General features: G+C 65.0%; 224 protein-coding genes and 2 tRNA genes (2 of these 226 only partly in view). 96 read left to right on the top strand and 130 right to left on the bottom strand.

All coding sequences use genetic code 11. The features are described 5' to 3' along the window. From nusB to CB0101_RS08500, 5 genes are all read left to right on the top strand, one after another. Positions 1–2, top strand: partial view of a transcription antitermination factor NusB gene (nusB, locus tag CB0101_RS08520; protein WP_010312607.1) — a 2-nt sliver only. Its footprint begins 616 nt before the window's first position; only 2 of the gene's 618 nt are visible here; its start codon lies beyond the left edge, outside the window; its stop codon straddles the left edge of the window (only 2 of its three bases are visible, at positions 1–2). A gap of 12 nt (positions 3–14) precedes the next feature. Beyond that, positions 15–1,658, top strand: a complete 1,644-nt coding sequence (ftsY, locus tag CB0101_RS08515; RefSeq protein WP_029553197.1) for a signal recognition particle-docking protein FtsY — start codon at positions 15–17, stop codon at positions 1,656–1,658. A gap of 62 nt (positions 1,659–1,720) precedes the next feature. Next, positions 1,721–3,127: a PP2C family protein-serine/threonine phosphatase gene (locus CB0101_RS08510; protein WP_071778174.1), complete on the top strand. Its 1,407-nt coding sequence runs from the start codon at positions 1,721–1,723 to the stop codon at positions 3,125–3,127. Between the two features lie 26 nt (positions 3,128–3,153). After that, a complete protein-coding gene (gene argH / locus CB0101_RS08505) occupies positions 3,154–4,554 on the top strand; it encodes an argininosuccinate lyase (protein ID WP_010312616.1) in 1,401 nt (466 codons plus the stop codon). A 62-nt stretch (positions 4,555–4,616) separates the two neighbouring features. Next, positions 4,617–5,147, top strand: coding sequence for an RNA-binding protein (locus CB0101_RS08500; RefSeq protein WP_010312618.1), 531 nt, complete (start codon positions 4,617–4,619; stop codon positions 5,145–5,147). Between the two features lie 28 nt (positions 5,148–5,175). On the opposite strand, the gene dusA is transcribed toward CB0101_RS08500, so the two are convergent. Next, a complete protein-coding gene (gene dusA, locus CB0101_RS08495) occupies positions 5,176–6,174 on the bottom strand; it encodes a tRNA dihydrouridine(20/20a) synthase DusA (RefSeq protein WP_029553198.1) in 999 nt (332 codons plus the stop codon). A 25-nt stretch (positions 6,175–6,199) separates the two neighbouring features. Between dusA and CB0101_RS08490 the strand changes: the two genes are divergently transcribed. Genes CB0101_RS08490 through CB0101_RS08480 form a run of 3 tightly spaced genes read left to right on the top strand, consistent with a single transcriptional unit; the run spans position 6,200 to position 8,205 of the window. Beyond that, the gene (locus CB0101_RS08490) at positions 6,200–7,525 is read left to right on the top strand and encodes an NAD(P)/FAD-dependent oxidoreductase (protein ID WP_043718378.1); all 1,326 of its coding nucleotides are present in this window, start codon (positions 6,200–6,202) and stop codon (positions 7,523–7,525) included. Positions 7,526–7,549: 24 nt separating this feature from the next. Then, positions 7,550–7,792 carry a type II toxin-antitoxin system Phd/YefM family antitoxin gene (locus CB0101_RS08485; RefSeq protein ID WP_010312626.1) on the top strand — a complete coding sequence of 81 codons (243 nt, stop codon included), beginning with the start codon at positions 7,550–7,552 and terminating at the stop codon, positions 7,790–7,792. A gap of 5 nt (positions 7,793–7,797) precedes the next feature. After that, positions 7,798–8,205 carry a type II toxin-antitoxin system VapC family toxin gene (locus CB0101_RS08480; protein ID WP_246833869.1) on the top strand — a complete coding sequence of 136 codons (408 nt, stop codon included), beginning with the start codon at positions 7,798–7,800 and terminating at the stop codon, positions 8,203–8,205. Here the strand turns inward: CB0101_RS08480 and CB0101_RS08475 are convergent. The 3 genes from CB0101_RS08475 to CB0101_RS08465 all read right to left on the bottom strand — a co-directional run bounded on the left by CB0101_RS08475 (position 8,198) and on the right by CB0101_RS08465 (position 12,512). Continuing rightward, a complete protein-coding gene (locus CB0101_RS08475) occupies positions 8,198–9,490 on the bottom strand; it encodes a type II secretion system F family protein (protein ID WP_010312630.1) in 1,293 nt (430 codons plus the stop codon). The two genes, CB0101_RS08480 and CB0101_RS08475, sit on opposite strands and share 8 nt — an antisense overlap. Before the next feature lie 14 nt (positions 9,491–9,504). Next, positions 9,505–10,587, bottom strand: a complete 1,083-nt coding sequence (locus CB0101_RS08470) for a type IV pilus twitching motility protein PilT (protein WP_010312632.1) — start codon at positions 10,585–10,587, stop codon at positions 9,505–9,507. 83 nt (positions 10,588–10,670) lie between these two features. Further along, complete coding sequence (locus CB0101_RS08465; protein ID WP_043718381.1) at positions 10,671–12,512, bottom strand: GspE/PulE family protein; 1,842 nt, start codon at positions 12,510–12,512, stop codon at positions 10,671–10,673. A gap of 95 nt (positions 12,513–12,607) precedes the next feature. On the opposite strand from CB0101_RS08465, the gene grpE reads away from it, so the two are divergent. Genes grpE through rsgA form a run of 4 tightly spaced genes read left to right on the top strand, consistent with a single transcriptional unit; the run spans position 12,608 to position 15,672 of the window. Beyond that, complete coding sequence (gene grpE / locus CB0101_RS08460) at positions 12,608–13,288, top strand: nucleotide exchange factor GrpE (RefSeq protein ID WP_010312637.1); 681 nt, start codon at positions 12,608–12,610, stop codon at positions 13,286–13,288. A 3-nt stretch (positions 13,289–13,291) separates the two neighbouring features. Continuing rightward, positions 13,292–14,422 (top strand): molecular chaperone DnaJ, encoded by a 1,131-nt coding sequence (dnaJ, locus tag CB0101_RS08455; protein ID WP_010312639.1) that lies wholly within the window; start codon positions 13,292–13,294, stop codon positions 14,420–14,422. Positions 14,423–14,429: 7 nt separating this feature from the next. After that, the gene (locus CB0101_RS08450) at positions 14,430–14,666 is read left to right on the top strand and encodes a sulfurtransferase TusA family protein (RefSeq protein WP_010312642.1); all 237 of its coding nucleotides are present in this window, start codon (positions 14,430–14,432) and stop codon (positions 14,664–14,666) included. Continuing rightward, on the top strand, positions 14,659–15,672 hold the full coding sequence (gene rsgA, locus CB0101_RS08445; protein WP_010312643.1) for a ribosome small subunit-dependent GTPase A: 1,014 nt from the start codon (positions 14,659–14,661) through the stop codon (positions 15,670–15,672). Before CB0101_RS08450 ends, rsgA begins: the two co-directional genes overlap by 8 nt. A 3-nt stretch (positions 15,673–15,675) precedes the next feature. Here the strand turns inward: rsgA and CB0101_RS08440 are convergent, their stop codons facing one another. From CB0101_RS08440 to murC, 3 genes are read right to left on the bottom strand one after another with little or no spacing between them, the layout of a single operon-like run. After that, a complete protein-coding gene (locus tag CB0101_RS08440; RefSeq protein WP_010312646.1) occupies positions 15,676–16,014 on the bottom strand; it encodes a YbaB/EbfC family nucleoid-associated protein in 339 nt (112 codons plus the stop codon). Between the two features lie 49 nt (positions 16,015–16,063). Then, complete coding sequence (murB, locus tag CB0101_RS08435) at positions 16,064–16,981, bottom strand: UDP-N-acetylmuramate dehydrogenase (protein ID WP_010312651.1); 918 nt, start codon at positions 16,979–16,981, stop codon at positions 16,064–16,066. After that, positions 16,978–18,420: a UDP-N-acetylmuramate--L-alanine ligase gene (murC, locus tag CB0101_RS08430; protein WP_010312653.1), complete on the bottom strand. Its 1,443-nt coding sequence runs from the start codon at positions 18,418–18,420 to the stop codon at positions 16,978–16,980. The genes murB and murC overlap by 4 nt, the downstream gene beginning before the upstream one ends. A gap of 191 nt (positions 18,421–18,611) precedes the next feature. Here murC and gap point away from each other — a divergent pair, with 191 nt between their 5' ends. Continuing rightward, entirely contained in the window at positions 18,612–19,634 is a 1,023-nt protein-coding gene (gene gap / locus CB0101_RS08425; protein ID WP_010312655.1) for a type I glyceraldehyde-3-phosphate dehydrogenase, read from the top strand. 70 nt (positions 19,635–19,704) lie between these two features. Here the strand turns inward: gap and thiL are convergent, their stop codons facing one another. Then, positions 19,705–20,697: a thiamine-phosphate kinase gene (gene thiL / locus CB0101_RS08420; RefSeq protein WP_010312657.1), complete on the bottom strand. Its 993-nt coding sequence runs from the start codon at positions 20,695–20,697 to the stop codon at positions 19,705–19,707. A gap of 4 nt (positions 20,698–20,701) precedes the next feature. Then, on the bottom strand, positions 20,702–21,775 hold the full coding sequence (locus tag CB0101_RS08415) for a peptidylprolyl isomerase (RefSeq protein WP_010312658.1): 1,074 nt from the start codon (positions 21,773–21,775) through the stop codon (positions 20,702–20,704). A gap of 66 nt (positions 21,776–21,841) precedes the next feature. Here CB0101_RS08415 and efp point away from each other — a divergent pair, with 66 nt between their 5' ends. Then, complete coding sequence (gene efp, locus CB0101_RS08410; RefSeq protein WP_010312660.1) at positions 21,842–22,402, top strand: elongation factor P; 561 nt, start codon at positions 21,842–21,844, stop codon at positions 22,400–22,402. 5 nt (positions 22,403–22,407) lie between these two features. Next, positions 22,408–22,881 (top strand): acetyl-CoA carboxylase biotin carboxyl carrier protein, encoded by a 474-nt coding sequence (gene accB, locus CB0101_RS08405; protein ID WP_010312662.1) that lies wholly within the window; start codon positions 22,408–22,410, stop codon positions 22,879–22,881. Here the strand turns inward: accB and pdxA are convergent. Further along, complete coding sequence (gene pdxA, locus CB0101_RS08400; protein ID WP_010312663.1) at positions 22,878–23,897, bottom strand: 4-hydroxythreonine-4-phosphate dehydrogenase PdxA; 1,020 nt, start codon at positions 23,895–23,897, stop codon at positions 22,878–22,880. The genes accB and pdxA overlap by 4 nt on opposite strands. Between pdxA and CB0101_RS15395 the strand changes: the two genes are divergently transcribed. Beyond that, entirely contained in the window at positions 23,896–24,054 is a 159-nt protein-coding gene (locus CB0101_RS15395; RefSeq protein ID WP_010312665.1) for a hypothetical protein, read from the top strand. The genes pdxA and CB0101_RS15395 overlap by 2 nt on opposite strands. Before the next feature lie 5 nt (positions 24,055–24,059). Here CB0101_RS15395 and CB0101_RS08395 read toward each other — a convergent pair whose 3' ends face one another. Beyond that, positions 24,060–24,974 (bottom strand): NAD-dependent epimerase/dehydratase family protein, encoded by a 915-nt coding sequence (locus tag CB0101_RS08395; protein ID WP_010312666.1) that lies wholly within the window; start codon positions 24,972–24,974, stop codon positions 24,060–24,062. A gap of 32 nt (positions 24,975–25,006) precedes the next feature. On the opposite strand from CB0101_RS08395, the gene CB0101_RS08390 reads away from it, so the two are divergent. Beyond that, positions 25,007–25,204, top strand: a complete 198-nt coding sequence (locus tag CB0101_RS08390) for a hypothetical protein (RefSeq protein WP_136644048.1) — start codon at positions 25,007–25,009, stop codon at positions 25,202–25,204. Between the two features lie 13 nt (positions 25,205–25,217). Here the strand turns inward: CB0101_RS08390 and CB0101_RS08385 are convergent, their stop codons facing one another. Further along, positions 25,218–25,610 (bottom strand): HNH endonuclease, encoded by a 393-nt coding sequence (locus tag CB0101_RS08385; protein WP_029553202.1) that lies wholly within the window; start codon positions 25,608–25,610, stop codon positions 25,218–25,220. 230 nt (positions 25,611–25,840) lie between these two features. Here CB0101_RS08385 and CB0101_RS08380 point away from each other — a divergent pair, with 230 nt between their 5' ends. Next, entirely contained in the window at positions 25,841–27,394 is a 1,554-nt protein-coding gene (locus tag CB0101_RS08380) for a DEAD/DEAH box helicase (RefSeq protein WP_043718396.1), read from the top strand. Here CB0101_RS08380 and CB0101_RS08375 read toward each other — a convergent pair. From CB0101_RS08375 to CB0101_RS08365, 3 genes are all read right to left on the bottom strand, one after another. Beyond that, positions 27,342–27,746 carry a hypothetical protein gene (locus CB0101_RS08375; RefSeq protein WP_010312675.1) on the bottom strand — a complete coding sequence of 135 codons (405 nt, stop codon included), beginning with the start codon at positions 27,744–27,746 and terminating at the stop codon, positions 27,342–27,344. The two genes, CB0101_RS08380 and CB0101_RS08375, sit on opposite strands and share 53 nt — an antisense overlap. 13 nt (positions 27,747–27,759) lie before the next feature. After that, positions 27,760–28,125: a DUF6554 family protein gene (locus CB0101_RS08370; protein ID WP_246833868.1), complete on the bottom strand. Its 366-nt coding sequence runs from the start codon at positions 28,123–28,125 to the stop codon at positions 27,760–27,762. A gap of 134 nt (positions 28,126–28,259) precedes the next feature. Beyond that, positions 28,260–28,889, bottom strand: a complete 630-nt coding sequence (locus CB0101_RS08365) for an AbrB family transcriptional regulator (protein WP_083798731.1) — start codon at positions 28,887–28,889, stop codon at positions 28,260–28,262. On the opposite strand from CB0101_RS08365, the gene CB0101_RS08360 reads away from it, so the two are divergent. The 3 genes from CB0101_RS08360 (at position 28,868) to CB0101_RS08350 (ending at position 29,701) form a co-directional block, all read left to right on the top strand. Continuing rightward, positions 28,868–29,110, top strand: coding sequence for a hypothetical protein (locus CB0101_RS08360; protein ID WP_010312681.1), 243 nt, complete (start codon positions 28,868–28,870; stop codon positions 29,108–29,110). The two genes, CB0101_RS08365 and CB0101_RS08360, sit on opposite strands and share 22 nt — an antisense overlap. A 43-nt stretch (positions 29,111–29,153) precedes the next feature. Then, entirely contained in the window at positions 29,154–29,378 is a 225-nt protein-coding gene (locus CB0101_RS08355) for a hypothetical protein (RefSeq protein WP_010312683.1), read from the top strand. 113 nt (positions 29,379–29,491) lie between these two features. Continuing rightward, positions 29,492–29,701, top strand: a complete 210-nt coding sequence (locus tag CB0101_RS08350) for a hypothetical protein (protein WP_029553205.1) — start codon at positions 29,492–29,494, stop codon at positions 29,699–29,701. Between the two features lie 19 nt (positions 29,702–29,720). Here the strand turns inward: CB0101_RS08350 and CB0101_RS08345 are convergent. From CB0101_RS08345 to CB0101_RS08335, 3 genes are all read right to left on the bottom strand, one after another. Next, positions 29,721–29,792 (bottom strand) — tRNA-Gly (locus CB0101_RS08345). A gap of 91 nt (positions 29,793–29,883) precedes the next feature. After that, a complete protein-coding gene (locus tag CB0101_RS08340; RefSeq protein WP_010312688.1) occupies positions 29,884–30,345 on the bottom strand; it encodes a hypothetical protein in 462 nt (153 codons plus the stop codon). A gap of 70 nt (positions 30,346–30,415) precedes the next feature. Then, the gene (locus CB0101_RS08335; protein WP_010312690.1) at positions 30,416–31,567 is read right to left on the bottom strand and encodes an alanine--glyoxylate aminotransferase family protein; all 1,152 of its coding nucleotides are present in this window, start codon (positions 31,565–31,567) and stop codon (positions 30,416–30,418) included. Positions 31,568–31,659: 92 nt separating this feature from the next. On the opposite strand from CB0101_RS08335, the gene cbiD reads away from it, so the two are divergent. The 5 genes from cbiD (at position 31,660) to mrdA (ending at position 37,348) form a co-directional block, all read left to right on the top strand. After that, on the top strand, positions 31,660–32,811 hold the full coding sequence (gene cbiD / locus CB0101_RS08330) for a cobalt-precorrin-5B (C(1))-methyltransferase CbiD (RefSeq protein WP_010312691.1): 1,152 nt from the start codon (positions 31,660–31,662) through the stop codon (positions 32,809–32,811). A gap of 34 nt (positions 32,812–32,845) precedes the next feature. Then, entirely contained in the window at positions 32,846–34,441 is a 1,596-nt protein-coding gene (gene guaA / locus CB0101_RS08325) for a glutamine-hydrolyzing GMP synthase (RefSeq protein ID WP_010312693.1), read from the top strand. Between the two features lie 70 nt (positions 34,442–34,511). Continuing rightward, the gene (locus tag CB0101_RS08320) at positions 34,512–35,123 is read left to right on the top strand and encodes a hypothetical protein (RefSeq protein ID WP_010312695.1); all 612 of its coding nucleotides are present in this window, start codon (positions 34,512–34,514) and stop codon (positions 35,121–35,123) included. A gap of 45 nt (positions 35,124–35,168) precedes the next feature. After that, complete coding sequence (locus tag CB0101_RS08315) at positions 35,169–35,552, top strand: hypothetical protein (RefSeq protein ID WP_010312697.1); 384 nt, start codon at positions 35,169–35,171, stop codon at positions 35,550–35,552. A gap of 5 nt (positions 35,553–35,557) precedes the next feature. Continuing rightward, positions 35,558–37,348, top strand: a complete 1,791-nt coding sequence (mrdA, locus tag CB0101_RS08310; protein WP_010312699.1) for a penicillin-binding protein 2 — start codon at positions 35,558–35,560, stop codon at positions 37,346–37,348. On the opposite strand, the gene CB0101_RS08305 is transcribed toward mrdA, so the two are convergent. The 4 genes from CB0101_RS08305 to CB0101_RS08290 all read right to left on the bottom strand — a co-directional run bounded on the left by CB0101_RS08305 (position 37,349) and on the right by CB0101_RS08290 (position 40,853). Further along, the gene (locus CB0101_RS08305; protein ID WP_010312701.1) at positions 37,349–38,500 is read right to left on the bottom strand and encodes a glycosyltransferase family 1 protein; all 1,152 of its coding nucleotides are present in this window, start codon (positions 38,498–38,500) and stop codon (positions 37,349–37,351) included. Positions 38,501–38,520: 20 nt separating this feature from the next. Then, a complete protein-coding gene (locus tag CB0101_RS08300; RefSeq protein WP_010312704.1) occupies positions 38,521–39,714 on the bottom strand; it encodes an NAD-dependent epimerase/dehydratase family protein in 1,194 nt (397 codons plus the stop codon). 68 nt (positions 39,715–39,782) lie between these two features. Then, positions 39,783–39,950, bottom strand: a complete 168-nt coding sequence (psb34, locus tag CB0101_RS08295) for a photosystem II assembly protein Psb34 (RefSeq protein WP_010312706.1) — start codon at positions 39,948–39,950, stop codon at positions 39,783–39,785. Between the two features lie 69 nt (positions 39,951–40,019). Then, complete coding sequence (locus CB0101_RS08290) at positions 40,020–40,853, bottom strand: thiazole synthase (protein WP_050778827.1); 834 nt, start codon at positions 40,851–40,853, stop codon at positions 40,020–40,022. Between the two features lie 65 nt (positions 40,854–40,918). Here CB0101_RS08290 and CB0101_RS08285 point away from each other — a divergent pair, with 65 nt between their 5' ends. Further along, complete coding sequence (locus CB0101_RS08285; RefSeq protein WP_010312710.1) at positions 40,919–41,449, top strand: hypothetical protein; 531 nt, start codon at positions 40,919–40,921, stop codon at positions 41,447–41,449. A 25-nt stretch (positions 41,450–41,474) separates the two neighbouring features. On the opposite strand, the gene CB0101_RS08280 is transcribed toward CB0101_RS08285, so the two are convergent. Genes CB0101_RS08280 through rpmI form a run of 3 tightly spaced genes read right to left on the bottom strand, consistent with a single transcriptional unit; the run spans position 41,475 to position 42,622 of the window. Continuing rightward, positions 41,475–41,996 (bottom strand): tetratricopeptide repeat protein, encoded by a 522-nt coding sequence (locus CB0101_RS08280; protein WP_010312712.1) that lies wholly within the window; start codon positions 41,994–41,996, stop codon positions 41,475–41,477. 35 nt (positions 41,997–42,031) lie between these two features. After that, positions 42,032–42,379, bottom strand: a complete 348-nt coding sequence (gene rplT / locus CB0101_RS08275) for a 50S ribosomal protein L20 (protein ID WP_010312714.1) — start codon at positions 42,377–42,379, stop codon at positions 42,032–42,034. 45 nt (positions 42,380–42,424) lie between these two features. Next, on the bottom strand, positions 42,425–42,622 hold the full coding sequence (rpmI, locus tag CB0101_RS08270) for a 50S ribosomal protein L35 (protein WP_010312717.1): 198 nt from the start codon (positions 42,620–42,622) through the stop codon (positions 42,425–42,427). A 93-nt stretch (positions 42,623–42,715) separates the two neighbouring features. On the opposite strand from rpmI, the gene CB0101_RS08265 reads away from it, so the two are divergent. Next, positions 42,716–44,227, top strand: a complete 1,512-nt coding sequence (locus CB0101_RS08265) for a SpoIID/LytB domain-containing protein (protein WP_010312719.1) — start codon at positions 42,716–42,718, stop codon at positions 44,225–44,227. A gap of 24 nt (positions 44,228–44,251) precedes the next feature. Then, complete coding sequence (locus CB0101_RS08260; protein ID WP_010312721.1) at positions 44,252–45,607, top strand: glycosyltransferase family 2 protein; 1,356 nt, start codon at positions 44,252–44,254, stop codon at positions 45,605–45,607. Between the two features lie 15 nt (positions 45,608–45,622). Here the strand turns inward: CB0101_RS08260 and CB0101_RS08255 are convergent, their stop codons facing one another. The 5 genes from CB0101_RS08255 to tig form a co-directional block, all read right to left on the bottom strand. Beyond that, entirely contained in the window at positions 45,623–47,491 is a 1,869-nt protein-coding gene (locus CB0101_RS08255) for a DNA polymerase III subunit gamma/tau (protein ID WP_010312723.1), read from the bottom strand. Positions 47,492–47,500: 9 nt separating this feature from the next. Beyond that, positions 47,501–48,169 (bottom strand): lecithin retinol acyltransferase family protein, encoded by a 669-nt coding sequence (locus CB0101_RS08250; protein ID WP_010312725.1) that lies wholly within the window; start codon positions 48,167–48,169, stop codon positions 47,501–47,503. 12 nt (positions 48,170–48,181) lie between these two features. Further along, positions 48,182–49,534: an ATP-dependent protease ATP-binding subunit ClpX gene (clpX, locus tag CB0101_RS08245; RefSeq protein ID WP_010312727.1), complete on the bottom strand. Its 1,353-nt coding sequence runs from the start codon at positions 49,532–49,534 to the stop codon at positions 48,182–48,184. Between the two features lie 103 nt (positions 49,535–49,637). Beyond that, complete coding sequence (gene clpP, locus CB0101_RS08240; RefSeq protein WP_029553207.1) at positions 49,638–50,318, bottom strand: ATP-dependent Clp endopeptidase proteolytic subunit ClpP; 681 nt, start codon at positions 50,316–50,318, stop codon at positions 49,638–49,640. Positions 50,319–50,356: 38 nt separating this feature from the next. After that, positions 50,357–51,775 (bottom strand): trigger factor, encoded by a 1,419-nt coding sequence (gene tig, locus CB0101_RS08235; RefSeq protein WP_010312731.1) that lies wholly within the window; start codon positions 51,773–51,775, stop codon positions 50,357–50,359. A 251-nt stretch (positions 51,776–52,026) separates the two neighbouring features. On the opposite strand from tig, the gene CB0101_RS08230 reads away from it, so the two are divergent. The 3 genes from CB0101_RS08230 to CB0101_RS08220 all read left to right on the top strand — a co-directional run bounded on the left by CB0101_RS08230 (position 52,027) and on the right by CB0101_RS08220 (position 56,089). Beyond that, on the top strand, positions 52,027–53,103 hold the full coding sequence (locus tag CB0101_RS08230; protein ID WP_010312733.1) for an aspartate-semialdehyde dehydrogenase: 1,077 nt from the start codon (positions 52,027–52,029) through the stop codon (positions 53,101–53,103). A 2-nt stretch (positions 53,104–53,105) separates the two neighbouring features. Next, positions 53,106–54,026: a 4-hydroxy-tetrahydrodipicolinate synthase gene (gene dapA / locus CB0101_RS08225; RefSeq protein ID WP_029553208.1), complete on the top strand. Its 921-nt coding sequence runs from the start codon at positions 53,106–53,108 to the stop codon at positions 54,024–54,026. 86 nt (positions 54,027–54,112) lie between these two features. Next, positions 54,113–56,089 (top strand): ribonuclease J, encoded by a 1,977-nt coding sequence (locus CB0101_RS08220; protein ID WP_010312737.1) that lies wholly within the window; start codon positions 54,113–54,115, stop codon positions 56,087–56,089. 21 nt (positions 56,090–56,110) lie between these two features. On the opposite strand, the gene CB0101_RS08215 is transcribed toward CB0101_RS08220, so the two are convergent. Both CB0101_RS08215 and tilS read right to left on the bottom strand, forming a co-directional pair. Then, positions 56,111–57,541: a hypothetical protein gene (locus tag CB0101_RS08215; protein ID WP_010312739.1), complete on the bottom strand. Its 1,431-nt coding sequence runs from the start codon at positions 57,539–57,541 to the stop codon at positions 56,111–56,113. A gap of 25 nt (positions 57,542–57,566) precedes the next feature. Then, the gene (gene tilS, locus CB0101_RS08210; protein WP_043718387.1) at positions 57,567–58,562 is read right to left on the bottom strand and encodes a tRNA lysidine(34) synthetase TilS; all 996 of its coding nucleotides are present in this window, start codon (positions 58,560–58,562) and stop codon (positions 57,567–57,569) included. Between the two features lie 40 nt (positions 58,563–58,602). Here tilS and CB0101_RS08205 point away from each other — a divergent pair, with 40 nt between their 5' ends. The 4 genes from CB0101_RS08205 to CB0101_RS08190 all read left to right on the top strand — a co-directional run bounded on the left by CB0101_RS08205 (position 58,603) and on the right by CB0101_RS08190 (position 64,121). Then, complete coding sequence (locus CB0101_RS08205; protein ID WP_010312743.1) at positions 58,603–59,358, top strand: DUF561 domain-containing protein; 756 nt, start codon at positions 58,603–58,605, stop codon at positions 59,356–59,358. A 35-nt stretch (positions 59,359–59,393) separates the two neighbouring features. Continuing rightward, on the top strand, positions 59,394–59,858 hold the full coding sequence (locus tag CB0101_RS08200; RefSeq protein WP_210409947.1) for a phage holin family protein: 465 nt from the start codon (positions 59,394–59,396) through the stop codon (positions 59,856–59,858). A gap of 18 nt (positions 59,859–59,876) precedes the next feature. Then, positions 59,877–61,886: an excinuclease ABC subunit UvrB gene (uvrB, locus tag CB0101_RS08195; protein ID WP_010312749.1), complete on the top strand. Its 2,010-nt coding sequence runs from the start codon at positions 59,877–59,879 to the stop codon at positions 61,884–61,886. Between the two features lie 114 nt (positions 61,887–62,000). Further along, entirely contained in the window at positions 62,001–64,121 is a 2,121-nt protein-coding gene (locus CB0101_RS08190) for an HAD family hydrolase (RefSeq protein ID WP_010312750.1), read from the top strand. 4 nt (positions 64,122–64,125) lie between these two features. Here CB0101_RS08190 and CB0101_RS08185 read toward each other — a convergent pair whose 3' ends face one another. Both CB0101_RS08185 and purT read right to left on the bottom strand, forming a co-directional pair. Further along, entirely contained in the window at positions 64,126–65,166 is a 1,041-nt protein-coding gene (locus CB0101_RS08185; protein WP_010312752.1) for an LCP family protein, read from the bottom strand. Between the two features lie 77 nt (positions 65,167–65,243). Next, the gene (gene purT, locus CB0101_RS08180; RefSeq protein WP_010312755.1) at positions 65,244–66,434 is read right to left on the bottom strand and encodes a formate-dependent phosphoribosylglycinamide formyltransferase; all 1,191 of its coding nucleotides are present in this window, start codon (positions 66,432–66,434) and stop codon (positions 65,244–65,246) included. Positions 66,435–66,484: 50 nt separating this feature from the next. Between purT and CB0101_RS08175 the strand changes: the two genes are divergently transcribed. Then, complete coding sequence (locus CB0101_RS08175) at positions 66,485–66,655, top strand: hypothetical protein (protein ID WP_010312757.1); 171 nt, start codon at positions 66,485–66,487, stop codon at positions 66,653–66,655. A gap of 23 nt (positions 66,656–66,678) precedes the next feature. Here the strand turns inward: CB0101_RS08175 and CB0101_RS08170 are convergent, their stop codons facing one another. The 3 genes from CB0101_RS08170 to CB0101_RS08160 are packed head-to-tail and all read right to left on the bottom strand — an operon-like array spanning position 66,679 to position 68,304. Next, the gene (locus tag CB0101_RS08170) at positions 66,679–66,921 is read right to left on the bottom strand and encodes a hypothetical protein (protein ID WP_010312760.1); all 243 of its coding nucleotides are present in this window, start codon (positions 66,919–66,921) and stop codon (positions 66,679–66,681) included. Next, positions 66,921–67,985, bottom strand: coding sequence for a phospho-N-acetylmuramoyl-pentapeptide-transferase (mraY, locus tag CB0101_RS08165; protein WP_029553210.1), 1,065 nt, complete (start codon positions 67,983–67,985; stop codon positions 66,921–66,923). Before mraY ends, CB0101_RS08170 begins: the two co-directional genes overlap by 1 nt. A gap of 43 nt (positions 67,986–68,028) precedes the next feature. Continuing rightward, complete coding sequence (locus CB0101_RS08160) at positions 68,029–68,304, bottom strand: DUF3134 domain-containing protein (protein ID WP_010312765.1); 276 nt, start codon at positions 68,302–68,304, stop codon at positions 68,029–68,031. Between the two features lie 62 nt (positions 68,305–68,366). On the opposite strand from CB0101_RS08160, the gene CB0101_RS15550 reads away from it, so the two are divergent. Both CB0101_RS15550 and CB0101_RS08150 read left to right on the top strand, forming a co-directional pair. After that, on the top strand, positions 68,367–68,684 hold the full coding sequence (locus CB0101_RS15550; protein ID WP_010312767.1) for a hypothetical protein: 318 nt from the start codon (positions 68,367–68,369) through the stop codon (positions 68,682–68,684). Beyond that, positions 68,684–69,883 carry an argininosuccinate synthase gene (locus tag CB0101_RS08150; protein ID WP_010312769.1) on the top strand — a complete coding sequence of 400 codons (1,200 nt, stop codon included), beginning with the start codon at positions 68,684–68,686 and terminating at the stop codon, positions 69,881–69,883. The genes CB0101_RS15550 and CB0101_RS08150 overlap by 1 nt, the downstream gene beginning before the upstream one ends. A 2-nt stretch (positions 69,884–69,885) precedes the next feature. Here the strand turns inward: CB0101_RS08150 and CB0101_RS08145 are convergent, their stop codons facing one another. The 4 genes from CB0101_RS08145 to CB0101_RS08130 form a co-directional block, all read right to left on the bottom strand. Continuing rightward, positions 69,886–70,092 carry a hypothetical protein gene (locus tag CB0101_RS08145; RefSeq protein ID WP_010312771.1) on the bottom strand — a complete coding sequence of 69 codons (207 nt, stop codon included), beginning with the start codon at positions 70,090–70,092 and terminating at the stop codon, positions 69,886–69,888. A 252-nt stretch (positions 70,093–70,344) separates the two neighbouring features. Next, positions 70,345–70,713 carry a 30S ribosomal protein S6 gene (rpsF, locus tag CB0101_RS08140; RefSeq protein ID WP_010312774.1) on the bottom strand — a complete coding sequence of 123 codons (369 nt, stop codon included), beginning with the start codon at positions 70,711–70,713 and terminating at the stop codon, positions 70,345–70,347. 89 nt (positions 70,714–70,802) lie between these two features. After that, the gene (locus tag CB0101_RS08135; protein WP_010312776.1) at positions 70,803–71,264 is read right to left on the bottom strand and encodes a Tic20 family protein; all 462 of its coding nucleotides are present in this window, start codon (positions 71,262–71,264) and stop codon (positions 70,803–70,805) included. A 24-nt stretch (positions 71,265–71,288) separates the two neighbouring features. Then, entirely contained in the window at positions 71,289–72,188 is a 900-nt protein-coding gene (locus CB0101_RS08130) for a shikimate dehydrogenase (protein WP_246833726.1), read from the bottom strand. 83 nt (positions 72,189–72,271) lie between these two features. On the opposite strand from CB0101_RS08130, the gene dnaK reads away from it, so the two are divergent. Then, positions 72,272–74,173, top strand: a complete 1,902-nt coding sequence (dnaK, locus tag CB0101_RS08125; protein ID WP_010302557.1) for a molecular chaperone DnaK — start codon at positions 72,272–72,274, stop codon at positions 74,171–74,173. A 209-nt stretch (positions 74,174–74,382) separates the two neighbouring features. Here dnaK and pstS read toward each other — a convergent pair whose 3' ends face one another. From pstS to psbQ, 3 genes are all read right to left on the bottom strand, one after another. Next, positions 74,383–75,381 (bottom strand): phosphate ABC transporter substrate-binding protein PstS, encoded by a 999-nt coding sequence (gene pstS / locus CB0101_RS08120; protein WP_010302560.1) that lies wholly within the window; start codon positions 75,379–75,381, stop codon positions 74,383–74,385. Between the two features lie 87 nt (positions 75,382–75,468). After that, positions 75,469–76,533 (bottom strand): FAD-binding oxidoreductase, encoded by a 1,065-nt coding sequence (locus CB0101_RS08115; protein WP_136644045.1) that lies wholly within the window; start codon positions 76,531–76,533, stop codon positions 75,469–75,471. Between the two features lie 59 nt (positions 76,534–76,592). Continuing rightward, positions 76,593–77,084 (bottom strand): photosystem II protein PsbQ, encoded by a 492-nt coding sequence (psbQ, locus tag CB0101_RS08110; protein ID WP_029552833.1) that lies wholly within the window; start codon positions 77,082–77,084, stop codon positions 76,593–76,595. 146 nt (positions 77,085–77,230) lie between these two features. Between psbQ and purU the strand changes: the two genes are divergently transcribed. Then, complete coding sequence (gene purU / locus CB0101_RS08105) at positions 77,231–78,103, top strand: formyltetrahydrofolate deformylase (protein WP_029552832.1); 873 nt, start codon at positions 77,231–77,233, stop codon at positions 78,101–78,103. Beyond that, the gene (locus CB0101_RS08100; RefSeq protein WP_010306076.1) at positions 78,100–79,431 is read left to right on the top strand and encodes an O-antigen ligase; all 1,332 of its coding nucleotides are present in this window, start codon (positions 78,100–78,102) and stop codon (positions 79,429–79,431) included. Before purU ends, CB0101_RS08100 begins: the two co-directional genes overlap by 4 nt. Here CB0101_RS08100 and CB0101_RS08095 read toward each other — a convergent pair. Further along, positions 79,403–80,956 carry a radical SAM protein gene (locus CB0101_RS08095; protein ID WP_010306073.1) on the bottom strand — a complete coding sequence of 518 codons (1,554 nt, stop codon included), beginning with the start codon at positions 80,954–80,956 and terminating at the stop codon, positions 79,403–79,405. The genes CB0101_RS08100 and CB0101_RS08095 overlap by 29 nt on opposite strands. A 253-nt stretch (positions 80,957–81,209) precedes the next feature. Here CB0101_RS08095 and CB0101_RS08090 point away from each other — a divergent pair, with 253 nt between their 5' ends. Beyond that, a complete protein-coding gene (locus CB0101_RS08090) occupies positions 81,210–82,286 on the top strand; it encodes a hypothetical protein (RefSeq protein WP_010306070.1) in 1,077 nt (358 codons plus the stop codon). Between the two features lie 15 nt (positions 82,287–82,301). On the opposite strand, the gene CB0101_RS08085 is transcribed toward CB0101_RS08090, so the two are convergent. Beyond that, positions 82,302–83,675, bottom strand: coding sequence for a ClC family H(+)/Cl(-) exchange transporter (locus tag CB0101_RS08085; protein WP_010306069.1), 1,374 nt, complete (start codon positions 83,673–83,675; stop codon positions 82,302–82,304). A 7-nt stretch (positions 83,676–83,682) separates the two neighbouring features. After that, positions 83,683–86,298, bottom strand: coding sequence for a bifunctional aconitate hydratase 2/2-methylisocitrate dehydratase (gene acnB, locus CB0101_RS08080; protein WP_010306066.1), 2,616 nt, complete (start codon positions 86,296–86,298; stop codon positions 83,683–83,685). Positions 86,299–86,438: 140 nt separating this feature from the next. Between acnB and CB0101_RS08075 the strand changes: the two genes are divergently transcribed. Then, complete coding sequence (locus CB0101_RS08075) at positions 86,439–87,512, top strand: 3-deoxy-7-phosphoheptulonate synthase (protein ID WP_010306061.1); 1,074 nt, start codon at positions 86,439–86,441, stop codon at positions 87,510–87,512. Between the two features lie 134 nt (positions 87,513–87,646). After that, complete coding sequence (locus CB0101_RS08070; RefSeq protein ID WP_010306057.1) at positions 87,647–87,979, top strand: hypothetical protein; 333 nt, start codon at positions 87,647–87,649, stop codon at positions 87,977–87,979. A gap of 4 nt (positions 87,980–87,983) precedes the next feature. Here the strand turns inward: CB0101_RS08070 and CB0101_RS08065 are convergent, their stop codons facing one another. The 5 genes from CB0101_RS08065 to CB0101_RS15390 form a co-directional block, all read right to left on the bottom strand. Next, positions 87,984–88,661, bottom strand: a complete 678-nt coding sequence (locus CB0101_RS08065; protein ID WP_010306053.1) for a diacylglycerol/polyprenol kinase family protein — start codon at positions 88,659–88,661, stop codon at positions 87,984–87,986. A 10-nt stretch (positions 88,662–88,671) separates the two neighbouring features. Further along, positions 88,672–89,637 carry an RpoD/SigA family RNA polymerase sigma factor gene (locus tag CB0101_RS08060; RefSeq protein ID WP_010306049.1) on the bottom strand — a complete coding sequence of 322 codons (966 nt, stop codon included), beginning with the start codon at positions 89,635–89,637 and terminating at the stop codon, positions 88,672–88,674. 211 nt (positions 89,638–89,848) lie between these two features. Continuing rightward, entirely contained in the window at positions 89,849–91,987 is a 2,139-nt protein-coding gene (ppk1, locus tag CB0101_RS08055) for a polyphosphate kinase 1 (protein ID WP_029552831.1), read from the bottom strand. A gap of 36 nt (positions 91,988–92,023) precedes the next feature. Continuing rightward, on the bottom strand, positions 92,024–93,280 hold the full coding sequence (locus tag CB0101_RS08050; RefSeq protein WP_010306041.1) for a tetracycline resistance MFS efflux pump: 1,257 nt from the start codon (positions 93,278–93,280) through the stop codon (positions 92,024–92,026). A 48-nt stretch (positions 93,281–93,328) separates the two neighbouring features. Further along, positions 93,329–93,469, bottom strand: coding sequence for a hypothetical protein (locus CB0101_RS15390; protein ID WP_010306037.1), 141 nt, complete (start codon positions 93,467–93,469; stop codon positions 93,329–93,331). Positions 93,470–93,605: 136 nt separating this feature from the next. Here CB0101_RS15390 and moaC point away from each other — a divergent pair, with 136 nt between their 5' ends. Then, entirely contained in the window at positions 93,606–94,103 is a 498-nt protein-coding gene (moaC, locus tag CB0101_RS08045; protein ID WP_029552829.1) for a cyclic pyranopterin monophosphate synthase MoaC, read from the top strand. Then, complete coding sequence (locus CB0101_RS08040; RefSeq protein WP_010306027.1) at positions 94,096–95,331, top strand: molybdopterin molybdotransferase MoeA; 1,236 nt, start codon at positions 94,096–94,098, stop codon at positions 95,329–95,331. The genes moaC and CB0101_RS08040 overlap by 8 nt, the downstream gene beginning before the upstream one ends. A gap of 2 nt (positions 95,332–95,333) precedes the next feature. Here the strand turns inward: CB0101_RS08040 and CB0101_RS08035 are convergent, their stop codons facing one another. Next, a complete protein-coding gene (locus CB0101_RS08035; protein ID WP_010306023.1) occupies positions 95,334–95,786 on the bottom strand; it encodes a molybdenum cofactor biosynthesis protein MoaE in 453 nt (150 codons plus the stop codon). Positions 95,787–95,796: 10 nt separating this feature from the next. After that, positions 95,797–96,057 carry a MoaD/ThiS family protein gene (locus tag CB0101_RS08030; RefSeq protein WP_029552827.1) on the bottom strand — a complete coding sequence of 87 codons (261 nt, stop codon included), beginning with the start codon at positions 96,055–96,057 and terminating at the stop codon, positions 95,797–95,799. Positions 96,058–96,125: 68 nt separating this feature from the next. On the opposite strand from CB0101_RS08030, the gene moaB reads away from it, so the two are divergent. From moaB to CB0101_RS08015, 3 genes are read left to right on the top strand one after another with little or no spacing between them, the layout of a single operon-like run. Next, positions 96,126–96,632 carry a molybdenum cofactor biosynthesis protein B gene (gene moaB, locus CB0101_RS08025; RefSeq protein ID WP_010306016.1) on the top strand — a complete coding sequence of 169 codons (507 nt, stop codon included), beginning with the start codon at positions 96,126–96,128 and terminating at the stop codon, positions 96,630–96,632. Continuing rightward, positions 96,629–97,162, top strand: coding sequence for an HPP family protein (locus tag CB0101_RS08020; RefSeq protein ID WP_010306012.1), 534 nt, complete (start codon positions 96,629–96,631; stop codon positions 97,160–97,162). The genes moaB and CB0101_RS08020 overlap by 4 nt, the downstream gene beginning before the upstream one ends. Next, positions 97,159–97,899 (top strand): sulfite exporter TauE/SafE family protein, encoded by a 741-nt coding sequence (locus CB0101_RS08015; protein WP_010306008.1) that lies wholly within the window; start codon positions 97,159–97,161, stop codon positions 97,897–97,899. Before CB0101_RS08020 ends, CB0101_RS08015 begins: the two co-directional genes overlap by 4 nt. Before the next feature lie 10 nt (positions 97,900–97,909). On the opposite strand, the gene CB0101_RS08010 is transcribed toward CB0101_RS08015, so the two are convergent. Both CB0101_RS08010 and CB0101_RS08005 read right to left on the bottom strand, forming a co-directional pair. Then, on the bottom strand, positions 97,910–98,938 hold the full coding sequence (locus tag CB0101_RS08010; RefSeq protein ID WP_010306005.1) for a GTP 3',8-cyclase MoaA: 1,029 nt from the start codon (positions 98,936–98,938) through the stop codon (positions 97,910–97,912). Continuing rightward, entirely contained in the window at positions 98,938–99,504 is a 567-nt protein-coding gene (locus CB0101_RS08005) for a molybdenum cofactor guanylyltransferase (protein WP_256360111.1), read from the bottom strand. Before CB0101_RS08005 ends, CB0101_RS08010 begins: the two co-directional genes overlap by 1 nt. A 354-nt stretch (positions 99,505–99,858) precedes the next feature. Between CB0101_RS08005 and CB0101_RS08000 the strand changes: the two genes are divergently transcribed. Then, positions 99,859–101,415: a NarK family nitrate/nitrite MFS transporter gene (locus CB0101_RS08000; protein ID WP_010305997.1), complete on the top strand. Its 1,557-nt coding sequence runs from the start codon at positions 99,859–99,861 to the stop codon at positions 101,413–101,415. A gap of 90 nt (positions 101,416–101,505) precedes the next feature. Beyond that, the gene (locus CB0101_RS07995; RefSeq protein ID WP_010305993.1) at positions 101,506–103,761 is read left to right on the top strand and encodes a molybdopterin oxidoreductase family protein; all 2,256 of its coding nucleotides are present in this window, start codon (positions 101,506–101,508) and stop codon (positions 103,759–103,761) included. Here the strand turns inward: CB0101_RS07995 and CB0101_RS07990 are convergent. Next, entirely contained in the window at positions 103,722–104,186 is a 465-nt protein-coding gene (locus tag CB0101_RS07990; RefSeq protein WP_010305990.1) for a nitrate reductase associated protein, read from the bottom strand. The two genes, CB0101_RS07995 and CB0101_RS07990, sit on opposite strands and share 40 nt — an antisense overlap. A gap of 241 nt (positions 104,187–104,427) precedes the next feature. Here CB0101_RS07990 and CB0101_RS07985 point away from each other — a divergent pair, with 241 nt between their 5' ends. Further along, a complete protein-coding gene (locus CB0101_RS07985; RefSeq protein WP_010305986.1) occupies positions 104,428–104,637 on the top strand; it encodes a hypothetical protein in 210 nt (69 codons plus the stop codon). 2 nt (positions 104,638–104,639) lie between these two features. Here the strand turns inward: CB0101_RS07985 and CB0101_RS07980 are convergent, their stop codons facing one another. After that, positions 104,640–105,725 (bottom strand): anthranilate phosphoribosyltransferase family protein, encoded by a 1,086-nt coding sequence (locus CB0101_RS07980; RefSeq protein WP_010305982.1) that lies wholly within the window; start codon positions 105,723–105,725, stop codon positions 104,640–104,642. 223 nt (positions 105,726–105,948) lie between these two features. Between CB0101_RS07980 and cynS the strand changes: the two genes are divergently transcribed. Beyond that, entirely contained in the window at positions 105,949–106,410 is a 462-nt protein-coding gene (gene cynS, locus CB0101_RS07975) for a cyanase (RefSeq protein WP_071778105.1), read from the top strand. Positions 106,411–106,466: 56 nt separating this feature from the next. On the opposite strand, the gene CB0101_RS07970 is transcribed toward cynS, so the two are convergent. The 5 genes from CB0101_RS07970 to CB0101_RS07950 form a co-directional block, all read right to left on the bottom strand. Beyond that, the gene (locus CB0101_RS07970) at positions 106,467–107,264 is read right to left on the bottom strand and encodes a hypothetical protein (protein ID WP_010305975.1); all 798 of its coding nucleotides are present in this window, start codon (positions 107,262–107,264) and stop codon (positions 106,467–106,469) included. 3 nt (positions 107,265–107,267) lie between these two features. Further along, complete coding sequence (locus CB0101_RS07965; protein WP_010305972.1) at positions 107,268–108,158, bottom strand: formate/nitrite transporter family protein; 891 nt, start codon at positions 108,156–108,158, stop codon at positions 107,268–107,270. Between the two features lie 67 nt (positions 108,159–108,225). Next, on the bottom strand, positions 108,226–108,360 hold the full coding sequence (locus CB0101_RS07960) for a hypothetical protein (RefSeq protein ID WP_010305968.1): 135 nt from the start codon (positions 108,358–108,360) through the stop codon (positions 108,226–108,228). An 86-nt stretch (positions 108,361–108,446) separates the two neighbouring features. Beyond that, positions 108,447–110,021, bottom strand: a complete 1,575-nt coding sequence (locus CB0101_RS07955; protein WP_010305963.1) for a ferredoxin--nitrite reductase — start codon at positions 110,019–110,021, stop codon at positions 108,447–108,449. 282 nt (positions 110,022–110,303) lie between these two features. Further along, positions 110,304–110,522, bottom strand: coding sequence for a hypothetical protein (locus CB0101_RS07950; protein ID WP_010305959.1), 219 nt, complete (start codon positions 110,520–110,522; stop codon positions 110,304–110,306). A gap of 9 nt (positions 110,523–110,531) precedes the next feature. On the opposite strand from CB0101_RS07950, the gene CB0101_RS07945 reads away from it, so the two are divergent. Both CB0101_RS07945 and cobA read left to right on the top strand, forming a co-directional pair. Continuing rightward, positions 110,532–111,191, top strand: a complete 660-nt coding sequence (locus CB0101_RS07945; protein ID WP_071778104.1) for a CbiX/SirB N-terminal domain-containing protein — start codon at positions 110,532–110,534, stop codon at positions 111,189–111,191. After that, the gene (gene cobA / locus CB0101_RS07940; protein ID WP_010305949.1) at positions 111,188–111,982 is read left to right on the top strand and encodes a uroporphyrinogen-III C-methyltransferase; all 795 of its coding nucleotides are present in this window, start codon (positions 111,188–111,190) and stop codon (positions 111,980–111,982) included. The genes CB0101_RS07945 and cobA overlap by 4 nt, the downstream gene beginning before the upstream one ends. On the opposite strand, the gene CB0101_RS07935 is transcribed toward cobA, so the two are convergent. After that, positions 111,969–112,346, bottom strand: a complete 378-nt coding sequence (locus CB0101_RS07935; RefSeq protein ID WP_010305944.1) for a hypothetical protein — start codon at positions 112,344–112,346, stop codon at positions 111,969–111,971. The genes cobA and CB0101_RS07935 overlap by 14 nt on opposite strands. 237 nt (positions 112,347–112,583) lie before the next feature. On the opposite strand from CB0101_RS07935, the gene CB0101_RS07930 reads away from it, so the two are divergent. Further along, complete coding sequence (locus CB0101_RS07930) at positions 112,584–113,060, top strand: hypothetical protein (RefSeq protein ID WP_010305940.1); 477 nt, start codon at positions 112,584–112,586, stop codon at positions 113,058–113,060. Between the two features lie 9 nt (positions 113,061–113,069). On the opposite strand, the gene CB0101_RS07925 is transcribed toward CB0101_RS07930, so the two are convergent. The 5 genes from CB0101_RS07925 to CB0101_RS07905 all read right to left on the bottom strand — a co-directional run bounded on the left by CB0101_RS07925 (position 113,070) and on the right by CB0101_RS07905 (position 118,842). After that, positions 113,070–113,273 carry a hypothetical protein gene (locus CB0101_RS07925; protein WP_010305938.1) on the bottom strand — a complete coding sequence of 68 codons (204 nt, stop codon included), beginning with the start codon at positions 113,271–113,273 and terminating at the stop codon, positions 113,070–113,072. 137 nt (positions 113,274–113,410) lie between these two features. Next, positions 113,411–115,456: a transglutaminase family protein gene (locus CB0101_RS07920; protein WP_246833724.1), complete on the bottom strand. Its 2,046-nt coding sequence runs from the start codon at positions 115,454–115,456 to the stop codon at positions 113,411–113,413. 58 nt (positions 115,457–115,514) lie between these two features. Then, positions 115,515–116,384, bottom strand: coding sequence for a transglutaminase family protein (locus tag CB0101_RS07915; protein ID WP_010305931.1), 870 nt, complete (start codon positions 116,382–116,384; stop codon positions 115,515–115,517). Beyond that, on the bottom strand, positions 116,369–117,409 hold the full coding sequence (locus CB0101_RS07910) for an alpha-E domain-containing protein (protein ID WP_010305926.1): 1,041 nt from the start codon (positions 117,407–117,409) through the stop codon (positions 116,369–116,371). The genes CB0101_RS07915 and CB0101_RS07910 overlap by 16 nt, the downstream gene beginning before the upstream one ends. Further along, positions 117,403–118,842, bottom strand: a complete 1,440-nt coding sequence (locus CB0101_RS07905) for a circularly permuted type 2 ATP-grasp protein (protein WP_010305923.1) — start codon at positions 118,840–118,842, stop codon at positions 117,403–117,405. Before CB0101_RS07905 ends, CB0101_RS07910 begins: the two co-directional genes overlap by 7 nt. Before the next feature lie 133 nt (positions 118,843–118,975). Here CB0101_RS07905 and CB0101_RS07900 point away from each other — a divergent pair, with 133 nt between their 5' ends. Next, complete coding sequence (locus CB0101_RS07900) at positions 118,976–119,353, top strand: PilZ domain-containing protein (RefSeq protein WP_168187964.1); 378 nt, start codon at positions 118,976–118,978, stop codon at positions 119,351–119,353. Here CB0101_RS07900 and ureC read toward each other — a convergent pair. The 4 genes from ureC to CB0101_RS07880 form a co-directional block, all read right to left on the bottom strand. Then, a complete protein-coding gene (gene ureC / locus CB0101_RS07895; RefSeq protein ID WP_010305917.1) occupies positions 119,338–121,050 on the bottom strand; it encodes an urease subunit alpha in 1,713 nt (570 codons plus the stop codon). The two genes, CB0101_RS07900 and ureC, sit on opposite strands and share 16 nt — an antisense overlap. Before the next feature lie 6 nt (positions 121,051–121,056). Then, positions 121,057–121,374 (bottom strand): urease subunit beta, encoded by a 318-nt coding sequence (locus tag CB0101_RS07890; protein WP_010305911.1) that lies wholly within the window; start codon positions 121,372–121,374, stop codon positions 121,057–121,059. A 22-nt stretch (positions 121,375–121,396) separates the two neighbouring features. Next, complete coding sequence (locus tag CB0101_RS07885; RefSeq protein WP_010305904.1) at positions 121,397–121,699, bottom strand: urease subunit gamma; 303 nt, start codon at positions 121,697–121,699, stop codon at positions 121,397–121,399. Positions 121,700–121,771: 72 nt separating this feature from the next. Then, positions 121,772–122,683, bottom strand: coding sequence for an urease accessory protein UreD (locus tag CB0101_RS07880; RefSeq protein WP_010305901.1), 912 nt, complete (start codon positions 122,681–122,683; stop codon positions 121,772–121,774). Positions 122,684–122,775: 92 nt separating this feature from the next. Here CB0101_RS07880 and ureE point away from each other — a divergent pair, with 92 nt between their 5' ends. The 9 genes from ureE (at position 122,776) to urtE (ending at position 131,048) form a co-directional block, all read left to right on the top strand. After that, positions 122,776–123,279, top strand: a complete 504-nt coding sequence (gene ureE, locus CB0101_RS07875) for an urease accessory protein UreE (RefSeq protein ID WP_010305896.1) — start codon at positions 122,776–122,778, stop codon at positions 123,277–123,279. A gap of 23 nt (positions 123,280–123,302) precedes the next feature. After that, positions 123,303–123,956 carry an urease accessory UreF family protein gene (locus CB0101_RS07870; protein ID WP_010305890.1) on the top strand — a complete coding sequence of 218 codons (654 nt, stop codon included), beginning with the start codon at positions 123,303–123,305 and terminating at the stop codon, positions 123,954–123,956. Between the two features lie 72 nt (positions 123,957–124,028). After that, the gene (locus tag CB0101_RS07865; protein ID WP_010305885.1) at positions 124,029–125,039 is read left to right on the top strand and encodes an ABC transporter substrate-binding protein; all 1,011 of its coding nucleotides are present in this window, start codon (positions 124,029–124,031) and stop codon (positions 125,037–125,039) included. Then, the gene (gene ureG, locus CB0101_RS07860; RefSeq protein ID WP_010305881.1) at positions 125,039–125,644 is read left to right on the top strand and encodes an urease accessory protein UreG; all 606 of its coding nucleotides are present in this window, start codon (positions 125,039–125,041) and stop codon (positions 125,642–125,644) included. The genes CB0101_RS07865 and ureG overlap by 1 nt, the downstream gene beginning before the upstream one ends. 181 nt (positions 125,645–125,825) lie before the next feature. After that, the gene (gene urtA, locus CB0101_RS07855; protein WP_371413556.1) at positions 125,826–127,118 is read left to right on the top strand and encodes an urea ABC transporter substrate-binding protein; all 1,293 of its coding nucleotides are present in this window, start codon (positions 125,826–125,828) and stop codon (positions 127,116–127,118) included. Between the two features lie 125 nt (positions 127,119–127,243). Then, positions 127,244–128,401 carry an urea ABC transporter permease subunit UrtB gene (urtB, locus tag CB0101_RS07850; protein WP_010305872.1) on the top strand — a complete coding sequence of 386 codons (1,158 nt, stop codon included), beginning with the start codon at positions 127,244–127,246 and terminating at the stop codon, positions 128,399–128,401. 3 nt (positions 128,402–128,404) lie between these two features. Further along, positions 128,405–129,559 (top strand): urea ABC transporter permease subunit UrtC, encoded by a 1,155-nt coding sequence (gene urtC, locus CB0101_RS07845; protein ID WP_010305868.1) that lies wholly within the window; start codon positions 128,405–128,407, stop codon positions 129,557–129,559. Positions 129,560–129,591: 32 nt separating this feature from the next. After that, positions 129,592–130,344, top strand: a complete 753-nt coding sequence (urtD, locus tag CB0101_RS07840) for an urea ABC transporter ATP-binding protein UrtD (protein WP_010305863.1) — start codon at positions 129,592–129,594, stop codon at positions 130,342–130,344. Then, positions 130,341–131,048, top strand: coding sequence for an urea ABC transporter ATP-binding subunit UrtE (gene urtE, locus CB0101_RS07835; protein WP_010305860.1), 708 nt, complete (start codon positions 130,341–130,343; stop codon positions 131,046–131,048). Before urtD ends, urtE begins: the two co-directional genes overlap by 4 nt. Here the strand turns inward: urtE and CB0101_RS07830 are convergent. Then, the gene (locus CB0101_RS07830; RefSeq protein WP_136644043.1) at positions 131,038–132,633 is read right to left on the bottom strand and encodes an APC family permease; all 1,596 of its coding nucleotides are present in this window, start codon (positions 132,631–132,633) and stop codon (positions 131,038–131,040) included. The two genes, urtE and CB0101_RS07830, sit on opposite strands and share 11 nt — an antisense overlap. A gap of 72 nt (positions 132,634–132,705) precedes the next feature. Between CB0101_RS07830 and CB0101_RS07825 the strand changes: the two genes are divergently transcribed. Then, positions 132,706–133,188 (top strand): hypothetical protein, encoded by a 483-nt coding sequence (locus CB0101_RS07825; RefSeq protein ID WP_010305853.1) that lies wholly within the window; start codon positions 132,706–132,708, stop codon positions 133,186–133,188. Between the two features lie 16 nt (positions 133,189–133,204). On the opposite strand, the gene CB0101_RS07820 is transcribed toward CB0101_RS07825, so the two are convergent. The 8 genes from CB0101_RS07820 to gcvT all read right to left on the bottom strand — a co-directional run bounded on the left by CB0101_RS07820 (position 133,205) and on the right by gcvT (position 142,696). After that, positions 133,205–134,020: an aminotransferase class IV gene (locus tag CB0101_RS07820; RefSeq protein WP_010305850.1), complete on the bottom strand. Its 816-nt coding sequence runs from the start codon at positions 134,018–134,020 to the stop codon at positions 133,205–133,207. Beyond that, positions 134,017–135,339 carry an anthranilate synthase component I family protein gene (locus tag CB0101_RS07815; protein WP_010305846.1) on the bottom strand — a complete coding sequence of 441 codons (1,323 nt, stop codon included), beginning with the start codon at positions 135,337–135,339 and terminating at the stop codon, positions 134,017–134,019. The genes CB0101_RS07820 and CB0101_RS07815 overlap by 4 nt, the downstream gene beginning before the upstream one ends. Beyond that, entirely contained in the window at positions 135,339–136,016 is a 678-nt protein-coding gene (queC, locus tag CB0101_RS07810) for a 7-cyano-7-deazaguanine synthase QueC (protein WP_010305843.1), read from the bottom strand. Before queC ends, CB0101_RS07815 begins: the two co-directional genes overlap by 1 nt. Before the next feature lie 47 nt (positions 136,017–136,063). Beyond that, a complete protein-coding gene (locus tag CB0101_RS07805) occupies positions 136,064–136,714 on the bottom strand; it encodes a 7-carboxy-7-deazaguanine synthase QueE (RefSeq protein ID WP_010305838.1) in 651 nt (216 codons plus the stop codon). Continuing rightward, a complete protein-coding gene (locus CB0101_RS07800) occupies positions 136,711–138,366 on the bottom strand; it encodes a CTP synthase (protein ID WP_010305835.1) in 1,656 nt (551 codons plus the stop codon). The genes CB0101_RS07805 and CB0101_RS07800 overlap by 4 nt, the downstream gene beginning before the upstream one ends. 54 nt (positions 138,367–138,420) lie before the next feature. Then, entirely contained in the window at positions 138,421–139,566 is a 1,146-nt protein-coding gene (locus tag CB0101_RS07795; protein ID WP_010305831.1) for an RNA polymerase sigma factor, RpoD/SigA family, read from the bottom strand. A gap of 93 nt (positions 139,567–139,659) precedes the next feature. Continuing rightward, entirely contained in the window at positions 139,660–141,489 is a 1,830-nt protein-coding gene (aspS, locus tag CB0101_RS07790) for an aspartate--tRNA ligase (protein WP_010305826.1), read from the bottom strand. A 67-nt stretch (positions 141,490–141,556) separates the two neighbouring features. Continuing rightward, positions 141,557–142,696 (bottom strand): glycine cleavage system aminomethyltransferase GcvT, encoded by a 1,140-nt coding sequence (gene gcvT, locus CB0101_RS07785; RefSeq protein WP_010305822.1) that lies wholly within the window; start codon positions 142,694–142,696, stop codon positions 141,557–141,559. 155 nt (positions 142,697–142,851) lie between these two features. On the opposite strand from gcvT, the gene CB0101_RS07780 reads away from it, so the two are divergent. Beyond that, complete coding sequence (locus CB0101_RS07780) at positions 142,852–143,088, top strand: hypothetical protein (RefSeq protein ID WP_010305818.1); 237 nt, start codon at positions 142,852–142,854, stop codon at positions 143,086–143,088. A 110-nt stretch (positions 143,089–143,198) separates the two neighbouring features. Then, positions 143,199–143,594, top strand: coding sequence for a cyclic nucleotide-binding domain-containing protein (locus CB0101_RS07775; RefSeq protein WP_010305814.1), 396 nt, complete (start codon positions 143,199–143,201; stop codon positions 143,592–143,594). 1 nt (position 143,595) lies between these two features. Here the strand turns inward: CB0101_RS07775 and speB are convergent, their stop codons facing one another. The 3 genes from speB to CB0101_RS07760 are packed head-to-tail and all read right to left on the bottom strand — an operon-like array spanning position 143,596 to position 147,069. Next, positions 143,596–144,456 (bottom strand): agmatinase, encoded by an 861-nt coding sequence (speB, locus tag CB0101_RS07770; protein WP_010305810.1) that lies wholly within the window; start codon positions 144,454–144,456, stop codon positions 143,596–143,598. Between the two features lie 4 nt (positions 144,457–144,460). Beyond that, positions 144,461–145,372: a polyamine aminopropyltransferase gene (gene speE, locus CB0101_RS07765; protein WP_371413555.1), complete on the bottom strand. Its 912-nt coding sequence runs from the start codon at positions 145,370–145,372 to the stop codon at positions 144,461–144,463. Continuing rightward, positions 145,360–147,069: a hypothetical protein gene (locus CB0101_RS07760; protein ID WP_136644042.1), complete on the bottom strand. Its 1,710-nt coding sequence runs from the start codon at positions 147,067–147,069 to the stop codon at positions 145,360–145,362. The genes speE and CB0101_RS07760 overlap by 13 nt, the downstream gene beginning before the upstream one ends. A 59-nt stretch (positions 147,070–147,128) precedes the next feature. On the opposite strand from CB0101_RS07760, the gene arfB reads away from it, so the two are divergent. Continuing rightward, complete coding sequence (gene arfB / locus CB0101_RS07755; protein WP_010305797.1) at positions 147,129–147,560, top strand: alternative ribosome rescue aminoacyl-tRNA hydrolase ArfB; 432 nt, start codon at positions 147,129–147,131, stop codon at positions 147,558–147,560. Here arfB and mazG read toward each other — a convergent pair. Genes mazG through CB0101_RS07740 form a run of 3 tightly spaced genes read right to left on the bottom strand, consistent with a single transcriptional unit; the run spans position 147,542 to position 149,607 of the window. Continuing rightward, positions 147,542–148,366 (bottom strand): nucleoside triphosphate pyrophosphohydrolase, encoded by an 825-nt coding sequence (gene mazG / locus CB0101_RS07750; protein WP_010305793.1) that lies wholly within the window; start codon positions 148,364–148,366, stop codon positions 147,542–147,544. The genes arfB and mazG overlap by 19 nt on opposite strands. A 10-nt stretch (positions 148,367–148,376) precedes the next feature. Further along, entirely contained in the window at positions 148,377–149,075 is a 699-nt protein-coding gene (locus CB0101_RS07745; protein ID WP_010305789.1) for a class I SAM-dependent methyltransferase, read from the bottom strand. Positions 149,076–149,091: 16 nt separating this feature from the next. After that, a complete protein-coding gene (locus tag CB0101_RS07740) occupies positions 149,092–149,607 on the bottom strand; it encodes a metal-binding protein (RefSeq protein WP_010305787.1) in 516 nt (171 codons plus the stop codon). Positions 149,608–149,645: 38 nt separating this feature from the next. Here CB0101_RS07740 and CB0101_RS07735 point away from each other — a divergent pair. Continuing rightward, a tRNA-Val gene (locus tag CB0101_RS07735) sits at positions 149,646–149,717 on the top strand. An 11-nt stretch (positions 149,718–149,728) separates the two neighbouring features. Here the strand turns inward: CB0101_RS07735 and CB0101_RS07730 are convergent. From CB0101_RS07730 to CB0101_RS07715, 3 genes are all read right to left on the bottom strand, one after another. Then, positions 149,729–150,010 carry a hypothetical protein gene (locus CB0101_RS07730; RefSeq protein ID WP_010305784.1) on the bottom strand — a complete coding sequence of 94 codons (282 nt, stop codon included), beginning with the start codon at positions 150,008–150,010 and terminating at the stop codon, positions 149,729–149,731. Positions 150,011–151,052: 1,042 nt separating this feature from the next. After that, entirely contained in the window at positions 151,053–151,361 is a 309-nt protein-coding gene (locus CB0101_RS07720) for a hypothetical protein (RefSeq protein WP_010305781.1), read from the bottom strand. Between the two features lie 24 nt (positions 151,362–151,385). Next, complete coding sequence (locus CB0101_RS07715) at positions 151,386–152,186, bottom strand: hypothetical protein (RefSeq protein ID WP_010305778.1); 801 nt, start codon at positions 152,184–152,186, stop codon at positions 151,386–151,388. Between the two features lie 50 nt (positions 152,187–152,236). On the opposite strand from CB0101_RS07715, the gene CB0101_RS07710 reads away from it, so the two are divergent. The 5 genes from CB0101_RS07710 (at position 152,237) to CB0101_RS07690 (ending at position 157,198) form a co-directional block, all read left to right on the top strand. Beyond that, positions 152,237–153,088, top strand: coding sequence for an NAD-dependent epimerase/dehydratase family protein (locus CB0101_RS07710; protein WP_029552822.1), 852 nt, complete (start codon positions 152,237–152,239; stop codon positions 153,086–153,088). 1,044 nt (positions 153,089–154,132) lie between these two features. Continuing rightward, positions 154,133–154,453 (top strand): hypothetical protein, encoded by a 321-nt coding sequence (locus tag CB0101_RS07705; RefSeq protein WP_136644041.1) that lies wholly within the window; start codon positions 154,133–154,135, stop codon positions 154,451–154,453. Positions 154,454–154,735: 282 nt separating this feature from the next. After that, entirely contained in the window at positions 154,736–155,218 is a 483-nt protein-coding gene (locus CB0101_RS07700) for a hypothetical protein (protein ID WP_136644040.1), read from the top strand. Between the two features lie 315 nt (positions 155,219–155,533). Further along, positions 155,534–155,833: a hypothetical protein gene (locus CB0101_RS07695; protein ID WP_010305751.1), complete on the top strand. Its 300-nt coding sequence runs from the start codon at positions 155,534–155,536 to the stop codon at positions 155,831–155,833. Positions 155,834–155,956: 123 nt separating this feature from the next. Next, on the top strand, positions 155,957–157,198 hold the full coding sequence (locus tag CB0101_RS07690; protein ID WP_010305747.1) for an IS256 family transposase: 1,242 nt from the start codon (positions 155,957–155,959) through the stop codon (positions 157,196–157,198). A gap of 350 nt (positions 157,199–157,548) precedes the next feature. Here the strand turns inward: CB0101_RS07690 and CB0101_RS07685 are convergent, their stop codons facing one another. From CB0101_RS07685 to CB0101_RS07670, 3 genes are all read right to left on the bottom strand, one after another. After that, the gene (locus CB0101_RS07685; RefSeq protein ID WP_010305743.1) at positions 157,549–158,427 is read right to left on the bottom strand and encodes an ISAs1 family transposase; all 879 of its coding nucleotides are present in this window, start codon (positions 158,425–158,427) and stop codon (positions 157,549–157,551) included. Then, positions 158,396–158,716 carry a hypothetical protein gene (locus CB0101_RS07680; protein ID WP_136644039.1) on the bottom strand — a complete coding sequence of 107 codons (321 nt, stop codon included), beginning with the start codon at positions 158,714–158,716 and terminating at the stop codon, positions 158,396–158,398. Before CB0101_RS07680 ends, CB0101_RS07685 begins: the two co-directional genes overlap by 32 nt. Before the next feature lie 504 nt (positions 158,717–159,220). Then, on the bottom strand, positions 159,221–160,201 hold the full coding sequence (locus tag CB0101_RS07670) for an IS5 family transposase (RefSeq protein WP_136643901.1): 981 nt from the start codon (positions 160,199–160,201) through the stop codon (positions 159,221–159,223). Between the two features lie 208 nt (positions 160,202–160,409). On the opposite strand from CB0101_RS07670, the gene CB0101_RS07665 reads away from it, so the two are divergent. Together CB0101_RS07665 and CB0101_RS15870 are read left to right on the top strand one after the other, a co-directional pair. Beyond that, entirely contained in the window at positions 160,410–160,733 is a 324-nt protein-coding gene (locus tag CB0101_RS07665) for a hypothetical protein (protein WP_136644038.1), read from the top strand. 710 nt (positions 160,734–161,443) lie between these two features. Beyond that, positions 161,444–161,773, top strand: coding sequence for a co-chaperone YbbN (locus CB0101_RS15870; protein ID WP_071778102.1), 330 nt, complete (start codon positions 161,444–161,446; stop codon positions 161,771–161,773). 28 nt (positions 161,774–161,801) lie between these two features. Here CB0101_RS15870 and CB0101_RS15385 read toward each other — a convergent pair whose 3' ends face one another. Genes CB0101_RS15385 through CB0101_RS07645 form a run of 4 tightly spaced genes read right to left on the bottom strand, consistent with a single transcriptional unit; the run spans position 161,802 to position 164,013 of the window. After that, positions 161,802–161,963 carry a hypothetical protein gene (locus tag CB0101_RS15385; RefSeq protein WP_010305710.1) on the bottom strand — a complete coding sequence of 54 codons (162 nt, stop codon included), beginning with the start codon at positions 161,961–161,963 and terminating at the stop codon, positions 161,802–161,804. Positions 161,964–161,973: 10 nt separating this feature from the next. Next, positions 161,974–162,885 (bottom strand): oxidoreductase, encoded by a 912-nt coding sequence (locus CB0101_RS07655; protein ID WP_010305707.1) that lies wholly within the window; start codon positions 162,883–162,885, stop codon positions 161,974–161,976. 37 nt (positions 162,886–162,922) lie between these two features. Further along, on the bottom strand, positions 162,923–163,747 hold the full coding sequence (locus CB0101_RS07650) for a methyltransferase domain-containing protein (RefSeq protein ID WP_010305704.1): 825 nt from the start codon (positions 163,745–163,747) through the stop codon (positions 162,923–162,925). A gap of 11 nt (positions 163,748–163,758) precedes the next feature. Continuing rightward, complete coding sequence (locus tag CB0101_RS07645; RefSeq protein WP_029552820.1) at positions 163,759–164,013, bottom strand: hypothetical protein; 255 nt, start codon at positions 164,011–164,013, stop codon at positions 163,759–163,761. Positions 164,014–164,068: 55 nt separating this feature from the next. On the opposite strand from CB0101_RS07645, the gene CB0101_RS07640 reads away from it, so the two are divergent. Together CB0101_RS07640 and CB0101_RS07635 are read left to right on the top strand one after the other, a co-directional pair. After that, on the top strand, positions 164,069–164,527 hold the full coding sequence (locus CB0101_RS07640) for a hypothetical protein (RefSeq protein WP_010305697.1): 459 nt from the start codon (positions 164,069–164,071) through the stop codon (positions 164,525–164,527). Further along, positions 164,527–165,153, top strand: a complete 627-nt coding sequence (locus CB0101_RS07635; protein WP_010305693.1) for a 2OG-Fe(II) oxygenase — start codon at positions 164,527–164,529, stop codon at positions 165,151–165,153. The genes CB0101_RS07640 and CB0101_RS07635 overlap by 1 nt, the downstream gene beginning before the upstream one ends. On the opposite strand, the gene CB0101_RS07630 is transcribed toward CB0101_RS07635, so the two are convergent. Both CB0101_RS07630 and CB0101_RS07625 read right to left on the bottom strand, forming a co-directional pair. Then, positions 165,150–166,406 carry a mechanosensitive ion channel family protein gene (locus CB0101_RS07630; RefSeq protein ID WP_010305690.1) on the bottom strand — a complete coding sequence of 419 codons (1,257 nt, stop codon included), beginning with the start codon at positions 166,404–166,406 and terminating at the stop codon, positions 165,150–165,152. The genes CB0101_RS07635 and CB0101_RS07630 overlap by 4 nt on opposite strands. Then, entirely contained in the window at positions 166,403–167,620 is a 1,218-nt protein-coding gene (locus tag CB0101_RS07625) for an extracellular solute-binding protein (protein ID WP_010305686.1), read from the bottom strand. The genes CB0101_RS07630 and CB0101_RS07625 overlap by 4 nt, the downstream gene beginning before the upstream one ends. A 104-nt stretch (positions 167,621–167,724) precedes the next feature. Between CB0101_RS07625 and CB0101_RS07620 the strand changes: the two genes are divergently transcribed. Further along, positions 167,725–170,532 (top strand): valine--tRNA ligase, encoded by a 2,808-nt coding sequence (locus CB0101_RS07620; RefSeq protein ID WP_010305682.1) that lies wholly within the window; start codon positions 167,725–167,727, stop codon positions 170,530–170,532. A gap of 7 nt (positions 170,533–170,539) precedes the next feature. Here CB0101_RS07620 and CB0101_RS07615 read toward each other — a convergent pair whose 3' ends face one another. Beyond that, on the bottom strand, positions 170,540–172,048 hold the full coding sequence (locus CB0101_RS07615; protein WP_010305679.1) for a hypothetical protein: 1,509 nt from the start codon (positions 172,046–172,048) through the stop codon (positions 170,540–170,542). Positions 172,049–172,155: 107 nt separating this feature from the next. On the opposite strand from CB0101_RS07615, the gene CB0101_RS07610 reads away from it, so the two are divergent. Continuing rightward, a complete protein-coding gene (locus CB0101_RS07610) occupies positions 172,156–172,788 on the top strand; it encodes a TVP38/TMEM64 family protein (RefSeq protein WP_010305676.1) in 633 nt (210 codons plus the stop codon). On the opposite strand, the gene CB0101_RS15380 is transcribed toward CB0101_RS07610, so the two are convergent. From CB0101_RS15380 to CB0101_RS07595, 4 genes are all read right to left on the bottom strand, one after another. Next, entirely contained in the window at positions 172,764–172,937 is a 174-nt protein-coding gene (locus CB0101_RS15380) for a hypothetical protein (RefSeq protein WP_010305672.1), read from the bottom strand. The two genes, CB0101_RS07610 and CB0101_RS15380, sit on opposite strands and share 25 nt — an antisense overlap. Before the next feature lie 60 nt (positions 172,938–172,997). Continuing rightward, positions 172,998–175,130, bottom strand: coding sequence for a S8 family serine peptidase (locus CB0101_RS07605; protein ID WP_029552819.1), 2,133 nt, complete (start codon positions 175,128–175,130; stop codon positions 172,998–173,000). A gap of 188 nt (positions 175,131–175,318) precedes the next feature. Beyond that, positions 175,319–177,364, bottom strand: a complete 2,046-nt coding sequence (gene ligA / locus CB0101_RS07600) for an NAD-dependent DNA ligase LigA (RefSeq protein ID WP_029552818.1) — start codon at positions 177,362–177,364, stop codon at positions 175,319–175,321. 52 nt (positions 177,365–177,416) lie between these two features. Further along, positions 177,417–177,836, bottom strand: coding sequence for a membrane protein (locus CB0101_RS07595; protein ID WP_010305659.1), 420 nt, complete (start codon positions 177,834–177,836; stop codon positions 177,417–177,419). A 120-nt stretch (positions 177,837–177,956) separates the two neighbouring features. On the opposite strand from CB0101_RS07595, the gene CB0101_RS07590 reads away from it, so the two are divergent. Both CB0101_RS07590 and CB0101_RS07585 read left to right on the top strand, forming a co-directional pair. Further along, positions 177,957–178,502: a SprT family zinc-dependent metalloprotease gene (locus CB0101_RS07590; protein ID WP_029552817.1), complete on the top strand. Its 546-nt coding sequence runs from the start codon at positions 177,957–177,959 to the stop codon at positions 178,500–178,502. Between the two features lie 143 nt (positions 178,503–178,645). Then, positions 178,646–179,161 (top strand): hypothetical protein, encoded by a 516-nt coding sequence (locus CB0101_RS07585; protein WP_010305649.1) that lies wholly within the window; start codon positions 178,646–178,648, stop codon positions 179,159–179,161. Here CB0101_RS07585 and CB0101_RS07580 read toward each other — a convergent pair. The 7 genes from CB0101_RS07580 to CB0101_RS07550 form a co-directional block, all read right to left on the bottom strand. After that, positions 179,113–179,640 carry a hypothetical protein gene (locus CB0101_RS07580; protein WP_083798525.1) on the bottom strand — a complete coding sequence of 176 codons (528 nt, stop codon included), beginning with the start codon at positions 179,638–179,640 and terminating at the stop codon, positions 179,113–179,115. The two genes, CB0101_RS07585 and CB0101_RS07580, sit on opposite strands and share 49 nt — an antisense overlap. A gap of 96 nt (positions 179,641–179,736) precedes the next feature. Next, complete coding sequence (locus CB0101_RS07575; RefSeq protein WP_010305644.1) at positions 179,737–180,339, bottom strand: chorismate lyase; 603 nt, start codon at positions 180,337–180,339, stop codon at positions 179,737–179,739. Positions 180,340–180,368: 29 nt separating this feature from the next. Next, entirely contained in the window at positions 180,369–181,148 is a 780-nt protein-coding gene (locus CB0101_RS07570; RefSeq protein WP_010305641.1) for a hypothetical protein, read from the bottom strand. 79 nt (positions 181,149–181,227) lie between these two features. Next, the gene (mnmG, locus tag CB0101_RS07565; RefSeq protein WP_010305639.1) at positions 181,228–183,159 is read right to left on the bottom strand and encodes a tRNA uridine-5-carboxymethylaminomethyl(34) synthesis enzyme MnmG; all 1,932 of its coding nucleotides are present in this window, start codon (positions 183,157–183,159) and stop codon (positions 181,228–181,230) included. Between the two features lie 9 nt (positions 183,160–183,168). After that, a complete protein-coding gene (gene dnaB, locus CB0101_RS07560; protein ID WP_010305635.1) occupies positions 183,169–184,587 on the bottom strand; it encodes a replicative DNA helicase in 1,419 nt (472 codons plus the stop codon). A 118-nt stretch (positions 184,588–184,705) separates the two neighbouring features. Next, positions 184,706–185,164, bottom strand: a complete 459-nt coding sequence (rplI, locus tag CB0101_RS07555; RefSeq protein WP_010305632.1) for a 50S ribosomal protein L9 — start codon at positions 185,162–185,164, stop codon at positions 184,706–184,708. Between the two features lie 43 nt (positions 185,165–185,207). Next, positions 185,208–186,137 carry a fatty acid desaturase gene (locus CB0101_RS07550; RefSeq protein WP_010305628.1) on the bottom strand — a complete coding sequence of 310 codons (930 nt, stop codon included), beginning with the start codon at positions 186,135–186,137 and terminating at the stop codon, positions 185,208–185,210. A gap of 51 nt (positions 186,138–186,188) precedes the next feature. On the opposite strand from CB0101_RS07550, the gene CB0101_RS07545 reads away from it, so the two are divergent. Next, positions 186,189–186,971 (top strand): hypothetical protein, encoded by a 783-nt coding sequence (locus CB0101_RS07545; protein WP_010305624.1) that lies wholly within the window; start codon positions 186,189–186,191, stop codon positions 186,969–186,971. Here the strand turns inward: CB0101_RS07545 and CB0101_RS07540 are convergent. Next, on the bottom strand, positions 186,959–187,822 hold the full coding sequence (locus tag CB0101_RS07540) for a fatty acid desaturase (RefSeq protein WP_050778749.1): 864 nt from the start codon (positions 187,820–187,822) through the stop codon (positions 186,959–186,961). The genes CB0101_RS07545 and CB0101_RS07540 overlap by 13 nt on opposite strands. A 285-nt stretch (positions 187,823–188,107) precedes the next feature. Here CB0101_RS07540 and CB0101_RS07535 point away from each other — a divergent pair, with 285 nt between their 5' ends. The 4 genes from CB0101_RS07535 (at position 188,108) to CB0101_RS07520 (ending at position 193,238) form a co-directional block, all read left to right on the top strand. Beyond that, positions 188,108–189,379: a methionine gamma-lyase family protein gene (locus CB0101_RS07535; RefSeq protein ID WP_043717190.1), complete on the top strand. Its 1,272-nt coding sequence runs from the start codon at positions 188,108–188,110 to the stop codon at positions 189,377–189,379. A gap of 144 nt (positions 189,380–189,523) precedes the next feature. Then, positions 189,524–189,913: a glycine cleavage system protein GcvH gene (gene gcvH, locus CB0101_RS07530; RefSeq protein ID WP_010305610.1), complete on the top strand. Its 390-nt coding sequence runs from the start codon at positions 189,524–189,526 to the stop codon at positions 189,911–189,913. Next, positions 189,903–192,866, top strand: coding sequence for an aminomethyl-transferring glycine dehydrogenase (gene gcvP, locus CB0101_RS07525; protein WP_010305605.1), 2,964 nt, complete (start codon positions 189,903–189,905; stop codon positions 192,864–192,866). The genes gcvH and gcvP overlap by 11 nt, the downstream gene beginning before the upstream one ends. Positions 192,867–193,007: 141 nt before the next feature. Next, positions 193,008–193,238 carry a hypothetical protein gene (locus tag CB0101_RS07520; RefSeq protein WP_010305601.1) on the top strand — a complete coding sequence of 77 codons (231 nt, stop codon included), beginning with the start codon at positions 193,008–193,010 and terminating at the stop codon, positions 193,236–193,238. Here CB0101_RS07520 and CB0101_RS07515 read toward each other — a convergent pair. Further along, positions 193,226–193,429 carry a hypothetical protein gene (locus CB0101_RS07515; protein WP_010305596.1) on the bottom strand — a complete coding sequence of 68 codons (204 nt, stop codon included), beginning with the start codon at positions 193,427–193,429 and terminating at the stop codon, positions 193,226–193,228. The two genes, CB0101_RS07520 and CB0101_RS07515, sit on opposite strands and share 13 nt — an antisense overlap. A 234-nt stretch (positions 193,430–193,663) precedes the next feature. After that, positions 193,664–195,478, bottom strand: a complete 1,815-nt coding sequence (locus CB0101_RS07510) for a diflavin flavoprotein (protein ID WP_010305592.1) — start codon at positions 195,476–195,478, stop codon at positions 193,664–193,666. A 258-nt stretch (positions 195,479–195,736) separates the two neighbouring features. Between CB0101_RS07510 and CB0101_RS15375 the strand changes: the two genes are divergently transcribed. Together CB0101_RS15375 and CB0101_RS07505 are read left to right on the top strand one after the other, a co-directional pair. Continuing rightward, positions 195,737–195,907, top strand: a complete 171-nt coding sequence (locus CB0101_RS15375; RefSeq protein ID WP_010305585.1) for a hypothetical protein — start codon at positions 195,737–195,739, stop codon at positions 195,905–195,907. Positions 195,908–196,764: 857 nt separating this feature from the next. Then, positions 196,765–197,745 (top strand): IS5 family transposase, encoded by a 981-nt coding sequence (locus tag CB0101_RS07505; protein ID WP_136643901.1) that lies wholly within the window; start codon positions 196,765–196,767, stop codon positions 197,743–197,745. Positions 197,746–197,886: 141 nt separating this feature from the next. Here CB0101_RS07505 and CB0101_RS07500 read toward each other — a convergent pair whose 3' ends face one another. The 9 genes from CB0101_RS07500 to CB0101_RS07460 form a co-directional block, all read right to left on the bottom strand. After that, positions 197,887–198,390, bottom strand: a complete 504-nt coding sequence (locus tag CB0101_RS07500; RefSeq protein WP_168187963.1) for a hypothetical protein — start codon at positions 198,388–198,390, stop codon at positions 197,887–197,889. A gap of 296 nt (positions 198,391–198,686) precedes the next feature. After that, positions 198,687–200,213, bottom strand: coding sequence for a ParB N-terminal domain-containing protein (locus tag CB0101_RS07495; RefSeq protein ID WP_168187962.1), 1,527 nt, complete (start codon positions 200,211–200,213; stop codon positions 198,687–198,689). 77 nt (positions 200,214–200,290) lie between these two features. Further along, the gene (locus CB0101_RS07490) at positions 200,291–201,763 is read right to left on the bottom strand and encodes a site-specific integrase (RefSeq protein WP_010305556.1); all 1,473 of its coding nucleotides are present in this window, start codon (positions 201,761–201,763) and stop codon (positions 200,291–200,293) included. 152 nt (positions 201,764–201,915) lie between these two features. Then, the gene (locus tag CB0101_RS07485; protein ID WP_010305552.1) at positions 201,916–203,658 is read right to left on the bottom strand and encodes a diflavin flavoprotein; all 1,743 of its coding nucleotides are present in this window, start codon (positions 203,656–203,658) and stop codon (positions 201,916–201,918) included. A 165-nt stretch (positions 203,659–203,823) separates the two neighbouring features. Beyond that, positions 203,824–204,240 carry an Hsp20/alpha crystallin family protein gene (locus CB0101_RS07480; protein ID WP_010305548.1) on the bottom strand — a complete coding sequence of 139 codons (417 nt, stop codon included), beginning with the start codon at positions 204,238–204,240 and terminating at the stop codon, positions 203,824–203,826. A 162-nt stretch (positions 204,241–204,402) separates the two neighbouring features. After that, positions 204,403–204,921: an MEKHLA domain-containing protein gene (locus tag CB0101_RS07475; protein ID WP_010305544.1), complete on the bottom strand. Its 519-nt coding sequence runs from the start codon at positions 204,919–204,921 to the stop codon at positions 204,403–204,405. Between the two features lie 5 nt (positions 204,922–204,926). Next, positions 204,927–205,865, bottom strand: a complete 939-nt coding sequence (locus CB0101_RS07470) for an SWIM zinc finger family protein (protein ID WP_010305540.1) — start codon at positions 205,863–205,865, stop codon at positions 204,927–204,929. Positions 205,866–205,869: 4 nt separating this feature from the next. Then, complete coding sequence (locus CB0101_RS07465) at positions 205,870–209,001, bottom strand: DEAD/DEAH box helicase (protein WP_010305536.1); 3,132 nt, start codon at positions 208,999–209,001, stop codon at positions 205,870–205,872. 19 nt (positions 209,002–209,020) lie between these two features. Further along, positions 209,021–209,452, bottom strand: a complete 432-nt coding sequence (locus tag CB0101_RS07460; protein WP_010305534.1) for a hypothetical protein — start codon at positions 209,450–209,452, stop codon at positions 209,021–209,023. A gap of 41 nt (positions 209,453–209,493) precedes the next feature. Between CB0101_RS07460 and alaS the strand changes: the two genes are divergently transcribed. After that, the gene (gene alaS, locus CB0101_RS07455) at positions 209,494–212,133 is read left to right on the top strand and encodes an alanine--tRNA ligase (RefSeq protein ID WP_029552813.1); all 2,640 of its coding nucleotides are present in this window, start codon (positions 209,494–209,496) and stop codon (positions 212,131–212,133) included. 94 nt (positions 212,134–212,227) lie between these two features. Next, entirely contained in the window at positions 212,228–212,431 is a 204-nt protein-coding gene (locus CB0101_RS07450) for a hypothetical protein (RefSeq protein ID WP_010305525.1), read from the top strand. On the opposite strand, the gene CB0101_RS07445 is transcribed toward CB0101_RS07450, so the two are convergent. Beyond that, positions 212,428–213,363: a diguanylate cyclase gene (locus CB0101_RS07445; RefSeq protein WP_010305520.1), complete on the bottom strand. Its 936-nt coding sequence runs from the start codon at positions 213,361–213,363 to the stop codon at positions 212,428–212,430. The two genes, CB0101_RS07450 and CB0101_RS07445, sit on opposite strands and share 4 nt — an antisense overlap. Further along, positions 213,360–213,917, bottom strand: coding sequence for a cyclic nucleotide-binding domain-containing protein (locus CB0101_RS07440; protein WP_010305516.1), 558 nt, complete (start codon positions 213,915–213,917; stop codon positions 213,360–213,362). The genes CB0101_RS07445 and CB0101_RS07440 overlap by 4 nt, the downstream gene beginning before the upstream one ends. Positions 213,918–214,026: 109 nt before the next feature. Here CB0101_RS07440 and CB0101_RS07435 point away from each other — a divergent pair, with 109 nt between their 5' ends. Then, complete coding sequence (locus CB0101_RS07435; protein WP_010305512.1) at positions 214,027–214,731, top strand: Crp/Fnr family transcriptional regulator; 705 nt, start codon at positions 214,027–214,029, stop codon at positions 214,729–214,731. Here CB0101_RS07435 and CB0101_RS07430 read toward each other — a convergent pair. Both CB0101_RS07430 and speA read right to left on the bottom strand, forming a co-directional pair. After that, entirely contained in the window at positions 214,691–214,882 is a 192-nt protein-coding gene (locus CB0101_RS07430) for a hypothetical protein (protein ID WP_010305508.1), read from the bottom strand. The two genes, CB0101_RS07435 and CB0101_RS07430, sit on opposite strands and share 41 nt — an antisense overlap. A 98-nt stretch (positions 214,883–214,980) precedes the next feature. Then, positions 214,981–216,918: a biosynthetic arginine decarboxylase gene (gene speA / locus CB0101_RS07425; protein WP_010305504.1), complete on the bottom strand. Its 1,938-nt coding sequence runs from the start codon at positions 216,916–216,918 to the stop codon at positions 214,981–214,983. Between the two features lie 69 nt (positions 216,919–216,987). Here speA and ndk point away from each other — a divergent pair, with 69 nt between their 5' ends. Beyond that, positions 216,988–217,443, top strand: a complete 456-nt coding sequence (gene ndk / locus CB0101_RS07420; RefSeq protein ID WP_010305500.1) for a nucleoside-diphosphate kinase — start codon at positions 216,988–216,990, stop codon at positions 217,441–217,443. 34 nt (positions 217,444–217,477) lie between these two features. Here the strand turns inward: ndk and CB0101_RS07415 are convergent, their stop codons facing one another. Together CB0101_RS07415 and CB0101_RS07410 are read right to left on the bottom strand one after the other, a co-directional pair. Continuing rightward, a complete protein-coding gene (locus CB0101_RS07415) occupies positions 217,478–217,807 on the bottom strand; it encodes a DUF3307 domain-containing protein (RefSeq protein WP_010305496.1) in 330 nt (109 codons plus the stop codon). Between the two features lie 107 nt (positions 217,808–217,914). Continuing rightward, positions 217,915–218,396: the final stretch of an FAD-dependent oxidoreductase gene (locus tag CB0101_RS07410; protein WP_010305492.1), read on the bottom strand. Its footprint extends 628 nt past the window's final position; 482 of the gene's 1,110 nt are visible here — the last part of the coding sequence; its start codon lies off the right edge, out of view — the gene reads right to left on this strand; the stop codon is at positions 217,915–217,917.

Below are 218,396 nucleotides of genomic sequence, written 5' to 3'. Positions count from 1 at the left end.
GAGGAGATCAGCGCATGGTGTACGACTGGTTCAATCGCAGCGCGGCCCCTCAGAACCCTGAGGAGCCCCAGCCGGAACAACCCGCGCAGCCGCCTGCGGCTGAAGAGCAACCGGCTGCATCGGCTCCCACTGCTGCTGCGCCACCAGCGGTGGGTGCCGTTGATCAAGACGCCCTCGAGTGGGCCCGCCAGGCCTACGCCCGCCTCAAGGCTCAGCAGGAAGCGGAGAAACAAGCAGCAGCGGCGCCTATTGCTGCGTCTCCATCTGCACCGGCCGTCGCTCCTTCCGAGCCGGTTGCAGCGCAAGAAGCGGTTCAGTCAGAACAGCCTGTCCAGGTGGAAGCGCCTGTCGCGCCGGCTCCAGTTGCCGAGCCTGAGCCTCCGGCTGCAGCCGTAACCCCAGTCCAGAAATCTGTACAGACTGTGCAGAACCTGGAGTATTCGGCGGTTGATGAACCGCAGTCACCGGAGCCCCAGCCCGCCGCCGGCCTCTCGTTGCTCGAGCAGGCCGCCGCCCAGCGTGCCCAGCGGCAACAGGAGCTGCTGGAGCGTGCGATTGATGCTCCCGCCCCGTCGTCGTCAGCCGCGTCAACCGCCCCGGCGCCGGCCGCTGCTCCTGCAGAAGCCGATGAGGCAGCCCCGGAGCTTGGGGCTTTTGACGACGACTTCACGTGGTCGGCCGAGGTGCTCGCCGCCCAGGGCCGCAACCTCGACGACATCTCCCTCGAGGAGATCGATTGGTTGGGCCGTCTGCGCCGCGGCATGGAGAAGACCCGCCGCGGCTTCGTCACCCAGCTGCTCGACAACCTCGGCGACGATCCCCTCACCCCCGAGGTGCTCGATGACCTCGAAAGCCTCTTGCTGCGGGCCGATGTGGGCGTGCAGGCTACCGATCAGGTGCTGGAGGCCCTGCGCAAACGTCTCAACGAAGAAGTGGTGGAGCCGGCCGAAGGCATTCGCTTCCTCAAAGAGCAACTCAAGGGGTTGCTCGATGCCCCGATCCAGGCCAGCGGTGCCCAGCTCCTGGCGCCCGAGCGCGGCCGCCTCAACGTGTGGCTGATGGTGGGTGTCAACGGGGTGGGCAAAACCACCACCCTCGGCAAGCTCGCCAACTTGGCCGTGCGCAGTGGCTACAGCTGCCTGATCGCCGCGGCCGACACCTTCCGCGCTGCCGCGGTGCAACAGGTGGCGGTGTGGGGTGAGCGCAGTGGCGTCACCGTGGTGTCGAACCCCTCGGCCAATGCCGATCCGGCCGCGGTGGTGTTTGACGCCATCGGTGCGGCCCAGGCCAAGGGCACCGATCTGGTGCTGGTGGACACCGCCGGGCGTCTGCAGACCAAGCACAACCTGATGGAGGAGCTCTCCAAGGTGCGCCGCATCGTCGACAAGCTGGCGCCCGATGCTCTGGTGCAGTCGTTACTGGTGCTCGATGCCAGCCAGGGGCAGAACGGACTGAAGCAGGCGATGGCCTTTGCCCAGGCCGCTGGTCTCACCGGCGTGGTGATCACCAAGCTCGATGGCAGTTCCCGTGGTGGTGTTGCCCTCGCGGTGGCTTCGGAAGCCGGTCTGCCGATTCGCTTCATCGGCGCTGGTGAAGGGATCCGCGATCTGCGTCCCTTCAACAGCTTCGAGTTTGTGGAAGCGCTGCTCGCGAAGTAGACACAAACGCGCCAGCTGCCCTTCAAAACGCGGCTATCTTGCGGGCACTTCGCGGCCGCTCGGTGAGCAGCAAGCCGCCCCCACGGCGGTCTGATCCACCGCTCCAGACCCACGCTGACCGCGCTGCCCTGCCGCGGCCCGCATCGCCGTTGGCGTCGGTGCGGCAGCTGCTTGACAGCCTCAGCCGCGAACAGCGCCGCAATCAGGAGCTGCTCGCGTCGCTCGGTTTTGCCCTGCGCAGCTTCACCAACCTGGGCCGTTTTCTCGAGTTGGTTCCCCTGGTGGCCGCTCGCTTGGTGGAAGCCGAAGGAGCGGTGCTGATCCCCTTCCACCCCGATGGTCGCCTCTGGCGCGAACAGCTGCACGGGGGACCGCCGGAGCTGCTGCAGGCCTTGGCCAGCCTGTCCGATGAAACCTTGCTGCAGGCCTCCGGTGATGAGGCGGTGGCGCAACTGCTCGATCGCCTAGTGCGGCGCCAGCTCACCGATCGCCCCCTGTTTGCCACCTCAGTGGTGGCCCGCAGCCGCAGCCGCGGCCGCCTCTATGTGTATGGCCCCCGCAGCGGCCTGAGCTGGAGCGACAGCTACCGCCGCCATGCCCAGCTGGTGGCCGACCTCACCGGCGTGGCGATCGAGAGTGAGCAGTTGCTCCAGGAAGCGCGCCGCCATGAGCGCGTCGACCGTCAGCTCTCCACCGGCGCTGAAATCCAGGCCCAGCTGCTCCCGGATCATTGCCCGGTCATCGAGGGGGTGGAGTTGGCCGCCCGCTGCCGGCCCGCCTTCCAGGTGGGCGGCGACTACTACGACTTCATTCCCACCCGGCCCCAGCTGTTGGGCCGCCGCCGCGAGCAGGGGCGCTGGGCCCTGGTGGTGGGCGATGTGATGGGCAAAGGGGTGCCCGCTGGTCTGTTGATGACCTTGCTACGCGGCATGCTCCGCGCCGAGGTGCTCAGCGGTCATCCCCCCGATCGGATCCTGCACGACCTCAACCAGCTGGCCCAGGAAGACCTGGCCCAGTCGCACCGGTTCGTGACCCTCTTCTATTCCGACTACGACCCCCGCACTCGCTTGCTCCGCTTCGCCAACGCGGCCCACAACCCACCGCTGATCTGGCGGCGGATGCGCCATGCCGTCGACCGGCTCGATGCCCCCGGCCTGTTGATCGGTCTGCAACCGGAGGCCGAGTACGGCTGCGAGCAGATCGTTCTGGATCCCGGCGATGTGCTGCTCTGCTACACCGACGGCGTCACCGAAGCCAGCGGGCTCAATGGTGAACGCTTCGATGAGGAGCGCCTGATTGCCGCGCTCCAGGCGGCCTGCCGCTCCGGTGTGGGTGCTCAGGGGATTCTCGACCAGTTATTTGCCCGCCTGGATCGGTTCGTGGGGCCCGATCGCCAGCTGGATGACGACGCCTCGATGGTGGTGCTCAAGGTGCGCGAAGAGGTGATGCTCCCCTCGCTGCCACACTGAGTTCCAGCAGAACTGTGCGGGCCCCGATGGCCGTTGAGTCGTCTTCCTCCACCTGGAGCCAGCGTTTCGAGGAGGGGCTGCATCCGGCGATTGAGCGCTTCAACGCCTCGATCGGCTTTGACATCACCCTGCTGCAGCAGGACCTGGACGGCTCGATCGCCCACGCCCGCATGCTCGCCAGCACCGGCGTGATCACGGCAGAGGAAGCCGAGCAGCTGGTGGTGGGCCTGGAGCAGGTGCGCAGCGAAGCCGCCGCCGGCCAGTTCAACCCCGGCCTCGACGACGAAGACGTGCACTTCGCTGTGGAGCGGCGCCTGATCGCAATCCTCGGCCCCCTCGGCAAAAAGCTGCACACCGGCCGCTCCCGCAACGACCAGGTGGGCACCGATCTGCGCCTATGGCTGCGCGCCCAGATCGATGTGATCGATGGCGCCTTGGTGCGCTTCGAGCGGGCGCTGCTGGATCAGGCTGAAGCCCACGCCGAGGTGATGATCCCCGGTTACACCCACCTGCAGCGGGCCCAGCCCATCTGCCTGGCCCACCATCTTCTGGCCTACGTGGAGATGGCCGAGCGCGACCGGGCTCGCCTGCGGGACTTGCGCAAGCGCGTGAACATCTGCCCCCTGGGTGCTGCCGCCCTGGCGGGCACACCCGTGCCGATCGATCGCCGCCATACCGCCGCGGCTCTCGGCTTCGACGACGTGTATGCCAACAGCCTCGACGCCGTAAGTGATCGGGATTTCGCGGTGGAGTTCAGCGCTGCCGCCAGCCTGGTGATGGTGCACCTCAGCCGGCTGAGCGAAGAGGTGATCCTCTGGGCCAGCGAGGAGTTCGGCTTCGTGAAGCTCACCGACCGCTGCGCCACCGGCAGCAGCCTGATGCCTCAGAAAAAGAACCCCGACGTGCCGGAGCTGGTGCGTGGCAAGTGCGGCCGTGTGTTCGGCCACCTGCAGGGGCTACTGGTGATGATCAAAGGCCTGCCCCTCGCTTACAACAAAGACTTCCAGGAAGACAAGGAAGCCCTCTTCGACGCGGTGGCCACCACCCTGGCCTGTCTGGAAGCGATGGCGATCCTGTTTGAGGAGGGGCTGCAGTTCCGCCCCGAACGGCTTGAGGCGGCTGTGGGCTCCGATTTCTCCAATGCCACCGATGTGGCCGACTATCTGGTGGCGAAGGGGGTGCCGTTCCGGGAGGCCTACCAGCTGGTGGGCGGGCTGGTGAAGGGGTGTCTGCAGGAGGGAATCCTGCTGCGGGATCTGCCGCTGGAGCGCTGGCAGCAGCTGCACCCTGCCTTTGAAGCCGACATCTACGAGGCGATCCATCCGCGCCAGGTGGTGGCGGCGCGTCGCAGTGAGGGCGGTACGGCCTTTGAGCAGGTGCGCATGCAATTGCAGCGTTCTCGCGCCCGCCTTGCAGCAGACGGCTGAAATGCCGCTGGCGGATCTAGTGTTCTGGCGCTGAAGTTTCGCCTAATCGGCCCCATCGGCCTGTGAGCATTTTTGTTGGCAACCTCCCCTTCCGCGCGGAACAGGAGGACGTGGCCGAGCTGTTTGCCCCTTTCGGTGAAGTGACCAACTGTTTCCTGCCCCTGGAGCGGGATACAGGCCGAAAGCGCGGCTTTGCCTTTGTTGAGCTGGCCGATGAGGACAGCGAATCCCGCGCCATCGACGCCCTCCAGGGCGCCGAACTGATGGGGCGCCCCCTGCGCATCAACAAGGCCGAACCCCGCAGCCCGGGTGGCGGCGGTGGTGGTGGTTATGGCGGTGGTGGCGGCGGCCCCCGGCGCGGCGGTGGCTATGGCGGCGGCGGTGGAGATCGTGGCGGCTACGGCGGTGGCGGCGGCTATGGCGGCGGCCGCAGTGATTACGGCGATCGTTCCGGTGGTTACGGCGGCGGTGAGCGCGCCTCCGGCGCCCGTGGTTGGGAAGATCGCAGCTATGGCGGTGGCCCCGATCGCGGCGGCGATTCCTTTGGCGCCGGTCGCACCCGTCGGCGTCGCAGCAGCGGCGGCGACGACTGAGGCCTCACGGGGCTGGGTTGAGGCTCTTTTAGAGCCCTCGCTCCTCCAGCTGGGCAGCCGCGCGTTCGAACACTTCGGGGCCTGCATCGCGGGCTCCAGCGGCCTGGCCGAGATCGCGGCGCCAATGGCGCGCCCCGCTCACCCCTTCCACCACCTGCACCAGGTGGCGGGCAATGGCCCAGAGGCGGCCGCCACCGTTGCACCAACGCTCGGCGTAGGGAATCAGACCCCGCACCACCGTTGAGGCACTGGCCATGGGTTGGCTGCTGTCATTGAACAGGTCGCGGTCCACCGTGGCCCAGCGCAGCGGGTGGTCGTAGGCGGCGCGGCCCACCATCACCCCATCCACCTGCTGCAGCTGTTCAGAGCAGCTCGCGAGATCGAGCAAACCGCCGTTGAGTTCGATCGTGAGCTCAGGACGATCCTGCTTGAGCTGGTGCACCAGTTCGTAGCGCAGCGGTGGGATGGTGCGGTTTTGCTTGGGATCGAGCCCCTCCAGCCAGGCCTTGCGGGCGTGCACGCTGAAACGCTGCGCACCGGCCGCGGCCACCGCATCCACAAAGGCCAGCAGCTCCGCGTAGGAATCGCGCTCATCGATGCCGATGCGGTGTTTCACCGTCACCGGCAACGGCGAGGCCGCGGCCATGGCGCTGATGCAGCGGGCCACGTGATCGGGTTCAGCCATCAGGCAGGCTCCGAAGCGCCCCTTCTGCACCTTCTCGCTGGGGCATCCCACGTTGAGGTTGATCTCGTCGTAGCCGCGATCGGCGGCAATCCGCGCCGCCTCGGCCAGCAGCTGTGGGTCATCGCCGCCCACCTGCAGGGCGATCGGGTGCTCGATCGGGTCGAAATCGATCAGGCGCTCGCGCCGCTCGCTGTAGTGCAGCGCTTGGGCCACCACCATCTCGGTGTAGAGCAGGCTGCGCCGGGTGATCTGCCGCATCAGCACCCGGAAGTGCCGATCGGTGTAGTCCATCATCGGGGCCACACTGAAGCGGTAGGCCCCGTTCAGCAGCGAATCGGGCATCTCCCCATGCTCGCCTTTCACGCCGATGCCCACCTCCTCTGAGCACTGGTCGCTGGTGGTGGCCGGCGGCGGGCCAGCCGGGTTTATGGCGGCCATCGCCGCCGCGGAGGCAGGGCTGCAGCGGGTGCTGGTGCTTGAGAGCACCCCTGAGCCCTTGGGCAAGGTGCTGATCAGCGGCGGCGGCCGCTGCAATGTGACCCATGCCTGCTGGGATCCCAGGGAGCTGGTGGGCTCCTATCCCCGCGGTGGCAAGGCGCTGCGCGGCCCCTTCAGCCGCTTTGCCGCCGGCGATGCGGTGGCCTGGTTCGACGAGCACGGCCTCGAGCTGGTGGAGGAGTCCGATGGGCGGATGTTTCCCCGCGCTAACCGCTCCACCGCCGTGATCCAGTGCCTGCGCCGGGCGGCGGCCGCGGCCGGGGTGGAGCTGCGGACCCACTGTGCGCTGCAGGCCGCACGGGTGCGCACCGATGGGGGTTTTGAGCTGGAGGTGAGACGGGGTTCCGACCCTGGAGCTGCAGCCAGCGGAGCGCGGGTCAAGGCCCCAGCTGTTTCCCTCACCGCCGATCGCCTGCTCCTCGCCACCGGTAGCCATCCCAGCGGCCGGCGCTTGGCACAGAGCCTGGGTCACGGCCTGGTGCCGCCCGTGCCCTCGCTGTTCACCCTGGCCTTCAAGCCCAATCCGCTTGTTGCCCTGGCGGGGGTGGTGATGGATCCGGTGGATCTCGAGCTGGAGCTCGATCTCGATCACGGTTCTGGCCCGCCGCCGCCGGGTATGGCCCATCGCTTTCGCCAGTCGGGCCCGCTGCTGATCACCCACTGGGGCCTGAGCGGTCCCGCCACCCTGCGGCTCACGGCCTTTGCGGCCCGCGCGCTGCACCACTGCGGTTACCGGGGCACGCTGCGAGTCGATTGGAGTGGCGGCCGCAGCCAGCCCCAGCTGGAGCAGCTGTTCGCCGACTGCCGCCGCGATCAAGCCCGGCGCCAGCTCAGCAATGCCCGCCCCTGGCCGGCCCTCAGCCGTCGCCTGTGGCAGCACCTGCTCGATCAGCAGGGGGTGGAGCCGGAGCGGCGCTGGGCGGATCTGGGCAAGCGCCAGCAGCAGGGGCTGATCGAGAACCTGCGGCGCAGCAGTTATCCCGTGGCGGGCCGCGGCCCGTTTGGCGAAGAGTTCGTCACCGCCGGTGGTGTGCCCCTGGGGGAGGTGAACCTGGCCACCATGGAAAGCCGCCTCACCCCCGGGCTTTATCTGGCCGGCGAGCTGCTGGATGTGGATGGCATCACCGGCGGCTTCAACTTCCAGCACTGCTGGAGTTCTGGCTGGCTTGCTGGGCAGGCGATCGCTTTAAACTAGTTTGTGAACCAGGTTGATAGAGGTGTGGAGAGCTCGATCGGCGCTTTTGAGGCCAAGGCCCAGCTCTCACGGTTACTGAGGGCTGTTGAGCAGGGCGAGCACTTCACCATCACGGTGCGGGGCAGGCCTGTTGCTGATCTGGTGCCCCATCGCAGCCCATCGAGTGAGGGTGTGGCCGCGGCCATTGAGGCTCTGCAGGCTTTTCCGAGGATCCGTGGTGTTTCGGATGCAGATGTGACCAGCTTCGTGGCGGAGGGGCGCCGTTGACCCTGGTGATCGATGCCTCCATGGCCCTCGCCTGGGTGTTTGAGCGTCAGCAGGCCTCCGATGCCCAGCGAGCGAGTGAGCTTTTGGCTTGCTGTGGCCAGCAGGCCTGGTGGGTGCCGGGGCTCTGGCACCTCGAAGTGGCTAACGCCTTATTGGTTGCTGAACGGCGAGGTGTGATCGCTCAAGACGCCAGCGATCTGTTCCTGGTCCGCCTCAGCAGCCTGCCGATCTGCACGGATAGCGATGCCGGGCCTGAGCAGCAACCCAGGCTGATCGCACTGGCACGCGCCCATGGCCTCTCCAGCTACGACGCCACCTATCTGGATCTGGCCCATCGCCTCGGTGCTGCGCTCGCCAGCTTTGATCGCCAGCTCAATCAGGCCGCCGTTGCGATGGGCGTGCCCCTCACTTGATCTGATCGAAGATCGAGAACATGGGCAGATACATCGCCAGCAGGATCGAGCCCACGATCACGCCCACGATCACGATCATCGCTGGCTCGAGCATCGAGGTGAGCGCCTTCACGGCGGCCTCCACCTCGTCTTCGTAGAAGTCGGCCACCTTGGAAAGCATCGTGTCCATCTGGCCGGTTTCCTCGCCGATGGCGAGCATGCTCAGGGCCAGCTCGGGGAACACCTGTTTGCGGCCGAGGGCCACGCTTAGGGGGATGCCCTCCTGCACGTCTTGGCGGGATCCCACAATCGCGTCGGCGATCACCGCGTTGCCGGCCGTTTCCTGCACGATCTCGAGCGAAAGCAGGATCGGCACCCCGGCCCGGGTGAGCGAGCTGAAAGTGCGGCAGAACTTGGCGGTGGCCGTTTTCTGGATCAGGTCGCCGAACAGGGGCAGTTGTAGCAGCAGGCCATCGACGCGGCGGCGGCCATCGGCGGTGGCGTAGTAGCGGCTGAACAGCCAGGCGCCCACCACCAGGGCCATCACCAGCAGCAGCGAGAACGAGGAGCGCAGCAGCTTGCTCAGGTCCACCATCAGCTGGGTGAACAGGGGCAGTTCAGCGCCGAGATCCTCAAAGATTCCCGCGAAGGTGGGGATCAGGAAGATCGTCATCCCCAGGAACACCAACACGGCGATCACCAGCACCGCCACTGGGTAGCCCATCGCCCCCTTGATCTGGTTCTGGAGCTTGGCGTTGCCCTCCAGCAATTTCGCCAGGCGCCGCAGGCTCTCATCGAGCACGCCGCCCGCCTCGCCGGCTTCCACCATGGCGATGGTCAGCTTGTCGAACACCTTCGGCCAGCGCCGTAGCGCCGCCCCCAGGCTGCCCCCCTGATTCACATCGGTGCTCACCGCCGTGAGGGCCCGCTTGAACAAGGGCATGCGCTGCTGCCGCGCCATCAGATCGAGGCTGCGCACGATCGGCACCCCGGCATCCACCAGCGCCGCCAGCTTGTTGGCGAACAGCGCCTTCTCGCGGATGCCAGGCCGGGCCTCGAGCAGGCCGGAGAGATCGAGGCCGAACACAGTGGTGGCCGGGGTGCCAGAGCTGGCGGGATCGCGGTTGGCGGTTTTGGCATGACCGCTGCGTCCGCGTGCGCTACCGCTGTCCACCAGCTCCAGGGCGCTGGGTACGATCCCGCGCCGGCGCAGGTCGCGCCGGGCGCTGGCGGCATCGGCGGCCTGCAGGCGCAGCTGACGGGTCTGGCCGGCGCGGGTGGTGTAGGTGGCGCTGAAGTTGGGCATGGCGGCGGCTCAGCTCAGCCGCTCTGGCCGTCGAGCAGGCGGCCCAGTTCCTCGGGTTTGCTGGCTTTCGCCATCGCCTCGTCCCGGCTCACGGCGCCCTTCACCACCAGGTTGGCCAGGGCCCGCTCCAGGGTCTGCATGCCTTGCTGGCCGCCGGTCTGGATCTGGGAATAGAGCTGCGCCGTCTTGCCCTCGCGGATCAGGTTGGCGATGGCCGGCGTGTTGATCAGGATCTCCTGCGCCATCACCCGCCCTAACTGCCCAGGCTGCGGGTTGAGCCGCTTGCAGAGGGTCTGGGAGAACACCCCCACCAGCGAACCGCTCAGCTGCACGCGGATCTGGGTCTGCTGCTCGGCGGGGAACACATCCACCATCCGATCCACCGTCTGAGCGGCGGAGCTGGTGTGGAGGGTGCCGAACACAAGGTGACCGGTTTCCGCCGCGGTGATCGCCAGCTGAATCGTTTCCAGGTCGCGCATCTCCCCCACCAGGATCACGTCGGGGTCTTCGCGTAGGGCCGCCCGCAGGGCCGCCGCAAAGCTGCGGGTGTCTTCCCCCAGCTGGCGCTGGTGGATCACGCTCTGCTCGTTGCGGTAAGTGAATTCGATCGGGTCCTCGATCGTGAGGATGTGCTCGGCGCGGCTGCGGTTGATGTGATCCAGCAGGGCCGCCAGGGTGGTGGTTTTGCCGGAGCCAGTGGGGCCAGTCACCAGGATCAGCCCCCGCGGCCGGCGGCTGGTTTCCTCCACCACCGGCGGCAGATCCAGGCTGGAGAGGCTGGGGATTGAACTGCCCAGGGCCCGCAGGCAGGCGGCATAGCTGCCCCGCTGCCGGTACACATTCACGCGGAAGCGCGACACGCCCTTGAGGCCGTAGGCGCAGTCGAGCTCCCAGGTTTGCTCCAGCTGTTTGCGCTGGGCGTTGTTGATCATCGAGAAGATCAGCCGGTTGCACTGGTCTTCGCTGAGCTTCTCCTCGCGCATCGGCCGCAGCGCGCCGCTGAAGCGGCCGTAGGGAGGCTGGCCCGCTGCCAGGTGCAGATCGCTGCCGCCGCTCTCCACCAGCTCCTCCATCAGCTGCTCGATCTGGAGCTCCATGCCGCTGCTTCGCCCTGCCTGCCGTCAGTGTGGGCGCGGCGGATCGCGGCGGCAACGGCGCGGCTGCGGAGTGGGCCCTTGCTTCAGCTCAGCCCTCGCGGCGTGAGGCAATAGGGGCACTCCAGCCACTCATCGCGCATGCCGGCGCCGCAGCCACCGCAGGTGATCGTGTGCAGCGCCTTGGCCCGCCGCTCCGATTCCAGGCTGGAGTCGGTGAGGATCATGCGCTCGATCTCCTCGAGGGTGGTGTGGCCCTGGCGCACCAGATCGAGGCCGTAGCCGAGCAGGGTTTTCATGCCCGCCTCGATCGCCAGCTTGCGCAGCCGATCGGTGCTCGCCTGCTGCGCGATGGCGGTGGCCAGGGTTTCGTTGATGCGCAGCACCTCGTACACCCCCACCCGGCCGCGATAGCCCAGGCCCTGGCAGGTGGGGCAGACCGCCTCGCCATCGCCCTGGTGGCGGCGGGCCTTGAAGAAGGTGATCGCTTGTTCATTGCTGGCGAACAGCCCGAAGCGGCCCAGCTCCTGCTCGCTTGGGTGATATGGCTGGCGGCAGTCGGGGCAGACCCGCCGTACCAGGCGCTGCGACACGATCCCCATCAGCGAGGCGCTCACCATGAACGGCTCCACCCCCATCTCCGCCAGGCGGGCAATGGCGCTGGGGGCGTCGTTGCAGTGCAGGGTGGTGAGCACCAGGTGGCCGGTGAGGGCGGCCTCGATGGCGGTTTTGGCGGTCTCCTGGTCGCGGGTCTCACCCACCAGCAGCACGTCCGGGTCTTGGCGCATGAAGGCCCGCAGGGCCAGGGCGAAGTCGTAGCCCTTCTCCCGGTTCACCTGGGTCTGGGAGATGCCCTTGAGCGTGTATTCGATCGGGTCTTCGACCGTGGAGATGTTCACGCCAGGGTCGTTGCGCTCCGCCAGCAGCGAATAGAGGGTGGTGCTCTTGCCCGAGCCGGTGGGTCCCGTCACCAGCAGCATCCCGAAGGGTTTGCCGCCCATCTCGCGCACGCTGGCCAGGGCCACCGGATCGGTGATCAGCTTGTCGAGGCCCAGGTGGGTGGCGCCGCTGTCGAGCAGGCGCATGCACACCTTCTCGCCGTAGCGGGTGGGCAAGGTGCTGACACGCAGGTCGAACAACTTGCCCTGGTAGCGGCGGCGGATGCGGCCGTCCTGGGGTAGGCGCCGCTCGGCGATGTCCAGGTCCGCCATGATTTTTAGGCGAGAGGTCACCGCGGGGGTGAGGTTCTTCGGCAGCTTGTCGAGCTGCTCGAGCACCCCGTCCTGACGCAGGCGGATCAGCAGGCCGTCGTCCTGGGGTTCCAGGTGGATGTCGCTGGCGCTGCGCTTGAGGGCCTGCACCAGGATCCGGTCCACCAGGCTCACCACCGGCGAAGCGTTGGAGGCCGACAGGCTGGCCTCCACATCCAGATCGTCGAAGGGGTCGCTGGGGGCTTCCTCCAGGGTTCCTTCAAGGGCCAGATCGTCGACGAGTGATGCTCCCGAGGCCGGTCGCGCCGCTGAAGTGGCTTGAACAGCGGGGGCGCTTGGTGTGGCTGGCTTCGGTGCCGGCGCGGGTTCCCTTGTGGCCGCATCCAGGGCGCTCGTGAGCTCATCCGGTAGAGCCAGGCGCAGGCTGATCGGGATGGCGGCGGCCGCGGCCCGTTGCTCCACGCTCTGGCGTTGTTCCGGCCCCCAGTGGCTGGGGATGGCGATCACAACCTGTCCGTTCCGGTGCGCCACTGGCAAGCAGCCCAGCTCTTGGCAGCGTTGTTTGGAGAAGGCCTGGGCCCACTCCCAGCGCGCGTCGCCAGCGGCATCCAGGTCTTGGCGTGTCAGCACCGCCTCGCCCAAGAGCAGTTCCACCTCCAGGCGTTGTTGGGCGGCGCTGCTGGCGGCCGGCACCGGCCTAGTGGGCGTGAGGGTCATCAGCGGGCGGGCACGGGAGGTGCGGGCTTCCGCCGCTTGTGGGGGGGAGCCCCTCCACACCAACATGTCTAGATCAGATCTCCGGTTCGGTCAGCATGAGCGGCGAAGCGACCCCTTTCCCCCAGGAATCCGCCGAAACCCTCAACGCCCCTGGTGATGCCCCCGCTGAAGTGGCGGCTGAGCAGGCACCAGCGGCGGAGGCAGCATCTGACGCACCTGCCCCAAGCGCCGATCCCGAGCAGCGGGTGCGGGAGCTGGAGGCCGAGCTCGAGGCCCTCAAGGCCGAGCACGAAACGGTGCGCAGCCAATACATGCGCATCGCCGCCGACTTCGACAACTTCCGCAAGCGCCAGAGCCGCGATCAGGACGACATGCGCGTGCAGATTGCCTGCAGCACCCTGAGCGAAATCTTGCCGGTGGTGGATAACTTCGAGCGCGCCCGTCAGCAGCTCGAGCCTCAAGCCGAAGAAGCGCAGACCATTCACCGCAGCTACCAGGGCCTCTACAAGCAGCTGGTGGATGTGTTCAAGCAGCTGGGCGTCTCGCCGATGCGGGTGGAGGGTGAGCCCTTCGATCCCAACCTCCATGAAGCCGTGCTGCGCGAACCCAGCGATGAGCACGTGGAAGATGTGGTGATCGCCGAGCTGCAGCGCGGCTACCACCTCAATGGCCGCGTGCTGCGTCACGCCTTGGTGAAGGTGTCGATGGGCCCTGGTCCCAGCGGGTCTGAGGCAGCAGCCCCGGCGGAGAGTGCGCCCGCTGAGCACGAGGCCTGATCCATGGCCGACTACTACGACCTACTCGGGGTCGCCCGCGATTCCGACGCCGACACCCTCAAGCGGGCTTACCGGCGTTTGGCGCGTCAGTACCACCCGGATATCAACAAAGAACCCGGCGCTGAGGACAAGTTCAAGGAGATCGGCCGCGCCTATGAGGTGCTGAGCGATCCCCAGACCCGCGCCCGCTACGACCAGTTCGGCGAGGCCGGTCTGGGTGGTGGCGCCGGCATGCCCGACATGGGCGATATGGGCGGCTTCGCCGACCTGTTCGAAACCTTCTTCAGTGGCTTCGGCGGTGGTGGCATGGGCGGCCCCGGCGCCGGTGGTGCCCGCCGCCGCGGTCCGCGACAGGGCGATGACCTGCGCTTCGACCTCACCGTGAGCTTCAGCGAAGCGGTGTTTGGCCAGGAGAAGGAGATCCAGATCCGCCATCTGGAAACCTGCAACAGCTGCAATGGCTCGGGTGCCAAGAGCGGCAGCGGGCCCACCAGTTGCGGCACCTGCGGCGGTGCCGGCCAGGTGCGCCGTGCCACCCGCACCCCCTTCGGCAGCTTCACCCAGGTGGCCCCATGCCCCACCTGTGAGGGCAGCGGTCAGGTGATTGCCGATCCCTGCAATGCCTGCGGCGGCCAGGGCGTGCAGCAGGTGCGCAAGAAGCTGCGCATCAATATTCCCGCCGGTGTGGACAGCGGCACCCGCCTGCGGGTGGCCAACGAAGGTAATGCCGGCCAACGGGGTGGCCCGCCAGGGGATCTGTATGTGTTCCTCACGGTGCAATCGCACCCGCAGCTGCGGCGCGACGGCATCAACATCCACTCCGAGGTGGTGGTGAATTACCTGCAGGCGATTCTCGGCGACACGATCGAGGTCGAAACGGTGGATGGCCCCGAGCAGCTGGAGATTCCGGCCGGCACCCAGCCGGGTGCGGTGCTCACCCTCACCGGCAAGGGTGTGCCCAAGCTGGGCAATCCGGTGGCGCGCGGCAATCACCTGATCGCGATCAAGGTGCAGTTGCCCACCAAGCTCAACCGCGAGGAGAAGGAGTTGCTGGAGCAGCTGGCCGGCCACCACACCGCCAAGGGCCACAAGCACCCGCACAAGAGCGGCTTGTTCGGCGGCCTGTTCGGCTGAGCGGTTCGTGAAACCCGACCCCACGGCTGTCCTGGATCTGCGCGGCACCCCCTGCCCGCTCAACTTCATCCGCAGCAAGCTGGCGCTGGAGAAACTTGAGCTCGGCGCCTGGCTCCAGGTGGATCTCGATGCCGGTGAGCCCGAGCAGATGGTGGCCTCGGGGCTGCTGGAGGCGGGACAGCATGTGGAGATGGAACCCCTCGAGCCTGGCGCGGTGCGCCTGTTGATCCAGCGCCTTGGCTGAAGCGGCGCGGGTGATGGCCCTCGAGGCCAACTTCTGCCGCGTGCAGCTCGATCAACCCGGCCCCGGCGGCATCGAACATCTGCTCTGTGTGCGCCGCACCCGACTGGGCAAAACCGGGCAGCAGATCTGTGTGGGCGATCGCGTGCAGATCGACGGCATCGATTGGCCGGAAGGCCGCGGCGCCGTGGCGGCGCTCGAGCCCCGCAGCAGTTTGTTGGAGCGTCCGGCGGTGGCGAATTGCAGCCGGGTGGTGGTGGCGGTGGCCCTGGAGCAGCCCCAGCTCGATCCGCTGCAGCTCACCCGGTTTCTGCTCACCGCCGAGCGCACCGGTGTGGCGGTGGAGCTGGTGCTCACCAAAGCCGATCTGCTGACGGCCGAGCAACAACAGGCCTGGCGCGAGCGGTTGGGCGGTTGGGGGTACGACCCGCTGTTGGTGTCGGCGCAACAGGGGGAGGGCATCTCCGAGCTGCGGGAGCGGCTTAGTGCACCCGGGATTGCGGTGCTGTGCGGCCCCTCAGGCGTGGGTAAGAGCAGCCTGATCAATGCCCTGGTGCCGGAGCTGGCGTTGCGGGTGAGTGCCGTGTCGGGCCGGCTGCAGCGCGGCCGCCACACCACCCGCCATGTGGAGCTGTTTCCGCTGGCGGGGGCTGCCTTATTGGCTGACACGCCCGGTTTCAACCGCCCCGACCTACCCCAGGAGCCGGCGGAGCTGGGCCCTCTGTTCCCCGAGATCCGCCAGCGCCTGGCCGAGGGGGTCTGCCGTTTCAAGAACTGCCTGCACCAGGGCGATCCTGGTTGCGCTGTAGGCAGCGATTGGGACCGCCATCCCCTCTACCTGAGTTGCCTTGAGGCGGTCCTGGCCCAGGCCGCCCGTGAACGCACTCGCACTGCGGATACGGCAGGGCTCAAGCAGCGGGGCAGCCGCCGGGAGCCTTTGCTCGACCAGCGGCTGCGCCAGGTATCGCGCCGGCGGCAGCGCCAGAGCGACGTCGACGACGAGGGCTGAGCCTCAGCCCAGGCCGGGCAGGTTGAGGTTGAGCCCACCGGTGAGCTCTTCCATGCGCTGCTTCATCGTGCCGGTGGAGAGCTCGTAGGCCGCCTTGAGGGCATCGAGGGTGGCGGCTTCGGCGGCCGGGGCGCCTTCGGCCAGCAGGGCGGGATCGAGGCGCACCTTCAGGGGCTGCTGGTTGCCGGAGAGCCACACGCTGGCGCGGCCGCAGCTGCTGGTGCCTTCCAGCTCCATGGCATCGAGCTCCTCCTGGAGCTTGGCCGCGTCCTGTTGGATCTGCTGAGCTTTCTTGAAGGCCTCGGTGAGCTGGCCGAAGTTGGGGAGTCCGAAACCGGCCATCGCGGCGCCTGTGCAATTGGGCGCAGGTTACGCGGTGCTGCGGGTGCTCTCAGGCCGCCAGGGCGATGCCTTCGAAGGGGCCCAGCCGCTTCACTTCGGTATGGAGGGTGATGCCGTGGGCGGTCTGGATGTGCTGCTGCACGGCGCTGATCAGTTGGTCGATTTCCGCAGCGGTGGCGGCGCCGGTGTTCACGATGAAGTTGGCGTGAATCGGCGACACCTGGGCGCCACCGATGCTCAGGCCCTTGAGCCCCAGGGCTTCGATCAGCTGGCCGGCTTTCTTCGGCTCTGGGTTGCGGAACACACTGCCGCAGCTGGGTTGCTGGTAGGGCTGGGTGCTGGTGCGGCTGTGCAGGTTGGTGCTGGTGCGGCGGCTGATCTCGGCGGGATCGTGGCCGGCCTGCAGCCGGAAGCGGGCCGACAGCACCACGAGGGGCTCGTTCTGCAGGCGGCTGTGGCGGTAGGCGAAGTCGAGCTCGCTGGCGTCTAGCGCGAAGGGTTGTTCCGGCCGGTGCGGCTCGATCACCGTCACGCTCTCGAGCACCTCCGCCGTGCAGCCCCCCTGGGCACCGGCGTTCATCACGGCGGCACCGCCCACCGTGCCGGGGATCCCCACGGACCACTCCAGACCCGAGAGCCCTGCCCGGGCTGCACGGCGCGCCAGGCTGGGGATCGGTTCACCGGCCTGGGCTTCGATCAGACCGGAGCTGGCCTCGATCACGGCTCCCTGCAGGCGCCGGTTGCAGAGGGTGAGGCCCTCGAGCCCCGCATCGCTCACCAGCAGGTTCGATCCGGCGCCGATCACGCGCGCCGCCAGCCCCTCCGCCTGCGCCCAGGCGAGCAGGGCCTGCAGCTGGGCGGCGCTGTCGGGCTCGGCGAACCACTGAGCCGCCCCACCGACCCGCCAGGTGGTGTAGTCCGCCAATCCCACGGAGCGGCGCAGGCCGAGTGGGGTTGGAGCCGTCATGCCGCTAGGGGAAACATGGCCAGGGGGTCTTCGCGGTTTTGCAGGCGCCCCCAGAGCCCATTCACATCGCCGGCGCCCATGGCCAGCACCAGATCACCCGGCAGGCTGCGCTGCGCCACGGCATCGGCGAGCTCCTCGAGGCTGTCGGTCACCGTCACGGTCAGGTCCGGCTGCAGCCGTTGGATGGCGGCAGCCAGGGCGTGGCTCGAGATGCCGGCGATCGGCGCTTCGCCCGCCGCATACAGCGGAGCGAGCAGCACCTCATCAGCCTGGCCGAGGGCGACCGCAAAGGGTTCTAGGAATTCGGCGGTGCGGCTGTAGCGATGGGGCTGGAACACCGCCAGCACCCGTTGGGGCACCTCTGGTAGGGGGCTGCGGCCGCTGCTCACCATCAGTTGGGCGGTGGCCAGGGTCGCGCCCACTTCGCTGGGGTGATGGGCGTAGTCATCCACCACTTGCCGTTCGGCCCAGGTGCCGCGGTAGTCGAAGCGGCGGCCGGGTGCTTGCAGGCTCTCCACCGCCAGGCGCAGCTCCGCAAACGACACACCGTGCAGCCGGCAGGCCGCCATCGCCGCCGTGGCATTGCTGAGGTTGTGCAGCCCCGGCAGCGGCAGGGTGAAGCGGCCCACGCATTGCCCCTGTTCGTAGAACTCGGCCAGGGTGCTGTCACCGCTGAGCTCCACCGGAATCGCGGCGAAATCCACCCCCTCTGGGTTGGTGGTCGACCACCAGTGGCTGGCGTTGAATTGCTCGCTGAGAATCGGACAGTCGCGGTTGGCCAGCAGCTGCTCGCAGCCGCGGCCGAAGCGCTGCAGCGTGGCGATCAGAGCTACCAGATCGGCGTAGTGATCGGTGTGATCCAGCTCCAGGTTGGTGATCACCCCCAACCAGGCCTGGAACTTCACCAGGGTGCCGTCGGATTCATCGGCCTCCGCCACCAGCAGGGCGCCTTTGCCATTACGCCCGTTGCTGCCGAAGGCGGGCACCACCCCGCCGATCACGGCAGTGGGGTCGTGGTCGGTGGCGTGCAGCAGGCTGGCGATCAGCGTGCTGGTGGTGGTTTTGCCATGGCTACCAGCCACGGCCACGGAGCTCTGCGCGGCGATCATCGCGGCGAGCACATCAGAGCGGTGCGCGATCTCGAGCCCGGCCCTGCGCGCTTCCTGCAGTTCTGGATTGGTGGCGGGCACCGCCGAGCTCACCACCACCAGCGGTTGGGTGGAGGTGCCGCTGCGGATGGCGGCGATGGTGGTGGCGCTCTGCTCGCGGAACACGCGCACCCCGCGGCTGCGCAGGTCCTGCAGCACAGCGTTGTCGCGCGGGTCGGAGCCGCTCACTGCATAGCCCCGATCCGCCAGGATTCCGGCGATGGCCGACATGCCGATGCCGCCCACTCCAATGAAATGGAGGGGTTGACGGCGATCGAGCTGTTGGGCCAAGGGCGTCTCCAAGCCTGGGGTGACGGTAAGTCGGGAAGTCCCCCTTGTCTGCCCGGATCGGTCTGTTTGAGAGGGATTTGAGAGGTTGGATCGCGGCGCTGAGAGCCATGTCCCCAGATGGGGACATCAATAGATCTCTGTATGATCGGCGGCCAAATCCCCCTTGCTAGCGGGCTTCCCCGCTCGATGCCATGACCATCAAGGTTGCGATCAATGGATTCGGCCGTATCGGTCGCAACTTCATGCGTTGCTGGCTCAGCCGTGGAGCCAATACCGGCATTGAGCTGGTGGGCATCAACGGTTCAGGTGACACGTACACCAACGCTCACCTGCTCAAGTACGACTCGATGCTCGGCCCCCTGCGCAACGCAGAGGTGACCACCACCGACGACACCATCGTCGTCAACGGCAAGACGATCAAAACCTTCTACGACCGCAACCCCGCCAACCTCCCCTGGAAGGAGTGGGGCGTCGATCTGGTGATCGAGTCCACCGGCGTGTTCAACGACGACGTGGGCGCCAGCAAGCACTTCGAGGCCGGCGCCAAGAAAGTGATCCTCACCGCCCCCGGCAAGGGCGCCAAGGTGGGCACCTTCGTGGTGGGCGTGAACGCCGATCAGTACCGCCACGAGGATTGGGACATCCTCTCCAACGCCAGCTGCACCACCAACTGCATGGCGCCGATCGTGAAAACGATCGACCAGGCCTTCGGCATCGTGAAGGGCACGATGACCACCACCCACAGCTACACGGGTGACCAGCGCATCCTCGATGCCGCCCACCGCGACCTGCGCCGCGCCCGCGCCGCCGCCGTGAACATCGTTCCCACCAGCACCGGCGCTGCCAAGGCCGTTGCTCTGGTGTACCCCGAGGTGAAGGGCAAGCTCAGCGGTATCGCCCTGCGCGTCCCCACCCCCAACGTGTCGGTGTGCGACATGGTTTTCGAGACCGGTCGCGACACCACCGCTGAGGAGGTGAATGCCGTGCTGAAGGCCGCTTCCGAGAACGGCATGAAGGGGATCATCAAGTACAGCGATCTGCCCCTGGTCTCCAGCGACCACGCCGGTACCGATGAGAGCACGATCGTCGACGCCGATCTCACCCTGGTGATGGGCGGCAACATGGTGAAGATCGTCTGCTGGTACGACAACGAGTGGGGCTACAGCCAGCGCGTGGTTGACCTTGCCGAGATCGTGGCCAAGAACTGGAAGTGATCCCGGGCCCGGTGCGGCTCTGAACGCCGCGCCGCTCGACCCTTAGCCGCTCCTTCGGGGGCGGCTTTTTTTATTGGAAATGGGTGAAGCCGCCGCTGGCTGTTCCCAGGCTTTCGCCGCTGTCCTGCCAGGTCAGTTGGCCCGCCGCCCCTGGCTGTAGGCAGCCGATCTGGCGTAGGCCGGGTTGGGAAGCGATCAAGGCCTGGGCCCAGACCGGTTCCAGCGCCAGCACCAGTTCAAAATCCTCGCCGCCGCCCAGGCACCAGGCTTCCCCCTGCTCCAGCTGCGCCAGCCCTGGCTCCATGGGCAGCTTGCGGCGTTCCAGCGCGGCGCTGCAACCGCTTGCGGCTGCGATGGCTTGCGCGGCGGCGGCCAGGCCATCGCTGCTGTCAGTGCCGCCCACGCGCCAGGGTTGGCCGGCGGGGCGACTCTGGTGCAGGGCCTCCACCACATCCAGGCGGGGTTGGGGGCGGCGGTGGGCGCGGATGGCCTGCTCCCGGAGCTGCGGACTCACGGCCTCTACGTCTGCCTGCGGCAGCTCATTCAGCAGCAGTGCCAGCCCAAGGCGGCTCAGGCCATGGGGGCCGCTGCTCACCAGCCAATCGCCCGGGCGGCCATCACCCCGGCGGATGGCGCAGCCGGGGCTGAGGTGTCCCAGGGCTGTGATCGAGAGGAGCCGCTGGCTGCCGCTGCTGCAGTCCCCGCCGAGCAGGGTGCCCCCATAGCGCTTGAGGGCTTCGCTGAAGCCCTCGTAGACGCCCTCCACCCAGCTCCAGGGGGTGTCGCCGGGGGCTACCAGGCCCACCGTGATCCCCGCCACGCTGGTGCAGCCCATGGCGGCGAGATCGGAGAGGTTGGCCGCGGCAGCCCGCCAGCCCAGATCCAGCGGCCCGATGATGGCATCGCTGAAGTGCACGTCCTCCACGAGCACATCGGTGTTGACCACCAGCTGCCGGCCGTCCTGCTCGCTCAGCAGGGCGGCATCGTCAGCGAATTGGCCAGGCGGCGCATAGACGGAGAGACGCCGCAGCAACTCCCACTCGCCCAGGTCGCGCAGGCGCACGGGATCAGGCGTGGGGCTTGAGGTTGGCGGCCCCTTCAATCACCTTGGCCTTCACGATGCCGTCTTCAATGCCGAGCTCTTCGAGCACCTCGAACCCATCCACCACATAGCCAAAGGCGCTGTAGCGGCCATCCACCAGGTTGAGGCCGGCCGGGGTGAGTTCGGCTTCGTAGAGGAAGAAGAAGAACTGCGACGATCCGTCGTCGAGGGCGTGGTCGGAATGGGCCCAGCCCAGGGTGCCGAGGGTGGCGAAGGGCAGCACCGGTTGGGCGGTGAACTGGCCCAGATCTTCAAAGGTGGCGTTGTAGAAGGGCTCGGCTTCGCCGGGCACCTTGATCTCCAGCGGCACCGTGCGCTCGGTCTTGGTCTTCGGGTCGATGTAGCCCGTTTCAGGACCCTTGGGATCGCCCGTCTGCAGCACGTAGAAGTCTTCGGCGCGGGTGAAGGGCAGACCGTCATAGAAGCCCTTCTGCACCAGGTCCACGAAGGCGCCGGCGGTGAGTGGTGCGTTGTAGCCGTCCACGATGGCGATGAGGGTGCCCTGGGTGGTTTCGATCTCCACCGTGGCGCGGCCCAGCAGGCGGGGCAGGTCGGCGAATTCAGCCGGGATCTCGAAGGGGAAGTCGCCCACGAGCAGGGCTTCGAGCTGGCCGATCGTGCTCAGGGCCGAGCGGCGAGCGGCCAGGAAGCTGTCGCGATCGGTGGCCTCGGCGGCTGTGGCCACGGCCTGCAGCTGCTCATCAAGCTGATCGAGCAGGGCGCTGCCCTGGGCTTGATCGCTGCTGCTCAGGCTGTTGAGGATGGCCTGGCGGTTGCTGCTCAGCTGGGTCTGGCTGCGGCGCACGTTGCTGGTGAGGGCGCTCCAGCGTTTGGCCCGGAGATCGTCGCTGGTGCTCTCCAAGCGGTGCTGCAGCTCCTGCAGGTCGGCTTGATCGATCGGCAGGGCGTTGCGCAGGATCGCCGTGGGGTCCTTCACGGCGTTGCCGGGGGGCAGAGCGGCGTGGGCCGGGGCAGCGCCGATGGGGCCCCAGAGGCCCAGCGCCACCACGAAGGCCAGGAGCCAGCGCTTGAGATCCATGCTGCAGCCTTGTTTCTGCCCGGACTCTGGCACAGCCGTACAATCCGCCTAAACCGTTCTGCCGGAATGATCTCGAGCAACGACTTTCGCACCGGCACAACGATCGAGCTCGATGGCCAGGTCTGGCGCGTCGTTGAATTCCTGCACGTGAAGCCCGGCAAGGGCTCCGCGTTCGTGCGCACCAAGCTCAAGGCGGTGCAAAGCGGCAACGTGGTGGAGAAAACCTTCCGCGCCGGCGAAACCGTGCCCCAGGCGCAGCTCGAGAAGGCTGTGCTCCAGCACACCTATATGGAAGGTGAGGACTACGTCTTCATGGATATGGCCACCTACGAGGAAACCCGCCTGACGGCCAAGCAGATCGGGGATCAGCGCAAGTACCTCAAAGAAGGCATGGAGGTGAACGTTGTGTACTGGAACGGCAAGCCTCTCGAGGTGGAGCTGCCCAACTCCGTGGTGCTGGAAATCACTGAAACCGACCCCGGTGTGAAGGGTGATACAGCCACCGGTGGCACCAAGCCCGCGATCGTCGAGACCGGCGCCCAGGTGATGGTGCCCCTCTTCCTGTCGGTGGGCGAAAAGATCAAGATCGATACCCGCACCGACAGCTACCTCGGCCGCGAGAACTGATCGCCATGCAACTCGATCACAACCAACTGCGGGATCTGATCGCTCTGCTCGGCGAGAGCGATATCCAGGAGCTCAAGCTTGAAGGCGACGACTTCCGTCTGGAACTGCGCCGCAACCTGCCCACCAGCCAGCCCCAGGTGGTGATGCAGGCCGCTCCGGCTGCCTTGCCAGCTCCGGTGGCGGCTGCACCCGCCACGCCCTCGGCCGCACCGCCGGCTGCACCCGCTGTTCGCGGCGACCTGGTGGAAATCACCGCGCCGATGGTGGCCACCTTCTATCGCGCTCCTTCCCCCGGCGATCCGGCGTTTGTTGAGCTCGGCGCCCGCATCAACGTCGGCCAGACCGTCTGCATCCTGGAGGCGATGAAGCTGATGAACGAGCTGGAGTCGGAAGTGAGCGGCGAGGTGGTGGAAATCCTCGTGGAAAACGGCACCCCCGTGGAGTTCGGTCAGGTGCTGATGCGCGTGAAGCCGGGCTAACCAAGCTCGAGCGCTGTATCCAGGGCGGCCCGCATGCTGGCGGCCCTGGCCATGCCCCGGCCTGCGATGTCGAATCCCGTGCCGTGATCGGGGGAGGTGCGCAGAAAGGGCAGCCCCAGGCTGGTGTTCACCGCTTGATCGAAGGCCAGCAGCTTCACCGGGATCAGCCCTTGGTCGTGATACAGCGCCAGGTAGCCATCCGCTGCTGAGGCCTGTTCGCCGCGCCAGGCCAAACCCGCGTCGAGCCAGCAGGTGTCTGGTGGGAGCGGGCCGATCAGCTCAGCCTCAGGGTGTCGCTGCCGCCATTGTTCGAGGGCGGGGATCAGCCAGTCGCATTCCTCCCGGCCCAGCTGGCCGGCTTCCCCGGCATGGGGATTGAGGCCAGCCACCACCAGCCGGGGCTGTGGTGCGAAACGCTGACAGAACGCAAGCAACACATCCAGCTTGTGGTGGATGCGTGCGGCGGTGAGCTGCTGCGGCACCGCCGCCAGGGGTATGTGGGTGGTGGCCAGCAGGGTGTTGAGCCGCCAGCCGCTCTGGGGTGAGCGGGCCGTGAACAACATTGAGGCCGATGCTCCGCCGCAGAGCTCGGCTAGCCGTTCGGTTTGGCCTGGATAGTGGTGCCCCGCGGCGTGCCAGGCATGTTTGGCGATCGGGGCTGTCACCAAGGCGGTGCAGGCGCCGCTCTGCACTTGCTGCACAGCGGCGGTGAGCCATTCAAAGCTCGCGGCACCGCTGGCCGATCCAGCTTCACCTGGGGCCAGCGGTTGCTGCAGGGGCAGATCGAGCACCTCAAACGCAGCCGGGTCGGCGAGGGCTGCGCTGCTGCAGCCCTGAAGCTGCTGATAGACCCCCTCGAGCCAGCGGCGGCAGCCCACCAGCAGCGGTGTGGGCTGATCGGCGGGCCAGTGCGCCAACGCTTTGAGCGTGACCTCCGCGCCGATACCGGCGGGATCACCCAGGGAAACCGCCAGGCGAGCCCGCCTAGCGTGCGTGGGGCTGGCTGAGTGGAGCATGCTGCGCTGGTTGATGTTGCTGCTGATCGCCTTCGGCCTGGTGAAAGGGGTGGAGAGCGGTTGGGTGGAGCTGCACTGGAACCGGCTGCTGCACGATGTGGGCGTGCCGTTTGTGCCGGATCCCGATGCGCCGGCTGAACCCAACCAGCAAACCTGATTTCATCACGGCTGCTGGGCGCTGCGTTCCTGCTCCTCCCTCAGGCTGGCTGCAAAGCCTTCTCTGTAGCTCGGGTAGCGCAGGCGATAACCGAGCTCCCTGCAGAGCAGGCGGTTGCTGACGCGCCGGTTATCGGCCCAGAAGCTCATGGCCATGGGGCTCATCTGCGGGGCGATGGCCTCGAACTTCCGCACCTCCGGCAGCTTGCAGCCCAGTAGGTGTGCGGCGTAACCCAGGGTTTCGCTGGAGGGGCAGGGTGCGTCGTCGCACACATTGATCAGCGAGGGCTGGCGCCCCTCGGGTTGATCGGTGGCGTGCAGCAAGGCGCCCACGATGTCGTCGACGTGGATGCGGCAGAACACCTGGCCCGGTTTGTGCACCAGCCGCGCTTGACCGCTGCGCAGTTGCTCGAACGGACAACGCCCGGGCCCGTAGATCGCCGGCAGGCGGAAACTCTGCACCGGTAGGCCACTGCCGAGCCAGCGCTGTTCGCACTGCAGCCTTGCCTGGCTGCGGGGCAGTGTGGGTTGGGTGGGGCTGTGTTCATCCACCCAGGCGCCCTGGCTGTCGCCGTAGACCCCTGTGGTGGAGAGGTAGCCCAGCCAGCGCAGCGGTTGATGGCGCAGTGGTTCCAGCAGGTGCTCGAGGGCGGCGTCCGTACCGTTGGTATCCGGCGGCAGGGTGATCAGCACATGGCTGAGCTGCTCCGGTAGGGCCGGAATCGCCTCCGCGGCGCTGTCGAAGCGCAGCCAGTGCAGGGCCTGGTCGGTTCGATCGGCTGCGGCATCGGGGTTGTCTTGGCGGCGGGTCAGCCACACCTGGGCGCCGCGCGCGGCGGCAGCACGGGCGAAGCGTTCGCCGCTGTAGCCACCGCCCACCACCAGCACCCTGGCCCCCGGGTTGACAGCGCGGGCGGTCATGAGTACACCTGTATCACTGCTTCAGTTCGGCGATGACCGCTTCCTGTTTCTCTACTCCCCTGCCCGTGGCCCATGGCCTGCGCAGGCCTCGTCTGCGCGCCCGGGGGCTGGTGTTGCCCGCCGTGATCGCCATGGTGCTGGGCGCCGCACTGCTGGCGCCGGAGCAGCCCCGCGCCCAGGCCGAAATCTGCGAGCGCCATAACGGCGCCGCTGCTTGCCGGATCTGGTGAGGCCCGGCCTGGCTCAGGCTGCTTGCAGTCTCAAGCCGCTTGAGGGTTCAGGGGGGCTCTGGCGCGGGCTTGCCCACTGCAACAGCCGCATGGCCAGCCGCAGGTCGCCGTCGGTCCAGGCGCGAATCGCCATGGCGCGGCGTGGGTCGTAGAAGCGCTGGCGGCGGTACCACTCAAAGGCGTCGGCATCGCTTTTGCGGCCATTGCAGGCGAGGCAAGCCGGCACGCAGTTTTCTGTGGTGCTCAGGCCGCCGCGACTCTGGGGCAGCACATGGTCAATTGATTCAGATGGCTTCCCGCAGTAAATGCAGGTCTTGTGTGTAAAGGAGTGGAGATTTTGTCTCCAGCGTCGAACGCGAAGTTTGGGGCACAGATCTTCAAGGAAAACCGCATCCCTGGCGTGCATCCGCTTGGCTCGGTTGCGCAGAGTTTGCCTGCGGTGGCTGGGATGTCAATGTGTCGAGCGATGCAGTTTTGGCCTTTGATGCTGTTGCTTGCGCTTCTCGCGTGTGTCTCTAGAATCCAATTCGGCGCGCAATACTGGGCCTAAGCCGTAGCCCTGCCGTTGGTGCTCAACGGTGCTTGTCTTCGTTGTGTCCCTTGCCTGCTTCTCCTCAAGCGCCGCCCCGTTGTCTGATCCGTTTGGGAGCCTCCGGTTGCATTGAGGTGCAGCTGCCGTTTGATGCGGTCACCCAGGCGCAGCTGCGGGCCGTGAGGCCCCGGGGGCAGTGGTTGGCACGCCGAGGTTGCTGGCAGTTCCCCCTCGAGGCCGCGGGCGTTTTGCGCCAACGCTTTGGTGGCCGTTTTGCGGTCGATCCAGCCTTGCAACAGTGGTTTGTGTGGCTGGAGCAGCCCCTGCCGCCCCTGCCACCCCATCGCACGCTGGTGGAGGTTGCGGAGCTGCAGCAGCCTCTGCCCGATGGACGGGAGTTGTTTGCCCATCAACGTGCCGCGGCGCGTTGGCTCCTGGCCCGCCGCGGCGCCGTGTTGGCCGATGCCATGGGTCTGGGCAAAACGCTCACGGCTCTGGCCGCTGCCCGAGCCATGGTGCGCGCGGCGGACTGCCGCATCGTGGTGGTGGCACCGGCCGGCCTGCATCACCACTGGCAGCAGGAGGCTTCGGCGCTCCAACTGCAGTTGGAGCTGCTCAGCTGGGCTCGCTTACCCGATGGGTTGCCTCCGGCCGGAACGGTGCTGATCGCCGATGAAGCCCATTACGCCCAAAACCTCCAGGCCAGCCGTACGCAGGCCTTGTTGCGATTGAGCCGGCATCCGCGGGTGCGGGCGGTGTGGCTGCTCAGCGGTACGCCGATGAAGAACGGCCGGCCCGTGCAGTTATTCCCGCTGTTGGCCGCCATTGGTCATCCCCTGGCTGCGGACCAACGGGCTTTTGAGGAGCGCTATTGCCAGGGGCACTGGCTCGAGCGCGGTGGCAAACGCCAGTGGCAGGCCATGGGCGCCACCCATCTCGAGGAACTGCAGCGGCTCACCCGGCCGTTGGTGCTCCATCGCCGCAAACAGGATTGTCTGGATCTGCCGCCTAAGCAGCGGCATCTTCTGCCCGTGCAGCTCAGCGAGGCCGAAGGGCGAGGCTTTCAGCACCGCCTTCAGCTCAAAGTCGACGACTACCGCCGCCGCGCTGAGGCTGGCCTGGTGCGCCGGGACGCCGAGGTGCTGGCGGTGTTCACCGCCCTGCGTCAGATCAGTGCCGACTACAAACTGCCGGCAGCCAGCGCCCTGGTGCAGAGCCTGATGGGGCAGGGCGAGGCGGTGGTGGTGTTCACCGCGTTTGTGGCGGCTGCCGAGTTGTTGCACAGCCGGCTTGGGGGCGTGCTGCTCACGGGCCGGCAGCCGCCCCACGAACGCCAGGCCATCGTGGATCGCTTCCAGGCTGGTGAAGCCAGCCTGTTGATCGCCAGCTTTGGCGTGGGCGGCCTCGGCTTCACCCTGCACCGCGCCCGCCATGTGGTGCTGTTGGAGCGTCCTTGGACGCCCGGCGACGCGGAACAAGCTGAGGACCGCTGCCATCGCATCGGCATGCAGGGCACCTTGCATTGCCATTGGCTGCAACTGGGGGTGGCCGATCAGATGGTGGATGACCTGATCGCCAGCAAGGCGGCCCGGATCGAGCAGCTGCTCAGCCGGCGGACGTTGCCCGGGATGGTGCGCCAGCTGCTGGAGCGTTGGTGAGCGTGCGGCAGCTCTGGGCCCGCAGTTGAATTTCCTCCACGAGCAGGGGATCGGGCGCCGCTGATTTGGGCAGCTGCTTGAGCAGCCGTTCGGCCGCCAGGCTGTCGCGGCAGGCGGTCTGGTTATCCCCCGCCAGGCTGTGCAGCAACGCCCGTTCATTGCGGGGTTGGGGCTGTTGGGGATGGGCCTCCACAACACCATCACAGCGCTCGATGGCCCGCTTCAGGCGCTTGATTTCCACCTGCCGCAGGCAGTCGCCCAGGCCGGGCAGGGTGGTGGTGGGATCGCCCGGGCTGCTGACGCAGCCCGCGAGCAGCGTCAGGGTCAGGGCGGCGGCTGAACCCGATCTCACCAGCCCGATGGCCTTAGTAGGCGTAGCGCTCGCTGCGGGTGGCACCGCCCTCGTTGCTGCTGCCGCTGGTGGCTTCGCGCTCCTGCTGTTTTTGCTGCTGCTCCTGAGCTGCGCTCGCATACAGATCACCGAGGTATCGGCCGCAGTCGGGGAAGGAGCCCGGGTTTTGCACCACAGCCTCCGTGATCATCACCGCCGCGTGCTCCGGCGAGGTTTTGAACAGGCTGGCGCTCTGGCGTTTGATCAGGGCGTAGGCCGCCAGCCAGCTCACTTCGTGGTTGTTGCCTGAATTGCGCATGAAGCAATACACCTGAGCGCCTTTTCCGGCAGCACTCGAGGGATTGTCTGCAGCGCGAACCGATGGCAGGCCGCTCACCATCGCCATGGTGGTGGCCGTGGTGACGACCAAAGCCGGCATAACCCTGGCAAGCGTGGAGCGCAGCATGAATCGGTTCAGGCAGTGGGGTTCAAGGTATCGGGCTCTTGCGGCCTGATCCAGGGGGCAGCAGTGGTTCAGCCGGGTGGTGGCGGTGTGATGCCACTCGCCAGGAGCAGCCGCAGCACCACGGGCAACACCAACAACACGGTGATGAGGCGCACGGCATGCAGCACCGCCACCGGAGCGCCCACGCCCAGTTCATCCCCGGCCAGGCTCATGCCACTGATGCCTCCCGGTGCGGCCCCCAGCAGGGCCACCAGCGGGTCGAGGCCGAGTAGGCGGCTGCAGCACACGCCCACCAGTAACCCCGCCACCACAAGGGTGACCGTGATCAGCACGGCCGGTTTCCACAGTTGCTTCAGTTCGCCCAGGGCCGTGGCGCTGAGGCTGGTGCCGATCACCGTGCCGATGCCTATTTCGAGGGCGGTGCGCGTGCCGCTCGGCCAGCTGGCGGCTTCCAGTCGGCCGCTGAGACTGAGTAGGCCAGCCCCCAGCAGGGCCCCTGCCAGGGGGGCGGCGGGGATGCCAGAGCGCAAGGCCAGCAGCCCGCCCGCCAAGCCGGCCGCCAGATACGCCAGCAGCTGCAGGGGTGGGCTCATGGCAGCCAGCCGTGGGAACGGTTCAAGTCTGCTGGCTGCCCGTGGGGTTGTGTGTTGTGATCGGGGCCTCTCGACTGCGCAGCATGGCCGCTGAATCGGTGTCATTTCGGATCACACGATCCACCGAGGATCTGGCGCAAACCGTGGCGGCCCTCTCCCAGCGATTGGTGAAGCTGGAGCAGCGTCTCGCGGCGCTGGAGCTGCAGCTCGATCGGGTTGCTGCGGAACCGGAGCCCGATCCAGACGATCTGCTGCGCCTCGATCGCGTCGCCAGTTTGCTGGCCGATTGCCGCAACCTGTTGGAGGACGACGCCCAGGCCGCCTGAGCAACGTCTTGGCAGCGGTGCCACAATGGAAAGAAAGCGAACCATGGCCTTCTCCAATAGCCATCGCACCGCTCCTGTAGCCACTGCTGCCAAGGCATCGGCCTCACCCGCCTGCCAAAACCGCGGCTACGCCGAAGGCGGCCACCAGCTGGAAAAGCTGGAATTTGCCCTGGCGGTCGCGATCACCCGCGGTGATCAGCAACGCGTGGCTCAGTTGCGTGATCAGATCGATGCCCTCGGGGGTAACCGCGAGGAGCCCGGCACCTGAGCAACCTGCGCTTCAGCATCGCGGGATCACTGTCCTGATTCCGTAATCGGCACGGGCGTGGCACCTCCAGTTGCGCCATGCCCGTTAACATCGAGCCACGCAAATGTCGACGCATGCAAGCGACTCGTCAGGCTCCGGCTCCTGCCGCTCGCCGCGAAGATCTATTGAAAGAAGCGGGCAGCCATGCAGCAGCGGCTGAGCTCGCTGCGGCGTCTGGAGAGATCGAAACGGCTGCACGATTGATTTTGCAGTCTTTGGATTGTGAGCGCCGCGCCGGCAGCGTTGGCCCTCAAGTGCTGCAGCTGATCAAGCCTCGCAACTGATTGTTCTTTTCTTTCCTGAAGCGGGTGACCGGGCTCGAACCGGCGACGTTCAGCTTGGGAAGCTGACATTCTACCACTGAATTACACCCGCAATTCTGAAGTTTTCGTCTTCAGATTGGTTGGCCAGCCTGATGCGATCGCTCGCAACTTTGGCTGGTCAACCATAGCAACCAGCCGTTGGATCAGTTGGCTGCAGCTGGGGCTGTGCCCTTGCACTCAACAGCAGCCTGCAGCTCCTTGTGGGCAGCGACCACGCTGTCGGCCTGGGGCTTGAGGGTTTTGGCAGCTTCCTCGAGAGTCAGCTGCTTCTCCTTCGAGACCTTCTTCAGCTCTTTGTTGAAGGCTTGGGCTTGTGTCTGGAACGCTTCCAGGCGTGCGGCCTCCAGGGTCACCTCGGCCTGCTTCAGGCCCTTGAGGGCTGTGCGCAGTTGTTTGCCGGCGGCTTCGGCATCGCCCACGGTGGAGGCGGGGGTCAGGGCGGCGCTGGCTTCCAGGGCGCTGCCCACCTTCGCCAGTTGGTCACACACATTCACGGTGGCCTGCTGTTCAGTCACCACCTTGTTCTTCTTTTTCTTTTCCACGGGGGAGCAAGCCACCAGAGCCAGGCTCAGGCAGGCGGCTGCGACGGCAAGAGAGCGGCGCATTGGGAGGCAAAGCATGCACCCCGACCCTAGACAGGGCGGCATGCTTTGCCTGCATGGATGAGCCCCTGTGTCAGCTGGCCAGGGCGGCCGCACAGGCGGCCACACCGGCACCAGGAGTGCCCTTGTGCAGGCCGAGCTCCTGCAGGGTCGCTTCGATGGCGGCCACGGCGGTGAGCACGTCGCGATCGCAGACGAAGCCCAGGTGGCCGATGCGGAACACGTGGCCCTTGAGGTGGTCCTGGCCGCCAGCCAGCAGGATGTCGAAGCGTTCCTTCACCTTCTTGCGCAGGCTCTCGGCATCAATGCCATCAGGAGCTACGGCGGTGATCGCCGGGCTGCCGCAGCCTTCAGCGGCGTAGAGGGGCAGGCCGATCGCCTTCATGCCGGCCTGGGCCGCGGCGCGGTGGCGGGCATGGCGGGCAAAGATCGCCTCGAGGCCCTCGGCCTGCATCATCTCCAGCGCCGCTTCCAGGGCGAAGTAGAGGTTGATGGCGGGCGTGAAGGGGTTGCTGTCGGCGTGGGCCGATTTGCGGTATTTCGCCAGATCCAGATAGAACTTCGGCAGATCGGAGCGCTCGGCAGCGGCCCAGGCGCGATCGCTCATGGCCACGAAGGCCAGGCCCGGGGGCATCATGTAGCCCTTCTGGGAGCCGGAGCCGATCACGTCGATCCCCCAGGCATCCATCGGCACGCTGCAGGCGCCGAGGCTGGTGACGCAGTCGGCGATGGTGAGGGCGGTGCCGTGGGCCTTCACGTGTTTGGCGATCGTTTCGAGATCGTTGATCACTCCGGTGGAGGTTTCGGAGTGGGTGAGGATCACAGCCTTGATCGCCTTGGCGCTATCGGCCTCGAGAGCACTGCGGAAGGCTTCGGGATCGAGGGGTTGGCCCCACTCGGCCTTCACCACCTGCACATCCAGGCCATAGGCCTTGGCCACCTTCACCCAGCGCTCACCAAACTTGCCGTTGTCGCCGCAGAGCACCTTGTCGCCCTTGCTCAGCACGTTGATGATTCCGGCCTCCATGGCGGCGGTGCCGCTGCCGGTGATCACCAGGACGTCGTTCTTGGTCTGATGCAGCCACTGCAGCTGTTCGGTGGTGCGGCGCACGATCTTCTGGAAGTCGGCGCTGCGGTGACCGATGGGGTGGCGACCCATGGCCTGCAGGACGGTTTCCGGCACCGGGGTGGGGCCGGGGATCATCAGGGTGAGCTTGTCCTGCATGGATACAGCGGGTGGGGCGAATCTGGAGGCGGCTGCGCTGCCCGATGCGGCGCAATCCACCACCTTAAAAAACAGCCTTCCGGCCTCCTGCGATGACCAGTTCCGGCTACACCCTGCCGGTGTGGGTGGCCGCTGCCGCTGTGGCGGCGGTGCAGCGTCTCTGCGGCGAGGCGCCCTTGAGCGCCGTGGCTCCGAACGTGCTGCTGCAGTTGCAGCCGGATGCCGTTGCGCCTGAGCTGCCGCCGCTGGTGGCGGTGGCTGTTGAAGGTGCGGCGTTGCTGGGGCCGGATCGGGCTCTGGGGATCAGCCGCTGCGAGCCCGGTGATGGCCTGGATCTCACTCGGGGCCTGGCGGTGTGGGTGGAAGCCCGCTGGAGGGAACCGCGGCCCGGGGAGTCGTGGTTGCAGTTGGAGGCGGGTGAGGGTGTTGGGGTGTTGGCCGGCAGCACTGAGCTCTGTGTTTCGGCGTTTGCCCGTGCACTGCTCGCCTGCAACCTGCAGCCCCTGTTGCCGGATCGGTGCGGTCTGACGCTGCGCATCACCCTGCCGGGGGGACGGCAGTTGGCCCAGCGCACCAGCAATGAGGCCTTTGGGGTGGTGGATGGTTTGGCGTTGATCGGCACGCAGGCGGCGGTGCAGCGCAGCGCCGATCCCGATCAGTTGGCCCGCGCCCGCGCTGAGCTGGTGCGGCGTGCCGCTGATCCCGCTCTCGCCAGGGATCTGGTGCTGGTGATCGGTGAGAACGGGCTGGATCTGGCTCCCAGCCTTGGCTTGCCAGCCCCGTTGCTGCTCAAGGCCGGCAACTGGATCGGCCCGCTGATGGTGGCGGCGGCGGAGCAGGGGGTGGAGCGGTTGCTGTTGTTCGGCTACCAGGGCAAGTTGATCAAGCTCGCCGGCGGCATCTTCCACACCCACCACCATCTGGCGGATGGCCGTCTGGAGGTGCTCACCACCCAGGCGGCGCTGCTCGGGTTGCCCCTGGAGCAGCTGCAGCGCCTGGCGCGGGCCGCCAGCGTGGATGAGGCGCTGCGCGAGCTGGCGGCAGAGGATGGAGCGGCGGCTCAGGCTTTGCAGCAGCAGCTGGCGGGTGCCATCGAGGAGCGCAGCACCGCTTACGTGGCGCGGCATGGCCAGCATGGTTTGCGGATCGGGGCGGTGTTGTTCGATCGCGGGCGCCGCCTCTGCGCTCAGGGGCCTGGTGGAGCTGAGTTGCTGCAGGCCTTCAGGGCCCGAGATCTAGGGTGAAGGGATTGCCCGGGCCGCAGCAGCTGGCCGCCCTATGTCGAACGTGACCCCCACCGCCATCGGCGAAACCGATCGTCATCCGGCGATTGTGATTCTGGATTTCGGTTCTCAGTATTCCGAGCTGATTGCCCGGCGTGTGCGCGAAACCGAGGTGTATTCCCTGGTGATGGGATATAGCACCACCGCGGAGGAGCTGAAGGCGATCAATCCTAAGGGGATCATTCTCAGCGGTGGCCCCAGCTCGGTGTATGCCGAGCACGCACCTTTGTGTGATCCCGAGATCTGGAATCTGGGGATTCCTGTGCTCGGTGTGTGTTACGGCATGCAGCTGATGGTGCAGCAGCTGGGGGGTTCGGTGGTGGCAGCTGGCCGCGCCGAATACGGCAAGGCGCCGCTATTCGTTGACGATCCCACCGATCTGCTCACCAATGTGGATGAAGGATCCACGATGTGGATGAGCCACGGTGATTCCGTGGAGCGGCTGCCGGATGGCTTCGTGCGTCTGGCCCACACCGACAACACGCCCGAGGCGGCGGTGGCCGACCACACCCGCCGGCTGTATGGCGTGCAGTTCCACCCCGAAGTGGTGCATTCCACTTGCGGCATGGCTTTGCTGCGCAACTTCGTTTATCACATTTGTGGTTGCCTGCCGGATTGGACCACTGCCGCCTTCATTGATGAGGCGGTGGCCGATGTGCGCCGCCAGGTGGGTGATAAGCGGGTGCTGCTTGCGCTTTCGGGAGGTGTGGATTCGTCCACGCTCGCCTTCCTGCTGCACAAGGCGATCGGCGATCAGCTCACCTGCATGTTCATCGACCAGGGCTTCATGCGCAAAGGCGAGCCCGAGTTTCTGGTGGAGTTCTTTGATAAGCGCTTCCACATCAATGTGGAATACATCAATGCCCGCGAGCGCTTCATTAACAAGCTCGAAGGGGTCACGGATCCCGAAGAAAAGCGCAAGCTGATCGGCACGGAATTCATCCGGGTGTTCGAAGAGGAGAGCAAGCGCCTCGGGCCCTTTGATTACCTCGCCCAGGGCACCCTCTATCCGGACGTGATCGAGAGCGCCGGCACCAACGTGGATCCCAAAACGGGTGAGCGGGTGGCGGTGAAGATCAAGAGCCACCACAACGTGGGCGGCCTCCCCAAAGACCTCCAGTTCAAGCTGGTGGAGCCGCTGCGCAAGCTCTTTAAAGATGAGGTGCGCAAAGTGGGCCGCACCCTCGGCCTGCCCGAGGAGATCGTGGGCCGTCACCCGTTCCCGGGACCCGGCTTGGCGATTCGCATCCTTGGCGAAGTCACCAGCGACAAGCTCGACATCCTGCGCGATGCCGATCTGATCGTGCGCGAAGAGATCAAGACCGCCGGCCTCTATCACGAGATCTGGCAGGCCTTTGCGGTGCTCCTGCCCGTTCGCAGCGTGGGGGTGATGGGCGATAAGCGCACCTATGCCTTCCCGGTGGTGCTGCGCTGCGTCTCGAGTGAAGACGGCATGACCGCCGACTGGTCGCGCCTGCCCTACGACCTGCTGGAGACCATCTCCAACCGGATCGTGAATGAGGTGAAGGGCGTGAACCGCGTGGTGCTCGACATCACCAGCAAGCCCCCCGGCACGATCGAGTGGGAGTGAGCGCCGGCGGCGTTTGCCGCTGGCCGCAGCCGGACGGCTCCGTTACCCTCGGGGCCCCGGCTCAGGAGCCTTGACCGCCGCCCCCCAGCAGGACATCCAGCTGCAGCGCCGCCTCCAGCAGGACAGCATCCAGCTGGCCGGCAAGGTCGTCTACCTCAATCCCTTTCTGTATTGGCGCCGCTTTGACGCCAATACTGACCGCTGGCTCCGGGAGCCCGGCCAACTGGCGGAAGACCAGGTGAGCGCCAATCGCCTGCGCTTCTATCCCGAGCTCGACTGGGACCTGCTCAGCGACGAGGAGCGGGTGATCAAGGACGGCGCCGTTGAGATGTTTCTCAAGAGCCTCGAGCTGATCAGCACCTTCAACCCGGAGCTCAACCCCGGCCAGCTGCTCGAGGTGGAGCGCAAGATGGCCGTCACCAAGAAGCGGGCCTTCGAGCGTTGGGTGTCGAAAGCGCTGAAACGTCGCCTGCAGCAGGAAGCCAGTGAGCGCCGCCGCTTCGATCGTGAGCGCCTGATGCGCGACTGGAGCGAGTGGTTGCTGTTGCCTGTCACCCGCCAGGCGCTGCTGCCGTTCTCGGCCCTGCTGGTGCTGGCTGTTGGCGGTGGTTGGTGGTGGGGATCGCAGCAGTTCTGCCGTCAGCAGATCGTGCAACCCCCCGTGGAGTCGGGCCCGCGCTGAGCACGCCAGACTGGTTGTTCGACCTGCGCCACCGCTTCGGCTCTGATGGCTTCTGATCCCCTCGATGCCTTGCGCCTCACCCTGATGCAGGAGGTGTTGCCGGTGGGGCTGGCGGTGGTGGAGCGAGCCCGCCGTGGCGGGCCCCGCGACGTGATCGAAGCTTTCAGCGCTCAGGACGATCCGCTCGAGCAGCTGCGCCAGGAGGGTGAGCCGGCGGCTCGCCAGGTGCGCGAGAGCCTCGATCGTCTGCAACCGGGGCTGGGCAATCCGGTGATGAAGGTGGACGTGCGCGATGTGCAAGCGGACGAGCCCTCCAGCGGCGCATCCCCGGCTGCTAATGCCAGCGATCGCCAGGAGTTGCAGCAGGCCCTGGCTCGGATCGGCGATCGGCTGACGCAGCTGGAGCAGCGGCTGCAGCCGGAGGCCTGAGCGGCATGGGGTTGGCCTCCGGCGGGCAACGCCACACGGGCATGCAGCAGCAGCCGGCCATCTTGCTGGGGCTGGTGGTGCTGTTCGCTTCGGCGATGGTGTTGCGCCTGGGGTGGTTGCAGTTGCTGCACGGCCAGGAAAACCGTGCTCGGGCCGATGAAAACCGCATTCGCCTGTTGGCGCGCAACCCGGTGCGGGGCCGCATTCTGGATCGCAATGGCCAGGTGCTGGTGTCGAGCCGGCTCACCTACAGCCTGTATTTGCAGCCCAAGCTGGTGAACGACCAGAGCTGGCCGGCCCTGCGGGCCAGGCTCAGCCAGTTGATGGGCCTGCCGGAAGCCCAGTTGGACCAGAAGCGGCGCGAGGGACCTGGTAGCCAACGTTTTCGCATTGAGCTGGCTAGTGAGCTCACGCCTCAGCAGGTGCTGCGCTTCCGCGAGCAGAGCAATGGCCTCAAGGGCGCTGAGGTGGATCTCGATGTGCTGCGCAGTTACCCCCATGGTTCCTTGGGGGCCCACGCCCTTGGTTACACCCAGCCGATCACCGAGCAGGAATACAAGAGCCTGGCCAAAAAGGGCTATCAGATCCGCGATCGCATCGGCCGCATTGGCCTCGAGGCGGCCTTCGAGTCGCACCTGCGCGGGGCCTGGGGCGGCCAGATGGTGGAAGTGAACGCCATGGGCGAGATCCAGCGAATCCTGGGTGATCGCCCTTCCAAGGCCGGTAAGGATCTGCACACCACCCTCGATCTCGACCTCCAGCGCGCCGCTGAGGAGGTGCTCAAGGACAAACCCGGTGGCGCGATCGTGGCGCTCAACCCGGCTAATGGCGCGATCCTCGCCCTGGCCAGCCGCCCCACCTTCGATCCCAATTTCTTCTCCAAGAGCGTCACCACCCAGAAGGAGTACGACGCCCTGTTCAATTCGCCGGTGAAGCCCCTGCTCAGCCGGGCGATGAGTGCCTACGACCCCGGCAGCACCTGGAAGGCCGTCACGGCCATGGCCGGCATGGAGAGCGGCAAGTTCCCGCCGAACACCAAGTTGGTGACACGGGGATGCATCACCTACGGCGGCCATTGCTTCCCCGATCACAACGGCGCCGGTTTCGGCACGATTGGCTATGAGGACGCCCTGCGCTTCTCGAGCAATACCTTCTTCTATCAAGTCGGTGTGGGGGTGGGTTCGATTGCCCTCCACAACGCGGCCCTGAGCCTCGGGTTCACTAAACCCACCGGCATTGAGATCGGCTACGAGGAAAGCCCAGGTCTGGTGGGCAACGAGCGCTGGGCAGCCCAGGGCCGCGGCTGGTCGAAGCCCGGCACCACGCCTTGGATTCCCGAAGACATGGCCAGCATGTCGATCGGACAGTCGGTGGTGCAGATCACGCCGCTGCAGCTCGCCCGCGCCTACGCCGTGTTTGCCAATGGCGGCTATCTGATCACGCCCCATCTGGTGGATCAGGGGCTGGATTGGACCGATCCTCCGAGGCGCACCAAGGTGGACATCAAACCGGCCACCTTGGCCACCATCGCCCGCGGCTTGCGCAAGGTGGTGCAGGAGGGCACTGGTGCCGGCTTGAATGTGCCCAATCTTCCGCCGGCGGCCGGTAAGACCGGCACCGCCGAAGACAGCACCGGCGGCCCGGATCACGCTTGGTTTGCCTGCTTTGCCCCCTATCCCAACGGCCAGATCGTGGTGGTGGCCTTCGCCCAGAACACCCCAGGCGGCGGCTCGGTGCATGCCCTGCCGATGGCGCGCAAAGTGCTGGAGGTGTGGAATCAGCTGCGCAAGAGCTGATCAGCCCACCAGGGCAGGTTGCTTGTTGCTGCTGAGCACCTGCCGGTAGTAGCTGCGCAATTGCTCGGTAGCGCCGGCCCAGCCCCAGCGCTCCGCTTCCTGGCGGGCGTTGCGGCGTAATTGTTCCCGCTGACTGGGATCACCCAGGAGGCGCAGGGCTGCAGCGGTCAGGCTGCCGGCACCGCCATCCACTCCGTCGGGTTCGTAGAGGCAGCCGTTCACACCGTCGGTCACGATGTCGGGGATGCCGCCGCGGTTGGCACCCACCACCGGGCAGCCAGCGGCCATCGCTTCCAACAAGACCAAGCCCAGGGTTTCGGTGCTGCTGGGGAACAGGAAGGCATCGGCGCTGGCGTAGGCGCTGGCCAGCTCTTCTCCGGCCAGATAGCCCACAAAGGTGGCGGCACTGCCGGCGAACAGGGTTTCCAACTGCTGGCGGTAGGGGCCATCGCCCACCAGGGCCAGGCGGGCCTCGGGCAGGGCATCGAGCACGGGCCGGATCCGCTCGATCTGTTTCTCGGCGGAGAGGCGGCCGATGTAGAGGAGCAGTTGTCCCGTGTCGCTGCGGCCCCCCAGCATGCGCTGGCGCATCGCGTCGTTGCGCAGCTCAGGGCGGAACAACTCGGTGTCGACACCGCGCTGCCAGAGGGCGGTGTGCTGGATGCCCTTCTCGCTGAGCTCCGCCACCATCGCGGTGGACGTGCAGAGATTGAGCTCAGCCTGGTTGTGAGCGGCCTTGAGCAGCTCCCACAGCACCGGCTCGAGCATGCCCAGGCCGTAGTGCTCGAGGTATTTGGGTAGATGGGTGTGGTAGCTGGCCACCAGGGGGTAGCCCTTGGTTTTGGCGATCCAAATCCCCCCCAGGCCGAGCACCGCTGGGTTCACCACATGCACCAGATCGGGGTTGAAGGCCTCGAGGGCATCCGACACCATCGGCCGCGGCAGGGCGAGCTTCAGCTCCGGATAGAGGGGCAGCGGCATCGCCGGAACCCCCAGCACCTGAGCGCCCATGTAGGTGTCGGGCGCTCCATCCGGGCAAACGATCAGCACCTCATCGCCGGCCGCCACCAGGTGCTGCACGGTTTTGGTGAGCCGGGTGACGATCCCATCCACCTTGGGGAGGAAGGTTTCGGTGAAGAGGGCGATCTTCAAGGCAGAGGGGCCGTGTGGGATCAGGCCGCCTGAATGGCAGCTTCCTGGGTCTTTGTCCAGGCCGAGATGCAGGGGATGCGGCTGCGGTCGCAGCGATCGGCGTAGCGACCGGCGATTTCCACCACTTCCTTCAGGAGACCGTCATCGAGGGTGGTGGGGTTGAGGCCCAGCTCGATGAAGCAGCGGTTATCCACGATCAGATCGTTTTCCACCGCTTCGTTGCGGGGGTTTGGCAGGTGGTTGATCTCCGCGCCGGTGAGGGCGGCCACCTTCTTGGCCAGTTCACCCACCTGATGGCTTTCGGTCATCTGGTTGAAGATTTTCACCCGCTCACCTTTGGTGGGTGGGTTCTCGAGGGCGAGCTGCACGCACTTCACCGAGTCGCGGATGTGGATGAAGGCGCGGGTCTGCCCACCGGTGCCATGCACGGTGAGGGGGTATCCGATCGCGGCTTGCATCAGGAAGCGGTTGAGCACCGTGCCGTAGTCACCGTCGTAATCGAAGCGGTTGGTGAGGCGCGGGTCGCGGTCGGTGGCTTCGGTGTTAGTGCCCCAGACGATGCCTTGGTGGAGATCTGTGATCCGCACCTTGTCGTTCTTGTTGTAGTAGAGGAAGAGCAGCTGATCCAGCGTCTTGGTCATGTGATAGACGCTGCCCGGGCTGGCCGGGTGCAGGATCTCCTCCTCGAAGCGGGAGCCATCCGGCTGGGGCACTTCCACCTTCAGGTAGCCCTCAGGGATGGTGGCGCCGCGGTGGGAGCCATAGCCGTACACGCCCATGGTGCCCAGGTGCACCACGTGGATGTCGAGGCCGCTCTCCACGATCGCGGCCAGCAGGTTGTGGGTGCCGTTGACGTTGTTATCAACGGTGTAGCGCTTGGTGGCGCTGCTCTTCATCGAATAGGGCGCAGCACGCTGTTCAGCGAAGTGCACCACCGAATCCGGACGCTCTTCCAGCAGCAGATCGAGCAGGCGCTGGTACTCATGGGCGATGTCCATGTGGACAAAGCGCATCGGCTTGCCGCCGGTCTGCTCCCAGGCCCGCAGACGATCCGGCATGGTCGCGATCGGCGTCAGCGACTCGACCGCCAGATCGATGTCGATCTTGCGGCGGCTGAGGTTGTCGACGATCAGCACGTCGTGGCCCTGATCCGCCAGGTTCACGGCGCAGGGCCAGCCACAGAAGCCGTCACCGCCGAGAACGAAAACCTTCACCTCTGGACTCCTGGTTGGCGAGCGGCTGATCGGGCCACCGCTCCGTCAGGGCAAGCTACTACAGGGATTCAGCTGATCCCTGCGGCCACACCCACCATCAGCAGCACCAGCACGGCACCGCCGATCAGCAGCAGCTTGCTGTTGGCGGTGCTGGTCTCGCCGACATCCATCACCTCCATGCGCGGTTCCTTGGCAAAGGCGTTGAGCCTGCCGCCGTCCTCTTCGGTGACCTGCATCGCAGTGGGAAGTTGCTGAGGCGACAGTAGGGAGCTTGGCGAGATTTGCCTCGCACCCTTGCGGAAGCTTCACGTGCCCACCCGGCCAGCGGTGGGGGAGCTGGGATTGGCGTCGGCGCGGATGGGCAGGCGGCCGGCATGGAAGGCGGTGCGACCTGCTTCGCAGGCCATGGCCATGGCCTGCGCCATGGCGGCGGGATCGCCTGCCAGCGCAATCGCGCTGTTGATCAGCAGGGCATCGGCGCCCATCTCCATCGCCTGAGCCGCTTCGCTGGGTACTCCCAGGCCGGCATCCACCACCACTGGCACCGTGGCGTTCTCGATGATCAGCGCGATGTTCGCCGCGTTGCGGATGCCCTGGCCGGAGCCGATCGGAGAGCCCAGGGGCATCACCGTGGCGCACCCGGCCTCTTCAAGACGCTTGGCCAGCAGGGGGTCGGCATTGATGTAGGGCAGCACCGTGAAGCCCTCTTTCACCAGCTGCTCCGCGGCCTCAAGGGTGCCGATCGGATCGGGCAACAGATGCCGCGTGTCGGGAATCACCTCCAGTTTCACGAAGGTGTTGTCTTCCTGGCCGGCCAGCTTGGCCAGCTCCCGCCCGAGCCGCGCCACGCGGATTGCCTCCTCAGCGGTGGCGCAGCCGGCGGTGTTGGGCAACATCCAGATGCGCTGCCAGTCGATCGCTTCCATCAGCCCTTCGTGGCCAGCGGCCTGGCTCTGCACGCGGCGCACTGCCACCGTCACGATCTCGCAGGCGCTGCTCTCCAGGCTGGCTTGCATCGCTTGCAGGCTCGGATATTTGCCGGTGCCGGTCATCAGGCGGCTGCGGAAGCGGCGTCCGCCGATCACCAGGGGGTCGTTCAGCTGGTTGGTGGTGGCGGTCACGGCAGCAGTCGGGGCCATGCAGCGAACGTACCGCGCGGTCCTGACCGATCGCCCCAGACCCCCTTACCCTTGGTCAACTTCTTGTGACCGTTGTGATTCCGTTGCTGCTGGCTGCCGTGCCCCTGCCCGTAGGCAGTGCAGTGCCCTTCCAGGAGCCGGTGGCCGTGTCGACCCCGCTGTCTGAGAATTTCGGCCAGCAGGCACCTGTGCGCACCTTTGATCCCGTTGCGCGCGCGGTGGATCTGGCGACCACCATGCCCCGCAAGTGGAGCGGCACTTATCAGCCGTTCAGCAGTGGCGCACCGGTCACGGTGGAACTGGATGTGTCGGCCGTGCAGGCGATGGGGCAGATGGTGGATCTGCGCGGTCAGATCACGGTGGGCTCTACAACCCTGCCGGTGCAGGGCAATCTCAATGCCAGTTCTGATCAGCTCGATCTGCTGGTGCTCGGTGATGTGAGCTCCGCCGGCCTCGAGGATGGTGGCCGCTTCCTGGGCCTGCAGGGCTTCACCCTCTCGGGATGGACCGCACCCCGCCTCACCAATCCCGGTGGTCAGCTGGTGCTGAATCCGGTGGGTGCGAACGCGGCACCGGCGATTCGCGGACTGTGGTGAGGGGTTGATTCGACCGCTCTGATCATCAAGCGGCTGTGCGCTCCAAGCGCTTCAGCCGCTTTTTTGCTGTGCCGTTGCTGCTGTCGAGCTCGAGAACTTTCAGGTAGTTCTCCTTGGCTTCCTCGGGCTTTTGCTGCTTCTCGAGGGCGAAGGCGAGGTTGTTCAGAGCAACTGGGTAGTCGGCTTTCGCTCTGAGCGCTGCGCGGTAATGCTTAATGGCAGCGCTGTAATTGCTTTGGGCTGCCAGCGCAAAGCCCAGTGCGTTTTCAATCAACGCCTGGGCTTCGGGGGGTTCAGCGGCCGAGATCTTGCTGGCAAGCTTCAGATTGTCGATGGCTTGGCCGTAGAGCCGCTTGCGCAGCTGAACGGAGGCCAATTCGTAGAGATCGGCGGCGGATTGTTCACCGGTTTTGCTGGATTGCTCCAGGCGGATCAACGCCACCTCGTCGCTACGGACCCGCAGGATCTGGCGGGCCACCAGCACGGCAGCACCACCAAGAATTACCAGCAGCCCGATCAGGTAGGCCTGAGGAAGCGAAAAATCCATCAACCAACCTGATCAGGCAGCGCAGAGATTAGCGGTCAGCTCTTGGCTGCACCCACCACAGCGGTGAAGCTGCCGGGATCCACAACGGCCAGCTGGGCCAGCATCTTGCGGTTCAGCTGCACATCGGCCTTCTTCAGGCCACCGATCAGGCGGCTGTAGCTCAGGCCGTTCAGGCGAGCGGCGGCGTTGATGCGGGCAATCCACAGACGACGGAAGTCGCGCTTGCGGCGGCGACGATCGCGATACGCGTTGCAGAGGGCCTTCATCACCCGCTGGTTGGCGGTGCGGAACAGCGAGCCGTTGCCGCCGCGGAAGCCGCGGGCCAAACGCAGAATCTTGTTGCGGCGCTTACGGGCGACATTGCCCCTCTTAACGCGTGCCATCGATGGTTCTCAGAAAACGGTGAAACAGCGGGTCAGCCGGGCGATTCAGCTGTAGGGGAGCATGGCGCGCACGTTGTCCGCGTCGCGCTCGTCAACCACGGCCATGGTGCCGAGGAAACGCTTGCGCTTCGGGCTCTTGTGGTCGAGCAGGTGATTGCGGAAAGCGTGGCGGCGCATGAACTTTCCGCTGCCGGTGGCTTTGAACCGCTTGGCGGCTGCTTTGCGGGTCTTGAGCTTCGGCATTGTCTACGCGCTCGTGCACAAACGATGAGGGTACGACCTGGGAGTCCCTTCCGCCAACTCCCCCTAGGGTCGAGCCGCGCCACCATCAATGCGATGGCCCCTGCTCGAGCCCTCACAGCCCTGATGTCACTGGCGCTGCTGGCGGCCGGTTGCCAGGGGGCAGAGGCGGAAGCACTCACCCGGTTGCCGGTGCCCAAACCGCCTGCCGTGCAAGGGCAGAAGCCGGTCCTCTGGGTCTCGCTGGCGGCCCATCTGGGGGCGCAGCCGCTGCTTCTGGAGGGGGCCTCGGCGCCTCTGCAGCTGCTCGACGCCCAGGGGCAACGGTTCAGTGCGCGGCGTCTTTCGCTGCGCTGGGTGCAGCAGCCGCTGGCCAAGCCTCTGGAGATTCGGCGGAGTGTGCTGGGCCCCTTTGCAAGTTTTGAGGCCGCCGAGCAGGCGGCTTTGGCATGGAAGGCGCTCGGCGTGGCCGCGGAGGTGGCCCATCCCCGCGATTGGGAGGTGTGGGCTCCTGCGGGCATGGCGGGACCGAAGGGTTATCCCGACCGGCAGGTGCAGCAACGGCTGACGCAGCGGCGGGTGCTGCAGCTCAACACACCTTCGGGCTGGCGCAGCCTGGAGGGTCCGGTGCAGATCCAGGCCCCCGGCGGCCTGCGCTTCAACGGCGGCGTGTTTGCCGGACCGTTCCGTTTGCAGGCCGATGCCTATGGCAGTTGGACGCTGGTGGAGCAAGTGCCCCTTGAGCGTTATCTGCAAGGCGTGGTGCCCCATGAAATTGGCGCGGGCTCACCGCCGGCGGCCCTGGCGGCCCAGGCTGTGCTGGCTCGCACCTGGGCCCTGCGCAACCGGCATCGCTTCGCGGTGGATGGCTATCACCTCTGCTCCGACACCCAATGCCAGGTGTACAGCGACCCCCGACATGCCGGTTCGGCGGTGCGTCAGGCCGTCAGCCGCACAACGGGGCAGGTGCTGGCCCAGAACGGGGAACCGATCCACGCCGTGTATCACGCCAGCAATGGCGGCGTGAGTGCCGATGAAGATGAAGCCTGGCCGTTGCCTGAGCTCACCTACCTCGAGCCATCTCTCGATTGGCGCTCGGCGCCGCCCCAGGGTTTGACCCTTCCGCTCGATCGTCAGGAGGTGGCGGCTTTGCTGGCTCGCCAATCTGGGGTGGTGGGTGCGGCCCATCCGCTGTTCCGTTGGCGGCGTCAGCTGGATCAGGCCAGCCTGCGCAAGGGTCTGGGGGCTAGGGCGACCAGCCTGGGCTCACCCCTGAAGCCAGTGGTGCTGGAGCGCGGCCCCAGCGGCCGGGTGGTGCGTCTGGCGATCGAGGGGCCGAGGGGCCAGGTGGTGCTGGAGCGCGACGCCATCCGCCGCACTTACCGCCAGTTGCCCAGCACCTTGTTTGTGCTCACCCCCAGCGGCTCAGGCAGTTGGAGCGTGGTCGGGGGTGGATTCGGCCATGGGGCCGGGCTGTCTCAGGCAGGGGCGATCGATCTCGCGGCTCGGGGCTGGACCGTGCAGCAGATCCTCAGCCGCTACTACCCCGGTGCGCAGCTGGTGCCCATTCAGGCCCTGCCTGCAGATGGCCAACGGCGAGCCCTCTAAAGTTCGGCAGACCTGGAACATGCCATGGCCGCCGGGGGCACAGCCACAGGAGCCCGCCGACTGCAGGCCTCATTGTTTCTGATCGGTTGTTGTCTGGCTGGTGCGCTCCCCCATGCGCTGCCGGCGTCCCGAAGCCTCTGGCCCTCCCTGGCGCTCACGCTTCTGCTCGGCACCTATGCGGTGCGCAGCGTGTTCCTCCCGCGTTTGCGTGGTGCGGGCGCGGTTGTGGAGAGTCCTGAGCCGCAGGCCTGGCCTGCGGTGGATCTGGTGGTGGCGGCCCGCGATGAAGAGGCGGTGATCGGTCGCCTGGTGGAGCGGTTGGCGGATCTGGAGTATCCCGCGGAGCAGCTGCGCCTTTGGGTGATTGACGACGGCAGCGAAGACCGCACCCCCGAGGTGCTGGAGGACTATCAACGGCGCTACCCGCACTTGCAGGTGCTGCGCCGCAGCCGCGATGCCGGTGGCGGCAAATCAGGCGCCCTGAATGCCCTGTTGCCCCAATTGCAGGGCCGCTGGTTACTGGTGCTCGATGCCGATGCCCAGTTGCAACCCGATGGGCTGCAGCGGCTGGTGGCGTATGCCGAGGCGGGTGGTTGGTCGGCGGTGCAGCTGCGCAAGGCCGTGGTGAATGCCGATCAGAACTGGCTGACCCGCGCTCAGGCCATGGAGATGGCCCTGGATGCGGTGATTCAGCAGGGGCGGTTGCACAGCGGTGGCGTGGTGGAGTTGCGCGGCAACGGCCAGCTACTCCAGCGCCAGGCCGTGCTCGCCTGCGATGGCTTCAACGAAGACACCGTCACCGACGATCTCGACCTCAGCTTCCGCCTGTTGGTCCAGGGTCAGCCCGTGGGGCTGCTCTGGGATCCGCCGGTTCAGGAGGAGGCTGTGACCAGTCTGATGGGCCTCTGGCGGCAGCGGCAGCGCTGGGCCGAGGGCGGTCTGCAGCGCTTTTTTGATTACTGGGGTCCGCTCACCGGCGCGGCCACCAGCGCCGCCCGCAAGCTCGATCTCAGTGGCTTCTTTCTGCTGCAGTACGCCCTGCCGGTGATGGCCGTGGCGGATCTAGCCACCAGCGTGCTCACGCGCAGCACGCCGTTGATGTGGCCATTGTCGTTTGTGGCTTTCGGCCTTTCAGGCGGCGCGATCCTCGTGGGTTGCCTGCGCAGCAACGAAGGGCCGGCGCTGCCCCGGATGCATCCCTTCAATCTCGCGTTGGGGATTGCGTATCTGGGTCACTGGTTCGTGGTGATCCCCTACACAACCCTGCGGATGGCACTGCTGCCCAAGCGGCTGGTGTGGGCCAAGACCCTGCATGTGGGTGCTGGCCATGACGCGGCCCCAGGCAGCGAGGAGGCGGACCTCACCACCCAGGTGCTTTGACGCTGCGTTGAAGAATCAGGCTGCCTGGCTGCCGCCGCTGCCGTCTTCGAGTTCAGGCAGGGGGCCATCGAGTTGCACCACTTCGCCGTTGAAGAAGTCGGCCAGCCGCTTGGCCTGATCGTCGATCAGGCCGGCTTGGGGCTTCGGTGCTTCAGCAATGACCTCTGGCGCAGCAGCGACGGGAGCCGGAACCGGTAACGGTTGGGGAGCTGAGGGTGCAGGCTCAGGCGCAGTGGCTACCGGCTCTGCCTGCGGGGCAGTCGCGACCGGTGGTGTGGGTGGCGATGGAGCTGGTGTCGGCACGTGCACCTGCACCGGTGTTGGACGCTCGGGAGCGCTTGGGGGCGTTTGCGGTGGGGGCGCGCCACCGGCTTCGAGCATCACCTGGCGGGGGCTGCCCAGGGCTGATGCCACTGCCTTTTCCAGCAGTGGTAAGCGGCTCTGCACCATGGCCATCCAGTTGCCGGCCACCTGCACCACCGCGCGCTGTTGATCCAGGCGGGCCAGAACGGCTTGCTGCGAGAGCAGCATGCGCGTGGAGGGCAGCTCGAGGCCCGCCAGGATCTGTTGCCACAGCTCCACCAGATCGGTGTTGGCCGCGGCTGCAGGTGGTGCGGCGGCAGGTGCGGGAGCGGCTTCAGCGTTGTCCGGTGGGGCGGCCGCGTTCGCTGCAACCGGCGCTGGAGCGGTAGGGGTTGCCGGTGCTGCTACAGCCGCAGCGGGGGGGGCAATCACGGCCGCCGTTACGGGGGGCGCCGGTGCCGCTGGCGTGGCGGCGCGGGTTTGCTGCGGTTCGGCGAGCAGGCCGAGCAGCAGCACCTCCAGCCACAGCCGCGGTTGCACGCTCTGGCGCAGCTGTTGTTCGCTGCCCTTGAGCTGGGCTTGCCAGCGCAGCAGCGGGGCCTTGCCGATGCGCCGCGCCAGATCCGGCAGTCCGCTGCGGAACTGGGGCGAAAAGCTGGTGAGTTCAAGCCGGTCGGGGGCCACACCGGCCAGCACCAGATCCCGCAGTAGGCCCGCTAGGCCCTGCAGCACGGCTGAGGGTTCGCGGCCGCGCTCCAGCAGGGTGCGAATCGCTTCGATCAGCCCGAGGGGCTCACCGGCCGCCAGTGATTCGGCCAGTTGCAGCAGTTCCTGCTCGGGCACGGCCCCCAGCAGCTCCCACACCGCCTGGGGTTCCACTGGTGGCGGCAGCAAGCTCAGCTGATCGAGCAGGCTTTCGGCATCACGAAGCCCGCCCTGGGCCCGCTGGGCCACCACATGCAGGGCTTCAGCGGTGATACTGATCTGCTCCTGCTCGGCGATCCAGCCCAGATGCCGCTCGAGGGCATCGAGGGGGATGCGGCGGAAATCAAAGCGCTGGCAGCGGCTGAGGATCGTGGGCAGCACCCGCTGGGGGTCGGTGGTGGCCAGCACGAACACCACCCGCGGCGGCGGCTCCTCCAGGGTTTTGAGCAGGGCGTTGAAGGCCGCCGTGGAGAGCATGTGGCATTCGTCCACCACATACACCTTCCAGCGGGCCTGCACCGGCGCAAAGCGCGAGCGCTCGATCAGCTCACGGATGTTGTCCACGCCGGTGTTGGAGGCGGCGTCGATCTCGATCACATCGAGGGCGTTGCCGTTCGCGATCGAGGTGCACAGCTCACAGGTGCCGCAGGGCTCCGGCGTCGGCCCATCGCCACTGATGCAGTTGAGCGAGCGCGCCAGGATGCGGGCACTGGAGGTTTTGCCGGTGCCCCGCGGACCGCTGAACAGGTAGGCCGGGGCGATCCGCCCGGAGCGCAGCGCGTTGCCCAGGGTGGCCGCAATCGCCTCCTGCCCCACCAGCTGATCGAAGCGCTGCGGGCGGTACTTGTGGTGGAGGGGTTGGTAGGCGGCCGGCATGGCTGGAGGCTACTGGCCGTTCTCGAGCATCGTCTCGAGGCGCGCCTCCAGCTCCTCCACCTCACTGAGTTGATCGGCCAGCTTCTGGGCGGCCAGCCTCAGGATTTCAAAGCGGCCATCCGCTTCGCCGGGGGTCCAGCGGGCTTCGGCGCGGGCTAATTCCGCCTCCAGGCGGTCCTGCAGCTTGAGCCGCAGGCCATCCAATTGCTCCAGGCTGCGGCGGGCCAGCGCTTTGCCCTGTTCCAGTTGGGCGTCGTTCAGCCGCAGGCCCTGGCGCAGCAGCATCCGGGAGCCGCTCAACACGGCGGCCGGCACGAATTGCCCCAGGGCCAGTGCACCGAGGCTGCCGGTGTGCAGCCAGTCCTCCACCTGAGCGCTGCGGTGGCGCCCGGTTTTGCACCAATGGGCGAAGTGCTCGCAGTTGTTGAAGAGCAGGTTGTAGTTCTGCTCTCCGAGGCGGCCCATCGCCCGCCGCAGCGTCACCCCCGCTGGCGAGCACTGCTCGCTTGGGTAGGGCACCACGCTCAGCGGTTGGCCGCGGCTGAACTCCTCCAGCGGGCTGCGCAGGATCTCGCGGCCCTCCAGGTAGTGGGCCACGGTGCCGTCGCCCAGATCGATGCCGTGGTGGTTGAAGAGCCCGTGTTGCCGCGGCACCTGCAGGTGATCAGCAGCCGCCATGGAGCACCGCGATCAGGCGGATTCCTGCTGGACCTGATCGCTGCCCGGCATGGGCAGCACCTTCGCTTTGGTGCGCTCTTCCACCAGCTCGCGGGTCACGGTGAAGGCCTTGGTGCTCTTGTCGGATGGCAGGTCGTACATCAGATCGAGCATCAACTCCTCCACGATGCCGCGCAGGGCCCGGGCGCCGGTCTTGCGGCGATGGGCTTCGGCGGCGATGGCTTCCACGGCACCGGGCTCGAAGTCGAGGCGCACTTCATCCATGCTGAGCAGCGTCTGGAACTGCTTCACCAGGGCATCGCGGGGCTCGGTGAGGATGGCTTCCAGGGCGCGGCTGTCGAGCGGTTCGAGCACGGCGCTCACCGGCAGGCGGCCGATGAACTCCGGGATCAGGCCGTACTTCACCAGATCGTCGGGCTCGAGGTGGCGCAGCACGTGGGCGGCCTGCTGATCCTTGTTCTGGCGGCTGCGGCTGCGGCCCCCTTCCGGAATGAAGCCGATCGAGTTGCGGCCCATGCGCCGTTGCACCACATCCTCCAGACCCACAAAGGCGCCACCACAGATGAACAGGATCTGGCTGGTGTCGATCTGGATGCAGTCCTGATAGGGGTGTTTGCGGCCCCCCTGGGGCGGCACGTTGGCCACGGTGCCCTCGAGCAGTTTGAGCAGGGCCTGCTGCACCCCTTCACCCGAGACATCGCGCGTGATCGAGGGGTTTTCGCTCTTGCGGGCGATCTTGTCGATCTCGTCGATGTAGATGATGCCGCGCTGGGCTTGATCAACATCCAGATCGGCCTTCTGGAGCAGCCGCAGCAGGATGTTCTCCACGTCCTCACCCACGTAGCCGGCTTCGGTGAGGGTGGTGGCATCGGCCACGGCGAAGGGCACATCCAGCAGCTCGGCCAGGGTTTGGGCCAGCAGCGTTTTGCCGCAACCGGTGGGGCCGATCAGCAGGATGTTGCTCTTGTGCAGGCGCGTGGCGGTCTCGTTGCTTTCGCCTTTGCCATCGCCCTGCCAGGCCAGGCGCTTGTAGTGGTTGTAAACAGCCACCGACAGCACCTTCTTGGCCTCCTCCTGCCCCACGACCTGGGCATCGAGGTGGGCCTTGATCTCCCGGGGTTTGGGGATCTCGGCGAGGGTGGGGGCGGGCTTGGCGCTCTTTTTGGCTGGTGATTTGCCCTTGGCTTCCGCCGGTTGGCGTGCCCCGCTGCCATGGCCCTCCACAAGCTCCTCATCGAGGATCTCGTTGCAGAGGTCGATGCACTCGTCGCAGATGTACACGCCCGGCCCGGCGATCAGCTTGCGCACCTGGTCCTGCGACTTGCCGCAGAACGAGCACTTCAGGTGGGCATCGAACTTGGGCATCGAGCAGAAGCGGCGGTGCGGCGGGAGCGTCCTGGCTGGGGCGGGTCAGGGGCCCGAAACCAGGATCAACGGGATCCTGTGTTTCGTCAGCCGTCCTTAAGGATCAAACCGGGGCGTCGTCGGTGACAACGCGGTCGATCAGTCCGTATTGAACCGCCTCTGCCGGGGAAAGGAAGTAGTCGCGGTCGGTGTCTTCGGCGATCTTCTCGAGGGGCTGGCCGGTGTGCTCGGCCATCAGCCCGTTGAGGGTGTCTTTGAGATAGAGGATTTCCTTGGCCTGGATCTCGATGTCCACCGCCTGGCCCTGGGCGCCGCCGAGGGGCTGGTGGATCATGATCCGCGCGTTCGGCAGGGCCAGGCGCTTGCCTTTCGTGCCGCCGGAGAGCAGGAAGGCGCCCATGGAGGCCGCCAGGCCGTAGCAGATGGTCACCACATCCGGTGCCACCTGCTGCATGGTGTCGTAGATGGCCAGACCAGCGGTCACCGAGCCACCCGGTGAGTTGACGTAGATCTGAATGTCTTTCTCGGGGTCTTCAGCCTCGAGGAACAGGAGCTGGGCCACGAGGGCATCGGCCACCTGGTCATCGATCCCGGTGCCCAGAAAGATGATCCGCTCGCGCAGCAGGCGGGAATAGATGTCGAAGGCACGCTCGCCTCGGCCCGATTGCTCCACCACCGTGGGCAGCACGCCGGGAGCGGCCACCGGCTTGGAGGCGATGGTGGCTTCCGGGCGAGCGCCCAGCCAGCGGTTCTGGATCGGGTGGGGGGTGCTGGCGTTGATCACGCGGCCGGACTGTTGTCAGTCTGGCCAATCTATGGGGATCAGGCCTCGGCAGCGGGCTCGGCCTTCTTGCTGCTCCCCTTCTTGGCGGCGGCCTTCTTGGGCTTGGCCTCGGCGGTGTCTGCAGCCTTCTCAGTGATGGTGGAGTTGCTCTCCAGCCAACCCATCAGCTTCTCGCGCATCAGGTCTTCCTGAACGGCCTGGCGTAGGCGGGCGGGATCGATGCGGGAGTTGTCGCTGAAGCCGCGGCTCAGCTCCTTCACTTTCGCTTCGATCTCATCGGCCGCTACCTCGATCTTCTCGGCGGTGGCCAGGGCCTTCAGGGCCAGGCTGCGCTTGAGGCGCTCTTCCGCTTCGGGGCGGGAGGTCTCACGCAGGCTCTGGATCAGCTGGGGGGTGAAGAGCTTCTTCACGTCCATGCCTTGTTGGGCGAGCTGGCCGGCGGTTTGCTCCAGCAGGGAGATGATCTCCTCCTGCACCAGGGTTTCGGGCAGTTCCACCTCGAGCTGCTCCACCAGGGCCGCCAGCAGAGCGTCGTGGCGGTTCGACTCGTTGCGGCGCTCGGCGTCTTCCTTCAGGCGCTCCTCCAGGTCGGCGCGCAGCTCAGCGAGGGTTTGCTTGTCGCTGGCCTGCTGGGCGAAGGCGTCGTCGAGGGCGGGCAGTTCGCGGGTCTTCAGCTCGCTCAGGCTGATCTCAAAGCTGGCCTTGCGACCGGCGGCATCCTCCTGGGGATACTCCTCGGGGAACTGGCAAGCCACGGTTTTGCTGTCGCCGGGCTTCATCCCGATGATGCCCTCCACGAAGCCGGGGATCATCCGGCCGTCTTCCAGCTCCACTTCCATCGCTTCGGCGCTGCCGCCACTGATGGCCTCGCCGTTGTCGGTAAAGGTGCCGCTGAAGCTGATCACTGCCACGTCGCCTTGCTCGGCGGCGCGCTTCTCCACGGGCACCAGGGTGGCCAGCTGACGACGCGATTGCTCGATCAGCTCATCGACGCGGGCGGCATCGAAGCTGACGGCTTCGGCTTCGGCCTTGAGCCCCTTGGTGCTCTTGAGGCTGGGGGTGGGCTCCACATCCATCTCAAGGGTGAGGCTCAGCTCTTGGCCAGGCTCAAAGCGCTCCAGCAGAGCCTCAAAGCCGCCATCCACGCTGGGCTGGCCGATCGCCGGGATCTCGGCCTGTTTGAGGGCATTGCGGAACACGTTGTCCACCAGCTCCTCCAGAGCGGTGGCGCGGATCCGGGCTGCGCCGATTTGCTGCACCAGCACCGCACGGGGCACCTTGCCCTTGCGGAAGCCGGGCAGCTTGATGGTGCGGCTCAGCTTCTCCACAGCCTGCTCGTGGCTGGTCTGGGTGAGGCCTGCGGGAACACCGATCTCCACCGCCATCCGGCTGCCGGGGCGAGGGCTGGTGCTCACCTTGAGCTCGGATTGGCTGGCTTTGGCGGCGGCAGGACTCATGGATCAGCGTCTAGGCAGCCCACGATCCTAGGAACTGACGTGTGACAGGCCCATTCGTTGAGTCGCCAGCCCTGCGTTGGCCACGTATTGTTGGCAGCAAGAACAGCGACCTGAAGATCCTTTAGCGAAAGCCCGACGGGCTTCCGCACAGCATTTGGCAGATCGCATCCGCCCTTCGGCACCTGCCCCCATTCGTCACTCCGGCTGCACGTTCTTCTCGTATCAGCGCCATCTCTGCACCTGAACCACCGTTGACCAGCTCCATTCGCCCCCTGCCTCAGCGCCCTCTGCACGTGGCCGTTCTTGGTGCCAGCGGTGCCGTTGGTCAGGAGCTGCTGCTGCTGTTGGCCGAGCGCCAGTTCCCGGTTGGGCGACTCACCTTGCTGGCCTCACCCCGCTCCGCCGGGCAAACCGTGGAGTGGAACGGCCAGACGCTCACGATCGAGCCGGTCAGCGCTGAAGCCTTCAACGGCGTGGATGTGGTGCTGGCCTCGGCCGGTGGCTCGGTCTCGAAGCAGTGGGCTCCTGTGGCCGCTGCCGCCGGTGCCGTGGTGATCGACAACTCCAGCGCCTTCCGCATGGATGCGGAGGTGCCTCTGGTGGTGCCCGAGGTGAATCCCCACGCTGCCTTCGCCCACAACGGCGTGATCGCCAACCCCAACTGCACCACGATCCTGATGACGCTCGCTCTGGCGCCGCTGGCGGCCAAGCGGCCGCTGCGCCGGGTGGTGGTGAGCACCTATCAATCCGCCAGTGGCGCCGGCGCCCGGGCCATGGAGGAGTTGGCCAGCCTCAGCCGCACCGTGCTCGATGGCGGCACTCCGGAAAGCAGCGTGCTGCCCTATTCCCTGGCCTTCAACCTGTTCCTGCACAACTCGCCCCTGCAGGAGAACGGTTACTGCGAGGAGGAGCTGAAGATGCTCAACGAAACCCGCAAGATCATGGGGTTGCCCGACCTGCGGGTGTCGGCCACTTGCGTGCGGGTGCCGGTGTTGCGCGCCCATTCCGAGGCCATCAACATCGAATTTGAGGAGCCGTTTCCGGTGGCGGAGGCCCGTGCCCTGTTGGCCTCGGCCCCCGGCGTGGAGCTGATCGAAGACTTCGGCTCCAATCGCTTCCCGATGCCCACGGATGTGACCGGCCGCGATGCGGTGGCCGTGGGCCGGATCCGCCAGGACCTCAGCGAGCCCAATGCGCTGGAGATCTGGCTTTGCGGTGATCAGATCCGCAAAGGCGCGGCGCTCAATGCGATTCAGATCGCCGAGCTGCTTCTGGATCCCGCAGCAGCTGCGGCCGCCGGTGCTGCCATGGCAGGGGCGGTGGCTTGAGCATGGTGGCTTCTGTGCTTCAAGCTGGCGCCGCTTCACCTGTGCCCTTCGGCCGGGTGCTCACCGCGATGGTGACCCCCTTCGCCGCCGATGGCTCCGTCGACCTCGATCTCGCGGCACGGCTGGCCAGCCATCTCGTGGAGCATGGCTCCGATGGCCTCGTGCTGTGTGGCACCACGGGTGAGTCACCCACCCTGAGCTGGGATGAGCAGCACCAGCTGTTCTCGGCGGTGAAGAGCGCCGTGGGAGATCGCGCCAGCCTGTTGGCGGGGACCGGCAGCAATTGCACCGCAGAGGCCGTGGAGGCCATCGGTGAAGCCGCCGCCCTCGGTGCCGACGGCGCTCTGGTGGTGGTGCCCTACTACAACAAGCCACCCCAAGAAGGCCTAGAAGCCCATTTCCGGGCTGTGGCCGCCGCGGCGCCTGCGCTGCCGCTGATGCTTTACAACATTCCTGGCCGCACCGGCTGCAGCATCACCCCGGAGACCACAGCCCGGCTGATGGATCTCCCCAACCTGGTGAGCTTCAAGGCCGCCAGTGGCACCACCGAAGAAGTTAGTGCGCTGCGCGCCCTCTGCGGTGAGCGCCTGGCGATCTACAGCGGCGACGATGCCCTGCTGCTGCCGATGCTGGCTGTGGGCGCTGTGGGTGTGGTGAGCGTGGCCAGCCATGTGGCCGGCGATCAGATCCAACAGATGGTGCAGGCCTTCCTCGCCGGTGATCACCGCATGGCCCTGGCGCTGCACGAGCAGCTGCTGCCGCTCTGCAAGGCGATGTTCTGCACCACCAATCCCATCCCCGTGAAAGCTGCGCTGGAACTCAGCGGCTGGCCCGTGGGTGCCCCAAGGCTTCCTCTTGTTTCCGCCTCGAACGACGTGCGCGACCGACTCTCCTCTGTGCTGGCAGCCCTGCGTCCCACCTGACGCCAAGGCCTACCCGAGCGCGCTACGGCGTTTGCTCCCTCGATGTTTCCGTTCTGATTCCGGCTGCGCCGGACCCCCTTTTCTGAATGACGAACCAAGCCAAGAAACCCTGTCTGCGTGTCATCCCCCTGGGTGGCCTTCACGAGATCGGCAAGAACACCTGCGTTTTTGAATACGGCGACGACATCATGTTGGTGGATGCCGGTCTGGCATTCCCCAGTGATGGCATGCACGGCGTGAATGTCGTGATGCCCGACACCAGCTATCTGAAGGAAAACCAGAAGCGCATCCGCGGCATGATCGTGACCCACGGTCACGAAGATCACATTGGTGGCATTGCTCACCACCTCAAGAACTTCAACATCCCCGTGATTCATGGCCCGCGCCTGGCGCTGGCGATGCTCACCGGCAAGATGGAAGAAGCCGGTGTGATGGATCGCACCATCCTTCAAACCGTGGCTCCCCGCGATGTGGTGAAGGTGGGGCAACACTTCTCGGTGGAGTTCATCCGTAACACCCACTCGATGGCCGACAGCTTCTCGCTGGCCATCACCACACCCGTGGGCACCGTGATCTTCACGGGTGATTTCAAGTTCGATCACACCCCTGTCGACGGTGAAACCTTCGACATGGCTCGCCTCGCCCATTACGGCGAACAGGGTGTGCTGTGCCTGTTCAGCGATTCCACCAACTCTGAGGTGCCGGGCTTCTGCCCCCCTGAGCGCTCGGTGTTCCCCTGCCTAGACCGCCACATTTCCCAGGCGGATGGCCGGGTGATCATCACCACCTTCGCCAGCTCGATTCACCGCGTGGCGATGATCCTGGAGCTGGCTCTCAAGAACGGTCGCAAGGTGGGCCTCTTGGGCCGCTCCATGCTCAACGTGATCGCCAAGGCCCGTGAGCTGGGCTACATGCGCGCTCCCGATGACCTCTTCGTGCCGATCAAGCAGATCCGTGATCTGCCCGATCGTGAAACCCTGCTGCTGATGACCGGCAGCCAGGGTGAGCCCTTGGCTGCTCTGAGCCGCATCTCCCGCGGTGAACACCCGCAGGTGCAGGTAAAGACCTCAGACACCATCATCTTCTCCGCCAGCCCCATCCCCGGTAACACCATCTCGGTGGTGAACACCATCGACCGGCTGATGATGCTGGGCGCCAAGGTTGTCTATGGCAAGGGCGAAGGCATCCACGTGTCGGGCCACGGCTTCCAGGAAGACCAGAAGCTGATGCTGGCGCTCACCAAGCCCAAGTATTTCGTGCCTGTGCACGGCGAGCACCGCATGCTCGTTTGCCACAGCAAGACCGCTCAATCCATGGGCGTTCCCGCTGAAAACATCCTGATCATCGACAACGGTGATGTGGTGGAACTCACCCCCGATTCGATCGCCAAGGGTGAACCGGTGAAAGCTGGTATCGAGCTGCTCGATGCCTCCCGCAACGGCATCGTCGATGCCCGCGTGCTCAAGGAGCGTCAGCAACTCGCCGACGACGGTGTAATCACGATGCTCGCGGTGATCAGCACCGATGGCGTGATGGCTGCCCCGCCCAGGGTGAACCTGCGCGGTGTGGTGACAGCCGCTGATCCCCGCAAGCTCAGCCTCTGGGCCGAGCGCGAAATCACCTGGGTGCTGGAGAACCGTTGGCAGCAGCTGTCGCGCAATAGCGGCGGCAAGGCCCCCGACGTGGATTGGATGGGCGTGCAGCGCGAGATCGAGATCGGTCTGCAGCGCCGCCTGCGCCGCGAGCTCCAGGTCGAGCCGCTGATCATTTGCCTGGTGCAGCCGGCTCCTGGTGGCACCCCCGCCTACAAGGGCCGCGCTGATGCCGAGCCCGACACCCGTCCCGCACCCCGCGGCGGCCGCGGTGGTGGTCGTCCCGAGCGCGTCGAGCGTTCGCAGCAGCCCCGCCGCGAGCTGGCGGCCGTTGGCGCTGCCCCGGCTCCTGCCGCCGCACCCGCTGCAGCTCCCGCACCCACGCCGGCTGCTGTGGCAACCCCGGCCCGCACGGAAGAGCCCGAGATCAGCGGCCGGACCCGCCGCCGTCGTTCGGCTGCGGCCGGCTGATCGAGCGGGTTCGGTCTGGATTCACTCCCGGGCCGAACCCAGACCGCTGTAGGCCAGATACTGCTGGATCAGGATTCCCCCCAGGGGGACGGTGACCAACAGCGGCAGGCCGCAGAGGAGCACTGAGCCCAGGATCAACAGCCCGGCCACCAGCTCCCACTTGAGCAGCCCGGCTCCGGCTGGGCTCGATCCCACCTCTTTCACCGACGCGATGAGAGCCGGCACGGCCGCTTCCTCTTGGCAGGTGACCCGTCGGATCACGACCGGTGTGGCGATCGCCACGAGCACGCCAGGCACGATCAGCAGCACCAGCCCGGCCGCCGTTGCCAGGCCCACCACCACGCCGGCCCTCACGTAGCGCCAGAAATCCCGCAGCAGCAGTTGCAGCATTGCTTGGGCACTGGGATGGCTACCGCTCTGGAGAGCGAGGGCAGGCAGCATCTGCAGGCTTACCCCCAGCAGGTTTGACCAGAGGTTGAGGGCAATGGCGCCGATCGCCAGGGCGATGGCTGGGAGCAGGGCCAGCAACGGGTTCACCTCTGCCAAACCCTGCAAGCCGTTGCCGATCAGCTGCAGCAGGCCACCCGCCAAGGCCGCCAGCACCACCAGCCCTTCCAGGAGGAGGTAGCTGCGCCAGTGGCGTTTGAACAGGGTCCAGGCCGCACCCAGGCTGGGGGCGGTCACGTGAATGGTGTTGGCCGTCAGGGATGGGCTGTCTGGTGTCTTCTGTGCGCTTGCCGGAGGTGTGTTGTGTTCGGGGCGGTTGGCTGATTCGCCTCGGCTGGCGAGCCGCACCAGCAGCAGGCCACGATCCAGTTCACTGCGTTCGCTTTCGCTGAGTGGTGCGTCTTGACGCGCGGGAGCGACGGCACGCTCGGGCTCAGGGGGCATGGCTTCCACTGGGGGCTCGGGCTCCGGTGGGCCTTCCGTCGGTTTGGGGCTTGGTGCTGGATCGGCCAGGTCATCGCTGGCGTTTTGGCGGGTTGCCCATGGGGCGGCGGGTGGCGCCGGTGCCTCCGGCATCACCGGCACGATCGGTTGGGCCGCCGGTTCTGTGGTGGCCCATGCCGCCTGGATCTGAGAGAGGGCCTGCTGGGGGTCCCGCAGTTGGGTGAGCCAGGGCGTAGCCGGTAGATCGGAGGGCGTGGCGCTGCTGGCCTCGGCGTCGGTTGGCGTACAGAGCTGCAGGCTCTGCTCGGCCAGCTGGCGGTAGTTGGCTTCCGGGCAGGTGGCCAGCACGGCCTGGTAGGCCGCTTGCGCCTCGCGGGGCTGGGCCAGGCCGTAAAGATGGATATGGCCGATCAGCAGCTGCAGGCGTTGATCCAGGAGGTCGGGGCGGCCCGGCGGGAGCTGCGGTTGCAGGGCCAGGGCCAGCTCCAGGGCCCGCGCGAAATCCCCCTGGCCGTAGGCCCGCTCCACGGCGCCGTAGGCCTGCTCCTCCGGGCTGGGCATGGGGTTGGACGGGTGGCCCCCTTGTTTAGGGCCGGTTGGGGTGGCTCAGCCACAGGTGTTGACGATCCCAGTGCAGCGCGAACCCGCCTGCCAAGGCGTGGCTACCGGGCCCGCGACTGGGTTCAAGACGGCGCAGCAGGGCTTGCAGCTGCTCCGCCGGAAGGGAGCTGACACCTTGAAGGCCCAGCCAGTGCTGCAGCAGTTGACGTTGATTCGCGGCGTTCAGGGCGATGAGGTCGCGCCGCCGCAGGGCCTGCTCCGGTGCAGGCTGCTCAGCCAGGAGCCCGGCCAATGCCAGAGCCAACAGCTCGTCGTGGCTCTGCTGTTCTTGGGCCAGTCGTTCAGCCACGCCGCTGATGCGGCGGCTGGCGCCGGGGTGCAGCTGCTCCAGCACCGGCAGCACCTCCTGGCGTAGGCGGTTGCGGCTGTAGCAGGGTTCTGAGTTGCTGGCATCCAGCCAGAGGGGCAGGCCGAGCTGCTCGCGGATCTCTTCGGTTTCCAGGCGGCTGAACAGCAACAGCGGGCGCACCAGGCTGAGATCCGCAGCCAGGGCCCGCTGCGGCTGCAGGCTGGCTAGCCCGCGGCGGTGGCTGCCGCGGGCCAGTTGCAGCAGCAGGGTTTCGGCGCGGTCGCTGGCGGTGTGGCCCGTCACCACATAGCGGGCTCCGCAGTGGCGGGCGGCGGCTTCGAGGGCGCTGTAGCGCCAGGCGCGGGCGGCGGCCTCAGAGGGCTGGGGTTCGCCCCAGCTCTCGATTTGCACGACCAGCCCCTGATGTTGTGCCCACTGGCGCAGCTCGCTGGCCTGGCGGCTGGAGTCGGCCCGCAGCCGGTGATCGCCGTGCCAGAGCTGGAGCCGCCACTGATGCAGCCGCTGGAGATCCCGGAGCAGACCGACCAGCGCCATCGAATCCTGTCCGCCCGACACCGCCAGCAGCAGGCTGGCTCCATTGGGCAGAAGCTCCGGGCGCTGCAGCAGCCAGCGGTGCAAGCGCAGGTGGTGGCGGCTCCAGGGTTGCGCCAAATGCTGCGTGGGAGAATCGCTCCACTCTGTCTGCACTGGCATGTCGCGTCTCGCCCAGCTGCCCGCTTCGCTTCGCACGGCTCTGGTGGAGCGTCGCGCCCTCAAGGTGATCGCCGGCCTCACCAACTTCGATGCCGCCAGCGTCGAGCGCATCAGCCGCGCCGCCGGTCTGGGCGGTGCCGACCTGATCGACGTGGCTTGCGATCCCGCTCTGGTGCAGCTGGCTGCTGAGGTGAGCGGCCTGCCGATCTGCGTGAGCGCCGTGGATCCCGAGCTGTTCCCCGCTGCCGTGGCCGCCGGTGCCGCGATGGTGGAGATCGGCAATTACGACGCCTTCTATCCCCTCGGCCGCATCTTTGATGCCGAGGAAGTGCTGGCCATCACCCGCCGCACTCGTGAGCTGCTGCCCGAGGTGGTGCTGAGCGTCACCGTGCCCCACGTGCTCCCCCTCGACCAGCAGGAGCAGCTGGCGGTGGATCTGGTGGCCGCTGGCGCCGACCTGATTCAGACCGAGGGCGGCATGAGCGCTAAGCCCTTCAGCGCCGGCAGCCTCGGCCTGATCGAGAAGGCCGCTCCCACCCTGGCTGCTGCCCACAGCATCAGCCGTGCTGTGAATGTGCCCGTGCTCTGCGCCTCTGGCCTGTCGTCCGTCACGTTGCCCATGGCGATCGCCGCTGGTGCTGCCGGCGTGGGAGTGGGTTCGGCTGTGAACAAGCTGAATGACCAGCTCGCCATGGTGGCTGTGGTGCGCGGTCTGCGCGAAGCCCTGGGCAGTGCCGTCAAGGCTGCTGTCTGATCCAGCGCTGAACGCTGCGGTCTGAACCAAAACCCATGACTACGTTGCGGACAGCTCCGCGCGTGGTTGTGGGTTTTTCTTTGCTCTGGTTGCTGCAGTGGCCCGTGCGGGCTGTGGTGCTGCTGATCGTGGCGGCCCTGCCCCTGGGGGTGGAGGTCGACAGCTTCGGGGTGGCGCTGCTCTCTGCGGTGGTGATCGGCTTGCTGGGCACCCTGTTGGTGCTGCCGCTCAAGGCGCTGTTGGCCCTGCCCTGGGCCATCACCAGCCTGGGCGGGCTGATCAGCCCGATCAGCTGGGTTTACAACTGGGTGATCACGGTGATCCTGTTCGCCCTCGCCGCTTGGTTGATCCAGGGCTTCCGGCTGCGCAACGGCCTGGTGAGCGCGGTGCTCGGGGCTGTGGTGTACGCCGTGCTCTCTGCGGTGATCCTGGGTGGGCTCGGCCTGGAGGTGTCCGCCACCCGCGCGGCGTTGCTGATGAGCACCACGCCGCTGGGCTGACTGCCCGAGAATGGCCGGATGGCCAACCCCTACCAACTGCACGCTCCCTACAGCCCCAAGGGTGATCAGCCCGCGGCGATCCAGGGTCTGGTGGCTGGCGTTGAGGGCGGCGAGCGCTATCAGACGCTGCTGGGGGCCACCGGTACGGGCAAAACCTTCACCATCGCCAATGTGATCGCCCAGACGGGGCGGCCGGCATTAGTGCTGGCGCACAACAAGACCCTGGCTGCACAGCTGTGCAATGAGTTGCGGGAGTTCTTCCCCAACAACGCCGTTGAATATTTCATCTCCTACTACGACTACTACCAGCCGGAGGCCTATGTGCCCGTCTCCGACACGTATATCGCCAAAACGGCATCGATCAACGAAGAGATCGACATGCTGCGCCACTCGGCAACCCGCTCGTTGTTTGAGCGGCGCGATGTGATTGTGGTGGCCTCGATCAGCTGCATCTACGGCCTGGGGATTCCCAGTGAATACCTCAAGGCAGCCGTGAAGTTCGAGGTGGGTGAAACCCTGAATTTACGCGGCTCCCTGCGGGAGCTCGTGAACAACCAATATTCCCGCAACGATCTGGAAATCTCCCGCGGCCGTTTCCGGGTGCGCGGTGATGTGCTCGAGATCGGCCCGGCCTACGAAGACCGCTTGGTGCGGATCGAGCTGTTCGGAGACGAGGTGGAGGCGATCCGCTACGTGGATCCCACCACCGGCGAGATTCTGCAGAGCCTCGAGAGCATCAACATCTATCCGGCCAAGCACTTCGTCACCCCGAAGGAGCGGCTCGCTGATGCGATCAAGGCGATTCGCAGTGAGTTGCGTGAGCGCCTGGATGTGCTCAATGAGCAGGGTCGCCTGCTGGAGGCGCAGCGGTTGGAGCAGCGCACCACCTACGACCTGGAGATGCTCGAGCAGGTGGGCTACTGCAACGGCGTGGAGAACTACGCCCGCCATCTGGCCGGCCGTGCCGCCGGCACGCCGCCGGAATGCCTGATCGACTATTTCCCTGACGACTGGCTGCTGGTGGTGGATGAGAGCCACGTGACCTGCAGTCAGCTGCAGGCGATGTACAACGGCGATCAATCGCGCAAGCAGGTGCTGATCGAGCACGGCTTCCGCCTGCCCTCCGCTGCTGATAACCGCCCCCTGAAAGGCTCGGAGTTCTGGGAGAAGGCGCGGCAGACGATTTTCGTGAGCGCTACCCCGGGCGACTGGGAGATGCGCCAAAGCGATGGCCAGGTGGTGGAGCAGGTGATTCGCCCCACCGGCGTGCTCGATCCGATCGTGGAGGTGCGGCCCACCGAAGGCCAGGTCGACGACCTCCTGGGAGAGATTCGCCTGCGGGCCGATAAGCGGGAGCGGGTGCTGGTGACCACCCTCACCAAGCGCATGGCCGAAGACCTCACCGACTACCTGGCTGAGAACGGCGTGCGGGTGCGCTACCTGCACTCCGAGATCCATTCGATCGAGCGGATCGAGATCATCCAAGACCTCCGCAACGGCGAGTACGACGTGCTGGTGGGGGTGAACCTGCTGCGGGAGGGCCTCGACCTGCCCGAGGTGTCGCTGGTGGCGATCCTCGATGCCGATAAGGAGGGGTTCCTGCGGGCCGAGCGTTCCCTGATTCAGACCATCGGTCGCGCAGCGCGGCACGTGGAGGGTGTGGCTCTGCTGTATGCCGACAACCTCACCGACAGCATGGATAAGGCGATCACGGAAACGGAGCGTCGCCGCGCCATCCAGCAGAGCTACAACGAGAAGCACGGGATCACACCCACCCCCGCAGGCAAGCGGGCGGGTAATTCGATCCTGGCCTTTCTGGAGGTGTCGCGCCGGCTCAACGATGAGCAGCTGGAGCAGGCCACCGAGCAGGCCGAGCACAACGAAGTACCCCTGGATGCCCTGCCGGAGTTGATTCAGCAGTTGGAAGAAAAAATGAAGAGTGCGGCCAAGAACCTGGAGTTCGAGGAAGCCGCCAACCTGCGCGACCGCATCAAGGGCCTGCGCCAGAAGCTGGTGGGCAAGGCCTGATTTCTTTAATCTATTTACGTCAGCATTTGTGCATGAATTCGGGATCTTTTCCGCATTTCTTGCTGTCTGCTCTTGAAAGTTCGGCTAAAGCTGAGCTAATCGCCGCAGATCCGGATGGGTTTCTATCTGCTTCATCTGCATCTGCACGGTCTGTTTCGTGGTCACGACCTCGAATTGGGGCGTGATGCTGATACCGGTGGGCAGACCACCTACGTGCTGGAGTTGATGCGTAGCCTGGCGGCTCGGCCGGAGGTGGACCGGGTTGAGGTGGTCACCCGGCTGATTCACGACAAGCGCGTGTCTCCCGATTACGCCGAGCCCCGTGAGGAGTTGGGCGGTGGAGCCTGCATCGTGCGCCTGCCCTGCGGCCCGCGCCGTTATCTGCGCAAGGAGCTGCTCTGGCCCCATCTCGATGAGCTGGCGGATGCGGTGGTCGCGCATATCGCCGCGCAGGAGCGTCGTCCCGACTGGATTCATGCCCACTACGCCGATGCCGGTTACGTGGGCGCCCTGGTGTCGCAGCGGCTGGGCATTCCCTTGCTGTTTACCGGTCATTCCCTTGGCCGTGAGAAGCAGCGCCGTCTGCTGGCCGGAGGCATGGCCCACGACCAGATCGAGCACACCTACGCCATCAGCCGCCGGATTGATGCCGAGGAGCGCACCCTGGCGCAGGCGGCCCTGGTAATCACGAGCACGCAACAGGAGGCGGAGCAGCAGTACAGCCGCTACGACCGCTTTGTGGCCGGCCGCGCGGTGGTGGTGCCGCCGGGAGTGGATGCCCGGCGCTTCCATCCCCAGCCGCTGCCGGGTGAGGAGCAGGCGGTGGCGGAGTTGATGCGGCCGTTTTTGCGGGATCCGGCCAAGCCGCCGCTGCTGTGCATTTGCAGGGCTGTGCGCCGCAAGAACGTGCCTGCCCTGGTGGAGGCCTATGGCCGCTCGGCTCTCTTGCAGGAGCGCCACAACCTGGTGCTCGTGCTGGGCTGCCGGGAGGATCCCCGCTCGATGGAGAAACAGCAGCGCGACCAGTTCCAACAGATCTTTGAACTGGTGGATCGCTTCGATCTTTACGGGCGGGTGGCCTATCCGAAGCAGCACCGCGGCGACGATATCCCGGCCATTTATCGCTGGGCAGCCCGGCGGGGCGGCGTGTTTGTGAACCCAGCGCTCACCGAACCCTTCGGGCTCACCCTCTTGGAGGCGGCGGCCTGCGGCCTGCCGCTGGTGGCTACCGATGACGGCGGACCCCGCGACATCCTGCAGCGCTGCGCCAACGGCCAGCTGGTGGATGTGACCGACCTCGACGACCTCCAGCAAGCCCTTGAAGCCGCTGCCGCTCATCCCCAACGCTGGCGCCGCTGGCGCGACAACGGCATCGAGGCCGTGAGCCGCAATTTCAGCTGGGATGCCCATGTGTGCGCCTATCTCGGCCTGGCCCAGCGCCGTTGTCAGGAGGTGCAGCAGCAGCGGCCGCAGCCTGTGCTGCCGGCTGAGCCCACCGCGCCGGTGAAGCGCCTATTGCTGTTGGATCTGGATGTGTGCCTCGATGCACCCGATCCGGCGGGATTGCAGGAGCTACGTCGTCGCTTGGCAGCTGATTCCAGCTGCGGCATCGGCATGATCAGTGGTCGCAGCTTCGCCTCAGCCAGCCTTCGTTACCACGAACTGCATCTGCCGGCGCCCCAGGTCTGGATTCTCGAGGCCGGTGCCGAGATCCTCTATGGCCATGAGGGTGTGCCGGATCTGGCCTGGAGAGAGCACATCGCCCAGGGTTGGCAGCGTGATGCCGTGGAGCAGGCCTTGGCGGATTTGGCGCCGCGCCTGGTTCCCCAACCGGAGGCGCAGCAGGGGCCCTTCAAGCTCAGCTACACCCTTCAGCCGCCTCCGGCTGGGGTGCTGGAGATGGTGCGCCAGCGCTTGCGCCAGGGCCGCTTGGAAGCCCGCGCCCATTTGTTCCACCACTGGTTCCTGGATGTGTTGCCGCTGCGGGCCTCCAAGGCCGAGGCGATTCGCCATCTGAGCCTGCGCTGGGGGCTGCCGCTGGAGCAGGTGCTGGTGGTGGCCTCGCAGCAGGGTGACGGTGAGCTGCTCAATGGCCGTGCCCTGGGCGTGGTGGTGGGCGATCACGATCGTTCCCTCGACGATCTGCGCCGCCGCTCCAAGGTGTTCTTCGCTTCACGCCGCCAAGCCTGGGGGGTGCTGGAGGGCCTGGATCACTACCGCTTCCTGCGGCGTTGATCGCTCAGAGGGGCGGTTGCTCCTGGCTGCGATAGAGCTCGCGATGCGGGTTGGCATCCGGCAGCCAGTAGCTGATGTCTTCATGCCAGTAGGGGGTGCCTTCCAAGCGGCTGGAGCTGAGCTTGGTGGAGGCCATGGCCGTGACCAGGGCACCCATATCCACTGGAGAGAGGTCGGTGAGCACGTCCTTGCCGGCGATGTTCATCAGCTCAGGCAGACGGGTGGCCATGGCGGGATTGGCCAGCTTCTTGAACACCTCTTTGAGTACAAGCTTCTGCCGCTCCATCCGGCCAATGTCGCCGAGTTCGTCGTGGCGGAAGCGCAGGAAACCTTCCAGGGCTTCACCCTTGAGCAGTTGCCGGCCGGGATAGAGGTCGATGTACAGCCCTTGGCTGTTGTCCACGTAATACATCCGCTTCGGCACATCAACCTCCACCCCACCCAGAGCATCCGCCAGCCGTTGCACGGCATTGAGGTTGAGCACCAGGTAGCGATCCACACGAGCTGACAGCAGCTTGCTGAGCTCCTGCTTCACCATGTCAGGCCCGCCGCTGCTGTAGAGCGCATTGGCCTTCATCACGCCATAGCGGTCGGATTCGATGAAGGTGTCGCGCGGCACTTGGGTGAGCTCGGTGCGGCCATCGCGCAGCTGCACCGTGAACATCACATCGGTGTTGGTGCTCACGTGGTCGGTGCCCATCACCACGATGCGCCGGTCGCCCATGCCGGCCGGTGCCACCAGCGAACTGATCACATTGCTGGGGTGATGCAGGCCCCCCAGCAGGCCCGTGGCGAGATGGGGGATCGGGCCATTGAGGCCGTAGCCCAGCCCGATCCCGGCAAGAAACAGGGGAAGTCGCGGCAGGCCGCTTTTCGCTGGTTTGGTGTTTTTGGGGCGCCGCCGCTGGTCGAGCGGTGTCACCGTGGCCTTGTTGCGGGCGGGCGCTGCGCCACGACGGCCCTGCCGCTCCTGCTGCTCCACAGGTTTCAGCCGCCCGCGGGAATCGCGGCGACGGGGCGCGGGATTGGGCTGGGCCTGCGACATGGACGGTGTGCGTGGCCGCACCGTATCGCGCGTCTTCCCTTGTGGCCAGGGGCATCTGGGCCTCTCGCCCAGCTGGATCAGCGGCCGGGGAGCACCGTGATCGCGGCCGCGGCCTGATCCGCCTTCGTGCGCGCTTCCTCCAGGCTGGCGCCGCTGGCCAAGGCGACGCCCATGCGCCGGTGGGGGCGGGCATCGGGCTTGCCGAATAGCAGCACCTGCACATCCACCTCCGCCAGGGCCTGATCCAAGCCGCTGAAGGCCACGCTCTCACTGGCTTGCTCCGCCAGGATCACCCGGCTGGCGGCAGGGCCGGTGGAGCGGATTTCCGGGATGGGCAGTCCCAGCACCGCCCGCAGGTGCAGTTCGAATTCGCTGAGGTTCTGGCCGGCGAGTGTCACCAGGCCGGTGTCGTGGGGGCGGGGGGAGAGCTCGGAGAACACCACCTCACTGCTGCCGTTACGGCCGCGGCACACAAAAAACTCCACTCCGAAGATGCCGGCACCGCCGAGGTTGTCTGTCACCAGGCGCGCCATGCTCTGGGCGGCGGCCAGTTGCTCCCACTCCAGATGGGCCGGTTGCCAGCTGCATTGATAGTCACCCCGCTCCTGGATGTGCCCGATGGGCGGGCAGAACAGGGTGGGGCCCTCCCACTGCTTCACGGTGAGCAGGGTGATCTCCTGCTCAAAGTGCAGAAACTCCTCCACGATCACCCGTGCGCCACTGCCACGGGCGCCGGCCATGGCGGCGTCCCAGGCGGCGGCGATGCCATCGGGGCCCTGCACCACGCTCTGGCCTTTGCCGGAGGAGCTCATCACCGGCTTCACCACCACCGGCCAGCCCAGGGGCGCCGCGGCGGCGGCTAACGCCTCAGCGCTTTCGGCATAGGCGAAGCGGGCGGTGCGCAGCCCCAGCTCGGTGGCGGCGAGATCGCGGATCCGATCGCGATTCATCGTGACCGCCGTCGCCCGTGCCGTGGGGATCACGGTGATACCGCCGGATTCCAGTTCCGCCAGGGCATCCACCGCCAGCGCTTCGATTTCCGGGATCACCACATCCGGCTGATGGCGGCGCACCACAGCCTTGAGGGCCTCCGGGTCGGTCATGGCCACCACCTCGGCTTGATCGGCCACCTGCATGGCCGGTGCGCCGGCGTAGCGATCCACCGCGATCACCCGGCAGCCCAGGCGCTGGGCGGCGATGGCCACCTCTTTGCCCAGCTCCCCGCTGCCCAGCAACATCAGGGTGCGCGGAAAGGTGGGGCTGGCCATGGCCGCGGCTGAGGCGAGAGACTGCTCCGATCCTGCCCCGGCGCCCCCCTGTGCTGCAGTTCCTTCCATTGGCCTATGCCACCGCCGGTGATGCCGCCGATGGACTGCTCAATGGTTTGAGCATCGAGAGCCTCCAGCGCTGGACCCTGGTGTACCTAGGCATTTCGGCCCTGGCGTTCATCGTGGTCTGGTTGGTGGGTTACCTGCGCCGGCCCGGTTGACCTGCCGGCCCAAGCCGGACTGATCAGGCCTGATCGATCAGATCCAGCTGTCGCACCGGTGACTGCTCATCGATGAAGCCGTAGGCGGCAAACACCGAGGCATCGCCGTGGGTGATGTGCTGCCCATCGCTGTGGCGTTCCAGCACGAACCCTTCCGCCGCCATCCGCCGCATCAGTGCGGCCGCTTCCTCAAAGCGCGCCGCCATTGCCTCAAGGCTGGCGCAATCGGCCGTGAGACCGGCCTCCTTCCAGGTGAAGTACGCCATCAGGGGAGCAGCACCAGTCCCAATACCACCAGTATCAGGCTGATCAGCCAGAAGCCCACCACCACTTGCTGCTCGCTGGCGCCGCCCAGCTCGAAGTGGTGATGCAGCGGCGCCATGCGGAACACGCGTTTGCCCTGGCCGGTGGCGGGGTTCTTGGTGGCCTTGAACACCCACACCTGCACGATCACCGAGAGCGATTCGGCCAGGAACACCCCGCCCATCAACAGCAGCGGCCAGAGGCTGTTGCTCAGCAGCGCCACCGCCGCCAGGGCCGAACCCATGGCCAGCGATCCGGTGTCGCCCATGAACACCCGTGCCGGGTGGCGGTTGAACAGCAGGAAGCCCAGCCAGCAGCCCGCCATGGCGGCGCAGAAACCGGCCATGGCGGGATCGCCTTCATGGCCCCGCAGCATCAGCTGCACGCCGAGGCCACTGAACACGATGGCGCCGCAGCCAGCGGCCAGGCCATCGAGGCCATCGGTGAGGTTGGTGGCGTTGCTCTCCGCGAGGAACACAAACAGGCCAAGCGGCCAGATCAGCAGCCCGAGGGGCAGCACCCAACCCAGGGGTAGGGCGATCGCTGCGGCGATCTGCTGATCCCAGTGGGCCCAGGCCAGAAACCCGATGGCGCACAGGGCCTGCAGCAGCAATTTGCCGCGGGGGCTTAAGCCGGTGTTGTGGCGTTTGGTGAGGCTGCGCCAGTCGTCCACCGCGCCGATGGCCATGGTGGCCAGGGTGATCGCGGCCACCGCCAGCAGCCGCTGATCGGCGGGGGCCACAAGACCTCCGGCGATCACCCCCACCGGCACCACCAGCAGGCCGCCCATGGTGGGAGTGCCCGCCTTGCTTTGGTGGGCCTGGGGCCCCTCTTCTCGGATCACCTGGCCCAGCTTGAGTCGGCGCAGTTGCGGCACGCCCCAGGCACAGAGCACGCTGCTCACCGCGGCGCTGATCAGCAACGGGGGCACCAGTTGCGGAGCCTGGCTGAACCAGTCGCAGAGGGCACTCAGCCCCAACAGCAACAAACCCAGCAACAGCGCCAGGGAGCGGCTGTTGCTGGGCATGGAGGCGATCAGCCTGGTGGGGGAGATCAAGGGGCTGAGGAGATCAGTCCTCCCAATCTTCCTCGTTCTGCTCGTCGGCGGCGTTGTAGTCCTCTTTCTCGCCCATCAGTGCGGAGAGCTCTTCTTCCTCCACGGTGCTCACATCGCTGCTGGCGGTTTCCTCATCGGCCACCAGGCGGCCGCTGGTTTCCAGCCAGCTCAGCAGATCGGGCTCTTCGCGCAGGGGCAGCACCGGAGCCGGCTCATTGCGCCCGTAGCGGGTGAGCGACGGGTTGATGCCATCCAACTGGCTGAGGCTGGTGCTGAGGTTGCTGCTCATATGGCGATCGGGGAGGGCACGGGTTGAGCGCGGGCGGCGGCACGTGCGGCTTGCGGCCCGGCGTGTGCCAATCGACCATCCTAACGGAGTCCCCTGCGGCGATCGTTCTGGCTCACCACAACACGCCCCTCTGGCGGGCCCTGCTGGGGCCGTGGTTGCTGGCGCTGGCCTTGAGCGCGGCGCTGGTGGCTGCCGGCCAGCACTGGCCGTCGCCCCTGTTGCAGCAGGCCTGGGCCCAGGCGAATCCAGGCCTGCCGGCGCTGCTGGCTCTGCTGTTGGTGCTGCTGCCGCCGGCGCTGATGGCGGCCCTGCTGCTCGCGCGGATGCGGCGCCACCACGACAGGGGAGAATCGATCGATTGCGCGCATGGAGAGCGTTGATGGGCCGGGCCAAGAAGGCGGTACTCGCATATTCCGGCGGTGTGGACACCAGCGTCTGCATCCCCTATCTGAAAAACGAGTGGGGCGTGGAGGAGGTGATCACCTTCGCCGCTGATCTGGGTCAGGGCGATGAGCTGGAGCCGATCCGCCAGAAGGCCCTCGATTCCGGTGCCAGTCAGTCGATCGTTGGGGATCTGATCGAGCCGTTTATCCGCGAATTCGCCTTCCCGGCGATCCGTGCCAACGCTCTCTACGAAGGCCGCTACCCGCTCTCCACCGCCCTGGCCCGGCCCCTGATTGCCCGCCGTCTTGTGGAGATTGCCCGCGAGGTGGGTGCCGATGCCGTGGCCCATGGCTGCACTGGCAAGGGCAACGATCAGGTGCGTTTCGATGTGGCCATCGGTGCGTTGGCCCCTGATCTGAAGGTGCTGACCCCGGCTCGTGAGTGGGGCATGAGCCGCGAGGAAACCATCGCCTATGGCGAGCGCTGCGGCATCCCGTCGCCCGTGAGCAAGAAGTCGCCCTATTCGATCGACCTCAACCTCTTGGGTCGTTCGATTGAGGCCGGCCCGCTTGAGGATCCCAACGTGGAGCCGCCTGAGGAGATCTACGCCCTCACCGTGAGTGTGGATGCGGCGCCTGATCAGCCACAGGTGGTGGAGATCGGCTTTGAGCAGGGCAACCCGGTGAGCATCGATGGGGTGCGCCTCGATCCGGTGAGCCTGATCCGCCGCGCCAATGAACTCGCCGGCAACCATGGCTTCGGCCGCCTCGACATGATCGAGAACCGGGTGGTGGGCATCAAGAGCCGGGAGATTTACGAGACCCCGGGTCTGCTGCTCCTGATCAAGGCCCACCAGGAACTGGAGAGCCTCACCCTCGCCGCCGACGTGCTGCGCAGCAAGCGCCAGCTCGAGCAGCAATGGGCGGATCAGGTGTACCAGGGCCTTTGGTACGGCCCGCTCAAGGATGCCCTCGACGGCTTCATCGATCGCACCCAGCGCACCGTGAACGGCACCGTGAAGGTGAAGCTGCACAAAGGCAACGCCACCGTTGTGGGCCGCAGCAGCGCCAACAGCCTCTACGTGCCCGATATGGCCACCTACGACGCCGGTGATCAGTTCGACCACCGCGCCGCTGAAGGCTTCATTTATGTCTGGGGCCTGCCCACCCGTCTCTGGGCCGCCAGCCAGCGCTGAGCTCAGGCGGCGCGAGGGCTCTGGCGATCCGCTCGGCCCATGCGCCGGATCGGCGGCCGGCTCGGCAGCGGTGGCAGGGCCAGCCCGCCCTGAGTGGCGGCGTCGGGGTTAAAGCGCAAGCGCACCTCACCCGGGACTGGCGCCAGCAGTTGGATCTGCTGGCGCAGCTCGGTGTTGTCGTCGAGCAATCGTTCTTGCCGCTCCAGCACCGGTTGTAGGCGCTGTTCAAATTTGCGCTCGAAGATCTCGGGAATCTCCTCGAGCAGCGCTTCGAGCTCGGCGTTTGTAGCCGTGCTTCCGCCAGTTTGCGCTCGGCTGTGGCCAGCGCTAGCTGCAAAGGAAGCTCGCTGGCTTCTTGTGGCTGCTCGGTGATTGGTTCGTCCACCGGATAACGCCCAGCCACAAAAAACCCGACCAAACCTTAACCAAGGCCTGGTCGGGATTCAAGCTGCCGGAAGCGATCAGGCTTCGGTGGTCTGCAGGGCAGCAGCGTCGCTGGTGGCTTGGGCCACGGGGCCGCTGCGGGGGGCAGGCAGGGGGCCGTCTTGCTTGACGGTGAGATAGCGAATCACGTCTTCGCTGATGCGCATCGCTTTCTCGAGGGTGGCCACCTGTTGGCCGTCGCCGTTGTGGGCGAGCTGCACGTAGATGCCTTCCTTGTGCTTGGCGATGGGGTAGGCCAGGCGGCGCTTGCCACGCATCTGGCAATCGAGCACCTCAGCGCCGGCCTCAGTCACCAGATCGCGGTACTTGGTGACATGGGTTTCCACCTCTTCCTCCGGGATGTCCGGACGAAGGATGTACATCGTTTCGTAATAGGGCTGCGACATGGCTTGCGCGATCCGACTTGGACGCCGAAGGGAACGGTGGCTGGTGGGCCGGAGCGAGGCCCCTGCTCTCCAGCGGCGGATCGTCCACCCTACAGCTGCATGCGCACCGCTTCTGAGAGGCTCGGAACGTCGGCCTCCTTGCCGCGCACGCACTGCACCACGGCAAACACAAGCAGCACCAGCATTCCCAGGAACACGGTGTTGTCGAGGGTGCGGCCGGCGAAACCCATGTTGCGCAGCTGCAGCAGCTGGAAGGCCAGCGACACCACCACCAGCACGATGTCGAGCAGGATCGCCTGCAGCACGTTGAAGCGCAGGTAGTAGGGGATGCGCGGGTTGCGCACCACCGCCAGGAACAGCACCAGGAAGAGCAGGAAGCCGCCGAAGGGCACATTGCGCTCGAGCAGCAGGACCGGCAGAGCCGGCAGCATCAGCCACTGCAGGGCCGGGAAGAGGTTGTCGAGCGAGCCGGCAAAGGGCAGAGCATCGCTCCAGGGCAGCAGGTAGGCCAGCACCGCTAGCAACCGTTGCCACCAGGGAATGTCGCCCATCGCGTGCTCCTCAATGGCCAGAGGCTATGGCAGGTGCTCGAGCAGTGCCTGACGCATGACCTCCACCGGCACCTCCGGCAGGCCGCTCCACAGGCGCAGGGCGGCGGCCCCTTGCTCCACCAGCATCTCCAGCCCATCGAAGCTGCGGCAGCCGCGGCTGGTGGCGCGCTGCAGCAGTTGCGTGGGGCGTGGGGTGTAAATGATGTCGTACACGCTGGCTCCGCTCTGCAGAGCGCTCAACTCGCCGTCGTTGAGTGGGCAAGCCTCTGCGGCGGCAGGGTTGCTGGCTGAGGCCATGCCCACCGGGGTGGTGTTCACCACCAGATCAGCCTGCGTGAGGGCGTCGGCGAGGCTGCCGTCCTCGCTGGCCCAGCTGAGCGCTTGCAGTTGCGGTGCCCAGGCCTGGCAGTCCGCCAGGAAGGCCGCCAGGGCATCGGCCCGCCGGCCCGCCAGCTGGATCGAGCTGAACCCCAGCTCCACCAGGCCGGCCACCACGGCCCGGGCGCTGCCGCCGCAACCGAGCACCACGGCGCGCTTGCCGCTCCAGCTGCTGCCGCAGCGGCGCAGCGGCGCGCAGAACCCTTCCACGTCGGTGTTGGTGCCGTGCCAGCCGCCGCCGGCCAGCGGCACCAGCGTGTTCACGGCCCCCAGCCGTTCAGCCAGCGGGCTCAGCTCTTGGCAGAGGGCAGCGACCGCCTGTTTGTGGGGAATGGTCACGTTGAGGCCGCGGCAGCCCATGGCCTCCAGGCCTCGCACCACCGCAGGCAGCTGGTTGGCCGCGGCGGGCAGAGCCAGAAACACCCAATCGAGCCCCATCGCCTGCAGCGCGGCGTTTTGCATCACCGGCGAGAGGGAGTGGTGCACGGGGTCGCCCAGTACCCCCACCAGGGCTGTGGTGCCGCGAATGCTGGGGAAGCCGCTCACGCTGGGTCGGGTGCTGTTCGGCAACCACACCTAGCCCCGGCACGGGCCCGCTGTTGAGGATGCCTCCAGTTCAGAGGACATCCATGGGCAAGGTTGTCGGTATCGACCTTGGCACCACGAACAGCTGCGTGTCGGTTATGGAGGGCGGCAAGCCCACCGTGATCGCCAATGCCGAGGGCTTCCGCACCACGCCCTCCGTGGTGGCCTACACCAAAAACCAGGACCAACTGGTGGGTCAGATCGCCAAGCGCCAGGCGGTGATGAACCCGGAAAACACCTTCTATTCGGTGAAGCGCTTCATCGGCCGCCGCGTCGACGAGGTGAACGAAGAGTCGAAGGAAGTGAGCTATGGCGTGGAGAAGGCCGGCTCCAATGTGAAGGTGAAGTGCCCGGTGCTGGGCAAGCAGTTCGCCCCTGAGGAGGTGAGCGCCCAGGTGCTGCGCAAGCTGGCTGAAGACGCTGGCAAGTACCTCGGTGAAACCGTCACCCAGGCGGTGATCACAGTTCCCGCCTACTTCAACGACTCCCAGCGCCAGGCCACCAAAGACGCCGGCAAGATCGCTGGCCTCGAGGTGCTGCGCATCATCAACGAGCCCACCGCGGCCGCTCTGGCCTACGGCCTCGACAAGAAGAGCAACGAGCGCATCCTGGTGTTCGACCTGGGTGGTGGCACCTTCGACGTGTCCGTGCTCGAAGTGGGTGACGGTGTGTTCGAGGTGCTCTCCACCTCGGGTGACACCCACCTGGGCGGCGACGACTTCGACAAGGTGATCGTCGATCACCTGGCCGACACCTTCAAGGCCAACGAAGGCATCGACCTGCGCTCCGATAAGCAGGCCCTGCAGCGCCTCACTGAGGCCGCTGAGAAGGCCAAGATCGAGCTCTCCAGCGCTACTCAGAGCGAGATCAACCTGCCGTTCATCACGGCCACCCCTGAGGGCCCCAAGCACCTCGATCTCACCTTGACCCGCGCCAAGTTCGAGGAGCTGGCTTCCAAGCTGATCGACCGCTGCCGCGTGCCGGTGGAGCAGGCGCTCAAGGACGCCAAGCTCTCCTCCTCCGAGCTCGATGAGGTGGTGATGGTGGGTGGTTCCACCCGCATCCCCGCGGTGCTCGAGCTGGTGAAGCGCGTCACCGGCAAGGACCCCAACCAGACCGTGAACCCCGACGAGGTGGTGGCCGTGGGTGCCGCCATCCAAGGCGGTGTGCTCGCCGGTGAGGTGAAGGACATCCTGCTGCTGGACGTCAGCCCCCTGTCCCTGGGCGTGGAAACCCTGGGCGGTGTGATGACGAAGATGATCCCCCGCAACACCACGATCCCGACCAAGAAGTCGGAGGTGTATTCCACGGCTGTCGATGGGCAGACCAACGTGGAAATCCACGTGCTGCAGGGCGAGCGTGAGATGGCCAGCGACAACAAGTCGCTTGGAACCTTCCGCCTCGATGGCATCCCCCCCGCCCCCCGTGGCGTGCCTCAGATCGAAGTGACCTTCGACATCGATGCCAACGGCATCCTGAGCGTGACTGCCAAGGACAAGGGCAGCGGTAAGGAGCAGAGCATCTCGATCACCGGTGCTTCCACCCTCAGTGACAACGAGGTGGAAAAGATGGTGAAGGATGCCGAAGCCAACGCCAGCGCCGACAAGGAGAAGCGCGAGCGCATCGACCTGAAGAACCAGGCAGAAACCCTCGTGTATCAGGCCGAGAAGCAGCTGGGCGAACTGGGCGACAAGGTGGGCGCCGAGGACAAGAGCAAGGTGGAGGCCTCCTCCGCCAAGCTCAAGGAGGCGATCGAGAAGGAGGACTACGACACCATGAAGTCCGAACTCGAAACCCTGCAGCAGGCCCTCTACGCCGCTGGGGCTGCTGTGTATCAGCAAGCTGCTGGCGCTGAAGGCGCCGCCGCCCCCGGCGGCAACGGCAGCGGTGGCGCTGAATCCGCCAGCGACGATGTGATCGACGCGGAGTTCACCGAGAGCAAGTGACCTCTGGTCACGGCTCGTTCACCCCGGCTTCGGCCGGGGTTTTTTCATGCCCATGCCTTTGGGCTCAGGCAAAAAAAGAGACGGGTGCCAACCCGTCTCGATGTTCTCCCTTGCCCGACCCGATGCAGGTCGTGGGCCAATGATGCCGCGGGTCTAGCCCCGCAGCTGTGCTCTTTGTAACGGGTTGAACAGTTGGCCGCGTCTGGTGCTCACTCGCTGATCTTGGCCACGGCTGCCTTGGATTGTTCAATCACGGCTGCCGGCATGGTCACGTAGCCGAGCTGGGGTGCCTGGGCCTGGGCCTGCTCCGAGAGCATGAAGTTGAACGCCTTGCGCAGCAGTTCGGCCTTGGCGCCGTTGCCGTTCTGGTAGGCCAGGATCCAGGTGAAGGTCACGATCGGGTAGCCCTTCAGCGGATTGGGATTGCCGCCGATCAGGTTGGGGCCCAGATCGATCGAACCGAGCGCTTCGCTCTCGCTTTCGCTGCTGGGCTTCACGATCTCGCCGGAGGCATTGGTGAGTGCCGCAGCCTGCAGCTTGCCTTTCACGTAGGCCGATTCCACATAGCCCAGGCCACCTTCCACCTGGTTGAGCTGGGCGGCCACACCCTCATTGCCCTTAGCGCCCACGCCCGTGGGCCAGGCCACGGTTTTGGAGGTGCCAGGACCGTTTTTCCAGGCCTCAGAGATGGCGGCCAGGTGCTTGGTGAAGTTGTAGGTGGTGCCGGAGCCGTCGGAGCGGTGCACCACCGTGATCTTCCGGTCAGCGCAGCCCAGCTGGCTGTAGTTGGTGATCTTGCCGAGGAAGATCTCCGCCAACTGCTGCTGGCTCAGCTTGAGGTCGCAGCCGGGATTGTTGTAGGCCACGGCGATGGCGCCGGCGGTCATCGGGATCTGCAGCACGCCGCGGCTCACCTTGGCGATCTCGTCCTCCTTCATCGGCGCATCGGATGCACCGAAATCCACCGTGCCGGCGGTGAACTGGCGCACCCCGGCGCCGGAGCCCACCGACTGATAGTTCACCTGAACGCCTTCCGAAGCCAGTTCCTGGAACCAGCGCTGGTAGATGGCGGCGGGGAATGACGCACCAGCGCCCGCGAGGGTGCCTTTCACGGCATCGCCGCCGCCCAGCGAGCAGGAAGCAAGACTGAAGCTGGCGGCGAGTCCGGCCAGTCCGGTGAGGACTCGAGCGGTGGTGGTTCGGCGCATGTCGGAGGAGGTAGTCGTGGAGGCCGTGGGTTCAGCGACCTGCCTTTGACCCTATGTACAGCCCGCCAGTGTGGCTTAAAGACCAGATCAAGGTCTCGGAGACTCGAGCTGCTCCAGCACCCACGCCGCCGTGGCGGGGGCCAGCAACACGCCGTTGCGGTAGTGGCCGCTGGTGAGCAGTAGGCCGGGTTCGAGCAGCTCCAGCAGCGGGGCCGGTCGCTCGTCGGGGCGGGCGCGCAGGCCTTGCCAATGCCGCAGCGCTGTGGCCTCCCGCAGCCAGTCGGGCGCGGCGCCGCTGAGATGGCGCATCTGGGCCAGAGCCTCGGGGCTGCCTTGGGTGACGCCCGGCTCCACGGTGGCGCCGAGCCAGAGCCTCCCGCCAGGGCGGGGCACCAGGTTGATGCCATCCCAGCTGACGCTGCCTGGCCAGCTCTCGGCATTGCACCCAGCTGGCAATTGCAGCTCCAGGGCCTGGCCCAGCACCGGGCTTTGGGGGCGCGTGTGGCCCAGTGGCTCTAGCAGCGCTGGGCTTGCCAGGCCGGCTGCGATCACCAGCCAGTGGCTGCTGCAGGTGCCTGCCTCGGTGTGGATCATCCACCGCCCATCGGCGTCTTTGCTGCCACGCTCCAGCTGCAGCACAGCCGCCGCCTCGGTGCGCAGGCCGTGGCGCTGGCCATCGTGCAGGAGGGCCTGCATGGCTGGTTGCGGGTCGAGTTGACCGTCGTTCGCAGAGAAGAGCGCTCCGGCGGCTTCAGCGGGAAGGGCGGGGCTGAGCGCTTGCAGTTCCGCCTGGCTAAGCAGCCGCAGCGGTAGACCCTGCTGTTGGCGTTGTTCAGCCAGGCGGGTTTGGGCCTGCCAGTCCTGCTCGTTGCAGGCCAGTTGCAGCAGGCCAGCTCGCCAGGGGATCTGGTATCCGCGCTGGGCCAGCTGCTCTCGCCACTGCTGCCACAGCGCCAGTGATTGCTGCCGCAGCCGCCAGCCCCGGCCGCTGCTGCGCCGGAAAACCTGAGCCATGAGCAGCCCGAGGGCGGCGCTGCTGCCAGCATCGATGGATTGGCCGCGGGCCAGGGCTGGATCGATCAGTTGCACCCGGTGGCCGTGCTGGCAGAGCAGCCAGGCCACAGAAAGGCCCACCACGCCGGCGCCGATCACGGTGATCGACGTGGGCCGGCGGGTGGGCTCGGGGGTGGTGATGGTGATAGAGGCTGGAATCAGGCCTGCTTGAGGTCGGCCTGCACCTGGGCCGGCAGCACCTGGGCATAGAGACCGAAGCCGCTGGCCACCTTGATGTAGGCCTTGCTCAGCTTGTTGGCGTCCTGCAGGCGGGCGGCTTCATCGAGCTCAGCCAGAGCTTCCTTGAGGGCGTCGGCGCGCTTGTTGGCCTCGGGGCGCTCTGCGGGGAGCAGGCGCTGGTTGATGTAGAGCATCTCGCGGCCCACTTCCTGCATCGGGCCGTGGATGAGGTTGCGGGTAAAGGTCCAGTCGCGCTCGTTCACCAGCGTGGCGAGCTCGGGCAGGCGGTCGCGGGCCGCGAGGAAGCCCTCGGCCTGGCGTTCGATCACAGCGATGTCGTCGGCGCTGAGGGTGGGGGCCTTCGCCTTGCCGCCGCTGCAGGCGGTGAGGCCGAAGCTCAGCACCAGAGCCAGAGCCACCAGGGCCAGGCTGCGCAGGGCGGATGCAAACCGGGTGGTCAGCGCGGACATCGACTGAGCAGCCATGACGTTGGAGCTTGATTGCGGGACTTTACCCAGGGCTTTTCGCCTTGAAGCGCCCCGATGGCGAGCTGCAACGGGCCGTGGCCAGCAGGCCGGCAGAATTCAGCTTTTCCAGGGCTGCGCCCCGCCTCGCCATGACGGCTGCCACGGCCATCCTTCAGATGATCTGCCCGGATCAGCCAGGCCTGGTGCGTGAGCTGTCCGGTTGGGTGGCGGGTAATGGCGGCAACATCGTGCACGCCGATCACCACAGTGATCAGGGAGCTGGGCTGTTCCTGAGCCGCATTGAGTGGCAGCTCGAGGGTTTCGGCCTGCCCCGCGAGGCGATTGCTCCGGCCGCGGCGGCGCTGGCTGAGCGGCTCCACGGCGAGCAGACCGTCACCTTCTCCGATGAGAAGCCTGCCGTCGCGATCTTTGTGAGCAAGCAGGATCACTGCCTGCTGGATCTTCTCTGGCGTGTGCGCACCGGCGAGTTGCCGATGCGGGTGCCGCTGGTGATCGCCAACCACCCCGATCTGGGCTCGATCGCCGAGGAGTTCGGCGCCTGCTTCGAGCATGTGCCGATCAGCAATGCCAACCGCGAGGAGGCGGAGGCCCGCCACCTGGAGCTGCTGGCGGAGCACGGCATCGAGCTGGTGATCCTGGCCAAGTACATGCAGGTGCTGACGCCGCGTTTTCTGGCGGTCTTTGATCCCCCGGATGCCTTCCACCGGGTGATCAACATCCACCACTCCTTCCTGCCTGCCTTTATGGGCGCCCAGCCGTATCACCGGGCCTGGGAGCGGGGCGTGAAGTTGATCGGTGCCACCGGCCACTACGTGACCGACGAGCTGGATGCCGGTCCGATCATTGCCCAGTCGACCGTCAACGTGAGCCACCGCGATGAAGTGGAGGATCTGATCCGCAAGGGCCGCGATACCGAACGCCTGGCGCTGGCTCGGGCGGTGCGGCTGCACTTGAAGCGTCAGGTGATGGTGTATCGCGGTCGCACGGCGGTGTTCGAGTGAGCGGGGCTGCCTTGCGCGCCCGGTTGGATGCCCACCGGCCGCCTGAGGCGGACCTGTGGGGCTGGCGTTGTTTTCAGCTCGGGGTGTTCGTGTTGCCCGCCAGCGCGCTCTTCGCCGCGATCCTGCTGCTGGTACCGCTGATTCAGGGCAGCCGCCGGCGCAGCCCCTGGTGGCATGACCGGGTCAACGGCGTGTTGGCGCTGGTGGCGGCCTTGATGCTGGCAGGGGCGGCCATGGCCTCATTGCGCAGCCAGGCCTTGCCCAGCTATGCCCCGTCCCTCGCCTGGGTGGGACTGTTCAACTGGGTGCCCCTGTTTTGGGGGTTCTGGGCGTTCCAGCCCTACGTGGCCGATGCGGCGGCGCGGCGCCGGGTGGCCCTGGCGCTGGTGGCCGGCACCGTGCCTGTGGTGGTGACTGGCCTGGGGCAGCTCTGGCTGGGCTGGCAGGGGCCCTGGCAAATCCTCGGTGGGGCTGTGATCTGGCATCTGCAGGAGGGGGGCCGCCCGGAAGGGCGCCTCTCCGGCCTGTTCGATTACGCCAACATCACAGCCGCCTGGCTGTCGCTGAGCTGGCCGCTGCTGCTGGCGGCGCTGTTGGCCTGCGCTCGTCGCTGGCGGCAAGGGCTGGCCGGCAGTGGCTGGCGCCTGCTGGTGGTGCTGGCTCTGGCGGCTGCCCAGGTGGCGGCCCTCTATCTCACCGATTCCCGCAACGCCTGGGGGGCGATGTTGCTGGCGGTGCCGCTGGTGGCGGGGCCTGGCAGTTGGCTATGGCTGCTGCCGCTCCTGCTGTTGGCGCTCCTACCCGTGGCCCTGGCCACCCTGCCGGGGGTGCCTGCGGTGTTGCAGGATCCCGCCCGTGCCCTGGTGCCGCAGTCGGTCTGGGGGCGCCTCAACGATCTGAACTATCAAAGCCAGCGCAAGCTGGCCTCCCTGCGCATCACCCAATGGAGCGTGGCAGCCGGGCTGATCGCGGAGCGCCCCTGGCTGGGCTGGGGCTCTGCCGCATTCAGCGTGATCTATCCCCTGCGCACCGGCCGCTGGCATGGCCACCCCCACAACATCGCCTTCGATCTGGCGGTGAGCTTCGGATTGCCCGTGGCGCTCCTGGTGGTGGGACTGGTGCTGTGGCTGCTGGTTCGCGGCCTGCGCCAGGGGATGGCCACTGGGCCGGTGTTCGAGCGGGCCTGGTGGGCCTCAGTCCTGGTGGTGGCGGTGTTGCACGCCAGCGACATCCCGATGTACGACAGCCGCCTCAACATCGCCGGTTGGATCCTCTTGGCAGGGTTGCGCTGCTGGGCCTTCAGGCCAGCGCCTCCTGCTGGTGCTTGAGCAGGGTGGTTTTTGGCAGCGGTCCCTCGAGGTGCTCCCAGGGCAAGACCCGCTCGGCATTCCAGCTGGCATGAATCACCTCGTCCCAGGGGGGCGGGAGGGGCGCTGATCCGGAGGGTGTATCGCCCTCTCGCACGGCGCGGTAGGCCTGTTTCCACCCCCCCAAGCTTTCGTGGCGGCCGCGGGCGGCGGCGATCACCGGGGCCAGGCGCCTGTCGCTTCGGGACAACAGCGCTTGGATCACGCTCCAGCCATAGCTCTCGGGCCGCAGTTCGATTCCTTTGGGTTTGAGCCGTTTAGCCAGCAGCTTCAGCCGTTTCTCCGCCTCCGGTCGCACCCCCTGCCATTGGAAGGGGGTGTGGGCCTTGGGCACGAAGGTGCTCACCCCCAGGCTGAGGCGCAAGCCGGGTGTGGCTTTCTTCAGGGCCAGCAGCAGCTCGGCTGTGGCCTCTACGTCAGCGTCGACTTCGGTGGGCAGGCCCACCATTCCGTAGAGCTTCAGGCCCGTGAGTCCGCCTTCTTTGGCGTAGCGAGCGGCGGCGTGGATCTCATCGGTGGCGAGCTTTTTGTTCACCACCTCCCGCATCCGTTCACTGCCGCTTTCGATGGCGATCGTGAGCGATTTGCTGCCGCGCTTGGCCAGGATTCGACCCAGCTCCGGGGTGACCGTGGCGGCGCGCACGGAGCTCACGCTCACCCGGGTGCCCTCGAAGCGCTCGCCATCCAGCCACTGCAGCAGGTCGCCGAACTGGGGGTGTTGGGTCACCGAGGCGCCGAGCAGCCCGAGGCGTTGGGTTGCGCTAAGACCCTTTTCCACGGCAGGGATCAGGCCGTCGTCGAGGCTTGGGGTGCGGAAGGGCAGGGTGAGGTAGCTCGCCAGGCAAAAGCGGCAGAGCTCCGGGCAGCTGCGCACCACCTCCACCATGTGGATCGAAGGCCAGGCCGCCTCCGGCGTGATCACCGTGGAGTGGCTGAGGGTGTTGCCGCGCCAGGTTTGTTTCGCCACCGTGGCGGGGACGCCTGGCTCGATGGGCTCCACGGCCAGCAGTTCCCCCTCTGCGCCGTAGCGCGGCGCGTAGAGCGCCGGCACATACACGCCGGGCACCTGTGCGAGCTGCCGCAACCGCTCGGGCCGCGGTGCTGTGCGGCAGGCCTGCAAGGCATCGATGAAGGCGGGCAAGAGCAGTTCGCCATCCCCCAGCAGCACCGCATCAAAGAAGGGGGCCAGGGGTTCAGGGTTGGCGGTGAGCACCGGGCCGCCTCCAAACACGATCGGATCGTTGTCGCCACGCTCAGCGGCCCATAGGGGGATGCGCTGCTGCTCCAGTAGATCGAGCAGCACTGGCCCATCGAGCTCCCAGCTCAGCGACAGGCCGAACAGATCGCAGTGGCGGTGTGGCGGGTCCCCCTGGTCGGTGAACAAGCGGCGCACATCCACGTCGCTGCGTTGGGCCAGGGTGGCCCACACCACTTGATAACCAAGGCTGGTGATCCCCACCGTGTAGGTGCTGGGGAAGGCCAGCACCGCCCGCAGCGCTCCGGCGGCCGGGGCGGCGGGTTCAAACAGCAGGGTTTCCTGGTTCAGGAGGGGGTGTGGTTGTGTTGCTCCAGGCTCTCACCTGGCCGGTTTCATCTGCTCAACAGGGTTGGGTTGATGTGGCTGTTCAGGGTGAATCCACCTAGCGTTTTGAGAACCTGCAGCCTCGAATCGGATGCCCCGCCGTCCTCTGAAGGTCACATCCCCCTTTCAATACAACCCTGGCAATAGCTCAGGGGTTGTGACTTACCTTCAGGGGATCAAAGGCGGCGATCTTCCTGGCACCTATCTCTTGGTGGGTGCCAACAACTCACCCGGCCCAACGCCCGTGGGTTTGGTTTACCAGGGGCCGCTGGATGCGGTTGCTCGTGATGGGGTGAGTGGATCCGGCGTTTGGAGCACCGTGGCTGTTCCCGACAGCTTTGCTGCCGCTGGTACCAGCGTATATGGCCCCGACAATCTGGGGGCGGGCCAGGCCAATTTGGTGGGCGCCTACACCCGCAATCTCAACGGTGCGAGCCCCACACCGGAGGATCCCGCCATCGTTGGTTTTGCCTACACCGGCGCCGTGGATGGGTCGAGTGCAGATGGGTGGCGGAGCGTGCAGGGCATCACGCAGCTGGGTACGCCAGGCACATACACCTTTGTGCATTCGGTGGATGGTGGATTGGCGGTGGGGAATGCCGACAACGCTGATGTGGATGATCTCACTGGTTACTTCAGCTTGAGTTCCACCGCCTTCATTGTTGATCTCGAGACAGGTGCACAGACCCTGATTCGATATCCGGGGCAACGTGATCCCTTGGTGACCCACACCGCCTATGGCATCTGGGATAACGAAGACGGCACTTACACCATTGCTGGAGGCTCGGGTGAGCGGCTCAAGCGCGGTAACAGTCGTGTGGATTCGGGAGAGGCTTACTTGATTGATTACGACAGCGTCACGGGCCGATTCAGTCACTACACCAGCTTTGCCTATCGCAACCGTGAGCGCACAGATCTAATCAGCCATTTTGAGGGGATCTATCGCACGAAGAGGGGCGCTTATCGCTTGCCTGCCACCAGCGTGGCGTTGAACCGTAAAGGTGATGCAGCGATCGCTTCCGTTGTCACGGTGAAGCGCAACAAGCAAGGCGATTTCAAATCCGATGCCCATTGGCGTGATCTGAAGGTGACCCGCAGCAGTGACCAGGAGGCGAGTGTGCTCACAACGGCCAACTCACAATTTGGCCAGGTCACCGTGGGCTTCGCGAACTATCCCGATGGCAACGGCGGCCTGACACCCTTGGATTTTGTCGCCCAACCACCGCTGACCTGACGGCCGAGGCTGCCTTCAGCGTGATGGAAGCAAGGGCTTGAGGGTGCCCATCAGCTTCAGCTGGCGTTTGTAGATCGATTGCTCGTGCAGGATGCTCGCCATCACGGTGCTGGCGACGGCGCAAACCAGTAGCGGTTTCAGGATCAAAAGGTTCTTGGTGAGGGCAAACACCAGGAACACAGCTGTGATCGGTGTGCGCGAGCAGGCCGCGATGAAGGCAGCCATGCCAGCGAAGACAAACGTGGTGGGTGCATGGCCAGTGGCGGCCTCCGCCCACCCTGCGGCGATCAGTCCAAGTGCGCCACCCAAGGTGAGCATCGGAGCGAACAGGCCGCCAGGCGCCCCCGTGGAGGCGGCTAGGCCTGTGCCAAAGAACAGCAACGTAAAAATGCCTGCGGCTTTGCTTACATCCACGTGGCCATCGGCAATGGCGTGTTGCAGTGCCGCGGTGTTGCGGAAGTCGTCGGGCAGTGCGGCGTACACCAGCCCGATCATCAGGCCGCCCAGCATCATGCGCAGCACCAGTTGGTCGGGAAACCAACGCACGCCCAGTCGTTGCATCGTGACCACGTAGCGGCTGTAGAGCTCGGCCAGCAAGGCAACAGCCGCCCCCAAAACCACGAGATAAATCAGATCCAGAGGCATGAAGGTGAGATCGGGGTTGTACTCGCTCACCAGCCGAAAGCCTTCGTGTCCCATCCCAGCGGCCTTGCTGCCCATCCCGGCCAGGCCCATCAGATCGGCCCAGAAGCTGCCCAGGAACGCGGTGCTCATCACCAACAGAAGCAGCACGGGGCCGGATTGCCGCAACAGTTCTTCGATCGCATAGAAGAAGCCGCCCAGGGGGGCGTTGAACACGGCGGCAATCCCGGCGCCGCCTCCGGCGGCCACGATCACGCGCATCAGTGATGGCGGCGCTTTGAACCAGCGCGCCATCTGCCAGCCCACCGAGCTGCCCATCTGCACTGAGGGGCCTTCCGGCCCGAGGGGGAAGCCGCTGCCGATGGCCACGATGCCGGCCACGAGTTTCACTACGGCGACCCGCAGCTGCATGGGCACCCGTTGACGGGCCAGAAATCGCATCACGTGCGGGATGCCCGAGCCAGCGGCGGCAGGGGCTAACTGCTGCACCAGCAGACCCGACAAGGCACCGCCCATGGCGCCGAGCAACGGCAGCACCAGCCAGGGGCTGGCCACCTCCAGCAAGCGCAGCCGCCAGCTACCCAGCCAGCCCACGCCGGTTTTGAACAGCAAGCCGGTGACGGCCGCCCCCAGCGAAGTGACCAGCAGTGTGATGAACACGGCTGGCCAGCGCTGCTGAATCAGTCGCTCAAGGTTGCGGCTGGCCCTCCAGGCTTGAGGGTCCAGCGGGAGGCGGTTGCCGAGCAAGGACCGATCAGACCTCCGCCAGCACCTTGGCTTCCTGCTCCGCGCTCACCACACGACCGCTGTCTTCAAAACCTTCGATCTGATCGAAGTTGAGGTAGCGGTAGAGCTCGGCGCCGCGGGGATCGATCTTGGCGGCGGCAATCGCCAGGTATTGCTCCTTGCTGGGGATCCGGCCCAACTGGGCACACACCGCAGCGAGTTCAGCGCTGCCCAGGTACACCTGGGCGCCGTTGCCGAGGCGGTTGTTGAAGTTGCGGGTGCTGGTGGAGAACACGGTGGTGTTGTCTTCCACGCGGGCCTGGTTGCCCATGCAGAGCGAGCAGCCGGGCATCTCCATGCGGGAGCCTGCCTTCTCGAAGATGGCGTAGTAGCCCTCCTGCTTGAGCATCTCCTCATCCATGCGGGTGGGCGGGCACACCCAGAGGCGGGCGCTGTTCTCGCCCTGGCCCTCGAGCACCGTGGCGGCGGCGCGGTAGTGGCCGATGTTGGTCATGCAGGAGCCGATGAACACCTCATCGATGCGATCGCCCGCCACCTCGCTCAGGGTCTTCACGTTGTCGGGGTCGTTGGGGCAGGCCAGGATCGGCTCGGTGATCTCATCGAGGTTGATCTCGATCACCGCGGCGTACTCGGCGTCGGCGTCGGCCTCCATCAGCACCGGGTTGGCCAGCCAGGCCTCCATCGCCTTGATGCGGCGGGCCAGGGTGCGCTCATCGCTGTAGCCCCGGGCAATCATGTTTTTGAGCAGCGCCACGTTGCTGCGCAGGTATTCGCTCACGGTGTCCACCGAGAGCTTGATGGTGCTGCCGGCGCAGGAGCGCTCGGCGGTGGCATCGGTGAGCTCGAACGCCTGCTCGAGCTTCAGATTGGGCAATCCTTCGATCTCCATGATCCGGCCGCTGAAGATGTTTTTCTTGCCGGCCTTCTCCACGGTGAGCAGCCCCTGCTGGATCGCCACGTAGGGGATCGCGTTCACCACATCCCGCAGGGTTACGCCCGGCTGCAGGGAGCCGGAGAACTTCACCAGCACCGATTCGGGCATGTCGAGCGGCATGGCGCCGATGGCGGCCGCGAAGGCCACCAGGCCTGATCCGGCTGGGAAGGAGATGCCCAGGGGGAAGCGGGTGTGGCTGTCGCCGCCGGTGCCCACGGTGTCGGGCATCAGCATGCGGTTCAGCCAGCTGTGGATGATGCCGTCGCCGGGGCGCAGGGCCACGCCGCCGCGAGAGCTGATGAAGTCGGGCAGCTCGGCGTGGGTTTTGAGGTCCACCGGCTTTGGATAGGCCGCGGTGTGGCAGAAGCTCTGCATCACCAGATCGGCGGAGAAGCCCAGGCAGGCCAGCTCCTTCATCTCATCGCGGGTCATCGGCCCGGTGGTGTCCTGGGAGCCCACGGTGGTCATCAGCGGCTCGCAGCTGGTGCCGGGGCGCACACCCGCCAGGCCGCAGGCCTTGCCCACCATCTTTTGGGCCAGGGTGAAGCCCTTGCCGCTGTCGGCCGGGGCCGTGGGGCGGATGAACAGATCGCTGGCGGGGAGGCCCAGCTGGGCGCGCACTTTGTCGGTTAGCGAGCGGCCGATCAGCAGCGGGATGCGGCCGCCGGCGCGCACCTCATCGGTGATCGTGCTGGGCTTGAGCTCGAAGCGGGCCACGATCTCGCCAGCCTTCGCTTCACTGGCGGCGCGCTCGATCGTGCCGGCGTAGGGGCGGATCGTGATCACATCACCGCTGTTGAGGGCGGTCACGTCGCACTCGATCGGCAGGGCGCCGGAGTCTTCAGCGGTGTTGAAGAAGATCGGGGCGATCTTGCCGCCGAGCACCACGCCGCCGCTGCGCTTGTTGGGCACATGGGGGATGTCGGTGCCGGTGTGCCAGAGCACCGAGTTGATGGCGGATTTGCGGGAGCTGCCGGTGCCCACCACATCGCCCACGTAGGCCACGGGGTGGCCCTTCTGCTTCAGCTGGCTGATCAGCTCAAGGCCGCCGGGCATGCGGGTTTCCAGCATCGCCGTGGCGTGCAGGGGGATGTCGGGGCGGGTGGTGGCGTGGGTGGCCGGCGACAGATCGTCGGTGTTGGTTTCGCCCTCCACCTTGAACACCGTCACGGTGATCTCCGCGGGCAGCTCCGGCTTGGCGGTGAACCACTCGGCATTGGCCCAGCTGTCGATCACCCGCTTGGCGTAAGCGTTGCTGGAGGCCAGCTCCAGCACATCGTTGTAGGCGTCGTAAACGAGCAGGGTGCGGCTGAGGCCCGTGGCGGCGGCCTCGGCGATGGCGGTATCACTGCTCGAGAGCAGCTCGATCAGCGCGCCCACGTTGTAGCCGCCGATCATGGTGGCGAGCAGGTTCACCGCCTCCACAGGGCTCACCAGCGGGCTGGTGGTCTTGCCCTGGGCCACGGCGCTCAGCCAGTCAGCCTTCACGTAGGCGGCTTCATCCACACCGGGCGGGATGCGCTCGGAGAGCAGGTGCAGCAGGAAGGTCTCTTCTCCGGTGGGCGGTGCCTGCAGCAGCTCCGTGAGGTCCTGGCACTGGGCGGCTGTGAGCGGCAGGGCCGGGATTCCCAGGGCTTCACGTTCCGCAGCGGCGGCGCGGTACTCGGCAAGGAAGCTGCTGGCAACCATCGGCGTAAGGGGCCCCTGCGGACCTGACGAACTGTGACGTGACACCCATTGTTCTTTGCCGCCCTGCCTTGCTCTGGTGACAACGGCTGCAATCGGGCTTTTAGGCTTCCCTATCCCCCTGCCCCTGCGCGGCTGCCGGCATGATCTCCACCTCTGATCTCCACGTGGTGGAAACCAGGCCCCTGGTGGCGCCGGCGCTGCTGCACCGCGAGCTGCCCCTGGGTGATGGAGCGGCGGCCACGGTGCGTGAGGCGCGCGAGCGGATCAAGGCGATCCTCCGGGGCGACGACCAGCGCTTGCTAGTGATCGTCGGCCCCTGCTCGGTGCACGACGTGGACGCCGCCAAGGAGTATGCGGCCGCCATTGCCCAAGAGCACGAGCGCCACCGCGATCAGCTGGAGGTGGTGATGCGTGTGTATTTCGAGAAGCCCCGCACCACCGTGGGTTGGAAGGGCCTGATCAATGACCCCCACCTCGATGGCAGCTACGACATCAACACCGGCTTGAAGCTGGCCCGCGGCCTGCTGCTGCATCTGGCGGAGATGGGCCTACCGGCCGCTACGGAGCTGCTGGATCCGGTGGTGCCCCAGTACATCGCCGATCTGATCAGTTGGACTGCGATTGGTGCACGCACCACCGAGAGCCAGACCCACCGCGAAATGGCCTCGGGGCTCTCGATGCCGATCGGCTTTAAAAACGGCACCGATGGCAGCGCCAGCACCGCCATCAATGCGATGGAGGCTGCTGCACGCCCCCACCATTTCCTGGGCATCAACAAAGACGGCAGCGCCGCGATCGTGACCACCACCGGCAACCCCGATGGCCACCTGGTGCTGCGGGGCGGTAAGCAGGGCACCAATTTCCACACGGAAGCGATCGAAGCGGCGGCGGCGGCCCTGGAGAAAGACGGCCTGCCCGCACGGGTGATGGTGGATTGCAGCCACGGCAACTCCAACAAGGACTACCGCCGTCAGGGCGAGGTGGCCGCGGCGGTGGCGGAGCAGCTGCGCGCTGGCTCACGCCATGTGATGGGCGTGATGATCGAGAGCCATCTGGTGGCTGGTAACCAGAAGATCCCGGCGGATCTCTCGCAGCTCACTTACGGCCAGAGCATCACCGATGCCTGCATTGATCTCGGCGTGACCCGCGAGGTGCTGGCGGAACTGGCCGGGGCTGTTGCCCACGCTCAAGGCAAGGCTGTGGCTGCGGTTTGAGCCAGTGAAGAGATGAATTAGCACTCTCGTGTTGCGAGTGCTAATTCACTGTGAGTTTGCAAACTGTTTGAGCTGAACAGCGCTCCGGGGTGCGCTGGGTAGTGTTTGGAAAGACGCAATCAGGGGGTCTGCTGATGACCTATCTCCTGCAGTTTTGTGGCGTGTCTGATCCTTTGCAGCTCTTTTATCTCGAGCAGAGCAGTGTGAGCCAGGGGCCTGCCTTTGCTGGCTTTCGGCCGTTTCAACTGGATGCGTTGCTGGAGTGGGCGCTGGACACGGCTCAGGGGCGCGGTTGGGAGCGTGATCGCATCCACAGCACCGTGGTGGATGTGTGGCTGGAGCGTGCCGAAGCCATCCGCCAGTGGCAGCTGCGCTTGGTGGCGGAGCCCGATGATCGGCGCCTGGTGGCTGGCCTGGGCACACAGCACGACTGGGAGCGGCGTTGCGAAGCGATGCTGTTGGCCTGACGGTCTAGGTGGCCCAGTGCTGCCAGAGCAGGCCAGCGCTGAGGGGAACGCTGAGGTTGTCGAGGCCAAAGCCGCTGAGCTGCTCCAGGGCTGTGGCCACCAGGGCCATCCAGATCAGGTTGGGCAGGGCGGGGGCGGCCAGGCCCTGGCCGTGGGCCATCCACTGCAACACGATCAGCACCACCAGGGCGCCGCCGGCCATGGCCAGGGTGCCGGCCAGCGATTTCCCCTGACCGAGCACGCGCCAGCGGGGTGAGCGCAGCTGCGGTCCGATCAGGCCCGCCAGGCCATCGCCGATTGCCATTACCAGCACCCCCGCTGCCACCGCCAGCGGTTGAGCCGGCCAGAACAGCGCAAGCAAGATCGCGATCGAAGCGCCATAGGCGATCGTGCCGTAGCTATGGCGGCCCACATCTTCTACGGCGGGCAGCAGCCTGAAGCGGTGGTTGAGCGCTGTGGCCAAGGTGACGGCGATGGCGGCTGGCAGGGCCACCCCACGACCAATGCCGAGTGCCCAGGCCAGCAGCACCACCGGGCCAGTTCCGATGTGCACCACCTTGCGGCTCCATTCCCGCTGATCGGGGAAGTAATGGCGAACGGCGAGAGCGATGCTCACCACAACGGCGAGCCAAAGAAGCACAACGGCGATGCCGGTGAGCTGTTGAAAGAGAACCGAGGTCAACGGCGCGGGCTTAGGCAGCCTGCTGATAATTGGTCATCATGCGCAGCTTGAGGATGGCCTTGGCCTCCAGCTGGCGTACCCGCTCGCGGGAAACATTGATCTGCCGGCCGATCTCGGCCAGGGTGAGGGGTTCCTGGCCCTCGAGGCCGAAGCGCAGTTCGATGATCCGCCGCTCCCGCTCGTTGAGCTGGGAGAGCCAGGTGCCGAGATGCTCCTTCTGCAGGTTGCGGTCCATGGAATCCATGGACTCATTGCTGTTGGGATCGGCGATCAGTTCGCCCAGGGTGCTGCGGTCGTCGTCTCCGCGGGCATGGGCATCGAGGGAGGCGCAGGGGGCGCTCTGGGAGATCAGATCTTCGAGTTCTTCCGGCTGCATGCCCATGGCGTGGGCCAGCTCGAGCCGATTCGGTTGCCGGCCGAAGCGATGGGAGAGCTCTCGGGTGATGCGGCGCATCTTGGAGAGCTTCTCGCTCACGTGAATTGGCAGGCGGATGGTGCGGGCGCTGTTGTCGATGGCCCGGGTCATGCCCTGACGGATCCACCAATAGGCATAGGTGGAGAACTTGTAGCCCATGGCGGGATCGAATTTGTCGACCGCACGCTCCAGGCCGATGGCGCCTTCTTGCACCAGATCCAGCAGTTCGAGGCCTTGGTTCTGATATTTCTTCGCCACGCTCACCACCAGGCGCAGGTTGGCCGCCATCATGCGATCGCGGGCCCGGCAGCCCATGCGGATCTGGTGTTTTTGCCGCGGGGTGAGTTGATCGCTGGGCAGCTCCTGGAGCTGCTTCATCAGTTGCACGTGATGCGCCAGTTCGATCTCTTCAGCGGCGGTGAGCAGTGGCACCCGGCCGATGTTGCTCAGATACCAGCCGATCGAATCAGCACTGAGGCGACCTCCCTGACGTGATGCGCCATATCGAGGGGTTGATCTGTTGCTCGACGGCCCGGAAGCAGTGCTGTTGTTGGCGTCCATGGCGTTGAAATGGCGTTGAGGCCGGTGGCGGTGGGCTGGGCGGTGGAGCGTGGAGGAGATGTTTTGGAGCGGTGAGACATGCCCGCAGCCCCGATCTCACATTGATTTGGCCGGAATGTAGCACTTTTGCTAACTCGAGACTGCAGCGAATCGGAAGATTTACCGCAGCATTTTCATCGGTATTTCTTTCTGGTTGTATCGGTGATGACAGCTAGTTGTCGCTGCTGCTCAAGTTGCGGTGCCAGCCCTCAATTAAATCGGCTTGAACGGCCACGTTTTCCTCGTCGGGGATGCGCCGCACGAAACGGCCATCGGCCTGCATGTCCCAGGCGGTGCAGTTGTCGGCGAGATAGGCATCGATCAGGCGCAGCAGCTTCTGATGGAGGCCTGGATCTTCGATCGGAACCACGGCTTCCACGCGGCGGTCCAGGTTGCGGCCCATCCAGTCGGCACTGCCGATGAACATCTCGTGGTCGCCGCCATTGGCGAACCAGAAGAGACGTGAGTGCTCAAGAAAGCGACCGATCACGCTCGAGACGCGGATGTTGTCGCTCACGCCCTCCACCCCTGGACGCAGGCTGCACATGCCGCGCACCACCAGATCGATCTGCACGCCGGCCTGGGATGCTGCATAGAGCCTGGCGATGATCGCCGGATCCACCAGGGCGTTCATCTTGGCCTTGATCGAGGCAGGGCGTCCGGCCAGCGCATGTTCGGTTTCGCGCTCAATCAACTCCTGCATGCGTCGCCGCAGGGTTACAGGGGCCACGAGCAAGCGGCGGAATTCCTGCTGTTTGGAGAAGCCGGTGAGGTAGTTGAACAGCTCCGCTAGGTCCTGCCCCAGCTCAGGGCGTGCTGAGAGCAGCCCGAGATCGGTGTACAGGGTGGAGGTGCGGGAGTTGTAGTTGCCGGTGGCGATGTGGCAGTAGCTGCGAAGCCGTTCCTTTTCCTTGCGCACCACCAGGGTGATTTTGGTGTGGGTCTTGAGGCCGATCACCCCGTACACCACGTGAACGCCGGAGCGCTCCAGCTGCCGGGCCCACTGGATGTTGTTGTCCTCGTCAAAGCGGGCCTTGAGCTCCACCAGAGCCATCACCTGCTTGCCGTTTTCGGCGGCTCGGATCAGGGCGGCGATAATTGGGGAGTCTTTCGACACCCGGTAGAGCGTCATCTTGATGGCGAGCACCGAGGGATCGTCGGCGGCCTGATTGATGAACTCCTCCACGGAGGTGGAGAACAGATCGAAGGGGTGGTGCAGCAGCACATCCCCTCGGCGCAGCACCGAGAAGATGCTCTCGAATTCTTCGGCTTTGATCGAGCCGTCTTCCAGCAGGCTTTTTTGGGCGCGGGCCAGGGCGGCGGGGGTTCGGCCGCGATGGGGCTTGTCTTTGAGCTTGGGCAGCGGCACGCCCATCAGGCTCATCAGGTCGTCGAGACCCAGCGGCCCGTTGATGCGGTAGAGGTCCGCCGGTTCCACGCCGGTGCCCTCCAGCAGGAGATCCACCACGTCTTGTGGCATTTCGTCGGCGACTTCCAATCGCACCACTTCACCGCCCATGCGCCGCTTGCGCAGGCCCTGCTGCAGGGCCTCCATCAGATCGTCGGCCTCTAGATCGCGCAGCTCCAGGTCGGCGTCGCGGGTGACGCGGAAGAAGTAGTGCCCCTCCACGGTCATGCCGGGGAAGAGCAGTTGCAGGTTGAAGGCCACCACTTGCTCAAGGGGAACGGCCGTATAAATCGGAGTGGGTTCGTGGTCGCTCAGCTCCACGGGCAGTTGCACAAAGCGCGGCAGGTTTTTCTGCGGCACCTTCACCCGGGCGAACTGTTGTTGGCCTGATTCGGGATCACGAATCAGCGCCGCAATGTTGAGACTGAGGTTGCTGATGAAGGGGAAGGGATGGGCCGGGTCCACCGCCAGCGGGGTGAGGACCGGGAAGATGGCGTTTTGGAAGTAGGTGTTGATCCACTGCTGCTGCTTCTTGTTGAGCCTGGCGTAGTCGATCAGGTGCACGCCGGCTTCCGCCAGCTGGTGCTTGAGGTAGTGGCGGTAGTGGGCCTGCTGCTGGCTGAGCAGCGGTGCCAGTGCTTCGCGCACCTTGGCCAGCTGCTGGCTGGGGGTGAGGCCGTCGTCGCTGAGGCTTTGAACGCCCGCCTCGATCTGTGACTTCAACGAAGCCACACGCACCATGAAAAATTCGTCGAGGTTGTTGCTGAAAATGGCGCTGAATTTCGCCTGCTCCAGCAGTGGCGTGTGCTCGCTCAGCGCCTGGGCCAACACCCGCTGATTGAAGGCCACCCAGCTGAGCTCCCGGTTGATGTAAAGCTCCGGGGCTACTGCGGGTTCAGCCAATTCGGCACCAATCAACCTGTCGGTGCAAATTAGCAATCACACGGCGCTGTTTTGCGTGCGCTCCCCGCTTGACGGCAGGCCGCCTGCCACCAGCGACGCCACACCCACCAGCACGGCGATCCCCAGCCAGAAGGGGCTGCGCTGGCCCAGGAGGTCGTAGCTGAGGCCCGCGAGGGGTGGCCCGATGAAGCTGCCCAGGCTCTGCAGACCCTGCAGGCTGCCCAGGGCTGCGCCCTGACCGCTGTCGCCCAGCCGGCGCGACACCAGCGCCCGCAGGCTCGGGGTGACCAGGCCCGTGCCCAGGGCCAGGATCGCCACAGCGCTGAACACCACTGCGGCGGCGTTGTTGTTTCGGGCCAGGGGAATCAGCAGGCAGCCCACGATCACAAAGCCGAGGCCCGCCAGGGTGAGCCGGTATTCACCGAAGCGGTTGACCAGCGGGCCGATCAGGCCGCCCTGCACCACCGTGGCCACCACGCCCACCACCAGGAAGGCTGTTGTGGCCAGTCCAGGCCCCCAGTTGAACACCTGTTTGAAATAGAGCACCAGCACGGCGGTAAAGCCGTTGAATGCCAGAAAGAACAGGAAAAAGGCAGCGCAGAGGCGGCGGACCTGAGGGTTGGTGAACACCCGTTTGAGGGCCACCAAGGGATTGAGATCCCGTTTGCGCGGCATCGCCTGACGGGCTTCCGGCGGATGGGTTTCCGGCAGCACGGTGAGCACCAGCAGCAGGTTCATCACGGCAAAGCCGGTGGCGACCCACACCGGCAGGGTGACGTTGAAGCCCGCCAGCACCCCTCCGAAGGCGGGCCCGAGGATGAAGCCCAGGCCAAAAGCCACGCCGATCAAGCCGAAGGCTTTGGCTCGATTTTCCGGAGTGGAGATGTCGGCCAGCACGGCGCCAGCGGTGGCGGCGGTGCCGCCGCTCACACCATCGATCAGCCGCCCGCCAAACAGCAGCGCCAGAGGAATCAGGCTGCCGGCGGCCCAGGGGATGGCCTGCCAATCAATGCTGAGGGTGATGGCGAACAGCCCGAGCCCCAGCACGGACCCAGCGACGCAGGCGGCGATCACCGGTTTGCGGCCGTAGCGGTCGCTCAGGGCGCCGATCAGCGGTGTGAAGGCGAACTGGGCCAGGGCGTAGCTGCCCGCCAGCAGACCCAGGGTGCGGCCGTTGCTGGTGAAGCTCGCCAGCAGGAACGGCAGCAGCGGAAACACGATGCTCTCGCCCAGCCGGTCGTTGAGCAGCGTGACGAACGCGCAGAGGCTGGTGGAGGGGCGGCTCCAGCGCATGGGGATGGGCCCAGGTGTGGGCTCACCTTCCCATGCGGAATGCGGCGGTCAACGCAGGCGCTTGAGCAGTTGGCTCAGCAGCAGAGCAAAGCCGTTGCTGGTTGCACGGTGCTGGTTGTGCTGTTGGGGCGCGCTCATCACAAACCCACCCACCATCGAAATGGAGCCATTCCCACTTTTCACGAGCATGTTTCGACCTTCAGCGTGATCGGAAACGTAAAGGTGTTGTCCGGTTGGTTCCACCCTGTTCGGAAAGATTTTGGTTTTGCTCGGCCAGGTTGGTGATGCCGATCAGGATGGTGGCTTGATCCCTGCCGCTTCATCCATGCCGCCGGAGCCGCCACCCCTCTCGCTCACGCACCTCAAGGCCACGGGCGAGGTGCACATGGTGGAGGTGGGCGAACGGCCCAGCACGCGCAGGGAGGCGCGGGCCGAGGGATGCATCCACATGCGCCCGGAGGTGTTGGCGTTGGTGATGGAGGGCCGAGCGCCCAAAGGCGACGTGCTGGCCGTGGCCAGGGTGGCGGCGATCCAGGCGGCCAAGCGCACCTGGGAGTTGATTCCGCTGTGCCATCCGATTGCACTTAGCGGTGTGGAGGTGGTGATTGAGCCCAGCGCGGATGGCTCTGGGTTGCGGTTGGAGGCCAGTGCCCGCACCACCGGCAGCACCGGGGTGGAGATGGAGGCGCTCACGGCGGTGCAAGTGGGCCTGCTCACCCTTTACGACATGCTCAAATCCGCCGATCCGGCGATGACCATCAGCGGCGTGCGCTTGCTCAGCAAGAGCGGCGGTCGCCATGGCGACTGGCAGCGCGATGACTGAGCCCTACGGCCGCGAAGGGCTGCCGCTGGAGCAGGCCCGCCTTCAGATCCTCGAAGCGCTGCAACCCACGGGCCTCTCGGAAATGGTGCCGTTGTCCGTTGCCCTGGGGCGCATCACGGCCGGGGCTGTGCAGGCGGCTGCGGCCGTGCCCGGGTTTCGCGCCTCGATCATGGACGGCTACGCCATCGCCGGAAGCGAGCAGCCCCAGCCCGGTGCCCGTTGGCGTTTGGTTGGGGTTTCGGCAGCCGGTGCGCCCTTCGGCGCCAGGCTTGAGGGAGGTGAAGCGGTGCGCATCCTCACCGGCGCCGTGGTGCCGGAGGGCAGTGAACGGGTGTTGCCCCAGGAGTTGATGGCCGCTCAAGGCGATCAACTGGAGCTGCTGAAACCCTGCGGGCCGAACCCCTGGATTCGCTCCCCGCAGGAGGAAGCGGCCCCTGGCCAGGAGCTGGTGGCGGCTGGCCAGCGGTTGGGGGTGGCCGAGCTGGGGCGGCTGGCCAGTTGTGGGGTGCGCGAGCTCAGCGTGATGCGCCGGCCCCGGATTGGTCTGCTGATCAGCGGTGATGAGCTGCTGCCACCCGGTGAGGTGCGCGGGCCAGGCCAGATCTGGGAGAGCAATTCCGCGCTTCTCAGCGCGTTGCTGCAGCGGTTGGGATATGCGGTGGCGCAGCAGAGGGTGGTGGTGGATCAGCCGGAGCCCTTGCGCCAGGCCCTGCAGGAGTTGGCGGCGGATTGTGATGTGGTGGTGAGCACCGGCGGCGTGTCCGCCGGCGACAGCGACTGGATTCGCCCGCTTGTGGAAGAGCTGGGGCAGGTGCGCTTCTGGAAGCTGTTTCTCAAGCCCGGGCGGCCGTTTGCCTGGGGGCAGGTGGCAGGGGTGCCCTTCTTTGGGTTGCCGGGTAATCCGGTGGCTGCGGCGATCACGGCCTTGCAGCTGCTCTGGCCGGCGTTGCAAAAGCTGGAGGGCGCTGAGCCGGAGCCGTTGCCGCGGCTGAAGGTGCGCCTGGAGGCAGCCTTGCGCCGTGGTGCCGGCCGACCTGAACTGGCGCGGGCCCAGCTGGTGGTGGCGCCCGATGGTGGGCTCTGGGCCCGGGTGGAGGGATCGCAGGCCTCTTCGCGCATCGGCTCGTTATCCGGCGCTGATCTGCTGTTGGAGATCCCGGCGGAGCTGGGGGCCCTGGAGGCGGGTACAGAGCTGTGGGCGCAGCTGTTGCGGTTGCCGCTGCTCTGAGTTCACAACGGCGTGTTGCCGGTGATCCAGGTGCTGCGGCCATCGGCGTGCCACTCGCGTTTCCAGAAGGGTGCGTCGTGCTTCAGCGCTTCGAGCAGCTCCTGGCAACAGCGCTGGGCGGGGCCGCGGCGATCGGCGCCGATGGCCACCAGCACGATGGCTTCCCCCGGGAGCACGCGGCCGATGCGGTGCTGGATCAGGCAGCTGAGGGCGCCATGGCGCGCCATGCAGCCCTGGGCCAGCTGCTCCAGTTGTCGTTCGGTCATGCCGGGGTAGTGCTCGAGCTCGAGGGCCGCAAGGGCACCGCCATCGGCCGCTTCGCCGCGCACCCGGCCGATGAACAGGCTCTCGGCTGCGCTGGGGGTCTGTCCCCCGTTCAAGAGCTCCTGTTGCCACTGGGCCAAAGCCTCCAGGGGCTCGAACGCCGTGGTGTGAAGCGTGATGCGCAGCGGCATGGCTGTGGCCTCAGCCCCCACTGATGGGAGGCAGAAAGGCCAGCTCATCGCCGGGTTGAAGCGGGGTCTGCGGGTCGGCGAACTGGTGGTTGATGGCGATGCGCACGCTGCTCAAGGCACCTGGCAGTTGCAGGCTGTTCCAGAGGTGCTCGGGGGTGAGTGGTTCCTGCGCGGCTGCTGCTACGGGCACGTGCTGCTCAGCCCAGCCCGCCTGCTCCCTGAGCCCGGCGAACAAGCAAATGCGGATCCCGTTCGCCAGTGCTTCACCCATGGGGCCAACGCTAACCAGAGCCCCCGGCGGCTTCCTTGCCAGCATGGTGATCGCCTTCATGCCTGGTCTTGAGCCTCGCCATCGCTCTGCTCACGGTTTCCGACACGCGCACCCGGGCGGATGATCGCTCCGGTGATGCCCTGCAGCAGCGGCTTGAGGCGGGCGGCCACCGCTTGGTGGAGCGCCGCATCGTGCCCGATAACCGTTATCAGATTCGTGCCGAGCTGAGCCGTTGGATCGCCGATCCGGCCGTGCAGGTGGTGATCAGCAGCGGCGGCACAGGTTTGACAGGCCGCGATGGCACTCCCGAGGCGGTGGCGCCGCTACTCGACAAAACGATCGAGGGCTTTGGCGAGCTGTTTCGCGTGCTCTCCTTTGAAACGATCGGCACCAGCACGTTGCAAAGCCGCTGCCTGGCAGGCGTGGCCAATGGCACGGTGATTTTTGTGCTCCCCGGTTCGCTCGATGCGGTGGAAACCGCCTGGGATCGCTTGATTGCAGCCCAGCTCGATGCCTCCACGCGCCCCTGCAACCTGGTGCAATTGCTGCCGCGGCTCACGGAGCCGGCGGGATGAGGAGGCTGCGGCGCCTGCGCGTGGTGACTCGGCGGGAGCGGCGGAGGGGCCGGCGTTATCAGCCGCACTTTCAGCTCAATCAGATCGGGGTGACCTCCCTGGCGGCGTTGTGCGCGGTGTTGTTGCTGGGCCTGCTCTCGCTGTGGAGCGGACAGGTGTTGATTGCGGCCCCCTTGGGGGCCTCCTGCGTGCTCCTGTTTGGCTATCCAGCCACGCCTCTGGCGCAACCGCGCAACATCGTGCTGGGCAATGTGCTCGGTGCTCTGGTCGGGGTGGCTTTGGTGAGCGTGGCCGGGCAGGGGCCTGTGGTATCGGCGCTGGCCGTGGCCCTCACGATTGTTCTTTGCCAGCAGTTGCGCTGCTTGCATCCCCCCGCCGGTGGGATGGCGTTTCTGGCGGTTTACCTGAAGGTGGGCTGGGGCTTTTTGCTGTTTCCAGTTTTGAGCGGGTCGGTGTTGCTGGTGCTGCTGGCCTGGGGCTTCAGCCGTTGGGTGCCCGGGGCACAGCCCTACCCCCGCCACTGGTTGTGACGAGCGGTGTGATCGCAGCAGCTTTGGCTGTTGTGGCCTTCTTGTACGCCTGCGTTGGCCATGCCGGTGCGTCGGGCTACATCGCCGTTCTGGCGCTGGCCGGTTGGCCCGCTGAGCAGATCAAGCCGTTGGCGCTGCTGCTCAATACCCTGGTGGCAAGCGTGGGTTGTTGGAATTTCCTGCGGGCGGGTCACCTTCCCTGGCAGCGCCTTTGGCCGGTGTACGTGCTGGCGATTCCGGCTGCTTTTTTGGGCGGCTGGCTGGCGTTGCCGGCGCTGTGGTTTCGGCGGCTGGTGGGGGTTGTGTTGCTGCTGTCGGCCTGGCGGCTGGGGCGCCGTTTGCAGGATCCCCCGCTGCTTCAGGAGCCCAGGCCCGCTGTGTTGATGGCGGCCGGCGGGGTGTTGGGCTTGCTGGCCGGTCTCACTGGTACCGGTGGCGGGGTGTTTCTCACGCCGCTGCTGTTGCTCTGCCGCTGGTGCACCACCCGTCAGGCGGCGGCGGTGTCGGTGCTGTTCATCCTCGTGAACTCGATTGCAGGGCTGGCGGGATTGGCCTGGGCGGGCGCTTGGCCTGCAGGGGCCTTCGCCAGGCCGGATCTGCTGCTCTGGCTGGGAGTGGTGGTGCTGGCCGGCGGCCTGGGGTCGCGCCTGGGGAGTCGCCACTGGCCGGTGGCCTGGATTCGACGGGCCCTGGCGGCCGTGCTGCTGCTGGCGTCGTGGAAATTGCTCGGGCTCTGAGCTTCAGGCCTCAGCCCCCCAGATAGGCCATCTCCGCATGGGCGCCTGGGGGGGTGGCGCTGCGGGAGCGATCTTCGCTGTAGCGATCGGCGCGCTGCCTCCAGAGCTGGTCCAGTGCTGCCTCTAGGTCGCCCTGATCGCGGCCTGCTGCCAGTGAGGGTTTGAGATCCACGCCACTGCCGGGTGCGGCAAACAGGCAGGTGTAGGCGATGCCATCGGCCGTAACCCGCAGGCGGTTGCAATCTCCGCAGAAGGGCTCGCTCACCGATGCCACCATCGCCACGCAACCCCGGCCATCGCGGTAGCGCCAGCGGTTGGCGGTGCTGGACCCCGCGCGCCCCAGGGGCTCGAGCGGCCACTGCTCGCCGATGGTGCGCACCATCTCAGCGGCTGGCACCACCTCAGCCCGCCGCCAACCGTTGCGGTTGCCCACATCCATGTATTCGATCAGCCGCAGTTCCAGCCCTTGCTGCCGGCAGAGCTGGGCCAGGGGCAACACCTGCTCCGCGTTGCGGTTCCGTTGGATCACGGCATTGAGCTTCAGCGCCCCCTGGGCTGGATCGAAGCCGGCCTGACGCGCATGCTCGATCGCCCGCAGCACCTGTTTAAGGGCCCGTTCGCCGGCCGCTGGATCCGCTAGCCCCGCCATCGCCGCCACGCTGGTGCCGGTGGTGCCATCGAGGCTGAGGGTGAGGCGATCAAGCCCTGCCTCACGCAGCTGTTGGGCCCGCTCGGCCGACAGCAGCATCCCATTGCTGGTGAGAGCGATCTCCTGCAATCCTTCGCGCCGCAGTGGCTGCAGCGCGCCGATCAGTTCATCGAGCTCTTTGTAGAGCAGGGGTTCACCGCCGGTGAGGCGCAAGCTTTTGGCCCCCAGGGCGACCGCCGCCTTCGCCACCTGGAGCCGTTGCTCCATGCTCAGGAGCCCTGATGGTTCCTGGCCATCCGGCAGGCAGTAGGGGCAAGCCAGGTTGCAGCGGGCCGTGAGCGAGAGCCGCAGCACGCCAAGGGGCCGGTCCAGCAGGTCAGCGACCGTCATCAAAGGCGGGGCAGCTGGGCCAGCTCATCGGCGCTGTTCACGTTGCGGATCGCTGTTGCATCCAAGCTCACGCTGCGGCACCGCGCCGCGCTGAGCCATGTCTGCAGCCGCCGCTCGCCGGTGGCGATGGCCGATGCCAGCGAACGGCGTGAGGCTGTGTCACTGGGATACACCCCCAGCAGGGGTTGGCAGCGCGTGCCGTCATGGGCGAGATGAATGGCCTCTGGCTCAGCCTCGGCTGCTTGGCTCAAGGCTTGGAGTACGTCGCTGTTCAGCGCCGGCATATCCACGGGGCAGAGCAACAAGCGCTGATCGGGGAGGAGGCTCATCAAGCGATGCAGGGCCAGCAGCGGACCTTCCCAGGGCTCCGGTTCCAGCAGGGTTTGCAGCTGGGGGAGGGCGAGCGTCTTAGCCCGCATCAGATGCTGCGGCCAGCGACTGAACAGCGTGATCGGAGCTTGGAGGCTGGCCAGTTGCAGCAGGGTGTGATCGAGCCAGCAGCCCCCCTCGGGATGGGGCAAGAGCGCCTTGTCCTGGCCCATGCGGCGGCTGGCGCCTCCGCTCAGTAGGCAGCAGTGGAGGTTCAGAACACCCTCAAGCTGCCGAGCTCGGCCTTGTGTTCGCGCAGCAGATCAGAGGTGGAGCGCTGTTGATGCACGACGGATGGCAAGGCGTGAGCGGAGCCTTTCGGAGCCCGCGGGACGCAAGTCGTAGCGCTCGTTACGAAAGCGAACGTTGAAGACTTGTTCTGGGGGCTGGGTCTCGCGAGGCTCAGTGGTTCTGTAGCAGCCGCCACATCCCGGGGCGCTAGCTGAATGGTGCAATCCATCCAACGGTTTGCATTGGCGCCGTTTTCATCATTGTCCCGGTCGCTGCTGTTCTGAGGGCCAGGGTTCGTCTCGTTCCATCGAAGCCCTTTCATGCTTGGCGACCTCTGGTCGTTCCAGGGGAGATATCGAACGCTCCATCTCACCTGGTTCGCCTTTTTCCTCACCTTTGTTGTCTGGTTCAACCTGGCACCTCTGGCCACCACGGTGAAGGCCGATTTCGGTTTGACCGTTCCCCAGATCCGCACCCTGGCGATCTGCAACGTGGCCCTCACCGTGCCGGCCCGCATCCTGATCGGGATGCTGCTGGATAAATTTGGCCCTCGCATCACCTACTCCACCCTGTTGGTGTTTGCGGCCATTCCCTGCCTGATGTTTGCTGCAGCGCAGGACTTCAATCAGCTGGTGGTGGCCCGCCTGCTGCTGTCCATCGTGGGTGCCGGATTCGTGATCGGCATCCGCATGGTGGCCGAGTGGTTCCCGCCGAAGGAAATCGGTTTGGCCGAGGGTGTGTATGGCGGTTGGGGCAACTTTGGTTCGGCCTTCTCCGCGCTCACCCTCGTGCTGGTGGCCGGCTGGCTGTCGTTCTCCGGCGGCTTTGAGCTGCCCACCGGTGAAATCCTCAACTGGCGTGGTGCGATCGCCCTCACCGGCATCATCTCGGCGGTGTATGGCTTCATCTATTACGCCAACGTCACCGATACGCCTCCCGGCAAGACCTACCAGAAGCCTGCGAAATCGGCTGGCCTGGAAGTGACCTCGATGAAGGACTTCTGGGGCCTGCTTGGGATGAACGTTCCCTTCGCAGCCATCCTGGCGGTGCTGGTGTGGCGCCTGCAGAAGGTGAAGTTCCTGGATGCCACCGGCTACACGATCGGTATGGCGCTGGTGTTGATCTGGTTCGCCTTCCAGACCTGGGGCATCATCCGCACCAATCGCGACCTCATCCTCGGTAACAAGACCTATCCCAAAGAGGATCGCTACGAGTTCAAGCAGGTGGCCATTCTTGAGCTCACTTACATCGTGAACTTCGGTTCCGAGCTGGCGGTGGTGTCGATGCTCCCCGCTTTCTTCGAGAGCACCTTTGATCTGCCCAAGGCAACGGCCGGCATCCTGGCCTCCTGCTATGCCTTCGTGAACCTGGTGGCCCGCCCCGGCGGTGGCTTGATTTCCGACCGCATGGGTAGCCGCAAGGGCACGATGGGCTTCCTCACCATCGGTCTGGGCCTGGGTTATCTGGTGATGAGCCTGATCAAGCCTGGAACCTTCACCGGAACGACAGGCATTGCGATTGCCGTGCTGCTCACCATGGCCTGCTCCTTCTTTGTGCAGGCGGGTGAAGGCGCCACCTTCGCCATGGTGCCTCTGGTGAAGAAGCGTGTGACCGGTCAGATCGCCGGCATGGTGGGTGCCTACGGCAATGTGGGCGCCGTGGCTTACCTCACCATCTTCAGCTTGCTTCCGATCTGGATGGGCGGTGATGCGGCTGAGCCCAGTGCTGAGATCGTCGCGGCATCCAACAGTGCCTTCTTCCAGATCCTGGGGATTGCAGGCCTGATTGTGGGCTTCCTTTGCTACTTCTTCCTCAAGGAGCCCAAAGGATCCTTTGCCGAAGAACACGCCGACGAAACGGCCCTGGCGCAGGTCTGAGTCTTCGGCCATTCATCAGCACCCAGCGATTGATGGGTGCCAGTAGGGGAGCCCTCCGGGGTTCCCCTTTCTCAGTCTTTTGCTTGCTCCATGGCCCTCTCCTCAACCGGCAGTGTGCGCAGCCAATGCCCCTACTGCGGTGTGGGCTGCGGGCTTGAGCTGATGCCTCCCGCCCAGCCGGGGCAGGCGGTGAAGCGTGATGCGGAGGGCAACCCGGTGTGGACCGCCCGCGGCGATCGCCAGCATCCTTCCAGCCAGGGGCAGGTGTGCATCAAGGGGGCCACGGTGGGCGACACCCTGGCCCGTGGCCGCTTGAGCGAGCCGTTGTATCGCTCAAGCCTGGATCAGGATTTCCAGCCGATCAGCTGGGATCAGGCCTTTGATCTGCTGGAAGGGAGGATCCGCAGCACCCTGGCCGCGAAAGGCCCCCAGGCCATCGCCATGTATGGCTCAGGCCAGTTCCACACCGAGGACTATTACCTGGCCCAGAAGCTGCTGAAGGGAGCCCTGGGCAGCAACAACTTTGATGCCAACTCCAGGTTGTGCATGAGCTCAGCGGTGGCTGGCTACACGCGCAGCCTTGGCTCCGATGGCCCGCCCTGTTGCTACGAAGACCTCGATCACTGCAGCGTTGCTTTTCTGATCGGCACCAACACGGCCGAGTGCCATCCCGTGCTGTTTCAGCGGCTGCTCAAGCGCAAGAAACGCACGCCGAAAGACGTGACTGTGGTGGTGGTGGATCCCCGCGCTACCGACACCACCAAGGCTGCAGACCTTCACCTCGCCATTAAGCCCGGTAGTGATCTGGCGCTGCTGCACGGCATTGCCCATCTGGTGATCGCAGCCGGTGGTTTGGATGCTGATTTCATCGAAGAGGCCACCGAAGGGCTCGCAGATTTCGCTCAACTGGTGGCCTCGGCCACGCCCGAGCGAACGGCTGAACTCTGCGGGATCAGTGAGCAGCAGCTGCGGGATGTGGCGGCGCTCTGGGCGCGGAACGACCGCATCCTCAGCCTCTGGTCGATGGGGGTGAACCAGCGGCGTGAGGGCACGGCTGTGGTGTGCGGATTGATCAACCTGCACCTGCTTACCGGCCAGATCGGTAAACAGGGAGCTGGCCCCTTCTCCCTGACGGGTCAGCCCAACGCCATGGGCGGGCGCGAGGCTGGCGGCCTCGCCCACCTGCTGCCGGGATACCGGCTCGTGGCCAATGCCGAGCACCGTGCCGAGCTGGAGGCGGCCTGGCGCTTGGAGCCGGGATCGATCGCGGCATCGCCGGGGCTTGCTGCCTGGCAGCAGGTGGAGGCGATGGAGCGCGGTGAGCTGGATCTCTGGTGGGTGGTCGCGACCAACCCGCTGGTGAGCATGCCCAACCTCGAGCGGGTGAAGGCGGCGATGGCCCGTTGCCCACTGGTGGTGGTGAGCGACGCCTACGCCGATACCGAAACGGCCCATTACGCCCACTTGCTGCTGCCCGCCAGCCAATGGAGTGAGAAAGCCGGGGCGATGACCAATTCCGAGCGGCGCGTCACCTATTGCCCGGCCTATCGCCCGCGCCACGGCCAAAGCCGCCCCGATTGGGAGGTGTTTGCGGAGCTGGGCCGGCGTCTCGGCTACGAGCAGCAGTTCACCTACAACTCCTCGGCGGAGGTGTACGCCGAGTTTGCGGCGCTCACGGCGGGGCGGGTGTGTGATGTCTCCGGTTTGAGCCATGCGCTGCTGGATCAGGAGGGTCCGCAGCAGTGGCCGTTCCCCCAAGGCTCGATCGCCAGCAGCGATTCCAAACGCCTCTACGCCAATGGCTGCTTCCCCACACCATCGGGCCGTGCCCGTTTTGTGGCGGATCCGGTGCTGGGCCTGGCGGAGCCTCCCTGTGCCGTCTATCCCCTGGTGCTCACGGTGGGCCGCTATCTGGGGCAGTGGCACACGATGACGCGCACGGCCAAGGTGGACCGCTTGCAAACCATGCATCCCGAGCCACTGCTCGAGATTCACCCCAACGATGCCAAGCGCTTCGGTGTTGTGGATGGGGAGCTGGCGGCCGTGAGCTCCAGGCGTGGCAGTGTCACCGCCAAGGTGCTCGTGAGCGACCGCATTCGCCCCGGTTCAGTTTTCCTGCCGATGCACTGGGGATTCAGTCAGGATCAGGCCTGTGAGGCCAACGTGTTGATGCACGATCAGGCCTGCCCGATCTCCAAGCAGCCCGAACTGAAGGCGACGGCCGTGGTGGTGGCCCCTGCTGTGTCGGTGGTGAAGCCGCTGGAGCAGAGCGAAGGGCGCTTGCAGCGTCTGCGGCGCCTGTTTCTTCAGGCGAGCACTTCGGAGAAAGCGGCCTCCAGGTTGTGATGATCGTGGCCAGGCCGGGCCAGTTTGCAGAGGGCGAAGCGCTCCAGTTCATTGAGCTCTTGCCACTGCTCAACGCCGAGGGCGATGTCCCGTTCGCTGGCGGCGGCCGCCACGTGTTCGGCCACGCTTGAGCCGAGTTGCCAGGCTTCGCCGCAAGCGGGCGGTAGGGGTTTGGCTTCCCCCTCGGCCATCGATCGGGTCAGGCTGCGGCAGTGCTCCGCCATGTCAGCGAGCGCTGCTGGTTGATCGTCCCAATCCACCAATTCCTGCCGCTGCGCCTGGCTCATGGCCAGCCAGTGGTTCAGCTTCAGCTTGAGGCCGATCAGATCCAACTTGCGGCGCACGCAGAGCGGAATGCAGCGCCAATTGCCCACAAAGTTTTGTTCGAAGTCGAAGCAGTGGTTGGCTGTTGGATTTGGTGTCATCGGTTGCCGCGCGGACAGCTCACTCCCACGACGATGCCTCCATTCAAGTGATCAAGCGATGCGCTTTGCGATTGCCCTGGGAATGAGCCTTGGGGTTTGCCATGGCTGGATCACATCGGATCAGCGTCAGTTGGCTCTTTCCAGCTGGGGTGTTGGTGCCGCCTCTGCAACGTTTCTCGCGCCGGCTGCTGGCACGGGCTGGGCCGAGTCTCCATAGTGACCGCAGTGATGCTTCGGTCTGATGGCCCTTCGTTCCTCGGCAGTTTCCACTGAGCGCAGCCCCATCACGGTGGCTGCTGGCTTTCTCGGCGCTTTTGTGGTCGCCTCCCTGGCGGTTCAGCTGGTGCGCAGCATGCAAACAGCGCAAACCGTTGTACCGGCTCAGGCCAGCGCCGTGCAGCCCGTGGTGGCCCATCAAGCCACCCTCTGGCAAGACCTCGGCAGCCGCTGAGTTCAGGCCTTAGGGCCTGCGTGTTCCCGGAGCTGCTGCAGGCGTTGCAAGACGGCGCCGCTCTGCAACAGCTCCCGCGCATGATCCAGACCGCTGGCCTGATCAGGGTCGAGGCCGGCTTGCCAGAGATAGGTGCCGGCATTCCAGAGCAGGGGATTCGCCAACTCACCTTGACCACCGAGTGCGGCCATCGCCTGGGATCCCCAGGTTTCGATCCCTTCCCAGAGGGGATCGTGGCCGAAGCAGCCATGGTCGCGCGGATGCAAGATTTGGCGCCCATCGCCACCGCTGCTGGGCCGACCCGTGACGCACGCCCGGCTGATGGGGAGATCGGTGCTGCCTTCCAGGCCTTTCACGGTGAGCACGTTGGTTTCGCCCGCCAGCTCCAGGGCTTGCCACGCTCTCGCTTCGGTCGGCGGATGCACAAATCCGCTCACCAGTAGGTGATCACCGTGGTGGGCCGTCCACATCAGTTCCAGGCTGGCCACCGGTGGCCGCTTGCCCAGATCTTCCCGGTAGCTGATCAGGGTTTCTGCGGCGGGGAAGTGGTCGGGCTGATGCACCAGAGCCAGCTGCAGCTGATCCAGTTGCAGCTGCACCCAGCTCAGGCTGCGGCCCCCGAGTGAGAGGCCCAGTGCCTCAAACAGCTCGACGGCGGTGACGCCGTATTTCACCGGCATGCGGCCGGCTCCCTGCAGCACCACGGGCAGCCCGGCTGAAGCCAGCACCAGAGCGGTCAGCGGGTAGATCGGTGCGGTGCGGGTGCGCCCATCGAAGGGCATCCCGAAACTGATGGCTGGTTGGCTGGTGCGCAGCTGGGGGCCGCGGCGCCTGTACACATCCAGCATCCCGGTGAGCTCCTGCGGCTCGGGCCGGCGGATGCGGTGGGCGATGAGGAAGGCACCGATCTGGGCAGGGCTGGCACCCCCATCCAGAATCAGCTCCATCGCATCGGCGGCCTCGTCGCGGCTCAGGCCACTGCTGGTGTGTTCGCCGCTGCCGATTTTGCGCAGATAGGTTTTGAAGCGTTCCTTGCTGGCAGCGCTGCACGAGCTGTCTGTGGTGGTGGCAGGGGCAGCGAGCGTCAAACGATTTCGCTAAAGCTGGGTCTCAACTGCGATTCTGCGCGCCGGAGGGACCGCTTCTGGTAGCGACCGCTACCAGATTGGAGTGGTCTTCGGTTGCAACGGCTGCATTGTTGAAGTCTTGGGTCGGGCGATTCTTGAACCCGGAACGGCGCTTCTTTTCTGAGCGTTCCGTTGCTGTTTTGCCGCGAATGCGGCTTTTGGTATGACTGTTACCCCCGCTGCAATGCCCTCCCTTGCGGCTCCCTCTCAGGCCACAATCACAGCCACGCTCATGGCGGCCAAGAAGGCCAAAGGTTTGAGCTTCGCTGACCTTGAGGCGGCGTTGGGTCGTGATGAAGTGTGGATCGCTTCTTTGTTCTACGGCCAGTCCACGGCATCGGCTGAAGAGGCCAGCAAGTTGGCTGAACTCCTGAGCCTTGATCCGGCGATCACCGAAGCACTGCAGGCCTATCCCACCAAGGGCGGTCTTGATCCTGTGATCCCCACAGATCCCCTGATCTACCGCTTCTACGAGATCATGCAGGTGTATGGCATGCCGCTCAAGGATGTGATTCAGGAGAAGTTCGGCGACGGCATCATGAGTGCGATTGATTTCACCCTCGATGTCGACAAAGTGGTTGATCCTGCTGGGGATCGTGTCAAGGTGACGATGTGCGGCAAGTTTTTGCCCTACAAAAAATGGTGAAGTAATCCTTCACCCAGCAAGCCCGCTTCGGCGGGCTTTTTTGATGTCTTGCTGAATCAGAGCGTCAGATCCTGCTCGCGCAGCTGTTGCTCCAGCCAGGTGCGATGACGCACCTGCGCCTGGAGTTGTCGCCGGATGCAGTGTTCCAGCGGTGTGTGCTGCAGCTGTCTCAAGCGTGCAATCAGCAGGCGGCAGCTGTCGTGGCTGGAGATGCAGCCCAGGGCCTGGATGGCTGTTTCCGCCACGCCGGGCAGCTGGTCGGCATCAATGCAGGAATCCAGAACGGCCAGAACTTCGGGTTCTTGGCGGCGTTGAAGGAGCCTCAACGTGGCAATCACCACCTCAACGCGCAGATCGCTCAGGAGGGGTTGGGTCAGCGTGAGGAACGCATCGGTGCTCAGGCTGCGGCTGCGGAAGGTGAGCAGGGCTAAGCCCGCCAGTCGCTCGGCTTGGGCGGGCGCGGTGAGGGCCGATTCAATGATGGCCAGATCAATCTCCTGGCTCCAGCAGGCCAGCGCTTCAAGCACGGCTGGGCGCAGGGGTCCTGCTGGGTCCAGCCACTGCAGCAGTTGATCCTTCGCTTGTGGGTGATGGCAGATGCCCAGGGCGCGGATCAGCGGAAGGCTGCACCCTCCATCGCAGCAGAGGTCCAAGATCAACGCAATCGCCCCGGGGCCGGCCATCCCCAGCCGCTCGCCAACAGCGAGGGCCAGATCGGGCTCGGCGATCCGGGGCAAGAGTTCAGCCAGTTCTTCTGGGCTGAGGGGTTGCCGCCGCCATCGACCCAGCCGGGCAGCGAGGTCCGCGTGCTCCTCAGGAGAGAGCACGCTGTTGGCAGCGGCAGTGGAGGGCATGGATCAGCGGGCGCCCAGTTCGGCGGCGAGCTCACGCTCGAGCTTCTCATCGTGCTCCTTGGGCAGCACGTTGGTGATCTTGGTGCGGTGGGTGCTGTAGAAGAGCATCCCGATGAACACCATTCCGCCCACGATGTTGCCGGCGGTGACCGGGATGAAGTTCCACACGATCACCTTGCTGAAGGGCACCCCGGAACCCAGCAGGGGGCCGGCGGTGTGCAGGAACTGATTCACCACGATGTGCTCCATGCCCATCGTTTGGAAAGCAGTGATGGGAAGCCAGCAGGCCAGAAGTTTGCCGGGCACGCTCTTGCTCACCAGAGCCATGGTCACGCCCAGGCAAACCAGCCAGTTCGCCACCACGCCACGCAGGAAGGCCAGGAAGAAACCTGTGCCCCCGAGGGCTTCGTATTTGGTCACCACGTTCAGCTTGTTGAGCTTGATGATCGTGGCTGCCACCACCTGCCAGCCTTTGCCGCCATCGGCAGCCGCCAGAGGTTCAACGGTGCCGGCGCTAGTGAGGCTGGCCCACATGATTAGGGCAACAACGGCTGTGCCGATGAAGTTGCCGATCCACACCCAGATCCAGTTGCGGAAGGTGGCACTCCAGCTGCTCTTGCCTGCCCAAACGCTCATGGGCAACAACGCAAAGTTGCCCGTGACCAGCTCCATGCCGAAGAGCACGATGCTGGCGAAGCCGAAGGGGAACAGCAACGATCCCAGGAAGGGCATGCCCGACTGTGCGGCCACAGTGAGAGCGAGGATCACGGCCAAGCCCAAGATTGCGCCGGAGTAGAAACCGCGGATCAGCAGGTTCTTCACGCTGACCGTGGCTTTCTTGCCGCCGGCGGCGATCATGCCGTCGACAAGTTCATTGGGTAGGACGTAGTCCATCTGTGATGCTGTTGCACTCATGGCTTGCGTTGCGCTGGTTTGGGTTGACTGGAACGAATGGCTGAATTCAGCCGCTGATGCGGTTCATCAGGCGTGAGAGGAGATCGCGGCTGTTGCGGCTGATCGGCGGTTTGTCCTGGCCGCTGCTGCTGAGCCAGTTCACAAAGCGAGAGAAGAGATCGCGTTGGTTGGAGGAAGGCATGGCGTGTGGAGGATGGGGGTGCGGCAGGCAGGGAGCCGGGCTTCAAAAGAGCAGCGCCGCGGCCGTGATCTGCGCGCCAGGACCGATCAGTGCTGGCGAGGCTTGGCGCCGAACTGCTCGATCAGCAGCTCCTTGAGCACCTGTTTCACCTCGCTGGCGGGTACGGCTTTGCGATGCAGTTCACCGATCTGAGGGTTGGCCCCCTGGGAGCCACCGACGGTGATGTCGTAGCCCTCGCCCATGCCGCCCTCAGGGTTGCGGGCTTTGGTGCCGGTGAGGCCAATGGCCCCCATGTAGGCCTGGCCGCAGGTGTTGGGGCAGCCGGTCCAATGGATCTTCAGCTCCTCGGCCAGCTCCAGCTCGCGGTCGAGTTCTTCGGCGGCGGTGAGGGCCTGATCCTTGGTGTTGGTGAGGGCGAAGCTGCAGTAGGTGTTGCCCGTGCAGCTCACGGTGCCGGCCGCCAGATGGCTCGGGGTCAGGCTGAAGCGCTGCAGCAGTGGCTCGGCCTGGAAGGCAGGGATTTGCTCGGAGGCGATCCCGCTGAGGATCACGTTCTGGTCTTCGGTGAGGCGGATGTCGCCGTCGCCATAGCGTTCCGCAAGCCCCGCCAGATCCTGGAAGTCGTCGGCCTTGAGGCGACCCACCGGCACGTGCAGGCCTGCGTAGTGCAGGCCTTCCTGCTTCTGGGCATGAATGCCGTAGTGGCTGCGGGGTTCGTGATCAAACACTGAGCCCGGGTCCGGGGTGAGCGGGCCGAAGCGCTCTTCCACCATCGAACGGAAGGCGTCGAGCCCAACCTGATCGAGATACAGGCGGAAGCGGCCTTTGGGGCGCTTGTCGCGCTCGCCGTTGTCGCGCCAGATCTTGATCACCGCTCCGGTGATGGCGCAGATCTGATCGGGGCGAACCCAGGCGTTGAGGGGAATGGCGTAGGCATTCATCTGCGAGGAGAGAATGCCGCCGATCCACACCCCAAAGCCCAGTTCACCGTTGCGCTCCACCGGGTGGAACACGATGTCGTTGTGGAGCAGGAAGTTGTCGCGAGCTCCGGCAACAGCGGTGTTCCACTTGCGCGGCAGGTTGGAGAATTCCGGATTGCCGGCGCGGTTGTTGGTGAGGTAGTTCTCCAGCTCAACCGTGTAAGGCCGCGTGTCCACGATTTCGTGGGGGTCGATGCCGGCAATGGGATTGCCGGTCACGTTGCGGGGGTTGTCGAAGGCGGATTGGATGGTGGTGAGCCCCACCTCCTGCAGACGGCTCAGAATCTCGGGGAGATCTTCCAGCAGAACACCGCGCAGCTGGATGTTCTGGCGGGTGGTGATATCGGCACTGCCGTTGGTGCCGTAGCGGGCCACGATGCCGCCCACCACGCGCAGTTGTTCGGCGCTGATCACACCGTTGGGCACGCGCAGGCGCAGCATGAACAGCCCTGGCGTTTTCGGGCGCCAGAACATTCCGTACCACTTGAGCCGAAGTTGGAGGTCGGTCTCATCGACGTTTTCCCAGCCGAGCTGGGCAAACCGTTCGATCTCGCTGCCCACGAGCAGACCGTCTTTCGCGGCTTTGTTCTGCTCGATCTTGTTGAGTTTTTTGCCCTCGAGCCAAGGCGCCAAGGCGCCGGGTTGAGGGGACTCGTCAGTGATGGATGGGCTAACCACCATGGCTGCTGTTGAGGAAATGGTCTGAGTGGAACTGGAGCCAGCGTTGTCGGGCTCGAACCGAGACACGGTTCGGCGCGCTGCATGGGGGTGCGCTGTCTCCAGGCCGCTTCAGAACGAACAGCACGGCTTGGTTGGTGTGATTAAGCCATTCGGCCCGGCAGGGCGTTTGTTGCTGTTGCTACGAATGCCGTGGGCTTGGCGAATGGTGTCAACCGCTACTTGAGAAGGGCGCGTCATCCGAGTTGATGATGCGGTTCTCAGATGCTCGTGGTGAGCCGATCTTCAGTATTGACGGCCGATTTCGCCGAGCATCCGCACAGCGCCGTAGCGGATCATCTGCCAGACCCGGCCCATCGCCATCAGATCGGCATCCAGCTCGCGGCGCCAGCGTGTGTCGGTGGTGTCGGCGTTGAACCGCTCGCTGGACCGGCGAGTGCTCCTGCTTTGCGGCCGAGCGGTGCGGCTGCGTCGCGAGCTGGGGATGGGGCGCTGCGATGGCATGGTGAAGGCATGACAGGCGATGTGCCGACTTCACCAGTCCACGGCTCCAGGGAGTGGTGGCCGTTGCTACGGAACCTGCGGCGCCGTGGCCCCTGGTCGCTGTTGGTGGTGGTGCATGGCCACAGCGGTGGTGTGGTTCCTGCCGTGCTCGAGCAGGCGTTGGGCGCCTTGGCTGAGCAGCGGCCTGCGCCGGTGTGGGTGCAGCCGCTCACCGCTGATCCGGTGGCGCTGCCGCCTGGAGAGCGGCTGTTGGTGGTGCCGTTGCTGCTCACGCCCGGCAGCCATGCCCGCTTTGATCTTCCGGCCCTGCGGGCCCGGCTGCGCACGGCGGGCCATGAGGTGGTGCTGTTGCCGTTTCTGGGGGCTTGGCCTGCGTGGCTGGAGCACCTCCACCACCTGGTGGCTACGGCTGGCTCTGGTTCGGTGCTGCACCACCCCTTGCGCCCCGGCGTGGCTGATCGCTATCTGAGCGCTCTGTCGCAGCGTGTGGAGCGCCCATTGATCAGTGAGTGGACGGTGGACGGAGCTGGTGGCGGCCCGTTCCCCCTCGCGTTGGCCCCCAACCGGATCACCGCTCAGCTAGAGGATGCGGGCTTCGAAGCTCCGGCCTTGCTCGAGCGCCCTGCCACCCGAGACCTGGTGTTCACCCTGCTGCGCAACCTGCCATGACGGAGTCCAGCATCGGCAAGGTGTATCTGGTGGGCGCCGGTCCTGGCGATCCCGATCTGCTCACGATCAAGGCCCATCGGCTGCTGAGCAGCTGCGATGCCCTCGTGTACGACTCGCTCGTGCCGCGGGAGGTATTGGCGCTGGTGCCGGCCACGGCCGAGCAGCACTTTGTGGGCAAGCGGCGCGGCCACCATTCCGTGCCTCAGCCCAGCACCAACGCGGTGTTGGTGGAGCTGGCCGGCCGGCATCGCTGCGTGGTGCGGCTCAAGGGCGGCGATCCCTTTTTGTTTGGTCGGGGTGGAGAAGAAGCGGCCCACCTGGAGCGCCATGGGGTGGCGGTGGAGGTGGTGCCCGGGGTGACCGCCGGCATCGCCGCCCCCGCCTATGTGGGGATTCCTGTGACCCATCGCCGTGCCGGCAGCTCCGTCACCTTCGTGACCGGCCACGAGGAAATCGATAAAGCGCGCCCGAGTGTGGATTGGCGCGCGTTGGCGCGCAGCAGCGATGGCTTGGTGATCTACATGGGCCTGCACAACCTGCCCCACATCTGCGAGGAGTTGATCGCGGGAGGCCTCGCGCCCACCACCCCGGCTGCGGCGGTGCAGCAGGGCACGGTGCGCGGTCAGCGCTCGGTGATTGCCGATCTGGCCGGGTTGGCGGCTGCTGTGTCTGAGGCAGAGCTCGCTTCCCCCTCGATCGTGGTGATCGGTGAGGTGGTGAATCAGCGGGTGGAGAGTTGTGCGCCTGAGCCCGCTGCTGTGGAGATGCCGATCCCGCTCAAACAGGGTTGAGGGAAGCCTGAGGGCGCCGCAGCCCACGCCCGAGGTGGAGATGGCGTAAGCCCCAGCCCCGCGTCGGTTGGGCTGATGGCTGAGCTTGGATCCAGGCGTCGTCCTGGTCGGCTAGGGCCTGGCGATCGCTGCCGTCGAGACCGCAGTAGAGCAGGTGCAGGATGCGATCGGGATTGAGGTCGAGGTCGGCCACCTCTTGCCAAAGGCGATTGCTGCCTGCCGCGTCGGCGCGCACAAACTGCGCATCCATCAACTGACGCGTGAGCAGGAGGGCCAAGGCCTGTTGCTTGCGGGCCGTGAAGGCTGCGCTGGTCACGCCGGATCGCCAGCCTTGATGGGTGCAGCTGCTCGGGGGTGCCGTCATCGGAGCTCGGCCAGAGGTGTAACCAACGCTACTGATTGCAAAACCACCTGAATCACTGGTCTGTGGAAAGGTTGATTACGTAGTGCTGCGAACCATGAAGCGCTTGCGAGTGCGGTTCATTGACCAATCCCCTGGGCCGCCGCCTCTCCCTTCGCCATGGTTTCGCTCCCCCTCCAGCAAGACTCGCTTGAACGCGAAAGCCGATCCCATGAGCCCATTGCATCGGAACGAGCGCCGATGTTTGAGCTCATTCCTTATGAAAAGTTCCGCGATACCCCCGCGGTGCGTTTCTTCGACATCACCGTTGCCGAATCCAACGCCCGCGATCTGGTGATTCACTCCGGGCCGGCCGTTAGCCCCCCCGATGAGGAGAAAACAGGAGCCTGGCAGTTCTATCTGCACCCCCACCAAGAGGACAACCTCCTAGCCCTGCATGGAGGTCGCACCTTCTATCTGGTGAACTTCGGCTGGAATTACCCGTACCACATTGTTCGCCTGGAGACGGGTGGCGACATCCTGCGCATCCCGCCCGGCACCTTCCACCGTTCTGTGTCGGATCCCGATGGCTCAGTGGTGCTCAACCAGGCTGTGCGCGAGGAAGGCGCCAGCGTGGTGCGCGAATTTCGGGTGTACAACAGCCGCGTGATTCCACGGCTGTTTGCCACCACCTTCAAGACCGCTCCGCTGCCCAAGCTGCACGGTGTGAGCTGGTAAGGCTCCGCCTCAGGCCTGCTCGCGGCGGCGGGGCAGGGGCACAACATCGCGCTGGTTAAAGCGCTCACACACGGCGTAGGCAGCGGGCAGGTTGGCGACCCGCTGCCAGGCGCCATCCACTTCAGCGTGGTTCACCACATAGCCGCCAGCCCCATCGCGGGCAATGCGGCAGCCATCGCCTGTGAGACCGACAAGGTGCAGTGGCCCGCCCATGGATCTGCTCCGTACTGATCTGTTTCTACGTCTGCAGCAGCTGGCCTGGCATGTGTGTTTTTGCCCACGCAATCAATCTTGAGGCTTGGGAAAAAAAGCTGAAAACAGCACCGGATTCCCTTTCGATTTCAGTGGCTTCAGAGGCGTAGATCCACTGTGCTGCAGTGCTCCCCGGCGCCGCGGAGGGGCGTAGCGCTGCCGTGAGCTAGTGGTGCGGGCGTTTTGGCCATAGCGGTGCCTTCGGTGAGGAGCTCAAAACCGCTGGACTCATCCCGCAGTCGCCAGTGCGCCACCGGTTCGCCGCTGTCTGCCGCGAGCACATCCAGCTGCAGGGGCACATCCACCGGCAGGCACGGGTGCAGGCAGGGGAACAGGGCCTCCTGGCGGAAGCGCACCGCGATGGGTTGCTCTGGGTCGCGGGGCCAGACCAGGGGGCGCCCTTGGATGGCCAGCGTGTAGCTGCGGCGGAAGCTGGGGTTCGCGATCAGCTCGAAGCGCCGCAGGGAGCTGTCCACAAAGCGGCTGGTGCTGCCGCCCTCCACCGGTGTGTCGCACAGCAGCGGCCACGGTTCGAGCGCCTGGCGGATGCAGAGCTCCGCCTCTCCGGCTTGCCACTGCAGCAAGGCTGGGAAGCGCCACTGCCAGATGGCTCGCAATGGTTCTGGATCCAGCGGCAGCCCATAGGCGGCCAGGTCGGCCAGTACCTGCTCCAGATCCGCCCAGAGGGCGCTGGGCAGCATCGCTCGATCATGCAAGTCGTCGCCCCAGGTGCGCAGCCCCTTGGGCCGGTGCTCGGGGTTGAGCTGCCGCACCGCCAGCGCCCGAAACAACAGGGCCACGGCGTTGGTCCAGCGGTGATCCGGCAGGGATTCCAGAGCGCGGAATTCCAGGAGTCCTTGGCAGCCGGCGGTCCAGGCGGGGTTCCAGAACTTGTCGAGGCTGATCTCGCTGCGATGGGTGTTGCCGCTGCGGTCGGCATGCAGGTGGCGCAGGGTTTCGCCGATGGCCACGCGTTGGTCACCCGGTGGCAGTTGCTCGAGGGCCCGGTGGGCCAGCTCCAGATCCAGCCGGCTGGCGCTGCCCTCATCGGGCCGCGGTGCCTGGGAGGCGGGGCCCACGCTGCGGCCGCTGAACAGATATGCCAGGCAGGGGTGGTGCTGCCAGTAGCGCAGCAGCCCCACCAGCCAGGCTGGGCGATGGAAGAACGGGTGTGCCTCCAGGCTGGGGCCGCCCAGCAGCAGGTGATTTCCGCCGCCGGTGCCTTCCGTGCGTGAACCCTGTTGCTTCCAGCTGCGTAAGCCCACTGCCGCGCCGGCCTCGTCCAGAAGCTGGATCCAGCCGGCGTAGTCATGCCAGGTGTGGCACACCGGCAGATTCACCTCGAGCACCCCGGGATCGGCGGTGAGGCCCAGCACCTGCCAGTGGGCGTAGGCATCCCAGGGCAGCACCCCGCTCAGCTCCGGCTCCTTCCAGCCGGGGCTGTGGGCAGCGAGCCGTTGCAGCAACACCTCCAGGGGCTCTCGCTCCAGGGGCGGCAGAAACAAGGCCCAGCCATGGGGATCACGCTCGAGGGTGAGCACCTGGCGCAGTTCGCCGCTGGGGAAGTGTTGGAGCGGCAGGCGCAGGCCGGCGGGGCCAGGCGCTCCGCTCAGCTCGCGCAGCTCTTCCTGCAGCGGCCAGTCCACCGAACGCCACTGCCCCTCCGTGCAGCTGAGCGGAATTGCCCAGACCTGCCGGTCGTGTTGGAGCGGATCCCGCAGGGGCAGCGCCTGCAGGGTGCAGCTCAGATCGCGGCCCACGGACTCGATCAGGCTGTGCAGCTCGGCGGGGCTGGGGATGTAGTCGCCTGAGGGGGTGATCGGCACCAGCGGTTCGCCGTTCTGGCCAGTGATCAGCCGCAGCGCCCAGCGCGGGTTCACTTCGCCGTCGTACTGCTTGCCGGGGCAATAGAGCAGGGTGCTGCCAGGCCAGGCGCGGCGCTGCAATTCAGCGGCTAACTGGCGTGCATAGCGGAGCTTGGTGGGGCCATCGGCGGCCACGCTCCACTCAGCCCCCTGGGGCTCGATCGGCACCAGCGTGGGCTCGCCGCCCATCGTGAGCTGGATACCGGCTTGCTGGAGCCGCGCTTCAACGGCGCTTGCGGTGGCGGCGTTCGACTCGGGGACGTGGTTGACGGCGTTCACGGCCAGCGGTGGCTGGCCCTGTCATCGCGCGGCCGCGCTGATCCAGCAGCACCAACGGCTACCGCAGTGCGGAACTGAGGATCTCAGCGCTGATGTCCCACTCCAGGTCGCTCTCCACCCCAGGCGGGCCGGAGAAGGTGCCGCTCACCGCTGCGGTGAGATCGGAACGCGAGGAGGTGGCCACCGGGATGTAGCGGTCATCGCATGCCCCCTTGCCGCTGGGGTCAAAACCCCGCCAACCGGCACCCTGCAGATAGACCTCCGCCCAGGCGTGCAGGTCGTAGCGCTCGGGCTTGGGCTCCACCAGGTGGTAGCCGCTCACGAAGCGGGCCGGCAGCCCCACGCTGCGGCAACACTCGATCATCAGCATCGCCAGGTCGCGGCAGGAGCCCACCCGTTCCTTCAGGGTGCGGCCGGCGGGCCAGGCGGGGCCCACGTGCCGCTGGGTGTATTTCACCCGGTCCTGGATCACCTCGATCAGTTGCTGCAGGAAGTTGAGGCTGCGACCATCGCTCCCCATCAGTGCTTCTTGGGCCACGTCCACGGCGGCGCCGTCGTGCTGGCCGTTGGGGAGCCAGCCCTGCAGGTTGCTGAGCAGGTCGGGGTTGAGCCGGCCGATTTGCACCGGCAGCTGGGCCATCTGTTCATCCAGGCAGGCCTCCAGCAAGGGCGGGCTGAAGGTTTCCACCTCACTGGTGGCGATCACGGTGAGGTGATCGGCTTCACCGAGAAAGCGGGCACGGGTGATGGTGTCACCACCGGCGGCCATCAGCTCATAGAGCTGGCTTGGATCGGGGGAGATCTCCAGGCGGTAGTCGATCAGCCGCTGAAACCCGTGGGGCCGTGGGCGCAGGCAGAAGCGATGCGGCCCCAGCAACACCGGTTTGGTGTAGCGGTAGTCGAACCGGTGGATCAGGCGGGCGCGCATGCCAGGTCGTGACTGGTGGCGGAGACAGAAACGGAGGCCTGCGCCGGTGGAATGGCGGCGGCTTCATCGGCGGTGGCCAGGCTCGGCAACACGAAGTAGCGAGCGTGGATCAGCTCATGCAGGTTATTGAGATCCTGCTGGAGAGCGTCGATGGATTCATGCAGTCCGCCGGTCACGAGTTCGTCGATGCCGGTGTAGCTCCAGCGGGCGCGGGTGAGTCCGCTCAGGCACTCGAGGGGATCTGGCTTGCCCGCGGCGGCGCCGGCCGCCACCACCTGGAGGGTTTCATCGATCCGCTCCAGGCAGTAGCGCACCGAGCGCGGGAAGTTGCGGTCGAGCAGCAGGAAGGCCGCCACCGCCCGTGGTGTGATCACTCCCTGCTGCGACTGGCGGAACATCTGGTAAGCCCCGGCTGAGCGCAACAGGGAAATCCACTGCAGTTCATCCAGCACGCCGCCCACCTCTTCCGGGCTGGGCAGCAGCAGGAAGTACTTCACATCGAGGATGCGCGTGGTCTTATCAGCGCGTTCGATCAGCCGGCCCAGGCGACTGAATTGCCAGGACAGATCACGGCTCAAGGTGGCGTCGGTGATCCCGTAGAAGAGCTGGCAGCCGCGGCGGATTTCGCGCAGCTGCTCCTGGGGTGGTTGATGCCAGAAGCTGTCGCTCTCGAGCAGGGTCCAATACAGATCGTTGATCTGCTCCCACATCTCGGTGGTGATCACATCGCGGATCTGGCGGGCGTTCTCCCGAGCCAGGGCAATGCAGTTCACGATGCTGCTGGGGTTGTCCTCAGCCTTCACCAGAAACTCCACCACCTGATCGGGGCCGCCGCCGCTGGGATACAGCTGATCAAACAGATCGCGGTCGCCGCTGGCATCGATCAGGGGCTGCCAGGGCTCGGCGCTGCCCGGGGGGCAGTCGAGCGCCATGGCTTCGCTCACCTCCACGAAGCGTGAGAGGTTTTCGGCGCGCTCCACATACCGGTTGATCCAGTAGAGCGAGTCGGCAACGCGGCTCAGCATGGGGCTTCCTCCACGATCCAGGTGTCCTTGCAGCCGCCGCCCTGCGACGAATTCACCACCAGCGAACCCCGCTTCAGGGCCACACGGGTGAGGCCACCAGGGGTGACCCAGGCGTCTTTACCGCGCAGCACATAGGGCCGCAGATCCACGTGGCAGGGATAGAGCTCGCCATCGCTGAGGGATGGCACGGTGGAGAGCTCGAGGGTGGGCTGGGCGATGAAATTGCGCGGGTTGGCGCGGATCTTGTCGGCGAAATCGAGAATCTCCGCTTCGCTGGCATGGGGACCGATCAACATCCCGTAGCCCCCGGCTTCCGACACCGCCTTCACCACCAGCTCCTTCAGGTGCGCCAGCACATAGGCCTGATCATCGGGCCGTGAACACAGATAGGTGGGCACGTTTTCGATGATCGGCTCCTCGCCGAGGTAGTAGCGGATCATCTCAGGCACGTAGGCGTAGATGAGCTTGTCGTCGGCGACGCCGGTGCCAGGCGCGTTGGCGATGGCGACGCGGCCCTGGGCATACACCTCCATCAAGCCCCGCACCCCGAGCATCGAATCGGAGCGGAACACCGCCGGATCGAGGAAGTCATCGTCGATGCGGCGGTAGATCACATCCACCGGCTCGAGGCCCTGGGTGGTGCGCATCCACACCCGCCCGTCCTGGCAGGCCAGATCGCGCCCCTCCACCAGGGAGATGCCCATTTGCTGGGCCAGGTAGCTGTGCTCGAAGTAAGCGCTGTTGAACACCCCCGGTGTGAGCAGCACCACCCGCGGCGCTTCGGTCCAGGGGGCCAGATCCCGCAGGGTCTGCAGCAGCTGGGATGGATAGCTGTCGATCGGCTGCACGGTGCGGCCGCTGAACAGGCTCGGGAACATGCGCTTCATCACGCGCCGGTTCTCGAGGAAGTAGGCCACGCCCGAGGGGCAGCGCAGGTTGTCTTCCAGCACGCGCCAGGTGCCTAGTCCATCGCGGATCAGATCGAGGCCGGAGATCTGACACCACTTGCCCAGCGGTGGCCGGAACCCGCGGAGTTGCGGCCGCCAGCCCTGGGAGGTCTCCACATCTTCACGAGGGATCACACCATCGCGAAGGATGGCCTGATCGCCATACACATCCGCCAGAAACAGATCGATCGCTTCGAGGCGTTGGATCAGGCCGCGCTGCAGCAGGTCCCAATCGCTGGAGCCAATCAGGCGGGGCAGTGGATCAAAGGGAAGGATGCGCTCGCCGCCGCGGTTGCCGGAATCGTTGAGACGGAAGGTGGCCCCCAGCCGCTTCAGCAGCATGCCGGCCGCGGCGTGGTTGCGGTTGAGCTGCTCCAGCCCCAGTGCGCCCAGGGAGGAAAGCAGCGGCTGCAGCGCACTGCGGGGTTCTTCGCTGGCGCTGAAATATTCGTCGTAGCCCTTGCTGGGCCGGTAGTCGGTGAACATCGCCGAGCCTGCGGTGGCGTGATCATGCAGAGCTGTCTGGCCCCTTCAGGTGGCAGTTGCTACGGAACGGCCGGGTTGGCGCTGCTGCGTGTGCCTGCCTAGGTTTTGGCTCATGGCGCACCCTGAGCAGCCCTTGGATCAGCCCCTCTGGGATCAGGTGGGCCAGCCGCTCAATCGCCGCCATGAACCCCGCATGGCGGTCGGCAGTGTGCTGCCGGTGCAATTGCGCTTCCTGCCCAACGGCCAGCCCCCCGGCGCCTGGATGACAGCCGACATCCTCGACATCAGCCACGGCGGCATGGCGCTGCTGGTGCCCTGCCTGGAGACGACACTTGTCGGCGAGCCGCTGCTGCTCGATGTGAGTCAGCATCCGGGGTTTGGTGCGGTGCGGCTACCGGCTGTGCTGCGTTGGAGCTGCCCAGCTGGCGAGCTGGGGCTGTTGCAGCTGATCGGCGTGCAGTTGGATCAGCCCCTGCCCCGGGTCCCCCCCCTGGTTCAGAGCAGGAAATAGCGCTGGGCCATCGGCAGCACGTCGGCCGGCTCGCAGGTGAGCAGTTCGCCGTCGGCGAACACCTCGTAGGTCTGCGGGTCCACCTCCACCTTGGGCAGGGCGGTGTTGTTTTTCATCGAGGCCTTGTTGATGCCGCCGCGGGTGTTCTGCACCGGCACGCAAAGCCGCTCCAGGCCGAGGCGGCGGGGCACGTCGTCGTCGAGGGCGGCCTGGCTCACGAAGGTGAGGCAGCTGGGGGCCAGCGCCTTGCCGAAGGCGGCGAACATCGGCCGGCCGTGCACCGGGCCCGGGGTGGGGATCGAGGCGTTGGCATCACCCATCTGCGCCCACACGATCGAGCCGCCCTTGATCACCATCTCGGGCTTCACCCCGAAGAACCCGGGCTTCCACAGCACCAGATCCGCCAGCTTGCCCACTTCCACCGAGCCCACCTGGTGATCGATGCCGTGCACGATCGCGGGGTTGATCGTCACCTTGGCGATGTAGCGCTTGAGGCGGGTGTTGTCGTTGCGCTCTGAGTCGCCCGGTAGGACGCCGCGCTGCACCTTCATCTTGTGGGCAGTCTGGAAGGTGCGCGTGATCACCTCACCCACCCGGCCCATGGCCTGCGAATCGCTGGCGATGAGCGAGAAGGCGCCGATGTCGTGAAGGATGTCTTCGGCGGCGATCGTTTCGCGGCGGATCCGCGATTCAGCGAAGGCCACGTCTTCCGGGATCCGCGGATCGAGGTGGTGGCACACCATCAGCATGTCGAGGTGTTCCTCGAGCGTGTTGCGGGTGTAGGGGCGCGTGGGGTTGGTGGAGCTGGGCAGCACGTTGGCTTCCCCGCAGATCCGGATGATGTCGGGTGCATGGCCGCCGCCGGCCCCTTCGGTGTGGAAGGTGTGGATCGTGCGGCCGCCGATGGCGCGGATCGTGTCTTCGACGAACCCGGCCTCGTTGAGGGTGTCGGAGTGGATCGCCACCTGGATGTCGAAGCGATCCGCCACCGACAGGCAGCAGTCGATCGCCGCAGGTGTGGTGCCCCAGTCTTCGTGGAGCTTGAGGGTGATAGCACCGGCGCGGATTTGCTCTTCGAGCGCTTCAGGGGTGCTGGCATTGCCCTTGCCGAAGAAGCCGAGGTTCATCGGCAGCCCTTCGGCGGCCTGCAGCATCCGCGCCATGTGGAAGGCGCCTGGGGTGCAGGTGGTGGCGTTGGAGCCGGTGGCTGGGCCGGTGCCGCCGCCGAGCATCGTGGTCACCCCGCTGGCTAGGGCCGTTTCCACCTGCTGGGGGCAGATGAAGTGGATGTGGGTGTCGATGGCACCGGCGGTGAGGATGTGGCCCTCGCCGGCGATCGCCTCGGTGCCTGGGCCCACCACGATGTCCACACCGGCTTGGGTTTCGGGGTTGCCCGCCTTGCCGATCGCCACGATGCGGCCGTCGCGCAGGCCGATGTCGGCCTTTACGATCCCCCACCAATCGAGGATCAGGGCGTTGGTGATCACCGTGTCCACCGCCCCGTCGGCGCGGGTGGTCTGGGCCTGACCCATCCCATCGCGGATCACCTTGCCTCCGCCGAACTTCACTTCATCGCCATAGACAGTGAAGTCCTTCTCCACCTCCAGGATCAGCTCGGTATCGGCGAGCCGTAGGCGATCGCCCGTGGTGGGGCCGTAGGTCTCGGCGTAGGCGCGGCGGGAGATGCGATAGGGCATGGGAGGTCAGTCGAGGGGGCCGTTCACCAGGCCGTTGAATCCGAAAATGCGCCGTTGGCCGGCGAAGGGAACCAGCTGCACCTCGCGGCTGTCGCCGGGCTCAAAGCGCACGGCTGTGCCGGCGGGGATATCGAGCCGTAGGCCCCGGGCGGCTTCACGGTTGAACTCCAGTGCGGCATTCACTTCAAAGAAGTGGAAATGCGATCCCACCTGCACCGGGCGATCACCGGTATTGGCCACCAGCAAGGTGGTGACGGGCCGGCCGGCGTTGAGTTCGAGCTCGCCGGGTTCGGGGATCAGTTCGCCGGGGATCAGTGGTGCCATGGGAAGGATGCGGCGTGGGTGGTCAGCGAATCGGGTCGTGGAGGGTCACGAGCTTGGTGCCATCGGGAAACACCGCTTCGATCTGCACCTCATGCACCAGCTCAGCAATGCCCTCCATCACTTGGTCGCGGCTGAGCCAGGTGGTGCCTTCCTGCATCAGCTCGGCCACGCTTTTGCCATCGCGGGCTCCTTCCAGCACTTGAAAACTGAGCCAGGCCACCGCCTCGGGGTGGTTGAGCTTGAGGCCGCGGTTGAGGCGCCGTTCCGCCAGCAGGGCCGCGGTCACGATCAGGAGCTTGTCCTTCTCCTGAGGGGATAAATGCATGGCGAAGGGCGGGCCTGAACGCTCAGTCCAGTCAAGACCAGCACTCTGATCGCTGCCCAGCGGGCTCTGTGTTCAGGCTGAACACTGGTGGAGTGGCTGCTCCTGAAACGGCCAAACCCGTGGCAGTTCCGGTGGGGCCAGTCCGCGTTGGGCGCGGATCAGCGCCCAGATCCGGCAGAACCAGAAGCGGGCCGCCTGGCTGGATGGTCCGCGGTAGCGCGCCACCAACCCTTGCTCCAGCGCGCCGCAGGCCATCGTTCCCTCCAGCCCGGTGCGGGCTGCGCGTACTTGTTCCAGTAAGGGTGCGGCGTCCAGGGGGGCTGGCGCGGCCCACACCAGGGAGCCGAAGACCGGTTGCCCGTCCATGCCGTGTGGCCCGTGCAGCGCTTCGCCATGGAGCTGCAGCCGATCCACGAGTTCCCAGCGCTCGGGCTGGCTGGGTGTGGCTTGGCGGCGAATGCTGGTGCTGGAGCGCCAGCAGCCCTCTCCCAACGTTTCATCCGCGGCGGTGCGTCCCAGCCGCACCACCTCCATCGCCAGAAAACTGGCGCCCGGGGCCAGGTCCACCTGCAGATGCTGTTGATAGAGGGCGTCGGCGTACAGCACCAGCTCCTGGGGCAGCCACTCCAGATCGCTGTTCGCCGCCTGTCGCACCGCCAGCTTCTGCTCAGCCCAGACGCCCTGGGGGTGGAGCCGGGAGCGGCGCACGCTGCCGTACACCTTCTGCGCCGCCACACTGGTGAGCAGCGCCCGGCTGCCCGCTTCGAGATCCAGCTGCAGCTGCAGCTGATCGCCGCCCACCAGGCCCCCGGCGGTGTGCAGCAGGGGCAGCTCGCAATGGCCGCTGCTCTGCGCTGTACTGCGCATCAGCTTGAGCGGAGCGGTGGCCCCCCCTTGAAACTGGGTGCGCCCATGGCGCTCCAGGAACTGCAGCCTGGCGGTGGCTTGCCAGCCGGTGGTTGAGGCGGAGAGGGTGCCGTTCATGGGCGCATGCTCCCGGCCGTTGCCGCGCCGCTTTGGTAGCGATGATCACATAGTGGCACTCCGGCGACCGCCAGGGTGCAGCCCGTTCCGCGATGCCCACTGCCGCGATGCCGCACGAAGCCGCCATCCTGTTGGTGGAGCGCTTGCCGGATCAGGCGCCCTGGCCGGCTGCCGAGCTTGTGTTGCAGCTCCCCCTGGCCGCGGATGAGCGCACCAGCCTGCGGGGGCATCGCCGCTCAGCCTGTGGATCCGATCTGTTGTTGCAATTGCCTCGCGGTGCGGCCCTGCGTCCCGGCGAGCGCCTGGCCAGTGCGGATGGGCAGATTCAGGTGCAGGTGGCTGCGGCGGCTGAGCCGGTGATGCAGGTGCGCAGCGCCGATCCCCTCGCGTTGCTCCAGGCGGCTTATCACCTCGGCAATCGCCATGTGGCGATGGAGCTGCATGCCGATCGCTTGGTGCTCCTGCAAGACAGCGTGTTGGCCGATCTGCTGCGCCAGCGGGGGTTGGCGGTGGAGTTCGCTCAGCTGCCGTTCCAACCGGAGGCCGGTGCCTACGAAGGCCTGGGCCATCACCATCACGGCCACAGTCATCCGTGAGCACTGCTGCCGCCCGGCTGAGGTTGTTCCAGCTGGTGAGCCCGGCCCTGCCCGTAGGCGCTTTCAGCTACTCCGAAGGGATGGAGGTGCTGGTGCAGCGGGGCCAGCTGGCTGGGGCGGAGGCGCTCGAGGCGTGGCTGCGGGCTGAACTGCAGCGGGGGGCCGTGGCCGTGGAAGCGGCGGCCCTGGGGGAGCTTCAGGCCGAGCTGCGCGCATGGCGCCAAGGCGATGGCGGCTTGCCTGCAGTGGTGGCGCTCGATGGTTGGCTGTTGGCGCAACGGGAAGCGCCTGAGCTCCGGGCCCAGCAGCGCCAGATGGGGCAGTCGCTGCTGCAGTTGCTGGCGGATCTGGGCTTGCCGCTGCCGGCCGCGGCGGCGGGGATGGCCTGGCCGGCGGCATTCGCCTGGGCCGCTCTGTGCCTGGAGATCGCCTCTCCCGAATTGGAGGAGGCCTATCTCTATGGATGGGTGGCCAATCAGATCAGTGCAGCCGTGCGCCTGGTGCCGCTCGGACCAACCCAGGGCCAGCGTTTGCAGCTGGCTCTTGCCGGCTGCATCGCCGAGCGAGCCGAGGCCTTGCGCTGCTCGGATCCACGGGAGCTGTGGAATGGCGGCATCGGCGCAGGCTTGGCCCAGCTGCAGCATGCCGAGCTCTATTCCCGCCTGTTCCGCAGCTGATCGGAACTGAGTTGGCGCTGTTGCCCCGCCTCGATGCCAGCGCCACAGTGCGGATGAAGTTGCGATGGCTACATGACGCTGCCGCGCCGCCGCGTGTTGGTTCTCGGCGGGGCGGGTCTGGCCGGATCGTTGTTGCTCAAGGCTTGTGGTGTGGGCCAGCGCAGCACTGGCCCTAGGCCGCTGATCGGGGTGCTGCAGATGGTGGATGCCCAGCCCCCCAACCTCACCCGCCTCGGGTTTGAACAGGCTCTGGCCGCGGCGGGATACCGCGAGGGCGAAACGATGAGTGTTCTGCGGCGCGACGCGGCTGGTCAGCCGGCCAACACCACCGTGGTGATGCAGCAGTTTCTGCGCGACCAGGTGGATTTGGTGCTGGCGGTGGGCACCCCACCGCTGCAAGCCGCGATGCAGGTGATGCCGGCCACCACGCCAGTGGTGTTCTGTTACTGCTCCAATCCCTGGGGCGCTGGTGCCGGTACGCCACCCGGTGGCGTGGGCCAGCACCGCCCCAACGTGGTGGGCACGGTGGGCACGAACCCGGTGGGCAAGGAGCTGGATCTGGCACGGGAGATCAACCCGCAGCTCAAGCAGGTGGGATTGATTTTCAATCCCGCTGAATCCAATTCCAGCTTTGAAGCGGCCCTGATGCGCAAGGAGGCCGCGCGGCGCGCCATCACCGTGTTGGAGCAGCCGGTTGGGAATGCCGGCGAGGTGCCAAAGGCGGCCAAGGCGCTGGTGGAGCAGCAGGTGGAGGCGTTCGTGAAGATCGGCGATTACGCCACGATTGAGGCCTTCGCCGCCATCTGCAAGGTGGGCCTTGAGCACCGCATTCCGGTGTACTCCGTGGATCCACCCGATATCCAGCTGCCGGGTTGTCTGGCGGTGATTGGCTGGAATTACCGCGACGACGGCATGGCGGCGGGCCGGCTCGCCGTGCGCGTGTTGCAGGGCGAATCGCCGGCGCAGATGGCCTTTCAACCGCTCACCAGCACCGATCTGTTGGTGAGCCTGGCCACCGCCCAGGCGATTGGCGTCACCGTGCCGGAGGATTTGCTGCAACGAGCTGATCGGGTGGTGCGCTGATGACAGCCAGTCGTTTGCGGGTCGGAGTGGCTGGTCCGGTGGGGTCGGGCAAAACCGCTCTGGTGGAGGCGCTCTGTCGCCGGCTGCGGGATCGATTGCAGCTGGCGGTGGTCACCAACGACATCTATACCCAGGAAGACGCTCAGTTCCTCACCCGTGCCGGGGCGCTGGAGCCGGGGAGAATTCGCGGCGTGGAAACCGGGGGCTGTCCCCACACCGCCATCCGTGAGGACTGCTCGATCAATCGTGCGGCGGTGGCCGATCTGGAGGCGGCCTATCCCGGCTTGGATTTGGTGCTGGTGGAGAGCGGTGGCGACAACCTGGCCGCCAGCTTCAGCCCGGAGCTGGTGGATCTCTGCATCTATGTGATTGATGTGGCCGCCGGCGACAAGATCCCCCGTAAGGGCGGGCCTGGCATCACCCGCTCTGATCTGTTGGTGATCAACAAGATCGATCTGGCGCCGATGGTGGGCGCCAGCCTGGAGGTGATGGAGCGCGACACCGAACGGATGCGGCCCGGGCGTCCCTGGTGTTTCACCAACCTCCACTCGGGTGAAGGGCTCGAACAGGTGGAAGCGTTTGTGCTGCAGCAACTCCCCAGCTGAAGCTCTGTTCGTAGCAACGGACACAGACGCAATCGTTCCTTAACCCGCTCGAGATCCCTTGTGAGGCCTTGAGTCTCATCGGTTTGCCAAACCGTGCGATCGGATACCAAAGGCGGACTGCTCACGCCGATACGTTCCGCTCACCGCTGACTGGCGGCAGCTCTTTTGTGACTTTCCTTACATGACCTCCCCTTCGATGCGAAAGACTTCGCTGCGTCTGCTGGGCGGTGCCACGGCTCTGGCCACCTCTCTCACCCTGGTGGCTTGTGGTGGCGGTGATCAGGCCGGTGGTGAGTTCGACGGTGAAGTGAAGGTGGGCATCCTTCACAGCCGTTCCGGCACCATGGCCATCTCCGAAAACACGGTGGCCGAAGCCGAGCTGATGGCGATCGATGAGATCAACGCTAAAGGCGGCATCACCATCGACGGCAAGAAGCTGAAGATCGTTCCCGTTGAAGAGGACGGCGCTTCGGATTGGCCCACCTTCGCGGAGAAGGCCACCAAGCTGATCGATCAAGACAAGGTTGCTGTTGTCTTTGGCGGTTGGACCTCCGCTAGCCGCAAGGCGATGCTGCCGGTCTTCGAGGCCAAGGATCACTTCCTCTTCTACCCGATTCAGTACGAAGGTCAGGAGTGCTCCAAGAACATCTTCTACAGCGGTGCTGCTCCCAACCAGCAGGCTGAGCCTGCGGTGGATTGGCTGCTGCAGAACAAGGGCAAGGAATTCTTCCTCGTTGGTTCGGACTACGTGTATCCACGTACCGCCAACACCATCATGAAGGAGCAGCTCAAGGCCAATGGTGGCAAGGTGGTGGGTGAGGACTACCTGCCCCTGGGTAACACCGAAGTGGCGCCGATCATCGCCAAGATCAAGCAGGCGATGCCCAAGGGTGGTGTGATCGTGAACACCCTCAACGGCGACAGCAACGTGGCCTTCTTCAAGCAGATGAAGGCTGCCGGTATCACCCCGGCCAACGGCTACTCGATCATGAGCTTCTCGATCGCCGAAGAGGAGATCGCTGCCATCGGTCCTGAGTACCTCGAAGGTACCTACGCCGCCTGGAACTTCTTCCAGAGCCTCGATACGCCTGCCTCCAAGGAGTTCACCAAGAACTTCAAGGCCAAGTACGGCGACCAGCGCGTCACCAACGACCCCGCTGAAGCCGCCTACATGATGGTGTATTTGTGGGCTGCTGCCGCTGAGAAGGCCAACAGCGTCGACGACAACAAGGTGCGTGAAGCCCTGATCGGCGTGAGCTTCGATGCTCCCGAAGGCAAGGTGACCGTGCAGCCCAACCACCACGTTGAGAAGCTTGTGCTGATCGGCGAGGTGCAGAAGGACGGCATGTTCAAGATCCTTGAGAACAAAGGCTTCGTGAAGCCTGTGGCCTGGAACCAGTACGTGCCCGAAACCAAGGGTTACACCTGCGATTGGACCCAGGATCGCCCTGACGCTGGCAAGTACAAGATGTGATCGAAGGGGCGTCGCCTGCCGGCTTCGCCTTCCGCATCGACTGAGGGATTGGGGGAGAGCAATCTCCCCCTTTTTTCTTCCTCTTCTTTCGCTTTTCCCTTTGCCTGAGCCCCCTGCTGGTCGCGATGGATCTTCTCTACGACACACTCTTCAACGGCCTGGCCATCGGCTCGGTTCTGGTGCTTGCAGCACTGGGACTGGCTGTGGTGTTTGGCTTGATGGGTGTCATCAACATGGCCCACGGCGAGTTGATGATGCTCGGTGCCTACACCACCTTCGTGGTGCAGAACATCTTCAAGGCGGTGCTGCCCGACGCCTTGTTCCCGATCTACATCCTGGTGGCTTTGCCCCTGGCCTTTTTGGTGAGTGGTCTGGCGGGCTTGCTGCTGGAGAAAACGGTGATTCGACGGCTTTACGGCCGTCCGCTGGAAACGCTGTTGGCGACCTGGGGGGTGAGTCTGATCCTGCAGCAGTTTGTGCGTTCGGTGTCGAGCGCCTTTGCGATTGGCCTGGTGGTGGCTGTTGTGGCTGGCCTGATGGTGCCCCGCTTCACGCCGAAAGCTTGGTGGCAGCAACGCTGGACCCCCTTATTGGGGACAGGTAGCTGGGTGGTGACCGCCCTGGTGGGCGTGGTACTTGCTTCCTTGCTGGGTGAGCAGCGGGTGTTCGATCAGCCCTGGTTCAGCGCCCGCAACATTGATGTCACCGCTCCGGTATGGCTGCGCGGTTCGATTGATGTGGGTGCCGTGAATATGCCGGCTGCCCGTTTGTTCATCATCGTTCTCACGGTTGTGGCTCTGGTGCTGGTGAACTGGTTCCTGCAGAAGAGTGTTTGGGGGATGCGCATTCGTGCGGTCACGCAAAACCGCACCATGAGTGATTGCCTGGGTATTCCCACGGAAAAGGTGGATGCGCTGACGTTCTTGATCGGCTCCGGCCTCGCTGGTGTGGCTGGTGTCGCCGTCACGCTGCTGGGTTCGGTGGGCCCGAACCTCGGCGGGAACTACATCGTGGACTGCTTCATGGTGGTGGTGCTTGGCGGCGTGGGCAAGCTAGCGGGCACCGTGTTGGCCGCGTTGGGCATTGGTGTGATCAGTTATGTGGTGGGTTCCGGTTCACTGCTTTTGGTGTGGCCTGGTATGCCCGAGGGGCTCAACACCGTGATCACCTTTTTCGCCACCACGTCGATGGCAAAAGTGCTGGTGTTCGCCTTGATTGTGGTGTTCCTGCAGATCAGACCGGCTGGTTTGTTCCCGCAGAAAGGCCGCATGGTGGAGGCCTGATCGATGGCAGATCTTCTTTCCTCGCGCAACCTGCGCCGCTGGCTCCCCTGGGTGCTGATCGTGGTGGGTGCCCTGGTGTTGCCGGTGGTGTTGCCGCCGTTCCGGTTGAATCTGTTGGGCCGATTTCTGTCCCTGGGCATCGTGGCTCTGGGTGTCGACCTCATCTGGGGCTACACCGGCATGCTCAGCTTGGGGCAGGGCATCTTCTTTGCCCTGGGCGGCTACGCCCTGGCGATGTATCTGCAGCTCAATGAGCTCAAGCCCGGTGAGCTGCCTGAATTCTTCTCGCTCTATGGGGTGAAGAGTTTGCCGGCGTTTTGGCAGCCCTTCAACTCACCGCTTTTCACCCTTGTGGCCATCTGGGTGATTCCTGCTGTGGTGGCGGGACTGGTGGGTTATCTGGTGTTCCGCAACCGGATCAAGGGGGTCTATTTCTCGATCCTCACCCAGGCGGCTCTGTTGGTGTTTTTCAACTTCTTCAACGGCCAGCAGAAGTTGATCAATGGCACCAATGGGCTCAAAACCTCGACAGCGCGTGTGTTTGGCGAGCTGATCGGTAGCGATGGGATGCAGCGCAACCTGTTCTGGCTCACCGTGGTGATCACGGTGCTGGCCTTTCTGCTCTGCCGCTGGCTCACCCATGGCCGCTTCGGTGATGCCCTGATCGCGATCCGTGACGATGAACCGCGTTTGCGCTTCACCGGCTACAACCCCACGGCCTACAAGACGGTGGTGTTCGCTGTGGCGGGCGCTCTGGCGGGCATCAGTGGTGCGCTCTACACGGTGCAATCCGGCATCGTCTCGCCGCAATACATGGCCGTTCCCTTCTCGATTGAGATGGTGATCTGGGTGGCTGTGGGCGGCCGCGGCACCTTGATCGGCGCCGTTCTTGGTGCGGTGCTGATCAACTACGCCAAGAGCCTGGTGAGCGAAGCGCTGCCGGAAACCTGGCTGTTCATCCAGGGTGGTTTGTTCCTGCTGGTGGTGCTCGCCCTGCCCGATGGCCTGGTGGGTTGGTGGCGTCAGGGCGGCCCCGGTCGCCTGATCGCCATGGTGGGTTGGCCGCCGCGCACAGCCACCTATCCCGCCCTGGATCTCGATCCCCAGGTCGCCGCGGAGCAAGAGCAGTTGGACGGTCGCGGTGGGGGCAACGGTTGATGACCAGCACTCCAAGCACCCATCCGTCATCCATGAATCTGCTTGAACTGCAGGGCGTCACCGTCAGCTTCGACGGCTTTCTCGCCCTCAATGACCTCAACCTTCAGCTCGCTCCAGGTGAACTGCGGGCCGTGATTGGTCCCAATGGCGCCGGCAAAACCACATTCCTCGATGTGATCACCGGCAAGGTGAAACCCACCCGCGGTGATGTGGTGTTCCGCGGTCGCTCGATCGTGGGCCGCAGCGAGCATCACATCTCACGGCTGGGGATTGGCCGCAAGTTCCAGACACCTCGCGTGTATCAGAACCTCACACCGCGGCGCAATCTCGAGCTGGCTGTGCGCGGACCCCACGGCCCCGCCGCACTGTTGTTCGGTTCTCTGAGCAGCGACCAGCGCGATCGGGTGCAGCATCTCCTTTCGGTGGTGGGCCTCGAGCGCCAGGCGCAGCAACCGGCCGGTGGGTTATCCCACGGGCAGAAGCAGTGGCTGGAGATCGCGATGCTCGTCGCCCAGGATCCAGAGCTGCTGCTGGTGGATGAACCGGTGGCCGGTCTCACCGACGAGGAAACCGCTCGCACCGCGGATCTGCTCAAGCAGTTAGCCGGGGATCACACCGTGCTGGTGATCGAGCACGACATGGAGTTCATCCGCGATCTGCAAGCACCGGTCACGGTGCTGCATGAGGGGCATGTGCTTTGTGAGGGATCGATGGATCAGGTGCAGAACGATCCACGGGTGATTGAGGTGTATCTCGGCAGTGACACTCAGGAGGATGTGGCGTGACCTTGCTCGATATCCGCGGCCTCAACGTCTATTACGGCGAGAGCCATATTCTTCGCGACGTTGACCTCAACGTCGCTCCCGGCGAGATGGTCTGTCTGATCGGCCGAAACGGGGTGGGTAAAACCACCCTGCTGAAAACGGTGATCGGCTTGCTGCAGCAACGCAGTGGTGGTCTGCAGCTCGAGGGGCGCGGCCTCACCGGCCTGCCACCCCACGCCCGGGCGCGGGTTGGGGTGGGGTATGTGCCCCAGGGCCGCGAGATCATCCCTCAGCTCACGGTGCGAGAAAACCTGTTGCTTGGCCTCGAGGCGCTGCCGGGCGGTTTGGCCAAGAACCGCCATATCGATCCGCTGGTGTTTGAGCTATTCCCGATCCTGGAGAAGTTCCTCGCCCGCCGCGGCGGGGATCTCTCGGGTGGCCAACAGCAGCAGTTGGCGATTGCTCGGGCCTTGCTCGGTAAACCCAAGCTGCTGCTGCTCGATGAGCCCACGGAAGGCATTCAGCCGTCGGTGGTGCTCGACATCGAGCGGGCGGTGCGTCGGATCATCGATGCCACCGGGATCAGCGTGTTGCTGGTGGAGCAGCACCTGCACTTCGTGCGGCAGGCCGATCGCTACTACGCCATGCAGCGTGGCGGGATTGTGGCCAGTGGCCCCACCAGTGAGCTCAGCAAAGACGTGGTGGATCGTTTCCTCACAGTGTGAGCTCCACGGCAACCTGGGCCTCGCTCGAGGCCCGGGGCAGCCGCGTGCCCACCGCGATGGGGAAGATCACCAGGGCAAACAGGGCGGTGATCAGCAGCTGGCTGGCATCGCCTCCGGGCAGGAGCCGTTGCGGGCCGCTGATCTCCGCGATCAGCACCAAACCCCCCAGATACACAAACCACCAGCTGCCGCAGCCGGCGTTCAGGCTCTGGCCACGCTGGCGCTGCAGCAGGCCAAACAGCAGCGCTGGCAGCACCACCAGGGTTACGGCGCCCTCCAGGGCGCTGCGGCCGCACCACAGCACGGCCCAACTGGCGGCCACAAAGGTGAGCGGACAGAGCAGCTTCGCCATGGGCAGGCGGAAGGCGCGCGGTGCTGCGGGCAGTTGCTGGCGCAGCGCCAGCAAGCTCACCGGCCCGACGGCCAGAGCGATCACCAGCGTGGCCGTGAGGAAGCTCACCACCCGCTGCCAGCTCGGTCCCCCCAGCAGCATCACCACGCCGATCGCCAGGCTCCAGAGCAGGGCGATGGCCGGTACTGCCTGGCGGTTGAGCCGGCCCATGGCTTCGGGGAGCAGCCCCAGGCGGCCCATCATCCAGGCCACGCGGGCTGACACCCCCATGTAGGTCATGGCCGTGGCGCCTGGTGAGATCACGGCATCACTGAGCAGCAAGGTGACAACCCAACCCATGCCCAGGCCCATGGCGATGGCCACCAGTGGGCCGCCATGGTTGCTGAGCTGAAGCGCCGCCCATCCTTGGCTGAGGGCCTGCGGCGGCACCGCTACCAGAAAACTCAGTTGCAGCAGCAGATAAATCGCCAGCGATACGCCCAGTCCCAGGGCCATGGCCAGGGGCACGTTGCGCTGGGGGTTGCGGGCTTCGCCCGCCAGATCCATGGCGGTGCGAAACCCCAACAGGCTGAACAGGATGCCGCCGCCGCCGATGGCACTTACCACTCCGGCCAGATCGGCTCCCTGACCTGCGTCGTGGAGCCCGAGATTGCTCCAATGGCCCGCCGTGAGCATCAGGCTCAGCGACACCAGAAGCGGCACCACCAGCTTCCAACTGGTCAGGCCATCGATCCAGCGGGCCAGCCAGCTCACGCCAGCCAGGTTGATCCAGGCCATCAACACCAGCAACACCATGGCGACCCCCAGCCCCGCGCCGCTGAGCACTTGCCCCTGGCCCCCATCGGCGGTGAGCCAGGGCAGGCTGCTGGCCACGTATTGCACCATCGCCAGCACTTCAATCGTGGGCAGGGTGAGATAGGCGATCCAGGCGCACCAGCCGCCGATGAAGCCAGCCCAACGTCCATGACTGAGGAGGGGGATCTGAGCGAGCGCGCCCGAGCTCGGCACCAGGGAGCCCAGCTCGGCAAACACCAAGGCCAGGCCAAAGGCCATCACGCCACCGGCCACCCAGGCCAGCAGGCTGGCGGGCCCAGCGAAGCGCGCGGCATAGAGCGGTGCGAACAACCAGCCGGAGCCGATGGTGCTGGTGATCACCGCCAGGGTGAGGCTGCGCAATCCGAGGCTGCGGCGTAGCGCCTCAGGCTGTGGGGATGGCGCTCGGGTGGACGTCAATAATCGATCGGCAGCTGGTCCCACTGTGCGAGATCGAGTGCACAATCGGGATTGATGTTGATCAACACGTCTATGTCGGTATCCCTGCGCTCCCTTACCCGCGCTGCCGTGGTCTGCGCCAGTGGCTGCCTTCTCACTGCGGCTGCTCCTGCCTCTGCCCAGAGCTGCCAGTTCCTGGCTCCCGTGGGCGGTAACGGTGTCACCGACATCGTGACCAAGACGATTAGCCCCGGTAATCCGCTGCCCTTCACCCGCCCCAACTGGAACACGGATTTCTTCGTGACCCAGCCCTACAGCTCCTACAAGCTGTTCTTCACCGCCAATTCCTCGGTGAGTGCGACCTATCCGATTCAGGGTTATCTCAAGTTCACCGATGGCTCCAACCTGCAGGTGATCAACGATTCCCTGACTCCCGGGGTTGGCACTGGCCGTCAGTGGGATGTGCAGGCGGTTCCCGGCAAAACCGTGAGCCAGGTGAACTTCAAGATCGGTGCCACTGCTGATCAGGCCGCCACCGGTTTCACCTACCGCATCTCCGTGCAGGGCTGTAACTGAGCCTGGCCCTCAACCCCTAAAGCAAGCTCCGCCACAAGGCCTCGGCGTTGCGGTGGAGCTTCAAGGGAATTCCATCCACGCTGCTCAGGGGGCGGCAGCCCAGGCTGTTGATCAGAAGCCAGCTGTCGCCGCTCTGCGGTTGTGGAGTGAGATCGGCCTCTTGGGCCATGCCTTGCTCGATCAGCCGGGCGCGCATCACGCCCGGCAGGCAGCCGCTGCTCAAGGCTGGTGTGAGCCAATGGCCCTGGCGCTGAATCAACAGGTTGGCGGTGGTGGCGCAGCAGAGCTCGCCGCCGCTGGCCAGCAGTAGGGCCTCATCGGCGCCAGCGCGCTGGGCTTCGAGGCGCGCCTGAATCGCCTGGCCGTAGGCGAAGGTCTTGCAACGGCTCAGCAGGCTGGAGCTGTTGCGCCGCTCTTGACGGCTCACGATCGCCGATTGCGGGCTGAAGCTTGGTGTGTGCGCGCTGAGCTGCAGCCAGAACCGATGTGGCCTGTGGGTTTCAGGCACGGCAATGCCGCGTCCGGCGCTGTCGCCCCGGCTCCAGTTGAGCCGGAGCGCGCCGCTGCCGTGCTCGAGCCCTGCGCGCGCCACGGCTTCGTGGATCAACGGCTCGAGGGTGCCGGCGTCTGGCGGGGGCGCCATGGAGAGCAGCGCTGCGCTCTGGTGCCAGCGCTGGAGGTGAGCTTCCAGCAGTTGCGGGCGACCATCCAGAACGAGAACCGTTTCAAAGAGCCCATCGGCCAGTTGCAGGCCGCGATCGCTCAAGGGCAGGCCCAGCTGCTGCGGCTCGCCCCACTGGCCGTCGAACCAGGCGATGCTCCGGGGGCTCATGCCAAGGCCTCCAGCAGGGGGTTGAGCTTCCAACCCAGCTCACTGGCTTCGGCGCTGGGGTCGGAGTCGGCCACGATGCCGCAGCCGGCGTGGCCGCGCAGGGCATTCGCTTGCAGCAGCAAGGTGCGGATCAGGATGCTGCTGTCCACGCTGCCGTCAAAGTCGCGGCGGATCAGTGAGCCGCAGTAGGGGCCTCGGGCTACGGGTTCCAGTTCTGCCAGCCGTTGGCAGGCCCGCAATTTCGGAGCTCCGCTGATCGAGCCCCCCGGCCATCCCGCCCGCAGGAGATCCACCCAGCTTCGATCGGGTCGCAATTGCCCGCACACCACCGAGGTGAGGTGGTGCACCTGGGCATAGCTCTCGAGGCCCACCAGCTGCGGCACATGGATCGAGCCCGGCACGCAGGAGCGGCCCAGGTCGTTGCGCAACAGATCGACGATCATCACGTTCTCCGCCCGGTCTTTGCCGCTGCATACCAGCTCGGCCGCCGCATCGGCATCCAGCTGCGGATGGTGGTGCCTGGGCCGGGTGCCCTTGATCGGCCGGGTTTCCACGACCCCCTCGGGGCTCACCTGCAGGAAGCGCTCGGGTGAGGCGGAAATCACCGCCTCACCCTGGGCCGCGCCGGAGGCCACCACCAAGCCGGCAAAAGGGGCGGGGCATCGCCGGCGCAATCGCTGAAACAGGGCCAAGCCTGTGAGAGGGCCAACGGCGGGCAGTTGCGTGCTGCAGCAGGCCGTGAGATTGGCTTGAAACAGATCACCGCAGGCGATCAGCTCGCGGATTTGTTCCACGCCACGGCTGAACGCCTGGGGATTGGTGTGCCAGTGCCAGTGCTCGGGTGCCACGGCTGGAGCCGTGAGCTCACCAGCCGAGGCGTCTTCCGGCAGGCCCTCCAGCCAACTGGCCATCGCTTGCAGTCGCTCGGGATCTTGGCCTTCGAGCCAGAGCTGATGCTCGTTCAGATCGAAGCGCAGCACTGGATCGTGGCGGGCAATCCAGAGGCTGGCCATCGAATCGGCCTTCCAGGGGTTGCCGGGCTCCACCCAGGCGGCGGCCTCGTAGCTGAGCCAGCCACACCAGTGGCCCGGCCCCAGATCAGCCAAGGCCGCAAACGGATCCTGCGCACTCTCCATGCCGGGCAGTCCGCGGCAGCAGCGCTGCTCAACCGGATCAACGGCCAAGGTGGCCCAGCGCCCCAGGTCGGTGCCGTCGCCGTCGAGCCAGATCAGCCCGGCGTGACCCCAGTGCTCCGCCAGCAAGGGCGCCAGGGTGGCCGGTGAACGCCAGGCCACCGGCCAGCGTGTGCTGCCCTGCATCACCGCTGGGCCGCCGAGCTGGCCAAATCGGGCCGGCCCGCGTCGATCAGGGCGGCATCGCGGATCCGGCAGCTGTCGCACACACCGCAGGGCTGCTCGCCGCCGCTGTAGCAACTCCAGGTGTCGGCGATGGGCACGCCCAGCCGCAGGGCCTCCTGCACGATCTTGGTTTTGCTCCAGGTCACCAGCGGTGCCCAGAGGCGGCTGCCGTGCCCTTCGCGGCCGGCCTTGCTGGCCAGATCCGCCAGCCGCTGAAAGGCGTCGAGGTAATCGGGCCGGCAGTCGGGATAGCCGGAGTAATCCACGGCATTCACGCCCAGCACCAGCCGTTCGGCGCCGCGGGCCTCCGCCAGGCTCAGGCCAATGGCGATGAACACCGTGTTACGGCCCGGCACGTAGGTGCTGGGGATCACATCGGCTTGCACCCCATCGCTGGGTACGGCCATGCGGCTGTCGGTGAGGGCCGAGCCGCCCCAGGCCGCCAGGTTCACGCTGATGGTGTGGTGCTCCGCCAGCCCGAGCTGCGCGGCGATCCGAGCGGCGGCTTCGAGTTCGCGTCGGTGCCGTTGGCCGTAATCAAAGGAGAGGCCGATCACCCGCTGCCCGTCTTCGAGGGCGAGGGCGGCAGCGGTGGCGGAGTCGAGACCGCCGGAGAGCAGGGCAATGGCGGTGGACAAAGTTGGGGATCAGGCGCCGAATCCATACTGCCGAGCGGCCCGCACCCTCAGCGCACCCCCAGCCACTTGTGGCTTTGCAGGCTCAGGCGCCAGCTGGGGTGGCTGCGCACATAGTCGATGGCCAGTTGTTGGCCTGTGGTGCTCTGCCAGCCGGGTTGCAGCAGCAGCGCGGGTGCGGGCTGATCGTTGTTGCGCCCGTTGAGGGAGGCTGCAGCCATCGCTTCGGCGAAGGCCAGATCAGCGGCCTCGTGCACCACCACCTTCAGCTCATGGCAGGCCGCCAGCACCTCTGGTGTGGGAGGCCGGTGTGGCTTGGGGGAGAGGGTGATCCAAGCGAAAGCGCCCGTGAAGGCGCCGACCCCGCTGGTTTCCAGGTGCAGGGGAACCCCGAAAGGCTGAAGCGCCTCACAGAGGGGAGCGAGATGGTGCTCCAGCGGTTCGCCGCCGGTGATCACCACGAAGGCAGCGCCGTTCGCAACGGCGCTTTGGGCTTCCTGTTGCAAGGCCTCGAGCGACTGCAGGGGATGCACGTCTTGTGGCCAGGAGTGCTTGGTATCGCACCAGCTGCAACCCACGCTGCAGCCTCCCAGGCGGATGAACCAGGCGCTGCGGCCGCTGTGGAGTCCCTCGCCCTGCAGGGAATGGAAGGTTTCCACCACCGGCAGGGCGAGCCCAGGGCCAAACGCCGCTGCACTCATGCCGCTGGTGTGGCGGCGGGCAGGTTGCGGCCGAGGGCTTCGCTTGGGCTGCCGGGCAGCCGCTGCTGCGCCGCTGCGATCAGGCCGCGGAAGAGGGGATGGGGCCGGCCGGGGCGCGACAGGAATTCGGGGTGGTACTGGCAGGCGGTGAAGAAGGGGTGGTCCTTCAGTTCGATCAGTTCCACCAGGCGGCCGTCGGGGGAGGTGCCGCTGATCTCGTAGCCCGATTCGAGGAACAGGTTGCGGTAGGCGTTGTTGAACTCGTAGCGGTGGCGGTGGCGCTCGTACACCACCTCATTGCCGTAGAGCTCGTGGGCCATGGTGCCGGGGGTCAGGCGGCAGGGATAGACGCCCAGGCGCATCGTGCCGCCTAGGTCCACCACGTCCTGCTGCTCGGGCAGCAGGTGGATCACGGGGTGGGCCGTCTCGGCATCGAGTTCGGCACTGGTGGCGCCTGTGAGGCCCGCCTGGTTGCGGGCCCACTCGATCACGGCGCACTGCATGCCCAGGCAGAGCCCCAGGAAGGGCACCCGCTGTTCGCGCGCCCAGCGGATCGCGGCCACCTTGCCGTCAACGCCGCGGTTGCCGAAGCCGCCCGGCACCACCACGGCGTCCATGCCCCGCAGCAGCACATCGGCGCCCTGCTCTTCAATCTGTTCGGCGCAGATCCAGTGCAGATCCAGGCCGGCCCCGAGGTCGATGCAGGCATGGCGCAGCGCCTCCACCACCGAGAGATAGGCGTCGTTGAGCTGCACGTATTTGCCCACCAGCGCCACCTTCACCGAGGGGCCGGGGTTGCGCAGCTTGGCCACCATCTCGGCCCAGCGGGCCATGTCGCTGTCGTGGTCGGCCAGGCCCAGCAGATCGAGCACCTCGCGGCAGAGGCCCTCCTGCTCGAGGGTGATCGGCACGGCGTAGATGCTGTCGGCATCGAGGGCCGGGATCACGGCGCGGCGGGGCACACCGCAGAAGCCGCCGATCTTGCCCTTGAGGTCTTCGCTGATCGGCCGGTCGCTGCGGCACACCAGCACATCGGGCTGGATGCCGATCGAGCGCAGCTCCTTCACCGAGTGCTGGGTGGGCTTGGTTTTGAGTTCGCCTGAGGTGCCGATGTAGGGCAGCAGGGTCACGTGCACGTAGGCCAGGTCGTTGCGGCCCACATCCCCCCGGAATTCGCGGATGGCTTCGAGGAAGGGCAGCGACTCGATGTCGCCCACCGTGCCGCCGATCTCGGTGATCACCACATCGGCACCGCTGTTGGCGGCCACCCGGTGGATGCGCTCGCGGATCTCGCCGGTGATGTGGGGAATCACCTGCACGGTGCCGCCGTTGTAGTCGCCGCGGCGTTCCTTGTTGATCACCGATTGGTAGATCGAGCCGGTGGTCACGCTGTTGAGGCGCGACATGGCCGTGTCGGTGAAGCGTTCGTAGTGGCCCAGGTCGAGGTCGGTCTCGGCACCGTCTTCGGTGACGAACACCTCACCGTGCTGGAACGGGCTCATCGTGCCCGGGTCCACGTTCAGATACGGATCCAGCTTGAGGATCGAAACGCTGTAGCCCCGGCTCTTGAGCAGGCGCCCCAGGCTGGCGGCCACGATCCCCTTGCCGATGCTGGATACCACGCCACCGGTCACGAAGACGAATTTGGCCATGGCATCCGTAGCGACCCTTCAATTTACCGGCCGGCTCCTGGAGCTTCCAGGCGATCAGCCCTCCGGTTGGTCGTGGTCGAGGCTGCGCATGTAGTCCTGCACCCGGCAGCGGCGCTGCGGTTGCCGGAGTTTGAGCAAGGCCCGCGATTCGATCTGGCGCACCCGCTCCCGCGAGAGGTGCAGGTCTTCGCCGATCTGGGAGAGGGTCTGGGGGGTGTCGTCTTCCAGGCCATAGCGCAGCCGGATCACGGCGGCTTCCCGGGCGGTGAGCTCCTCCAGGAGGGACTCGAGGTCATCGTGCAGGGACTCGCGGGTGAGTTCCTGCTCCGGGGTGGCGTGGCTGTCTTCGAGCAGATCGCCGAGTTGGGTGTCCTGCTCGCGGCCCACCCGCGTGTCGAGGGACACCGAGCGCGGCACCCGCATCAGGGTCAGCCGTACCACCTCCTCGCTGAGGCCCAGTTCCCGTGCCAGGTCGCTCACGGAGGCGAGCCGGCCGTGCTCCGTGGCGATCTGGCGCTGCGCCTTTTTGATCCGGTTGAGCTTCTCGGTCACATGCACAGGCAGCCGGATCGTGCGGCTCTGGGTGGCGATGGCGCGGGTGATGCCCTGGCGAATCCACCAATAGGCGTAGGTGCTGAAGCGGAAGCCGCGGGTGGGGTCGTATTTCTCCACGGCCCGCTCCAGGCCGAGGGTGCCCTCCTGCACCAGATCAAGCAGCTCCATGCCCCGCTGCTGATACTTCTTGGCCACGGCCACCACCAGGCGCAGGTTGGCCTGGATCATCCGGTCGCGGGCGCGGCGGCCGTGGTGCAGGGCCTGCTTCAGCTCCGCCACGCTCAGGTTGCTGTGCTCGGCCCAGGCCTGTTGCTTCTGGCGGATCTGTTCCCGCAGCTCGCTCACCGTGCACCGCTGCTGTTCAGCCAACTGCTGCACAGCGGGCCAGTGGCCCAGCTGGGACGCCAGGCGCTGTTGGTCGTCTTCCAGATCGATCAGCTCTTGCAGCGCTGGATGCGTTGCCGCAAGGCGTCGCCGCTCCCGCAGCAGCCGTTCCCGCCGCTGCACCTGGCGCGCCAGGGTGAGTTCCTCCTCATGGCTGAGCAGATCCACCCGACCGATGTCCTGCAGGTAGAGGCGCACCAGATCCGTGCTGCCGCGCCGGCTGCCGGTTGAGGGCTTGGGGCTGGGAGGGCCCTTAGACACAGGCTTCGCCCGGAACAGCCCCCTCACGATCGAGTCTCAATTGAGATCGACCCTCAAATCACGCGTTTCTGTTCGGGATTGCCGGCGAGGAGCTCAGCCCTCGGCCTCCTCCTCCACCCAGGTGCTGGCCACGTGCAGCTCCTCGAGTTGCTTGGTTGCCACACCGCCAGGGGCGCCGGTCATCAGGCAGCGGGCCTGCTGGGTTTTGGGGAAGGCGATGGTGTCGCGGATTGATTCTTCGCCCGCCAGCAGCATCACCATCCGGTCGAGACCGAAGGCCAGGCCGCCGTGGGGCGGGGCGCCCATGTCGAGCGCTTCCATCAGGAAGCCGAACTGCTGATTGGCTTCCTCCAGGGGGAGGCCAACGGTTTGGAGCACCTGGCGCTGCAGGGCGGAATCGTGGATGCGCAGGGAGCCGCCGCCCAGCTCCAGGCCATTGAGCACCAGGTCGTAGGCCTGGGCGCGGGCGCCCGGCAGGGTGTCGGCCCAGGCGGATGGGTCGTTGCCCAGGTCGTCTGTGTTCGGGGCGCAGAAGGGGTGGTGCAGCGCCTCGTAGCGGTTCTCGTCGGCGTTGAACTCGAACATCGGGAAATCCACCACCCAGAGGAAGTTCCAGCTGTCGTTCTCGCTGTCGGGCTTCACCATGCCCAGCTCGCGGGCCAGGTACTGGCGCACCCGATCGAGGGCCTTGTTCACCGTGGCGGTGTCGCCGGCGCCGAACAGGATCAAGGTGCCGGGCTCAGCGCCGGTGCGCTGCAACAGCTCGGCTTTTTTCTCTTCAGACAGGTTGTCTTTGATGGCGCCGATCGTGTCGATCTCGCCGCCCTCGCGCACGCGGATGAAGGCCAGGCCGCCGGCACCGGCTTTCTGGGCCTCGCTGAACACATCCCCGCCGGGCTTGATGCGCACGTTGCTCACCGCATCGTTGCCCCCGGGCACGGCGATGCACTTCACCGAGCCGCCAGCGGCCACGGCGCCTGAAAACACCTTGAAACCCATGTCGGCCACCAGGTCGCTCACGTTGGTGAGCTCCATGCCGTAGCGGGTGTCGGGGCGGTCGGTGCCGTAGCGCTCCATGGCGTCATGCCAGGTGAGGCGCGGGAAGGGGCGAGGCAGCTCCACGCCCTTCACGGTTTTCCAGATCGAGGCGATCAGGGATTCGTTGAGCTCCAGGATCTGCTCCTGGTCCATGAAGCTCATCTCCATGTCCAGCTGGGTGAATTCCGGCTGGCGATCGGCGCGCAGGTCTTCGTCGCGGAAGCAGCGGGCCACTTGGTAGTAGCGCTCGATGCCGCCCACCATCAGCAGCTGCTTGAACAGCTGGGGCGACTGGGGCAAAGCGAACCATTCGCCGCCGCAGACGCGGGACGGCACCAGATAGTCGCGGGCGCCTTCGGGGGTGGAGCGGGTGAGCACCGGGGTCTCCACCTCGATGAAGCCCTGGTCTTCCAGGAAGCGTCGCGCCGCCTGGATGGTTTGCGCGCGCAGGCGCAGGTTGCTGTTCATGCGCTCGCGGCGCAGGTCGAGGTAGCGGTGGCGCAGCCGCAGCTCCTCGCGGGTGTTCTCCTCGTCGTGCACCGACACGGCGAAGGGCAGGTTGCCCTTCACGCTGTTGAGCACCGTGATGGCGCTGGCCAGCACTTCCACCCGGCCGGTGGCCAGCTTCTCGTTGATGGCATCGGTGGGGCGCTCCCGCACCTTGCCTTCCACCTGGATCACCGTTTCGTTGCGCAGGTGCTCCGCCACGGCGAACATCTCGGCGCCGTTGTCGGGGTCCACGGTGATCTGCACCGTGCCGCTGCGATCGCGCAGGTCGATGAAGATCACACCGCCGTGATCACGGCTGCGGTCCACCCAGCCGCACAGCTGCACGGCCTGGCCGGTGGCATCGGGGCGCAGGTCGCCGCATCCGTGGCTGCGCATGCTGAGGAGGGAAACGCAATCGGCGATTGTCCCATTAGGGCGGCTGGATCGCGTTCGGGGCGATGGATCAGCGCCGATAAAACGGTCGCTTCACGACCTGGGCGGGCTCGGCTTTGCCGCGGATCTCCACCGCCAGCTGGCTGCCGAGCTTGGCGGCAGCGGTATCCACCAGCGCCAGGGCAATGCCGGCCTCCAGGCTGGGGGACCAGCCGCCACTGGTGACCGTGCCGATCGGGGTGCTGCCCGCTTCAGCCCCGCTTGCCAGCACTGAATAGCCATGGCGCGGGATGGCGCGGCCTTGCAGCTGCAGCCCCACCAGGCGCCGCTTCACGCCGCTGCTGGTTTGCTGCTCCAACACCTCACGCCCCACAAAGGGCTTGGGCATCTCCAGGTGCACCAGCCAGCCCAGGCCCACCTCCAGTGGTGAGGTGGAGGCATCCATATCGCTGCCATACAGATGCATCGCTGCTTCCAGCCGCAGCGTGTCGCGGGCGCCGAGGCCGCAGGGCTGGATGCCGCGCTCCTGGCAGAGGGTCCAGAAGCTCAGCCCGGCCCCACGCCCCAGCAGCAGCTCGAAGCCGTCTTCCCCGGTGTAGCCAGTGCGGGCCACGAAGGCTTCGCCGATGCCCGGCAGGGTGAGGTTGCGATGGCCGAATCGAGGCAGGCCGGCGAGGGAGGTGCCGCTGATGCTCTCGAGCTGGGCAGCGGCTTCCGGCCCCTGCAGGGCCAACAGCACCCCATCGCCCTTGTGGTCGGCCACCTGGATGCCGGCGGGCTCCAGCTGGCTGCGGATCCAGACGGTGTCGGCCTCAGCGCAGGCTGCATTGATCACCAACAGCAGCTCGTGGGCCTGGGTGGCCTCGTCCCAGCCGCGGTCGTAAATGATCAGATCGTCGCGGATGCCGCCCTGCTCGTTGAGCAGCACCGTGTAGCAGGCCTCACCGGGGCCGATGCGAAACAGATCGGTGGGCACCAGGGCCTGCAACAGGTCTTTGGCGCCTGGCCCGCTGAGGCGCAAGACCCCCATGTGGGAGATATCAAACAAGCCGCAGTGTTCACGCACCGCCTTGTGCTCCTGCAACAGGCCGGCGAATTGCACCGCCATCTCCCAGCCGGCGAAGGGCACCATGCGCCCGCCGGCGATGCGGGCGGCCTCAAACAGCGGCGTGCGCTGCAGGGGCTCGGAGGCAGCCGATGGGGCGCCCATGGCGATTTGGCATCGGCGTGGATCCTATGGACGGTGGCGAGCGGCGCGGTGATGCACGGTCGCTCTTCAACAGTCCGAAGAGAACCCGGAGGTTGGATGTCCGCACTGGCCAGGGCTGGTTGGGCTGATTACGTTGAGCCCCCTTGCCGCCCTCCATGGGCAACCGCCCCTGCTGCCGCAGCTGCCGCCACTGCACCCAGCCGAGCGGTGTGGAGATGGGGTGGTGTCTCCTGCGCAAGCTGCCGATCCATGGGGAGCTGGCGGCGGAGCTCTGGTGCCATCACTGGACGGCGCGCCCGCCGCGCTTGCCGGTGATGGGGGACAGCCCGGCGGAGTTGTTGCCCCATCCCGGGGAGCGCCAGCTGGCCCTCACGGATGTGCTCGAAACCTAAAGAGAAGGCGAAGATTCGCGCCTGATCAGCGTTGAATGTGATCCAGCACGCCAAGTCGCCTGTGCGGCGGTGCCAAGTTGGTTTCACACAGCGTCATGGGGACATCGTTGATGGCTGTTGCCGCCGTTGCCAGTCCGATCGAACTGATGGCCACCCAGGTGGACAGTGAGACGGTGTCATTCGCGACGGGCGCGGTGATCTTCAGCCGAGGCCAGGCGGCCGATGCCATTTATGCCGTGCGCCGCGGCATCGTCGAGGTGATCAATCCCCAGGGCGACAAGCTTTGCTATCGCCCCGGTGAGCTGTTCAGCTACGAAGACATCGTTTGGACTGAGGACGTGCGCCACAACGACGCGGTGGCGCGCACCCCGGTTGAGCTGGTGCGGCTGGATCGCCTGCGCTTCCTCAACCTGCTCCACAACCACCCCACCATGGCAATCCTGTTGATCGGCCAGCAGCACGAACGCCTGCGGGAACAGCGCTCCAGCGGAACCTGCGCTTATTGACCTAACGGTCGAGCAGGAACAGCAGGCTCCGCACCACCTTGGAGGCGAGCACACTGCTCACGCCGCTGGGATCGAGCATCGGCGCCAGCTCCACCACATCGGCTGCTACCAAGTTGTGGTGGCGTAGTTCATCCACCAGGGCGGCGAAGTCGCTCCAGAGGAAGCCGCCGGGTTCGGGGGTGCCGGTGCCAGCCATCACGGCAGGGTCAAACCAGTCGAGATCCACGGTGAGATAGAGCGGCTTGCCGCGTAGGGGCTTGAGCGCCTCGGCCATCCGTTCGATCGCCACCAGCCGGCCCGTCTGCCGCAGTTCGGAGAATTCCTCGCGGGTGCCGCTGCGGATGGCGATCTGCAGCAGTTGCTGACTGGGCAGCACCTCGAGGCAGCGGCGCATGGCACAGGCGTGGCTGTGATGGGCGCCCAGCCACTCGTGGCGCAGGTCGGCGTGGGCATCGAGCTGCACCAGCACCAGATCCGGGTGCTTCTCCGCCACGGCCGCCACGGCACCGGAGCTGATCGAGTGCTCGCCGCCGAGCATCAGGGGCTTGAGCCCGAGGGCCAGCACGGTTTCGGTGGCCTGTTTCACGGCCGCCACCACCGGTTCCGGTGCACCGAAGGGAATGTCCACGGCGCCCAGATCAGCGATGGCCAGCTCCTCGAGATCGCGATCGAGCTGGGGGCAGTAGCTCTCCAGGCCTGGGCTCACCTCCCGGATCGCGGCAGGGCCAAAGCGGGTGCCGGGGCGGAAGGAGGTGGTGCCGTCATAGGGCACGCCGAACAAGCCCACGCGGCAGCCGGCGGGATCGCGCTGGCTGCCCATGTAGATGGCGCCGTCGGTGTCAAACAGAGAGAGGTCGGACATGGCTTCAGGCGCGGAGGGAGCGAAGGGAGCGTTCAATGGCAGCCGGGATGGCGTCGAAGGCGCCGCGTTGCCAACGGGGGCTCCAGATCTCACAGCCCTCGGCCACGGCCGCGGCGCGGGCGGCATCCGGCTCCAGGTAGCGGCGACCGTCGGTGGCGGCGAAGGTCCAGCTCCACCAGCCGCTCGGATACATCGGCACCCAGCCATACATCGGATCGGCGTGGCCGAACACCTCGCGGATCACCTTCACGGTGTCGATGTGCACCTGGCGGAAGGCCTCGGGTGATTCGCTCTGGGTGGCGAACACGCCGCCGGGTTTGAGAATGCGCCGGCACTGCTCGAAGAAGGCGCGGTTGAACAGGCCCTCAGCCGGCCCGGCCGGATCGGAGCCATCCACGATCACCACGTCGTAGCTGGCATCTGGAGCGTTCGCGGCCCAGGCGATGCCATCGCCCACGGTGAGGTGGAAGCGCGGATCACTCCAGCAGCCAGCGCCGATGCTCGGCAGGTGCTGCTGGCTCCACTCCACCACCAGCCCATCGATCTCCACCATGTCGAGGTGCTGCACGCCGGCGTGGCGCAGGCACTCGCGGGCGGTGCCGCCATCGCCGCCGCCGATCACCAGCACCCGCTCCACCTGTGCCGCACCGCAGAGGGCCGGATGCACGATCGATTCGTGGTAATGCCGCTCCTGGCGCTCCGCGGTCATCCAGCAGCCATCGAGCAGCAGACCCTTCCCGTAGCGCTCGCTCTCGATGATCGTCACCCGCTGGAAGGGTGACTGCTCCTCCGCGATGACGCGGCCGGCCAGGCCGTAGCGCACGCCATCAAAGACTTCATCTACCCAGCCGGAGGTGGGGGCGGGTGCGCTGCTCACAGGCCTGGGCTGATCGATCCTTCCAGCTAAGCCTCCCATCCGCCGGTTAGGGCTGCGTTAGGGAAGGCCACGCTGTAGAAGGCCACGCCATCGCTACGCCAACCCTGTTCGAGCCAGTGGCGCCGCTCCTGCCGGGAGGCCGTGGTGGCGTGCTGGCCATCGGGCGAGACCAGCTGCCACACCGGATCGAGACCCCGCAGGGGCTCTGCATACGCAGTGAATACGGTGCCTTGATTGCGGTAGCCGGCCTGTTCCAGCCGGCTGATCTGGCGTGGGTTAGCGGTGTAGACGGAGTCGTTGCGCTGGCTGTTGCGCAGCTCCACCACATCAGTTGTGTAGCTGTCGGTGGGGTTGGCGGCAAAGGGAACGTCCACCAACATCCAATCGCCGGAGCTCGCCCAGCGGTTGGCCTGGCTTGAGCTGCTGGTCAGGCGCCATTCGCCGGTGATCGGATCGCGCAGGCGGAAGGCCACGGCCAGGTCGTCGGCGCTGTCGTAGCTGGCCAGGCTCTGATCGGCCCAGCTCACCGTGGCGGGGTCCTTCAGGGCGAACTCCACAGCGAGGGTCTGCCCCGGGGAAGGCTGGGTGTAGCGATAGGCGGGCAGGGGCGCGGTGCCGGGGCCGCCCGGGTTGTAAATGGGGCTGTGGGTGCCCAGGCGTGGATCAGGCAGCACCACGCTCTCCAGGGCCCGGATCGCCTTGGGGCTGGAGGCCTTGATGATGATGTCGAACTGGTTGTCGTGGTCTTCCGCATAGATGTAATCCGGATCGGCGGAAAGCCCGTTGCCCAGATCGGCGATGCCCTTCACCTTGAGGCTGCCGCCCTTCACCTTCACGGAGGTGCCGGCTTCTCCGATGGTGATCGCCTCGCCAGCAGGGCCTTGGGCAGTGAGCTGGAAGAAGCGCGCGAACTCCTGGGGCAGAAAGCCGCTCACGCCATTGGGTGAGAAGCCGCCGGACGTGAACAGCCGCAGCCGGTAGAGCTTGTTGCTGGTGCCGTAGTACTCCACGCCATGGTTGGCCACCGAGTTGGGGAAGGCCGGTGCGGGGTAATCCCCGGCCAGCGAGAGTCGGTTGAGCTTGGCGCCCACCAGGGTTGGGCCGTTGAAGGGGTCGTAGGGGTTGTTGCTGGTCTGGCTGAGGCCGGTGCCATCCACCAGACCCTTGGGGGTGATTAGCTGAACAGGGGTGCCACTGCCGTTCACCACCTCGAAGCGCACCGGATGCACGGCGTTGGGGTCGCCAGTGGGCAGGCGGTTGGCGAAGTAGCCAAAGGCCACCACGGTCTGGCGCTCGTTGAAGTCGAGGTTGGGGTTCTGGGCCACGTAGAGGGGCGTGACCACCTCACCGGTGTTCAGGTGGATGCGGAAGTTCTCGGGCAGCACCGTGCTCGGCAGCAGCGGGTGGCTGAATTCGATCGGCATCGCATCCATGAAGGTCTGCGTGACCGTGCTGTTGCTGAAACCAGCAATCTGCACGCCTGCCGGCGAAACGCCTGAGGTGATGTTGCGCAGTGGTGCGGCGGGATCCAGGCCTATCAGTTCTTGCACCACCCCCGCGCCTGCTGTTTCAGCCAGGCCGATCTGGTTCTCACTCAGCAGGCCAGGGATGCCCGTGATGCCCTCGAAGCCCAGTCCCGCCGCCAGGATCCTTGGTGCACTGTTGGCGCCGCCGTAGATGTCGGCGCGGATCACGATGTTCCGATGGAGTTGGTCGTAGCTCGAGCCCTGGCCCATGGCGATCGGCAAGCGGTTGGCACTACGGGCATGCTTGTGAACGGGCTTGATTTCGGCAAGTGGATCTGCAACTGAGCCCACGGCTGGTGATCCCTGCGGCGGAACTGCGCTGGCGTTTTTCTCGATCCAGTGGCCCCGGCGGTCAAAACGTGAACACCACCGATTCGCGGGTGGAGTTGCTGTTTGATCTGGCGGTGACGCCGTCGTTGCCCGTGCAGCTGCGGGCCCGGGCGCTGCGGCGGCTTGAGCCGCGGTTGGTGGACGGCTGCGTGGTGATCGCGGCCAGCGAGCACCGCTCCCAGTGGCAGAACCGGGTGGCGGCGCAGCGGCGCCTCGTGGAGATCCTGCAGGAGGCGATCAAGCCACCGCCACCGCCGCGGCGCCCCACCAAGCCCACGCGCGGTTCGGTGCAACGGCGCTTGGCGGCCAAGAAGCAGCGCAGCGCCGTGAAGCAGCAGCGGCGCGGGCGGATTCAGCCGTCAGAGGATTGAGCCGCTCGGATCTCTGCCTTTGCCTGTTGCCACAGGCCTTCGAGTTCGCGGATGCTGCGGCCCTGGAGGTCGCCGCCGAGGGCCGCCTCCACGCGGGAGAAGCGATCGAGGAAGCGGCGGTTGGTGCCAGCCAGGCCCGCTTCGGGGTCGATGCCGCACCAGCGGGCCACGTTCACCAGGGTGAACAGCACATCGCCGAGTTCCTCCTGGGCGTGAACCTTGTTGCCGCTGGCCACGGCTTCCTTGAGCTCGTCGAGCTCCTCGTGCACCTTCTTCCACACACCGGCCATGTCATCCCACTCGAAGCCGGCCGCGGCGGCCTTTTTGGAGATGGTCATGGCACCGGCCAAGGCGGGTTGGCCGCGCACCTTGCTCGCAAGGCGATCGCTGAGGGGGCTGGCGGAGGGCGGGCTCTCGTGTTCAGAGGCTTTGATCGCTTCCCAGGTCGCCTTCACGGCGGCGCTGTCAGGGACTTCGGCATCGCCGAACACATGGGGGTGGCGGCGCACCAACTTTTCGCTGATGGCTGAAGCGATCTGACCCAGATCGAATCGTCCCTCCTCCTGGGCGATCTGTCCGTGCAGCACCACCTGCAGCAGTAGATCCCCCAATTCCTCCTTGAGATGGGCGTCATCGCCGTGGTGGATGGCATCGGCCACCTCGTGGGCTTCCTCCAGCACGTAGGGAACCAGGGAGGCGTGGGTTTGCTCCAGGTCCCAGGGGCAGCCGCCGTTGGGATCCCGAAGCCTGGCCACCACGTTGATCAGCTCACTGAGGGCTGCGGTGGTGGCGGGATCGGCGGCCATGGGCTGGCGTTCAGGCGGTGGCGCCACCTTCGCATCGGCGACTCAGCCAGAGCCTGTTGAACAGGGCCTGAACCAGCTGAATCGGTGGTTCGAGGCCGGCCTGCAGCAGTTGAGCCTCGAGCCGCTGGTGATTCACGGAAAACACCTTGCTGTTGCGAGCGGCCATCACGGCCTCGATCGTGGCGGGATCCATCCCCAGGGCTTTAAAGCGGGCCACCCCGATCTGGAGGCCAAGCTCCAGCTCAGGCGGTTCCGTTTCGCTGTAGCTGCTGAGCAGCAGGCAGCCGCCCGGTGCCACTCGCTCGGCCATCTGCTGCAGCAACCGTTCTTGCGCATCCGGCGTGAGCACGTGCAGCACGTTGTGGCTGATCACAGCGTCGAAGCATGTGGGGCCAAGCGCATCGAGATCATCGGGACCCCACGTCACCCGATCGCTCGCTCCGACGCGCTCGATCAGCGCCTGGCAGAACCCGCGCATTTGAGCGCTGGGTTCCACCAAGGTGAAGAGGGCTTGGGGCATGGCAGCCAGCAGCCCTGGCAGCTCCGTTCCGGTTCCAGCGCCCACCACCAGTGCTTGTTGCGCCAGCGGTTGCAGGGCGGCGGTTGCTGCAGCAGCGAGCTCGAAGATCGCTTCGTAGGCCGGGATCAGCGTGGCGATGCGCGCGTCGTAGGTGCGGCCGTAATCCCCGTCGAAGTCGAGCAGAGGCAAGGTGTGGAGTGGCTGCTCAGCGCAGTGTCTTGGATCGGCGGCGCTTGCGGCGCAGCAGGCGGGGCATGCGCGGCACAGGATCCCCGTCTTGGATCAGATGGAGCCAGGCGCTGGCTTCCACGCCGCACAGCGCCGCCAGGCTCAGCCCGCGTTGGTGGGTCCACCATCCCTGGAGCCCCTCGAGCAGAGCTTGTGGGTGCGGTGCGCCCCAGGGGTGCAGCAGCCAGCTCAACCCCGCGACCAGGGCGGCCAGGTAGATGAGCCGCCCGGCGCTGCCCATGAGGGGGGAATGGGAGAGGAGCGAGCGGTGGCGCAGCAGGTGCCGGTAGGGCCACCACAGCAGCCGCAGCGGCCCCCAACGGCGGCTGGGGTTGGAGCGGGTGTCGAGGTCGGGGGACAGCCACAGCCCGCCCAGCAGAAAGGCCAGGCCAGCGGTCAGCACACCGCCAAGGCCGAGCCACGGTGCCCACAGCAGCCCGAAGGGCAGAGCCAGGAGCCAAGTAGCGCGATCGTGTTGCTGGCCGCTGGCCATGGCGTGGGGCGACGGTCGGGCTGCAGAATGGCGCAGCCGCCCGGTTAGCTCAGCGGTAGAGCGCCTGCCTTACAAGCAGGATGTCGCTGGTTCGAACCCGGCACCGGGCATCAACCCTGCCTCAGCCAGGCATTTGGGGGAAGGAGATTGCGTCCGCCCCATCAACAGGTTTGAACGGATTGAAAGGAGCGGGAGCCGGGGCACCTGTCCATTCACCATCAATCGTTACCCCTCCATCACCGATTGTGATCTGGGGTTGCGAGGCCTTGTGCTGTTTCCAGAATTTGCGGGCTTGTCGTTGGGCGCGATTCTTTCCGCCTCCTTTCTTTCGGCCGCCGACTGCGGCCTGCAGCTCTGCATCGGCCAAGTTGAAGGTGTTGGTTTCGATTGTGGTGGTGTTCATGGTTCTTGTTCTGGTGAGTTGAGTTGTGTTGTGGGGTGTTGTGTCCCCGACCTCTTCAGAATGCTTCAGCCTCCCTTCGATTACCAGAAGAATCCTGAGGGAGGTTTCGGGGAATTGTTGGTGAGAGCCATCGACCTAGGGGTGGGGCTGGTCGATTGCTCAGCCTTCATTCCGCCTAAGAAGAGGGCATCGAGCTTGATCGCGATCAGGTGAGCCCATGCATGCATCGAGGCCCAAGATGAGTGGGTGGTTGTGCAGTGGCTTGTTTGGCTGGTCTTTCGTAGGCACGGCTTTTGGCCTAGCGCAAATCGTTGCGCCGTTTCACCTGAAATTCCCTGAATCCGCCCTGGCTTTTCATCTGGTAATGGAGCAATCGCTCCTGCGATGGTGAATACATCGAGAGGAGTACTCCTCTGGTTTCAGGGCAAATGCATACTGAGGTCCAAAAATGGCTGGTCATCAACTCACTCGGCCCACAACAGCAACCGTTCCCCTGCCCTGTGATCACCATGTGCGCCTGGGTTTAGAAGAAAAGCTTCGCCAGTGCAGGGCGATGTATCGAGCCCTGCCTACAGAGGTCACCCGGTATCAGCTGGCGCGCCTGGAGCGTTTGCTAGAGAGCATCTAGAGCTAGCCAGGGAGGCACGTCGGCTAGTGGAACAGCTGATCAAGGGGGCTGATTTATTGGGAATTGGGGTGCCTGGTGCATCACGAGACATTCCCTGAAATATCTGTGTTGTTTGAGCCAGCTGCCAGCCGCCTTGACTGCGGCGCCCGCTGCTTCGCTCAAGACGCTCCCTGTCACTGCTCGAAAATCTCTGGTGCCCCTGTTCACGGCGAATGCCATTGGACAGGTGGGCCTGAATGGTCAGCTCGCGGGAACACCCTCCGAACTGTTGGACCAGCTCCGAGTAGCCCTCACAAAGGCGGGATACGTTGAACAGCCCATTCGCACTACGTTTAACCCAGGCACCCGCCTCAACAGCCTGTAGCTGCTCCACAGGAGCCTGCCCAGTCCAAGCCGGCTAGGTGTTGGTCTGGATCAGGCGGGCATCAAGGCACTCAGCCGCGTGCGGAAGTCGCCCTTGGGCATGCCGCCCTTGAGTTCACCGTGGATGGTGAAGTCGCCCTCGGGCTCGCTCACCAGCAGATAGGTGGGCCAGCCCATGCCTTGCTTATCGGGGTATTGGGCTAGCAGCACACGGCGGTAGCGCCGATAGACATCGGTGTCTTGCAGCATCACGCTCACGAAGCTGCAACCCAGTTCCGTACATACCGTTGCGTCGTAATGGCTCATGCGGTGGCAGGTGCCGCAGTCTTCCGAGCTGAACTTGAGAACGGTGTAGCTCATGGCTTGGGTGGCATTGTCTGGACGCTAGCCATCGCCTGCGATCGACGCCGGGGCATAGCAACGACGTTCACAGAGCTCGAGCGATTGCTGGTCGTTGAAGACCAGGTTGATCTGTTGGAATGCATTGGCGCTGGTGCGGCAGCCGATCTGCAGACTGAAGGCGCCCTGAGGGAGGTGTTCGGGCACAGAGCAAATCAACCCATCCACAAACGTTGCCGTTAGGGGATGGATGGCAAACTGCTCGGCGCTGAAGGGGGTACAGGGCTCAATCCGCTCATCGAGCCAGCATTGCCGCGTGCCTTGCCAGCCCTCCATGGATCGCAGCAGTTGCTCGGGAGGTTGAATCGGCCGCGGCGGTTCCTGGGTGCTGGCGTGGCTGCAGCGAAAGCCCACGGCTCCAACGGCATCGAGGCTCCAGGTGACACCCTCGGCAGTGGGATGTTGTCCCCAGAGCAGCACCAGCATCGAACGCGACCGTCCTGCGAATAGGTTCACTTCATGGCCGAAGCGCTCAGTGGCTGTATCCACGCGCAGACTCGACTGCCCCCCCGCCCCCATGAATTGCCAGCACTGGCCGCCGCTGTTGTAACGGTCGCGGTTCAAGGTCAGTTGTCGCCGACCTTCCGGCGCAAACAACAAGCCACGGCCATCCCAGATGCCGTTGTCGGGATCGCTGAAATGAATGTCGTAGCAGGTGTCGTCAATCACCCGGCTCGGCTGGCTCAGGTTGAGCTGGTCCCCGCGTAGGTACCAATGGCTGCTACCACACCAGCGCCCTGCGAAGTTGAGACGGTTGAGCTCCCATTGGCGCTGTTGTAGATCCACGCGTGCTTCGCAGGATCTCCGTAGCCTCGTTCCTCCCGAGAGGAATGTCGATGCGGGTCACCATCGTGGGCTGCGGCTATGTCGGCGAGGCCCTGGCACGACGCTGGGGTGAGCAAGCTGCTGTTGATCTCACGGTCACGACCACGCGCGAGGAGCGTCGTGTTGAGCTGATCCCCGTGGCTCGGCGGGTGTTGGTGGTGCGAGCGAGTGATCCATCCGCTTTGTTCCAGGCGCTGGATGGGGCGGAGGCGGCCGTGTTCTGCATGGCGCCGGGCGGTGATCGCCAGGTGGATGCCGATGCTTATGCCGCCACCTATCGCGACAGCATGCGCGCGCTACAGGAGCTCTTGCCCGACATGCCGCAGTTGAGGCAGATCGTGTACACCAGCAGCTGCGGGGTTTATGGCGACGCTGCCGGTGCCTGGGTGGATGAATCCACGCCAGCGATCCCGCGCGATGCCCATGCGGCGGTGCTGTTGGAGAGCGAACAGCTACTGGAGCAGTGCCGCGCCGATCAGCGCCGGGTGTGTGTTCTGCGTTTGGGTGCGATTTACGGACCGGGCCGTGACCTCATCCGCCGTTTCAAAACACTGGCCGGTACTACCAGGACTGGAGATGGCCGCATCTACTGCAACTGGATCCATCGCGACGATGTGGCCGGAGCGATCGCAGCGGCCGTGGCCGGAGGCTGGGATCAAACAGTGAACGTGGTGGACGATCAGCCTTGGCTTGTGGCTGACTTGCTGAATCAGATCTGCAATTCCGCCGATCTGCCCCCGGTGCAATGGAGTGGTTCGGAGCCGGGTGCCAAACCGATGGTGGATCGACGCATCAGCAATCGCCATTTGCACAGCCTGGGCTACGAGCTGCTCCATCCTCGGTTGCTTTTGCGGAGTGAGTGACAACACCTATGGCACTCTCGAGGCCCCCACGCTCCAATGTGCTCAGCGACGACATGGGGATGGGACCCGGCGATGACCTCGCCGGGCTTATTCATGGCGGCGATCTTCTGTAGGCCATCTAGCTTTGCCAGATCGCGCCGTTAATCGATCAGGGCGTTTCGCAGGGTGTGGAGACGCCCAGCATCCAAAAGTGATCAACAAATCGGGGGTATACGGCTCAAGAATGCGGTTGCAGCACTCGTGTTTCACCGATTCAGCAAGGCTCCCTTGAAATTACCTTGAAAGCCTCCGCTCAAGCACCTGGATGGAAGGGTGAGGGTTGTCCATGATGCATGTATCGGAAGAAATTCCGATTGAACTCAATACGCAAATCAATCATGACTTCTTTTGATCGAGCCTCTTTCTCAGTCGATGAACAAGATCTTTCGGCGGCCGTCGGTGGATCTGTGGGTTCGTTTTTCAAGGCTTTTGGCAGTCTTGCCAAGTCTGGAAAAAGCGTGGGTAGCTCTAGTTCAGCAAGCAGCAAGATGTCGTTTGGTTCACTCCCCTCGACGCCACCGTCGTCACCGCCTCCTGTACGAGTCGAAGTCGTTCAAAACGTCGTTCCGAAAGGTGGCCTTTCAACGGGGGCCAAGGCTGGGATCGTTGGATTATACTCGGCTGGTACGGTTGTTGACTTTATTGCGTGGGACCCTGCTGCAGTTGTCTGGAGGGATAAGCCGATCATCTGACCACTGTCTGGGTTCGATACCTATCCGTAGCACTGCCGTTCTTGTTATATGCAGCAGATTGCTGCATCTTGTGACGCTCCGGGGGGTGCCTCCTGGAGCGTTTTTTATTTCTGGCTCCCTATGGGTGAAGTCGTTTGGCTGTGTCGTTGTCAACACTGTTGTCGCGTCTCCCATCCGGCAGAACAGTACCAACAGTCTAACCAGAAATTCCCTGGTAATCACCCGCGTTCCTTCCTTGGAAATCCGATGCTGGCCCGACATGATTGATATGTCGGAGGGAGAAAGCCCTCCGTAGTCCAATTGCTAATCACCAATGAAAACCACTCTTAATGCTCAACACCTGATCGACGAGTCTGCGCTGCAGGCGGTTGTCGGCGGCGGCGTCCCTGAATTCTTCGGGGCTGTGCTGAAGGGGGCTGTCGGCCCCATGCTCCCTGGCTTCTTCGCGCCCAATCCACTAGTTGACGCTATCAACGCTACAGCTGAGATGACAAAGTCAAAAGAAGATCTGAGCTCTATTCGGGCAAAAACCCCATCAATTCAGGCCGAAAGTCAGGCCCTATCCCAAGAAATGGGCCTGGCAGGGCAGTCATATCGCGACTACATCGACAGCCTTATTGCTTCTTTGGACTAGCGTAGCGCTAGTACCACATGAGTATCGATACCCCTCTGCAGCCACGGTCGTGGCTGCAGAGGGGTTCTGCATTGAAGCTGATAGATCGAGGCTTGTTGCCAATTTTATCGACCGTGCCAGAGAGTGCGCTTCGAAGGTACTTGAGGTACCCGACTTGAATTCTCTCCTTAATTCTATGCTGTCTGAGAGCTATGAGGCAGTGGCATCGTGCTCCAGTTCTGGTTGGTATGGTTGTGACTTCATGGCCAAGCGGCATGCAGATTTTCGTTCTCCTCAGCTGCCTTGCTTTCTCTGGAAATTCTCTTCAAATTTTCCAGAGAAGCATCTGGAATGGGGCGTGATGCTCTGTCACGCTATAGGTATCGGAAGAGATTTCTACCGATCCCACATCACAGGAGAATCATGTTTTCTACTCATCAACTTGGCCGGCCAGTCGTCGACAAGGTGCTTTCAGAAGCTGTCGGCGGAAGTTTTTCATCGCTCGGCAAGGCGCTGACCTCTTCGGTCAAATCTGGTCCAATGATTAAGCCATTGTCGAGTTCATCTCGCTCTCTCGCGTCAAGCACAGGTTCTGTAGGTCCTTATTCAACAGGGAGTTTTCGTTCGGTCAGCTCGGCTGAGCCTATTCGTGTTGAGGTGTATAAAGAAGGCCTTTCAACGGGAGCCAAGGCTGGGATCATTGGATTATACTCGGCTGGTACGGTTGTTGACTTTATTGCGTGGGACCCTGCTGCAGTTGTCTGGAGGGATAAGCCGATCATCTGACCACTGTCTGGGTTCGATACCTATCCGTAGCACTGCCGTTCTTGTTATATGCAGCAGATTGCTGCATCTTGTGACGCTCCGGGGGGGGTGCCTCCTGGAGCGTTTTTTATTTCTGGCTCCCTATGGGTGAAGTCGTTTGGCTGTGTCGTTGTCAACACTGTTGTCGCGTCTCCCATCCGGCAGAACAGTACCAACAGTTTAACCAGAAATTCCCTGGTAATCACCCGCGTTCCTTCCTTGGAAATCCGATGCTGGCCCGACATGATTGATATGTAGGAGGGAGAAAGCCCTCCGTAGTTCAATTGCTAATCACCAATGAAAACCACTCTTAATGCTCAACACCTGACCGACGAGTCTGCGCTGCAGGCGGCTGTCGGCGGCGGCCTCACTTGGAAGGATGGCCTAAAATATGGCAGTTTCGGCCCCTTTGGTTTGATCCCCTTAATGAAGCACTATGAAGCCTCTTTGGAGGCTAGTAAGGCGGAGCATGCAGGCCTGTCAGCTGATAGGTATCAGGAAGATCTCCAAAAAGAACAGAGTTCGATCCTGACTCGAGAAGCCGTGCTTAAGGATATCTATGCTGAATTAAAGGGGGCGTCCCGCCAAGTGGTGTAAATCCTGAGGATCAGCACCGGCTACGCCGGTGCTGACGGTCTCGAGCTCAAGGCCCTTGCGGGGGAATGGGTGGGCTGGTCTGTGACCCTGGTCGGAGCACTACCACCTTCCTGAGACCAGACCATGCCCATCTCCGATTCTGCCGCCAGTGAACTGGCGCAGCTGCTCAATGGCGCTTTTGCCGGTGAGCTCATCCCTGAGCTGGTCCGTCAGGGGCTACAGGCCCTGATTGAGGCCGAGGCCGCTGCTGCTCTTGGCGCCGATCGCCACGAACGCACAGTCCAGCGGCGTGGACACCGCAACGGCAGCCGGGAGCGGTTGCTGGCCACTCCAGCCGGTGACGTTCAGCTGCGTATCCCACGCTTCCGCACTGGAAGTTTCTTCCCCTCGCTACTGGAGCCTCGCCGCCGTGTGGATCGGGCTTTGTGGGCCGTGGTGATGGAGGCTTATGTCTCTGGTGTCTCCACCCGCAAGGTCGACGAGCTGGTGGCTGCGCTGGGTTGTGAGAGCGGTATCTCCAAATCGGAGGAAAGCCGCATCTGCCAGGGGCTCGACACCCAGGTGCAGGCTTTCCTGAATCGGCCGCTGGAGTTCAGCCGTTACCCGTACGTCTACCTCGATGCGACGTACCTGCACGGCCGAGATCCAGCTCGCAGACAGGTGATCTCCAGGGCTGTGATCGTGGCGGTGGGCATCACGGCCAATGGCCAGCGTGAGGTCTTGGGGATCGAGGTGGGTGACAGTGAGGACGAGGCCTTCTGGACCGCCTTCCTCCGCCGCCTGCGCGAGCGCGGGCTCTCGGGCGTGCAACTGGTGATCAGCGACGCCCATGCAGGACTCAAGAAGGCGATCGTCCGGTGCTGCCAGGGCAGCAGCTGGCAACGCTGTCGCGTCCACTTTGCCCGCAACCTGCTGGTCAAGGTGCCAAAGGGCAGCCAGGACATGGTGGCCGCAGCGCTGCGCTCGGTGTTCGTTCAGACCGAGGCACAGGCCGTGGTGCAGCAGTGGGATCAGGTCACCAGGATGCTCAGCGAAAAATTCCCGGCAGCGGCAGCCCTGATGGAGCAGGCCAGGGAGGACGTGCTGGCGTTCCGGGCGTTCCCACCAGAACACTGGCGCAAGATCTGGAGTACCAACCCGCTGGAGCGGCTGAACAAAGAGATCAAGCGCCGCACCCGCGTCGTCGGCATCTTCCCCAACGACGCCTCCATCGTTCGCCTGGTCGGAGCGCTTCTGTTGGAGCAGCAGGAGGAATGGCAACTCGATGGTCGCCGCGTGTTCTCCGAATTCTCGATGGCCAAGCTGGACAACACCAGCAATCAGACCCAAGATCAACCAACAGCTGCCATAACTGCAGCTGCCTGATCACAACGCTGCGATCAGGTCATAGACCTCTGGATTTACACCACTCCAAGGGATGCAACCTCAACTTGGTCGGCCAGTCGTCGACAAGGTGCTTTCAGAAGCTGTCGGCGGGAGTTTTTCATCGCTCGGCAGGGCGCTGACCTCTTCGGTCAAATCTGGTCCAATGACTAAGCCATTGTCGAGTTCATCGCGCTCTCTCGCGTCAAGCACAGGTTCTGTAGGTTCTTACTCAACAGGGAGTTTTCGTTCGGTCAGCTCGGCTGAGCCTATTCGTGTTGAGGTGTATAAAGAAGGCCTCTCGGCGGGGACCAAGGCTGCGATTATTGGTGGATCATCTGCGGGGACGATTATTACTGCTGCTGCCTGGGATCCTGCCGCACTTGTCTGGAGGAAATAGCCGGTCTTCTGATCAATGCCTGGGTTCGATGTCTTTCCGTAGCCCAGCGGCTCTTGTTAGATGCAGCAGATTGCTGTATGTAATGACACTCCGGGGGTTTGCCTCCTGGAGTGTTTTTTATTTCTAGCTTTCTATGGGTGAAGTCGTTTGGCTCCAGCCGGCTGTGTGTTTGTCGAAGCTGTCGTCGCGCCTCCCATCCGGAAGAAGAGGGCCCACAAGCAAGGCCTATTAGAAGTCGCCCTGAGTAGCTCGCTGTCGTCGCGGGCTCTTGCCACCCCAGCAGTCTGCGCAACCCCTTGATGTCATGAGCCAGGGCGGCGATGCCCGCGGTGATCGACCAGGTCCCATCGAGCCGTAGGGCATTGATGGCCAGGCTCCGCAGCGTGGCCAGGATTTGGACTCCGTTGTTCTCCCGGTAGCGGTGGGCGTCTTCTCGCAGCGGCGCGTCCCGTACCCAGTGCCAGCTGTTTTCGATCGACCAGCGCTGGCGGATTGCTCTGAGTAGGGACTTAGCACCGGTGCGCAAACTCGAGACGTAGTAACGGGTCTCGTCCTGCGGCTTGCCCTCGCGAATGCCATGGCTACGCAAGGCGCTGATCGTCGCACTTCCCGGCCACTGCTCCATCACCCACTCCGGAGCCGGCATCGCCCGCAGCTTCCAGGTGATGTTACGACCTCGCCTAATTTCCCTCTTACTGGTGCGCCAGGGGATTCGGCGGCTGTAGGTGAGCCGATCTCGGATCAACTGGAACCCTTTGCGGCGCCCATGTTTGACGGCGATCAGGAAGTCGGCGCCGCGCTCAGCGAGGTAGAGAAAAAGGGCGGTTCGCATGCAGCGCATCAGCCTGCACAAGCACTCCCTCGAGCTCGATGGCCTCCAGTAACTGGCGCAGCGCCTGGATCTCACCACTAGCGTCGGTGGAGTATGTGGCCTGCGAAATCGCCACGCCCAGCGATTGGGAGTAGAGGCTTACCTGGGCAATGAAACGCGCTGCGCCGGCTTCGTTCTCAGCGATGGAACCGCGCAGCGTCTTGCCATCACACACCAAGGTATCCAGCGCTTCTGTCACACCCGGTTGAGCCGCCATCCAGTCGCGGAGCAGGGTCTCAAAGCCAGGCACATCCAACTGGGCGAGCAGAAGCCGGAACGTGGAATCCGAGGGCGACTTGCCGAAATCGGTGCCCAGGAGCTCGTTCAGCGTTTGACGACACGCTCCATCCCCACCAGCGAGCCCTGGCCGCTCAGAATCGAGAGGATGGCCACCAGCAGCATCCACCACTGGGGAAAGCGGATACCCCGGCGCATCCGGCAGTCTGGCAGCGCCTTGAGGAAGCTGATCAGATCGCTTACAGCGACTGGCGAAGTGGCGGGCTCGGAAGCAAATGGACAGGAGCGGTTCCCGCGCACGGCACCGTAAGCGCAGCGGCCCAGCCAGGGCTACGAGGACAAACTTCTAAGGAAACTCTGGACAAGCGGTGTTTGAGCGGCGGCAGCGAGCAGAAAGAGTGGTTTTGGCTGCAAATTGCCTCTGAGGCCATTTTTTGATGACCTTGGCTCACATATCCAGCCACTTTCGGCTGGTTTTGAGGCTAAATAGAGGTGTGCAGGCACACCAAGTCCCTGTTCACACTGTCGCGAGTAATTGTCGTCGGGCCTGGTACAGATTCGACAGTGCCGCAAGCACGTTGATTTTGCAGCGGTTCTTGGCCAAGCCTCGCAGCCGGGTCTTTTGAAAGCCGAACTGCTGCTTGATCACACGGAAGGGATGCTCAACCTTGGAGCGGATGTGAGCTTTGGCCGTCTCGATCAGATCCTGCACCCTCCCATCCGGGGTGTCAGGAAGAGCCCTGCGCGTGCCGGGCCGCATCGCCACTCTGAACTCCGCTGTCTTGCCAGCCATTTCTGGTCTCTTGGCGATGCCCTGGTAGCCAGCATCGCCGTACACCACCTCCTCATCTCCATGCAGTAGCTCAGCTGCCGGGGTGAGGTCGTGCACGTTGGCGGCGGTGACGACAACCGAATGGATCAGGCCTGAGTCCTTGTCAACGCCGGCGTGGACCTTCATGCCGAAGTACCACTGGTTGCCCTTTTTGGTCTGGTGCATCTCCGGATCCCGCTTCCCATCTTTGTTCTTGGTGGAGCTGGGCGCTGCGATCAAGGTGGCATCGACGATCGTGCCCTGACGCATGGTTACGCCCCGAGCGGCCAGGAGCGCTTTGACGGTGTCAAAAATCTGCTCACCCAGCCCATGCTTCTCAAGCAGATGGCGGAACGTGAGGATCGTGGTCTCGTCCGGGATCCGATCGCTGATCAGCTCGATGCCGGCAAAGCGGCGCATGGTGGGCACCTCGATCAAGGCCTCTTCCATGGCCGGATCGCTGAGGGAGTACCACTGCTGCAGCAGATGAATGCGCAGCATCGTTGCCAGCGGATAGGGAGGCCTGCCGCCTTTCTTGCTCGCCTTGGGGTAGTGCGGCTCGATCAGATCGATGAGTGCCTGCCAAGGCACCACAGCCTCCATCTCGGAGAGAAATTTCTCGCGCTTGGTGCGCTTCTTGGCCGTGGTCAGCTCATAGTCCGTGAAACCGAGCTGCTTGCCGCCCATCAACCCAGTCCTGGTCTGCGATTACAGGTTCATTTTCGCGCAGACGGGCTGGGTTTTCCAGAATTTCCCTAATAGGCCTTGGGCCCACAAGCTCACCAGAAATTCCCTGGCAAGCACCCGTATTCTCTCCTTGGTAATCCATCGCTGGCCAGACATGATTCATATGTCGGAGGGAGAAAGCCCTCCACTGTCCAATTGCTAATCTTCAATGAAAACCCTACAATCCGCTCATGTCGCTGTTACGGATTCAGATCTTTCCTGTGTTTCAGGAGGTAATGCTGGCGCAATCTTTCAAGCAGTGGCGGCGCCCTTCAATGTCTGGGAAGGAGTTGTAACGACCATGGCCCTCGACAATAACGTAAGCGCCGGTAGTGAGCTGTTGAAGCAGCAGCGTGAAAGGCGCTCCGGATTAGATGCTATCAGAGATTCGAACCGTCTTATGACGGAAAGTCTTGACAGCTTTGAGCAGGCTTTGATTGCCAAATATGGCGAAGAGACCATTCAGCAGATGATTGCGGATCGCACTGCTTAGTTTGTGGTTACTGGCCATTTCTGCCTTTGGGCTCTGGGGTGAAAGCCCTGGAGCCCTTTTAAACAGTTCCTTGAAAGTCGCCAAATAATGACTGAGCGGTCCTCGCTCCTTGGGGCATCCTCTTGCCCTTTGCAGGCGTCTTTTGTAAGTGATGGCGCTGCCTTCGCTGATGGGGCGTAGGCAAAGCGGCGGCCTTTCGTTTTGCCCCTCCGCCATTCTTCGTGAGCGTTCGTGGCAAGGTGACTGTGGAGTGCTCCCAGTTGAGCACTTTTCCAGTCTTTGCAGAGCTAATTCTCTGGTTCAGTTCAATCAGCGTATTAAATGCCATGCTCTGATTGCCGTTGTCTGCCTTGCCGGGGCCTCGATTAGTGGCCGGCTTGAGGTGTCAAGATCTGGCTCGTTCAGGGCCACTCTTTGGCGTTCATCATTGCTGTTGGTTCTTTGTTTGTGCTGTGTGGCCGTGTCTGTGAGATCAGAGTATGCCTGTGCTTGCCTATGTGTTTCCTGTTCTTGCTGCTCGCAGTTGCATGCCGGCTCGGATAAGGAGTCGGCTTCCTTGGGTTCTTGTGGGCACGGCTCGGTTCACTGGATTTTCCCCGGAACTGTTCTTGGTTTTGATCTGGTTTGATCTCCATGGTTCGGTCAGTCTGGGTGCATTGAGGGCTCCGCTCGTCGGTGCTTCTCAGTTTCACCCCTAAGGAGTTCTTCCCATGACTAAATCCTTTTCGACCCTTGATGACCAGGCGCTGCAGGCCGTGGCTGGTGGCCTAGTGACCCTCGTTGAGTTTACCCAGCCCGATTGTGAGCCTTGTAAGAGTGTTTCCGCAGCGGTAGATGCAGTGGCTGCGCAATTCGGTGACCAAATCGCCGTTGTTCGAGTTGACGCTAGTCAGAATCCGGGTCTTGCTGACCAGTTTGGCGTCAGAGCTACTCCAACCGTCTCCCTCGTGAACAACTCCCAGTATGTCGGGAGTGCGACTGGTCGTATCACGCCAGCCAAGCTCTCGGACTGGGTTCATCGAGCAAGTGCGTTGGGCTGAGTGTTTACCTAGGCCAGTCACAGCTCCACTATCCCTGGCGGGACTGCTTCAAGTACCGCCAGGCCTCCTGCGGGTCGACGCCGCGGCGGCAGAGGCTGACCCAGGGGCGAAGGGGGCCAAGCCAATCCTCTGGATCCGGGCGGCGCAGGAGCTCCAGCACAGAGGGCTCGGCAGTGATCGGTGGGGTCAAAACGGGTGAATCAACTGCCCAGAGCATTCCCCACGAGTTCTTCGCTCACGCGCCACAGGCGCTGCCGTGTGGCGGCATCGCGCGCGGCAGGAGCCATCCGGCAGGCCTTGGGGTAGCCCTTGAGGTTCCCCGGGCCGCCAGGGCCATAAAACGCGTTCGGCTGCGCGTCTGCTGCCGTGGCCGCATAGAGCTGAGGCAGTGCCCCCATGGCAGCGCTCTGGAACAGCGGATCCATCAGGCGGTAGGCCAGCGCCTCCAGGCGCGAGCCCCGGGCCGCCACCGAGGTGGGCTGGAGATTGGTGCGGGCCAGGCCGGGGTGGGCAGCGATCGAGCGCACGCTGCTGCCGGTTACCTCGAGCCGCTCCTGCAGTTCCAGGGCGGTGATCAGGTTGGCCAGCTTGCTCTGGGCGTAGGCCGCCCAGGCGTCGTAGCGCCGCTCACCTTGCAGGTCGTCGAAGGCGATCCGGCCGAAGTAGGCGGCCCCCGAACTCACGTGCACCACGCGGCCTTCGGGCTCAAGCAGCGGCAGCAGCTGTTGCGTGAGTGCGAAGTGCCCGAGGTGATTCACCGCAAACTGCAGCTCATGGCCCTGGGCACTGAGCTGGCGCGGCGGGGCCATCACACCGGCGTTGTTGATCAATAGATCCAACCGGCCCAGTTGATCCGCCACCTGATGGGCACCGCGCTGCACGCTCTGTAGATCCGCCAGATCCAGCTCAAGCGGGATCAGCTCGCCGCAAGCATCGGCCTGCAGCTCTGCTCGGGCCTGTTCGGCGCGCTCCAGGCTGCGGCAGGCGAGCACCACCCGCGCACCTCGCTGGGCCAGGGCTCGCGCGGTTTCCAGCCCCAGCCCGCTGTTGGCTCCTGTGATCAGTGCTGTGCGGCCGCGTTGATCGGGGATGTCGGCGCAGGTCCAGGGCATGGCTCAGAAGCGCTCTGGCGCTGAGGGTGCCGTGGTTTTAAGTGTTGGCCCCCTGCCACTGCGCGCGCACCTCGAGCACGGTGGGTCCCACCCAGAAGCTGCCGGGCGTGCGGGCCGCGCGATCGATCTCGCCTGCCGCTGCCTCGGCATCGGCCTGGCTCCACAGCCCCAGCTCCTGCAGCCGTGGGCCGTACACCGGCACAAACCGCTCCAGCCATTGGGCCGCCATGGAGCCTGGCCCGCCCAGCACCGGCAGCGGCCTGAGCTCCTCAATCTGCCAGCCGCGTGCCGCTAGCAGGCTGGGCAGCCGGCGATTCACGTCCCCGTCGCCACCGGCTTGGCAAAAGCTGGTCTGGCAGGCCTGGCCAAACCGCGCCACGGCCTCGGCCTGGGGGTAGAGCCCAAAGCTGTCCCAGTGCACGTATTCGTGCAGCACCAGGCGTCCGCCATGGCGCAGGGATCGCTCCAGCCCCTCCAGCAGCGGCTGCAGATCGGGCAGGAACATCGCCACCCAACGGCACCAGGCGAGGTCGAAGCCCTCGGCTGGCCAAGGATCGATGAGCAGCTGGTGCTGGCGCAGCTCCAGCTGGGTGAGTCCCTCGGCCTCCGCCAGCTGTTGGCCGGTTTGCACGTATTCGGGGCTGAGCTCGAGGCCGAGCACCCGGCCTTTCGGGCCCACCAGCCGCGCCAGATCGAGGGCTGCGAAGCCGGGACCGGCGCCCACGTCCAGCACGCAATCACCCGGGCCGAGCCCGGCGCTTTGCCAGGCGGCCAGGGCCTGCGGACGCCACAGCTCGTGCTGGAAGCGGAGGCGCTCCAGCTCCTCGGCGTGGGTGCCGAGCAGGTAGCTGGAGTCGCCCATGGGGGTGCTGCTCAGTCTTCGGGGAAGAGCAGACCGGCCAGCTCATCGGCATCCACGTCGTAAACGCGGGCCAGGCTCGTTTCGATGGCGGCGGTCACCTCGCCGGGTAGGAAGCGCATCGCATTGAGGGCGTCCTCGGCGATGTCGTCGGTGAGTAGGGCTTCGCCGCCGAGCTTCTCGTCGTTGATCACGGCCATCACCCAGCTCTGATAGGCGTAGACGAGGTCGGAGAACTCCAGATCGGGATCGTTGAAGTCCAGGGCCATCGCAAAGCGGGCGCAGCTCTGCTCAGTCTGCCGGCCGGTGGGGAGGATGGGATGCATGACAACCGCATCCCCTGACCCACTGGCCCTGCAGGCCACCCTGGTGGACTTCGCCCTGGCGGAACTGGTGCGTCAGCACCGCGAGAGTTTTCCGCCGCTCTGGCGCCCTGAAAGCTGGGCCAAGCTGCTGATCTGGCTGGCGCTCAACTGCGGCTGCAGTGGGGATGAGGCGGGTCTGAAGGCCTTCGCTGAAGCGATCGGCCCGATGCAGATGGGGCGGCTGCGGCGGGTGTTTTTTGAACGGGAGCTGGCGGATCTGGAGCTGCAGCTGATGGCTGACCCTGCCGAGCAGCAGGTGCTGGTATTGCCTCAAGGGCCGGCCGATGAGGTGCTCGAGCTGGCGCGCATTGCCCGGGCGCTGGAACGGGTGGGCCTGAAGGATCAGGTGGTGGCCGATCAAGAGCGCTGGCAGCGCCTGGATGCGCTGGTGGCCATCCCTTGGCAGGAGCAGCGGTGATGGAGCTGATCGCCCGCTACCGCAACCCCGGCTTTGAGGCGCTGGCCGACGGGGTGATGGCCTTCTTTGAGCGTCGCCCTGATCTGCAGCGCCCCGGTGTGGCCTTTGGGCCGGATGGCGCCGGCGAACCTGCCAAGGTGTCGACCGACATCAGCCTGGTGGCGATCGATCGTTCCGATCCGGAAGCCTTCGCGCTGGCGGAGGTGATTCAGCGGGGCGTTACGGCCGGCCTGGAGCGCTATCTGCAGGAGCGGCCCCTGTTCCGCGAGTGCTGCCCGGAGCAGCAGTTGTTTGTGAATCCGATCTTCAACCTGCAGCGCTATGCCCCCGGTGAGGGTTTCAAGCGCTGGCACTGCGACTGGACCATCAGCGACGAAGCCACCGAGCCCGTGCATCGCGTGCTCGCCTGGATCCTCTACTGCAACAGCGTGGAGGAGGCCGGCACGGAGTTTCACTGGCAGCAACACCATGAGGAGGCCGAACGGGGCAAGCTCGTGATTTTTCCGGCGGGGCCGTCGCATATCCACCGCGGCCGGGTGAATCACGCGTGCAGCAAAACAATTGCCACCGGTTGGATCAATGCGGGTAGCCGCGAGGCTTATCTCAAGCGACTGGCAGCTGGTTAGGGAAGCCGGCTATTGGTGCGATGCTGCTCGGGAGGCCAATGCATCGAATATTCCACTTGTTGTGGGAATGGGATTTCAATCTTGTTCTCTTTGAAGGCTTGCCAGATGGCCTGGTTCACTTCGCTGCAGATTCCAACATTGTCCATCGGATTGGAGATCCAGAAGCGCAGGGCGTAGTTGATCTCGTAATCGCCGTAGCTGAGCATCAGCGCTTTGGGCGCTGGCTCGGGCAACACTCGGGCTACTTGGCGGGCTGTGGTTTCCAGTAGGGCGATCACCTCAGATGGATCGTGGTGATAGGCCGCGCCAATGCTCACTTGGCTGCGGCGCATCCGATCGCTGGCGGTGTAGGTGGTGGCGGCCTCGGTGAAGAAGGTCTGATTGGGGATCAGTAGTTCGGCGTTGTCTCGGTCGCGCCACAGCAATGTGGCCCGCAGCCCCAGGCGGCGCACCTCACAGGGATCCCCATCGAGCATCAGAACTTCCCCGGGGCGCACGGAGCCCTCGAAGAGCAACCAGAGGCCGCTCACGAAGTTGGAGAACACCTCCTTGATGCCAAAGCCCAGGCCCACCGACAAGCCACCGGCTACCGCAATCAGGGCCGTTGTGTTCAGGCCCAAATGCACGCCCACGGCCACCAGGCCAATGGCCACAACCGCATAACGCAGCATCAGCTCCATCGCTTTGCGGCTGCCTTCGCTCATGCCCACAGCCCGCTGCACCAGCCAGGCCAAGCCAGCTGCGGGCGGCCCGCAACCCACCACCACGAGATAGATCATCACCAGAGCGTGAAACAGCTTGCCGGCTTTGATTTCCACGCCGAATAGCTCACCCAATTGAGCTACAGCGAGATCGTTGAGACTGTCCACTTCGCTGATCAGTGCCATGGCAGCGAGCAGCAGAAAGGTCGGCCGCAGCAAGCGGCTTTCAAGCTGGTGGGCGCGCGCAGGGGGCAGCCAATGCAGCAACTGGTAATGGAGCAGATGGAGGCCATACCAAATCAACCAGAGCAGGCCGAGTAGGAGGGCTAGTCCGGCCGGCTGCTTTGCGCTAATCAGCGCAAGGCTGCTCAGTCCCAGTAGCACCAGACCTAAGGGCACGTAGCCGGCGGTAGGCCATCGCCGCAGAAGCCTGTGGCGCCGAGCCAGGCGTGTTCCGATCACGCAGAGCGCCACCAACACCAGCTGAACCACCACAGAGTGGCGCTCCAGATAGCCCAGCCAGCCCAGAACTTCGAGGATGAGTTGCTTCATCGTTGCCGCCTTTGGAAGAGCGCGATGAAGGCGTCAGCAGCGCTCTCGGGGCTGATTTCGCCAAACACCAACTGGGTAATCAGTCCCTGGGCGGCTGCCAACCGCGGATCGTCGTCGGGGATCAGACCGATCAATGGGGCGACCTGTTGCCCCCCCTCCTGGGAGTCCGCCATGGCTTGCAGCGCTCGAGAGCTGCGTATCGGCACCTTCACAAAGCGATTGGCGGGAAGCAGCGTCTGCGATCCGAGGGTGAGGCTGCGCTGCACCAGGGGGTTCACGCTGAAGCGACTGAAGGAAAGGGCGCGCTGACGACCTTCCCGGCTGGAGCTGCGCCCCAAGGCCATCACCCGCAGGCGGTTGATGGGGCTGGCGAGACCTCCAGGGCCGCTGGGCAGGCTGGCAACACCAAGCGCTTGTCCCAGGCTCTTTCGCAGCTTCGGAAGGCTCATGCTGGAGCAGGTGATCCAATCGAGCCGCCCGGCGCCGAATTCGTTCTGTAAGGCAAGCTGCCCTCCGAAAAAGCTCACCCGTTGCTGATCGCTGGCGTTTTGCAGCCAACGAAGCCACTTGGAGATCTGTTGGCGCTCTTCGGCACTTGGGGGTGTTCCGGCTGCAGCGCGATTCAACGCTTCGATTGTGCCCATGCTTCCTGCCGTCCAGAGCAGAGTGTTGAGCTCAACGCTGAGTCCAATGCTGTGGCCTTTGGCGCTGGTTTTCAGTAGCTCTGAGAGGGTGCTAGGTGGTGTGGAGAGGCGCTGGCGGTTGAAGCACGCCACTTGCGGCTGCACCACGATCGGTAAGCCAGCCAGCTGGCCGCTGGCGGTGCGCATCCGATTCAGGTCATACGCGCTAAAGAGATTTTCCAGAGCTCGATTGGCTGGGAAGGGATCGATCAGTCCCTGCTCGAGCAAATAGCGAGCTGTGTCGCCATTAATAAACAACAGATCGGGGCCGAGACCAGCGTTGGTGCGCCGGCGGACTGCATCATCGATGCGTTCATCGGGGTAAACGCTGAATTGAAACCGTGTGTTGGGGTGGATCTGCCGGTAACCCGATTCAAGGCCGTTAAGTCGCTCCTGAAAGTCGCCCAGCAGGTCGGCATCGATGCTCTGGTCAGCATTGACGCCGATCGCCAGGTACACCACTTGTGGCAGTTCAAGCCGGCCTGAACAGCCGCTGAGGCTGAGAACGCACAGCAGGCTGGACAGCAGCATCCGGCGCGTATGGGGCCGTCGCGTAGACCCTGGGATAGGAACCATGGCCATAGGAACTGAGTCCATCATCCCGGCTCTGGCGCCGTTTTGCGAGCATGGTCCGAATGCCTGCTGCCGCTGCCGTGACCGACGCTCTGCCCAAGACCTACGACCCGGTGGGCACCGAAGCGCGCTGGCAGCAGGCCTGGGAAACCAGCGGCGCCTTTCACCCGGATCCCAGCGCCCCTGGCGAACCGTTCTCGGTGGTGATCCCGCCGCCGAACGTGACCGGCAGCCTCCACATGGGGCACGCCTTCAACACGGCCCTGATCGACACGATCGTGCGCTTCCAGCGCCTGCGCGGCAAGAACGTGCTCTGCCTGCCCGGCACCGATCACGCTTCGATCGCCGTGCAGACGATCCTCGAAAAGCAGCTCAAGGCTGACGGCAAGCGCAAAGAAGATTTGGGCCGTGAGGCGTTCCTCGAGAAGGCCTGGGAATGGAAAGCCCAGAGCGGCGGCACGATCGTGGGCCAGCTGCGCCGGCTGGGGTATTCCGTCGACTGGCAGCGGGAGCGCTTCACCCTCGACGCCGGCTGCAGCGAGGCCGTGATCGAGGCCTTCAACCGGCTGCATGAGCAGGGGTTGATCTACCGGGGTGAATACCTGGTGAACTGGTGCCCCGCTTCCGGCTCCGCGGTGAGTGATCTGGAGGTGGAGATGAAGGAGGTGGATGGCCACCTCTGGCACTTCCGCTATCCGCTCACAGCTGGACCGGCTGCTGATGGCCGCACCCATCTCGAAGTGGCCACCACCCGCCCCGAAACCCTGCTGGGCGATACAGCCGTGGCGGTGAACCCCAAGGATCCGCGCTACGCCGCCCTGGTGGGCCAGACCCTCACCCTGCCCCTGGTGGGCCGCGAGATCCCGATCGTGGCCGATGACCACGTCGATGCGGAGTTCGGCACCGGCTGCGTGAAGGTGACCCCCGCTCATGACCCCAACGACTTCGCCATCGGTCAGCGCCACAACCTGCCGCTGATCACGGTGATGGCCAAAGAAGGCTCGATGAACGAAGCCGCCGGCCGCTTCCAAGGGCTCGATCGTTTTGAAGCCCGCAAGGCCGTCGTCGCGGCGATGGAGAACGAAGGCTTCCTGGTGAAAGTGGAGGACTACCGCCACAGCGTGCCCTTCTCCGATCGCGGCAAGGTGCCGGTGGAGCCCCTTCTCTCTACCCAGTGGTTCGTGAAGACCGAGCCCCTGGCGGCCCGCTGCCGCGAGGCTCTGGAAAACGCCGATCCGCGCTTCGTGCCGGAGCGTTGGAGCAAGGTCTATCGCGACTGGCTCACCGACATCCGCGACTGGTGCATCTCCCGCCAGCTCTGGTGGGGTCACCGCATCCCGGCCTGGTTTGTGGTGAGTGAAACCGGCGGCGCCATCACCGACACCACGCCCTACGTGGTGGCCCGCAACGAAGCGGAAGCCCGCCAGAAGGCCGAAGCCCAATTCAGCGGCGGAACCCATGCCCATCCGGTGGTTCTTGAGCAGGATCCCGACGCGCTCGACACCTGGTTCTCCAGCGGCCTCTGGCCCTTCTCCACCCTGGGTTGGCCCAACGCTGAGGCCGCCGATCTGCAGCGCTGGTACCCCACCAGCGTGCTGGTCACGGGCTTCGACATCATCTTTTTCTGGGTGGCCCGGATGACGATGATGGCCGGCGCCTTCACCGGCCAGATGCCCTTCCAGGACGTGTACATCCACGGCCTGGTGCGCGATGAAAACAACCGCAAGATGAGCAAATCGGCGGGCAATGGCATCGATCCGCTGCTGCTGATCGATCGCTACGGCGCCGATGCCCTGCGCTTTGCCCTGGTGCGCGAGGTGGCCGGCGCCGGTCAAGACATCCGCCTCGACTACGACCGCAAGTCCGACACCTCCGCCACGGTGGAGGCCTCCCGCAATTTCGCCAACAAGCTGTGGAACGTCACGCGCTTTGCGCTGATGAACCTCGATGGCGAAACGCCGGCGAGCCTGGGGGAACCGGATCCCGCCGCGCTGCAGTTGGCCGATCGTTGGATCCTCTCCCGCCTGGCGCGGGTGAACCGCGAAACAGCCGAGCGTTACGGCAACTATGGCCTCGGCGAAGCCGCGAAGGGTCTGTATGAGTTCGCCTGGAACGAGGTGTGCGATTGGTATGTGGAGCTGATCAAGCGGCGCTTGCAGGTGCCGGCTGATCTCGATGGCGCTGCCCGCGAGGCGGCGCTGGCCGATCAGCGCACCGCCCGCCAGGTGTTGGCCAAGGCGCTCAACGAGTTGCTGGTGATGCTCCAGCCGCTGATGCCGCACCTCACCGAGGAGCTCTGGCATGGCCTCACCGGTGCCGGTGAGGAGACGTTCCTCGCCCTGCAGCCCTGGCCGCAACTCGATGAAGCCGCCCTCAACGACGACCTCGAGGCGTCGTTCGCCGATTTGATCGAAGCGATCCGCGTGGTGCGCAACCTGCGGGCCGTGGCAGGCCTCAAGCCCAGCCAGAGCGTGCCGGTGCGCTTCGTCACGGGGCGCAGCGCGCTGGCTGGGGTGCTCAGCGCCGCCACTGCCGACATCAGCGCCCTCACCCGCGCGGAGCGGGTGGAGGTGCTCGATCCGGCCGCGGCGGAGGCCAATCCCGCCACCAAGGCCCTGGCCGGCGTGAGCGGCGAGCTGCAGGTGCTCCTGCCGATCGAAGGCCTGGTGGATCTCGAGGCCCTGCGCGCCCGCCTTGAAAAAGACATCGCCAAGGCCGACAAGGAGATCAAGGGCCTGGCCGGCCGCCTCGCCAACCCCAACTTTGCGGATAAAGCTCCGCCGGAGGTGGTGGCCGAGTGCAAGGCCAACCTGGCCGAAGCCGAGGCCCAGGCGGAGTTGGCCCGCAAGCGCTTGGCGGATCTGGGCTAAGACCAGCTCAGTTGGGCGTGATCATCACCTTGAAGATCTCGCCCGAGGCCACGGAGTACGTGGTGCTGCCATAGGTGCTGAGATCGCTGAAATCGTTCGCCACCTGCGCTTCGATGCCGCCCACCACGTAGCCCACCAGCACCGATTCGCCCGGTTGGGTGCGCCGTTGCAAACGGTCGAGGTCGAGCACACCCTCGGCCAGATAGCGCACCCGTTGATCCTGGCCAGGCCCCAGGGGGATGAACACCGAGGATGCGCCGTAGCTGAGCGGTTCTCCGGCCGCATTTTCAAGATTGGGGAAGCTGCCGGCCAGTGATTTGCTCCAGCTGTTGTCTCCGCTCCGCTTGATCGCTGCGATCTGGGAGGTGAATGGGACTGGGGGCGCCTGGTCTGGACTGTTATCTCGATTCACGTAGTAGGGCTGGCCGTTCGGATCGATCGTGATGGCCGAGATACCTCCGAAGATCAGGCTGGTTTGGCTGTCTTCGCGACTGGAATAGAGCCCGAGATTGGCGGCGGTGTATTGATTAATCCCCTGCCGGAAGGTGTCGGGATCGTCCGGGTTGGCCATGGTGGGCTGGCCCGTGATCAGGTCGATCTGAACGGGCACGGTCCATACGCCCACACCGCCATAGAACACGCCGCCGAGCGCCGCGCCATGGGGGATTAGCTCACCCTGGCTATTGCGCTTCAGTTGGGTGACCACATTCAGATCACGCCGGTGGTAGGCGCTCTCCACGGGTGTGGAGAGGCTGTTGAGCCGGTAACCGAGCTTGCCCTTCTCGGGCTTGTAGCGGATGTCGAAGTTGCGCACTTGCTCGGTGTAGAGCCCGTTGCTGCCTGGCACATAGCCGCCGGAGAAGTCCTGCCCGAAGATCAGCTGCGCCTGGTGCTCCTTTCTCCCCTTCAGCATTTCTCCGCCGGTGACAGCAAAGAGGTGGGTGTTCTGCCCATTCACCTCCAGGGCCTCTCCCGCCGTCGAGAGCACGCTGTGTTTGGGAAGGCGCTTGGTGTCTTTCTTCACCCAGGCGGCCAGGTCGTCGACCTGGATCGCCGAGAGGCGGTTGCGGGTGGAAAAGCTCCGAGTGCTCTCATCGAACACGTAGCCCCCCACGCGGTAGAGAACACTCCCCTCCTGAAACTGTTGGGCGTTGGTGGTGGAGAGCGACAGCTGTTTGCCGGCGCTGAGCCCCGATTTCGCCAGGGGCCGCGACCAGCTGCGCTCCTTCACCGGGTCGTACACCCAAACGCGGTCGTTCTGATGCGACGGCGGGAAATTGGCTTCGCCATCGGGGGTGAAGTTGTGCAGGCCATTGGTGCGTCCGCCGATCAGCACCCACTCACCGGATTTGGTCTGCGCGGCGCTGAAGGATTGCAGGGTGGGGAAGCGCGCGCTGCGTTGCTGCAGTTGTTGCAACTCCACCGACCAGGGTTCGCTCCAGCTGTGTAAGGGGCTGGCGCTGGCGGTCTGATCGGCTCCTGTTGAACTGAGCGGCAGGTCGGAGCTGGCGGCCATGGCTGCAGTGCAAGCATCTGATTGGATTGTGTGCACAACCTCTGCTTCTGTCAGTTCGAGGGTTTGTTCAAGTCAGCGTCGACCCTTCCCCACAGATCCGAAAGCCAGTGCCCTTCCACGGTGCATCCCTCACGGAGGGTTTCCAAGCCTTGCTCCCGGCGCTGCAGTCTCCCGCTGGTGCCATCGCTTTCGTGCCCCTTTATGCCCTTTGGGTCACGCTGCTCCTGCCCGGGGTTTGGGCCTCGATGTTGGCCGGGGCGCTCTACGGAACCTGGTGGGGCAGCTTGATTGTGTTTGTGGGGGCGTGCCTCGGGGCTGAAGCTGCGTTTCTGCTGGGTCGCACCTGGCTGCGGGCGTGGGCGCAGCGCCGCCTTGCTGCGTTGCCGAAGCTGCAGGCGGTGGAACGCGCCGTAAGCCGCGAGGGTCTGAAGTTGGTGCTGCTCACCCGCCTGTCGCCTGCTTTCCCCTTCTCGTTGCTCAACCTCGCCTACGGCCTCAGTGAGGTGAGCCTGCGCGATTACACGATTGGGCTGATCGGAATATTGCCGGGCACGATCCTGTTTTGTGGGTTAGGTGCTCTTGCCGGCGACGTGGCGCGCTTCGGTGACGTGCTCAGCGGCCAGGCCGATCCCGCCACCTGGGCGCTGCGCATCATCGGCATCCTTGCCACGGTGGCGGTGGTGTGGCTGGTGGGCCGGGCGGCCCGGAAGGCCCTTCAGGAGTCGGAGCCGCCGGCTTGATCCGGTAGCGGCCAATCGCGCAGCGCCGCGATCAGCACGAACCATCCCAGGCGCATCCGCGCCAAAGGGCCTGGTATGGCTGCCAGCTCGGCGTATTTCGCACGGCCGCACTCGGTTTTGATCCAACGGTGGATGGCAAGTTGCTGCATGGCCATCAGGGTATGGACGGCGGGCTCTTGTCGCAGCGCTGATGAGCATCAGCTTCAAACTCAGCCTAAGAGGTTTGCGTATGCGGTCAGTAGATGGTGCATGAAAGCGGTGCCGTTGATGCTGCCTAAACCGGTGGCAGCGTCAAATCCTGCGCCAGTGGCTGAGAGGCTGAGATCAAGTTCTCCATTTGGTCCGGTGCCATTCAGAGGATAAAGCGTGTAGCCAGGATCTGTCTCAAATACCGCCACATAGATCCCCTCCCAATCCTCAGGCGACTCAGGTGTTGAATAAACATTGGCGTTGTTGGAGCCGGCTGGAACATCAAAGAAAACTTGTTCTCGCGATGATGAGTTGTACAATTCGTAAAGCAGTGGATTAACAAAGCCAAGCTTGGCTTTGTCGCCGTGCTTCTGTCTTAGGTTCGAAGCTGTAATTGCCAGCAAGGCGGCAGTCAGCGGGGCCGCGGCGGATGTTCCTTTTGCTGCCATGATGCCATAGTCATCTCCGTCAAGGTATGCCATGAAATATCGCTGATCCTCAATGCTAGTCGAAGCATTTCCCCCTGAAAGCATGGAAATGTCTGGGTAGTTTCTCCAGGTATCGATCCACTCTCCTGTGAGATTGTCGCGTTGGTAGGTCGCTTCGTACAAGCCCGAAGATTTGTCCCAGCTCCCACTGGAGCCGAGGTCCTGAATCAGTCCTGATTTTGCATAGAAAAACTGGGTTTTTCCGGTTATAAAGTCTGCGGCTGAGAAATTTCCTGCAAAGGCGACAGGTTGATTTGGGGGCAGCGCAAATCTTGACTCCGTCAAAATCCCGTTCCAGGTGCTCTGGTCTTTTGCAGATGAAACAGATGCTGGATCGCTGGAATTGTTTGTTGCTGTAACAAATTCTCTGCTGAAAGCCGTCCCGCCCACGCTGAGTACTGCTGCGCTGCCGGTGCTTTGATCGGGTAGTGCTCTGCCAATGGCGGGTTTCAGCGGTCCGCTCAGTCCGCCAGTTGGGTTGGCTGTACCTCGGTCGCCAGCGGCGATCACGATCGGAATGCCACGAAGGACGGCATCCATGAACAATTCATCCAGTGCCTGTGATCCGTCGTTGTTTTCGCTTCCTAATTGTTTTGATGAGCTGATGACGTCAACGGCTTCGTCTCCCTTGAGATAAATCAAGGACGCATAACTTGCGTAGGTGTCGATGGCTGCACTTTGGGTTGATGCAACGATCTGTGCTCCTGGTGCGATGGATGTCAAAACGCTGACATCGAGCATTTGCTCGAGGCTGTACCCGCTGTCTGGGATCTCAGGATTCAATGACTGAATTTGTGGGACCTCATCTGGGTTTCGTCCCTGTAAAGTCATCAGCTCTCTAAATGCCGAGCTGTTCTGCCAGTTCAGCATGGCCTGATTGCCTCCAGTTCCGGTTAAGCCAATGCGGGCTCCTGTGCCGGCAAGATCATCGGTCAATCCGGGGAAATCGTAGGCTTTTGCAACCTCGCTAGGTAGAAAATAAGCTGCTTCAATCTGGCTAGTGTCGTCAATGCCGCTGTTCTTGTTGTGGTTGTCGGTCTGGTTTGATGCCTCGCGTATTGTGAAGCCTAAAATAGCGTCGGCAAAGTCTTTCGCTCCTTCGCCTTGGGCTTTCAGGAAAGATTTGGCTGTGCCTTCGCGGCTGATGTAGTCGAAACTCGATATGGAAGAGTTGAATTCCAGTTTACCGTTGGTGAAGGCTTTTAGAAATTTTTCTAATGTGATCTCGAAGCCCAGTGTACGCTGTTGTAGAGCTGTTGATGTGTCGATCTTTGTGGCGCCACTGCGTTTGAGGAACTCAACCACGGATTGAATGCTCTTTCTGTCTGCTCCATAAAGCTGATTCAGGTCTTTGTTGGATAGCTCGCTTGTGTAGGCCTGCAGTTCCTGGTAAGAGAGTCCGAGGAGTTTGTCGGTGTCGTAAAACTTGTCGAAGCTGTATTTGCCGCTTTTCTCAATGGCTTTGGCATCAACCTTGCGTCGATTCAGTACCAGGTCGACACTGAGGTTGAGGCCCTCGGTCTCTGCTCCTTTCCCTTTCTGGAGCTGCTTGTATTGCTTGGCAACCTCTGGCATGAGGTCGTCAAGTTGAAAGAATGTCTTCTGATCTGGGCGGACCCAGGGATTGGAATTGGGGATGCGAGCGCTTTGTTGTTTATGCGTCATCTATTGGGTTTGCTGAGCTATGGCTAGTATCAGATTGTGATGTCCGTATGGCAATGTGGCCCATGACAATCGATAAGGTTCATTGAAGCTCCAGTGAGCAGCAAGCTATTGCTCGTCGGGTGCTGTGACTGGCTTCGGCGTGTTGGCGGCAGGCCCATTGCACGCGGCGGTGGTGTGCCGGGCAGTGGTCAGCTGCTTCCCAGCAGCGCCTGTAGCCCGGCCTCATCCAGCACCGCCACCCCAAGGCTTTCGGCCTTGCTGAGTTTGCTGCCGGCTTCGTCGCCAGCCACCACGTAGCTGGTCTTTTTGCTCACTGAGCCGCTCACCTTGCCGCCGGCGGCTTCGATCAGGGCCTTGGCTTCGCTGCGGCTCATCGAGGGCAGGGTGCCGGTGAGCACAAACGTCTGGCCGTTGAGCTGGGCGCTGGCTGCACTGCGCTCCGCGGCGGCTGCCAGTTCTTCGTCACTGGTGGCGAGCGAAAAGCCCAGGCGTTCGAGTTGGCTCAGCAGCTCCTGGTTGGCCGCCGTGGCAAACCACTGCTGCAGGCTCTGGGCGATCTCGCCGCCGATGCCATACACGGCTGTGATCAGCTCGGGCGTGTCGGTGGCCGCGGTGGCCAGCTCCGCAGCGCTGGGGAAGGCGGAGGCCAGCGTTTTGGCATTCACTTCGCCCACGTGGTGGATCCCCAGGCCATAGAGCTGCCGGTTCCAGGGCTGGGCTTTGGAGGCGGCCAGGGCAGCTACCAGGTTGTCGGCGCTCTTGCTGCCCATGCGCTCCAGGCTGGCCAGCAGCGCTCCATCGAGCCGGTAGAGATCGGCGATTGAGCCCACCAGGCCACGGTCCACCAGCTGCTCGATCAATTTGCTGCCGAGCCCATCCACATCCAGGGCCCCCTTGCTCACCCAGTGGCGCAGGGCGCCGCGCAGGATCGCCGGGCAGCTGCTGTTCACGCAGCGGGTGGCGGCTTCACCCTCCTCACGCACCAGTTCCGAGCCGCATTCCGGGCAGGTGTGGGGGAGTTCGAGGCGCTGGGCACCGGCGGGCCGTAGCTCCGCCAGCACCCGCACCACCTCAGGGATGATCTCGCCGGCCTTGCGCACCACGATTGTGTCGCCGGCGTGCAGATCCAGCTCCACCAGGCGGTCGGCGTTGTGCAGGGTGGCGCGGCTCACGCTGGTTCCGGCTAGGGGCACGGGTTCAAATTCAGCGACCGGTGTCACGACCCCGGTGCGTCCCACCTGACACGCCAAGCGCAGCAGCTTGCTGGGGGCCTCTTCGGCGGGGTATTTGAGGGCGATGGCCCAGCGCGGCGCTTTCTGGGTGAAGCCGGCGGCATCCTGCAGCGCTAGGTCGTTGAGCTTCACCACCACGCCGTCGGTGGCGTAGTCGAGCTGGCGGCGGCCCGTGTCCCAGCGCTCGAAGAAAGCCTCCACCGCCGCCAGATCCGGCAGCAGTTCGGCGTTGGGGTTCACCTTGAAGCCGGCGGCCTTGAGCCACTGCAGCGACTCCCACTGGCTGGCCGGTCCTTGCGTGCCGGGCGGCAAGTGCAGCGTGTAGGCGAAGAAATCGAGCCGCCGGGCCGCTACCACCTTGGGATCGAGTTGGCGCAGGGTGCCGGCACAGGCGTTGCGGGGGTTGGCGAAGAGCGCTTCGCCCCGGCTCTCGCGCTCGGCATTGATGGCGGTGAAGGTGCCATCGGGGATGAATGCTTCGCCGCGCACCTCCAGCCACTCCGGTGGGTGCTCGAGCTGCAGGCGCAGGGGCACCGAGCCAATGGTGCGCACGTTGGCGGTGATCTCTTCGCCCTGCTCGCCGTCACCGCGGGTGGCGGCCCGCACCAGCACGCCGTGCTCGTAGCTGAGGGCCAGGGCGTTGCCGTCGATCTTCAGCTCGCCCACCATCGGCAGCGCGGCGGCGGGCTCGCGGTCGAGCACCTTCAGTAGGCGGGCGTACCAGGCCTCGAGCTCGCCTGTGTTGAAGGCGTTGTCGAGGCTGAGCAACCCGATGCGGTGCTGCACCGACTGGAACCCCTCAGCTGGTGCCCCTCCCACGCGCTGGGTGGGGCTATCTGGGGCGATCAGCTCCGGGTGGGCGGTTTCGAGATCGAGCAGCTCGCGGTAGAGCCGGTCGTAGACCGGATCCTCCATCTCAGGAGCATCGAGCACGTAGTAGGCATGAGCCGCGCGATTGAGCAGCTGCCTCAGTTCAGCGGCACGGGCGTGTGGTGCAGCCAGGGATTCGTCAGGGGCAGGGCTGCTCACGCTTCAACGGGTGCGGACCGGACGATCAGGCGGCGGCCTTCTGGATGCGGTCCACCTTCCAGTCTTCCTCCACCTTCACAAAGGTGAAATCGAGGGGCAGCTCATCGTTGTTCTCGGCCTTGAGCTTCACGGTGAGGGTGATCTGGTCTTCCTGGATGCGGGGACGACCCGACTTGAGGTTGCGGTATTTGTTGAGCTGCAACCCGGCCAGGAAGCGGATGAACTGCTGCCGGTTTACGTGGGAGCGGTAGTTCTTGGTGGTGAGCAGGTAGGCGGCATCCACCCGGCCTGAGGCCACCTGGGTGAAGAACTGCTTGATCACGGGGTTGATCCCGCGCGCGTTCAACACCAACTTGACGGCGTTGATCGTCCAGTAGAGGAGCAGGGTGCCGGCGCCGGCCAACAGGGCCTTGGTGCCGATCGATTGCACCAGTTGTCCGTCCATGGGCGCGCGGAGAGGGGTGGGGGTGATTCTGCAGGACCAGCCCCCTTGCAGCGCAGTGCGGGTTCCAGCACCGGGCTGGTGATCTCAGCCAGACTGCCGCCGTTGCAGCCAGCCCTGAGCGTGCCCCTCGTCCCGCTGCTGCCGCTGTTTCACCGCCTCAACCGCGAGCATTTCGCCGGCGAGCTGGCCGATGGCGATGGCCAGGCCCTGGTGGCGGTGCGCTGGAGCGATGGCCGCATGCGGCGTAGTGCCGGCCTCTATCGCTTTGGCCGTGACCGCCAGGGCCAGCCGATCAGCGAGATCGTGTTGTCGCGGCCGCTGCTGGAGCCCCTGCCCCAGGAGGCCACCCTCAGCACCCTCTGCCACGAAATGATCCACGCCTGGGTGCATCGGGTGGTGCGGGCGGATGAAGTGCATGGCCCCCACTTCCGAAGCCGGATGGCGGCGATCAATGCCTCACAGCAGGAGTTTGAAGTGAGTGTGCGCCACCGCTTTCCGGTGCCAAGCGAGCCGGCTCGCTGGATTGCCTCCTGCCCCAGCTGCGGTCTGGAATCCCCTTATCGCCGCCGCCGGCCCGGAGTGGCCTGTCGCTTGTGCTGCGAGCGATTTCACGGCGGGCGCTGGCATGCCAGCTGCCAGCTGGTGTTCACGCCGGCGGCCGCCTAGGTTGCGGCCCATGGGCACCGCGTTGTGGGCACTGCAGTGGAGCGGGCTGACCATCGCCTTGGTGGGCCTGGCCCGGGAGCGCTGGCTGCGGGCCAGGCGGCTGCAGCGCTGAGGCCCCGCTTCAGCGCCCTTAGCCTGAACGCATGGTGGATGCCTACGACAACTGGCGTGATGAACGCCCCGACGAGCGCTTTGAACGGCGTGGCCCGCGCCGATCGGAGCCAAGGCTCGAGCAGCGGCTTGATCAGTGGGTGTCGGCAGGCCGGCAGTTGGTGGATGGGGTGGCTGGGGCTCGGCCCGGCTCACGGCCGGCTGGCCGCGCCAGTGGCCTGAAGCTCGATCACCTCGGCCGCTGGGTGGAAGACAAGCTCGATTGGCTGCTGGAAGACGACGAGGGTTGGCGGGAATCCTGGGAGGGATCTGAACCCGCATCGCCCCAGCGGCGATTGACACGGCGTGAGCCGTTGCAGGCCATCTCGCGCCGCCGCCCCGCCCGCCAGACGGCGCCCGATGGCGATGAATGGCCAGAGGAGGAGAGCTTCAGCGTGAGCCGTTGGCAGCGCGGCAGTGCCGGGGCTGGGGCTTCAGCGGCAGAACCGGCACCGCCGCTTCAGAGTGGCCGCACGGTGCCGCGCTCTTCGCGTCGCCGATTCGACTGACGCCGGTGGCGCGCCTGGCCGCGTTCAGCCACTTGAAAGCTGCAGCCGATCTCGCGGAGTTCCGCGTTCACGGGTTCCACCAGTTCGCCGGGGAGGTCTTCGGCCATCTGGGCGGCGCTGGTGCTAATTGACGGTGATCCTTCCGTCAGGGCGCTGAGCAGCTGGGCCCATTGCTGCACCAGGGTGGTGCGCAGGATGGGCTGGAGGCCCGCTCGCTGAAACACGGCTTGGCAGTGGTTGCGATGCCACTGGGTGGGGCCATGGGCATGGGGCTGATGGCCGCGGATCGCACAACCGCTGCGCAGGGCGTGGCGGCTGGGCTGGCCGTTGGCATCGCGCAGACCGGCCTCGCTGAGCAGTCGGCCACAGTGCACGGCGGAAATCCCGTAGATGCGCCCCAGGTCGGTGAGGGAGAGCCACTGGGGTTCGGTTGCGGCCGCGGGGGGTGGCGCTTGGCTGCCGCGGATGAGATGAAGCATGGGTCCCTGGAGAGTGCCTTCATGCTGCTCGCAGCACATCCCCCCGCAAGGTGTCAAGTTCGTTCTGTAGCCACTCGTAGCCTTTGTTTGAAAACGTTATGAAGCTGTGTGTTGGGCTGGGCCCAGCCAGCGCTCCAGTGCCGGGGAGAACACTTCGCGAATCACGGTGAGTTCGCGGCCGCCGCGGAAAAAGCGGTAGTGGCGGCTCCAGTAGGGGCCCGGATGCCCAAATCCCTTCTCCAGCAAGGGAGCTGCCACCAACGCCAGCCCATCCACTTCGCGATAGAGCTCGGCCCGTTTGGCGGTGAGGCTGCGCCAGATCGGCTGGTTGCGCTCCTGCAGGTGGCGTTCCGCTTCGCTTTGGTTCCACCAGCTCTCCGCCCAGGCCAGGGTCTGGGTGCCGCAGCGCAGCCACACCTGGCGGCGCAGCAACGGCTGATCCAATTCGGCCACTTCCGGTGGCGCCTCCTGTTGGCAGTCGCTGTCTGCCTCCATGGCGATCACCTCCACATCCACGGCGATCCCCGTGAGCGACTGCAGGTGGCGGGTGGGGCTGCCATCGCCCAGCAGCAGCAGTCGCCAAGGGCCAGTGAGGGCGCTCTGATCGCCATCGGCTTCACCCCCGAGCCCAGCAGCCACGGCCTCGGGGGCTGCCTGCCAGAGCGGCAGGGGAGAGGGCCAGAGCTTCGTGGGGGGCATCGGCGCAGCGCTGAGGGCTCGCCGGCCCCCTAGAAACCACTGCTGATGCTGACGCGGCGACTAGCTCCACCGCGTTCGATGACGGCGCTGTCGCCGCTGGTGGATACCAGCTTCCAGCCGCTACTGCCGATCATCTCGCCCACCAGGGCATTGGTGGAACTGCCGCCCAACTGGAAGATGGCGGAGCCTGGTTTGCCGGGAATCTGCACCACCCCCAGGAGTTCGGGTGTTCCTGCTCCGGAGCTGGCGGGTGCCGCAGCACTTGCCGTGGCGGGAGGCGCTGGGGCCTGCAGGGTGCCATTCAGGGGAACTTGCAGCGGTGGAGCACCGGCCGGGGCGCTGCCCTCCAGTTGCCCCAGCTCTTCGATCCAGGGCTCGCTGGGTGGTGGTGGCGGGAGCCCATCGCTGGCGGGATTCGTTGCCGTGGCCTGGGGCGTTGACGGCGCGCTCTCGAGGCTGCGGATCCCCTCCAGCAAGCGCAGATTGCGCTCCTGGCGCAGGTCGTTACGGGCTTCGCTCCAGCCATGCCAGAGACCCATGCCTCCCAGCAATCCGAAGCCGGCCAAGGCGGTCGCCGCCAGCTGCCAGGGCTGAAGCCGCCGCCACGGCCAGCGCCAGCGCGCTTCGCGCACCTTCACCTCGATCGGTTCTGCTTCGGCTGGTGGTGGCTGGTGGGCGGCTGGTGTTGGTGAGTGGTGGAGCGGAGCCGGGCTGGTGCGGCCGGCGTTCTCAAACACCCGATCCATCACCTGCTCGGCCTTGAGCTCCCAGTAGGCCCGTGAGGTGTTGCTAGGACGGGACGCGCTCAAGGCTTGGGATTCAACCTGTACAAGCAGTTGGGAATCGCTGCGTCAGGGCGGTGCGACGCGTCGAGCTGTGAACCGCACCTTATCGATCCTGACCGCTGTTGACGAGCTTCTGGCGCCGGCTCTCGAGCTCCAGCCAGAGCATCAGCGCGGTGACATCTGCCGGGCTTACCCCCGGCACCCGCGAGGCCTGGCCGAGATTCAGGGGCTGTACGGCCGCCAGCTTCTCGCGGGCTTCCCGCGACAGGGTGCTGATGGAGGCGTAGTCGATCCCATCAGGAATGGCTTTGTGTTCCTGCTTCTTCACCTGATCGATCTGTTGCTGCTGGCGGGCCAGGTAGCCGCTGTATTTGATGTCGATCTCAGCGCCTTCGCGCACGTCGAGGGGGAGGTCGGCGTCGGCCAATCCATGGCGCACTAGGTCGTCGCTGCGGAAGCCGGGGCGGCGCAGCAAATCCGCGAGGGTGATCGAGCCTTTGATGGCGGCGCCGGTCTGCTCCACCACGGCAGTGGCCGCTGGATCACTCACCTTCAGCCGCACCGTCTCCAGGCGTTGGGTTTCGGCGGCGATGGCGTCTTGTTTGCGGGTGTAGGTCTCCCAGCGGCGATCGTCGATCAGGCCGAGCTCACGGCCCAGGGGGGTGAGGCGCCGGTCGGCGTTGTCGCCCCGCAGCACCAGCCGGTATTCACTGCGGCTGGTGAGCACCCGGTAGGGCTCCCGGAGGTCTTTGGTGATCAGGTCGTCGATCATCGTGCCGATGTAGCTGCCTTCCCTCGGGAAGTGCGTCGGCGTTTCACCCCGCAGTTGGCGCACGGCGTTGAGGCCGGCCACCAGACCCTGGGCCGCGGCTTCCTCGTAGCCGGTGGTGCCGTTGAGCTGGCCAGCGGAATAGAGACCCTGCACCCGCTTGGTTTCCAAGGAGGGCTTGAGCTGGGTGGCGGGCAGATAGTCGTAATCCACGGCATAGGCGGGCCGCAGCATCACGCACTGCTCCAGGCCTGGAAGTGTGCGCAGCAGCTCCAGCTGCAACCGCTCCGGCAGGCCAGTGGAGAACCCCTGCACATAGATCTCGGGGGTGTCGCGCCCTTCCGGCTCCAGGAAGATTTGGTGCGACTCCTTGTCGACGAAGCGCACGATCTTGTCTTCGATCGAGGGGCAATAGCGGGGGCCCTTGCTGTCGATGAAGCCGCCGTAGATCGGTGTGAGGTGCAGGTTGTCGCGAATCAGCTGATGGGTTGCGGCCGTGGTGCGGGTGATGTGGCAGCTCATCGGCTCGCCGCTCACCCAGCTGGCCGGATCAAAGGAGAAGTAGCGCTCGTGGGCGTCGCTGGGTTGCTCCTCGAGTTGGTCGAGGGCGATGCTGCGCCGGTCGACCCGGGCGGGGGTGCCGGTTTTGAGCCGACCCATCTGGAAGCCCAGCGCTTCGAGGGCTTCGGTGAGGCCTTCGGCGGCTTGCTCTCCGGCACGGCCGGCACTCATCGATTGATTGCCCACCCAGATCTGCCCGCCCAGGAAGGTGCCGGCGGTGAGCACCACGGCGCCGGCGCTGTAGGTGCTGCCGAAGTAGGTGCGCACTCCGGTGATGCGTGCGTCTTCGCCCGGGGTCCCCTCCACCTCGAGGCCCGTCACCATGGCCTCACGTAGGGCCAGGTTGGGGGTGTGCTGCAGCAGCTGCAGCATCTGGCGGGCGTATTGGCGTTTGTCGGTTTGGGCGCGCAGGGCCCAGACGGCCGGGCCGCGGCTCGCGTTGAGGATGCGTTTCTGCAGGGCGGTGGCATCGGCGAGGCGGCCGATCACGCCGCCGAGGGCATCCACCTCATGCACCAGCTGGCTTTTGGCTGGCCCGCCCACCGCCGGGTTGCAGGGCTGCCAGGCGATGCGATCCAGATTGAGCGAAAACAGCGCCGTGGAGCAGCCCAGCCGCGCCGCCGTGATCGCTGCTTCACAGCCGGCGTGACCGCCCCCCACGACGATCACGTCGAAGTGTTCGGTGGGCGGGGTGCTGAAGGCCATGGGCTGACGCTAGGGCGCGGCCAGGTTGCGGAAACGGGTGAATTGGGGCTCAAACAGCAACTTCACCGTGCCCACCGGGCCGTTGCGGTGCTTGGTCACGATGATTTCGGTGATGCCGCGATCGGGGGTATCGGGGTTGTAGTACTCGTCGCGGTAGATCATCAGCACCAGGTCGGCGTCCTGCTCGATCGAGCCCGATTCGCGCAGGTCGGAAAGCATCGGGCGTTTGTTGGTGCGGGCCTCCACGCCGCGGCTGAGCTGGGAGAGGGCAATCACCGGCACGTTGAGTTCGCGCGCCATCTGCTTGAGGCCTCGGGTGATGCGCGAGAGCTCCTGCACGCGGTTATCGGAGCCGCTGCCTTCCATCAGCTGCAGGTAGTCGATCACCACCAGCCCCAATTCCTTGCCGGATTCGGCCATCAGGCGCCGGCAGAGCGAGCGCATCTCGAGCACACCGGCGTTGGGTTTGTCGTCGATGTAGATCGGCATCTGGCCGAGGGTGCTGATGCCCTGGCCCAGCAGCGGCCACTCCTCCGGTTGCAGCCGGCCCGTGCGCAGGCGGCCGCTTTCGATCCCCACCTCCATCGCCAGCAGGCGATAGGTGAGCTGCTCTTTGCTCATCTCGAGCGAGAACACGCACACCGGCAGGTTGTGCAGCTGGGCCACGTTCTTGGCCAGGTTGAGCGTGATCGCGGTTTTACCCATGGCAGGGCGGCCGGCAATGATGATCAGGTCGCTGCGCTGCAGCCCCTGGGTCATTGCATCGAGGTCGTAGAAGTTCACCGGGATGCCGGCCACGGCCGTGCCTAACGAGCGGCTCTCGATCTCGTTGAAGGTGGCAGTGAGGATTTCAGCGGTGGGGGTGAGGCCGGTGCTGGGTTTCTCCTGGCTGATGGCGAAGATCTTCTGCTCCGCCTCATCGAGCACCTGCTCCATCGGCTTGCCCTGATCGAAGCCGAGCTGGATCACCTCGTTGCCCGAGCGGATCAGCTGGCGGCGCAGGAACTTGTCCATCACCAGGCGGGCCACCTGGTCGATTGAGGCGGTGGAGAGGGTGCGCTCCACCAGTTCCACCAGCCGGCCGCTGCCGCCCACCTTCTCTAGGGCGCCGGTATCCGCCAGCCAGGCGGTCATGGCCGTGAGGTCGGTGGGTTTGCCCTGGCCGTGCAGCATCAGGGCGGTGCGATAGATCTCGCGGTGGGCCGTGAGATAGAAGGCCTCGGGCTGCAGCACATCCGCCACCCGGCCGATGGCGTCGGGATCCAGCAGGATGCCGCCCAATACGGCCTCTTCCGCCTCGAGGTTCTGCGGCGGTACGCCATCGGGCATCGCCTCAAAGCTGGCCTCATCGCGGGGCCTGCCGCGGGAGCCTGGTCGGCGGCCCTGGCCCTCCTCAGGGTCGAGGTTGCTGAGGGGAACGCTCACCATGGCCGGGTCGCTGCCTGAAGAACAAAAAACCGCCAGACCCTGCAGGGCCTGACGGCGAAGGGGATGGTCATTCTCCCGCGGGCGCCGCGGGAGGCAACGCCTGGCTGGAGAAGCCCGATCAGTGGCTGACCACTTCCAGGTTGATTTCAGCGGTCACTTCGCTGTGCAGCTTCACCTGCACCTTGTAGGTGCCGGTGCGGTGGATTTCGGGAACGATGATGTCGCGGCGATCCACTTCCTTCTTGGTGGCGGCTTCGATGGCCTCGGCCACGTCGCCGTTGGTCACGGTGCCGAATAGCACGTCGTCACCACCGGTTTGCTTCTTCACGGTGAAGCGACCGATGGTGTCGAGGGCGGTGCGGAAGGCCACGGCTTCAGCCTTGAGGGCGGCTTGACGCTCAGCTTCCTTGGCGCGGCGGTGCTCCACCTGGCGCATCACCGCGGGGGTGACGGGCACAGCCTTGCCCTGGGGCAGCAGGAAGTTGCGGGCGTAACCGGGCGCCACTTCAACCAGATCGCCGTCCTTACCCAGGCTGAGGACGTCCTCGCTGAGGACCACAGAAACGCGCTTGGCCATGGGATCTACGAACTAACGATCAACGGATGGGCGACTTAGGAGCCTACGCCACGGGTGCCTGAGCCGATTCCCGGAGCGGCGCCGGCAGACGCACCTGGGTTGCCAGACCCAGGCGTTGCATCAGCTGAATGTGCATCCAGGTGAGGTCGGGCTCGCGGCGGCCCCAGCCGTGGCGAGCGGAATGGGGATAGGCGTGGTGCGTGTTGTGCCAGCCCTCGCCGAAGGTCACGGCGGCCACCCAGGGATTGTTGCGGGAGCCATCACCGCTGTCGTGGAGCACATAGCCCCAGCGGTGGGTGGCGGAGTTCACCAGCCAGGTGGCGTGATACACGAGCACCAGGCGCAGGGGAATGCCCCAGAGCACTAGGGCCCAGCCGCCAGCACCTGTTGCCGTGCCGATCCAGAACAGCAGACCGGCCAGGGGCAGCTGCAGCAGCAGGAAGTTGTTGTTCAGCCAGCGGTAGTAGGGATCGGCGGCCAGATCGCCGGTGAGGCGAGGCACGGCGCCCATGGCTGGGATCGACTTGAACATCCAGCCCATGTGGCTCCACCAGAAGCCGCGATGGCTGTTGTGGTGATCCGGTTCCGTATCGGAAAACTTGTGGTGGTGGCGGTGCAGGCCCACCCAGTCGATCGGGCCGTGCTGGCAGCTGAGGGCGCCGCAGGTGGCGAAAAAGCGCTCAAGCCATTGAGGCACGCGAAAGGCGCGGTGGCTGAGGAGGCGGTGGTAGCCGATGGTGACGCCCAGACAGGCGGTGAGCCAATAGAGCACCACCAGCGTGGCCACCGCTGTGAGGCTCCAGAACTGGGGCAGCAGGGCCACCGCGGCCAGCACGTGGAGGGCTGCCATGAAGCCGATCACAGCCCAGTTGCGCCCCTCGGATGGGGTAGCCACTGGAGCCGTGCCGTGTTGCGCGCCGTGCGGCCGGTGCAAATGCTGCACGCTGGCGCGGCTGGTGATGGTGGCCGTCATGGGCCCTCCGCTTGTGTCCGATAAAATGGTAGCAGTACGGATCCGTATCAGATGGATTATCGAACCGAGCTCGAAGCGGGTCGTGATGCGTTCGGCCATCTGATCAAGGTGTGGCATGAGCGCAACGCTTGGAGTCAGCGGGTGTTGCCGGCCTTGGCGGATGCGCTCGATCTCGGCCGGGTGCACAACTCGCAGCTCTCCAACCTGCGCAACCGCAAGCTCGCTTCCCCGGGGCCGGAGCTGTTCGTGGCCCTGGGGCGGATCAATCAGCTGTTGGCCCAGGGTGGAGGCACAGCTGGCCTGTCGGCTGATCTCGCCGAGCAGCTGGCTGATCAGCCCGAATTGCTTGCAGCCCTCCAGGCTTCAGCGCTCCCGTTGTTGGCCGACGACGGCTCAGCCTTGGGGCCAGCCCAGCTGTTCGAGATTTTCGTGGGCCTGCGTCCGCTGCCGGGCGCGTTTGATCTGCGCATCCAGGCATCGGAGGCGGCTGGTTTGAGTGCGGCGCTCGCGGAGTTGTTCACGGCGGGGCGGCCCTGGCGCCTTTGCCGGGAGCAGGTGCTGGCCGCCTATCCGGCTGAGAAGCGACAGCGGCGTGAGCGCTTCGCTGAGGTGATGGCTGGTCAGCGGGATTACAGCGCCGAGGAGCTTGATGCCGAACTCGGCGATCTGCGCCTCACCTTGGCGGCGATGGGGGCGGCGGCTGAGGAGGAGCTGAGCGCGGATCAGTTTCTGGAGCTGCTGCGCCAAAAAGCCCGGCTGCTGCTGCAGCAGGGCTCGGGTGATCAGGCTTTGGATCTGGGGGAGGCGATCCGCCGTGAGCTTCAGGCGGGGTAGCGCGCCTCGCGGATGCGCTTCGCCCAGCCCAACTTGCGCATCAATTTGATGTGCTGCCAGGTGATGTCGAACTCAAACCAGCGCAGGCCGTGGCGGGCGCTGGAGGGGTGGGCGTGGTGGTTGTTGTGCCAGCCCTCGCCGAAACTCAGGATCGCCACCCACCAGCAGTTGCGCGAGAGGTCGGGGCAGTCGAAGTTGCGGTAGCCGAAGGCGTGGGTGGCGGAGTTCACCAGCCAGGTCACGTGATACACGAGCACCAGGCGCAGGGGGATGGCCCAGAGCACCAGGCCCAGGCCGCCGCCATGCACTTGAGCTGCGTTGCCGTACCAATAAAGGGCCGCGCCCAGGGGGATCTGCAGGAGCAGGAACCAGCGATCCAGCCAGCGGTAGAAGGGGTCTTGGAGCATGTCGCCGGTGAAGCGGTGCAGCTCCTTGATGGCGGGGATGTCGTGAAGCATCCACTCGCTATGGGCCCACCACAGGCCGCGGGCGGCGTCGTGGTGGTCGTTGGGCTGGTCGGAGAACTTGTGGTGGTGGCGGTGCAGGCCCACCCATTCGATCGGGCCGCTCTGGCAGGCCAGGGTGCCCATCAGCACCAGCACGCGCTCCACCCATTTGGGGGCCACGAAGCTGCGGTGGGCCACGAGGCGGTGCAGGCCGAGGGTGACCCCGAGCACCGTGGTCCAGTAGAGGACCGCCAACACGGCCACGCCTTGCCAGCTCCAGTACTGGGGCAGCAGGGCGAATACGGCGCCCACGTGGATCGCCAGCATGAAGCCGGTGGTGCCGAGCTTGTATTTCTTTTGGCTGCGAGGCAGTGGTGCACGGGGCACCACCAGGGCGGCCCGCATCCGGGCTTCCTGGGCTTCGCTGTAGCTGCCTGACCCACCCTCCAGGTCAACGCTGACGCGCTGGGTGCGTGCCGCGGAAGCGGCATCTTGGGCAATAACCAAAGTGAACTCCTAGAGGATGCGCAGGCTCCGGTTCGCTTGTGGGTCCCGTGGGGACCAACGCACCACTGGCCTGGGGTGGTTGCCCGCAGCAAGACGCTGTAGCCAACACACCAATCCGAAAAAATCTAGACGGATGATCGACCGGCACGCGGCCTGCAGCATGGGGTTGTGTTGTTGTTCGCCATGAGCGCACTCCATGAGGCCTGGGTGGCCGATCAGCTGGCTGCGGCCCTGGAGCGCACCGCGCCGGTGGCTCAGCAGCGCCGCGCCGGTGTGAAGCCTCGGCTGGAGCGGGTGCTGGAGGCCTTTCGGACCGAGCGCTTGGGGGTGCACCACTTCGCCTCGGTGAGTGGCTACGGCCATGGCGATCTGGGCCGGGAGGTGCTGGATCGGGTCTTCGCCCGGGTGCTGCAGGCCGAAGCCGCCGCCGTGCGGCTGCAGTTTGTGAGTGGCACCCATGCCATTGCCGCCGCGTTGTATGGCGTGCTGCGCCCCGGCGATCGCTTGCTGGCGCTCACGGGCCGCCCCTACGACACCCTCGAGGAGGTGATTGGCATCCGCGGCGAGGGCCAGGGATCCCTGGCCGAATTCGGCATCGCCTACGACGAGCTCGATCTGCTGTCCGATGGCTCGGTCAACGAAGCCGGCATCGCCGAGGCGCTGGCGTTGCCCACACGCATGGTGCTGATTCAACGCAGCTGCGGCTACAGCTGGCGCCCTTCGCTCACGGTGGGGCAGATCGGCCGATTGGTGGAGCAGGTGAAGGCGATTCAGCCCGGCTGCCTGGTGTTTGTCGACAACTGCTACGGCGAACTGGTGGAGCTGCAGGAGCCCACGGCGGTGGGCGCCGATCTGATGGCGGGATCCCTGATCAAAAACCTGGGCGGCACGATCGCGCCCACAGGCGGCTATGTGGCCGGCCGCGCTGAGCTGGTGGAGCAGGCCTGCTGCCGGCTCACGGCGCCGGGCATCGGTAGTGAGGGTGGTACGGGTTTTGACCTGCACCGGCTGCTGTTCCAGGGCTTGTTCCTGGCGCCGCAGATGATCACGGAAGCCCTGCTCTGCGCCGAGCTCACCGCCGCCGTGTTTGAGGGCTTGGGCTATGCCGTGAAGCCGCTGGTGGGCGGTGTGCGTAGCGACGTGATTCAGGCGGTGCGTTTCGGCTCGCCCGAGCCGCTCAAGGCGGTGTGCCGGGCGTTCCAGGCCTGTTCACCAGTGGGCAGTTATCTCGATCCGGTGCCTGCGCCGATGCCCGGTTATGCCAGCGAACTGGTGATGGCCGGCGGCACGTTCATCGACGGCAGCACCAGTGAGTTCTCCGCCGATGGTCCCTTACGCGAGCCCTACGTGCTCTACGCCCAGGGCGGCACCACGGCCGCCCACGCGGAGCTGGCCCTGGAGCGCGCGTTGCTGGCCCTGGCGGAAGGAGGCTGGTGCGGGCCGCACCCGCAGTAAGTCCAAGCGGGCCACAACCGCGGGACACCTTCCTTTTGTACATCCCGTACAGAATTCGTTTCTCGGGGGTTTCCGGCGGCGCGCGTGTGTTCCCGCTCCGGATTTCCGACAGACTGCAGCGCAGCAACCGCTCAGGCGGCACCCATGGCCTTCAGCACCCCCGACGACTGCCGTTACGCCGACAGCCATGAATTCGTGCGGGCCGAGGGGGAGCTAGCTCGCATCGGCATCAGTGCCTTCGCCGTGGATCAGCTCGGCGACATCGTGTTTGTGGAGCTGCCGGAGGTGGGCGCCAGCCTCAGCCAGGGCAACAGCTTCGGCACCGTGGAATCGGTGAAGGCGGTGGAAGAGCTGTTGGCCCCGATCAGCGGCGTGATCGAGGCGCGTAACGAAGCTGTGCTGGCCAGCCCCGAGGAGCTGCAAAACGACCCCTACGGCGAGGGTTGGTTGCTGTTGGTGCGCCCCAGTGAGCCCGCCCAGATCGATGGGCTGATGGATGCCACCACCTACAGCGCCAAGGTGGATGGCCACTGAGTTCGTTGCCCGCCACATCGGCCCTACGGAGGCCGAACAGGCGCGGATGCTCGCCGACCTGGGAGTCAGCTCGCTCGATGGGTTAATCGCCGAAGTGGTGCCGCCAGGCATTCGGCTTGGTGCCAGCGCAGCAGCAGAAGGCCTGCCGATCGGTTGCAGTGAGGCCGAGGCGCTTCAGGAGCTGCAGCAGATCGCGGCGGCCAATCAGGTGCGCCGCAGCCTCATCGGACTGGGTTATCACGATTGCGTCACGCCAGCGCTGTTGCAGCGGCACGTGTTTGAAAACCCGGCCTGGTACACGGCCTACACCCCCTATCAGGCGGAAATCAGTCAGGGGCGTCTTGAGGCTCTGCTCAATTTCCAGACTCTGATCAGCGAGCTCACGGGCTTGCCGATCGCCAATGCCTCACTGCTGGATGAGGCCACCGCTGCTGCCGAGGCGATGAGCCTCAGCTATGGCGTCTGCCGCGAGGCCAGCGCCCAGCGCTTTTTGGTGGATGCCCAGGTGCTCCCGCAAACCTGGGCTGTGCTGCAGACCCGCGCCGAGCCCCTCGGTATTGAGCTGGTGCAGGTGGATCCCGCAAGGTTGCTGGAGGCTGCAGAACGGGGAGACGAACCGTTCGCGGCGGCGTTTGGTTTGCTGTTGCAACTGCCCGGCGCCGGGGGTGGCCTCACCAACCCGGCGGAGCTGATCGCGGCGGCCCGGGCGGCGGGGTTGATCGTGACGGCGGCGGTGGATCCGTTGGCGCAAGTGCTGTTGGCCCCGGTGGGGGAGCTGGGGGCTGAGATTGCCATCGGCAGCAGCCAGCGCTTCGGGATCCCCCTCGGGTTCGGTGGGCCCCATGCGGCCTTTTTTGCCACCACCACCACCCATCAGCGCCGTATCCCCGGCCGCTTGGTGGGCCAATCCCTCGATGCGGAAGGTCGGCCGGCCCTGCGCCTGGCTCTGCAGACCCGCGAGCAGCACATCCGCCGCGACAAAGCCACCAGCAACATCTGCACGGCCCAGGTGCTCCTGGCGGTGATGGCCGGCTTCTATGCGGTGCATCACGGCCCGGAGGGCCTGGCGGCGATCGCCAGGCGGGTGTTGCTGCTGCCGGAGGTGTTGCGCCGCGCCCTCGCCGGCCTCGGGCTGGTCGCCGAGCCCGGCTGCGGGTTCGACACCCTGCGGCTGCGCACGCCTCAGGCCCCAGCCCTGCTGGCGGCGGCGGAAGCGGCGGGCTTCAACCTTCGGCTGGAAGCCGGTGGCCTGGCGATCACCCTGGATGAACGCAGCAGCGTGGCTGAGCTCCAGCGCTTGTTGGAGGCCTTGGCGCCAGTGCTGGCCCCCACAGCTGCCGCCCCTCAGCCCTGTGCCGAAACGCTCTGGCAGGCGTTGCAGCAGGAGCTGCACAACGCGGAGTGCAGCGAGGCGCCCGAGCGTCTGCTCTGGGCTGATGCCGTGCCGTATCGCCAGCGCCCCTGGCTGCAGCAGCCGGTGTTCCACCGCTATCGCAGCGAAACCGAACTGCTTCGCTATGTCCAGCGTTTAGCCGCCAGCGACTTTTCGCTGGTGCACGGGATGATCCCGCTGGGTAGCTGCACGATGAAGCTCAATGCCGCCGCCCAGCTGCAGCCGGTGAGCTGGCCGGGTTTCGCCGGGCTGCACCCCTTCGCCCCGGCGGAGCAGAGCGCCGGCTACCGCCAGTTGGTGGCCGATCTGGAGCAATGGCTGGCGGCGATCACCGGTTTTGCCGGCGTGTCGCTGCAACCCAATGCCGGCTCCCAGGGGGAATACGCCGGGCTGTTGGTGATCCGCGCCTGGCAGCGCAGCCGCGGGCAGCACCAACGCACGGTGTGTCTGATCCCCACCAGCGCCCATGGCACCAACCCCGCCAGCGCCGTGATGGCCGGGCTCCAGGTGGTGCCCGTGGCCTGCGACGAACAGGGCAACATCGATCGCGCCGATCTTCAGGCCAAGGCAGAGCAGCACAGCGATCACCTGGCCGCCCTGATGGTCACCTACCCCTCCACCCATGGGGTGTTCGAGCAGGGCATCCAGGAGATCTGCGCCCTGGTGCATGAGCACGGCGGCCAGGTGTATCTCGATGGCGCCAACCTCAACGCCCAGGTGGGCTTGGCCAAACCGGGGCTCTATGGCGCCGATGTGTGTCACCTCAACCTGCACAAAACCTTCTGTATTCCCCATGGCGGTGGTGGCCCGGGCGTGGGGCCAATTGCCGTGGCAGAGCATCTGGTGCCCTTCCTGCCGGGTCATCCGCTGGCCAAACAGTGCGGAGGGGATCAGGCGATCGGGCCGGTGAGTGCCGCCCCCTGGGGCAGCGCCAGCATCCTGCCGATCAGCTGGATGTACATCCGGATGATGGGCGGTGCCGGTCTGCGTCAGGCCTCTGCGGTGGCTCTGCTAGCGGCCAACTGGCTGGCGGAGCAGCTGGAGCCCCATTTCCCGGTGCTGTATCGCGGCGCAGGTGGTCGCGTCGCCCACGAGTGCATCCTCGATCTAAGGCCCCTCAAGCGCAGCGCTGGTCTGGAGGTCGACGACCTGGCCAAGCGGCTGATGGATTACGGCTTCCATGCGCCCACGGTGAGTTGGCCGGTGGCGGGCACGGTGATGGTGGAGCCCACCGAAAGTGAGGGGTTGGCAGAGCTGGAGCGCTTCTGTCAGGCCATGGCCGCCATCCGCCGCGAGGCGGCGGCGATCGAATCGGGCCAGGCTGATCCGCTCGACAATCCGCTCAAGCGGGCCCCTCACACCCTGGTGGCTGTGATGGCAGACCAGTGGGAGCGCCCTTACAGCCGCGCTCAGGCGGGCTATCCAGCGGGTGAGGAACAGTTGGCGAGCAAGCTTTGGCCTGCGGTGGCACGCATTGATAACGCCTACGGCGATCGCCATTTGGTTTGCACCTGCCCATCAGTGGAGGAACTGGCGACGCCAAGCCTCAGCGCCACTTGATTCCGGCGGGTTTGCGTTTAGATTTCGCCGGAATGAAAAATGCGGAATTTCTTTTCGCATCCACCCTTGTTTTTCCGACAGGATCTGCTGCAACTGCAGAGATCACTGCGGATCGGGTGACACCGGCATCTGGGAGGAACGATGAGCACTGACGACCAGGGAACCACGGGGATCAAAGACCACGCCGATCTGTTGCTGCCCGATGTGGCCAGCGCAGAAACACTTCGCGTGGAAGGCACCAATGTGGTGCGCGTTCCCTTCGGTGTTCGTCGTCCGCGCCGTAGCCGTCCCGCTCGCCCCGAGCGTTGGGCCACCGTGGTGCTGCCGTTTGTGGCAGGTGGCAATACTCCGCCGCCGCCTCAGGCGGCCTGATTCAGGCGCCAGTCGATCAAGGCCTTCACATCGTCCACGGAGCTGGCGGGCGTGCGGAAGGGCAGCAGGCTCATCGGGCTGCGTTCCGGGCGCACCAGCCAGGTGAGGTCGTTTTGGGGGATCAAGACAAAGCCGCGATAACGCACCACCCAACGCTGGTGAGCGGGGTTGGGGTCGAGAGCCGCCTGCATTGAACTCGTTCGCTTCCCCGTTATTTGAGCCGGCCTAGGGACTGTTGCCGAGGAGTTCGGTTTTTCTTCAGGCTGTGATGAACAGGTCTTACAGCCTCAACAAATCAACGTTCCAGATCGCTTGCAGTGGCTTGGTTTTGCCGAATTCTCACCTTGGGTTAAAAGATGATTGGGCTGTGGCGTTCGCTACAGCTCAGGGCGCGAGTTCGTGCTGCTGGCATTAGCGCTGAGCCGTTAGTAATTGGCACCGCTGCGCCGCTGGTGCACAGCGGTGGTGGCGGCCGCATCGAGCACAGTGCCGGCTTGCACCTCGGCGTAGAGCAGCCAGTGATCGCCGCATTCCATCCGCTGCTTCACGCTGCATTCCAGCCAGGCCAGCGCCTCCGGCAGCACCGGTAGCCCGGCAGGGCTGTGCTCCAGTTCCAGGCCTGCGAAGCGATCGGCGCCCGGAGCGAAGGGCTGCAGGAACTGCTTCATTGGTCCGGTTTCACGGCCCGAAGCCAGCACGTTGAGCGCAAAGGCATCGCCCACATGCAGCAGGGCTTCCACGGCCCGATCTTTGGCGACGGCCACCGTGAGGCCCGGGGGAGAGAAGCTGGCCTGGCTCACCCAGCTGGCCACCATGGCGCCGCTGAGCTGGCTGTCGCCGCTGCCTTTCACCGTGGTGAGCACGCAAAGCGAACCCACCACGCGGCCCAGGGCCAACACGGCTGGATTGCTGCGGCTTTCGCTCAGGCCGCCGCCGCTGGCGCGGCGCTGCGCCTTGCGTTGTTCGCTCTGCAACTGCCGGCCCAGGGCGGTGCCGGTTTCCTCGATGGTTTTGAGGGTGGCGGCATCGGGGCTGAATTTCACCTTGATCGGCTCGAAGGCGAAGCGGAAGCCGCCATCGCGCAACTTGCTCTCCAGCAGATCGAGCGCTTCACCGCTCCAGCCGAAGCTGCCGAACACGCCCACCGGCTTGGCGCGATCACCCTCCGCCAGAAGGGTGCCCAGGGCCGACACGATCGGTGTGGGGGCATGGCCCCCCAGGGTGGGCGAGCCGATCAGCACCGCATCGCAGCTCCGGATCGCTTCGAGCAGTTTTTCGGTGGGGGTGAATTCGCAGTTGATGCTCTCCACCCGTACGCCCGTGCGCGCCACGCCCTGGGCCAGGCCATCGGCGATGGCGGCGGTGTTGCCGTAAGCGCTCGCGTAGAGCAACGCCACCGACAACTTGGCGCGCTCCTGGGTTTCGCCCCAGCGGCGGTAATCCACCACCAGGCTGCGCCAGCTTTCGGCAATGGCGGGGCCGTGTCCAGGGGCGATGGTGCGGATCGGCAGTTCGTCGATGCGATCGAGCACGGTTTCCACCTGGCGCACCATTGGTGCCATCAGGCAGTCGTAGAAGTAGCGGCGGTCTTCTTCGGTGCTGCTGCGGTTGGCTTCCGCCCAGTCCTCGGTGCAGAGGTGAGCGGCGAAGAACTTGCCGCTCATCAGCAGGCCGCTGCTGTCTTCGAAGGCCATCAAGCCACCGGGCCAGCGGGGCGTGGGGGTGGGCAACAGCTGGAGGCAGTGCCCATCGCCCCGCTTGAGCTCCATTTCCCCCCGTACCACCTGAAGGGGGGGCAGGGGTGGAAGTGCTTCGGCTTCCTCCGTGGCCGCCGCTCCAGGGGGGGCGGGTTTGCGCTGATCCCATAGCTCCCGCAACAACTGGGCACCGGGGTTGGAGCTGATCAACTCCAGCTGCGGCCAACGCTGAGCCAGCTGGCGCAGCAGCTGCACCCGGTTCGGGTTGGTGTGACCCACCACCACCTGCAGCCGGGTATCACTGGGCACCAGGCAGGCCAGGGCCTCCAGATAGGGCTCGGCAAAGGTGTTGCCGGGGGGATGCACCAGCAGCGCTGGTTCCGCACCGCTGGGCAGGAACAGGAAGCTGTTGGCGGTGGTGCCGCGCTCGAGGCCGTACTCCACCTCAAAACGCAGGCGGGTGGGGCTAAGGCCCCGCAGGCAGACCAGGCCGGGGTCGATCTCGAGCTGGATCACCCGGCGGTCGTTGGCGGCGCTGCCCATCAGTAGTGAATGGTCATATTGCTAGACCCCTCGTGAAACTCCAGTGATACCAACGGATTACGGGCAGCGATTTTGGAGAAAAAACCTTTTACCTGGATTTTCCCCAAGTTCGCCTCCCCTTGATTGGATGCACATGCCCATTATCTCGGGTCTGTTGCTCGGTTGGCAAAGCACCTACAACCTGATGTCACACCCGATGTCCTGTTCCTGGTCTGACTGCTGCTACTGCTCCTCCAACGCCTCGCTGCTGCCTTTCAAATGAAGATTGTTTTGGAATACCAGGATCAGCATGGCAAATGGCATCGCTACCAGGAGAAGCACAACGAAGGCGATGCCTATAGATCTGCCAAGGCGAGGTCAAAGGCGACAGGCAAGAGGTTCAGGATCGTTGATGGTGACGGCAGATTGATTGATTTGATTGACCCGTGACTTTCTTTAATGTCTTTTTTCCTGGCGGATTTTTTTGAAACCGAGGATTAGAACTCTCGCCTTTGGGTAAAGGTTTATAGATTGACTACCAAAATAGGGGGGTAGGCATACCCTTGTTTTTGACGTGCCTTGTCACGAAAGTCCAGACCAGTGTTGGTCATCTCCCAGCAATTTCTTGATCTTATCTGCTCGTTTTTTCTTTTTGTAAGCACTCATCATTCGTTTGACGATATCTGATCTGCGTGACTGTTTCTTGGATTTGTTTGCCTCTGTATCTTCTGAGTAGTTTTCCATATCATTTGTTCAACTTGTATTCTCGTTGGATCAGGATGCTGACAATCTCATCAGCAGTCAAACCTTTCTTCTTTGCATCGTTCAAGACGACTTTGAACACATTATCTGGAAGTAGGACTTTCTTCATCTGATTTATCTTGATAGGTGACTGGCGGATTGTTGATTGTTGTATTTGTCCTTCCTCACCAACTGACGCAGGTATTGAGATTTGCTTTGATACGACTGGCGAGCAAGTTTGTTCAGGTCTTCAATCAGGTCTAGTTCGTGATACGGGAAAGAGACACAGATGCATTTGCCTAGGTCTGTGTCTGTGTTGTTCCTTCTGGTATGTGTGTTCATCTTATTCTCCTTGATACTTCTATGTATGAGCATGAACTCATGTTTGTGCATGAGCTCATGCAGGATCTTCATTTAATGTCTTGGACTGATCAGGTCACTATTCAGGACATCTAGGAATAGATCCTTGTCTTGGGCATACCGAGCAGCAACTGCAAAGGAAATTCTGGAAAACCCAGCCCGTCTGCGCGAAAATGAACCTGTAATCGCAGACCAGGACTGGGTTGATGGGCGGCAAGCAGCTCGGTTTCACGGACTATGAGCTGACCACGGCCAAGAAGCGCACCAAGCGCGAGAAATTTCTCTCCGAGATGGAGGCTGTGGTGCCTTGGCAGGCACTCATCGATCTGATCGAGCCGCACTACCCCAAGGCGAGCAAGAAAGGCGGCAGGCCTCCCTATCCGCTGGCAACGATGCTGCGCATTCATCTGCTGCAGCAGTGGTACTCCCTCAGCGATCCGGCCATGGAAGAGGCCTTGATCGAGGTGCCCACCATGCGCCGCTTTGCCGGCATCGAGCTGATCAGCGATCGGATCCCGGACGAGACCACGATCCTCACGTTCCGCCATCTGCTTGAGAAGCATGGGCTGGGTGAGCAGATTTTTGACACCGTCAAAGCGCTCCTGGCCGCTCGGGGCGTAACCATGCGTCAGGGCACGATCGTCGATGCCACCTTGATCGCAGCGCCCAGCTCCACCAAGAACAAAGATGGGAAGCGGGATCCGGAGATGCACCAGACCAAAAAGGGCAACCAGTGGTACTTCGGCATGAAGGTCCACGCCGGCGTTGACAAGGACTCAGGCCTGATCCATTCGGTTGTCGTCACCGCCGCCAACGTGCACGACCTCACCCCGGCAGCTGAGCTACTGCATGGAGATGAGGAGGTGGTGTACGGCGATGCTGGCTACCAGGGCATCGCCAAGAGACCAGAAATGGCTGGCAAGACAGCGGAGTTCAGAGTGGCGATGCGGCCCGGCACGCGCAGGGCTCTTCCTGACACCCCGGATGGGAGGGTGCAGGATCTGATCGAGACGGCCAAAGCTCACATCCGCTCCAAGGTTGAGCATCCCTTCCGTGTGATCAAGCAGCAGTTCGGCTTTCAAAAGACCCGGCTGCGAGGCTTGGCCAAGAACCGCTGCAAAATCAACGTGCTTGCGGCACTGTCGAATCTGTACCAGGCCCGACGACAATTACTCGCGACAGTGTGAACAGGGACTTGGTGTGCCTGCACACCTCTATTTAGCCTCAAAACCAGCCGAAAGTGGCTGGATATGTGAGCCAAGGTCATCAAAAAATGGCCTCAGAGGCAATTTGCAGCCAAAACCACTCTTTCTGCTCGCTGCCGCCGCTCAAACACCGCTTGTCCAGAGTTTCCCAAACCTCTTGAGTTCTTGACGTTTGATCTCTTTGAAGTTGTAGGTCTGATGATGTGTTTTATTCCATCTCTTCACGACTACTCCTTCGTTTCCAGGAGTAGTGCTCTTTAGCAGTTTCTTGATTTTTGGTCCGATCTTGTACTGCAGAACGAACTGCAGTTCAGATGGACTATTCCAAAGCACCTGCGTAGGGTCGGTAATGATTGCCGACCCAGTTCTACTGTTGTTGTAGAGATGCATATGAGTATGGTAGGTCACCTTTCCTTTTTCATTTAGTATCCGTTCCTGAAATGCAGTGATGCCTAGGCGATGCGGAAATGCAGGAATATCTCCGCATCGTTTGACACCAGTTGCTTCACGCAAGAGTAAGTTCCGCGTGTGACGAGTATGTGATTGAGCTGTTATTGGATCTGTAGGCATATCGTTCCACAATATAGTCACAAAGAACTCGGGAGGATATTTGTCCCAGGTTTTCAAGATCCATTCTGTCAGTGATCTATTCAAGTTATCCATGTTATCTAAGTAATACGAAGTCCTTGACTGCCTTCAGATGTTTTTGAAGACAGAAAAGGTGTTTATATGGTCATCAAAAGTATTGATCTTCCACCAGCGGAGAAGATATTCCATTTTGACGATCTTATGCTACATGAGGATCATCTAGTATTTATATGATCTACATATCCATGGATGCTCTTGATGATGCAATCCACGCTAAGGCAACATCAGAGAGTGCTTTTATTCAGCAATCTCATATGGATATTATATCATCTTTTCTATAGTTCGTCAAACCTTACCCAGCATAGATTTGTTTCGTGTGACTTCTGGACATAGGAGTGCTTATAGTTCCTTACTGCGTTGAGATTGCCCCATACATTATCCAGACGATTATGCATTTTGTCCCACAGAACGAGATTGTACTGTTTTGCGATCCGTTGGAACTCGTAGTCCATATCAACGATGCCTCCTGCCCCACGGCGACCTGATCCTACTTTCAGGATGATTGGATGAAAAGATTTAATGTCGTAATTTGATCGTCTAATCAATCTGGAAAGATTTCCCATCATGGTATCAATCTTTTCAAAGAAGGCGTCGTTGTCCAGTTTCCCAATATCCCAGTCACTGCAACCATAGTCCTCTGCCTGGAATACATAGGGAGTGTCTGAAATGCAAGCATCAAATACTTCTGACTGATCTGACCACTTTTCTAAGGTGATGCCATCTGCTAGGTGAAGATCAAAATCTCCACTCTGTTCTGTAAAATACTTCTCGCATACTTCCCTCACTTTATTGACGTTAGCAGGATTGCAATCAATACCAACTACTCTTCTTTTGTGATACAGAGCAGCAAGAACATTTGTGCCTCTTCCCATCATGTTCTCCAGTATCAGGTCGTTCTCTTTGGTGTAATACTGAACTAAGAACTCAGCATGATCTGCGAGCATCATGTAGTTAGGGATCTCTGAAGTCCCGAAATGAAGTTTCCTTTTATTGATTTCCACCTCATCTGACTTGTTGATCAGTTCCACCAACTTCTGCAAATGGATGTTGGACTTCTTGAACTCCATGATTGACTGTGGTATGCCCCATCTGCCCTTCACATCAAAATCAACACCACGATCACCCCTACGACGATCCCAGTCCTCTAGAGAGGCGATTGTGAATGCTCGTTTGAAGGTTCTATGCTTTCCTGTGATCAGCAGGTTTGCAACCTTCAACTGAATAGCATCCGACTGCTTGGAGAGTTTGTGCATGTCGGTAAGAACCTTTGCAAACTCTGTCCCTTTGAGGAGATCACGAACCTCAGGGGACAGGTTGATCACTTCTCGTTTCATCCGATATGTGCGATCACTCATTCCCAGCTGCTTTGCCAGTTGAGGAGTAGTGATCATCCCCTCTGAATATTGATTGCCTCCGTTCTTCATCCTTACTCCAAGGTCATTCAGGATTTCCTCTCTCCGTTCAATATGCTCCGCAGTTTCAATCGCATCTAACTCAGTTCTGGATATGTTCTCTTCTATCTCAATCAACTCGCCCTTGAGTTTTGACGTGTCTTGAATGATGCATGGGATTGTTTTGTATCCCAACATTTTGTATGCAGACCATCTATGAAAACCTGCTAGCAGAAAATATTCACTGTCTATTGTTATGGGATTGATCAATCCGCATAATTTAATGCTCAGTGCTAGTTCTGATATCTTTTCTTCCTTAGGTGTCCTCAGACGAAACCTTGTTCTGATCTTGCTGACATCAACTTCAGTTACTTGATGGTCGTCATGCAGTGTGATCACCTCTGCAATCATCTTCATCAGAACTTTTCCACTGTTGCGAAAATAGCTCAATTTGAGAGGGGCGGCAATCGTTGCCGACCCTGCCGTGATCAATCTGTTTCTTCTAGGGACTTCACCTTTGCCATTCCTTGTGTGATCTTGTCTGTGTTGCTCTCAATCTGGACATGACTGTAGTTTTTTTCTATGTATAGAACTGAACTGCCGATATTCTTTGCTAGCAAATGTATATTCATTCCATTCCTCAATCGCAGAGTGACATAGAAATGCCTTTGACTGTAGAGAACAATCTTTCTATTTGTTTTGTCTAGTTCTTTTTGGATGCCCGACCATTCCAGGACATTTGCCAATCGTCTTGTCAGTGCTGGTTGTCCCCATGGAATGTTTTTTGTTTGACGTTCCCAGGTTGGGTTTCTGAACAGGTAGTCGCTAGGTTCGCAGGTCATCCCGATGTCTTCATAAGCTCTCTGAAGGCGTTGCAGGCGACGGGCAACAGGTGCGTTGATCCATCGCGATCTGCCTGTCTTTGAGTTCTCTGCTCTGACCTGCAGTAACCGCATCACCTCTTGATGCTCGGGTGTGTCTTGAGGATTGATGCGAACATCTCCCCATGTCATCGTCATCAACTCGTTAGGTCGTGCTCCAGTGTTGTATGCAATCAGCATGTATTCCCTAAAGATCTGCCTTTTGCATCTCTCTAGATTGGTCCTGCCTTCTGGTTTTAGGTAGGCATTCGTCCTCATGTAGGTCGTCAGTTTCAACCACTCTTCTTCTGTGAGGAGATCCCTTTTGTGTGTGCTGTCAGGTTGAACTCGTAACCTTTCAAAGGCAGGAATATTCTCCAGTGAAATGTATCTATTTTCTAGGGCATACTTGTGATACATGGATTTCACCTCTACAACTGCAGAGTTGATGTAGGCATGTGAGTATGGTTTGCTCTTGTAAGCTTGTTTTTGTTGAGATTGCACCCAGTATGGAAATTCTTTTCCTATCTCTCTGGGTATCTGTTCAATAGGTCTTGCTGATAACTTCTTCTCGTCAATAAATGTCTGCCAAATCTTCAGGTATCCCTTCTTTACTGCGTATGTCTCTGCAGTGATACCTGCTTTTGGGACTGGTGAAATCTTCTTCGCTTCTGACTTCAGATACTTCTCTATCAGTTTTAATGTAATGAGCGATCTGGACTTCTCCCCTCTGTTGATCTTCCCTTTGACTTCCTGGTAGAGCAAACGACCACGAACCAGTGCCTCACTGCGATCTGGCGTGTCTAATGACTTTATGAATGGTGTCTTTCCTTTTTCCTTGACCCGTAGGTAGTAGTTCCTCCCTTGCGTCTTGTTGTTCCTGTAGATCCAGGCATCAGTGAAACCTGCATACAGGAATTCTTTGTCTCCTACCAACTTCATCCCCTGCTCGTCAGGAGACGGGACTTTGCCTGCCTTTGCCTTGGCATCAGCAAGCATCTTGATGGCGTCCAGCAGGTCGCCAGCATCTAGTCCCTTGCTGTCCAGCAGCGAGGTCAGAACCTCAACCTGCTCTCTGTTGATGGGCGGCGGTGGTGGCAAAAACTTTTGACTGTTTTTTCGCCAGATGATCTGACCCAGTTCCTGGGCGTCAGGGTGTCTTACTTGGTTTTACCTAGTGCCCCTGACTGACTTTGCTGGCATGAACCTAATGATACCAGTGCTTCTGGGCGATCACAAGGGCAAATTAGTCACTAGTAGTGGTTCCCCACTTTGCGGTGGTGCACGGCGGTGGAGGCTTCGGTGTCGGCCACGTTGCCCTGCTCCACTTCGGCGTAGATGATCCAGTGGTCGGGCCCTTCCATGCGCTGCTGCACGCGGCAGCCCAGGAACGCCAGCGCATCACCGAGCACCGGGCCGCCCGCCGCCACGCCCTCGAGGGTGGCTACGCCGGCGAAGCGATCGGCGCCGGGCGGGAAGCGCTTGAGGAAATGGCGCAGCAGCGGCTGATGGTTGTCTTCTCGCAGGATGTTGAGCACGAAGCGATCGCCCACCTGCATCAGCGCTTCGATGGCGCGGTCTTTGGCCACGGCAACGGTGATGCCGGGCGGATCAAAGCTGGCCTGGCTCACCCAGCTGGCCACCATCGCGGAGGCCCGCTCCTCCTGGCGGGCTGTCACCACATAGAGGCCGCCGGAGAGGCGCCCGAGGGCTTTGTCGAGGTCGCCATCGAGGGCTTTCATCGCCGCGATTGTTTTGGCGCGGGTGAGCAGCTGGCCGAGGTCGGTGCCGGCTTCTTCGCAGCGCTGGTAATCATTCCCGTCGGGCACCTGGCGGATGCGCAACGGTTCGAAGGCTTCCTTCTGGCCGAGGCTGCGCAGCTGTGAGGCCACGGTGTCGATCGGTTCGTCGTTGCCGCCGTAGGCGTCGTAGGTGGCCACCCATTGCTTGGGTTGCAAGGCTGCCAGCAGGGTGCCGATCGAAGCCTGCAGCTCGGCATCGGGATTGGCGGGCCAGGTGGGCACCACCACGGCGCTGGCTTCACCGATCAGCGCACTCAGCTCCTGGGCATCGGTGGCGCGCAGGTCCACCAGCTGCACTTGAGCTTCCGCCTTGCCGATACCGCGGGCGATGGCCTGGCTGAGGCGATCACAGAAGCCGTATTGGCTCACGTAGCAAACGGCGGCATAGGCCTCGCCCTTGCTGCGGCCCTCGCTCCACTCGCGGTAGTCGGAGAGCCAGAGGCTCAGGTGCTCGCGCAGCAGAGGCCCATGGCCCACGGCAATGGTGTTGATCGCCGGCAGCGCGTCCATGCGCTTCATCGCCTGGAGCACGCTGCGGGCGTTGGGGCCCATCAGGCAGTCGTAATAGAAGCGGAAGTCCGGCGCGATGGCGCCCGGGTCCACATCGAAGACGTCGTCGGAGCAGTAGTGCAGGCCGAAGGCGTCGCAGGTGTAGAGGATGCCGGTGCCGTGATCGAAGGAGAAGATCGTGTCCGGCCAGTGCAGGTTGGGTGCGCTCAAAAACTCGAAGCGGTGCTGCACGCCGCTTTCCGGGTTGGTGCCCAGATCGAGCTCTTCCCCGCTTTTCACCGCCCGGCTTTTGAAGGGGCGGTGCACCTGGTTTTCCAGGAACTGAATCGCCACCTTGGAGCCCACGATCTCGATGTCTGGGTTGAGATCGATCAGATGCCCGATCAGACCTGAGTGGTCGGGTTCGGTGTGGCTCACGATCAGGTGATCGATCGCCTTGGGATCGATCTGCTCCTGCAGCACCGGCAGCCAGGTGCTCTCGAACTTGAGGTGGCTGCTGTCGATCAGCGCGGTGCGCTCGCCCCGCACCAGGAAGCTGTTGTAGGTGGTGCCGTTGCGCAGGCCGAACTCAATGTCAAAGCGGCTGCGGTCCCAATCGAGCGAACGGATCGTGGTGGTGTCGGCCCCGATCGCCTCGCACTGCAGGCTCAGGCGGGGTGTGCTCGCTACAGCCGTCTCAGCCATGGGTCCGCGCGCGGTTGGCGGCAACTGTAGGAAGGGCTCTCGGTATCAGGGTTCGGGTCGTGCGGCCGCGTAACCCCCAGCAAAAAGCCCCGGCACTGAGGCCGAGGCTGGGTCCCGTCTCGTTTGGTGTGATCTCGGTGTTGGCGGCGTGCCGCCTTGTCTGAGTCAGCCCTCCACCTTCACGCTCACGCTGGTGAGGGTCTGGGCTTTGGGCACCTCCACCGTGAGCAGACCGTCGCGGTAGACGGCCTGGACGGCTTCGCGATCGATGCCCGAGGGGAAGCGGAAGCTGCGGCTCCAGGTGCCATAGCGGATCTCGCTCAGTAGGGCGGCGCTGGTTGCTTCGTTGCTTTCGGGCTGGGGGGCGCGGCGTTCGGCGCTGATCACCAGGTTGCGATCGGTGGCTTTCACGTCGATCGAGTCGCGGGCGACGCCGGGCAATTCCAGGCAGATGCTGTAGGCGGTTTCGGTTTCGTGCACTTCAGCGGCGGGCACGCGCTCGGCGGTTTGGATCTGTTGCTCGAGGCGCTTGAACAGATCGGTCTCGAGGCGATCGAAGGCAGATTGACGAAGGGTGAGCATGTCTGGTCCTCCAGGATGTGCGGGTGCGGGGTGTTCACCCGCAACGCCAATGTGCTTGGCCTGATTGATCGCTAGGAGTGCAAGAACCGACCCTCAAGGTGCGGTGCTCACACCCTCGGTTCGGCTGCTACACCAGGGTTTTCGCGAGAGCCGAACAGAGGCTTACAGCCACCACCAGCTGCTGAACGCTGCGGCTTGTCCGCAGGGCTGATCACCGGGGCCCCAGAGGGTCCAGAGGCGGGCGTTGTGAATCTGAAAGCGGCGACCGCTTTTGCTGATGCGCACGCCGGTATACCCCTCGCTGGCGTGTTGCTGCAGGGCGGTGGCGAGCATGCGGGCCCGCCCGGCGCGCTCCTGCGGTTCCGCGGTGAGCCCTGAGGGCATGCCGATCATCTCGGCCCAGCTGCGTTCCCACAGCTGCAGCGCAGCGGCGTTGGCATAGATCAGCGCTGGATCGGTGCTGCCGTCGTGGGCGAGCACCACCGTGTCGGCCGCGAACAGCTCCTGGGGGGCATGTGGGCTTCCGGCGCCATCGCCGCCGGCGAGGAGCGGCCGGCCGAAGGCCCGCTCAAAGGAGCTCAGGATGCAGCGGGCCAGGTGTTGTTTGCCCGGCGTGAGCCAGGGGGCGGCTGCCTGCCCAACGGCGAGACGGCGCAGGCGCCTGCGGCGGGGTTTCGCCATCGCGTTCAGCTGCTGGCGCTGGCTGGGGCGCTTGCATCGCCGTCGCTGTTGCTGCTGCCGGCGGACATGGCGGTGGCCATGGCGCTGGTGCTGCAGGCGGCACCCTGGGCTTTGAGGTGGTCCACGAAGTGCTTGGCGGCTTCGGGGAAGCGGCCGTCTTCCGCCAATGGCAATGGACCCGCTTCATCGAGGCCGGTGTCGCCTTCCATCGCCGGGGTGATCACCACGAGCCCCGGATCGAGGGCCGCGCCGTAGCTCCACCAGCGGTTGGGATCGCGGATAGCTGCAGGAGCGGGATTGAGGGAGCCTTCGGCGGCTGGCTGCGGGGGGGCATCGGCTGGAGCTGCCTCTTTCGCTTCTTTGGCCTTTTTCGCCAGCAACGCTCGCCGCTGCACCGCCAGATCGCTGAGCAGCTGGGCGCGGGTGCGGCCCCGCAGCTGGAAGAGCACGAAGGGGTCTTCGCTGAAGCGCTCGCCCATCAGGTAGTAGACGGCGCTCACGTGTTTGCAGGGGTTGATCTTGTCGGGGCAGGTGCATTCGCTGCGCACCTCCTGCAACTTGAACGGGAACAGGCGCCGGCCGCTGGCGGCGAAGGCGCGTTCGATGTCCTGCGGCATCACGCCCGCCAGCAGCTGAGCCGACCAGCGCGCTTTTTGGCCGAGGGCCTCGAGCACGTAGCCCCAGTCGTCGTCGCTGAGCACGTCGAGCCAGAGCTTCACCTTGTAGGGGTCTTCGCCGCTGCCCTGCACGCGGGCGTGGATGCGGCGGCCTTCAAAGCGGATCGAGAGCACGTTGCCGCTGCGGGCGTACTCCCAGGCGCGCTCGAGCCGTTTCTTGAAGCGGTAGCCGTTGATCAGCTCCATCCACTGCTCCACCCACCAGGGCTGCTGGCCCAGGCCCTGATCGCCCAGTTGGGTGGTGATGCCGTTGGGGGTGATGGTCATCGCGTCAGTCCTCGCTGAGGGTCACCAGGTCCTTGAGCTGGCTCACGTCCATGCCGCCGAGCCAGTCTTCGCCGGAGCCCACGATGTCTTCGGCGAGTTTCGACTTCTCCTTGATCATCCGGTCGATGCGCTCCTCCACCGAACCGCTGGTGATGAACTTGTGCACCATCACGCGGTTCTGCTGGCCGATCCGGTAGGCACGGTCGGTGGCCTGGTTTTCCACGGCCGGGTTCCACCAGCGATCGATGTGGAACACGTGGCTGGCGCGGGTGAGGTTCAGGCCCACACCGCCGGCTTTGAGCGACAGCAGGAACAGTTGCGGGCCGCGGGGATCCTCCTGGAAGCGATCCACCATCGCCTGTCGTTCGGCCTTGCTGGTGTTGCCGTAGAGGAAGGGCACCGGTTGCTTCCACCTCTGCTCCAAGTGGGCCTTGAGCAGGTGGCCCCATTCGGCGAATTGGGTGAACAGCAAGGCGCGATCGCCCGCTTCGATCACCTCTTCGAGGATCTCTTCGAGGCGTTGCACCTTGGCGCTGCGGGCGGCGAACTCCTTGAAGAAGCCCACATCGCTCGGGTCGGGGTCCTGCTTGAGGGCCAGGGCCGGGTGGTTGCAGATCTGCTTGAGCTTGGTGAGCAGGGCCAATACCTGGCCGTGCTTCTGCCCCAGCGGCGCCCGGGCGATCGCATCGAGGCTCTCCTCCACGGTTTGGTTGTAGAGCTTCTTCTGCTCGGGGGCGAGCCCCACCCATTCGCTCAGCTCCACCTTCTCAGGCAGGTCGGAAATGATCGATTTGTCGGTTTTGAGGCGCCGCAGGATGAAGGGACTCACCCGGCTCTTGAGATCCCGCAGCGACGACATATCTCCATAGCGCTCGATCGGTAGGCGATAGCGCTGGCGGAAGAAGGGTTCATCGCCGAGCACCTTGGGATTGAGGAAATCCATCAGCGCCCACAGTTCGCTGACGCGGTTTTCCACTGGCGTGCCGGTGAGGGCGATGCGGAAGCGCGGGCCGCATTTGCTGCCCCGGCCGGGCCGCCCCAGATCCCGCGCCGCCATCGATTGCTTGGCGTTGTGGTTTTTGATCGCCTGGGCTTCATCGATCACCACGCCCTGCCAGTCGATCGCCTCCAGCAGTTCGCTGTCGCGTTGGAGCAGGCCATAGGTGGTGAGCACCAGATCCACGCCCTTGAGGGCTTTCTTGATCGCCTCGGGGCTGTTGGGGCGGCGCGGGCCGTAGTGCTCGTTCACCACCATGTCGGGGGTGAAGGCCGCCGCCTCCCGCTTCCAGTTGGTGAGCACCGAGGTGGGCGCCACCAGCAGCACCGGGCGTTTCAGTTCGTCTTCGGCTTTGAGGTGCTGGATGAACGCCAGCAGCTGAATCGTTTTGCCGAGACCCATGTCGTCGGCCAGGCAGGCGCCCTGATCGAACCGATGCAAGAAGGCGAGCCAGCCCAGGCCGCGCTCCTGATAGGGCCGCAGTTGGCCGGCGAAGCCAGGTGGGGCGGGCAGGGGGTCGGGGGCTTTCTGCTGGTGGTACTGCTCGAGCACCGCCTGCAGGCGCGGCCCGGCGGTGAAGGCGTGCACCGGCAGGCGTTGCAGCGTTTCGCCTTCGTTGCCGGTGATGCGCAGGGCGTCGTCGAGGCTGAAGGGGGGCTCAGCGGCGCAGAACTTTTCGGCGTTCTTGAGATCGAGCGGGCGCAGTTCGATCCAGGCCCCTTTGTGCTGCACCAAGGGGCTGCGTTTGGCCGCCAGCTTCTCGAGGTCTTTGAGGGTGAGGGTGACGCCGCCGATCATGAATTCCCAGCGCCACTCGAGCGTTTCGCCGAGGGTGAAGCCGCGCGATTTTTCGGGCAGCTCGGCGGTGATCGCCAGGCCCAGGCGCGAGGCCAGGCCGCCCGAGAGGCTGGCGGGCAGCACCACGCCCACGCCCACATCCCGCAGCCGGCTGGCCGCGGTGCGTACCAGCACGAAGGCCTCCGCCGGAGTGAGCTGCATCGCTTCCGGGGTGGCGGCATCGAGGCCGCGCTCGATCGGCTCAAACGCCAGCAGCGCTCGGCCCAGGCCCTCCAAGAGCAGCGCGCCGGGTTGATCCAGCTGGATCTCGCCCAAGGCCAAGCTGCCGTCGCCGGCGCCCCACACGATCCCGGCGGGCACCCGCAGGGTGGGATCGGCTTCGGCCTGCAGCCCAAAGCGCAGCTCCCACAGCTCTTCCCCCTCCGGCGGGGTGAACAGCTCCAGGCAGGCGCGGGCGGGTTCCACCTTGCCCGCCACGGTTTCGCGCCAGTGGTGGCTGGCGATCGCCAGGCGTTCCTGGTCTTCTTCCTCGATCTGGATGCGGCCGTCGTGGCTGGCGAGGCCCTCTTCCCAGGCCGCCAGCAGCGGATCGAGGCCCTCACCGCCAGGGGCAAAGGCGGAGCGCAGCTGGCCGTCCACCAGCTTTTCCACGATGCTGGCCACCAGCAGGCGGTTGGAGCGGGGCCGGCCGCAGGCCAGGTGCGGTTCGGCGCTGGAGGCGGCCACCACCTGGGGCATGCGGGTGGCGAGGTCTTCGAGGCGGCGGCGGTCGTCTTCGCGGTTGAGCAGGGGCAGCCAGCTGGCTTTGCCCTCGGCAGCATCGGGCAGCCAGCGGCCGCGCGCGATCAGGCTCAGGCACCAGCGCTGCAGATGGCACCACCAGAGCAGGTCGTCGCCCAGGCCCGCCTCCGCGGTGCCGGAGAGGGGCAGTTGATTGAGCCATTCGGCCGCGGGGCCGGGCTTGAGGAACCAGCCCTCCAGCTGCCAGGGCCACCAGGTGAGGTCTTTAGGGAGCGGTTCACCTGCCTGCAGAGGCAGCCCGCTCCAGGCGCCGGCGCCCTCGCTTTTCTGGCCGCGGCTGAGTTGCTGGCGGCTGGGCAGGGTGAGGGTGACGGTGGCCTGGCGCAGGTCTTCCGACCAGAAGTGGTTGTCGTCGAGCCAGGTGGCCAGATCGTCGAGGTTGAGGCTGAGGGGGTGGAACGGCGCTTCGCCGCTGGGGCTCACCGGCTCGGCCACACGCCAGGTGTCCGCCCAGATGAACAGGCCCGCGCTGGGGGCCTTGCCCTTGGCGAAGCTGCCCCGCGGAACGACGGGCAGCCAGGTGGCATGCAGCAGGCTCATGGAGGCGGGGCCTGGGGAGTCAGGGTCGCCGGATCACGGTGTGCCCTGCCGCGAAAACTCGAGGCAGAACCTGCGATCCGTGCAGCACCAGTGCGGCGCCGATCAGCGGCAGCCAGGCACGAACGAGCTCCATCATCACAGTTGGCGCCACCAACGCCAAGTTCTGCAGCCAAGGGGAGGGCAGAGGCCAGGGGCTGAGGGGCGGGAGCGCCAGGCTGTGGATGCCGCATACAGCGCCCACCAGGCCCGCTTGCAGGTGGCTGTCGTCGGGGTCGACCCGTTGCAGGTGGAAGGCGAGCAGGCCATAGAAGAAGCCGCATCCGCCGGCCCGCAGCGCCGCCTCCACACCGAACGGCAGCCCAAACACCAGCGCGCTCAGCCCGGCACCCAGGGCCCAGGCGATCGAGCGCAGGCGCAGCTGCGCGCGGGAAGAGTCGGTGGGGGCGCTCATGCTGCGCGATCATGCCCGGTTCAGGCTTTTCTTGCTTCGCCATGGCTGCCGCCGCCCCTCGCACTGGTGCTGAGATCCGCGCGGCGTTTCTCGATTTCTATGAGCAGCGCGGCCACAAGCCCATGGCCAGCGCCTCGCTGGTGCCGGAAGACCCCACGGTGCTGCTCACCATCGCCGGCATGCTCCCCTTCAAGCCGGTGTTTCTGGGACAGCAGCAACGGCCGGCGCCCCGCGCCACCAGCTCCCAGAAGTGCATCCGCACCAACGACATCGAAAACGTGGGCCGCACGGCGCGGCATCACACGTTTTTCGAGATGCTCGGCAACTTCTCCTTTGGCGATTACTTCAAGGAGCAGGCGATTCAGTGGGCCTGGGAGCTGAGCACCGGCGTGTTCGGGCTCTCCCCCAAGAACCTCGTGGTGAGCGTGTTCCGCGAAGACGACGAGGCCGAAGCGATCTGGCGTGACGTGGTGGGGGTGAACCCCAAGCGAATCATCCGCATGGATGAGGCCGACAACTTCTGGGCCTCCGGCCCCACCGGCCCCTGCGGCCCGTGCTCAGAGATCTATTACGACTTCAAGCCCGAACTCGGCGATGACGGCATCGACCTCGAAGACGACTCCCGCTTCATCGAGTTCTACAACCTGGTGTTCATGCAGTACAACCGCGACGCGGAGGGCACCCTCACGCCGCTGGCTAACCGCAACATCGACACCGGCATGGGCCTCGAGCGGATGGCCCAGATCCTCCAGGCCGTTCCCAATAACTACGAAACCGACCTCATCTATCCGCTGATCGAAACGGCGGCGCAGCTGGCCGGTGTGGCCTATCCCGCCCTCGATGACAAGGGCAAAACCAGCCTGAAGGTGATCGGCGACCACAGCCGTGCCATCACCCAATTGATCTGCGATGGCGTCACCGCCAGCAACCTGGGCCGCGGCTACATCCTGCGCCGGTTGCTGCGCCGCGTGGTGCGCCACGGACGTCTCCTCGGTATCGACAAGCCCTTCCTCACGGCGATGGGTGAGGCGTCGATCGCGCTGATGCAGAGCGCCTACCCGCAGCTGGTGGAGCGGCGCGAGGTGATCCTGGCGGAGCTCCAGCGCGAAGAAGCCCGCTTCCTGGAAACCCTGGAGCGCGGCGAGAAGCTGCTGGCCGATGTGCTGGCGGCCAAGCCCAAGCAGATCTCAGGCGAGCAGGCCTTCGAGCTCTACGACACCTACGGCTTCCCGCTGGAGCTCACCGAGGAGATCGCCGAGGAGCATGGCCTCACGATGGATCTTGAGGGATTTGAAGCCGCGATGGAGGCCCAGCGCCAGCGGGCCAAGGCCGCGGCGGTGAGCATCGATCTCACCCTGCAGGAAGCGATCGATCAGGTGGCCGCTGATCTGGAGGCCACCGCCTTCCGCGGCTACGAGCTGCTCGAGCAGAGCAGCTGCGTTTTGGCGTTGGTGGTGAACGGCGAGCCAGCGCAGCGCGCCGTGGCCGGCGACAGCGTGCAGGTGGTGCTCGACACCACCCCCTTCTATGGCGAGGGCGGCGGTCAGGTGGGTGATCGCGGTGTGCTCAGCGGCGACGAGCTGATCGTGGCGATCGATGCGGTGAGCCGGAACCGCAGCGTGTTTGTGCACAGCGGCCGCATCGAGCGCGGCGTGCTCAGCCTCGGGGATGTGGTGCACGGCCAGGTGGACCGAGCCTGCCGCCGCCGCGCCCAGGCGAACCACACCGCCACACACCTGTTGCAGGCGGCGCTGAAGCAGGTGGTGGATCCGGGCATCGGCCAGGCCGGTTCGCTGGTGGATTTCGATCGCCTCCGTTTCGACTTCCACTGCCCCCGCGCCGTGAGCGCATCAGAGCTCGAGCAGATCGAAGTGCTGATCAACGGCTGGATCAGCGAGGCCCACAGCCTTGAGGTGCAGGAGATGGCGATCGAGAAGGCCAAGGCTGCCGGCGCCGTGGCGATGTTCGGCGAGAAGTACGCCGATGTGGTGCGCGTGGTGGATGTACCCGGCGTGTCGATGGAGCTCTGCGGCGGCACCCACGTGGCCAACACCGCTGAGATCGGCCTGTTCAAGATCGTGAGCGAGAGCGGTGTGGCCGCTGGCATCCGCCGGATTGAGGCCGTCGCCGGTCCAGCCGTGCTCGCCTATCTGAACGAGCGTGATGGGGTGGTGAAGCAGCTGGGCGAGCGCTTCAAGGCCCAGCCCGCCGAAATCGTGGATCGGGTGGTGCAGCTGGCCGATGAGCTCAAGGCCAGCCAGAAGGCCCTGGCCGCGGCGCGCGAGGAGTTGGCCCTGGCGAAGTCGGCGGCGCTGGCCGGGCTGGCGGTGGCTGTGGGTGAGCACCAGCTCTTGGTGGCACGCCTTGATGGTGTGGAGGGCGGCGGTTTGCAGAGCGCTGCCCAGGGCCTGGCGGATCAGTTGGGCGACGGCGCGGCCGTGGTGCTGGGCGGTCTGCCCGACCCCGCCGATCTGGGCAAAGTGATCCTGGTGGCATCGTTTGGCAAGGCGGTGATCGCGGCCGGCCCCAAGGCCGGAGCCTTCATCGGTGGCATCGCCAAGGCCTGCGGTGGCGGCGGTGGCGGCCGGCCCAACCTGGCCCAGGCCGGTGGACGCGATGGTGCAGCCCTTGATGGGGCGTTGGAGCAGGCCCGCACCGAGCTCGCGGCGGCGCTGGGCTGAGGCGAGCCAGCCGGATGGCGAACCGCTCCTAGTGGCTGGCGCCTTCAAACAACGGGGGAATCCTTCAGGTATCCATCGTTAGGAGCTGCAAGCCATGGCCAGCAGCTTTTCCATCCAGGCCCGCCAGCACTGGACCTTCCAGCTGGTGTTGCTGGGTAGTCGCCTGAGGCTCGAGGGCTGCCGCGCAGCCAGCGGCCCGGGTGATGAGCCCTTGCACTGCTCCACCTGGCTGCAGCCCCAGGATGCGCCCTACGACGCGGCGCATGAGCTGATGGCGCATCCGAGCTGCTGCGTTTAACCCAGCTCCACCCGATTGCGGTCGTTGCGTTTGGCCCGGTACAGGGCGGTATCGGCTCGCTCCAGCTGGGCTTCCCAGCCCTCGCCCGGGGTCCGCAAGGCCACGCCGATCGAAATGGTGACCGGCGGTAGGTCATCGCTCTGGAGGTGTTGCACGGCCTGGCGGAGTCGTTCGCCAAGTCCCTCGGCGGCTGCCTGAGAGGCCTCTTGCCGGCAGATCACCAGGAATTCCTCACCCCCCAGCCTCACCAGTGCATCGCTGGGCCGCAGCGCATGGCGCAGGGTCGTGGCGACGGCTCTGAGCACGGCATCGCCGCAGCTGTGGCCGTGGGTGTCATTGATCGCCTTGAAGTGATCGATGTCGACCATCAGCAGGGCCAGCTCTGGGCATAGCCGCAGGGACTCGAGGTGTTGGTCCAGCCAATGGCGGTTCAGGGCGCCTGTGAGGGCATCGCTGAGGGCGCGGGTCTGCAACTGTTGGTTGAGTGATTGGGCGCCGCGGGCATGCAGGTTCGAGTGCCGAAGGCGCTCCCCAAGCAGCTGTAGCAAGTTGAGGGCGAGTTGGTGCGACTGCTGGGCCCAGGCCAGAAGGTGCTCTCGTTCGATCACCAACACCTCGCTGGCCTGTTCTGCGCGCACCCAGGCGGTGGTCTCACCCAAGGTGAGGGTCGACACCTCACCGAAAACCTCTCCCGGGCTAATAGTCGCGAGCGGCGTTGCGCCGCCCTGCTGGAGGGTCACCAGCAGCTGCCCCGAAATCACCAGAAAGGTTTCTCTATTGGCTTGATCGGCGGACAGCACCGAGCTGTTCCCCGCGAGGTAGCGCATCTCGGCCGCCTCCAGCCATTCGATCAGCAGCATTGGATCGATGCCGGCGAACAGAGGGGATTGCAGCTGCAGCACGCGCTCCAGCAGCTCGGGGCTGCCTGTCATCGCAGCAAGCCCTCCAATTGATCCGCCGCCGTCGCAATCGAATGGCCGCGGTGGCGCAAGGCCTTACACGTTTGTTGCAACAGGGCTTGATCCCCGCTGTGGGCGGCCTTGATCCCATCGAGCAGCAGGCCCACCAATTCGTTGCCTTGCAGGCAGCGTTGACTGATCAGGTCGAGCAGTTCGATCGAGAGGTCGGCATCAAATAGCATCGCTTTGAGCAGTTGGTCGCTGTCTACAGCGATCAGCTGGGCGGGAGCATCGAGCACCTGCACATCGGCGGAATGCACGCCGTTGCCGAACAGGCCCATTTCCCCCAGCAGTTCTTCGGCTTCCACGATCGCCAGGGTGTGGGGTTGGCCATCGCTCTGCCGCACCTGGATGGCGACAGTGCCTTCGGTGAGCAGCAGCACCCGCTCGGCTGGGGCGCCCTGCCGGAGTAACAGTTCACCGGGCTCGGCGCGGAACTCCACCGGCACGATTTCACTGTCGTGGGCCGCCAGGAGCAGTTTCATCCGCTCCCGCACGATGCTGCGTTGCGTTTCGATCCCCCCCATCGGCTGCCCTGCGGCGTGTGCTCATCCTGGTGGGGTTGCCCCCGCCTGGCCACTGCCATTGCCGTGGCGCTTCAACTGGGCTTGGGTGGTGCCGCTCGTCTGCATGGTCATGGCCGATTTCACCCCTGAGCAGCTCCAGGCCTGGCCGCTGTTTGCGTCGCTCAGCGCAGAGCAGTGCACGCAGCTGCTCGATCGCCACCTGCAGAGCAGCCATGGCCCGGAGCAGGTGTTTGTGATGGAGCAGGACTGGGGGGAGTCGCTATTTCTGTTGCGCAGCGGCATGGCCAAGGTGCGCACGTACACCGCCGATGGCGACGAGGTGGTGATGTCGGTCCTGGGGGAGGGCGATGTGTTCGGGGAGATGGCGGCGCTAGACGGCGCAGCTCGCTCGGCCGATGTGGTGGCCCTCACCCCGGTGACCTTGGTGAAGCTGCGGGCTGCACCGTTTGCGGCCTTGCTGCAGCAAGACGCCGGTTTTGCTCTGGCCTTGGCGCGGCTGGAGGCCTCACGGCTGCGGGATCTCAACCAGCGCTTCGCCATCCAGAGCGGTGATGCCACCACCCGCCTGTTGGATGCGCTGGCTTATCTCGCCCGGCGCAGTAGCAGTGCCAATGATCCCCAGGCGGTGATCCCAGCCCTGGCGCAACGGGAGCTGGGCCTCCTGGCCGGCTTGGCCCGGGAGACGGCCTCGCGCACCCTGAGCAAATTGCGCAGTCGCGGCACGGTGGAAGAGCTGGAGGCCGGGCTGCGGATCGCAGACCTGCAGCCGCTGATCAAGCGTGGGCTGCTGCCAGCGAACAGCAAGGGCGGTTGATCAGTTCGTGGGCGCGGGCCCTGGTGGAGTCCATGGGCTCGAGCACGGTGCTCAGCTTCTGGTCACCGCTCAAAGCTTCCAGCACCAGCAGGCTGCCGAACATCACGATCTGGAAGGTCCACTGATCGAAGCCGGGGATTGAGAAGGTCATGGCCGTTGGGGGGGAACTGGATTCACCCTCAGCGCAACGGCGAGATCGCCCAGTGATCCAGGGCGGCCACCGGGGTGATCCTGCTCACAGCCCGTGGCTCACTCCTGCAGATAGGTGGTCTGGCGCAGGCTGGTTTCCAGGTGATCCATCAGGCGGCGGGCTTCGTTGATCTTCAGCTGGCCGCGCTGAATGGCGGCTTCGCTGGCCACCCGCAAGCGCTCCAGCAGCAGCTCCGGGTCGTGCTCCATTGCTTCCAGCACCTGGGCGTTGGTGTTGCCGCGCACCACGTGATCGAGCTGATAGCCGCCACCGGGGGCGAGGCGGATGTGCACAGCATTGGTGCTGCCGAACAGGTTGTGCAGGTTGCCCATCACCTCCTGATAGGCGCCCCCCAGGAACATCCCGATCAGATACGGCTCCCCGGGATTGAGGGCATGCAGCTCCAGCAGGGGCTTGGCCTGGCCATCGCCGATGAAGCGGGCGAGCTTGCCATCGGAATCGCAGGTGAGGTCGGCGAAATGGCCCAGCTCCGTCGGTTCCTCATCCAGCCGGTGGATCGGCATCAGCGGGAACAACTGCTCGATCGCCCAGGTGTCGGGGGCGGAGCGGAACACCGAGAGATTGGCGTAGTAGGTGCCGGCCATGGCGGCCCGCAGTTGGCGCAGATCGTCGGGGATGCCGCCACCGCGGGGCAGCCGCGCCACGATCGCTTCAGCGCAGGCCCAGGTGAGCTGCTCGGCCATGGCCCGCTGCGGCAGCGAGATGTAGCCCAGGCGGAAGGCCGCGAGCGCGTCGTCTTTGAACTTGATCGCGTCGTTCCAGGCCTCCTGCAGTCGTGACAGCACGCCCTCCTCTTCAGGGGCTGTCGCCGTGATGCCCTTCAACGTCTCCCGCAGGTTGCGAACCGTGAGTGGTTCGCTTTCCTCTTCGGACGGCACAGCTCCTGGCATCGCCGCGGAGCCCAGCACGTTGAACACCAGCACCGAGAAGTGGCTGGCGATGGCGCGGCCGCTTTCGCTCACCAGGGTGGGCAGCGCCACCCCATGGGGTTCGCAGCACTCGCGCACCGTGGCCACCACGTCGTTGGCGTAGTTCTGCAGCGAGTAGTTGGTGGAGGCCGCTGTGGCGGTGCGGCTGCCGTCGTAGTCGATCCCTAATCCGCCGCCCACATCGAGGAAGCCCATCGGGGCCCCCTGTTTGGTGAGCTCCACGTAGATCTGGCCGGCCTCCTGCAGCGCGTCCTTGAGCACGGCGATGTCGTTGATCTGGCTGCCCACGTGGAAGTGGAGCAGACGCAGATCCCCGAGCAGGTCGGCCTGGCGCAGCGCCTCCACGGTGGCGAGCAGATCTGGAATTGAGAGGCCGAACTTGGCCTTGTCGCCCACGGAGCTGCCCCAGCGGCCGGTGCTGCGGCTGGAGAGCTTGGCGCGCACGCCGATGAAGGGGGCGGCCCCAAGCGCGCGGCTGGCGCTGATGATCCGCTCCACCTCATCGGCCTGCTCGATCACCACCACGGGCTGGCGGCCGAGGCGGCGGGCCAGGATCGCGGTTTCGATGTAGCGCTGGTCCTTGTAGCCGTTGCAGATCAACAGCGCCTCGGGGTCGTCGATCAGCGAAAGGGCGATCAGGAGCTCGGCCTTGCTGCCGGCTTCCAGACCGAAATGCCAGCGGCGCCCGCAGCTCACCAGCTCCTCAACCACGTGGCGCTGCTGGTTGCACTTCACCGGGAACACGCCCTGGTAGCGGCCGGCGTAGCCGTATTGCGCGATGGCGCGCTCGAAGGCGGCGTGCAGGCGCTCGAGCCGGTCTTCGAGGATGTCGTCGAAGCGGATCAGCAGCGGCAGGCCCAGGTTGCGGCCCTCCAGCCCCTGCACGAGCTCCATCAGATCGAGGCTGCCCCCCCGATCACCCTGGGGCTGCACGCTGATGTGGCCGCGGGCATTCACAGAGAAGTAGGGCTCTCCCCAGCGGCTGAGGCCGTAGAGCTCGGCGCTGTCGGCGGGCGTCCAGGTGGTCAAGGGCCGGGCGGTGATCACGGCACCACTGTGCTTGCCAAGCGGCAGCCTCGCCGCGGACGATGGGCCGGATCTGACGCTTTTTCTTCCATGGCCGAACGCACTTTCGTTGCCATCAAGCCCGATGGCGTGCAGCGCGGCCTGGTGGGAGAGATCCTGGGCCGCTTCGAGCGCAAGGGCTTCAAGCTGGTGGGCCTCAAGCAGCTCACCCCCAGCCGTGAACTGGCTGAGAGCCACTACGGCGTGCACCGCGAGCGTCCCTTCTTTGCTGGCCTGGTCGACTTCATCACCTCCGGCCCAGTGGTAGCGATGGTGTGGGAAGGCGACGGCGTGATCGCCAGCGCCCGCAAGCTGATCGGCGCCACCAAGCCCCTCGAAGCTGAGCCCGGCACCATCCGTGGCGACCTGGCCGTGAACATCGGCCGCAACGTGATCCACGGTTCCGACGCCCCTGAAACTGCCCAGTTCGAAATCGGCCTCTGGTTCCAGCCCTCCGAGCTGAGCGACTGGACCCCCGCCGATCAGACCTGGCGCGTGGAGGGCTGATCCTTCGGATCGCCTCCGGGCAGCGCTGGCCAGCTCAGGCCAGCGCCAGCGCTGCCCAAATCCCCTTGCAGAGCAGATGCAGGCCCTGGTCGGCACCCATGCCGTAGCGCCGCTGGCATTTGCCCAGATCGATCAGGGTGTGTAGGCCCCATTCCGCCAGGCCCAGTAGCGGTTGGCCGGTGATCAGCCCCACCAGCAGCCCATGGATGGCGCCATGGCCGGTGAGCCACCAGCGCCACGACACCGCGCCTGAGCAACCCGGGCATTTCTCCTGGGCCATGCGGTCGTTCTGCAGACCGAAATCCCCCAGGAAATGGCCCATGCAGAGCAGGGCCAGCAAGTTGAGGAAGGGCAGCGGCTCCATCGCGCAGGTTGAAACGGCTCTGCAGGGATGCCGCCATGCTGAACACGATCCCGCGACTGGGTTGGCAGCTGAGGTGAACCGTTGCGCAGCAGTTGGCCGCGGCGGGGTTAGCCGTTGAAGCGATCCCAGCGGAAGCTGTTGAGCAGCGCTTGTTGAGCAGGCGAGCAGCCGCCCGGCTGCAGACAGGCCCCCAGAAGTTCTGCCGTGATCGCGGCCAACAGCACGCCATTGCGGTGATGCCCGGTGGCCAGCCATAGCCCGGTGACTGCACTGGGCCCCAGCAGGGGCCCCTCATCGGGCGTGCAGGGCCGGAAGCCCCACCAGCGCTCCATCGGTGGCCATTGGCTGGCTTCGGGCAGCAGCGCTTCGATCCCCGCCTGGAGTTGCCGCTGGCCGAAGGGGGTGAGCCCTTCGGTGAAACCGGCTTCCCGTTCGCTGGTGGCACCCACCACCAGCAGCCCGTCTTCCCTGGGCACCAGATAGGTGCCGGGGCCAAAGATCACCCGTTGCAGTGCCTCGCGCGGCCCTTGCAGCGAAAGCATCTGCCCCTTCACCGGGAACACGGGCAGCTGCGGTAGCAGTTGGGCAC

Source organism: Synechococcus sp. CB0101, from assembly GCF_000179235.2.
Classification (GTDB): Bacteria; Cyanobacteriota; Cyanobacteriia; order PCC-6307; family Cyanobiaceae; genus Vulcanococcus.
Note: the sequence above shows the minus strand (reverse complement) of the source record. Positions and strands in the feature narration are given on the sequence as shown.

Bases quoted from the DNA above. Each gene is read 5' to 3' on its own strand.
- CB0101_RS15390 (WP_010306037.1), bottom strand. From the start codon at position 93,469: ATGCTCGTGAAAAGTGGGAATGGCTCCATTTCGATGGTGGGTGGGTTT.
- CB0101_RS07415 (WP_010305496.1), bottom strand. From the start codon at position 217,807: ATGGAGCCGCTGCCCTTCCTCAACTTGCTGGCCCTGCTCTGCATGGGC.
- psb34 (WP_010312706.1), bottom strand. From the start codon at position 39,950: ATGCAGGTCACCGAAGAGGACGGCGGCAGGCTCAACGCCTTTGCCAAG.
- CB0101_RS07645 (WP_029552820.1), bottom strand. From the start codon at position 164,013: ATGGCCCTGGACTTCAACGATCCCGATCTGGAGTTCTCCGACCTCGTC.
- CB0101_RS08415 (WP_010312658.1), bottom strand. From the start codon at position 21,775: ATGGATCTCAAGCGCTGGCTCCTGGCCTTCGTGGTGGCGCTGGGCCTC.
- CB0101_RS08220 (WP_010312737.1), top strand. From the start codon at position 54,113: ATGACGAACCAAGCCAAGAAACCCTGTCTGCGTGTCATCCCCCTGGGT.
- CB0101_RS07475 (WP_010305544.1), bottom strand. From the start codon at position 204,921: ATGGCGAAACCCCGCCGCAGGCGCCTGCGCCGTCTCGCCGTTGGGCAG.
- CB0101_RS07730 (WP_010305784.1), bottom strand. From the start codon at position 150,010: ATGAACACCACCACAATCGAAACCAACACCTTCAACTTGGCCGATGCA.
- CB0101_RS07470 (WP_010305540.1), bottom strand. From the start codon at position 205,865: ATGACCATCACCCCCAACGGCATCACCACCCAACTGGGCGATCAGGGC.
- CB0101_RS07995 (WP_010305993.1), top strand. From the start codon at position 101,506: ATGGCCCTCTCCTCAACCGGCAGTGTGCGCAGCCAATGCCCCTACTGC.
- efp (WP_010312660.1), top strand. From the start codon at position 21,842: ATGATCTCGAGCAACGACTTTCGCACCGGCACAACGATCGAGCTCGAT.
- gcvT (WP_010305822.1), bottom strand. From the start codon at position 142,696: ATGGGCGCCCCATCGGCTGCCTCCGAGCCCCTGCAGCGCACGCCGCTG.
- CB0101_RS08040 (WP_010306027.1), top strand. From the start codon at position 94,096: ATGACTGAGCCCTACGGCCGCGAAGGGCTGCCGCTGGAGCAGGCCCGC.
- CB0101_RS08465 (WP_043718381.1), bottom strand. From the start codon at position 12,512: ATGACCCTCACGCCCACTAGGCCGGTGCCGGCCGCCAGCAGCGCCGCC.
- pdxA (WP_010312663.1), bottom strand. From the start codon at position 23,897: ATGCTCCACTCAGCCAGCCCCACGCACGCTAGGCGGGCTCGCCTGGCG.
- CB0101_RS07650 (WP_010305704.1), bottom strand. From the start codon at position 163,747: ATGGGCGACTCCAGCTACCTGCTCGGCACCCACGCCGAGGAGCTGGAG.
- urtA (WP_371413556.1), top strand. From the start codon at position 125,826: ATGACCTCCCCTTCGATGCGAAAGACTTCGCTGCGTCTGCTGGGCGGT.
- CB0101_RS08280 (WP_010312712.1), bottom strand. From the start codon at position 41,996: ATGGATTTTTCGCTTCCTCAGGCCTACCTGATCGGGCTGCTGGTAATT.
- CB0101_RS07885 (WP_010305904.1), bottom strand. From the start codon at position 121,699: ATGCATTTATCCCCTCAGGAGAAGGACAAGCTCCTGATCGTGACCGCG.
- CB0101_RS07465 (WP_010305536.1), bottom strand. From the start codon at position 209,001: ATGAGCCTGCTGCATGCCACCTGGCTGCCCGTCGTTCCGCGGGGCAGC.
- aspS (WP_010305826.1), bottom strand. From the start codon at position 141,489: ATGCGCAGCCACGGATGCGGCGACCTGCGCCCCGATGCCACCGGCCAG.
- CB0101_RS07625 (WP_010305686.1), bottom strand. From the start codon at position 167,620: ATGCTGCTGTCCAGCCTGCTGTGCGTTCTCAGCCTCAGCGGCTGTTCA.
- CB0101_RS08440 (WP_010312646.1), bottom strand. From the start codon at position 16,014: ATGGCCGGTTTCGGACTCCCCAACTTCGGCCAGCTCACCGAGGCCTTC.
- CB0101_RS07615 (WP_010305679.1), bottom strand. From the start codon at position 172,048: ATGGCCGCCAGCTCCGACCTGCCGCTCAGTTCAACAGGAGCCGATCAG.
- CB0101_RS08370 (WP_246833868.1), bottom strand. From the start codon at position 28,125: ATGGTGAGCGGCCTGCCATCGGTTCGCGCTGCAGACAATCCCTCGAGT.
- speE (WP_371413555.1), bottom strand. From the start codon at position 145,372: ATGGGAGGCTTAGCTGGAAGGATCGATCAGCCCAGGCCTGTGAGCAGC.
- CB0101_RS07595 (WP_010305659.1), bottom strand. From the start codon at position 177,836: ATGGACGGACAACTGGTGCAATCGATCGGCACCAAGGCCCTGTTGGCC.
- CB0101_RS08290 (WP_050778827.1), bottom strand. From the start codon at position 40,853: ATGGCCCCGACTGCTGCCGTGACCGCCACCACCAACCAGCTGAACGAC.
- CB0101_RS07655 (WP_010305707.1), bottom strand. From the start codon at position 162,885: ATGCCCTGGACCTGCGCCGACATCCCCGATCAACGCGGCCGCACAGCA.
- CB0101_RS08335 (WP_010312690.1), bottom strand. From the start codon at position 31,567: ATGCAGGACAAGCTCACCCTGATGATCCCCGGCCCCACCCCGGTGCCG.
- CB0101_RS07620 (WP_010305682.1), top strand. From the start codon at position 167,725: ATGCCTGCTGCCGCTGCCGTGACCGACGCTCTGCCCAAGACCTACGAC.
- CB0101_RS07695 (WP_010305751.1), top strand. From the start codon at position 155,534: ATGAAAACCACTCTTAATGCTCAACACCTGACCGACGAGTCTGCGCTG.
- CB0101_RS08170 (WP_010312760.1), bottom strand. From the start codon at position 66,921: ATGGCGTACTTCACCTGGAAGGAGGCCGGTCTCACGGCCGATTGCGCC.
- acnB (WP_010306066.1), bottom strand. From the start codon at position 86,298: ATGGTTGCCAGCAGCTTCCTTGCCGAGTACCGCGCCGCCGCTGCGGAA.
- CB0101_RS07505 (WP_136643901.1), top strand. From the start codon at position 196,765: ATGGGCGGCAAGCAGCTCGGTTTCACGGACTATGAGCTGACCACGGCC.
- CB0101_RS08150 (WP_010312769.1), top strand. From the start codon at position 68,684: ATGGGCCGGGCCAAGAAGGCGGTACTCGCATATTCCGGCGGTGTGGAC.
- urtD (WP_010305863.1), top strand. From the start codon at position 129,592: ATGAATCTGCTTGAACTGCAGGGCGTCACCGTCAGCTTCGACGGCTTT.
- CB0101_RS07605 (WP_029552819.1), bottom strand. From the start codon at position 175,130: ATGACGCATAAACAACAAAGCGCTCGCATCCCCAATTCCAATCCCTGG.
- mnmG (WP_010305639.1), bottom strand. From the start codon at position 183,159: ATGGCCTTCAGCACCCCGCCCACCGAACACTTCGACGTGATCGTCGTG.
- CB0101_RS07780 (WP_010305818.1), top strand. From the start codon at position 142,852: ATGGGCAACCGCCCCTGCTGCCGCAGCTGCCGCCACTGCACCCAGCCG.
- accB (WP_010312662.1), top strand. From the start codon at position 22,408: ATGCAACTCGATCACAACCAACTGCGGGATCTGATCGCTCTGCTCGGC.
- dusA (WP_029553198.1), bottom strand. From the start codon at position 6,174: ATGCCCGATTCGCTGCTGAACGGGGCCTACCGCTTCAGTGTGGCCCCG.
- CB0101_RS07915 (WP_010305931.1), bottom strand. From the start codon at position 116,384: ATGCGCGCCCGCCTGATCCACCGGTTCGACTACCGCTACACCAAACCG.
- CB0101_RS07800 (WP_010305835.1), bottom strand. From the start codon at position 138,366: ATGGCCAAATTCGTCTTCGTGACCGGTGGCGTGGTATCCAGCATCGGC.
- CB0101_RS08355 (WP_010312683.1), top strand. From the start codon at position 29,154: ATGGCCTTCTCCAATAGCCATCGCACCGCTCCTGTAGCCACTGCTGCC.
- CB0101_RS08060 (WP_010306049.1), bottom strand. From the start codon at position 89,637: ATGGACGCCAACAACAGCACTGCTTCCGGGCCGTCGAGCAACAGATCA.
- CB0101_RS07985 (WP_010305986.1), top strand. From the start codon at position 104,428: ATGGCCCTTCGTTCCTCGGCAGTTTCCACTGAGCGCAGCCCCATCACG.
- dnaB (WP_010305635.1), bottom strand. From the start codon at position 184,587: ATGGTGAGCGTTCCCCTCAGCAACCTCGACCCTGAGGAGGGCCAGGGC.
- CB0101_RS07440 (WP_010305516.1), bottom strand. From the start codon at position 213,917: ATGGGGGGGATCGAAACGCAACGCAGCATCGTGCGGGAGCGGATGAAA.
- dapA (WP_029553208.1), top strand. From the start codon at position 53,106: ATGGTGGCTTCTGTGCTTCAAGCTGGCGCCGCTTCACCTGTGCCCTTC.
- CB0101_RS07520 (WP_010305601.1), top strand. From the start codon at position 193,008: ATGAGCACTGACGACCAGGGAACCACGGGGATCAAAGACCACGCCGAT.
- CB0101_RS08190 (WP_010312750.1), top strand. From the start codon at position 62,001: ATGGGTTTCTATCTGCTTCATCTGCATCTGCACGGTCTGTTTCGTGGT.
- CB0101_RS07480 (WP_010305548.1), bottom strand. From the start codon at position 204,240: ATGCTCACCCTTCGTCAATCTGCCTTCGATCGCCTCGAGACCGATCTG.
- CB0101_RS07630 (WP_010305690.1), bottom strand. From the start codon at position 166,406: ATGAAGCAACTCATCCTCGAAGTTCTGGGCTGGCTGGGCTATCTGGAG.
- CB0101_RS08010 (WP_010306005.1), bottom strand. From the start codon at position 98,938: ATGACGGTCGCTGACCTGCTGGACCGGCCCCTTGGCGTGCTGCGGCTC.
- CB0101_RS07510 (WP_010305592.1), bottom strand. From the start codon at position 195,478: ATGGGCAGCGCCGCCAACGACCGCCGGGTGATCCAGCTCGAGATCGAC.
- rpmI (WP_010312717.1), bottom strand. From the start codon at position 42,622: ATGCCGAAGCTCAAGACCCGCAAAGCAGCCGCCAAGCGGTTCAAAGCC.
- rplT (WP_010312714.1), bottom strand. From the start codon at position 42,379: ATGGCACGCGTTAAGAGGGGCAATGTCGCCCGTAAGCGCCGCAACAAG.
- ndk (WP_010305500.1), top strand. From the start codon at position 216,988: ATGGCCGAACGCACTTTCGTTGCCATCAAGCCCGATGGCGTGCAGCGC.
- ureC (WP_010305917.1), bottom strand. From the start codon at position 121,050: ATGCCCTATCGCATCTCCCGCCGCGCCTACGCCGAGACCTACGGCCCC.
- CB0101_RS07545 (WP_010305624.1), top strand. From the start codon at position 186,189: ATGGATTATCGAACCGAGCTCGAAGCGGGTCGTGATGCGTTCGGCCAT.
- CB0101_RS07965 (WP_010305972.1), bottom strand. From the start codon at position 108,158: ATGGACTACGTCCTACCCAATGAACTTGTCGACGGCATGATCGCCGCC.
- CB0101_RS15870 (WP_071778102.1), top strand. From the start codon at position 161,444: ATGACTAAATCCTTTTCGACCCTTGATGACCAGGCGCTGCAGGCCGTG.
- dnaK (WP_010302557.1), top strand. From the start codon at position 72,272: ATGGGCAAGGTTGTCGGTATCGACCTTGGCACCACGAACAGCTGCGTG.
- CB0101_RS07445 (WP_010305520.1), bottom strand. From the start codon at position 213,363: ATGACAGGCAGCCCCGAGCTGCTGGAGCGCGTGCTGCAGCTGCAATCC.
- CB0101_RS07930 (WP_010305940.1), top strand. From the start codon at position 112,584: ATGTTTGAGCTCATTCCTTATGAAAAGTTCCGCGATACCCCCGCGGTG.
- CB0101_RS08200 (WP_210409947.1), top strand. From the start codon at position 59,394: ATGACTACGTTGCGGACAGCTCCGCGCGTGGTTGTGGGTTTTTCTTTG.
- CB0101_RS07515 (WP_010305596.1), bottom strand. From the start codon at position 193,429: ATGCAGGCGGCTCTCGACCCCAACCCCGCTCACCAGCGTTGGGTGGTG.
- CB0101_RS07495 (WP_168187962.1), bottom strand. From the start codon at position 200,213: ATGATTGCAGAGGTGATCACACTGCATGACGACCATCAAGTAACTGAA.
- CB0101_RS15380 (WP_010305672.1), bottom strand. From the start codon at position 172,937: ATGCAGCAACTTGCCATCCACCGTTGGATCAAAACCGAGTGCGGCCGT.
- CB0101_RS07430 (WP_010305508.1), bottom strand. From the start codon at position 214,882: ATGACCTTCTCAATCCCCGGCTTCGATCAGTGGACCTTCCAGATCGTG.
- tig (WP_010312731.1), bottom strand. From the start codon at position 51,775: ATGAGTCCTGCCGCCGCCAAAGCCAGCCAATCCGAGCTCAAGGTGAGC.
- CB0101_RS08360 (WP_010312681.1), top strand. From the start codon at position 28,868: ATGGCCGCTGAATCGGTGTCATTTCGGATCACACGATCCACCGAGGAT.
- murB (WP_010312651.1), bottom strand. From the start codon at position 16,981: ATGACGGCTCCAACCCCACTCGGCCTGCGCCGCTCCGTGGGATTGGCG.
- gcvH (WP_010305610.1), top strand. From the start codon at position 189,524: ATGGCCTTCAGCACCCCCGACGACTGCCGTTACGCCGACAGCCATGAA.
- CB0101_RS08340 (WP_010312688.1), bottom strand. From the start codon at position 30,345: ATGCGCCGCTCTCTTGCCGTCGCAGCCGCCTGCCTGAGCCTGGCTCTG.
- CB0101_RS07820 (WP_010305850.1), bottom strand. From the start codon at position 134,020: ATGAGCCCCCGGAGCATCGCCTGGTTCGACGGCCAGTGGGGCGAGCCG.
- CB0101_RS07540 (WP_050778749.1), bottom strand. From the start codon at position 187,822: ATGCGGGCCGCCCTGGTGGTGCCCCGTGCACCACTGCCTCGCAGCCAA.
- CB0101_RS15395 (WP_010312665.1), top strand. From the start codon at position 23,896: ATGCTGCGCTGGTTGATGTTGCTGCTGATCGCCTTCGGCCTGGTGAAA.
- CB0101_RS08030 (WP_029552827.1), bottom strand. From the start codon at position 96,057: ATGGGTGAAGCACTGGCGAACGGGATCCGCATTTGCTTGTTCGCCGGG.
- urtC (WP_010305868.1), top strand. From the start codon at position 128,405: ATGGCAGATCTTCTTTCCTCGCGCAACCTGCGCCGCTGGCTCCCCTGG.
- ftsY (WP_029553197.1), top strand. From the start codon at position 15: ATGGTGTACGACTGGTTCAATCGCAGCGCGGCCCCTCAGAACCCTGAG.
- CB0101_RS07990 (WP_010305990.1), bottom strand. From the start codon at position 104,186: ATGACACCAAATCCAACAGCCAACCACTGCTTCGACTTCGAACAAAAC.
- rpsF (WP_010312774.1), bottom strand. From the start codon at position 70,713: ATGTCGCAGCCCTATTACGAAACGATGTACATCCTTCGTCCGGACATC.
- cbiD (WP_010312691.1), top strand. From the start codon at position 31,660: ATGACCAGTTCCGGCTACACCCTGCCGGTGTGGGTGGCCGCTGCCGCT.
- CB0101_RS07685 (WP_010305743.1), bottom strand. From the start codon at position 158,427: ATGCGAACCGCCCTTTTTCTCTACCTCGCTGAGCGCGGCGCCGACTTC.
- mraY (WP_029553210.1), bottom strand. From the start codon at position 67,985: ATGCCCAGCAACAGCCGCTCCCTGGCGCTGTTGCTGGGTTTGTTGCTG.
- CB0101_RS07935 (WP_010305944.1), bottom strand. From the start codon at position 112,346: ATGACGGCACCCCCGAGCAGCTGCACCCATCAAGGCTGGCGATCCGGC.
- CB0101_RS07945 (WP_071778104.1), top strand. From the start codon at position 110,532: ATGACAGGCGATGTGCCGACTTCACCAGTCCACGGCTCCAGGGAGTGG.
- CB0101_RS07825 (WP_010305853.1), top strand. From the start codon at position 132,706: ATGTCGGTATCCCTGCGCTCCCTTACCCGCGCTGCCGTGGTCTGCGCC.
- guaA (WP_010312693.1), top strand. From the start codon at position 32,846: ATGTCGAACGTGACCCCCACCGCCATCGGCGAAACCGATCGTCATCCG.
- CB0101_RS07450 (WP_010305525.1), top strand. From the start codon at position 212,228: ATGGCCAGCAGCTTTTCCATCCAGGCCCGCCAGCACTGGACCTTCCAG.
- psbQ (WP_029552833.1), bottom strand. From the start codon at position 77,084: ATGTCCGCGCTGACCACCCGGTTTGCATCCGCCCTGCGCAGCCTGGCC.
- gap (WP_010312655.1), top strand. From the start codon at position 18,612: ATGACCATCAAGGTTGCGATCAATGGATTCGGCCGTATCGGTCGCAAC.
- clpX (WP_010312727.1), bottom strand. From the start codon at position 49,534: ATGCCCAAGTTCGATGCCCACCTGAAGTGCTCGTTCTGCGGCAAGTCG.
- CB0101_RS08315 (WP_010312697.1), top strand. From the start codon at position 35,169: ATGGCTTCTGATCCCCTCGATGCCTTGCGCCTCACCCTGATGCAGGAG.
- CB0101_RS08035 (WP_010306023.1), bottom strand. From the start codon at position 95,786: ATGCCGCTGCGCATCACGCTTCACACCACGGCGTTCGAGCCCCTGGAG.
- CB0101_RS08250 (WP_010312725.1), bottom strand. From the start codon at position 48,169: ATGGCGGCTGCTGATCACCTGCAGGTGCCGCGGCAACACGGGCTCTTC.
- CB0101_RS07665 (WP_136644038.1), top strand. From the start codon at position 160,410: ATGAAAACCCTACAATCCGCTCATGTCGCTGTTACGGATTCAGATCTT.
- CB0101_RS08395 (WP_010312666.1), bottom strand. From the start codon at position 24,974: ATGACCGCCCGCGCTGTCAACCCGGGGGCCAGGGTGCTGGTGGTGGGC.
- urtB (WP_010305872.1), top strand. From the start codon at position 127,244: ATGGATCTTCTCTACGACACACTCTTCAACGGCCTGGCCATCGGCTCG.
- CB0101_RS07710 (WP_029552822.1), top strand. From the start codon at position 152,237: ATGCGGGTCACCATCGTGGGCTGCGGCTATGTCGGCGAGGCCCTGGCA.
- CB0101_RS07925 (WP_010305938.1), bottom strand. From the start codon at position 113,273: ATGGGCGGGCCACTGCACCTTGTCGGTCTCACAGGCGATGGCTGCCGC.
- CB0101_RS08135 (WP_010312776.1), bottom strand. From the start codon at position 71,264: ATGGGCGACATTCCCTGGTGGCAACGGTTGCTAGCGGTGCTGGCCTAC.
- CB0101_RS07435 (WP_010305512.1), top strand. From the start codon at position 214,027: ATGGCCGATTTCACCCCTGAGCAGCTCCAGGCCTGGCCGCTGTTTGCG.
- CB0101_RS07575 (WP_010305644.1), bottom strand. From the start codon at position 180,339: ATGCCCCCCACGAAGCTCTGGCCCTCTCCCCTGCCGCTCTGGCAGGCA.
- CB0101_RS08265 (WP_010312719.1), top strand. From the start codon at position 42,716: ATGGCCCCTGCTCGAGCCCTCACAGCCCTGATGTCACTGGCGCTGCTG.
- purT (WP_010312755.1), bottom strand. From the start codon at position 66,434: ATGGCCAGCCCCACCTTTCCGCGCACCCTGATGTTGCTGGGCAGCGGG.
- CB0101_RS07805 (WP_010305838.1), bottom strand. From the start codon at position 136,714: ATGAGTGCAGCGGCGTTTGGCCCTGGGCTCGCCCTGCCGGTGGTGGAA.
- CB0101_RS08365 (WP_083798731.1), bottom strand. From the start codon at position 28,889: ATGACACCGATTCAGCGGCCATGCTGCGCAGTCGAGAGGCCCCGATCA.
- CB0101_RS07460 (WP_010305534.1), bottom strand. From the start codon at position 209,452: ATGAGCGCCCCCACCGACTCTTCCCGCGCGCAGCTGCGCCTGCGCTCG.
- CB0101_RS08070 (WP_010306057.1), top strand. From the start codon at position 87,647: ATGACCTATCTCCTGCAGTTTTGTGGCGTGTCTGATCCTTTGCAGCTC.
- CB0101_RS15375 (WP_010305585.1), top strand. From the start codon at position 195,737: ATGAAGATTGTTTTGGAATACCAGGATCAGCATGGCAAATGGCATCGC.
- alaS (WP_029552813.1), top strand. From the start codon at position 209,494: ATGGCTGCCGCCGCCCCTCGCACTGGTGCTGAGATCCGCGCGGCGTTT.
- CB0101_RS07690 (WP_010305747.1), top strand. From the start codon at position 155,957: ATGCCCATCTCCGATTCTGCCGCCAGTGAACTGGCGCAGCTGCTCAAT.
- CB0101_RS08160 (WP_010312765.1), bottom strand. From the start codon at position 68,304: ATGAGCAGCAACCTCAGCACCAGCCTCAGCCAGTTGGATGGCATCAAC.
- CB0101_RS07905 (WP_010305923.1), bottom strand. From the start codon at position 118,842: ATGTTCACCGACTACCGGCCCAGCAAGGGCTACGACGAATATTTCAGC.
- CB0101_RS08205 (WP_010312743.1), top strand. From the start codon at position 58,603: ATGTCGCGTCTCGCCCAGCTGCCCGCTTCGCTTCGCACGGCTCTGGTG.
- uvrB (WP_010312749.1), top strand. From the start codon at position 59,877: ATGGCCAACCCCTACCAACTGCACGCTCCCTACAGCCCCAAGGGTGAT.
- mrdA (WP_010312699.1), top strand. From the start codon at position 35,558: ATGGGGTTGGCCTCCGGCGGGCAACGCCACACGGGCATGCAGCAGCAG.
- CB0101_RS07485 (WP_010305552.1), bottom strand. From the start codon at position 203,658: ATGGCTGAGACGGCTGTAGCGAGCACACCCCGCCTGAGCCTGCAGTGC.
- speB (WP_010305810.1), bottom strand. From the start codon at position 144,456: ATGTCCGACCTCTCTCTGTTTGACACCGACGGCGCCATCTACATGGGC.
- CB0101_RS07955 (WP_010305963.1), bottom strand. From the start codon at position 110,021: ATGGTGGTTAGCCCATCCATCACTGACGAGTCCCCTCAACCCGGCGCC.
- CB0101_RS07960 (WP_010305968.1), bottom strand. From the start codon at position 108,360: ATGCCTTCCTCCAACCAACGCGATCTCTTCTCTCGCTTTGTGAACTGG.
- CB0101_RS07640 (WP_010305697.1), top strand. From the start codon at position 164,069: ATGACAACCGCATCCCCTGACCCACTGGCCCTGCAGGCCACCCTGGTG.
- CB0101_RS07880 (WP_010305901.1), bottom strand. From the start codon at position 122,683: ATGAACGGCACCCTCTCCGCCTCAACCACCGGCTGGCAAGCCACCGCC.
- CB0101_RS07890 (WP_010305911.1), bottom strand. From the start codon at position 121,374: ATGGCACCACTGATCCCCGGCGAACTGATCCCCGAACCCGGCGAGCTC.
- CB0101_RS07950 (WP_010305959.1), bottom strand. From the start codon at position 110,522: ATGCCATCGCAGCGCCCCATCCCCAGCTCGCGACGCAGCCGCACCGCT.
- CB0101_RS08385 (WP_029553202.1), bottom strand. From the start codon at position 25,610: ATGCACGCCAGGGATGCGGTTTTCCTTGAAGATCTGTGCCCCAAACTT.
- CB0101_RS07580 (WP_083798525.1), bottom strand. From the start codon at position 179,640: ATGCTTCATCTCATCCGCGGCAGCCAAGCGCCACCCCCCGCGGCCGCA.
- CB0101_RS07760 (WP_136644042.1), bottom strand. From the start codon at position 147,069: ATGGGCCAGGGCTCGAGCTACGACCAACTCCATCGGAACATCGTGATC.
- grpE (WP_010312637.1), top strand. From the start codon at position 12,608: ATGAGCGGCGAAGCGACCCCTTTCCCCCAGGAATCCGCCGAAACCCTC.
- CB0101_RS07585 (WP_010305649.1), top strand. From the start codon at position 178,646: ATGGTGGATGCCTACGACAACTGGCGTGATGAACGCCCCGACGAGCGC.
- CB0101_RS07910 (WP_010305926.1), bottom strand. From the start codon at position 117,409: ATGCTGAGCCGCGTTGCCGACTCGCTCTACTGGATCAACCGGTATGTG.
- CB0101_RS07775 (WP_010305814.1), top strand. From the start codon at position 143,199: ATGGCTGTTGCCGCCGTTGCCAGTCCGATCGAACTGATGGCCACCCAG.
- CB0101_RS08215 (WP_010312739.1), bottom strand. From the start codon at position 57,541: ATGCCCAGCCCGGAGGAGCAGGCCTACGGCGCCGTGGAGCGGGCCTAC.
- CB0101_RS08000 (WP_010305997.1), top strand. From the start codon at position 99,859: ATGCTTGGCGACCTCTGGTCGTTCCAGGGGAGATATCGAACGCTCCAT.
- CB0101_RS07865 (WP_010305885.1), top strand. From the start codon at position 124,029: ATGACGCTGCCGCGCCGCCGCGTGTTGGTTCTCGGCGGGGCGGGTCTG.
- CB0101_RS08390 (WP_136644048.1), top strand. From the start codon at position 25,007: ATGACCGCTTCCTGTTTCTCTACTCCCCTGCCCGTGGCCCATGGCCTG.
- CB0101_RS07635 (WP_010305693.1), top strand. From the start codon at position 164,527: ATGGAGCTGATCGCCCGCTACCGCAACCCCGGCTTTGAGGCGCTGGCC.
- rplI (WP_010305632.1), bottom strand. From the start codon at position 185,164: ATGGCCAAGCGCGTTTCTGTGGTCCTCAGCGAGGACGTCCTCAGCCTG.
- mazG (WP_010305793.1), bottom strand. From the start codon at position 148,366: ATGGCCGCCGATCCCGCCACCACCGCAGCCCTCAGTGAGCTGATCAAC.
- CB0101_RS08475 (WP_010312630.1), bottom strand. From the start codon at position 9,490: ATGCCCAACTTCAGCGCCACCTACACCACCCGCGCCGGCCAGACCCGT.
- cynS (WP_071778105.1), top strand. From the start codon at position 105,949: ATGCCCTCCCTTGCGGCTCCCTCTCAGGCCACAATCACAGCCACGCTC.
- purU (WP_029552832.1), top strand. From the start codon at position 77,231: ATGACGGCTGCCACGGCCATCCTTCAGATGATCTGCCCGGATCAGCCA.
- cobA (WP_010305949.1), top strand. From the start codon at position 111,188: ATGACGGAGTCCAGCATCGGCAAGGTGTATCTGGTGGGCGCCGGTCCT.
- CB0101_RS07970 (WP_010305975.1), bottom strand. From the start codon at position 107,264: ATGCCCTCCACTGCCGCTGCCAACAGCGTGCTCTCTCCTGAGGAGCAC.
- moaC (WP_029552829.1), top strand. From the start codon at position 93,606: ATGCCGCCGGAGCCGCCACCCCTCTCGCTCACGCACCTCAAGGCCACG.
- CB0101_RS08020 (WP_010306012.1), top strand. From the start codon at position 96,629: ATGAGGAGGCTGCGGCGCCTGCGCGTGGTGACTCGGCGGGAGCGGCGG.
- ureG (WP_010305881.1), top strand. From the start codon at position 125,039: ATGACAGCCAGTCGTTTGCGGGTCGGAGTGGCTGGTCCGGTGGGGTCG.
- CB0101_RS07535 (WP_043717190.1), top strand. From the start codon at position 188,108: ATGAGCGCACTCCATGAGGCCTGGGTGGCCGATCAGCTGGCTGCGGCC.
- CB0101_RS08255 (WP_010312723.1), bottom strand. From the start codon at position 47,491: ATGCCGGCCGCCTACCAACCCCTCCACCACAAGTACCGCCCGCAGCGC.
- CB0101_RS08260 (WP_010312721.1), top strand. From the start codon at position 44,252: ATGGCCGCCGGGGGCACAGCCACAGGAGCCCGCCGACTGCAGGCCTCA.
- CB0101_RS08470 (WP_010312632.1), bottom strand. From the start codon at position 10,587: ATGGAGCTCCAGATCGAGCAGCTGATGGAGGAGCTGGTGGAGAGCGGC.
- CB0101_RS08185 (WP_010312752.1), bottom strand. From the start codon at position 65,166: ATGTCGCAGGCCCAGCCCAATCCCGCGCCCCGTCGCCGCGATTCCCGC.
- dnaJ (WP_010312639.1), top strand. From the start codon at position 13,292: ATGGCCGACTACTACGACCTACTCGGGGTCGCCCGCGATTCCGACGCC.
- CB0101_RS07720 (WP_010305781.1), bottom strand. From the start codon at position 151,361: ATGAGCTACACCGTTCTCAAGTTCAGCTCGGAAGACTGCGGCACCTGC.
- CB0101_RS08075 (WP_010306061.1), top strand. From the start codon at position 86,439: ATGATCTCCACCTCTGATCTCCACGTGGTGGAAACCAGGCCCCTGGTG.
- argH (WP_010312616.1), top strand. From the start codon at position 3,154: ATGGCCGTTGAGTCGTCTTCCTCCACCTGGAGCCAGCGTTTCGAGGAG.
- CB0101_RS07550 (WP_010305628.1), bottom strand. From the start codon at position 186,137: ATGACGGCCACCATCACCAGCCGCGCCAGCGTGCAGCATTTGCACCGG.
- CB0101_RS08490 (WP_043718378.1), top strand. From the start codon at position 6,200: ATGCCCACCTCCTCTGAGCACTGGTCGCTGGTGGTGGCCGGCGGCGGG.
- CB0101_RS07815 (WP_010305846.1), bottom strand. From the start codon at position 135,339: ATGCAGGGCAGCACACGCTGGCCGGTGGCCTGGCGTTCACCGGCCACC.
- CB0101_RS08050 (WP_010306041.1), bottom strand. From the start codon at position 93,280: ATGCGCTGGAGCCGCCCCTCCACCAGCCTCTGCGCGTTCGTCACGCTG.
- pstS (WP_010302560.1), bottom strand. From the start codon at position 75,381: ATGCGCCGAACCACCACCGCTCGAGTCCTCACCGGACTGGCCGGACTC.
- CB0101_RS07670 (WP_136643901.1), bottom strand. From the start codon at position 160,201: ATGGGCGGCAAGCAGCTCGGTTTCACGGACTATGAGCTGACCACGGCC.
- ureE (WP_010305896.1), top strand. From the start codon at position 122,776: ATGCCCACTGCCGCGATGCCGCACGAAGCCGCCATCCTGTTGGTGGAG.
- CB0101_RS07705 (WP_136644041.1), top strand. From the start codon at position 154,133: ATGAAAACCACTCTTAATGCTCAACACCTGATCGACGAGTCTGCGCTG.
- CB0101_RS08350 (WP_029553205.1), top strand. From the start codon at position 29,492: ATGCAAGCGACTCGTCAGGCTCCGGCTCCTGCCGCTCGCCGCGAAGAT.
- CB0101_RS07740 (WP_010305787.1), bottom strand. From the start codon at position 149,607: ATGGCCAGCGGCCAGCAACACGATCGCGCTACTTGGCTCCTGGCTCTG.
- gcvP (WP_010305605.1), top strand. From the start codon at position 189,903: ATGGCCACTGAGTTCGTTGCCCGCCACATCGGCCCTACGGAGGCCGAA.